Below are 230,686 nucleotides of genomic sequence, written 5' to 3'. Positions count from 1 at the left end.
AACGGTCAAAAGCTACTTGCTCCTTGGATGAATCACCGTTGCCAGCCTTAATTTGAACTGCTTCACCGAACAGGAAGTCAGCAGATTTTTTACAGATAATCCCTGCCATATTGACTGAGATATAAAGAAGGTCGGTCTTCTGTTTGCTGCCATTGAAGTCCTTGAAGACCTCAAAGTTCTCGCCCTTGAACAACTTTTTATTTCTGCGATACTTGTCAATCCTTGCTCTGTGTTCAGCAGGAGGATACATTTTACCCTCACTGAGAAACCTAACAGGAGTCATGGAGATTTCCACGATCTCATCTTCAGAGAGGAACGCTTTATCATCTTCACCAAAGTTATTACCAGATCGTGCTGTGGACATCTTATTCCTGAAAAACTCGCCTATATTAAAGCTTGGCATTGATTTTCCTCCTTAAATAAAATTAGAAACCCGAAGGTTTCTTGTAATAACTCTTTTTGCGTTGTTTACCAGCGATCTCTACGCAGGAAGCTAATGCGTCAGGTAGGTCATCATGGTCATGTCTGGGGAACTGTTCTAACATCTCAAGCAGCAGTCTCTGATTCTGTTTGAACCTGATAACACCCTGTTCAACCAAAGGCTCTAACTGCTCGATCCTATCTTCCTTCTTGCCCTTCGGGTTAACTGGGAGAACTCGCGTTTTATAGAAGTTCATTTTTACTAATCTCTCTCGAAGCTGGCGGTACATATCGTACTGTGCTTGAACAGTCTCAATGCCGAAAACATTGTGTCCGTACTCTTGAATTTTCTCTATTGCAATTTCTAACGCTTTGTGCATAGGAACTTTCCCTGCCCATGTGTCTAACACGTAGAGAATACCTGTTCTCTTATCTCGTCCGATGGTAATGATGGCATTGTAGTCAGAACGATCATTTTTACCGATGGCGATATCCCAGAACCCAAAGATATCCATGTTCATAGGTCTACCATCCGAGTTGAATAGGTCTTTGTTGTCATAAAACTGAAAAAGACCACGCTTAAAGATCGCAGTCTCATCATCAGTAGGTTTATTAAGATACTCTGAACCAAAGGCTCTACTACCAACATTGACTTTGATCTTCATCAACTCAAAGTAAGTGAACCGATCATTCCAGAGAGTTACTGCTCCAGCGTCCATTGCTTCTTTATTGCTGTAGTAGAATACTTCTGCGTCATGCTCCCGATCAGGATTCTCTTGGTCACGAAGCATTGTTTCGAGCCTTTCCCATAACTCGATATTCTCAGGCTCTTGGACAATAGCAGAATAGATTTTACCTTTGAAGTCAGAACGTCCAAGCACCGCAGGAAGTAAACCCTGACCGTGGACTAACGTACCCATGTAGATAAAAGCTGTTCGGGTGATATCCCCGATTGGCATGATTACAGAGTTAAACCAGTGAAGATTCTTCTCACGGAGTTCTTTTGTGTTAGTGTTTTTGGACGATTCGAGATCGTCTAGGATAACCAAGTCAGGACGGAAAGCACCATGTCTTGCTCCACGAAGCTGCTTACCGATAGACGCAGATTGAACACGAATATTGTTCGTAGTGACGAAACCCTCTTGGTTATCAGATTCATTTGCCATTTTGTTCTCGTGGAGGATAACTCCGAAGTCACCTATTAGCTTCTTGTTGAACTTTAGCTGATCAGCAACCCACTCTACGAACTTCCGAGACATTCCTTCGGTCTCAGAAACAATCAGGATATACTTCCTCTTGCCGTAGACGATCTGGTGGACTGGCAGAATGTTTGAAAGGTACGCGGATTTAGCGTGACCCCTCGGCACAGACCAGCATATTTTCTGCTTCATATCCTCATTCAAGCTATCAAGGATACCGCACAATTCCCTGTGAAAATCAGGTGCTGTGTCGATACCGTAATTGGCAGGAATTAGGTTATTTTCGTTTTCAGGGTTATATTTATCTGAGAAGTACTCATAGGCAAAATAGAGCAAGTCATACTCACCACGGAGTACCCTGTATTCCTTCTTAATCGCTTTGACGTAGGTTAGATAGTCCTGCAACTGCTCAGTGCTTAGATTGCCAGATTTAGCTTGCGAGACTAGCTTTTCTACAGAAGCCTTTAGTTGTTGAAGTCTAATTTCGACCTCTGCTGGGATGACGTTGGACTCCACAGCATTTCCCCCTTTCGTTAGCTTTAACTGATTCGCTAACTGGTGTTACACACAAGGGGATTTACAACATACCATTTCCAGTAATTACAACATAATTCGTTTAACTATTTTCTGTTTAACTACTTGACGTTATCGGGATAGCGTGTTATCATATGTACATGGTCAGCGATTAATGAGAACAGCAAAACGAAGCAAATACATAGGGAGGAATGAATGTTGATTGTAGATGGTAAATGTGCTTGTCCGATGTGTGAACGTGAGGAATGTTACAAGCTGCACTGCCTAGAAATTACTGGTGATTGTAATAGCTGTACTTGCAAAGATATGCCGTGTGGAGCGTTCAGTCCCAAGAAGGAGAACGAGTAAATGTTGAACTCTAAAGAAATCGCTATCATCTGTATCTATACCGCGATGGGGCTAACCCTCAACACATGGTTTAGTGAAAAATAAGAAGATCAAACACCGCCAGTCAAACAAGAAGAGCCAGCTAAACAGGAAGCAACTACAGCACCAGCTACCCAAACACCAGCTACAACACCGCCAGCAACGACTCCTGCACCAGTACCAACAACATCACAGAAGCTAGTAAATCCCCTTTCTGCAAGAATGATGACTCTGTAAAGGCTACCGTCAAGAAAAATGCTGAAGCTGATTGGGGTACTGACTTCCAAACGGTCAAATTTACCCTCGATCAACAGATGGAAGCTTATAATGCTCTGTAAACTATAGAATCAACAGTAAGAGAGGATTTGTGTTTAATGGAAGATTTAAGAAGTAGATATAATGGTCTGTTAGCTGTAATGAGAGAAGGATATACTGCCGAGGATGGCTCAGAACTCACCTTTACCACAGAGGAATTCACTGGTCGGATAATTGGTCTGATGTGCTTGTTCTATGAAGATGGTGTAGTGGGACTGGAGAATTTCAGTGATATAGCATGGGACTGGAAATGGGATCACTACAGTAAGGTATTGGCAGAACTTGTGCAATTGGGCGTACTAGATGAGGACGGAAACCTTGACCCAGCAGAGTGCCACCAAGTCAAGATCGAAATGGAGAGCATACAAGAAGGTGAGTACTTTGTCTAAGCCTAACGGAGTCAAAAGAGGTTATGCTCGTGTCTCAACAGTCGATCAGAACCTTGACCGTCAATTGCTGTCATTAGAGGAAGCTGGCTGTGAAGTGATTTACGCAGAGAAAATTTCAGGCACAAAAAAAGATCGCCCAGAATTACAGCGTTTATTGGCAGAACTTCAAGTTGGGGATATGGTAGTGGTAAAAGAACTCACAAGGGTTTCGCGGAGTACCAAAGATATGCTCCAATTAGTACAGGACATCACCGACAAAGGCTGTTATATCAAGAGTCTTAATGAAAGCTGGCTTGATACCTCTTCCCCTGCTGGTGAGCTAATGTTGACGATCTTCTCAGGACTCGCCCAGTTTGAACGGAGACTGCTACTACAGCGATGTGCTGAAGGTCGAGCAGTGGCAATAGCAAAAGGGACTAAGATGGGGAGACCGAAGAAAGGCGGTAAGCAGTTAGATTTCGCAATGTCACTGTATAAGTCACAAGCAATGTCTATCAGGAAAATCTGCGAAGCTACAGGAGTGGCTAAAGCTACTCTGTGTCGCAGGATCAGTGAGACTAAACCAAAAAAGGTGGCAGTAAACGCATGAGTAGTGGTAAGGTTGCAATTTACATCAGGGTTGCTAGGGAAGAACAAACCGAGGATTACACAATCAGGCAGTATGATAAATGCCTAGACTTCATAGGTAGGTCATACGGTAATCCTGAGATTGAATGTTATCAGGATATCGGCAGTAGGTTACAGTTAGAGTCTCTTCTCACAAATGCCGAACAGTATGACACAGTTGTTGTGAGTAGTTTTGATCGTTTAGCAAGGGGTTTAGATGAACTCCTCACTGTAAACAAGACCCTGCATGATAAGGGAGTTAAAGTTCTCGATGTTACAGGTACTGAGTTCATGATAAACTTTATGGAGCAGATCAGAAACATCGAAGAAGAACAAACAACACATCGAAAGCGATCTATGAGAGGACAGCAGTTGAAGCAAGAGCGTGATGAAAAAGAAGCTAAAGAAGCTGGGATAACCGTAGAAGCTAAACGGAAAATAGACCGCTTACAGACAGCATATATCGAAAATGTTATCGACAAGGAGTATTATCTAAAGAGGTTGGAAGAACTAAAACAGCAATAAAAAAAGAGGAAGCTGGAAGCCAGGACTCGCGTAGTCAATGCCCAAGGCTTCCTCTTCTTTGTCTTTATTTACAGTTAAGCTTCATTATGGTTTTTATAATCTAAGTATTATATAAACAGTAATAAATAGCAGTTATATAATCTTTACTTACATTCTAATAATTATAATACAAAATGAGGAAACCCTTGGGAGAGTAAGGATACAAGTTCTTATAAAAATTGATATGGTACAAGGCAGTCACAAAACGATCTCTTTCCCTACATGATTATTGAAGGGACAGAGGAACAGGTATTGACTCCCCCAAGTGTCAGTAAGTCCGTACTGTGGCAGTTGATCGCAGTTAAGGCAGGGAACTTTAGCTAGGTTTCTTAGACACTGGCAAGAGCAGTAACCTGAACCCTCTGATCCCACAGATACTCGCCAGTTGAGACTGTAGAAGGAGAGTAGGATTTATGATAACACTGAAATGCCCAGATGATTTCTGCGTGTACAGCAAGAATGGATTCTGTTATGCCAAGGGTGGAGTTGTTGAACTGTTCTTTACAGCTTCAGGACTGATGGTATGTAATTCGTTTAGTTCCGAGATTGAGCCAGATAACATTGATGATTACTGTGAATAGGAGGATTGGCGAAATGTCTGACACTGTAGAGGTCTTAAAACTAACTGCGAAGATTATTGGGGTAGTTGAGTATCAGGGTATGATGATTCTATCGTTTGATGACGGAACTCATATGGCTTGGGATCTTGACACTGACCACCTTGAAATGACTCGTGTAGATGATGGTACTCCGCTTCTAAGATCATCTGTTCCTAAAAAGTAAAATTCTGTTGTGAAAATTTTATGGGCAGTATAACAGCTGTGGGAAAAAGTCAACCCCTGTATACCCCCCATTAAATAGGAAGTGATTAGTAAATTTTAGCTGTTGACATGTGGATTAACCTCTGCTTGTTGACAGTTTTTTATTGTTATGCCACTGGTTTTATTGGCAGGAGTTAACAATTTGACACCGCTGCCCAGTTATGCTTCTTGACGGATATTGACTGTTATGTAGTTGGTTTAATTCACAGGCTTTAGCTGTTGACATTCCGCAAACTCTCGCTTATTGATAGATTTCAACTGTTATGTTGCCGGATTAGTTTCCAGTGATTGATGTACTTATTGACAGCTTTTGATTGCTGTATATTTGCTGTATATTGCAGTTATTTGGTACGATTTTCCTTGACATACAGTTCCCCGAAAAGTAAAATTCAGTGTGTATCTGTTATGTAGGTCGGATGGGGCAGGATTTACAGTTACTTCCACCGTTTGCAGGGTCTGGAAGAATTACCATATTTATGCTGTTGTGTCGGTGTATGGAAAAAGAAGAATCTAATGGAAAACTAGTATGGAATGGTAGTTCTGGTATGTACTGCAATAAATGCAATACTATGGAATACTCGCCATTGATTTACTGTCATTTAAAGGATTTACAGTATTAGCAGTGATTAGATAATATAGCAGCTATTTACATTATTTACAGTGATTTACCTTATTGTAAGTGTATAGCAGTATTGTCAGTAGCTACCATATCCCCCCTCTATTTCTGTTTAACTGTTTTGATAACGATTAAAGAGAACAGTGTAAACCGCCTATAATCAGGGTGAAAAAGTGTCCTCAGTATTTAAAATTTATGAGTACAAACAGAGAAAACAGGAGATACCAGCAGCAGCTAGTACCCCCTGTTTAAAATTTACATATTATCCAGTTCCTTCAAAAGATCATCAACATTTATAGTTACTTCCTTTGTTTCCGTAACTTGGACATTATCCTTAAATAATCCTTGATTTCTATAATATAACTCAATTGCCTTTAATTTACTTTTTTCTGAGCCTTCCTGTAAAATCTGTAAAAGAATGTTATTTACGTCTACTAAATGGGATTTCTGGAACTCTCTGGCAATCCTGTTAATTTCTTCATTAAATGATGGGATTGCCTTCCATCTCCAAATTGTGGTACGGTTAATACCATTTTCCATGGCAATCTCTTCCTCTTTTTTTCCAGTCATCGCCTTGTAAGCGATTTCCTCCGCAACCTTTTTTTGGGTTTCACTCAGTTGGCTTTTTCTGGATAAAGTAGCTTCTCTTTCCTTAATGTTACGATCTGTATTTGACATGATTTTATAACCTCCATTTTCTTTTATTTCCTGCTATTTCCTGCTAGAAGCAGCCATATACAGCCATTATTGATACTTCCTTTTTTTACTGGCAACAACAGAAATAGTGGTACAAGCTGCTTGAAACATCATGCAACAATCCCCCCTTATAAGCTTTTAAACCTCTCAGAAAACAACCTGAACGCTCACAGACATAAAAAAAAGAAGACTGTTTATATCCTCTTTTAGCTGCTCAATTCAACTGTAAAATACTGTATATTCTGTCCTTCCTCTTCTCTCCAATAGCGTATACACTTAAATAACTTATTCCTGTATTTTACATAGATTATCCCAAGTTCTTCCAGCAGATTCGATTGAATTTTAAAGGTATAACGAGCGTCTTCTGCACGATTCCTTCTATAATCTTCCAGCCAGTACTGATCAACTTTATTTCCAGAATCTTGTAAACAGTGATATAAAGCATTTTCAACGTCTTTAAAAATAAGAGTTATGTCGTTCATTAAAATACCTCCTGAAAATTGTTATCTTTAGCATAATTAAACACAGGAATATTTAATTGTTTAGAAAATTTATTAGCCCATATTGTGACTTTTCTGCTTGTATTAACAACTTTTAACGTGCGTTATTTAATATTCATAGCTTTACATTTTATTGGGCATGTTTTACAGGAGCCAGTTTGACAACACATCTTACCAGCATATTCCATTTTTAGTTCTGTGAATACTTTTTTATGCAGTTTGAAGTTTACAGAATCTGGTATATTCTTCTTGATGTTCTCGTGGTTAAAAGTCATGATATCGGATAATTCTTCCATAGGCTGGATATCTTCCGTTTTCAGGATAACAGAGCGAATTAAGACTTTTGGTAAATTATCCCTATAAGCCTTTGCTGTCTCCCAGTCAACCCCACTACCAATATTATCCACTGACAGGTGAATCACAGAGAATACATCTTCAAACTCGTTGTAAAACTTTACCAAAAAATCAATCTGTTTAGTAATGACTTTAACCTTTAAACCAACTGTTCGGCAATCTGTCAAAAACAAGTAAATATCCTTATCCTGTCCTTCCATATAATCCCCAAAGGAAAAAAGTCTAATTCCGCCTATACTGTTTAGTTCGTCAATTGTCTCCTTTTTCATTTTTATAACTTCACCATTATATTCCAGCGAGTCAATAACTTTTTTGGCATTATATCCCATAGTTCTCTTAGCTTCTACATAGCAGTATTTACAGGGATTCCCAGCTTGTCTCTTCGGGCAGTTTGTTGTGAAGTCCACGCTTTTTACCGTTTTAGAGTTATTCATTATACAAGACATTATGTCATCCCCCTATGCTGTCATTTATTTTCCCTGACCACATACTTAGTATACCATTTATCCTGTTTAACGTCAATGCGTTATACGCTAATTAGTGATATTTTTTCCTTCTATGATAAGAGAAAAAACCAGCTACAACAGATGGAAGGCACTGGAAATACTGGAAGAATTGAAAAAGTGTTGTTTCCATAATATTCCCTGTCCATTCTGTGGTAAAATGTTACCAGTGGATAAAGTGCCACAGCAGATTTACCTTAAATTACCATTTAACAAAAAATATTCCTGTAAATGAGTGTTTACCTCTTAACATCACAGAATTACCAATTTTATCTATTTAGTTTCATAATTTCTACCATATTTACTGTTTTGATCCAGATTATCCAGTCTATACAATAATTTTATAGCTTTTTCCAGTGATTTCACTTTTTCCAATGATTTCTTGGTTTTCCAGTTTTCCAAGGTGATACAGAGGGGATACGGACGTGATGTGTCGAGGTACGCGAGTGAGCGTGTGCATGTATGTATATAGGGGTACGCTCTTGGTCACTCTCTCGGTCAGTCATCAATTAGCTAGACAGTCTTCAACTTTCAGAGAACTTTCAACCAAACAGTTTAAGGCTTTTTTTCAGTAAAACACCAGGACTTTCAATCAGAACTCTCCAAAACAGTTCAGAACTTTTACCCCAGAATCTCCTTATATACGAGCAGAAATGCCTGTACCTCATTGACCCCTCCCACTTAAAAATACATAACCTCATTGACCCCTCCTTACTCAGAAATACTATGATACTTCTGGGTTTTTTCTTTTCCCTCCTACTGAGTGCTCTGATGGACTGCCCCTGCCTATTTATCCTGCCCTTCCTGTGTGCGTAGGAGCGGAAACCCATGACCTCGCTTACCCCTCCCCCTTTAAAAAATACCCCTCCCCCTCTACCTTTAAAAAATAAGAGGTCATGCCGACAGCACAACCCCTCCCCTAAAAAAAAACAACACAAAAAAGCCCACACATTTTCTCTGTCCGATCAGAGTCAACTGTGGGTTTTCTATTTCTATATATCTTTCTACCCAATGTGCTAGTTAATTCTTATGTTTTCAAAAAGAAAGAACTTTGCTAAATTTATCTCCATAACCTTCGAACGAAATGACTGGCGTCCATTGAGATAAATAATACGAGCAAAAGTGTACCAACAGAAATAATAACTCTGTCTAATTTTTCATTATTAATATACTTATTGTGGTTGGTTCACTTTTCATCCATAAACTTTATAACTAGGATAGCCATAATGAACGTACTTAATATATATCCAAAAATCATTTCGCTTGCAACAAACATTTTTGCACTGTTTGATATTGGATATATATCCCCGTAACCTGTAGTTGTAAAGGTTGTTATACTAAAATATATACTATCAATCGCTGATAGAATCATATTGTCTTTAAATACGTGGGAATACTGTCTTGATAGTTTAAAATAAAAATCAGCATAACCCATAACTAAGATAATGCTTAATAAGGTAATTTTTGAGAAAAGCAAATTTATCTTTTTATGTATTATATCATTAGTTAAAAGACCTAAACTTAGCAAAAAATAAGCTATTAAAATAATTATAAAAGAGAGGGGTAAAAAATTCTTAAATAAATCTCCTAAGATAGTAACTAGTAGTATTAAATTGAAAAAAAGGATATTACTCAAATTTTTATTAGATTTCATTAAATACCTCCAAAAATAAATTTACAGCATTTACCAGGTAAATTGCTAACTAATAACGGCCCCACTTGTTAAGACACGAAGGGATTGCTTACATAGGAACTAAAATCTTTTTGATTTTTAAAATAATCTAATGAATTGCCCGTTTCTTTAATTTACCTTCAAATACTTCGTGAACATCATGGATGGTTACAAAAGCATTTTCGTCTATTTCATCAATGATTATCTTCAATTTTGCTATCTCTAGTCGGTTGATTACAGAATATAATACACTTTTTGATTCTCCAGAATATCCTCCCCTACCCTCTAGGAAAGTAACTCCTCGACCTAAGCGAGCCATAAGGACTTCCGCAAGTTCCTCTGCTTTATCAGTAACTATCATTATGGCTTTGGATTCATCCAAGCCTTGAATTGTCATGTCAATGACTTTAAAGGCAATAAAATAAGCTAAAAGCGAGTACATTGCTCTATCCCAACCGAAGATTAAACCAGCACCACTTAAAATAAAAATATTAAGAAACATAACAACTTCGCCGACGGAGAGACCTATTCGCTTGGTTACAACTATTGCTATCATTTCTGTTCCATCTAAAGAGCCTCCATAACGAACAACCAATCCTACTCCTATCCCAAGGATGATGCCGCCGAATACTGCGGCCAGTAAAATATCCTTTGTTAAGCCTGGAATAGGGTGTAGGATACTGACTCCTATTGAAAGTATTGTAATAGAAAATAAAGTTGAAAATACAAACGTTTTTCCAATTTGATAATAACCCAAAACAATAAACGGAATATTGAGGATGAAAATAAAAGCACCTAGAGGTAGCTTGGTCAGATAGCTAGCCATAATAGAAATTCCCGTTATGCCCCCATCTACGATAGAGTTAGGGACTAGAAATATTTCCAGACCAACTGCTGCAAGTACTGAACCAATAAAAAGCAAAGCATATTTCTTGAGAAACCTACCAATCCTGTTCCTTTTTTTTGGCATGATACTCCCCCTTTCTAAATACATACTATCATAGTTGCTCCCAAAACTACATTGGTCCAACCTTATTCAGGGTTTAAAAATTTCACCTTCTATTGTATATAATAACGTTTTTATAGTTCTTTTATAAATACATGAAGGTATATCCTTTCTGTGGGCAGAATATAAAAAGTATTTGGATATAGGTTAAATATTTAGTCTAGGAGGAATTTATCTTGCTTCGTTACGGAAAATTTATTATCGGCTTGTTCGTACTTATCGCTATATTGTCCGCTTCAAGTGGCTTTTACGAAGATTGGCTTTGGTTTAGAGATCTTGGTTATTCACAACTATTTTGGACACCTCTTTTGAGCAAATGGCTCATTCAAACTGTTAATGGAACAATTTTATTTGCTTTTATAGTATCGACACTCTTGTCTGTTCGCCATGCTATTGTTACTTTTATCAATCACCGTTTAAGTAGTAATCTTCGTCTTGTCCAAAATATGGATCGTCAGGTTTTAAGTCTAAACCAAAAGAGAGTGACGATATGGCTAGTAATTTTATCTGCAGTAATTAGTTTTTCAGTAAGCTTTGTTGCTGGATTTACTGGTTGGTTGGAAGTGCTAACTTTTGTGAACGCTACACCTTTTGGAAAAGTTGATCCAATCTTCGGTAAAGAGCTGTCCTTCTATTTCTTCAGATTACCCTTTTTACAAACATTATATAATGCCTTTTTCAGGCCACTATTTCTACTGACCTTATTCACTGGGCTTTTTTATCTTGTTACTGGTGTCTTACGCTTCCGTTCTCTTAAACTTTGGCAATCGAAGGCTGTGGAGATCGGCATGGCCGCACGTCGACATTTAGCCTTATTAATTGGCATACTTTTTGTTTTTAAAGCTTTCGGATATTTCTTAGACATTTTTCAAATGTTATATTCAGTCCATGGTCATGTCGTAGGTGCAGGGTATACGGATCTAAACGTTAATCTCCCTGTTTTAAAAATTCTTATCGTCCTTAGTATTCTAGGGTTTTTGCTTTCTTGGTCAGGCTTAATAATAAAGGAAGTACGTTTATTGACTTTACCCGTAACTGGAATCTTCGTTTTGGGGATCTTGCTTTACGGTATTTATCCTTCTCTAATCCAGTCTTTTATAGTAATACCTAACGAATTAGCTAAAGAAGCACCGTATATTCAAAACGAAATTGCCTTGACACGTTTTGGGTATGGCCTTGATAAGATTCAAGAGCAAGATTACCCGGGCGACAGTGTTCTAACTGTTGATAGTTTAAAATCTAATCAAGAAACACTTAATAATATTCGTTTGAATGACCCTCGACCGATGTTACAAACGTATAATCAGAAACAAGGAATTCGTTTATATTATAAATTCAATGATATTGATATTGACCGTTATACAATCAATAAGGACTATCGCCAAGTTATGCTTTCCGCACGCGAATTATCTTCAAATGATTTAGATCCTAAAGCCAAAACCTTTGTCAATACCCGCTTTAAATATACTCACGGATTTGGCGTATCTGCCTCTTTCGCCAATGCGGTTACCTCGGAAGGATTACCTTCGTTTGCGATTAAAGATGTACCACCGGTTACAGATTTTAATGAGCTAAGAATTAAGGAGCCTCGAATTTATTATGGAGAATTAACAAATGACTGGGTCGTCGTAAATACATCCGTGAAGGAATTTGATTATCCGCTCGGCAATACCAATTCTGAAAATAATTATCAGGGAAGTACAGGAATTATGCTCACTCCACTTAATAAACTAATGATTTCTTTACACCATGGAACTATCAGATTATACTTTGCAAGTGAAGTTAATTCACAGAGTCGTCTATTAATAAACCGTAATATCAAAGAAAGAGTTCAAAAGTTAGCACCTTTTCTGACATATGATTCTGACCCCTATTTAGTCATTGACAATGGACAGTTAAAATGGATTATGGATGCTTACACTACCTCAGCTCAATTACCTTATGCCAGTAAATATAGTGATCAAAACTTTAACTATATTCGTAATTCTGTGAAGGTTATCGTGGATGCTTACGATGGAACGGTAGATTTTTACGCTGTTGATACCAGTGATCCGATCATACAGACCTATCTCCAGATTTTCCCTGGTGTTTTTAAGGACTTGTCTATGATGCCCGGTTCTCTAAAATCACATTTGCGCTATCCGGAGACCCTATTTACCGTTCAGGCTAATATGTTGAAAACATTTCACATGACCGATTCTGCAGTTTTTTATAATAAAGAAGATGCTTGGGATATTGCGAAAGAACTCTTCAATAACACCCCTCAGAATGTCAGTCCCTATTACACTGTCTTGAAAATGCCTGGCAATAACAAGCCGGAATTTATTCTGATGTTACCCTTTACTCCAGCCTCCAGTTTGACTAATACCCGTAATAATATGGTTTCTTGGTTAGCTGCACGGATGGATGGAGATAAGTACGGACAATTGCTGCTCTATAAGTTACCGAAAAATACAGAAATTGATGGGCCATTGCAGATAGAGTCCCGGATTGATCAAGACCCGGAGATATCTAAACAACTTTCATTATGGAATCAAAAAGGCTCAAGCATCATAAGAGGAAATCTTTTGGCTTTTCCAATAGGCGGTAATTTCCTTTATGTCGAGCCTATCTACATGCAATCAGATAAAGGTGGCAGTATTCCAGAGATAAAAAGAGTAATATTGGCTTATCAAGAAAAATTGGTAATGGCCGAGAATTTAGGGCAAGCGCTGGTCGAGATTTTCGGCGAAAATGCTCCGCAACCTACTACTCTGGGCCAAGGTACTTTACCAATCGTTCAAACATTACCGGGCACTGTAATTCCGAGTACGACTAAGGATGAAACTATTAATTCTATGATTGAACAAATTAACCAATTTCGTTCTATTTTAGATAGTATTGAGAGTCAGATTAAAGGAGCTCCGAACGGATAAGACCCAGTACGTAAAAGAACTAGGGGGTTCCATTTTGGAGTAACCAACGTATTAAATATTTCTTCATCCAACTCTTCAAGCAGACACTTCCTGGGGGCAAAAGAACCGTATTTTTTATAACTTTCAAGTTCCAAGTATAGACATTCGTGCCTGTTCCATTAAACTCCCATTATTCTTATACCGTCAAGTTGCTAAATAAAAAATTTAAGGAAGAACCCCTTACCAACGAACATAGCCGTTTTTTAACAACCGATGTGCTATCTCTTCGACCCACTCATACTGTTGCAGATGATAACTAGAAGCACCTGTCCAGTCTTTAAATTCCCTGTAAAGATTGCAGGCTTTATTCGCTGCTGGATAGTCTCGCTGTAATTCAAACAGTTCCTTTCCCAAGTGGTCAATGTCACTGATGATGTTGCTGTCCATCCTGTAGTACAGAAGGCTATGCACAAGCATTTGTAATCTCCTCTGCCTAATCTTATGATAGACCTCGAAGTTCAATCTATCTGGAAACTTCTTGTACTGGTATCTTTCTTCCTGTATACACTTCCTTGCCATAACTGCTACCTTCCTGTAATAAAAGGGGATGACCGACCACAGCCACCCCCATTTTTTTAATAGTCACTGTCCTTCTTAGCTTTCTTAGCTAAACTGTCTTTCTTCTTGACATATCGCTGATTGAGATAGTCCATAACTTCACCATCAACAGAGTTCTCTCGTCTGTCCCTGCGTCTTAACTGTCTGGGACTGAGTACTGCGAAATCATTGTTGGATACCTTGTCCACATCACGATCATTTAGAACTTCTAACAGACACCAATCGGCAAACTTGCTCAGCATAAATGACGGTAGATTCTCTCCTGTTTGTTTAAGGAACTCTTCGTTAGTGATCTCGATAAGCTGGAATCTCTCGGACATCTCAGGTGCTGGTCTATCAGCCACCATGTCATCAATCATCTCTTCAAACTCAGCTAACAAATTATTCTTTAAGCCACTGTTTGTCATGCGACTTCACCCATCTCTTTCAGTACTTTTCTTATTTTCTTCTTAACTGCTCGGCAGTGTTTCTCGACCATTTGCTGAGTTATCCCCAGTGTCTTAGCGACCTCTTCCTGTGTATAACCAGCGATCCAATAGTACTCTAGGATATATCTTTGTTTAGCCGTGAGACTTGCTCTTTCCAGTACGATATCTAAATCCATCAGCATATCGCTGGCAGAGAGATCAGCCTTGTAGTACCTCTGCTCTCCGATTTTATGACTGTTCTGAACCAGTGACACTATGAACGGAACAGTGTAGTTACCCTTGACTGCCATAGCTGTATTCCTCCAATAGCTTTCTGTATTGTTGATCTGCGAGAAAGTAATTTTTGTAGTACATGAAAGCTAAAGCAACATCACGTTTAAGTTCATCAAGAGTGCCATTGTTGACCAGCAGTAGATCATACTCGATGCTGTCTACCTGTTGTTCGGTTTCATGATTGAATAACTCAGGACTGAAAGTCTCACCAGATTCAATGATTCTTTTCTTCCGTACCTCATCATCCGCATGAACTTTGAGGATCATATAACCGTTTTCTCTCAGATATTTGGCTTCGTTCATCTGTCTGCAATCGGAGACCAACACGTTTTCCCAACCCTTTGATTTGCGATCTACATAGTTAATCCAGACATCACCATTCAATTCCCTTAGCCATTGGCCGATCTTCTGATAATGTGATCTTGGCTTACCCTCTGCTAACGCTTCTGGGAAATACTCAGCTACTATCTCTCTAATACCGTCACCGAAGGCAATCTGAGTGAATCCCTTTTCTAATAACAGAGAAGCTACTGTGTCCTTGCCAGATCGCATTTTACCCACCAGTGCTATCCGCATTTCTGTACCTCCCTAAAACCTTTCTCACTGGTTATGTAGGGAGTAGAAACGTTTTGTGACTAAGGAATACTTGACAGTTATGACTAATTTGCGTTATACTACAAATAAGTTAAACACTTGGAGGAGATAAAGCATGAAAAAAGTACCTATGGATAAAATAATGAATGAAAACTCAAGCGATTTGCTTTTTAGTATTTTAGAGAGTGTTCCTGAATTGAGATTTGTAACTAAGCTGGATGACGCATTAAAAGCTAGAGGTCTTACCCAAGGAAAGTTAGCCACCTTGACAGGATTGCGTCCCACAACAATATCTGAGATAGTTAACTCTTCAAGGCTGGCAATCACGAAGACTCATATCGCCTGTATAATGGTTGCTCTGCGGATTACAGATATCCGAGAGATCATTGATATAGAGTTTGCTCCTGAAGTGAAAGAGCAGTTTGATATGGAACGTAAAAAGTGGATTGAGGAGGACATAATCCCAGAAGGTGTTGTTAAGATTTATGCCGATCACGCAGTAAGCCAATTCAGTCCAAACATTAGAGATTAAAGAGAAAGAGAGAGCGTTTTGCTCCCTCTTTTTTTGTGCCTATTTAGTTCAGTTCACCTTTTGGTTTGTATACATATTCAGCTACGAGCAGATCGCCTTTGTAATGTCTGAGAACCTCTGTCTCAGGATCAGCAATTACTCGGTACTTTACTGCCATCACATCATCACCAGTGTTCTCACCGAGCGATTCCAATAACTCCAGTTCATCGTTGCTGTAAGCACTTTCTGTACCCTCATACTGGTACTCCTGACCGACTGACTTAGCCAGTGTATAACCGTCATAGAAGCTTTCCTCTTCGTTATCTTCAGTCTGGATGATATTGCCATCTTCATCTAAGTGGACAGACACTGAGAACATTTCATTTACAGTCTCACCATTGACATCCCTTGGTACAGTAGCATAAGTGTCAACACCGTCAATGTGGAATATAACCTTGAACCCCAGTCCCTCGATAGTGATTTTAGTGTTCTCAGGGACACCAATTCTCTTCCCCATAGTGTTGACTATCTCACTAACTAATTCGTCCATGCGACCCTCACGAGTGATCTTACCGTTAATAAAAACCTTCACTTTAACGTCCTCCTGTTTCTTCTAGTATTTTATTTTTGAAGTGTAGTTGCCTTTGTTATCAATGTTGATCGTGATTCCCTTGATGTTACCTTGGTAGTACAGTGTTATCTGAATTAGTGTGTTGATCGCTTTTACCAGTTCATCATGCAAGTCCAGAGTGGCTTCTGCGGTCTCGACTGTTGTTAGGTCACTCTCATCATCAATCACGTCAGTAGTCCTAAAACCGATTCTTCTTCGTGCCATCTTTGTGACCTCCCATATGCTGCTCTACGTCTTTTCTCTGCCACAAGTCCTCTGTAAGCTGGCTGTTGTGCTAACCAGTTTATGGGGTGACGATCAGTATCTCGTCCAGACATCAACTGTAGATACTGTACTTTACGTTGGAGTAGACTTATTGTATTTTCAAGGTGACTATCTTCCATTTCAAAGAAGAAGTAGAACCGCCTGTCAGCAGTCACCCAGAAGTCATTACCTAGTCGATCTAACAGTGTCATTGTGATTTCCTCCTACGCTCTGACTCTTTAAAAAGAGAATGAAGATACCCTAGGACAAATCCTGTAACTTTATCTGGCGTAATTTCAGAACCTGTTTCTGTGAATACCTTAATTGCTTCCTCTGCGATACCAGTAACCAACTCATTCTGCAAATCATCCATCAGCTTCTTTATATCTGCCATTAGGCTTCTACCTCCGAAATTTCATTGTATTGTAGTAAGCAATCCTCATCACAGAAAACATCCCCACATGACGCTACTGACTCTGATTCAGCAGAAAGAATAGCACCACACTGTTCGCATACACTCTCGACTGCTACGATCTGCACAAATCCTATACTCTTGATCGCACAGTCCTGACAACAGTAGTATTCCTCTGTGATGGGATTGTTGTAGACCTCTTCGCCCTCTTTAATATCGCAACCACAGGTCTCACATTCAGCAGTGACTTTAGCTTCGTTGTAATACTTGAAAGTGCCAAAGAAATCAGCGAATCTATCCATTGCTTTTTCCTCCTTGTTGTTTATCTCCCTTACACTGATCATGTAGGTGAAAAACTGCTTTTGTGACATAGCAACCATCATCAGAAAAAAAGAAAGGATAGCTGTTAAGCCACCCTTTTCTCGTTGTACTCTTCTCTGTTTTCCATCCAATCGGATACTGGGATTTCTTTTCCCCACTGGTACATGACTACGGTATCGGTCTTGATCGGGAAGTTGAACCATTCTATCGAGGTCATGATTCTGTCTAGTTCAGCGATGATCTCAGGAGTGATCGTGTCGGGAACTTCCATTAGAATTTCGTCATGGATAGAACCGATCATCTTATAATCTTCTCCAAGTGTTTTTAAATAAGCATTAACTCGCAGCATAACCTGTTTGATATAGTCAGCACTTGAGCCTTGAATTACAGCATTAACAGCCTGTCGTGCTACGCGACTATACTGTTTTGCCACTGCCCAATACTCTTGCTTCACTTTGTAAGGCAGATCACTTGCCCAGATGTTAGATGGCACTTTACCGCAGATAACTTCGATCTTCTTGACCACTGCTTTGTACTTGATAGCTACTTGTTTGTGTCCTGGGAATCTTCTCTTGCGTCCGAGATAGGTTTCTACATATTCATGTTCATCGACAAAATCCCTGATAGCTTGCATATAAGCCTTGGCTTCTGGGTAATTGTTCAGGAAGTCCTCAATGAACTGATCTGCTTCCTCCTGAGTTATCTCCAACTGCTTTGATAGTGTAAACGTGGATGTTCCGTACATGACCGCGAGTAAGCCTGTCTTCATCCTTTTCCGCGGCTTAAAGGTGTGGGTCGGGTCATATGCTCCATCCAGACAATACTCCATAGCGATCTGAAACACTTTACTGGCCAGAGTCGAGTACAAGTCTGTTTTGTTTAGATAAGGTGCTTGGAACTCTTTGTCCTTTGACATATAAGCAAGGCAGCGTGGCTCGATCTGTGATAAGTCCTTTCCGATAATGACTTTCCCTTTGGGAGCAATGAACATCGGTCTCGCTTCTGGAGGGATATTCTGGAGGTTAGGATTATTAGAGGAATAACGTCCTGTACCTGTCCCTGTCTGATTAAAAGAACCATGCAGTCTACCATCCCTGTCCCATATCTTCTGTGGCAGTGCTTCAAAGTAAGTGGTCAGGAGCTTATTCATTTCCCTGTATTCCAGCAGCACTTTCAGCTTCTTGTTATCTTCTGCTAAGAACTTAATGGTGTCAGCGTCAACGGATCGCTTCTTGCTCTTGTCTTCTAATCCCCAGTCATCATAGAGAACTTTAGCCAACTGCTCATTACTATTCATGTTGATATCACCGAAGATAACTTTTAATTGATCAGCTAATCCCTCTACTTTGACTCGTAAAGTCTTGGTATACTCTTCAGCGAACTCTAAGTCTACAAGGAATCCATTTCTCTCCATATCGAAAGCTACCAATGTATTCGGCAACTCGATCTCATAGTAGATTTTGCCCAGCTTCGGCAGTCTCTTGAACTGGGTATCTATCCACTTGTAAAACTCATAACACAGGTGGGTATCCTTACAAGCGTAAACAGTACCAATATCAAGTGGGGTACGCTCAAATCCACCCTTACCAAACAATTCTTCATAGGTGCTGGACTTATCTTCAAACCCAAAGTACTTACCATATTTTGTAGAGAGATTTTTAAGAGCATAGGATGGCTCATTCTCGTTCAATATCTTCATAGCAATCATGGTATCCATCAGCAGACCTTCAACCATAATGCCTTCTCTCAAGAACATATGGAAGTCGAACTTGGAATTATGCAGTACCTTACCGATAATGCTGTCCTCTAAGTACTTCCGCAGTCCATGGAATACGATCTCTGGTGAAAGCTGTTGTACTAATGCCAACTCATGTCTCACAGGGATATAAACGTGATAATCTGCTCTTGGCAGTGTGATCGAGATACCTACAATGTGATTCTTATCGTAGTCTAATCCGTTGGTCTCCGTGTCAAGACCTGTCTCTTTCTCATGCTTCAAGTCAACTAACAGATTATCAAAAGCGTCCTGAGTGTTGATCAGGTGGTAGTTATCAGGCTTCTCAGCAATCATCTTAGCAATGATCTTGTCTCTTCTACTGTCCATCAGTGCCTTATATAGTGTAAATGCGTGTGACTTGCTGAATTTCTTTAGTGACTCTACACCAGTACCGATCTCACCGTTGTCGATTGCGGTCTTTACTTCCAGTAGTCTACCCTTGTCCAGATCGGAGAGTTTAGACTTGAGAATACCTTTCTTAGTAAATGTTCCATCTGCTTTTTTATTGCCGTATCCTGTGTACCATACTTCTTCCCAAGTTGGCTCGTAGGACGCAGTGACCTTCTTTTCCTTAGCCTTTTTCACCCTTTCCTTTTTCTGTGGCTCAGTGTCCACCAGCTTTAAATCCAGTTTTAACTCCATGTCAATTCCTCCTGATAAACTCTCTCTGAAAGTCATGTAGGAGAAAAAGAAAGAGTGTGACATGGTAATTACCTCCACATCACACCTTTGTACTGTTAAATCCTTGCTACATATTCAGTTGCTTCATGGATCACGTACATATCAGAATCGAACATAATATCATGATCTTTGTTTGTTTTGATTAGCACGATGACTGCTACAGCGTTCTCTGGAATCTGTTCAGCTATCAGCATACCTTCAATGCCCAGACTGTCCAGAGCGTCCTTTGCGTCCTCTACAGCTAACAATCCGAAAGTACCGATGTCTGCGTCCCTGCCAGTCATGATATTCTCAGCAGATTCTACTACGCACTTATTATCTACATACAGCGTGATATCTTTTAGTGCTGTAAATACAAGGGGAATCATTTCAGTGGTTTTATCTCTGCGTTCTAAGTTCATCCGAACCAAGGACATCGTGTAAAGTGTGTCAATCTCTGCATATTCATAGATGTCGTATTCCTCAGTTGACACAAACTCATCTAAGTCATCCTCTGCAATAACCTCAAGTTCCGCTGCTAGTGCTTCTTTTACCTCATCAGGCAAAGTAAAATCAGCCAGTAGTGGCATATTGAACTCATAATCAGCCATTTCCCCACTTAATACACCGAGATCAATAAACTCCTTGTAAATTTCCCTTGCAATTTCAACCTGTTCTACTTCTGAACCCTCAAAGAACATAACCCCATACCGTCTGATCAAAGTAGCTAATGATCTCATTTCGTTTTCCTCCAGCTTTCTTTTAATTTGTGACTCCCACTTGTCATGTAGGATTGCTTTACCTTTTGTGACATCTATTTAGTCCAGTTGCCAACTTTATCTGAAGTTCTTTTTGCCAATTGTCTTCTTTTCTCATGCTCTTTATAGCTCTCGTACACCATGATATCTATTGACAAATCGGCCAGCACGTTGCTTATACTATTGATTTTGATATTTAACAGCCAGATGGTTATTGCCATTAAAATCGAATTTATAAATAAAATACCAACTAAAATTCCCACACTATTGCCTCCTGCACCTTTTGTTACCTCTAACACCTTTCTTATTTACGTTAAAATACATTTGCTTTACTCGTTGTTCTGCAAAATCTTCGTGTTCTGCTTCTGTAATTATCCGTTCCATAGCAATACGGAAGTACTCTTCTGAGGGTATAAGTCGTTTGTAGAATAAGCTGATCAGGCTCATTGCCCCAGTATACTTCTGGAAGTGGCTGTGGAACTCATATGGGTGATCCTTTCTGACTACAACATAATCCCTTGACTTCAGTAGTCTGAATTCTTTATCTTCATAAAGCAATCTTGCCCTTGACATTCATCATTCCCCCCAGCACTGTTTATTTCGTGTACACTACTGCAAACCTATTATCTAAAATCCACTGGTTTACGTTCATGCCATCAAAATAAACAGTACCGAGCCACCGTCCAAAACTATCCTTTTCAGTTGTCTGAATTACCACTGATTTACCAGCTAACATATCTTCAACAATTGCTTTAACTGCTCGACCATCAGGAGTACTCATTTCTGGGCAGTTGATTCCGAGCAACCGCACCTTCTGCTTGGTAAACATATTAAATCCTGCGTCAATTGTCATTACAAAGGTATCTCCATCTATCACTCGGTCAATTACTGCATTAAACATATACATCAGTCGTTGATCCCCTTTCTATACTCAGCCAGTTCTTTTGCAAACGCTGGAGTTTTGTGATAACCACAGGACACGAACTCTGGGCAGAATCCCCTGTAGATACACTCTTTGACCATTACAGAAGCTAACTCAGGCTCTACTTTGGCTACCTCTGCTTTAACCTTCTGCCATGCCAGCCGAGTCTCTGGGCTTGCCCCACTACATAGCCGTTTGCGAGAGATCGTGATAAGTGCCTGTGCATTGGCTTCTGATTCGTGCATAACAACAGAGTCCTGGGATTTGATATCACGGTCTTGTCCTGCCCGATCTATCCTCTGCGTGGACACCCAGTGTTCTATACCGTACTTGTGACGGACGAAGTGTACAGATACCCAGTAGGGTAAACCTAGCCATTTCCAAGCGATGTGCAGTTTACGAATTGGACTGTGTTCTGACATAAGAAGTCTGCGTTTCCAGAGAGAGTCAGGCTCTTTCCCTGCTCCCTCCAAGCCAACAGTGTTCCTAGTAGCTCCCTTGACATCTAACCAATTACCGATAACCTTTAAAAAATCTATCTTCATGGTTTCCTCCTGTTTTTTACTTGTGTTGCTTGCTTGTACTTCCTACTCCACCGACTCGTTCGTTCTCTGTGTTGCAGTTGTCAGACTCTAAGAACTTGACGAAGATCCCCTGTGCTACTCGTTCCCCAGCTTTAATGACCACTGTGTTCTTCTCATTCATATCTGCGATAAAAGGAATACCGACTGGGACTCCCTCAGTATCAACAACCTCTACAAACAATCCTGTAGCTTCGAGTGCTGGTTTGAGGTTTCTCAAAGCGATCATCAGGTTTCCGTCATTGTCCACGTTCTCGTAGTAATCACTGTCAACAACTCCGAGAGTATTGGCGATCATCAGGTCTTTTTTAGTGCCGATAGAACTGCGGATATCAATGAGAAGCACTTCATCTGCTCCCATGTAAGCCTTAACATTTGTCTTGAACTTGACGGTTTGCTGTGGCTTAATAACCAATTCCTCTGTGGCAAAGAAGTCATATCCTGCTGAAGTCTTAGTACCCCTGACAGGTAGCTGTACATCAACGTGTGTCCTATGAGCCTGTGAAACCACTTCAAATCCTCTGAGTTTCATAACTGGTGCGAATTCGTTATCTGCTCGGTAATCATGCGTCATGTTGTTTCCTCCTTGCTTTCCTTTGTTCTGGTTTCATAAGTCATGTAGGTGTCGAGATCGCTTTGTGACTTGGTAAAAAGACAAAAAAAGAAGGAGCAGTTACGCTCCCTCTGTTGTTTTAATTATTTTATTGGGCAAGCACCAGAAACACACTCACTGTTATCCTCCTCATGCGCTTCACCTTTCTCAAAGCGTAGAAGCAATCTAGGGTCAAACTCTTTCATTTCAGCAACTCTAGCTTCATAGTCCTCTTTCGTAGTAGCTTCATAAGGCATTTGTGTAAAGTAGCTATCACTTAGAGAAATAAAGCTAATTCCAATGCAGGAATCCCAGTTCTCATAAACCCAATCTTCTACAGCGTCCCACTCATTATCCCTTACATGGACTGTGATAGAAGCATTGTGATCTACGTAATACTCCATGAACATCTTGTAAATCTCCAGTTGTTCAAGAGCAGAGACATCGAATTTAGTGCGTCCTGCTGGAGATTTGACAGGGAACTCAATGACTAACGTAGTAGCGTTTTCCCATGTACTTCCGTCAACAGGCTCAACACGATAGCCCAGTGCCATGCAGACTTTGACCAGTGCGTCCTCGGCATTGATACGAATTCTGCGGATATAATAATCGCTGTGAGAGAAGTGAAGTCCTGATGATACTGTAGGAAGTAGGGATAGTGTTCCCTCTGGCTTAACAGTAGTGACTAGCAGGGAACGGTTGAGACCCAACTCATCAGCTAACTGGTCAGCACCTTTTCTAGCAGAGTCTCGCAGTGCTTTGAGGATCGCTTTCTGTGATTCCAACGCCGCCATCTGAGTACCACTGCCCAGTCCTGTAGCATTAACCATGTCTTGCCATCCTGTCAAGCTAACACCAAGTAACCGATCTCTATGAAGCTTGAAGTTCCACTCAGGTAATTCAAGTTCTACGAGAGTCATTCTGTAGCTGGCTCTTGCATTTAGACGCTGTGCTTCTAGTAGTGCAACTAAATCCAGAACACCGTCTTTTACGAATCCCATGACATTATTTGTTACGAGATTACAGGTCTGCTCGTCATCAAGAAGTACCTCACCGCAAGGATTAGTTAGTTTAAAGAATGGGTTTCTCCTCTTAGCGTGTTCACCATTGTAGAAAGCTGGCTCTCCACTGTACCGCATTTGTTGGAACTGCCATTTCCAGAACTCGCGACTAGGCTTGTCCCAGTGAATGATAGTGTTGTTGCTGAGTGAGCGATAGATGATGTCCTGATTGATTATCCAGTTGCCATCCTTATCTTGCGTGTAGAGGTCATTCTTAGCTTGAATACATTTCGTGTCAGAAGCCGAAATCATGCCAATTTCTGCCGATCTTCTGACTCCCCCCACGATGACTCCTTCGGCGATTATATTAGCGAAGTCAAGCATATCTACTGATTCTACAGCTACATACTGCTCTGCACCTTTAAATTTGCTGTGAATAACATTTGTAATCTTGGAAAATAGATTCTGTAATGCGAAATGCCCTGACGCAGTTCCACCAAATCTTAAAAGACGCTCACCTTTTGGTCGGACAGAATCATACTCGATTGTAATCTTCTCAATGTGACGATACTCATTCTTGGTGATGATATCGAAGTAGAACCGCATTGCCTGCGTCCAGCCTTCTTTACTATCTCCTACGTGGATAACTGCTTGCTTATTGTTTCTACGGAATCTAAGACTCGTACTTTCAGACCGTTTACCTTTTTCTTTAGCTTTGTATTTTTTATGAGCCACAGCTACATTCCATAATTTAGGTAGCTGAGATATATCTTCATCAATCATTACTCTGAATCCAGCACCAGTGCCGACCATGAGAGCATAAAAGAGTTCAGTTAGCTTCTCGAACTTGTTTAACACAATTCCACTACAGTTAAAGTTTGCTAATGGGTGCTGTTCTACTGCTTCTGTACCGCCAATCCAGAATGTCCGTCCTGACAGGAAAGTTCTGAGATTGAATACATTATCGAAGAGTGCTTCTGCTTCTTCTCTGGTGCAGTTTGGGTCTAAGGAACAGTTATATTCGACTGCTCTGCGAACAGTTTCTAACCAAGTTTCTCGTCTGTTCAACTCAGGTATCCATCTGCTATATGTCCTGTAATAAACAAAAGAGCCTAACTGCTTCATGGGTGTTAAACCCTCGTACTTACTAATAAACGTATCGGTCAACAACATTTCATTTCCTCCTACAGCTTCTTAATCCCGATAGTCGGGTTATAATCTCATCTAACTTAAAAGGGGGATAACAACGCTCCCCCCAGTACTTTTGTTACTGTTTCTCAAACAACTTTTCGTACATTTCATCAATCAGGTTAGAAACAATGCTCTCTGGATATCTAGCCATTTCCAGTTCAAACTCACTGATGAACCTTGTTATACACCTAGTGGACTGGTCATCGAGGGTTATGCTAATCTCTATCTTCATATAAATCTTCCTCTTCCAAGCGATCCTGCCATTGCCTTAAATACTTCTTCAACAGGATGATTTCGTAGTTTAACTCTGTGATCCGTCCTGCTGTGAAACCCAACTCATTAGGACTGTGGGACAGTCGTTCCAGTTCAAGGATTAACTCGCTGATCTCTTCCGTGATTACATCTATTCGGAACTGAATGAACTCCATAGCAGTCATGTTCTGAACTTCAACTTCCATGTCTGTTCCTCCTAAATCACTTTCTTGTGCTGTAGATAACCCCTGATATTCCTGACTTTGTTAGCGTCAATGCCAGCGAAACTTGCGATTTCTCTGTACGGATGTTCCTGTTTAAGAAGGTACTTGACAACGGTGACTTCTTCTGAACCGATGTTCCGATTGAGAATACCTGTTACATGACTGTAGGCATTTCCGCGAAGTACGTTGACAACATCCATGTATTTGTAGTTGTACCGATCTGCTATTGACTTCTTATCCAGCCCCACACTGCTGACCAATTGAATCCACTTAGCTTCAACCTCGTTAACTTTTCTCATTGCTAAATCGCTCCTTAGAATTTTGTTGCTTACATGAGTCATGTAGGACTGCGACCAGTTTTGTGACATGAAGAGAATAGAAAAAAGACAGGAAGTAATTTCCTGCCTTCGGTGTAACCTTTGTGACTTTTTTAAATTAGTAGTCCGTGCTTAATCATCCAAGCGATACCCACTGCTACAGCGTCCGAACAGTCATCAGTGTAGAAATCTATATCCTTCTGTAGAGGAACTAAATGTTCTCTGACACCAGCTGCTACTTCATCTTTACTGGACTTACCACTACCAGCAATCAACAGTTTAACCGAAGTAGGAGCGATCTCATCTATCTTGGTGATCCCCGAAGCTTCAAACACTTTCAAGTCACTCACACCGACCACACGGAATAGGACTTGCGTAGTATTGGCATATCTATGAAAACCTTTCTCCCTGACCACTGCTTCAATATCAGGGTAATCAATAAATATCTGAATGATGTCCTTGGCGATCCTATCTAATCTCTCAGCATGTGACAGCTTGGGGAACTGACCCGACTTGTTATCCGTGTATCTAATTTCCTTGACTAATGCTTTGCCCATTACGATGTCTATTACTGCGAAGGCTGGGAAGGACATGGATAAGTCCATCGCCAGCAAACGCTTTACATTTTTATTTGCCAAGTTACTGTACCTTCTTGGTATTACTGTCTTTCCAACCTAACCATAGAAGTACAAGTAATAAACTGCCAGTTGACAACATCGTAATATTACCAGCAACGAAAGAGGTAAGGGCAAACTTCAGAATCCAAGCGATCCCTAAGAACTCAGCGATACCAATAGTGATAACCAGTAATGCTGTAATGAAATTTGCCATCTTAATCTACTCCTTCACATAAATGTTTGTATTGACAGAACACGCACTTGTCTTCTTGCTTTGGTGGAGTCTCTTTGGCTTCTACTGCATTGACAACATTGGCGAACTTGTCTAGCAGTGCTGTCTTAGCTTCCTCTGTGACTTTGTAATAGAACGTCCGAATATCAGACTTTGCTTCCGCACCCTTATTCCACTGGTCTTTAGCTACAGCTTCATACATCAGGATAAACTCGCTCATTCCGAACAAAATGCTATAAGCTGTACACTGCTCTTTGTGATATGGTGCTGGCTCTTTCATCTTGTAATTGCCAACCTGTCCGATACTGTTGCTCTTGGTCTTGAACTCGAACCCGATCTCTGCTCCATCCTTGGTGTAGTTCAGAACACCGTCCATCATGCCTAAGACCGCGAACTCGACACCGTTATGAACAACCTCTACGAATGTTTTCAAGTTCTCTTCCCAGCAAGGTAATCCGTTTTCTGCCATTTTTACTGTGAACGCTGGATTAGGCAGTACCTTTGACATATAAAGCAAATCCTTCTGGACAGCTTCATGGACTGCTGTAGAGTTCCGTGTCCATCGTCTGTGATAGGGATACTTATCATCCTCGATCTTAGTTCCGAGAGCCTTTAAATACAGTTCTCGCGAACACTTAGACGCACCTGATGGACTGAAGATATAAGTGGAAGGTCTGGGAGTCTTAACTCCTACTAGGTCAAATTCCAAAGTCTTCTGTAGAAAGGCAATTCTCTCTACCTCTTTGTCTGGTCTGTAGTCTCTGCTGTGGAATGTGTTGAACTGGTTGAACAATGCTCCAGCTAACTCATTACCGCGACTGTCTACTTCCACAGCAACACTCAGGTCTACTTTCTTGACTAACGACAATCTTGCCATCCCCTTTCTTGGTTTCATAAGTCATGTAGGGATAACTTCCAGTTTGTGACGCTTGACAAAAAGAAAAGAGAGAGCATTTTCTGCCCTCCCTGATCCTTATTTAATTTAGAAGTTAGGCTGATCGTCCTCGGTAGCTGGTGCGGCTTGTTCTCCCTCTGGGGTGTAGTTGGGGAAGTATTGAGCCATAGGGAATCCTGCGTCATTGAGGATATCCAACATCATCTTCTCAGAGCGTGGAACTAAGCAAGACTCGAAGAAAGTCAACTCAACCTCTACATCATCGAACTTATGGAACTTGTCCACATCGTCACCCTTCATCTTCAAGATCGGGTTAAGCTTGTAGGAGGTCTCTGTCTTTTGACCAGTACGTTTGAAATTAAATGCGACTTCCGCAATATCTTCTTCATACTCTTTGATCTGACCGAGTAAATCTTTTGCTTGAGATTTACTACAATCCCAAACGCGAAGTTCACCAGTGTCGATGTCTGCAAAAGCGAAGAGATAACGCTTCTTACCATATAACTTGTCAAAACCGTCAATACCTGATTTGCTGGCAACACACAGTGGGCAAGGCTGACCATTAGGCTCTGGGCAAGGCTGGGTGTAAACCTTCAAAGCGTACTCGCTGTGTGCTTTGTACTCAACATAATCGGTAAGACCAAGAACACGAACTCGGACTGACTCATTCTCTTTCAAACGGATATAAACTTTCTTGAGATCTACGTTGCTGTTGAAATTAATCTCTGAACCCTTACCTGTTACTAAAGCCATTTGAAGTACCTCCTGCGTTTCTGCTCGCCAGCTTTAATTTGGGTTTTTTACCCTTGTTGTTTGAATCTCTATATCAAAACACCATTTGATGTTAGGTGTGTTTGAAGACGTTCTCTAGCACGTTGTACCTTTTTTCTCTCAGTCGCACCGTACTGTCCGAAGAGTTTAACAAAACGAGAATTGCGGAGTTTGGTATCGTTAGTAGACAGTAGGATTTCAATTACCTCACCGTCTTTGTCATGCTTGATGAACTCGTTGATTAGTTGCTCAGTCTCATTGGATTCATCAGTAACCTCAATGTCAGGGTTACTTGCAGAGAGGTAATCTTCATTGTCAAATTTGAAGTTAATAGCAAACTCTTCCATTCCAAACAACTGGTCATAGCTGACAGCACTTTGAGCCTTGTTGAACCGTTTACCAGCCAAGTTGTAGTCAGTGACCTCTTTCATGCGTTTGAAGGCGAAGATTGCTACTCTTGGCATGAAGTTACCTTTAGCACTGTCATATCCAGCAACACATTCCCACATGGCTTGTCCAGTAGCTGAAATGTAATCAGCTTGGTCAAAGTTGAATCCAGTTAAGTTGTTCTTAATGAGGTAGCTGTCCACAATCTTTTGGAACTGTGGCTCTACTGCTAGAAAAAGTTCATTGAAAGCACCACCATCCTTAGAAGCGTTCATTGCCAATCCGTTAATCATCTCTGTGTTTGTCATTTTTTTCTCTCCTCTTCGTTGGTTTCATAAGTCATGTAGGGAAGTGACCTGACTTGTGACAAACTTTTTAAAATCATTTTTCCGTTATACCTTTTTCGGTTATAACTAATATCCGTTAGAAAGAAGGCAATAAAAAAGTAAGCCCCCGACTGGTAATTGAATCGGGACTCATTAGGGATTTTTTCCTTGGATTTGTAAGGAAGTTCTTTAATTTGTAAGGATCTGTTTATCTTGTATTAGTGTAACGTATATACGTTAGATTACATAGACGTAAATTATTGGTAGTTATATGCCCCATTAGTTATCACGCTTATTAGTATAACAGATGACTTAGGCAAAAAAATGTTGAGAGCAATAACAAAGAAAAACCCCAGCGTTTAGCCGAGGTTTAAGAATGAGAATGTAGGCGTGGCAAGGGTTTGAACTGCCTTATGAATTTGTTCTCCTGTCATATCATTGATATCTTTCACTCTGTCAGGGAAGGCAAAACTCAGGATCACAAGATTTCCAGCAAACTCTTCTGTGAGGTATTCTCTAAATCTGCCACCAACTTTATCATTGTCTGTAGCTATAACTAACTCTTCAATTCCAGATGACAATAATATCCTTTTCTGGTTTTCCGAAAGGGAACTTCCACCCACTGCGACTGCTGGGTATCCATATGTCCACAATGTCATAGCGTCAATCTCGGACTCACAGATAAAGACCCTTTTAGCCTTGTGTTGAATACACTGGTAAATGCCGAAGACATGGTGCTTGATCTGCTGCCCACCCTTCTGATAAAAGAAAGCTTTGACATCAGTTCTCCTGTATTTGATGTTGATTATCCTACCCTGCTTATCTGTCCACAGAAAAGCTATAGTTCTATTCTGAGGGTTATAGCCTGTCTGGAATAATGTCTGTACCTCAAGAGAAATACCTCGTCCTGTGAGGTAATCTGAGCGTTGCTGGTACAGGTGTGTGATGTCGGAACGGTCTATATAACGGAGTTCCTTTTTACCTTCATCAACAGTCAGCTTCATGCGTAGTTCAAGTAATTCTGTATCCGCGAGGTAGCTGGTGTACTTCCAGATCAGATAATCCTCGATATCTTCGTACTCTTCGTTGCGGAGCAGTGCCAGCAGTTTGATAAAGTTTCCCTTACGGAAGTATTCATCATCATTACCAGAATCCATGAAAGTGCCATTTTCTAGGTTAACTGCGAAGGACGGATTTCTCTCTGTACGGAAAGGGGAGCAAGCTATGAACTTAATCCCCTTAACCGATTCCCCAGTCCAGTCGAAGTACTGCAATTCCTCTAGGATATCAACATCTAAATCATGATCTTTAATTTGCATAATCTGTTACCTCCTGCTGCCCTAGAAGAAATCTACAGCTTCAACTTCCCTGATAAATCCTAAATTAAAATCACAGTGCAACTCTAACTCGCTGTTGACATATGGTGTTCTCGCTTTTGCCAACAGTAATTTGCCGACTCCTTGGAACTGATCGAAATTTATTATTGTGCAACTGTCTTGGATAAGAGCCACAGTCTCGCTGTACTGATGGAGGAGGGGTGGCTTGACCATACGTGTTCCAGCTTCGTCCTTCTCCATATTATCCTTCTCAGCACTGGTCGGAGTTTGATGTACTACCAGACCAACAACACCGTACTGTCCGAATAACTGGCGAAGTCTCCGTGAAGTGTTGCTCATTGCGTCCCTGTTGGAACTGCCTTTACCTGTCTTATGAGCGATCAAATTGAAACCATCAAGAATCACCATCTTGATATCTGGGTTAGCTTGGAGATCAGCTTCTATTACTTCGAGTGAGAGACCCTTGTTTAAATCTTCCATCGTCTTCACCATATAGGGAGTCTCGTTGGTGTCATTGAATCCCTTGAGATAACTGAGGAATGTCTCTTCATTGTCCAAGTTTCCAGCCTTTAGAGCAGTGTTGTTGAAGTGACCAAAACAAGTATCAAGCCTGTCCAACTGCTGGCTCTTAGATAACTCAGGAGAGTAGTGTATGACTCCGAATCCTTCATTCCATCCCACGACACCGATCTGACTGGCGATCCACGATTTACCTCTGTTGGTGTAAGCGTTCAACAGTATGAAATCACCAAGTTCAAATCCACCACCGAGCCACTGAGTCAAAGAGCGATATGGAGTAGGGATATATTTGCCTGATCGGTTTTCTTTGCGATCCATATAGCTGTTAGCTCTTTCTTTTCCATTGACAGCAAAGTTAGTACCTAAACCACTATCAGATTCGACCATTTCCTTAATGTTGTTAGCCGACTCAGCCAGCCAGTTTACAAAATCTACACCTTGTAGCGTAGAGAACTTTTCTCCAGCCTGTTTCTGCAATAACTCAAACGCTTTTCTTTTGGCAGTGGCATTCTTAACGGACTTAATCATGTAGTTAAAATTGTCTTTGACATCAGGTGCATACTCGAAATTCTTACACTCAGCCACCACAGTTTCCATTGGAGGAACTTCGCCATACTGCTTGCTGTAGTTAATAAGGAATTTGTAGGTAGCAGACTGGGTATAAAAGTCCTCCGCAGTGATGTTCCCTTTGTAGAGAATGGAGATATTCTGTTCGTCTATAACCTTACTCAGCAACTTATTTTCCATTAGAATAATCCTCCATCTCTGTGATCCGTACCTTTTAGGAACACTTCATTACCGCACATTCCTTTTATCCTGCTGGCAATACGCTCACCCACATATTCATGTAATTCCTTGTAAGGCACGTTCGATGTAAAGAGTGTTGTAGCGTCTTCTGTGGCTCGGTAATCAATAATCTCATACAGTTCATTCATGAAACCCTCTGGACACCCACGTAGAGCAATGTCATCGACAACTAACAGGTCAACCTCTTTCATCCTCTGCTTGAACTTGTAGTACTTTACAGCACTGTCATTCTGCATGTCTGACGAACCTCTGAATTGGCTGTTGTAGATGTTCTGTAACTCTGCCAGTCTAATAAACAACACTGGATTGACTTCTATCTTCTTGTCACCTTTAAGGTGCTGTACACATCTGGCGATCAGATATTCGTTTAGGATAGTGATAGCAACCGTTGTCTTCCCTGTGCCTGTAGTGCCACTGAAGTAAATACCTCTGTTTGTTCGCTGAACTCTGTCAAGAACTTCGTCAATATAACGATTTACAGCAATGTGTACTTTTGGGTTATCCTTTTCGATTGGCAGATTCTCTCGGAAAGAAGCCTTATACTTCCTTGGGACGTTTGTAGTCTCCCAGAATCCACCTTTACCGTTAGTCCCATGCAGGAACACGTAAGGATAACAGGTGACATTACATTGATCTGTGTTGAATCGCTTACATGTTTTGCTTAACTTACAGTCCACTGAAATCAACCTCCTACTCTCCATTTCTCAACAGTCATGTAGGTGAGACTTTCAGTTTGTGACATAAAAAAAGAGGAAGCATTTCTGCTCCCCTGTGTTACCTGTTTGGAGTAGTATCATTTTAGTTAAGTCAGAAAACTCGTAATTCTGGTAAGAATAGGAAAAACGAAAGAAGGTAAATCCAGATGCGAGAATACGACAAAGACTTCAAACAAGAGGCCATCAAGTTGTCTTACGAATTAGGGACGACGGCTGCCTCAGAGAAACTGGGGATTCCAGTAACAACGCTATACTCATGGAAAAATCAATCAAAACGGTATGGAGAAGTAAGTTTTGTTGGCAGCGGACATAAACGTATTGACCCAAAAACAGCTGAAACCAAAGCAATGGAAAAGAAGATTAAAGACCTTGAAGCCGCCAATGATATTCTAAAAAGGGCCTTAGGTTTTTTCGCAGAGAGCCAAAAGAAATAGCTGCACGAGAGCTTTTTCATTGGATGTGGTTTCACAAAACTAAAGAGAAAACCAAGCACAGCATAAAAACCATGTGCAGAGTATTACTGGTTAGTGAAGCCGGATATTATAAGTGGTTAAAAAGGCAGTCCAAGCCTTACAAATACGAAGAACTTTTGGCTAAGATCCTTCAAATTCGTGCGGACAACCCGGACTATGGAGCATACAGGATTTATCTCCATTTAAAACTTTATCAAGGCTATACCGGTAGCTATTATGTAATCCTTAAGCTCTGTAAAATCAACCATCTTATGCTCAAGAAGAAACATCACTGTAGAGGAATAACCAAAGCAGATCTAGCCGCTCAAGCCAGTGCCAATCTCATCAAACAAGACTTTTCTGCAGTATCACCCAATCAAAAATGGCTTGGAGATGTCACAGAAATCCCAACGGCTGACGGAAAGCTTTATTTAGCCGCCGTATTGGATTGTTTCGATGGAAGTATCGTGGGATTTAAAATGGCAAATCACATGAGAGCCGAGCTATGTGTCGAAGCCTTTACCTCGGGTGTTAAGAGGTATCAAGCCTATGGGATGGTCTTTCATTCGGACAGGGGTAGTCAATACACAAGCGGGATCTACCGTCAAGCACTCGCCCAGCATGGTGCGAAACAGAGTATGAGCAGTACTGGTAAATGTTATGACAATGCCAGAATGGAGTCCTTTTTTGCCACATTAAAGAAAGAAAGCATCTATAAATTCAGAACCGAAACAATGAGTATGGAAAAGATTAAAAGCATAGTGTTTAGATTTATAGAAACCTATTACAATCGGAAACGAATTTACACTCCAAACGGAGGTTATCCGCCCCTAGTAATGCGTTCACAGTATTATCGAGAGCGTTTACCCCAAGCGGTGTAACAGTTAAGAGGCTTCGCCTCTTGAGTTTATCGCTTTTTGGTTCTCCTAAGGATAGAAATAAAGATACCAGGGTGATTAAATATATCCCCTGGCTATCCTTAGCAGAACTCTACCGGCCGCTCGTGTTGCTCTCCAGCATTTCACTATCCTGCCTGTAGATAAGAGCCAGTTATATTATAACCATAAATTGGTACTAAAATTACGAGTTTAGGGACTAAACCAAATTTGACAACTCCAGTTGACTATTCTTCTATAACCTGAATGTCTTTCTTAGAAGCCATAACAGCACTACCATTTTTAAACACAATTTTATACAGATGTTCAAAACCAACAACACCGTCACCTTTTGCAATAGTCCCGATAAGACCACTGAAATATCCAGTCTTCTTGTAACCCTTCTTGCCTACAATATCCACAGGGTCTACCTCCTTACAGCATTAAATCTTCATCAGTGTTTTCAAGTTCATCCCACTTGGACACTGCGGTCTTTGCCTTAACCCTGTCAGCACTGAGTTTTAAAGCTTGCCCACCCAGCCAGCTACAGATCGCTCCTATTGTTGGAGCAGGATACTGTGGTTGCTTCCAACGTTTGTCGAACTCATCAAACACAGTCTCTATCATTACCACGATCTGCTCATCAGTGTAATTGGGCAGTAGCGACTTCTTAATCATTCCCATTTCTCTACGGTAATCAGGCTTATAAGGGACATTATACTTCTCTTGATACTTTTCTCTAAACAGCTTCATAACCTCTGGAGAAGTCATCGGCTTGTTTGCAGTTTCTGCTGCTAGGACATTCTCTTCGTTCAGTTTAGGTATACGGTACATGGAGTACTTAGTTGAACCCTTACCGACCAGTTCCCTGTGTAATATTGGTGAGTCTCCGATTCTCTTCTTCAACAATGCATTGATAGCAGTGTTCGTAGTAGCTATTGCCATACCTGTTAAGACACTGAGAGTCTCCTGAGAAGGACTACATTCCCCACGGTCATCCATGAAGCTTGCTATCGCTACAAACATCTTGAACTCATTGCCAGATAGATTGCCGAGCAAAGCAGCCTTCAGAATCTCCATTGGAATTGTCAAGAATAACTCACTATCACCGTTTTCTTTAAGCTTGCGATCCAGAATAAAAATCTCATTACACATTTCTCTTTCCCCCTACAGTTTCTTTTGGTTTACAGTAATCATGTAGGGGATGTTTTATCTTTGTGACTTTTTCTATTTCAATTTTTATAACCCAAGTAATATTAAAGTAAATACATATAGTACTGTTAAATACTTTACTTACATATCAGATTTTATAATACAAATCCCTGTAAGCCTTGCTTTCACTGGATTTTCTGCCATATCAATTTTTATAATGGACTATTGCTGTAGAAAAAAAAAGAAGCACCAGCAGTTAAGCCAGTGCTATTAGTAAGAGAGGAGGAGATGATTGAGTAATGGAATGAGAAGTAAGTTACTGAGAGGTTAATTATCCTCTACACTTATTATGTAGGTAAAATCATACAGTTGTGACTTACCTATTGCTTATTTGCTAGTCTATTGCTATACTGCGTATAACGGATATCCGTAATAACAAATATACGAAGAGGTGGACAATGCAAGCAAGAAGTAGCTACGCACCGCAACCTGTAATCGAGATAAAAGATGTTGCATTATATCTCCGTAAATCCAGAGGGGAAGAAGAAGATTTAGAAAAACACAGAACTGATCTTGAAGATCTCTGTAAGATAAAAGGTTGGAGGTACACAGAATACTCAGAGATTGGAACTTCCGACAGCATTGACCTCCGTCCTAAAATGATTCAGTTACTGAAAGATATTGAGAATGATCTGTTTGACGCAGTAGTTGTCATGGATATGGACAGATTAAGCAGGGGTGACGGTGAGGAACAAGCAAGGATAAAGAATGTACTCCGCAGATCAGGTACTTTTATTGTAACTCCTAATAAAGTGTATGACTTAAATGATGATGGCGATGATATGTACTCTGACTTCGAAGGACTAATGGCAAGGGTTGAGTACAAGCAGATCAAGAAGCGGTTAAAAAGAGGTAAGAAGCAAGGAGCAAGAAGAGGTGACTGGACAAACGGTACTCCACCGTATCCATACGAATATCAGGAATGGTTTGACGAAAAAAACAAAGAAATGTACAGAAATGAAAAAGGTCTGGTAGTTAACAAAGAAAAGTATGAAATATATCGTTATATATTAGAGAAAGTTATTGTAGAAAATGTGCCAGCGGATCATGTCGCTTGGGAGTTAAATCGGCAGGGAAAACCTTCACCAAGGAACGGCAGATGGCACGGTAACACTATCCAGAGGATTCTGTTAGACGAAACACACTTAGGTAAAGTTATCTCTAACAAAAGTGCTGGTGATGGTCACAAAGTAAAAAGAAGCAAGGACAGTAAGGACGTTGTTTATTTTCCAAGAAGCGAATGGGTAATAGTGGATAACTGTCATGAAGCAGTAAAGACTGTAAAAGAGCATGAAAGAGTGCAAATGTTTTTCTCCAGAGTAATCCCAACCACACCAAGGAAACAAGGTAGTAGAATCTATCCCCTTTCTGGATTGCTGAAATGTGCAAAGTGTGGACACACCATGGTAGTCAGATATAGAGCAGATAGAAAACAGATAGGACAGATACTCCCCTGCTGGTACAGAGATCAATACGGTAATAAATGTGGCAACAGTGGAGGAAAGACAGACATTGTTCGCACAGTTATATTAGAGCAGTTAGCAGTATATGAAGAGGAATTAAGACAGTCTACGTCTGGTGATATTACCGACAATAAAAGCCTGTTAAGAGAGATCGACATGACCCTTACCGAAATATCCAAGTTAGAGCGTAAGCTCGTAAAGATTGATGATCTTGTAGAGGAAGAATACTACACACCAGCGGAAGCTAGGCAGAGAAAAGCTGATCTCAAAGTTTCTCTCGATCAAGCAGAAACAAAACTCAATCTCCTTCAAATAAAGCTGAACAACAGCAAAGAAATGACCGATATGGAACGTTTGAATATCATCGACAAATTCAAGGAACAGATGGCAAAAGGAAATCTTACTGATACAGAATTAAATGAACTGTATAAGTCCATAATATCCCACATTGTTTGGGATAGGAAAGATGACACTTATGTAATAGAAGTAAATTTTCTATAGGGACTTAAAGTAATTAAAGTTGCTCTGGGATATACTATCGGCATACTAACTGTAAAGGAGGTGTTGCCGATGACTGCTACTATAGTAATACCCAATAGATTATCCAAGGAAAAATCACCATATCTACTCCAACACGCAAACAACCCTGTAAACTGGTTTCCTTGGGGAGATGAAGCTTTTCAGAAAGCGAAGGCTGAGAACAAGCCTATTTTCCTATCTATTGGGTATTCCTAGTGGGTCACGAAGTTTACATGTCACTGATGGCATGTACGTTTCTTGAACCAATAATTACTTTATGAACATCAACTCATTGTTTCCTCGAACCACCCTCGCTTTCGACAAGAGAACGCATTACTGATTTAAAACCTCAGTTATAGATTCTAAAGTTCGAGAATATAAAAAGTCAATATCATTTTGATTAACAACATAAGGTGGCATAAAATAAATCACATTATCTAAAGGTCTAATTACAATACCTTTGTTTAGGCCTTTCTTATACACTTCATAACCTATGCGTTTTTGCGGTTCAAAACTCTGTTTTGTGTTTTTATCCATAACCAGCTCAATAGCTCCAACCATTCCTATCTGTCTATACTCACCGATATTTTTACTCTCAGAGAAATAGGTATTTGCACACTCTAACATGTACTTTGCGGTAAATTTGTTCTTTGCAACTATATCCTCAGTTTCAAAAATGCTTAGTGACTCATTTGCAACTGCACAAGATATCGGATTGCCAGTATAACTATGGCTGTGCATGAATGCCTTGTGCTCTAAATAATCACCATAGAAGGTCTCATATATTTTATCTGAAGTTAAGGTTAGGGCAAGTGGAAGATACCCTGCTGTAATCCCCTTTGATAGGCACATGATGTCCGGTGAAATTCCTGCATGCTCACAGGCAAACATTTTACCTGTTCTCCCAAAACCAACAGCTATTTCATCTGCAATTAGATGTATATCATATTCATCACATAATTTTCTTAACCTTTTTAGATAAGCAGGTGGATACATTTTCATACCGGCAGCACACTGTATCAATGGTTCTATAATAACAGCACACAGTTCTTCATGATGCAATATAATATCCTTTTCCATGTTCGCAAAACACTCAAAATTGCAATTATCTCTACATTTACCATATACACATCGGTAACAATCAGGGCTTTCAAGACGTAATGTATTGAGCAAAAGTGGATTAAAAACGTTGCTATATAAATCAAGATCTCCTACTGACAAAGCACCTAAAGTCTCACCATGATATGCGTTTTGCAATGCCGCAAACCGTTGTTTTTTTATTTTTCCCGTTTGTTGATGATACTGAAAGCTCATTTTTAATGCAACTTCGATAGCAGACGAACCATTATCTGAAAAGAAAACTTTATCTAATCCATCAGGAGTAATATTCACTATTTTTTCTGCAAGCTGAATAGCAGGTTCATGGGTAAAATTTGCAAAAATAACGTGTTCCAGTTTTTCTATTTGTTCGTTAATTGCTCTATTTATCCTGTTGTTTGAGTGGCCAAAAAGATTTACCCACCAAGAGGATACAGCATCTAGATATCTCTTCCCGTTTATATCGAAGATATAAGCACCCTTTCCGTTTTTTATAACGATTGGTTTAAGTTCTTCATAGTCCTTCATTTGAGAGCATGGATGCCAAATATATTTAAGGTCTTTTTCCACAAGATTCATATACTCAAATCTCCTTTCAAATCTCCTTATATAAGCTGCACAGCATATCATTTTGCACATTCAGCCTTTTTGCACCTTTCTCTACCATTGCAATCACCTCGATGCCAGTCAACCTTTCTATAATCTGTTTGTTATCCCTGTGCATAAAGCTTTTGTCGTCATAATTATTAAGAATAATTCCTCTAATGCAAATACCCTGTTGTTTTACATATTCAACTGTCAAAACAGTATGATTTATTGTTCCGAGTTCTGCTGAAGCAACTATAAGCACTTCAAGCCCTAGTTTTTTAATAATATCAGTCAGCATTATCACTTCACCATCTAACCGTATTGGACATATAATGCCACCGCTTCCCTCAACCGTTATATACTCAAATTCTGATTTAATCCGATTAAAATGACTATAAATAGTATTAAGTTCAATAGTAACGTTTTCAAGTTCTGCCGCTAAATGTGGTGAGACAGGAGTTTTTAAAATGTAGGAAACATAATCATTCGGTTCTTTTTCAATTTTTGCACAATCAAACACAAGTTTGGCATCACCAGCAATAATCTTTTCGTTGATTATTTCTGCTCCGCTAAGTACCGCTTTATAGTACCCTGCATTTATTCCATGATCACATAAAGCTTTTGTAATTAATGCAGTAATGTAGGTTTTACCAACATCTGTACCTGTTGCAGTGATAAATATTCCTTTACTCATAGCATTTGCACCTTATACCCGCAGCCACTTATTATTTCTTTATCTTCTTTAATAGATATACCGCTTGTAGTAAGCATATCACCCGTGATAGCAGCATTAGCTCCAGATAAGAAGGCTCTCTTACCTTTGTCAGCAAGCAACCCCCTGCCTCCTGCAAGGCGAATTGCGCCATCAGGAATGATAAACCTGAAAATAGCAATTGTTCTTAGTACCTCTTCGTCGGAAAGCTTTGGGTTATGCTCCAAAGGAGTACCTTCAATAGGGTTTAGAATATTAACAGGTATGGACCTAATGCCAAGCTCTCTTAAATCCATCACCATATCCAATCTATCCTCAAATTCTTCTCCAAGCCCCAAAATACCACCGCTACAAATTTCAAATCCTACCTGTTGAGCATTTTTAATTGCCGTTATTTTGTCATCATACGTATGCGTAGTGCAGATATTTGGGAAAAATCTTCTTGATGTCTCAAGATTACAATGATATCTTGTAACCCCTGCTTTTTTAAGCAGTTTGAACTGCTCATAGGTTAATAAGCCATGAGAAGCACATAACGATATGTTACATTTTTCTTTAATTGACTTGTATGTATCGCAAATATCCAAAATCTCATTATTATCCAAACCACGTCCAGATGTAACAACTGAGAAGCGAAGCACGCCTTTTTGGTAATTGGTTAAAGCACTGTCTAAAATCTCCTCTCCACAAAGTAGTGAATACTCCTCGACACAAGCTTTAAAATGTACTGACTGGGCGCAATATTTACAGTTCTCTGAACAATTCCCACTTTTTCCATTAATTATTGTGCATATATCAAAAGCGTTTTTACATAAAACTTGTCTAATCTCATTAGCCAACGCTAACAGTTCATCAAGGGGCCAATCATAAAGTAATAGAGCCTCTTCCTTTGTTATTCTGTAACCATTAATAATATTATTTTTTAGTTTTTTAATATAAGACATCTACAAACACCACCAATATTCCTTAAAATTTATTTAGATATTCACTTATATATCTCTCTGCCCCCAGCCAAATAAACACTGATAGGTGGCAAACACCCCCTGCTCATTAATAAACATCGAATCATAGCTCTTCATGAGAGAAAAAATGCCAGAACCTATCCCCTGTACAACCAGTTCCCTAACAAGGTAATTATTAGCCCCAATCTTTTTTAAAGCTCTTAAAAATTCGCGGCACGAACTAAAATATTCTTGTTTTGTGACTTCTTCTACACTAACAAACTTAAATCCAGTTCTAATTAAGTAGTCATGAAGGCATTTGCCTTCAATAAATGGTTCCCTTTTTGTGTGCCCTTCACGGCAACTTAGCTCATGTTGGGTATTAACCTTTGAGCTATTATTCAAGCAAACATATAATTCCTTAAAGGTTCCGGCGCCAAGCGTGCTAAAAATCAGATAACCATCGGTATTTAACAATGCATAGTACTGAGCTAAGGGCTTGGCATAGTCGGTAAACCACTGAAAAACTACATTGGATACAATTAAGTCAAAGGATGGGGCGCCTAGTGATTCGTTACCTATTTGCAGCTTTTCCCCATCAGCTATTAAATAGCTAATATTGGCAAAACCCGATAACTTATCTTTAGCTAAATCGATCATTTCCGGAGCAATGTCAACCGCTGTAATTAGGGCTTTTGGGTATTCTCTGGCAAGGAGTTCTGTAAAAAAACCAGTACCACAGCCGATCTCTAATATGGTCTGAAAGCGACGCTCCGTGCTCTTGATCTTAGCAAGGAGTTCCCTAGCCATCTCCTTCTGAACTATAGCATAATCGTCATAAGTAGCTGCACTTTGACCAAAGTTTTTTTGCACCTGCAGTTTATTTACCATCATAGAACAGATAACCACTCCTCTAGAGTTTGATGAAAATTTCTAAATTCAGTTAAGAACGGGATGTGTCCTACTCCGGGGAAACTGACTAATTGAGCACAGGGTAACTGCCGTTCAATAAAATTAGCGCCCTCTAAGGGACAAAGGTTATCCTCTTCACCATGAAGCAACAAAGTAGGACAAGTAATATTGGGCAAATATGCCCTGACATCAGCTTCCATCAGAAAATCTAAACCAGACTGGGCTTCGAGAAGATCCCATATCCGTCCATGGCAGAGGTAATTGTCTATAATTTTGTCATCCAATTCCCGAGCCTGCTCCTTAGAACTAAACATCAGCTTGTAAAAGTCATTCAAAGTTCTCTCCGGATTTTTACTCAGTCGTTTTTTCATTTTTGTTACCAATACTGAAGGAATACCTCCCTGATAAAGCTCCATCAAACGTACCCTGTGGTACTTAGCATATTCTCCATACTTCATAGAGTTATTTATTGAATACGCATTCTTTATGGAATCCCCGTTATTTTTATTATCTGTATCCACTTCGAGAAAGGTTCCGCTACCCAAAACCTCCTGTGTCTGCGTTTCTGCTAGAAATTTACTCGTTCCACTGACTAATACCAATCCCTGTACTTTATGTAGAAGGTAACTTGCCACCTGGATGGCAACAAGGGACCCCATAGACCAACCTACCAAAACTACTCTAGTCAGACCCTTTTGCTCAATCAACTCAATCACAGCATCTCGATAACTATGCATATTTTTTATTGAAGGCAAGTTAATAGTATACAAGCGATATTTTTGTTCTAGGTAGTTTTTGGTCTCCTGCCAGATACTTTCATCACAGGCCCAGCCATGAATAAGTACGATATTATTTATCTCCGTTCACTTCCCTCTTAAATTATCCCCAGTTCCCGACCGATAAGCTTTATCTGTTCCACTGCCCAAGCCAAATCTTCTCTGCTGTGAGTGGCCATAATAGTCAAACGTAAGCGGGCTGCCTTGGGTGGTACCGTTGGCGGCCTGATAGCCACTGCTAAGATATTTACATCAAAAAGGCGGCTACTAAACTCCAGAGTTACTTCATTATCCCCTACTAAGATAGGAATAATCTGGCTTTCACTGTTTAACAAATTGAATCCTGCCTTGGCTAGTTCTCCCCTCACCCAGGAAGCTTTAGCCAAAACATCTTTTTGCCGCCAATTCTCCAGTTGTACTACCTGAATGGCCGCTTGGATACTGGCCACGACGGCTGGTGGGAGACCCGTGGTAAAAATAAAGCTGCGAGCTTTATTACACAGATAGTCTATTAATACTTTCCGCCCAGCTACATAGGCACCGGAACAGCCGAAAGCCTTACCCAATGTACCCATGTTAATTTCTACCCGATCAGAAACCCCGTAGAAATCCGCTAATCCCCGGCCGTTTTCTCCAAAGACTCCACTCCCATGGGCTTCATCTATCATCAAAACCGCTCTGTACTTTTCCTTTAATTCTACTATTGCAGGAAGGGGAGCAAGGTCTCCGTCCATACTAAAGACACTGTCAGTGACAATCAATTTACGACTGTAACCCTCCGCCTTTTGCATACACCGCTCCAAATCTGCCATATCTTTATGCTTATAGCGCAGAATTTCTGCCCCACTCAGGCGGGCACCGTCAATAATACTGGCATGGTTGAGTTTATCACTGATGATTATATCTCCTCTGCCTACCAGAGCCGTAATTATTCCCACATTAGCCGCATATCCGGAGTTAAATATCAGAGCTGCTTCAGTGTTTTTAAACCGGGCTAAGTCTCTTTCCACCTGATCATACAACTCGTAGTTTCCCACTATCAGGCGTGCCGCAGTAGCACTACAGCCCGATTGTTGAATCGCTTGAATGGCTGCTCTTTTCAACATAGGATGATCAGCAATGCCCAGATAATTATTGCTGCTAAGATTTAATAGCTTTTTTCCCTTGATCTCCACCCATTCGGTCGATGCCCCATGTACAATTTTCATCTCTCGGAAAAGATGCTGTTCATCTAATTTATGCAACGCATTTTCCAGATTCGTGTAAAAATTTTTCATCCACTCTGCCCCTTTTTATTGATACTTAGCTTCTAATTCCTTCATAAATATATATTTACGCATTACTATTGTAAACTAGTTATAATATTTTGGTTTACAATAAATATATATTCTATCCAAATAATTGTCAACTTAATGATATTATCTGAGGTATCTCCCTCTGCCAATCCCAGCGATCTCTCCCCACTAAACCTACGACCCTCTCTTCTCCAATCAACGACCTCTCCTCACAGGACGATCAGAGGTCAACGTCCGAAGCGTTTCAAACTTGGGGCAAAGAGGTTATCTCTAACGCTTATGAGATCTTAGCCCACAGCTTTGATGCATTCAGAGCCCTTCTACAAAACTCCTAAGAACATAAAATAAACCTGCCATTTGGCAGGCTTATTTTAATTCTTAGCCTTAATGATCTATTACTAAATCATTATTCATCTACTTGTGAACAATTTCACCATCAAGCCTCATTTATAAATACCTGTAAAAATACTTATCGATTATCCACCGCGACGATCATCAGAGACGGATATTCTGCCAAATTATAATCGATGGGTAACGGCAGCGTTTTCTCATTTTCGTAAAAAACTCTCACAAAGGGACGATTCGGAAAAGCACTATTTTGTTTTACAACATTCCCTCTTTGACCATTACTCAAGAGAATACCAGACCCAGAGGGATAAACGGATATATGCTTTTTAAAGATTTCAATGATTCGCGGTTCAAAATGTGTATTCCCTTGGGAAACAATATATTCATAGGCCTCATTCGGCTCAATAGCCTTCCGATAAACTCGTTTACTTGTCAGAGCTTCATATACATCTGCTACAGCCGCTAATCTGCCGTACTCATGAATTTTATTTCCTTTGAGCCCCCTAGGATAACCATTCCCATCCCATTTTTCTTGGTGCTGAAAAGCAACATGAGCAGATAGTAAACTGAAGTCGTGGTTCTTACGAAGAATCTCAAACCCATTTGTTGTGTGCTTTTTGATTTCCCCAAATTCTTCTTCTGTTAGCGGCGTCTTCTTATTTAGAATTTGCGCTGGGATCATGATCTTTCCTATATCATGCATGAGAACACCCATACCCAGTTCTATCAACTTCTGTTCAGAATATTCAGAAGCGATTCCCAAGACGAGTGAAATGATGGTAGTGTTAACTGAATGGTGAAACGTGTAATCGTCATATCCTTGTATCTCCGATAAGTTTCCCAGAATATCAGTGCTATACAATAGATCATTGATCATTTCTTGGACAGTCGAGCGGACGTTTGTCACAACCAAAGAACTTTGCAAACCACTTTCAATGTAATTGCTCACATTTTGAATTGTCTTATACGCTACCTCACGAGTTTGACCTGTAATTGCTAAATGAAATTCTACGTCATCCAGTCGATCGTCCTGAATAAATAAGACATCATAACCCATACTTATTAATCGGTCAATATATGAAGCAGTCACGCGTATTCCAGACTGTAATAAAACCCTACCAGAAGAGTTAATCACTGGACGTGCAAGAATAGATCCTTCCTGGACATAACGAGTATTTACCAAACGCATTGATCTCTCACCCTATCCAAAATTCGTCGCATTTACCTCTAAACGATTCAGTTCGCCAAAATTCCCTAAAAACCTTCAGTAATTAAGCAGTCTTAAAAACTTTTCCCTTTAGTCCTATAATACTACCTCGCAATCATTTGCATATCTTTAGAATGCAACTTTTCTTATTAAATGCCCTTAGTTTTTAGAAACAATTTAAAATTTAAGAACTTTTAAACCCGCTAAAAGAACTAAGGTTATCCCAACTGGAACAATAAATCTGACTAAGAACAGATATACCCCGGCTAAACCCATATTTTTAATTTGACCATTATTTGAGATTTCTTGATAAACCTCGTCCTGGCCCCACTGCCAGCCCACAAATAAAGCAATAAAGATGCCCCCTAGGGGAAGAAGTACATTAGACGTCGTGAAGTCATAGAAATCAAAGAAATTCATAGAAAAGACTGTGACATTAGCCAAGATGCTGTTAGAAAGAGTCGCCGTCGATCCTAGTAGACCTATACCAAAAATAGTTAACAAGGTGGCATTTCGCCTTGACCAATGGTACTGCTCTGTTAGATAGGCAACCGGAACTTCCAGTAAAGATAACATGGCTCCGGTAGCAGCTATTGCCGTTAAGACAAAAAACAAGACCATAAAGACACTGCCAAAGGGCATGGAACTAAAGACCGTGGGAATGGTGATAAACAGCAACGGTGGTCCCGCATTCGGTTCAAACCCAAACGCAAAGACAGCCGGGAAAATCGCAATACCCGCCATTAGAGAAACTAACGTATCCGCCAAAGCCACCTTTAGCGCCATTTTGGGAAGGTTTTCATTCTCACCCACATAACTACCGTAGGTGATCATGGCACCCATTCCAACACTCAGCTTGAAAAAAGCTAAGCCCAAGGCAGCTAAAACCACACTAACGGTTATCTTTGAAAAATCAGGTTTAAATAAGAAGGAGAGTCCCTCTGCCGCGCCCGGGAGTGTCAAAGATCGGATATCTATAACTATGAGCAGGATAAAGAGTAGTGGCATCAGTACTTTTGTTACCCGTTCAATTCCTTTGGTCACCCCAGCCATAATGATGGTTCCAGTCACAAGTAAGACAAACACTTGCCAAAACAAGGGTTCCCCTACTCCAGACACAAGTGTTTTAAAGACAAGGGATGTTTCTTCTGGTTCGGTTGAAAGGAGTGTCCCGCCAGCCGCTTTAAAGATATAAGCATAAACCCATCCAGCTACTGATGTGTAGAAGGCCATAATCAAGAAGGCGCTTAACACTCCTGCACTTCCCACTAAGTACCAAGGTTTTCTTGGTTGCAAAGCTTTGAAAGCCCCAACTGCATTTGCTTTCGTGTGACGACCAATCAAATGTTCAGATAACATTACTGGCAAACCCATCACTGCGAGACACAATAAATAGACCAATATGAAAGCGGCACCGCCATTTGCCCCTGTGACATAAGGGAATTTCCATATGTTACCCAATCCAACCGCAGAACCGAGCACTGCCGCGATGACACCAATACTACTTGAAAAACCTTCACGTTTTTTCGGAGTTTCTTGTTTCATACATGTTCACTTCATTTCTATCATTTTTTGGATTTCTCTAGTATTTTTTATTATTTCACTTATATTATTTTTATTTTTCTTACTTACCTCAGCCAGTCGCTTTGAATTTTAAGTTGACTTCTACAAGGATACTGATAATAATACTTATTTACAACCAACTACACCTCCTAGTAGCTTCCTTTGCTTTTTATGCCAAACCAAAAAAGCCCTTTCTCATTAATATTCTTTACTGAAGAAGGCATTTCTATCATTATTTACATCCTTAAAAAAGCTCTCCCGTCATCGGACTTACAAAACTGTCTCCGTCAGTCGAAATTGATCCACATCGACCAGACCTAAATCCGTTATCTTCAATTCTGGAATCACTGGCAGAGAGAGAAAGGCTAAAGTCATAAAAGGGTCCACGTTTTTACTAATCCCCAGAGTTAGTGCTTTCTCGTGTAACTCATCTAGGATTTGGGCGACTGCTTCAGCATCCAGGTCCGTCATGAGACCTGCAATCGGCAGGGAAATCTTCCCGATCACCTGATTTCCACAAACTAGACAAAGTCCTCCACCCATTTCTACGCAAGTTTGAATCGCTAAATTCATTTCTTCATCGCTCATACCTACGACCACAAGATTGTGAGAATCATGGGCAACTGTAGAAGCAATAGCTCCTTTTACTAAGCCTAGTCCTTCCACAAATCCAACACCCACATTCCCTGTTCCATGATGACGTTCGAGCACCGCGATTTTTGCTATTTTCTGAGTAGCATCTGTTTGAACAAATCCGTCGTTGACTGGAAGTTTGCGTATCAAAGCTGAAGTAACTAGGGAATGACCCTGGACCCCAATAACCTGGACCTGAGCGAGACCTGGATCTGTAACTTGATTTGTAACAGGATCGGAATTTGGATCTAATTCAAGATTTAGATTACGTTTCGCCGAAACTCTAAGTTTTGAAGGAGACCAATTCCCAAGATGTACACTTTCCGTGAGTTCTGAAACACTAAAGTGTGAAAACCTTGGACGCTCCCCTCTAGTACTTTGTTTTACTCCGCGCCAATAGACTTCTTCAATTTCAAAGCGATCTAGGTCTTTTAAAATGACAAAATCCGCTTGATACCCTGGAGCAACTGCACCCAAACCATGAAGCCCAGTCGCCCGAGCTGCATTGATGGTCGCCATTTGAATTACTTGGATTGGGTCCATCCCTGCTTTAATTGCTAAGCGTACCAGATAGTCAATACTTCCTTCGTGGATTAGATCAGTCGGATGACGATCATCCGTTACCAAAAGGCATTGTCCGGAGTTTTTGCTCGTCACTGCTGGTAAGAGGTCCAAAAGGTTTTTAGCGGCGCTTCCCTCACGGAGCATAACATGAAACCCGCGGCGTAAACGATCTCTCATCTCTTCAACCGTTGAACATTCATGTTCGGTATGTATCCCAGCTCGATAATAGGCGTTAAGATCCTGCGCTGAAATTCCGGGGGCATGACCATCCTTAAAAGAAAGCGGAAGTTCTAACTTTTCCACCATGTCAGGCAGTGCTGCGATTACCCCATGAAAATCCATAACTTCTCCAAGTCCTATTACTCTAGGATGTTCTAAAAACTCGGACAAATCCTTTGCACCAAGTCTAGACCCAGATGTTTCTAAGCTTGTCGCAGGAACGCAAGAAGGTAGAGCAACATAGGCATTAAAGGGTAAGGTGTCGAGGCTATCGAGTATGTAACTAATTCCTTTGGTTCCCATAACGTTGGCGATTTCGTGAGGATCAACGACGGCCGTGGTTACGCCGTGAGAAAGAAGGAGTGAACAGAATTCCTCCGGACTGAGCAGCGAGCTTTCGATATGAACATGTCCATCGATCAATCCAGGAACAACATAATTTCCGTTCAAATCCAATTCCATCTCCGCATCTTTAAACGTTCCAATGCCGACGAAATATCCTTGGTGAATACCGATTTCCGTTTCATGAATTTCGCCCGAAAAAACATTAACTAACCTTGCCCTTCTCAGAACCAAGTCAATCTTTACCAGTCCCCGGGCCTCATCCATTCGCTGCTTAAAACTCGACATACTTATCTACGCTCCTATCATACTGACTTCCAAATGCAAGTCAGGGACGGTTCTTAAACTTGCATTTAAGAACCATCCCTGCTTCCTTAGACGTTGCACATGGAATGGACTTTGTGTACCATACAAGTCCCTACGCAAGTCCTACCCGCTTCATGACTCGGTTTAGACTCCGTGTCGAGCTCTCTTTAAGCCGAGGAACGTCGATCGTCAGAAGCTGTCGGTCTTTCATCACAATTTGTCCATCCACCATAGTAAGGCGCACATCGGATGATGTTACCTGATAGACAAGTTGTGAATAAACATCGACATGTTCGTTAGGCCAAGTGTGTAACCCCTGTAAGCTCACCACTGCCAAATCCGCTTTTTTCCCAACTTCCAAACTTCCCAAATCATGTTCATGACCTATAGCCCGTGCCCCACCTAGTGTGGCTAATTCAAATACTTTATGGGCTGGCATGACGGTCGGTCCGTGCAGGGGTTTTTGGATCAAAGCTGCGTGACGCATCTCTCGGAATCCATCGAGATTATTATTGCAGGGTGCCCCATCTGCAGCTAAGGATACCTCTGCTCCACGTTTGATAAGTTCTGGAATCGGCGCAATTCCTGATGCCAATTTCAAATTTGAAGAAGGGCAGTGGGAAACTCTCGTTTTTGTCCGGGTCAAAATTTCTTTTTCTGCTTCATCCAGCCAGATACAGTGTGCTAAGATCAACTTTGGACCGGTTAGCCCAACTTTGTCCAAATAAATAATATTACGCATCCCCCGTGTACTCTCCACTATCTGAATTTCCGAACGGTTTTCAGAGGCGTGGGTGTGCACAAAGGCGTTTTTCTTACGAGCAAGTCGGGATACTTCATTTAATAATGTATCGGTACAGGAAATAACAAATCGAGGTGTAAACGCCACTTCGAGACGGCCATTCCCTTGCCCGTGATATTTATCATATAAATTAACGCTTTCTTGTAAGGAATCTTCTGTCGATTCTTGCAACGAACTTGGTATATCACCATTGCAATCATCCATCATAACCTTTCCACTTAAAGCTCTCAAGCCACTGGAGAGGATAGCCTCAAAGGCATGTTCCGTATGATGCACAGTTTCCATGTCTACAATTGTCGTCGTTCCTCCAAGGAACAGTTCACCAATTCCAAGTAATGCAGAATCATATAAAGATTCTGGGTCATGTCCACCTTCTAGCGGCCAAATTTTTAGTTTTAGCCAGTCTAATAATTCTAAATCATCGGCCTGTCCCCGAAATAATGTCTGACATAGATGAATGTGAGTTTGAATCAAACCGGGAATTAACAGGTCACCACGGATGTCAATCACCTGATCGGCTGGCTGTTCGATGACTCCTCCAATTGCCACGATCCTTGATCCGTCGACAAGCAGATCACCCTGAATAATTTCACGTTGTGCATTCATAGTCACAATATTTGCATTTTTAAAGAGAATACGCATCCTATTCCATCCTTCCCCTTTACACGAAAGCGACCGAAAGGCGCCAAGCGTTAGGTTTACCTAAGACTATATAGAAGTCCGAAGTCCGAGATTAATAATACGAGCTGGGTTAAGTTATTGTAGTATGCCGCACGTCGATATAGCTCCTAGATTAGATTAACTATACTTCATATAGACTAGAAATTACACCAAAATTTTCTATATGGAGAGATGTGTTCCAGCCACATCTCTCCAAACTACTTTGTAAGTTAGATTAATGACCACCGATAATAAAGTGGATGATAAAGAGCACCGTGAAGACATACATAACCATATTGTTTTCCTTATGCCTGCCGCTCACTAATTTGATGAGCGTGTAAGACATAAATCCAAACGCGATACCTTGGGCAATCGAGAAGGTTAGAGGCATCATGACGATCGTCATGAAGGCAGGCAAAGCCTCAGTAAAGTCGTCAAAATTAATGTGAACTACTTCACTCATCATCAAGACACCCACCAAAATTAGAACAGGTGCGGTTGCTTGCCCAGGAATCAATCCGACCAGAGGAGCAAAAACAAGTGAGACTAAGAAGAGACCTGCAACTGTTACTGCAGTCAGTCCGCTTTTACCGCCCTCGGCTACGCCGGAGGCACTTTCAATATAAGAGGTTACTGTAGGAGTTCCCACTGCAGCTCCGAACATCGTTCCCACTGAATCTGCCATCAAGGCTTTTCCAGCACGGGGTAAATTCCCGTTCTTATCTAAAAGTCCCGCTTTACGTGATACTCCGAGTAAGGTACCGATATTGTCAAACAAGTCTACAAGAGTGAAGGCAAAGAGAATTGAAATAAAACCATAACTTATAGCTCCCAAAATATCCAGTTCAAACGCCACCGGTGCAATTGCTGCCAAAGGATTGGTCATTGAGATAAAACTGGATATTCCAGTTGGATACGGAGAAACGCTCATAATCATACTCAACACTGTCGTAGCAATAATCCCGATCAACAAACCGCCTTTAACTTTCCTAGCGATCAACGCGCCCGTAAAGATCAGACCGAAGACAGTGACGAGAACGCCCGCTGACTTCATATCGCCCAGTTTTACAAACGTGGCCTGGTCAGCTACAATAAGCCCACCGTTTTTAAGTCCAATAAACGCAATAAACAAGCCTATTCCTACCCCGATAGAAATCCGTAAGACGGGAGGGACACCTTCAATAATCCACTCTCGAACTTTCGTGACCGTCATGAGAAAGAAGACGACACCAGAAATGAAAACTGCACCAAGTGCGGTTTGCCAACTAAGTCCCATACCAAGAACAACAGTGTACGTAAAGAAGGCGTTAAGCCCCATTCCCGGTGCTAAGGCGATCGGATAGTTGGCATACAAGCCCATAATCAGGGTACCAAATGCTGCGGCAATGGCCGTGGCGGCAAACGTAGCGCTAATAGGCATCCCGGCGTCCTTTAAAATTATCGGGTTAACAAACAAAATATATGCCATGGTAACGAACGTGGTTACCCCTGCCAAAATTTCTGTCCGTACATTGGAACCTAATTCGTTAAGGTGAAAGAACCTTTCTAAAAAGCCTTCTGGTTTGTCTGACGGTGGATTCTTCTTATTTGTAACGGTTGACATGAACAGCCCTCCCATTAAAATAGGATTTTTTATCATTTGCTTCATTTCTACTTGGGTAGTTTAAGCTAAACCTACTAATTTTATTAAACTTAATGTGGCATGCTTCTTCGGATGGATTTTACGGTAATAATAAGTGCATCATAAATAATTAACACTTAAACAATACTTAACCTTTTGATCCTGATTCCTGATTCTCCCTTCTCCCTTCTCCCTTCTCGCTTCTCGCTTCTAACCTTTAACTCTTTCTCTCTTACCTCTCTGCTCCCACTATTCTCTTTCTTTTTACGCTCCCAAACCCTCCTTCTTGTCTGCAAGTGCTAGCAGAATTTTTTCTGGCGTCGCTGGTAATGATGTGATCCTCACTCCCACAGCGTCATCAATTGCATTGATGACCGCCGCAACCGTCGGAAGCATTGCAGGTTCTCCAAGTCCCTTGGCGCCGAAGGGACCTGTGCATTCTGCTTCTTCTACAAAAAAGGCTTCTATATTAGGCACATCTAAGGCCGTGGGAATCAAATAACTCGATAAGGCCGGGTTCTTGATTTTTCCTTCGTGTAACTCTAGCTCCTCAAGCAATGCATAGCCAATTCCTTGAGCTACACCGCCCGCAATTTGTCCTTCGACTTGTGTAGGGTTGAGAGCTTTTCCTACATCATGAACTGCGACGACTTTAAGGACATGAACCATCCCTGTTTCAGTATCTACCTCCACTTCAGCTACCTGACACCCAAACGCATAAGGCCAGTACGGTGCTCCCTGCCCGGTTTCAGGATCTACCGGAGTTGAACGCGCTGTCGAACTTTCTGCACTAATAAAGCGCTCACCTTGCAAACGCGCATGAAAGACCATTTCCTCGAGAGGCATTCGACGGGATGGATCCCCTTTGACTCCTATAAAGCCCTCTTTCAGCTCGATCCCCTCAGCCGTTGGACAAGAAAATTTGTGAGCAGCATAATCTAACAAACGAACTTTTGCTTGACGAACCGCTCTTAAAACAGCATTCCCCGTATTGTAGGTTTGTCGAGTCGCGGCGGTTGTCCCCGAATCCGGCGTAGCATCCGTGTCAGCAGAATAGACACAGATATCCTGAGCTTCAAGTCCAAGTTCTTCGGCAACGATTTGAGCATAAATTGAATTACTTCCCTGACCCACATCGACCGCCCCTGTCAGGACCGTCGCTGAGCCATCATCATGAATTTCCACATAGGCACTCGAGACGTCTGGGAAGCCATTCCCATAACCTGTCCCATACCAGGCACAGCCTAGACCGATTCCGCGCTTTTTCATAACCTGTCCTCCCCCTTTTGGAGATACGGTGCGATTTTTGCCAGACACTGATCAAGTGGGATGCTACCCGTTAAAACTTGCCCGGTGGCTGTCGTACTTCCCACTTTAAAATGATTGAGTAAGCGAATTTCGAGCGGAGTAATTCCCAATGCCTTGGCCAAGAGATCCATTTGGCTCTCATAGGCTAGAACTGTTTGAGCCGCTCCAAAACCACGCATTGCTCCTGCATATGGGTTGTTGGTGAAGACAGCATAACTATCAATGGACACGTTCGGAATGACATAGGGTCCGGTAGCGTGTACGGCAGACTTACGCAAAACATTGATACTCCAGGATGCATAAGCACCAGCGTCTCCAATAATTTTTGCTTCCATGGCCACTAGTTTGCCGTCCTTAGTTGCTCCAGTCTTATAATGCATCCGCATCGGATGGCGTTTCGAATGAGAATAAAACGACTCTTCCCGGTTATTTTCCATTTTTACAGGTCGGAGCGTTGTCAAAGCTAATAAAGCGGCAATAATCTGGAGCGAAATGTCTTCACGTCCTCCAAAAGCCCCTCCAACTGCTAAGGTTTTGACTTGGACTTGGCTAAAGCGGAGTCCTAGAGCATGGGCTATTTCGCCTCTGTCATAGTGGGCGTATTGGGTTGCAGTCTGTACTACCATGTGTCCTCGTTCATCGACATAGGCGAGCACTGCCTCAGGCTGCAAAAAGGCATGGTCGACATGTTGGGTATTATAATCATTCTCTATCACCACATCTGCCAAAGCCCAACCTTCTTCCATCGTTCCGCGACGGATTGGCATATGGTAGAGGACATTAGTTGGCTTGATCTCGGGATGAAGAGGGAGTGCCTCTGGCAACATAGCCTGCTCTGGTTCGAAAACCGCAGGCAGCACTTCGTAATCAACTTCAACCAGTTTAGCAGCAGCTCTGGCAATTTCAAGAGTTTCAGCACCTACCACGGCGACTGGGTCTCCGACCATGCGTATATACTCTGCTAAGACAGGTTGATCACGGAAAAGCACACCATGGGAATTATGCGGAACATCCTTTGCCGTTAAGACAGTGACCACACCCTCTAACTCCATTGCCTTATCGGTCACGATTTTGCGAACCCGTGCATGGGGATAGGGGCTTCGTACGATGACTCCATAGAGTTGATCTGGCAAATTCACATCCGCTGGGAATCTGGTCTGTCCGAAAACTTTTCCCCACGCATCTTCTCGGATAACACGGGAACCCACTACGGTCGTGTTCATTGTTTTCCCTCCTGAGAAGCTATTTTAACGGCACGCAGGATCTTATCATACCCTGTACAACGACAAAGATTTCCCGACATGGCCACCGATATTTCATCATCACTAGGCTGCGAATTCTTATCGAGGAGGTTTTTAGCAGAAAGCACCATACCCGGCGTACAAAAACCACATTGTACTGCGCCAACTTCGACGAACGCTTTTTGAACCGTATGAGGCTTGTGCCGATTCCCTACTCCTTCAATTGTAGTAATTACACTTCCATTCGCTTGAGCTGCGAGAACTAAGCAGGAGTTGACGGTTTTCCCATCGATTATAACGGTACAGGCACCACATTCTCCTTCGCCACATCCCTCTTTAGTTCCCATCAGGCCTAAACGATTGCGCAACACATCAATTAAACGTTCCTTGGGATCGATGTTTAAGGTATAGGGCTTATTATTGACAACTAGTTTCATGTCCATCATGCCATTAAACCCCCTTCTGGAATGAATGAAGCAAGTGCCTCTCTAAAGACCCCGGATACCGCTACCTGTTTGTACGGAGCTGACGCTCGAGCGCCTAAAGCTTCCCGAACGATCCTTTGTACTTGTTCGACCCCTTTTTCGATCCAAGCCTCATTTATTTCCTGACCGCTCAATTCTTGAGCGAGAGATTCACTTAAAAACGCCCGTCTGCCCACTGCTCCCAAAGCGACTCGGACATCGGTAGCCAGATCGCCCTCTATTTCGATTGCCACTGCGACACTGAGGCGAGCAATGGCTAAAGCACGTCGTCGACCTAGTTTTGCAAACCCACTTTGTAAACCTTTTAAAGGAATCCTGAATCCCCGGATGAGAGTATCCTGTGTCAGAAGTGGCGTACGACTTAATAAACGTTCTAATGAAACTACCTCGTCACCATTCCCAGAAATTAGCTCAACCTCTGCACCCAATGCTAGCAGCGGTGGTAGTCCGTCAGCCGCCGGCGAACAGTTGCCCAAGTTTCCACCAAGAGTCGCTTGATTACGAATTTGAGGAGAGCCCATCGTTTGGCAAGCGAGCCACAGAGCATGGGCATGCTTATCAATAAGTTCGTTTTGTCCCAGTTCAGCAAAGGTCACCATACTGCCAATCTCTAAATACTCTGGCGTTTTCCGAATTAATTTGAGATCAGAAATTTTGCCGAGATCAATGAGGGCGATCGGCTGAATTTTACCTGTTTGCATAAACAGTACTAGATCGGTTCCCCCAGCCAAAAAGGCAGCCTCGGATGTCCGGGCAATTTCCACAGCTTCTCTCACGCTCTGCGGTTGAAAATACTTCATTTTTCCCCACCCCCTCTATATTTGAACACAACAAAAAGCGACCGTGTATAAAACTCTATAAACCATCTGTTGGCTCATAGAGAAGCAATTACGGTCGCCTCGTAGAAACCCCTGACCCTATTATCAAGGATATATGAGATATAAAACATTATTCAATTCACATTACAGTATACAAATTCGCGATGAAATTGAATTATCCTCCCGAGAATAAAAAAAAAATTTAGAATTTTTATTATTACAATTTATCAATATTTTGGAAGTTGCAAGCGTTAAGTTAGGCGTCTATAGGTTCTCTTTCAAGCTGAGAGGTTCGAGTAAGTGGCTCGACAGAATACTTAGCAATACGGCGCTCCCAATCGCCCGAGCTTTCTCCGAAATTGTCCAACAGTATTCCTCACGCCCCCGAGGATCTATATCTCCAACTTTAACGAACGCTTCAACCGGAGTATCTGTTCGCAATAATCCTCTTAAAACGCCGTTTATCGATGAAACGATTTTCTCCTTAGCTATTCCGTCTTCAATCTCGCCTAAGCAATCCCCAGCCATGATCTGTTCTCCAATGTTTCTTTGCGCTTTGAATACTCCGGCTTGTGAGGAATAGACGACTCGTTCCTTGGAAAAACCTTCGATAACCCCCGGAATTCCCGTATTTGCCTGAGCAGTTCCAGAATAGATCAATTGGCCTAAGAAATGACCACGATTCGTCTCAACGACCACATCGACATCGATTTGTGCCGTGAAACCCGGCCCCAATCCAATCGTCAGCAGAGCCATATCTCGCTTGGTCCCTATGTTACGTTTGGCCAGGATCGCATCGATCAATATAGAAGGTTTAAGTTCTGGCAACTTCTCTAAATCAGGGTCAACTAAAATAGGTATTTCCCCAGCTTGCCAGGCAACTTCACACTCTTTAGAATGCTCCACTCGGCAAGCGCTAATTCCTTCCACCTGGCATCTACCTTCAGCCACCGCTGTCCCAAAACAGACTGGCCAACGAACCATGAGTGGCTTTGCCACCTCAGTCATTACGACTCTAAACCCTGCTCTAGCCAAAGTCCAAGCCACTCCAGAGGCTTGTTCTCCAGCACCCCGCACTAATACGACCGGCCCATTCATAACGAGATTCTTTTTCATAGGCTCGTTTCTCCTTACTAGTATCCTTTAGCAAATCCTTTACCCAAATCCGCAAACAGTATCTTTCTAGTAAACACAACACAAAAACCTTCTGTTTCAATGCTTCCTACTTAGGTCTAACGCACCGTTTAACTTGCTCCTACCCCAAGGAGCTTGAGAATGGATGGAAATGTCTAGAGATTAAGTTTAAGTAAGGCTCGATATTCTTCGGGTGTGTCGACATCTTGAAATATGTGTTCCTCCACCGGAAACTTGCTCCATCGTTCTGGATAGCGATATAAGACTTCCCTGCCGCCTTGTTCCCCTTTAAGCTCCAAAAGTTCAGATAGATAACGCCGATGGAAAAATACTGGAGATCCAGCCTTCTCTCCCGCCATCGGTACAAGAAAGTCTGGTTGAGTATCGAAGACTGCCTGTAGGCAGGCGGACAGACATTGAACCGATATGCCCACTTGGTCACCAGGTAAAAATCCGATCCCTTGCACCTCTGCGTTTAAGTCTTGCAAGCCCATACGGATTGTCTCCGCTAGAGGTTGCGGTCCAGGTGCCTGGTACCATATTCCACCGCAGGACTTAAATCTAGCTATACCCTTTGTCGGAATATATCTCTCAATCGGCAGTCTAGCTACAACAAAAACCTCAGCATTCGTGTGCCGAAGTTCAATTCCCTCTAGGACAGTCTGTAGAACATAAGCGAGCACCGTGGCTTCTTTCCATGGTAGCGCCAGCTTATCTTGCCCCATCCGAGTAGCTAGACCCGCAGCCATTACCACAAATCGCACCACTGAATTACTCCCTCCTTGGCATCCCCTACGGCAAGTCGCAAATGAATTGGTTTCTGTTTAAGATTACTAGCTTCCTCTTGAAGCTCAGCCCATTTGTGAGAAAGATCTCGTAAAAGATCGATATCCCCTATTAATTCTTGTTTGTCAGTGGGATCTGACGTTTCTGCCACTCCTCTGGGACTGTTCAAGAAAATGACCCACGAAAGATTCTCATATTGGGGAGCAAAAACGGGAGATCTCAAGAAATAGCGCCAGGCGCTCTCAGCGTTCAAAACACGCCCAATCAGGTCCGAACACCTTTCAGATCGGTGAACTTGATCTGGCTGTAGGACGTTTCCCCATAAACCCCGATCCAATACTATCACCGCACAATCTGATCGCAAAGGAATCTGGGGCTCATGGGACTCCCAGCACTTCAACCGAAGCCTTCGAGCCCCATCTCCCTCAATCACCCAACACCGTTTATGCAAGTTAGGGACGGTTCTTTCACTTGCATGGCACCCCAACGAAAGACGATCCGCGTCGATAGCTGCATCGACCGCTTCAACTGATGGACCGATCCATTTTCCGCTTTTATCCTCTACCTTGACATACCAAAAACAAGCACCATCTTGTTCCTCTGGCGGATCAGCACTTTTCCAAATGTACATCTGTTGCTCAGGAAAAACTTTTGTCGTCGTCGTAGCAATGACCTGCTGTCCGGCCGACTTAAGTTCCTGAGTGATCGAGCGCAAACAGGTTGTTTTTCCTCCAGCTCCTATAAACGTTACAACCTGTACACGTCTAATCATATCCCACAAACTACCAGATATGCAACCATTTCTTGACCGAATGTCTGAACTAGTCACGTTCTTCTCCTAACCTAGGGGCAATTCACCCAATTCACCCTCTACCTATAAATTCTACTCTGTTGTAGAGGCAATTCATGAATTGCTCCTACTTCTTATAGGGGGTTCCCTGTAAGGGAAGGGAACATCTAAGCTTGCCATCAAACTTATAATATGCTGAAGCAACCGCTGGTGCCGTTGGAATAGAGGCAATCTCGCCTACTCCTTTGGCGCCATAAGCCAGTGGGGAGGAATTCTTTTCTATAATCACCGATTCAACTTCGGGCATTTCTGTCGAACGCAGGAGTCCTAACTTTGCATACTTGGTTGTTGGTACACCATTTAGAAGGGGGAAATCCTCACGCAAAGCATATCCTAACCCCATACATACCCCGCCTTCGATCTGCCCTTCTATTGCTTTGGGATTGATAGCCCGTCCGACATCGTGTGCAGCGACAACTTTTTCTACCATTCCCTGCTCATTTAATAATACCACATGGGTTGCGTAACTATAAGCCACGTGACTAATCGGGTTCGGCTTATCCGAATCCATAGGGTCAGTTTCCCCCAAGTATTCTCCATCAAATTCGTGTCCATCTAAATCCTCAAACGAGGAATTATGCATAGCTTGTTGTAATTTTAGAGCAGCCTGACGCACTGCCTCACCACTAAACATGGTCTGGCGCGAAGCGGTTGTCGTACCAGAATTAGGCGTCATACAGGTATCCGGGGCTCCCACTTCAATCAGTTCGATTGATAACCCTGTTGCTTCATGGACGATCTGAGTTGCAATCGTAGCAAAACCCTGTCCAATGCAAGCAGCACTTGTCAGCACCAATGCTTTGCCATTAGTGATTTTTATTTTTACCCGCCCAGTATCAGGTAGGCCCACTCCAATTCCGGTATTTTTCATCGCACAGGCAATACCAGCAGCATGAGGATGGGACTCATACACCTCACGAACTGCACGTAGAGTTTCCTTGATTGCTGTTCCTTCATCCGTGATCTGACCTGTGGAATTTACCATTCCTGGTTCTAAAGCATTGAGATATCGAATTTCCCAGGGGGAAATCCCAACCTTTTCAGCTAAGAGGTCCATATTTGTCTCAGCAGCAAAAGAGGACTGCGGGACACCGAAACCCCTAAATGCGCCTGCCGGGGGATTATTGGTATAAACACATTGCCCAACAATATCGACATTCGCTAACTGATAAGGACCGCTAGCATGGGTACAGGCCCTTTGCAGAACCGCTGTACCTAACGAAGCATAGGCCCCAGTATCCGCCACGATTTTGGCGACCATGGCCGTAAGTTTGCCTTCTGCATCACAACCTGTTGTAACTTCCATTTCCATGGCGTGCCGCTTGGGATGAACTAAGATGCTTTCTTGGCGAGTAAACGTGAGCTTGACAGGTTTCTTCGTTTTAATCGCTAGCAAAGCAGCGTGATGCTGGACGCTTAGATCCTCTTTGCCGCCAAACCCGCCGCCAACCAGCTTGCTTATCACACGCACTTTTTCTGCTGGAAGACCGAGCATTGCCATAATCCCATGTTGATCGTCATAAACGCTCTGATCCCCAACATAAACCGTTACTCCCCCGTCTTCCTGAGGGATTGCTAAAGCACTTTCCGGTTCCATAAAAGCGTGTTCAGTAGGTGGAGTTGTATAGCGATTCGTAACGACATGAGCGGATTTAGCTAACGCTTCCTCAGTATTCCCTCGTTTAACCTTGGTCGTGCTCAGCAGATTCCCTTTCTGGTGAAGACGTGGGGCTTGATCTGCCAGGGCTTCAGTCGGACTGAGAATCGGTTTGAGCTCTTCATAGTCCACTTTAATCAAGTCCAAGGCTTCTTTGGCTTGTTTTTTCGTTTGAGCTGCTACTATGGCAATAGCATCGCCGATATACCGTGTTTCTTCTCCAATCGATACCATGGTCGGCCAATCATGAAAAATATGACCGTGATAGCGGTCTGCCGGAATGTCTTCTGCGGTTAAGGCAGCTTCCACACCTGGATAAGCACGTGCTGCAGAGACATCAATGTTTTTGACAAGAGCTCGAGGGTATTTGGTCCTTAGAACCGCTGCGTAAAGCATATTATCGACATGCATATCATCGGCATATTCACCCGTTCCCATAGCCTTTTCACGAGCATCCACACGTTGAACACTTGTACCAATTCTAGCCCCAGGCTGTAAAGACTTAGGGTGAATTTCCCCTCGTAATACTTGAGCCGCTAAGAAGATACCTTGCTCAATCTTTATATACCCTGTGCAACGACAAATATTGCCACGAATACTCTGTTTAATTTCCTGGGATGTGGGGTTATCATTCTTATCAATTAAGGCTTTGGCGCTGATAATCATACCAGGTATACAAAACCCGCATTGAACTGCGCCGGCTTCGGCGAAGGCCCATGTATAAGCTTCCTTTTCTCGCTCGGATAGACCTTCTACCGTTAGGAGTTTTTTACCGGATGCTTTGGCGACCGTTAATATACAGGCTCGCATCGCTTTACCATCAACCAACAACATGCAAGCACCACAAGCGCCTTCTCCACACCCGTTCTTCAAGGAAGTAACCTGAATTTCGTCTCGTAAATAATCTAGTAGGTTCATATCCTCTTGCACAGAGTAAACTGTGTCATTAATATCAATGTTATACACTTTCCTCAACCTTTCTCTTAAGGAATGGCTTACGGGGTAAATAGTTTCCCGTGGGTTTTTCTTCAATAAGATGCCCATTTTGAACAACTTGCTTGCCGCGTAAAAACACCTGAGTCGCTTGACCGGTCTGTTTAAACCCTTCGAAAGGAGTATAATCGACGTCTTGATGCAGTGAATCAACCGAAATTACGGATGAGATACGCGGATCCCAGACCACAAGGTCTGCATCGCTTCCAGGAGCAATGGTTCCTTTACGAGGAAACAGTCCAAATAATTTTGCCGCATTCGTAGAAGTTAGGGCCACGAATTCATGAATTGATAGTTTTCCAGTCATAACCCCATAAGTGTAGAGCAAACCCATCCTAGTTTCCACTCCGGGCGCTCCGTTGGGGATTTTACTAAAATCGTTAAAACCTAACTCTTTTTGTCCTTGATAGTTAAACGCACAATGATCCGTCGCCACAACATCCAAAATCCCCGTTTGCAGACCTGACCATAACTCTTGCTGATGATCAATGGATCGTAAGGGTGGAGAAATCACATACTTAGCACTATTAAACCCTTCTAAGTTGTAATAGCTGTTGTCTAGCAAAAGGTATTGTGGGCAGGTTTCAGCATAAACCTCGATTCCTTTCAGCTTAGCCTTCGTCACTGCTTGGAGCGCACCCTTGCAGGTGAGATGGACAATGTAGAGAGGAGCTTTTGCAATTTGGGCAAGGGCTATAACCCGGGCAGTCGCTTCCTCTTCTGCTTCTGGAGGTCTAGTTAAGGGGTGATATTTCGGCGAAGTTTTTCCTTGAGCGACAGCCTCGTGGACTAAATCATAGATGACATCCCCATTTTCACAATGAACACAAACAAGTGCGCCACTCTCTCCGGCATGGCGTAAAGCTTGTAATAAAGCACCGTCATCCACTTGCAAAATATTTTTATAGGCCATATAGAGTTTAAATGATGGCACACCTTCCACTTGAACTAAATCCGTGATTTCTTGCGCTATTTGTTCATTCCAATCTGTGATGGCCATATGAAATCCATAGTCCACATAACACTTACCCTCGGCCTTGGCATGCCAATTTTCCAAAGCCTCTTTCAGGGTTTCTCCTTTAAACTGAGTGGCAAAATCAAGGATGGTCGTTGTCCCACCCAGTACTGCTGCTTTCGACCCCGTGAAAAAATCATCCGCTGTAGAAAACGTTCCCATCGGCAGGTCAAAGTGGGTATGCGGATCAATCCCCCCCGGAAATAAAAAGCAGCCATCCACATCTATCGCCTGATCTCCAGGTTGCTTGATCTCGTAGCCTATGGCCACAATTCTCTCGCCTTCAATGCGGACGTCTGCTTGATACATATCTGCAGCCGTAACTATCGTTCCACCGTTTAACACTATACCCATGTTCATTTCTCCTTTGCGAAGTGCGATGCACGATGCGCGATGCGCGAACATCGGACTTAGAATTCCAAACCCCGGCCAGCGGACCTTTAAACCTTCATCCCTCGGACTTCGCACCTCGAACCTCGAACCTCGATGCAGAGCACTTCTCGAAGTGCGATGTTCGATGCGCGATGCTCGAACATCAGACTTAGAATCCCTCTGCGCTCATCCTTATTCAAAAAAAAGCTGCTCAAACCAACATTCGCTCTACTTATATACTATGGAAACATTCAGATTTTGCTGTATGCAGAACTCTACATGCCTTTAATTCTTCTAACCCTGCTGCACATTCTAAATAACCTTGAGTGTTCTGTATGCACTCTCATATATAGGATACCTACTTGAGATGGAGTTTTACCCCCATCTCAAGTCTTGTTATACTAATTTAGGCGTAAGCGTAAATACGAGCCTTAACTTCCAACTACAAACCAATCTTAAACTATGAACCTCGAACTCAAAACTCGAACATCGCTCCTCGCGCATCGAACCTCGCTTAAGCGTATATATGGGTCCCCGTCTTTCCCGCAACAGCCTCTTCCAAGGACTCTGGATTAGTAATGATCGCTTCTTTTCCGCCATTTTCTAAGAAACTAATCACCGCCTGAATCTTAGGAAGCATACTCCCAGGGGCAAAATGGTTTTCTGACACATATTGCCTTAATTCTGCTAAAGTCACCTTATCTAAAGCTTTTTCATTAGGCTTACCATAGTTTAGATAAACTGTCGGTACACCCGTTGAGATGATTAACAAATCAGCCTTAATATCTGAGGCCAAAAGACTAGTAGCAAAATCCTTATCAATTACGGCGTCGATACCCTGCAACATGCCATCTGCGTTTTTGACTACAGGAATTCCGCCACCACCTACACTGATAACACAATAGCCATCGCGTACCAGCTTATTGATAACATCTTTTTCTACAATCTCTTGAGGTAGCGGAGAGGCAACCATCCGGCGATACCCTCTCCCAGCATCTTCAATCATAACCCACGATGGGTTAGCTTTTTGAATTTGCTCAGTTTGCTCCTTGGTGTAAAATGATCCAATAGGTTTGGATGGTTTCTGAAAGGCTGGGTCATTATCCGAAACCACAACTTGTGTCACAACTGTAACAGCGGTTTTATCCATACCTCTTTTTCTGAATTCATTATCCATGGCTTGCTGAATTTGGTAACCGATAGCCCCTTGCGTATCTGCCCCACAGCTGACCAACGGCACCTGATGCATCGCTGCAACATCCTTAGCAATCTCGGACCTTCTTAAGATAAACCCAACTTGTGGACCATTGCCATGAGTAACAATCACTTCATAGCCCTGCTCGATCATACCGACAATATGCTTAGCTGTTTCTACAACAGCCTGATATTGATCCTCAACGGACTCATGCGCGTTATCACGAATCAGAGAATTCCCACCGATGGCTACTACAGCTAGTGTACTCACAGTTATTTTCCACCTACCAACAGGGTCATAACAGCTTTAGCTGTATGCAAGCGGTTTTCAGCAGCATCATAGGCAATCGAGTGTGGTCCATCAATGACTGAATCCTCAACTTCATTGTTACGGTCTGCAGGTAATGCATGCATATACATAACATCTTTGCTAGCAGTAGCCATTTTGGCTTCCGTGCATTTCCAGCTCTTATTGGCAATAAGCGCATCGTCAATAACTGCAGTGGCGCCAGAAACAGAAGCCCCAGTTTGGTCAGTAACCCAGTTGCCCCAGCTCTTAGGAATAACGATATCTGCATCTTTATAGGCAGCAGCTTCATCATGCGTGATTGTCAAAGTTCCACCATGCTTCTCTGCATTCTCTCTGGCTTGAGTAATAACCCACTCAGGAAGCTCCCAGCCTTTTGGATATGCCAGCCAGACATCCATACCATAACGAGGGAAGAGAAGAACTTGGGTTACAGGCACAGAAATCGGTTTCTTGTGGCTCTCAGCGTACGCCCAGATGATCGAAATCTTTTTACGTCTTAAATCTTGATGTTTCTCTTTAATCGTCAGCAAATCTGCCAAACCTTGGAACGGATGATAAAGGTCATCCTGCAAGTTCATGATCGGAACTGCTGACCATTTAGCCATTTCGTTCAAGTACTCGTTACCGCGACCCCAGTTGCAATAACGGCAAGCAATCATGTGTCCAAAACGGGAAAGAATAATCGCGGTATCCTTCGCAGTCTCACCATGAGCAATCTGCATACTGCTAGAATCCAAGAATCCAGCATGACCGCCCAATTGAGCCATACCAGCTTCCATCGAGTTTCTGGTCCGGGTGGATTGCTCAAAGAACATTAAAAAGCCAGTTTTGTTATGAAGGTAATCAGTATCTTCGCCCATCGCAAACTTCCTCTTAAGATCCAAAGAAACCTCAAGCATTGTGTCTATTTCTTCTTTAGTAAAGTCCTCTAAGTTAATAAAATGTCTTCCTCTAAATACTGTATTCATTTATTATTCCTCCTAAAAATTATGGTTTATTTTATTTCAGTAGCCAATTAGGCTACAAACTCGTTAACTTATCTCGACGTCCGCTGTAACCGAAGGTTACCACCGGAGCGCAGTAGCGTTAACCGAAGGTCAACGCCGAATCGCGACAAAGCCCCAGTCGTCCCCAGCCAGGCGGGGCGTTATTACAGAGTGAGCACGTTAGTGAAGTTGCGTTAAACGGAGGTTAGTGCTGAGGCGTGAAGAAACGTCGAGGTTGACTTGCAGAAAGCTAGGAGGTTTCGACGTTTTAGCCTCAGTGCTGACCGGAGTAGCAACGGAACGTGTGCGACGGCGTAATCACGACTCGCCCCGTTTTAGCCTCAGCGCTGACCGGAGTAGCGACGCAACGTGTGCGAACGCAGTAATGACGCCTTGCTCCATACTACTTTTTAATCTCTACTAAATTCTCCGTATCCTTTGGCATCTTATCAGCATAGTCTTGAACATAAAGAGTAGGGATAGCTGCATACATAGCTGCACAATCCACCAGTTCTTTTTTCCAGGTCCGCTCATTGGGAGCATGTGCTTGGTCCTCGTGTCCTGGTCCGAAACCGATGCAAGGAATTCCATAGCGTCCCATGATCGAAACACCGTTCGTGGAGAATGTCCACTTGTCTACCACTGGATCTTTACCGAATAATCCTTTGTACGCATCTTCAAGAGTACTGGTTACTGGATGTCCTTCTTCGATAAGCCAGGTTGGGAAATAGCATTCTGTAGGATAAACTAGGTTAGTATAGGATGGTCGATCATACATGTACATTGTAACTTCTGCACCAGCAGCTTTGACTGAAGGAAGGTTTTTAATTTGTTGAACTGCATATTCCCATGATTCTCCCGCAGTTAAGCGACGATCGACAGAAATCCAGCAACTATCTGCAACTGCACAGCGTGAAGGGGAAGTATGGAAGATTTCCGAAACTGTCAAACTCCCTTTACCAAGAAACGGATGGTCCATAAGGTTTTCATGTAAGCTACGTAGTTCTTGTAGAATTGGAGCCATTTTGTAAATTGCATTGTCGCCACGCTCTGGAGCCGAACCATGACAACTAACACCTTTTGTCAATACCTTAATTTCCATCCGACCACGATGTCCACGATAAATCTTTCCATCGGTTGGTTCGGTAATGACCACAAATTCAGGTACAACTTTGTCTTCTTTAATAATGTACTGCCAGCATAATCCATCACAATCTTCTTCCTGTACGGAACCGACAACCACCAGGGTGTAATCATCTTCTAAGCCGAGATCTTTGATAATCTTTCCAGCATAAACCATCGATGCCATTCCACCGATTTGGTCAGAGGCACCTCGTCCGATAATAATCTCATCATCTTCAAACCCTTTATAAGGGTCATACTGCCAATTCTCCAGGCTTCCTACGCCCACTGTGTCAATATGCGCATCCATAGCAATTAGGTGTTTTCCATGACCGATATAGCCAAGAACGTTACCTTGAGGGTCAATTTCAACTTTATCAAAGCCGACTTTTTCCATCTCTTCCTTGATGCGAAGCACTGTCCCCTTTTCATCACAGCTTTCTCCCGGGATGGCGATAAGGTCTCTTAAAAAGCGACTCATTTCGGGTTCATATTTCTTGGCCAGTTCAAGAACTTTTGCAAAATCCATTTTCAAAATAAATTCCCCTTTCAGTACTGTTGGATTATTGGTAGTTCAGGTCACCCATTAGATAACCTGTATGGTCGACATGCTTTATTATATTGCAAAAACCATGCCAAGCTATCTTAAAAATTAAATTTATTCATTTTATCGTGATTAGTCGTATCGTTCCCTAGAATTATTTTTTTATCACGTTATCCCAGTTCTCAATTTGAGACACCTGATAAAGCGGATTGAAACCATAAAAAGTCTGGAATAGCTGCCAATTCGACAATCTTCCCCGTGAGTCTCATTTTGATACAAACGTCTATCTTTGAAACGCCGATTCTTGGAAGAATGGGGATTCGAAGTCAATATACCTACTAAGAAAAAGTTCTATTCTCACCAATTTGGTATTCCTTAATCTTACGATAGAGAGATGCCCTGCTAATTCCTAATAATTTTGCCGCATCTTCCTTATGCCCCTCAGTATCAACCAAAGTCAACGCTTTCATAATCGCTTCCCGTTCTAGCACTTTTAGGTTTATCGGTGAATGTTTGATTTCTGGTTTATCCTCTGTTTTGATCCTTTGTGGCAAGGTATCAGCAGTAATCATCCCCCCAGCTACCATTGTGACACAGTATTCAACGACATTACCTAGTTCTCGGACATTTCCAGGCCAAGTGAAGTGGGATAGGATTTCAATAGCTTCCGGAGTAATTCCACTAACCTTTCGATCGGTTACGGTAGCATAATAATCTAAATAGAAGTGAACTAGTGTTGGGACGTCCTCTAAACGTTCACGTAATGGAGGAATCGTTAAGGGAATTACATTTAAACGATAATAGAGATCTTCCCGAAACTCCCCCGTTTTTACCATGTTATCCAAATCTCTGTGAGTGGCGGCAATCACACGTACGTCCACTGGAATTGAACGTGTACTACCTATACGCTCGACTCTGCGTTCTTGTAATACTCTTAATATTTTTACCTGTAGGTGAAGGGGCATGTCCCCAATCTCGTCCAAAAAAAGCGTCCCATTGTGAGCCAGCTCAAATTTCCCGAGTTTTCCGCCTCGCTTCGCACCTGTGAACGATCCTTCTTCATATCCGAACAATTCACTCTCCAGGAGATTCTCAGGAATGGCCCCACAGTTTATGGCGATAAACGTATGCCCTTTTCGTTTACTGCTCTGATGGATAGCCCGGGCAAAAAGTTCTTTTCCTGTTCCACTTTCTCCTTGAATCAAGAGGGTTGCCTTACTGGGAGCTACATGTAAGGCCATGGCCTTTATATCTTTCATCTTTCTAGATTCTCCGATAATCTGCGAAAAATGGGTTTCAATATCACTGACGGTGGCCGCTTTGACCAACTTCTTAATTTGTTGAATATCCCTAAGAGTAATGACCGCCCCCTCAATCTTTCCTTCCTTTTTAATCGGCACAACATCACAGTAAAGTTGAGTAGCCACCCTCTTTCCTTGGATGTTTCCAGAAAACGTCTCGCCACGTTCAACGACCTGCCATAGTTTTTTGTCATCCAACAAGTGATATAAAGCCTGTTCTTCTTGCTCATCAATATCTAACAATTTACCAGCCAAAGTGTTGAAATGAGTCACTTGTTGCTGATCATTGACCAATAAAATCCCATCATGCAATAGATTTAATACTGTGATTAATTGGCTGGTTATAAGGTCTCGATCGTGATTCTGTTGAATTTCTGCTGCCTTCCCAACCAGGAGTTCCGCCATCTTTTCCAGAAAGAGCAGGAGGGATTGTTTATTGTCCATCAGCCGCTTTGTTTGCTCTTCATCAAAGCTCACTAAGCCAATAACCCCTATGATTTGATCATCAATGCGGATAGGTATAGCTACTTCCGCATATTCAACACAGTTTCCCCTGCAGGGACAGGGCTGGCAGAGTTCGTTGAAGCCAGGATTGTCAATGATTACTGGCTCCCCTGTTTTGATCACATGCCGATAAACAAAACCATCGTCCATTGGGCCACCACATTTGCTTTTATACTTCCCGGTTCCGGCAACCCGAATTAGATCGATATCGGCAATTTCAACTTCAATTTTCAGGGCTGCAGCAATAGCGTCTGCAGTTTGTTGGACCGTACTCTTAATACTGCGCAGGTGATACAACATGCTTCACACCTCATATTATTTGCTTTAGCTTACATTATATACAACTTTTCGCCGCTTCGCATTTTAATCCAACTCAAATGATTCCTCAAGAATTTAACTATTTAGAAAAGGAAAAGGAAGCACCTTATCTTAACGACTGTGTGCTTCCTTCAATTAGGTATTTTTCATAGAGAACTAGATTAACGTCCCGTTGACGGCAATTCTCCATCCCATACAATACTACGATATTTATAAGGATCTGTATTTCCTTCAGTGTTAAAGATCAGGATTTGGGATTTTTCATCCAGCTGGAGTGCTTCCCGAGCGCCTTTGAAGGCTTCGTCTAGTAAAATCGAACTAAGCAACCCAGCTGTCACTGCGCCGGATTCGCCCGAAATTACCTTTGGATCCCCAAGCAATGGATTAGCCAGCACTCTCATTCCTTTGGCTGCTACCCAGTCAGGGCAAGAAAAAAACAAGTCGCTGTAATCCCTCAAGATATTCCACCCAATTAAGTTAGGCTCTCCACAAGCGAGTCCTGCCATAACAGTGGCCATGTCTCCGCCGACCACCCGAGGTTTACCATCTCCTGCCAGGGCTGATTTATATAAACAATCCGCTTGATTAGCTTCCACGATCACGGTTTTTGGGCAATCCTCTTTAAACAAGGAAGCAAAATAACCTTGTACAGACCCTGCCAGAGCACCGACTCCGGCCTGAACAAAAACATGAGTTGGTTTCTCGATACCAATGTTATTGAGTTGTTCCAAGGCCTCAGCTGACATTGTACCATAGCCTTGCATAATCCAGGTCGGAATCTCCTCATACCCTTCCCAAGACGTATCTTGCACAACGACCCAACCGTGTTTTTCAGCCTCAACAGCTGTCATACGCACAGCATCATCGTAATTCATATCCGTGATCTCAGCCTCTGCACCTTCAGACCTAATTCTTTCAAGTCGATATTCAGAAGATCCCTTAGGCATATAGACTACGGACTTTTGACGCAATTGACGGGCTGTCCAGGCAACTCCTCGACCATGATTCCCGTCAGTGGTGGTGGCAAATGTGATATTGCCTAATTGCTCCTTAATCTCTGGGGAAGTAAGAACTTCGAATGGCAGTTCGCTTATATCTTTGTTGAGGCGCTGCGCTAGGTATCTCCCGATCGCATATGAACCACCTAGGGCCTTAAACGCATTTAAACCAAACCGATAAGACTCATCTTTAACATAGATCCCACCGACGCCTAAGTTATTAGCAAGTCTGTCGAGTTGACGAAGCGGGGTTGGTTGATAATCAGGGAAGGTTCTGTGAAAATTTATTGCCTTATCTATTTCTTTTTTACTAAAAAGTTCAGTTGAAACACCTGTCCCGTTCTTCTTTACCATATTGTTTTGAATCCATTTGATTTTATCATTCATTTTAAATAACGCTCCTCTTTTTAATATTGTGCAATTAAACTAGCTATTTATACGGTATTTAAAAAACAATTTCTTGTTTTTTCTATTGACCTTCTATCTCCCCCTAAATCGAATTCATTGACCATGGACGATTTGACTTTCGCTTATTTTATATGCAATTAATGTGCCAACTTTTCTAGTTGCATTTCATTATGTTTCTGATTGATTAGCCAAACAAAAAGAACCCCAAGTGCTTTCTGCAACTTGGGTTCCATTTGAACAATTTTGAAATTCTAGCATAACTGACTACCGCTACTTTCAAAGACTATCGACAAGGTTATTTATTCTAGCCAAGACTCTGTCAACTATTCTAAGGCACTCTTCAGTATCCTCTTGACTAACAATTAACGGATCAATTGCTGGGTATCGTGTCTCGATATAAAACGCATTAACGAAAGCCATGTCTTTCAAAAACTCAGTAAACTTATTGTCATACAACAGTGCTTTCTTGCAAAGTTTCAAGAGATTATGCCCTTCCTGTAGTTCTCCCGTGACAAATATTAGGTATCCTTTAAGATACTTTTCTAAAGTTTGCTGACAATGAAAACAGATAATTTCATTGTCAGCATCATGATCGAATAGAATCTTAGCACTTCTTAGATCTTTTTGAGCCATTACAAACCATTCATTGTATTTGTCAGAATCGACCAAGCAAGCTCACCCCAGTCTTCTTAATAATACCAGCAAAAGTAGCTTTATCATCCTTATTATTTTGCCATTCTTGCGGAGTGTAAATCACTACATCCAGATCAACGTTATATTCAACCTCAATCAAAATATCTCTAACGATTTTCCTTTTATCTTTTGTTTCTAGAATTATACAAATATCTACATCACTACTTCGAGAAACTCTTCTTTTGGCACAGGAACCAAAAAGAATAATGTCATGCGGACTATACTTTATGATAAGTTGATTCTTAATATTCTCAATCTCCATATTATAGGGATACATACTAACCACTTCCCTTAAATCAGTTAGTGAATACAGCCTTTTCTATATATTACCATAATAACAGCTATAGTTAAAGAAATGATCCTCAATAATTTCAATATACTGAGCATCTACAAGCTTTCCTTCTGCCTCATCAGGATCCATATACCATTGATAACTACTCCACATATAGTGCTCAGGACTTTCCACCATCTTTGCTTTGATCGGATTGTGGTGAACATATCGGATAACCGCCATCAGATACCGTTCATCTTCGACCGCCTCACTCTTGAATCGGTCCAGAAATACATGGCCAACACGTTTGATTTCTTATTAAAATACATGGCATTGCTAGTAGCTATGCCCTTCATGATAAGTGATATCTCATTTATGTAGTCTTTCAGAACCAGATGAACATGATTGTCCATTATACAATAAGCATAGAACGCTAGCTCAGCTTCAGATTGTTACTTATGTAAAATATTAATAAATCTTAGCCGATCTTCATCATCTAGAAATATAGTCTTCCGTTCGTTACCCCGAAGCATTATATGATAACACCCTGTATTACTATACTTCCGCTGTAATCTCGCCAACTAACTCCTCCCCCATTCCTGCCTTAAATCTATTATATCCACCTTTTTCCAACGCGACAACAGGGACAATTCAGATTATTCCACTTTATAAGTTAAGGAGACGGTCTTTTTGAATGTGTCGAAAGGACCGTCCCCCAGACATCGCCCCAGACATCGAAAGGACCGTCCCCCAGACATCAAAAAGCCCCTAGATTCTAGATATCATTTTCGATGTCTGGGGGCTTTCTCTTATCAAATTTTTAGTTGTCTGCGGGCCTCGCGATTAAGATTATGAGATCGTTCAAGAAACAGTTCATCCCAATCATCCTGAAAATACCTGTAGAGTAAAGGATATTTTTTTCGCATATAGAAGATTCCTTGCGCAAACATTTCATCAAGTTCTAAATTTTCACCCGCTGGGTCATTGAGAAAAGGCAAGCCTTCACGCATTAATTCAAGTTCTTCAGGCGACCAATAGTCATTATAAAACCACTCCAAGGCGCGAATCATAAGAGGGGGAAAGATATTTACATCGTTTTTCATTTTATCAATCTCTTTGTCTACCCGCATCAATTCCTGTGTTTTACTGCGTTGCTTTTGCACCTCGGGATTCGTTGAATCGATGTAATATAAAAAATCTACATAGATTTCTGCTTCTCGAAAACGCCCCACTTCAAAAAAACTATCGTGTTCATATTGCAGCGCATCCGTAATCATCAGCTTGTCCTCGTCACTTTTAACTGACTTTAATAACTTACGGAGGCGCTGCTGGATTTTGGCTTTAAAGCTCCATTGTTTAAGTTCGAACATAGTATTGAGCCAGTGAATAAAGATGAGTATATCCGCCGGAGTTTCAGTCCCAGGCGCAGGCACTAACGCCAAAGTGAGCTGCCATAAGTCATCTTCACGGTCTAAATCACAATATACGTCTGTATATAACTGCAGAAACATGTGGATAAATTCAGGGTACCTTGCGCGAGCCCCATCTAAAACATGAAGGGCTTCTTCAGCTTCTTCCGCTTCGAGCAACATTCTTGCCTTAACTACTAAAATCATGGGTTTATCCTGATCGGAAGCATTCTCTTCGACTATATCGAATTCCACTTTAAAGGTCACTAAATCCTCTTTCAGTAATGCAATCTGAGCCAATACCAGATGAAGATTATGCTCTTCAGGCGTCAGCTCAAGGATTTGTCTCACTAAGGATTCAGCTTTCTCGTAACGCCCAGCCTCTACAAATTTCCACGTTTCTTCCATCATTTTCTCAAGTTTACCACCGTACTTGCGCATCAGGTCATATTCTCGCCGTTTCAAGGGGTCTTTTAGCGTCTCATAAGCTCGACGAATTTGTTGAAATTCTTCTGGATGAGTTTCAGGCGGGAAGGCCTTGACCGCTGCAATATACTTTTGTTTGATCGAAGCTTGGGTTGCATTGGCCCTGACTCCTAAGATCTTATAGTAATTTTCTAGTTTTGGTTTCCTGGATCGGCTTCGAGGTTTCGTCGTTTCCATGCCCCTCCCCCTAAACTTCTAAATCGATTAATAGATCCGTAGCTTCATCAATAACGCTTTGTAAACGATCGATATCGTCTCCCGCCAGAGTGTCCTGTAAAGAAGTAATGATTTTCTCAATTCGAGTACGTTCTTGGCCCTCAGCTTCTCCCAGTAACTCTTGCACTCGTTCTAGCAAATCGGCTGCTTCAGCATGCAAGACAGTCGGGGAATCATCGATCTCAAGACTATTATCGCTTAGATGGTCTGCCGATTCATCCTCAAATTCCCATTCGTCAAAGTCATCTTCGCCTAGGTCATCATCTCTCTCCAAATCGAAATCGTCATGACTACCCTGATTAAAAAGCGCTTCTAACTTAGCGGCACTTTCAGCGAAAGCCTCTTGAGTGTCACGGTTCAAAGCATCCTGCACTGTCACGGCCATCGCTTTTCCGGTCGAAACACACTTAGCTGTCACTTCCAAAATACCATTTAGGTTGTAACGGTAAGTGACCTCGATCACCTCTGCCCCCGCATGGTTGGCTGGGATACCTTCTAGAAGAAACTCCCCCAATTGATGATTGTATTTTACCCATTCATGTTCTCCTTGAAATATTTCAATCTCAGCGGAAGTTTGACCATCGGCTGCTGTACTAAATGTATCCGAGCGAGTCACAGGGATCGTCGTGTTGCGCGGAATAATAGCATGGAATCCACCAGGCCGCACTTGATGTCCTTTCGTTTCCTTCAAGACGGAGATACCCATGGAAAAAGGAGCCACATCTGTTGCAATCAAACCACTTTCAGCCAAAGCCCCAGATTTCAGACCAGCTTGGACAGCAGCCCCCAGAGCTACCGCTTCATCAGGATGAACATCCGTGCGGGGGGCCTTACCAAAATAATCACGCATAAGTTCGTGAACACGCGGAATACGTGTAGAGCCGCCGACGAGCAAAATCTCATCAATATCACTAGGTTTTAAATCTACTTCCTTTAATACCCGTTTCACACAGGACAGCGTTTCCTGTAACAGGTTCTCTATGAGAGCAATAAACTGGGTGCGAGTAAATTCGACGAGCAATCCCAATGGTCGGTTATTTTGCACGGTTACTAAGGGCAATGACACCGTCACTGCTTCCTCTGAGGATAAGGTTATCTTGATTTTTTCAGCTTCAGCTTTAAGTAGCGCCTTAGCACGCAGGTCTAAACGCGGATCAACACCATGCTCCTCCATCATTCGCTCAGCCAACCAATCTACAATCTTCCAGTCGAAGTCCTCACCGCCAAGAATACTGTTTCCCGTTGAAGCTTTAACTTCCATCAGTCCGCTCATCATTTCTATGACTGAGACATCAAACGTTCCGCCCCCTAAGTCATAGACCAGAACGTGTTGGTCTTCGTCGATATGCCCGAGTCCAAAGGCTAAGGCTGCTGCTGTCGGTTCATTAATAATTCGTTCAACTACAAACCCAGCCAATTCACCAGCCTGCTTCGTAGCCCGCCGTTGCTCATCTGTAAAATAAGCTGGAACTGTAATAACAGCCTCTTTCTCCCCTTCTCCGAAATGAGCGTCAACATAACTTTTCAGTTCTTTAAGAATCAAGGCAGAAATCTCCTGAGGAAGTAAGGCTTGTCCAGCTAATAAAATTGGTTCTGAAGAACCCATCTTCCGTTTGACCGCAGCTATAGTACGATCAGGCATAGCAATAAGCGCTGCGCGTGCATCCTCACCGATGATAACCTTACCCTGAAGGTCAATCAAAACTACGGAAGGGATAATTCTCTTATTATGAGGAGATGGCACCATGTCTGGTTTGCCCATGTGTATGTAAGCCACCGCTGACGTAGTTGTTCCTAAATCGATGCCGACGATTGGGCGAAAACTTGGTTGTTGATTGGGATTGTTATTTTTCAGCATGATCATCCTCCTGATAAGTCATTACCTGAGCTTTACGAAGAAGTATGCCATCATTATTCACGAAGCCGCGCTTGACAACTTCTGCAACTTCATAAGGTAGAGAAACAGGCAAGCTGTCCTCTTCCGTTGCATTGGCTTTAACTGGTTGCCGGACCACAGTTCCGATGGATTCAGCAAGCTTTGGGTCAAAACTAGTACCCACCACGAGTATTTCATTTACGCCATGTATTTGTAGAGCTTGTAGCACTTGACTGGTCCAAGTTTCCAATAACTTTAGCCACCCATCTTGGCCTTGCTCCCGTAAACTATTAGATAAAAGGTCTAAATCATCTAACCAGACGAGCAGCATTTCGCTTACTTGTCCAATTTGCTGTTCGAGTGAATCCAGCCGAGATTTATCGATGGTATAAGCCTCCTGCCATTGTTGCACAGTCTCTAATCGACTACTTAACCCTTCCAATTTCCCCTGAACATCTTGACCTGATTTGTACTGAAGGCGGCCTAACTTACGTAGTTGGTCACCCATCTCCACCATTTGCTCTGAGCTGTCTGTTGCTTGTTGATTGATAAAAGTTAGGTGTTGATTAATCGGGGTCAGTAATTCCTGCATTTGTGCCAACATCTCATTCTTTTTGTTGGACCATAGTTTCCATATCACGATAGTCGTCTCCTTGCTAATAATTCTTACTAGTGAACTCATTTTTCTTTATTTTACAAAGACCTGATAGTTTTAGGCTTTGCTTACTCTTTCTCATAATTAACTTGTTATCCACAAGGGCTCTGCTTACCTCTGTACTATAGTAGATTTTTAGATCAACTTATAAATTTCTCACCACTTCCTCATCCAAGATCTTTTTTCGTTCTTTCCAATCGGGCATTAGAACGGTCATCAAATCATTGAAGTTCCTGTCGTGATAACGATATTTAAAATGAAGTAACTCATGCAGTACCACATACTCGATACAATACTTCGGTGCCTTAATAAGTTCGGAGTTGAGAATGATGAATCCTTTATCTTTGAGACAAGAGCCCCAACGGGCTTTCATAGAGCGAATCATTAATTGAGGCTTAATAATCTTGAATTTTTCGACGCTAGACGCCATTTTAGCAAGTGACTCTTGAAAGACGCAGGCTGCTCGGTCTCGAAACCAGGAATTGATCAACCGCTCTTTCCGTTTATAGTCATCCTTGTTTTTAACATAAAGGTATAGATAACCCCTGACATATTGAGCCTTTTCGTCTTTGTCTTCAGAAGGTTCAAGTTTTAAGCGCAATTGCTTGCCTAGGTATTTAAAAGATTCTCCGCTTACGTACTCCTTTGTGCCCTGATATTCGGTCTGAGTCTGCTTAAAATGACTTAACGTTTTGAAAATCCAAGGTGCTTTCTCCTTGACATAGTCTTTGATGAAATCAAGTGGGACGTTGTCACTGGCGGAAACAATGACCGTTAAATCAGGTCTTATATATAAGTTAATTTTTTTGACTTTTTTCCGCCGAAGCTCAAATTCAATCCTTTCTTGGTTATAAGCCACCGAGTGTTTCTCCAATGTATGTTCTTCCAATCTCATCTAATATCTTCTCAGCGCAACAGTTTTTATGTCAGCGATGATCTTGTCTAGTTCTTGAAACGAGAGTTTCAAACCATGCTTTTTCTCATAGATATACAGCATATCTTCAATTTCTTGTTCGATTCGGTTATGAACATCCGGGTTGCCATGCCAGTCCACTTTGCTGTGTTTATCAATGATGATGTCAATATCTATGGCAATATTGGCAAGAATCTCTGCATAATCTGCTGTCTCTGAAGCACTGTTGTATGAAGTCATGGTTTCTTTAACAACCCCATAAAACGCCTTTGCATGGCTATTATTGCGCAGACTGTCCGGATACTCCTCGGGCTCCGCACCCTTTCTAAAATCATTCATAATCTCGGACATATGCTTTAAATACTCTACTTCAGAAATCCGCTTGTCCATGTATTTTTCCAGAGTTTCCTCAATTCTCTCCGAAAACTTTTTATAATAAGCAGGGTTTTCATCCCATTGCTTTTCGATTCTCTTGGCAAGTCGGGTCCTGATAGCATCCGCTCTTGATCTTGGAGATTGCATCCTTTGCAATTCCGCATCAAAATTCTTCTCATCCATGATATCGATCGGTTGGGTGATTCTGATGACTCCCTCAGCCGCAATATATTGGTCCATGAGCTTTTGCATCTTGGCTTCATATTCCTGGTGATCGATCGAATCCGAATAGCGGATTTTAACCGACTTGCGCAGTTCTTGATAGAATTTAAAGTCTTTTTTATATATGTTCAACTCATCTTGCCCCAATGCATTGTAGGTTTTCTCCGACTCCAGAGCTATGGCTAGATTTCTGCCAAATTGACTTAAACTATTATAAAAATGCCCCCGCAATTCTTCGTCGGCCAAGAGAACCTCGTATTCTTCGGTGTCCTTCTTATTATTCACCGGCAGAAAAATGCCCATAAGGTCTGAGTAATGCTGCCTTAGTGTCCCTATAATACTTATGACATCATGGATCGCCCCTTTAATATCCTCTGGATCGAACTTCTCTAGCCCCGAACCTGAGTACATCTCCAGTGCTTCATCCAGTCTGTTTAACAGCCCCCGGTAATCGATAATAAAGCCATAATCCTTGCCTTCATAGAGTCTGTTCACTCTAGCAATCGCTTGCAGCAACGTATGTTCTTTCATAGGCTTATCAATATAAAGCACAGTCGCTCTTGGCGCATCAAACCCAGTCAGGAGTTTATCCACAATAATTAAGAGATCCAGGTCATCCCCATTGACAAACTCATCCTTTATCGAGTCTTCATAATTATCTTCATTGCCAAAGCGGTTCATCATCTTATCCCAGAAGGTTTTGATTCGGTTTTTAGATTCGACGTCCACTTCTTCCTGACCTTCCCTTTGATCCGGGGAGGAGATAACTACCGCAACACTCAAATCCTCTAACTCTTCAAACGCTTCAAGGTATCGTATGGCTTCAATTTTGCTGTTAGTAGCGAGCATGCCTTTAAAATGAGTGCTCTGGGTTTTATAGTTCATTTTATAATGTTCGTTAATATCGAAAGCAATAAGCTTGAGGCGTTGATCACTGGAGGCAATCCGTTCGAACCGACTCCACTTTTTCATGACATCCTCTTTTTGTTGATCAGTTAAGTGCCTTGTAATAATATCAAGCTGAATATCAATGGCTTTCCGGTTAACCGTCTGTTCCACCATTTTGCCTTCGTAAAGCAGAGGTAAAATAGCCTTATCAGCTACCCCATCAGCGATGGTGTATTTGTGAATCAGACGTCCAAATTTAATCATGGTATTCTTTTCATTTTTCATCAGAGGGGTTCCTGTAAACCCTAGATAGCAGGCATTAGGGAACACTTTCTTCATCTTAATATGCAGTTCCCCGTACTGAGTTCGGTGGGATTCATCCACCAGGACGAAGATATCTCTAGAGGCAACAGGCTCTTGATGACTAGCTGCAGTATCAAATTTATGAACGAGTGTGGTAATGACATCGGCGCTGTTATCCTTAATCAGTTTGATCAGGTGCTTACCAGAAGTAGCTCGATTGGCTTTCAGCCGTGTATGATTAAAGGTATTTCTAATCTGTTTATCCAGATCGATTCTGTCTGTCACCACAATCACTTTCGGATAGCAATCGCTCATTTGCGATAATATGTACTTGGCGAGCATGACCATGGTCAGCGATTTACCTGAACCTTGGGTATGCCAAATAACACCGGACTGCCTTTTGCCGTTTTTATCCGTTTCCCGGATCGTGGAAATGATCTCTCGAATGGCGAAGTATTGCTGATGACGGGTAATTTTCTTAACATCTTTATCAAAGAGGACAAAAAAACGCGTAAATTCCAGAAGCCTTTGTGGGTGAAAGAGGGAAATGATGTCTTGGTCTTGTTTAGTTGGAAGTCGATCTTTCACCGCTTCAGCAAGGATCTCCTGAAGCCATCTTTCATCCTCTTCCTTCCAAGTCGACCAGAATTTCTTGGGGGTTGCACAGGTCGCGTATTTAGTGTCATTTTTATTGGTCGACATCACAAGTTGAATAAACTTAAACAGTTGCGGAATATAGTCTTTACCCTGATTCCGAATCATTTGTTCAATCCCTTGATCAATCCCTATTGAAGCTCGTTTACACTCAATCACGCCTAGAGGGATGCCGTTGATAAACAGCACAATATCCGGTCTGGCAGTTCCTTGTCCATCGTCATTTTCCACAGAAAACTCTTCGACCACATGGAATGAATTGTTAAACGTTGTATCCCAGTCGATGTACTTTATGTTAAAGGATCGCTTCGTGCCATCCGGTAGGTTTTCCTGATAACTTCTACTCAGCATGAGGGAATCAAAGATCTTTTCATTGGTTTTGACCAGCCCATCGGTCAGAGCTTCATCGAGGTCCTGTATCGCTAGATTAATGTTTTTTTCGCTGAATTTATACTCTACGCCCTTGTATTCATAGCTGTTGAAATTTATGAGCTTGATGCGGAGAACATCCTTCAAAAGGACATTGTAAAGATTCCCCCTTAAAGCTTCGGCTTCATGAGGATACATATACTCATATCCCAGTTTTCGCAACACCTCGACGGCAGGAATTTGAGAGATGTATTGTTCGTTGTAATCTTTGGCGTGTGCCATTGCTTTTACCTCAGTTCTCGCAGGAGACACGCACTTTACCAGTGAGGAGGAGTTGCATGAGTCCTTTTTTTTGTTGTTTGAGGAGGGAGAGTTGTTGTTGGTAAAGGGTAATTTCTTGATCAAGCAATCCAAAAACTTTTGTTATTGTTTTTTGCTCATCAATTGGTGGTAGGAGTATTACGAGATTACTTAAAGTGTTTAGATCAATTCCCTTTACCGTTGAGCCTATACCAAGGCTCATAATAGACTCATCCATTGATTTGTACCAGTACATTAGATACTGAACACCTATCATACTTTTGTTAACATAAATTCCTTTTAAATCTTGGTTAATTGCCATATCGACGGTATTGATAATACCTCTACCTAAGCCCATTCTGGTAGATATGATAAAATTTCCTTTCGCAACAATTTTCGTACTGCTATTAGCTAATCCCAATTCAGTGATGTGATCAATAGTGTCATCTTTATAGTCGACATCTGATGATAAATCCTTAACACTAGCCCAAGGGATATCCCCATCATAATACTCTTGTCTCTCTTTTGCAGGTGTTCCTCCACCTACAATTTTATCGACTACTTGTCCCAGCTTTAATTTTTTCCACTCTCCATTAAACCCAGACAATCTGACCTTTCCAGTCAAAAGTTTTTGCATCAGCCCTCTTTTCTGACCCTTCTGCTGTTCGATAAGTTTTTCTTTGAGTTCAATGGCCTTGTCCCAAGTGGAGAGGATGGTGGCTATTTTTTTTTGTTCTAAAACACTTACTGGCAAAGGAATATCTAATTCCGAAAATTCTTGTTGTCCAAGTGTTTTATTACGCCCAGCCCCACCCGGTGATGCTAAACCAAGTAGCTCTTTACCAAGAGTTGATTTAAAGAAATAGGTTAGATAATCTAAATCTAAGTTTGTATTGACAACTTTATACATCGGAAATCGATGTGAAGCGATCATTCCAATCTCATTTTCCGTGGTTTTCGCAACAGCCATCTCCCAAGCAAAAACAATATTGACGATAAAACAATTTGGTTCAATCCAGAAAACTGATTTATTACCAAGTTCGAAACCCGTAACATGTTCTTTATAAAAAATCCCTTTTCCATGCGAACGAATTCCTATTTGTTGATAACACGTTTCGTTTTTTACCTTGACAGCGTTTCTTACTCTTTTCAAAACACTATTTACCTTTTTTATATCCCAATTTTCTGGAATTAAGCCCCTTTTCGTCCTCTTATAACCCTCCGGCACTTCCCCCCTATTTATCCTCTTAATCCGTTCTCTAATCTCACTATTCATCGACTTCACCCGCATTTAGCTTCTTCTGTGCCATCTCTAGTTGCTGAATGCTTTTTCTTGGTGTCGGAAGCTCCTCAGGCATGGTGCCACCTAGTTCTTTGATGGTTTGCCTAACTTTTGAACCAACTTCAAAATGAGTCTGGTTTGCTTTTACTTTTCCCTGAACTTTTTCACGCCTAAGCTTTTCTTCTGTTTGCGTTGCTCGGAACAGATTAGCTGCCAACTCTGTACTGCCCATATGGTCTAATATTTTCTGACTCTTTTTCAGTCCTTTATTAGCATGGATGTCTTTAGCCTTCATCCCACCATAGAGTCCCATATAGCCATGATCTTGGAAGATAGCGTATTCGAGGCTTGTTTCCACCCCCGCATTTTTTGCAGCTTCCACTAATCTTTTATTATGGGTTTTAAGTTCATCTCTGATGCCTAGCCGTTTCGCTGCTTCGTCTAATTGTTTATAGTTGTCCTCGAGTTCCTGTTTTCTTGTTTGTACAGCAAAATAAGATTGACCCAGTGCGACCACTTTTTTTCTTGGATCAGCATTTTGAACAACCAAATAACAAGCATATCTCGATAGTTCTATGTCTTCAATTTCTCTCTGTGCTGTTTTGCCTAATTCGATCATTTTTCCCACATGGGAAAAATGATCATCAATATCGATATTGCTGTTCTTGCAAGCTTCCTTAGCCTTTTCAATTACGTTTAAAAATTTGTCCCATCTTTTATACTTAAGTACTTCCTGCAAATCTCTTGCATGCCAAAACTCTGCAGTATATTCATTTATTTTTTTGATACTTTCAAAGATACTTTTTTCATAGGAACAAATATCATCCACTTCAAACACTCCCCCTTCCCCAATCTAAACATTATCAGTTGTTCGATAAATTCGGATAACTGCTTCTTTGTTCGGGCCTCAATTATTACGTAAAGCGCTATCGCGAATTGCTCATTACTTATAACCCCAACTCCTCCAGATACTTCGCCATCTGAGCTTCCACTTCCACAAGTTCCGCTTTAATTTTCTCTATATTCTCTTTCACGGCATCCATATCCACGAGTTCTTCCTCTTCGAAGGTATCCACATATCTAGGAATGTTAAGGTTATAGTCATTTTCTTTAATTTCATCAATGGTCGCTACATAGCTATATTTTTCGATGGTTTCATATTTCTCATAGGTCTCTACGATCTTTTTTAAATCCTGTTCGCGGAGATTGTTCTGATTTTTGCCTTTTTCGTAATTGCCTTCACCTGAAGCGTCAATAAATAGAATGTCTTTTCTAGTTCTGTTTTTCTTAAAGATAAGAACACTGGCAGGTATGCCCGTGCCAAAGAACAAGTTCTGGGGCAGTCCGATCACGCCGTCCAGTAAGTTAAAATCGATGATCTGCTTTCTGATCTTGCCTTCACTGGCACCTCTAAATAAGACACCATGAGGTAATACGACACCCATTCTACCATTTTCCGCTAAGGAGTAGAGCATATGCTGAACAAAGGCGTAATCCCCTTTGCTAGTCGGTGGTACTCCCCATTCAAACCGTCGGTACTTATCCAGTGAGGCTTCCATTTTAAATTCCCGATCATTGACGGCTTCCCCAGCAAAGCCCATCGCCCATTTATCTAGCGAAAATGGAGGATTGGCGACACAGACCTGAAATTTCATGAGGCAATCGTCTTCTAAGTGCAGCGGATTGGCTAGAGTATCCCCCCAAGCAATTTTGGCGTCATCGATTTCATGGAGAAACATATTCATTCGACAAAGGGAGTGAGTCTGTCCATTTCTTTCCTGTCCGTAGATTTGTGCTTTACGATTGGGTACTTTATTGAAGGCTCTGATCAGTAACGAGCCCGAACCACAGGTCGGATCATAGATTCGGTCGTTTTCTTCAGGTTTCACCAACCTAGCTATTAGTTCGGAGACCATACTCGGGGTAAAAAATTCCCCTCCCTTTTTCCCAGCATCAGAGGCAAACAGGGAAATCATGTATTCGTAGGAATCTCCAATTACATCATTACCTGAGAGATTAGAAGGTCTGAGGTCCAGAACTCCAAAATCTTCCAGGAGATGTTTGATGACAGCATTTTTTTCTTTTGTCTTACCTAGGACTATCTCGGAGTTAAAGTCAATATTTCGAAAGACGCCTCTCAGTTTGGCCTTGTTTTCTTCTTCAATATGTTCCAAGGCCTTATTAATGACGTCGCCTATTTCATTGTCATTTCGTTTGCTATAGATGTAATCAAACGTCGACTTCTCATCGAGCACAAATCGTTCTCTTGTCAAGGCTCTCATGATTCGTTCTTTATCACCCGCATACTTTGTTTGATAATCCTCATAACGTTCTTTATATGTATCACTTAAATATTTAACGAAGAGCATTACTAATATGTAATCCTTATAAAGAGAGGCATCGATCTTACCCCGGAAGGTATCACAGGCCTTCCACAAGGTAATGTTAATAGTTTCTTGGGTTATCATTTTAAATCCTCTCCTTGTTCAATTCTATTCATTTCATAAATAGAGTTCATCGCGCCTTCATACAAAAGTTCTTTTGCATCGATTAGTTTTGATAAAAGCATTTTTTCTTTCAGAAACAATTGGTTAAGTTCAGTAATTCTTTCTTGCTTATCCATAGGCAAAAGTTCAATTGAAATTCCCCTCAAAAAACTCGTCTGAATTACTTGAATGGCACTTCCAATCAGGCTCTTTCGAATATGCTTCTTGATATAAGAACTGTTCAAAAACCACATCAGATACCTAGGATTCAATTGGTCGCTTTTTATTCTAAGGATGGCAAATAAAGAAGGGATTATGTATCCTGCTAAGGTCGCATCGATATACACCGCAGTATTTGGTTCGCTTAGTCTGATCACGACATCCCCTTCTTGCGTGATAAATTCTGAAGGAATATCTTGATCTGCCAAGTAATCATCGAAGTCCGACTTAATGACATAGCCATCTGGATGAAAACTCTTGAGCGTTAGCACTTTGTATTTTCTGACGACTTTGCAACCGACCTCTGCTTTCTTTCTGGATAGTACAAGCCCTGTACGAATATCTGCTAAATTTCGTATTTCCATCCTAAACCACCGTTAGGCGCAGGATGCCCCTGTCTTTAGACATGGGAAGGAATGCGCCCGTTCCTTTCTTTCGTACTTATAACCATCAGCTAGTTGAACTAGTGAACAATATCTATGATTATTACCATCCCGATAAGTGCCGTTGAGTAATAGAGTGTAGTTGACCTTAATTTATAATTTCTAAATACAGGATAATATAATACCCCTATATTGTCAATAAATATTGTTATAGATAAAAAATAACTTTTTATTTGCTTTCCGATATTTCCCATTGGTCTTAAGTGACTCGTTCAACTAAATTAAACATCTATACTTCGGTGACGAAAGAAGTGGGAGTCTCACAATTGGATAAATGAAAATTTCATTATCTTCTACGAGAAATAAGTCGAAGGGTGAAGCAAACACTCCAATGTAACTCCAATGTAACTCCTATTGTAATCTCTTTGATTAAGTGGTTATTATAGTAATATAAGTGTTCATTATGGGAGCGATTCAAAATGGAATTAATGGAATGGGTAAAAATCCAGACCCTCTATGACTCCGAGAAACAAGCCTTAAAAACTGCCAATATTGTTGCCACGACCGAAGCTAGGTTAGCCAATCAACAACGTGGACCCCAGTATGAAATAGAGACCCGCGTTAATCAAATAGACAAAAAATGGCAAATATCATGGCGCAAAGTTTTTATCGGAAATAAAACTGGCTGTGGTGGAGGGTGCGAATCTTGCGGCGGCAACAGCAACCTAACACCAAAGAAGAATAATGCTAAGGTGATACCTTTTAGGAAACCTTCTGTGTAATTAATCTAAAACCCACTGGATACGACTTTAGTATCCAGTGGGTTTTGGTTTGCCGACAAAGCCTGATTAAATGGACAAGTTGTTTGTAAGTTGCAGAAATTACAATGGGCCTTCCCCTTAAAATCCGGAATATCACGGCCCACTCCCATCACCAAGGCGCTATCGATAGCTCGGCTTCTCAGCCGCCATTGCAAAATTGTGTTGTAAAGAGGTATGCATGTGTACTCTTGGAGACTTATAAATACTTAGTCTTTCATTAGTACGTCAGAACATAATATCCAAACTAGTTTACAACTTTTAATGGACCAATTTTATTTTTGCGGTAAGCATTCAAGTAATTTCTGCAAAAGCGGTCTTTCCCTAGTAATGCATTTGTAACATACAGTGTCGTTACCATATCCCGACTGCAAGGATCTAAAATGTCGAATATGGGGAGCTCCCCATATTCGACATATTAGAGCCATCATTACTGGCACTACCATCTACGGCAATTCCTAGTTTGGCACCTGCTTTAACCAAATCTGAAGTTGGGCAAATCCCACTTCCGAGTTTCATATTCGAGCTTGGACAGTGGGCAACCCCTGATCCACTCTTGGCCAGAAGAGTAATTTCTCGCTCATTAAGATGAATCCCATGGGCAAACCAAACATCCGGTCCTATCCAGCCTACGTCTTCCATCAATTCAACTGGACGCCGTCCATAGCGTTCTAAACAAAACTTCTCTTCATCAAGGGTTTCTGCTAAATGAGTATGTAACATTACCCCTTTTCCTCTCGCCAAAATTTGGGACTGCCTCATTAAATCTAGGCTTACTGAGAACGGAGAACAAGGTGCCAACGCCAAACGAGTCATCGCCAAAGGATTGGGATCATGATACGCCTCAATCAGACGATGTGAATCCTTGAGAATGGTCCCTGCGTCTTGAACCACCTCATCAGGAGGTAAACCCCCTTCGCTTTTACCCAAAGACATGGAACCGCGGGTGGCGTGAAAGCGAATTCCGATCTCGCGAGCCGCTGTGATTTGGGTATCAATGAAGGTGCTGCTAGCTTGTCCTCTTGGAAAAACATAATGATGGTCCGTCGTTAAAGTACATCCTGTACGCAGAAGCTCACTAAAACCTACCATTGCCCCATAATAAACAGCGTCAGGGATGATATGACGCCAAAACTCGTAAAGATTAATAAGCCAGTAGAAGAGAGGCATTCCTTGAACTTCTGGCAATCCGCGAAATAAGGTTTGATAGAGGTGGTGATGAGTATTTACTAACCCCGGAAGCACAACCATTCCCTGAGCATCAATAATTTCTGGTTTTTCAGAAGAGGTTAGTTTTAAATTCAAATCTTGCCCTACTGCAATAATTTCCTTCCCTTCTATGAGAAGATCAGCATTTTCAAGTATTTCATCACGATCATTAAAGGTTATTAGGTGGGAAGCATTTTTTATTAAAATTGACATAGAAGTAGCCCCTTTCATATTTTTGAAAAAGAGGCAGTAGTTCCTGTGCAAGAACCGCTGCCTCTATAGTATCTTACCTATTTTATTGGAAATCCCCTTAATGCATATACTATCTATAGGTAGTGATATATTTAAATGATTATTTTGCAATACCAGTTTTTTCATTGAACTGTTCAATCAGTTTATCGAGTTCTGGACCCATTTGATGCAACCTGCCCCAGTATTCGTCATAGTCATACCATTGGGCATTCAGATCGTCCACGTCATACTCTTGTTGTTCAATCCAAGTGTAGTACTTGAGGTTATGAATACGCTTTTTAGTTTGATAGGTTAACTCTTCCATGCTGTCAGTTCTTACGCCCATGACACTTTTGTGATGGTCAATGGCAGCATCTGTCGAACTATATACTTTGCCTCTTTCGGCTTCCATTTCTTGCAATCTCGACTGATACATTTCTGCAGAGTCTGTTAGCACCGTCATAACAATATCATTTTCAGTTAACTCGTAGTATTTTGCAAACTTAATACAAGATAGAATATTGGCTGCACCTGAAATTCCAACCCAAGAAAGCTTCGAGATGACCTCTTCAGAAATCCCTTGTTCTCTCAGATAGTCCTGTCCAGCTGGCTCATTAAAGAGACGGAACATACCCAAACTATCATTGTCATCAATGGCGATTACCATATCGGTATTTCTAACATTATGAACCCAAGGGATATGTTTATCCCCGATCCCTTCAATTCTATGTTCACCAAAACCATTGTTCAATAAGGTTGGGCACTGTAAGGCTTCACCAACGGCAAGTTTAGCATGAGGATACTGATCTTTTATGAAGTCTCCACTTCCAAGTGTGCCAGCAGAACCAGATGTTAAGCATACCCCTGCTACTTTACCCTTTGCCCCAATTTCCGCTTTAATAATATCATGCATAGCATTACCTGTGACTTCATAGTGCCAGAGATTATTACCTAGTTCTCCGAACTGATTGAAGATCACAACATTATCTCGGGTTCTCCGAAGTTCCCAGGTTTTGTCGTAAATTTCCTTCACATTACTTTCACTGCCGGGTGTGGCAATAACTTCTCCAGCAACTTGTTTTAGCCATTCAAAACGCTCTTTACTCATATTCTCTGGTAAGATAGCAATGGACTTACAACCTAATAAGGCAGAATTATAGGCTCCACCGCGGCAGTAGTTCCCTGTTGAAGGCCAAACTGCCTCATGAAATTTTGGATCAAATTGTCCTGTCACTAAGCGGGGAACCAAACAAGCAAAACTTGCTCCCACCTTATGAGCTCCGGTCGGAAAATACTTTCCTGACATAGCGATAATTCTAGCTTTAACCCCTGAAATTTCGAAAGGAATCTCCACATAGTTCGGTAACGGATTAAATAGGCCGCCATCTTTTATCGGTTGATTCTTCCAGGATATTCTGAACAAGTTAATGGGGTCAACGTCCCATAACCCAGTTTTCTTTAACTTCTCTTTTACTGATGCAGGTATCTTATTTGGATCTTTCATCTGTGCTAGGGTCGGGATAACAACATTTTTTTCCTTAACACTCTGCACTGTCTTTTTAAGCTGCTCTTCATTAATGGTTAAATCAATCAAGCTTCTCATATTTGACCTCCTTATTTTTCGAAGTTCGAGGCTCGAGGCTCGAAGTCCGATTGTGAAATATCTTTGTATTTTTTGTCTCGTGTCTGGTTTATCGCACCTCGTGCTCACACCGTATGCGTCGTGGTTGACTTATCGTGCATCGAACCTCGCGCATCGTGCCTCGATTAAACCTTGCCTTCCAACTTAACTAACAGTTCTTTCAGCGAAGGCTCGACTTTGATGGGCTCACCCACGGCTTTAATCGCATTCTGAACATCCTTTAATCCATTACCAGTCACAATAGAAACTACTTTTTCATCGGCTCCAATGATCCCTTTTTCCACCAGAACTTTAAGTCCGGCCGTTCCAGTCACACCCGCTGGTTCCCCGAAAATACCGCTGGTTCTACCCAGTTCGCGCATGGCATCCAAGATCGCTTCATCAGAGACAGCAACCATCGTGCCACCTGATTCGCGCACGGCCGTTAAGGCTTTATCTGGATTGCGCGGCACGCCGACTGCAATACTATCCGCGATTGTATTCTCTTCCTTAGGTTGCCAGGGGCGATCTTCCAAGAAGGCATCGACCAGGGGGCAACACCCTGTGGACTGAACTCCGGCAATTTTGGGCAAGCGGTCGATCCACCCAGCACTATATAGATCCTTAAAGCCTTTCCAGACCCCTGCTATGGTGCAGCCGTCCCCAACGGACAGGATCACCCAGTCAGGCACTTCCCAGTTTAATTGCTCAGCAATCTCTAAGGCGACCGTCTTTTTACCTTCGACAAGATACGGATTAATGGCCGCATTTCGATTATACCAACCAAAGCGATCAATCGCCTCTGCAGAAAGTCTAAAGGTATCTTCATAAGACCCCTGGACACTAATCACCGTGGCTCCAAAGATCAGCAATTGAGCGATCTTCCCTTGGGGTGCTCGGCTCGGGACAAAAATAACGGATTTAATCCCCATGGCCGCAGCACTACCAGCTAAGGATGAAGCGGCATTGCCAGTTGAAGAAGCAGCAACCGTCGGCGCTTTTTCCTCGACTGCTTTAATAACGGCAATAATCGAAGCCCGGTCCTTCAGTGAAGCGGTGGGATTCTGCCCGTCGTCTTTAACATAAAGGTTACTCATCCCTAGACTTTTGCCCAGTCCCTGCGGTTTATAAAGCGGGCTCCAGCCCACTCTCAGATGGGGGCGAGCTGAATCTGGATGAATGGGCAGAAAAGGAAGGTAGCGAAAAATTGAATAGTCTTTGGACTGGCTTAGTTGCTCACGTGACGTCAAACGATTAATCTCTTGGTAATCGTACAGGACATCCATGATGCCACCTTTTTTACCACAAGTAGGACAAGTATACGTCCCAGCTTCAGCAGGGACTTCCTTTCCACAATCAATACAGCGGAGCCCTAACACATTCTTCATCAAGATCACCTCAAATTCTATTCCAAACTTCCTGTGCCAATTCCCTGGACCGAGCACCGATAGCGTCTTCATCAATGTCGATCAGCTTTCGCTCAAGCATGCGCACGCGCCCATTGATGACCGTTGTTTCGACAGCCCGTCCTGAGACTCCAAACAGAAGATGTCCGGTCCAATTGTTAGATCCGATGGGAGTCGGAGGCGTGTAATCGACAACGATAACATCCGCCCATGCTCCTTCTGTCAATTCGCCGAATTTTCCGCCAAACAGTTCAGAGGCAATTTTAGGATTATTACCATAAAGCATTTGAGGAATCTCACCCCAAGCGACACTGGGATCCGCCGCGGCATGCTTATGAAGTACATTCCCTACTTTGGCGCTTTCAAACATATCACAAGTATAACCATCCGTTCCAAGTCCCACCTTAACCCCTTGGCTGAGCATTTTAAGAACGGGTGTTACTCCAACAGCATTCCCCATATTGGATTCTGGATTATGAACAACTTGGGTTTGAGAAGTATTAAGGATTTCAATCTCGTGATCATCAATATGTACACAGTGTACTGCAATGGTCTTGGGTCCCAAAATCTTGAACTTATCTAAGCGCTCGACCACCCTCATTCCGTATTTGGCAAGACTGTCTTCTAAGTCCTCAATTCCTTCGGCAACATGTACGTGAAATCCTGCTCCTAGACGTTTGGCTTCTTCACTGCACTGAGTCAGAGTTTGATCGGATAAGGTCAAAGAAGCGTGAAGTCCGAACATACCTGCTACCATTTCATCCGGTTGAGCCTGACAAGCTTTAATAAAGCCGACGTTCTCTTTGATTCCTTCTTGAGCAATTTTTTCCCCATCCCGATCTGAGACCTCATAACAGAAGGCTGCCCGAACCCCCATCTCTTTGGCTGCCTTAGCAAGCGTGGATAAGCTTCCTGTAATAGCCATGGGGCTGGCATGGTGATCAATAATTGTAGTCGTTCCTGTTTTGATACACTCAATCAAAGGAGTCAGACCACTGTAATAGACATCGTCAAGGGTCAGTAATTTGTCGAGTTTCCACCAAAGTCCTTCAAGGATATCTCCAAAGCTTTTTGGAGCTTTACTCTTGGAATCCATGCCCCGGGCAAACGTACTGTAGAGATGCATATGGGTATTGATCATCCCGGGCATGATCAGCTTTCCATGAGCATCAATAAAATCTACATCCGGGTACCGTGCCTTTAAATCCTGAGTTGACCCAATTTCCAGAATCTTCTTGTCTTGAATTAGCACCCCGCCCTTGGGAATGACTTGATTCCGCTCGCCCAAAGTTAAGACCGTACCATTACCGATTAACAGCAATACAATCACCCTCTCTTAATTATTTTTCCCAAGACCTTCACTCACCCAACGCGCTAAAGAATATGGGTCTGGCTAACGAAATAGCCTTTAAAGAACACATCGCTCGACATAGTCCACACCCTATACACTTACTTATTTCAACCTGTGGACGACCCTTGATCAGAACTATAGCATCATGTCCACCTGTTCGACAAGCTGTATAGCAAACTCCACAACCATCACAGATCTCGGACTGAATGCTGGAGACCACTTGAATGCCCCTCGGGAGTTGGGAATGTTCCACTAAATAAGGCAAAGATCTTCCAATAAGGTCCGTCAAGCTTTGAAAACCCTTTTCCTCCATAAAACCTTCTAAACCACGTAATAAGTCCCCGATGATCTCTACGCCAAAACGCAATACCGCGGTGCATATTTGCAAGGTGCTAGCCCCAAGAAGGAGGAATTCTACGCCATCTTGCCAAGTAGTTATTCCACCACTCGCTGTAATATCAATATCCACTTGTTGGGCAATTTCCGCCGTACAACGCAACGCAATGGGTTTCAAGGCCGATCCCGAAAGTCCTCCATAGGTCGATAAGCCGGCTACATTAGGATAAGGAATTAGGGTATCTAAGTTGACGCCAGTAATACATTTTATCGTATTTATTGCACTAACTCCATCTGCACCACCACGTCTAACCGCCTTAGCCGTAGCAATAATATCGGAATCTTGTGCAGATAATTTAATGACTACAGGAACATTTCCCACGACTTCTTTCACCCAGCGAGCGATCGGTTCCGTCTCCTCAGGCTCTTGAACTTTCGTACACAGCCCCCACTCTGTTCCATGCGGGTGCCAAATACTACACTCAATTATGTCGGCGCCAGCGTCTACAAACCGCCTAGCCAACGATTGCCAATCTTCTTTCGTAGAGGCCATAATACTGGGAATGACGATTTTAGTCGGGAAACGTGTTTTTAAGGTACGCACATTGTGTTCAATCAGTTCGACGGAATGTTCAGAGACGAGGTCGATGTTTTGCAGACCTATAAATTCGCCTGCTTGCTCAATGCGAGTGACCAACGGGAAAACTCGACTTACAATTTTAGAGTCGACTGCAACGGTCTTTAAGACTGCTCCAGCCCACCCAGCTTCAAAAGCCTGTATCAAGAGACCGAGATTATCTGTACTAGGCGAAGGAGCCAAGATAAAGGGGTTTTCAAATCTGATTCCGCAAAAATCAACGGATAAATCGACTGTCACTTCCTATAACCCCTTTAAAATACTGATTTATAACTAAATTACTTTGCTGGGTGATTGAGTGGGGGTCTTATCCTCCTCACTCCATTAAATTGGCCAAATTCACCCCCATGTAGAATGAAAGATGAATTTTGGCACTTCGTTAAACCATGGAGAGGGTGGGAAAGAAATCTCTCCCACCGCTGATTAATTACTCTCGAATTCCGGCATGAGCCTTAAGTTCATCTAAATCTCCTGCGCCTTTGCTTCCATTAAAGAAAGCGTTAAGGGCAATAGCGGTAATTGAACCTAAGGTAATTCCACTATGCATAATGGTCTGACTCCAAGAAGGGAAATGTTGAAAGAAGTTTGGAGTTACTACTGGAATAACACCAATTCCGATACTAATAGCAACAATGAAAATGTTATTAACGTTCTTCTCAAAGTCCACTTTAGCGAGAGTCTTAATCCCGCTGGCAGCGACGATTCCGAACATTGCTATTCCAGCTCCCCCAAGGACTGGGGTAGGTAGGGAGGCAATAATGGTAGCCATCTTAGGAAATAAGCCTAATACAACTAAAATGACACCGGATGTTGCGACGACGAAACGACTCTTAACTCCGGTTAAACCGACCAAGCCGACGTTCTGTGCAAAGGCCGTGTACGGGAAAGCATTGAAGATGCCACCAAGGGCAGTGGCTAAGCCATCTGCTCTTAAGCCAGCAGTAAGTTCTTCTTCACCAATCTTTTTCTCGACCATTTCACCAATAGCGAGAAAGTCTCCCGTTGACTCAACCATAACAACCAACATTACCAGAATCATGGCGATAATCGAACCGATCTCAAACTTTGGAACTCCGAAGAAAAAGGGCGTTGTAATGCCAATCCAAGGAGCTGCAGCCACTCCCGAGAAGCTCACAAGGCCTAAGGGGACGGCAACAACTAGGCCGACCAGTAAACCCAGCAAAACGGCAATATGGGAAACAAAGCCTTTGAAAAGTTTATTGATTAAGAGAATAGCCACCAGCACAACTGTTGCCACCAGAATAAAGGTTAAAGAGCCATAGCTCTTGTTTCCAACTCCGCCTGCAGCCCAGTTAATACCGACTGGTAGGAGAGAAACCCCGATAATTGTGATAATAGTACCCGTGACGATTGGGGGGAAGAAACGAATTAACTTACTAAAATATGGAGCAGCTAAAAAAGTAAATAGACCAGCCACTATGACAGAGCCAAAGATCAACGTCATACCGCCAGTTTTGGCCATGATGACCATAGGCGTAACAGCAGCAAAGGTAACCCCTTGAATGACAGGAATCTTGATTCCAATTTTCCAAATCCCTAAGGTTTGGAGTAGTGTAGCAATACCACAAGTAAATAAGTCAGCGTTAATCAAAAATGCCGTTTGGGCTTGAGTTAAGCCAGCTGCTCCCGCAATAATCAAAGGAACGGCAACCGCTCCAGCATACATCGCCAGTACGTGTTGTAACCCGTATAGAAAAAGTTTTCCAGCAGGTAGCATCTCGTCGACCGGTGCCACTCCATGTTTGGTATTAGCCATTATTTGCTTTCACTCCTTTATTTTTGATGCGGGTCAAAGATCTCATTAAACCTAGATCACCTCCTTCAGATCATCGTCCTTGAATTTAGTCCCGCAACTTTATCAAGGTGTCTATTTCAACCGACCTTTATACAAACCCGTAATGGTCGGGGAAAATAAGATTGGTAAAACATTCTTAAAGACACAATTTTCTTCTTATTCAAGAAGTATGTAGCAAGATTCGTGCCAGCTCGACATTTACTGCAAATCCTGCCTAAAATACACCTTTGTTGAATATTTACCGTAACGAAATTATCAAAATGGTAATCTCTTAGGATTCAAAAGGGTATCTTCACAAATTTCCGCCTGAAATATACATTGATGCTGGATGCGAGGGAGGACTTTATTAATTATCATTTCGATAAGCATGGTTATCGAAATGATTCAGAATCCTCAATCTTTCCGAGTGGCTTCTCCAGCCAACGATAAAATTCTTTCTACCGAAAAGGAAATAGCCATCAGACCTTTTCCCATCCATACGTCGGGCCGTCATAAACTTGAAAAGCTTGTCATCCCCAAGGCGTTTGATGATCGGAGTGGCTAAAAATTCTATTTCTCCCTTCGAAATTCGCCGGTAATCCGCATCAATATCATAGACGCACGTTCCTTCGATTTCTGGTTCAGTGGCTAGCACATAAACCCCATTGGCATCGGCGAGATAAATATCATCGACACCTAACTCCGGCGTAAGCTCTCCAAGCCGCATTCTCGATAGATCTTCACGCTTATCGACTTCGGCAAGCCGCCGAAGCATCCTCAATTTCCATCCTCCCTAAATTTCTAACTCGTTATTATTTGGTAATACGACCTATATTTGCACAATTCGACATTAATAACAAGTGAAATTTAGAGAGGCCCGCTATATACATCGACCTCTCTAAATATGCGCATTTTTTTAAACTTTATACAAATAACCGTATTCTTTATAAATTGTCCAAATAAAGGCTGCGACCTTGTCATCCATCAGCACACTTGGTTTACCGGATTCATCAAACTTCACCTTGTCGATTTTCTCCTCTAGGCGAAGCATGAATTCCCCATTGCAACCACCATCTAAGAAATAGAAGCCGATATTAGGACTATCCATGAAATCTTTCTCAGTCCAGAATAGAGTTAGTTTAACCTTGTACGGCTCACTGGAATACGGGCAGAAGGTCCCGCAGTTTCCGCAGACATTGCACATTCCATCCATGTGCAGAATCTGATTCATATTCGTTAAACCTTTGCCATTGACCGGAATCATAAGGTTGGCGCGGTTTGGGCAGACCTCAGCACAGATATTACAGACTTTATTACACTCTAAACATCTCTCAGATTCTAGCTTGTGATCGGCAACGGCTTTCATTACGCCTTTCTTTTCAGCAATCTCTAATAACTGCTTTTCGTTATTAAAGGAGATCTTAGACGTAAACTCTTGTTTGAATTCCAGCTGTTCCTTTTCTAGAATGGCTTTAGCCACAATTGTTCCGTGCTTAGCAGCACCGACCACCGTCCAAGGTCCAACCAGGGCATCTCCACCGATAAAGACATTTTCCACACTAGTTTCTAGCGTTTCTTGGTTGACGCGAATGATCCCTTTCTCCCCTACTTCAATACCGTTGCTCTTTAAGAGGTCATAATCGATCAGTTCCCCAATCGCTGACAAGACGGTATCGATCGACAATTCTTCAAAGGCACCCGCCTTGGCCACTGGTTTCCTTCGCCCAGAGGCGTCCGCTTGACCTAGCTCCATCGTCTGACATTTCAAGACACCCTTAGTCAACGAGACTGGCGCAAGAAGTTCCTTGAAGATAACCCCATCTTCCTGAGCATAGTGAAGCTCTTCTTTGTCAGCAGGCATGTAGTCTTTTGTTCTACGGTAGACAATATAGACATTCTCCACGCCTTTTACTCTCAGGGCAGCCCGAGCAGCATCCATCGCAGAATTACCGCCCCCGACTACTGCCACGTTCTTACCAAGCTTTAAGGCATCTTTGTTAGCGTTAAAGGCTTCCAGGAAGGGGATCGCTCCCATTACCCTTTCGCTATCCCCTTCGATTTCCAGATCATTGGTCTTTCCCGCACCGATTGCTAGATAGACATACTGGAACCCTTTCGCTTTGTAATCAGCCACGGATACGTTTGGATCAATCCCAAATTTGAACTTAACGCCCATTTTTTCGATCAGCTTAATATCTTTAGTGATCGCTTCTCTCGAGATTCTAAAATCCGGGATAACGTATTCGACCGTACCCCCGGCTTTCTGACGTTTATCAAAAACAGTAACCTCCAAGCCCCCTTTGGCAAGGAAATAAGCGGCTGCTAGGCCAGATGGACCTGCTCCAATGACGGCTACTTTGGCAGATGACTCAGGTTTCAGCGTAGGAAGTTTCTGCATATAGGCATCAAACCCTTTTTCTGCAGCCACCAATTTCTGCCCACGGATATGCACTGACTCATCATAATCTAAACGGGTACACTTGGTCATACAGTTGTGGGTACAAATCGTCCCCGTAATAAACGGGAATGGGTTTTTGGAGACTATGACATCAAACGCTTCCTCATAGCGTTCCTCACCTACCAGGCGAAGGTACTCTGGGACATCTTGTTCAATAGGACATCCAACAGTACATGGGGCCATGAAACAATCAAAGACGGGCAACTTAAGCTCTGTTTTACGATTGACCACATCTCTCTTTTCCTTGAGATGGTTAGCATCGTCCAACGAACTTTCAGCAAGGGCTTTTAGTTTTTTCATATCAAGCTTATCGGACTCTTGCTTATCCATGAGTGGATCTAAGAGATCCGCCATTTGTTTAAAGCGCGTATAGGCTCCGGGTTTTAACAGAGTTGTTGCCACGGTGATTGGCTGGATTCCCGTCTCAAAGATTCGATCAATATTAAAAGCATCCGCTCCACCTGAATAGGAGATTTTGAGATCCCCCCCGAACTCCGCAGCTAACTTATACGCCAGATTAATCGTCAAGGGATAAAGGGCTCGACCGGACATGTACATTTCCTCGCCCGGTAATTCCGATTTCATGATCCTTACAGGCAACGTATTAGACATCTTGATGCCAAAATCTTTTTGCTTCTCCAGTGCGAAAACTTTGAGACGTTTTAACATCTCAACGCCATCTTTAAATTGTAGGTCATGGGTAAAGGATTCTTCCTTCAGCTCAATATATTTGTAACCCATTTTATCGAAGGTGTTCCTCACATACTCATATCCTAACAGCGTCGGATTCATCTTCACAAAGGTATGCAATTTCTTTTCACTGATTAAGTATTTTATAATAGCTTCGATTTCTGCCGGTGGGCAGCCATGCATGGTCGATAAGGTAATCGACGTGCAAATATTAGGTGAAATCTGTTCAATAAAGGCTCGATCAATCGTTTTAAACTGATCAACATTTTCAAATAATGAAGCAAGACACTCCTTAAAAATCGCCGTTTCTGAAGCGTCTTTAAGCCCTTCGATGAATTGATCAACTTTAGGAGATTGAATCCCTTTCAAGTCATACCCTACGCTCATATTGAACATAAATCCTCGATCACTTTGATTAAAGAACTCCTTTTGTAAGACATGGAGGGCAAACCAGGCTTTTACATACTCGTCAAAGGCACCCATAATCGGAAGCTCCGTAGACCACTCCGTGTTATAGCATTCGTCCTCCGCCAGGATACAGGGCTTAGGAATCTCTAACTCATCCATGATTTGTACAGATTTCAACTCGAAGAAACGGCTCCCGCTCAGATAAGAAGCGATAATGTTTTGCGCGAGTTGAGTATGCGGACCAGCCGCCGGACCAACTGGAGTATCCATCGTTTCGCCAAAAAGTCCAATCTGGTGGTCATTCTTCTTTTGGAAAAATTTAACCGCAGATACGCCGAAAATAGTTTGAGTGCGCTTATATTCTTCGAACATCCAGTTAACCAAGTTCTTGAAGGGAATTTGAATCATTTTATCACTCATCATTCGTATCATTCCTCAATTCCTTATTGTTTGATCTGCTGCTCAGCGCCACTCATTGCCACATTTTCAAAATGGTAATAAGTTGCGCCGAGCCCTAGCTAAGCTTAAGTAAATTTCGTTTATTTTCCTTTATAATGAGGGCTGTCAACACACGTGCAAATATGCCCTTCCAAGGACTTCTCAGCAGCTTTTAAGATACTCTGGTAACCTGTACACCGACATAAATGACCTGAGAGTTCTCGTTTAATCTCATCACGAGTGTAATCTTTGCCACTCTCCACCATAGCCGTAGTGGTCAGAACGAGGCCAGGGGTACAGAAGCCACACTGCACAGCCCCTTCTTCGACGTAGGCTTTCTGAACATCAGAAAGTTCCCCATTTTTTGCAGCCAAACCCTCAATCGTCGTAATCTCTTTACCGTCCGCCCAAACGGCTAAGTATATGCAAGTATCATAAGGAGTACCATCAATCAGTACGCTGCAGGCGCCGCATTCTCCAACCCCACAGCCTTGTTTAGCACCCGTAAAACCCAATTGACTTCGCAAAACATCCAGCAACGATTCCCGTACATCCACCTCGAAATTATAGGCTCTCCCATTCACCGTAAAGGCGATTCGTTTAAACAACTTCCGCACCTCCTGCGTTGACAACAGCAATTTTCAGGGCTCTTTGCGTGAGTTCTTCGACAAGATGTTCCCTATACTCTTTAGAAGCCCGCCAAGAGGTTCGTGCCTTGGCTGATTTAACCGCCAGCTTGCCAATCTCCGCCAAAATATCGGAGGAAATTTTCTTCCCCTTGGCGTACTCTTCTGCTTCAAGGCACCTTAAGGGAGTTGGACCTGCAACTCCAAGTCCAATTCTTACGTCTGCAAAGTATCCGCTCTGCTGTTTGCAGACAACTGCCACTCCAAGTGTGGCAATATCCATCGCTTCACGCATGGCAAACTTAATATATTGCCCGCCAAAGCCTTGGTAATCTTCCGGCGCAATCAGAATCTCGGTGAGAATTTCCCCTGGCTTCAAAGCAACTTTACCAGGTCCAAGATAAAATTCACGGATCGGAACGACACGTTCCCCATGCGCATCCTGTAATTTCAGCTGGGCATTCAGCGCAAACAAGGAAGAGGCACTGTCTGCAGACGTGGCTCCATTACAAATGTTTCCGCCAATAGTGGCGATATTTCTGATTTGCGGCCCCCCCATGGAGATCGCCGCTTCCGTGAGAATTGGGATTGCCTCCCGAAGAATCGGATTGTGGAAAACCATCGAGAAGGTAGCCATTGCACCGATCACGATCGTCCCATTGTCAGATATTCGAATACTTTCCAAGGATTTAATCTTGCGAAGGCTCAAGAGCTCTGCATCTTCAAGTTGCCCTCCGTGCATTTTGATGAGCACATCTGTCCCACCCGCAATAATTCTTAGATTGGAGTTTTGTGAAAGGAGCGCGGTCGCTTCACTAACAGTCTCGGCATCGTAATATCCTTTAATATCGTACATCGTTTCACCGCCTTACTAGATTAATCCAACTTCTTTAAACTTTTCGAAAACGCGTTGCGGATTCATCGGTATCCGATTAAAAGCCACATCCGTCGCATCCAATACTGCATTGCGAATTGCCGGAGCCGGAGAAACAATCGGAGGTTCTCCCAACGATTTGACGCCAAACGGCCCTGTTGGATCATCTTGTTCCACAAAGGCTGCGCCAATATCAGGGGTATCCATCATCGTCGGAAGTTTATAATCCAGCAAATTATTGTTAAGGGGCTTACCCGTCGCCTCATCAAAGAGCAACTGTTCGGAGAGGGCATAGCCAATTGCCATACTCACCCCACCATGCACTTGCCCCTCTGCCAAAAGTGGATTGATGATCTTACCAGAATCATGGACATTGAAGATTTCCAAAATCTTAATTTTCCCAGTCTTGATGTCCACTTCCACTTCTGCAAAGGTTACCCCAAAAGGTATTGCATTAATGCGAGCATTATTTGAGACATCACTTGTAATAGGTTCAGCATGAGCTCTATCATAATAGGACTGCATCGCAACCACTTCCAGCGCTAGGACTTGTTCGCCAGATTCTTTAAAGACAATGAATTGATTTTGAAGATCTAAGAGATGAGCGGGGATATCCGTCATCCTATGGGCAAAACCAAGCACTTTTGCCTTAACTTCCAGGGCAGCCTTTTCTACAGCCATCCCTGTTACATAGGTTTGCCTCGAGGCATAAGACCCCGTATCAAAGGGGGTAATATCTGTATCTTGAGTGGAGACGACATGGACCATATACATCGGAAGACCGAGAACCTCAGCCACCATTTGCGCGAAGACTGTGTCACTCCCTTGGCCGATTTCTGTTGCACCGAGTTGAACTTGAACTGAGCCATCTTGGTTCATGACAATACGCACTCCAGCAAGTTCTAACGCTACCGGATACGTTCCCGAAGCATAGCTAAAGCAGGCCATGCCTAATCCTCGACGCATATCTCCGCTCTGCTCCTTATACAAGGCTTTCTTGACGTCCCACTTGATTAACTCTCGACCCTTATCAATGCATTCCCGGATAGCACAGCTCATGATCTTATTTTTACTCAACGGTTCTACAAACCCAACTTCAACTAGGTTTTTCTTCCGAATCTCGATGGGATCTAAGTTGAGTTTCTTGGCAATATCTTCGATATGAGATTCAAAGGCAAAAAATATCTGGGGAGTACCATACCCCCGCATCGCTCCGGCAACCGGCAAATTGGTATAAACCGTTATAGGATCATATTTCAAGGCCTTGGTTGGATATAGATAGCGGAATTTACCGCCCCCGCTCGAAGCAATGGAATGACCATGTGACGCGTAGGCGCCAGTGTTCGAAACGGCAGAAATATGTATTCCGTTAATTTTTCCATCCTTATTGATTCCAGTCTTGATTTTAAACTTGAAAGCATGACGAGTTCGGGTGTCAATCATGGCTTCCTCTCGCGAAAGCTCCAGTTTGACAGGTCTTCCACCCACAGCCAAACTCATAGCAGCATTCAAAGGTTCAATAGTCACATCCTGCTTATTACCGAACCCACCTCCAACGTAAGGCTTAATCACTCGCACCCGCCCCCAAGAAACCCCTAAGGATTGAGCAACGATCCTGCGCACAATGTGCGGGATCTGAGTCGAGGTCATGATCACGATTCGTCGATCTGCATCGACATAGGCATGGGATACTTGATTTTCCATATGACAATGCTGAACAATACTTGTGTGGTACTCACCTTCAATGACATGATCGGATTCAGCAAAGGCTGCTTCAATATCCCCTATTGCATAACCACCCGAAGCCAGAATGTTTCGTTCACAGTCATCATGAATCAAAGGGGCACCCTCTTTAAGGGCAGCATCTGTGCTGGTTAAGGCTTCCAACACTTCATATTCAACCTCAATCAGCTTCAAAGCCTTGGAGGCGATAAGGGCATCCGTCGCAACCACAGCTGCAATATTATCTCCCACGAATCGAGCCTTCTGCGTTAAAATATGGCGATCCTCTTTATCGCGATGGCTCTCATCGAGCGAAAAAGGATGCCCCGCAGTTCCATATTTAAGCTGCGCAACATCCACTTCATCCGTTGCAATAGCCTCTATGACCCCTGGCATAGCTGTAGCGAATCGAATATCCGGCAAATCTTGGTACGTTAAAACAGCCTCGACTCCAGGTAAAGCTTTCGCTTTACTGACATCGATCGATTTAACAAGCGCATGAGCATAAGGACTATGCAGAATTTTCCCAATCAACATATCCCGCTCAGAAAAATCATCCGTATATTTGGCCTTTCCCGTTACTTTGGCGACAGCATCAACTCTTCTAACGCTTTTCCCTACAACCGTATAAGCCATTTTATTTCCTCCCGTCCTTAAAATTTATTAAGACCTCTCTGTCGAATAGAATTCCATCTTCAGAGAATGAAATACCTGCAATCCTAAATTTAAACCGTGCAATATTCATGCCAACGAGCTCAAATGTCGAAAAGAGGCTGAATCAGTGACTTGTTGTTATACTCGGAGGACAGGCCTTATCATAATGATAACGTCTGTCCTCAATTTCACTTATAATACATTTATATCATTTGAGTCTATGACTAAAAGCCACTAAGTTTCTTACTTCTAAAAGTGCGAGATAAGTGACTCCTAGACCTTAGATAAGTTTAACAACACCTCAAGAGCTACAAACTCTCCTCGATTAAGCGCCCTGTATCATTTTGATAAAATTCTTATCACATTGAACTATCTTTTATCAATTTGATAAGAAAAGAGTAAAGAAAAGCCCCCTCAAGATCCCTAAGCAACCCGTATTTCAATTACTCAATGTTATAACGTGCTAATTTGCGATATAAGGTTGCTACTCCAATTCCTAAGGCCTTGGCCACTTTCTCTTTTCCTCGTACACCAGCTTCCGCAGCTTGGTAACAGCGGAGAATTGTTTCCCGTTCAACATTTTCAAGATTAAACCCATTGAGTTCAGCATGATTCTGATGAGCCGTTTTCAATCTCGGCGATAAATGTTCCTCAGTCAAAGTAGAGCCTTCGGCTAAATTCATAGCATATTCAATCACGTTCTGAAGTTCTCGGACATTGCCTGGCCACGAATAGTCTTGTAACCTCTGCCGAAATCCATCCGTTAAAAACTGAACGTTTTTATTCAGCTGTGGATTGTAACCCTTAATAAAATGCTGACTCAAAATATCCAAGTCTTCTTTTCTATCTCGCAGTGAGATAATCTCAATGGGAATCACATTAATCCTGTAATATAAATCTTCACGAAACTCACCTTTTGCCATCATTTGCTCAAGGTTACGATGCGTTGCGGCGATGACTCGGACGTCTACAGGGATAGGGGTTATCCCCCCAATTCGTTCAATTTGACGTTCTTGAAGCACCCTAAGAATTTTGGCCTGTAAAAATAAGGGCATATCTCCAATTTCATCGAGGAATAGGGTTCCTTTGTTTGCCAATTCAAACTTGCCGATTTTGCCCCCTTTGCGAGCACCCGTAAAGGCCCCATCTTCGTATCCGAAGAGCTCACTTTCCAGCAACATTTCCGGAATCGCTGTACAGTTAATCGCCATAAACATCCCTTGTTGTCTGGGACTGAGATTATGAATGGATCGAGCTAACATTTCTTTACCAGTTCCACTCTCACCCCGAATCAAGACCGTTGATTTCGTGTTAGCTACGACCTTTGCCCGCTCTCGGATTTGGCTTATACTCTGACTATTTCCCAAGATATCTTCGATGGTATAGCCTGCATCTTGTAGTGAGAGTCGGTTAACGATTCGACCGATTTCATCAAGCGGTCGCAAGGTGATGGCAATACTCTTCACCCCGTCTTCACTAGCGATGGGCAGAGCACGCAAAACCATTTGCACCCGATTCTTCTTGGTTTCGACATGAACTTCGCGTTCCACGACTTCGTCCATGTTTTTCCCGGCTTTTAGAATGTCCGAAACAATTTGTGGTGTGAATAAGGATTTTAACTGACTCCGCGGAGTAAGCAGATTAGCACTAAACAAGCGTTTAGCTGCTTGATTATAATGAAGGACATTTCCATCAAGATCCACCGTAAGCAGTCCTTCTTCCAAGCAGTCAATAATGGAGTTGAGATAATGATTCGACGATACTAGACCAGCTAAGAACTCTTGTTCCTTTAACTTTAGAGCAATAGTTTCAGCCATTTTCGTTAAAAAGATGAGGTAGGATTGCTGATTTTCTTGGATGATTTTTGCTTGGGCATCATTAAAGCAGATCAGTCCGATCACGCCCACAGCTTTACCATCCACATTGATCGGGGATACCACTTCATATTTTTCAGAGCAATTTCCTCGAGCCTTACATGGGGCGCAAAGCGGATGGGTTCCCGGCGTTTCTATCACAAACTGATGTCCTGTCCGCAGTACTTCCTGATACACGTATCCCTGCCGGTCCATGGATAGACCTACCCCTTTGTGATACCTTCCTGTTCCAGCAATACGTACCAAATTATGATCCGCTATCTCAATATCGATTTTCACAACAGTGGCAATCGCTTCCGCGATTTGTTGTGCATAATCTCTAACGGCCATAAGTTCAACCATTAAGTTACCCCCATAACTATTATTCTCGTTAAAGTCTTATAATATGACAATATTCCTTTTGATTAGCCTACATTTTCTTAATTCGTTAAGAATTCACTTTATCCTTTAACCGAGTTTCATTTTACTAATGTTTGCAGATAGACGTAGCCTAACATTAAAAAGTTCACAAAGATCATAATAGGAGCACCTATAACGAACTTCTTGTGCTGGGTCTTATGACGAAAGAACTTCATCCCAGCAAAAAGTCCGATGCCTCCCAGGACAAATCCCATAAGCAGTAGATTGAACTCCTGTATCCTCCACTGCCCTAACTTAGCCAGACGTTTATCTCTGCCCATTGCAATAAAAACGTAAATATTCCAAATCAAGTAGGCCCCCAGAAAAAATTCAATACTCATCGCTCTAGTCCTCCTTATTATTTTATACTCCATTCCAGCGCTTAAAGAGTGTGTTTTCTATGCCAAACTGATCTAAGGTTTTCCCAACGACATGATTCACTAAATCTTGTATCTCTTTCGGTTGGTGGTAAAACCCTGGCGAAGCCGGCATTATCGTCGCACCCGCCCGCGCCAGCCGTAACATATTCTCTAAGTGAATAATATTATAAGGCATTTCGCGCGGAACCACGACAAGAGGGCATCGCTCCTTTAATGTCACTTGAGCCGCTCGTGCCAAAAGATGGTCCCCCGTCCCCGTGGCCATTAAGCCCAAAGTGTTCATTGAACAGGGAATCACGACCATCCCAGCCGTACGATAAGAGCCGCTGGCCAGCGATGAAAAGAGGTTATCGTTCTCATGGATACGAACATTCTCTGGGAAGGCAGACCGTTCAATTCCGGTTTCATAGGCAAGTACCTTTTCTCCCGTTAACGTCATGATCAATTCAACCTGCCAATCCATCGACGCCAGAACATTCATGAGTGTGGTCGCATATATTGAACCGCTTGCCCCTGTAATCCCAATAATTAATCGTCTTTGCACTGGGCACCTCCAACATTTATTTCATACGCTTTTCGCTGCCATCTACAGCGTCCCTTATCATTTATTCGCTATCGCAGAAAAATCCTTGTTTTCGAGAACAGAGAGCTTATCCTTTCGAATCATACTGATGCCTAAAAAGATGACTACAGCGCCTAAGACTTGCATAAGGTGAATCTGTTCCTTTATAAGAATAGCCGCCGCAACCACAGCAACCGCTGGCACAGCATACATATAAGCCATTACACGATTAGCTCCTATTCGGTTAATTGCGTGATACCAAACAACAAGCCCGAACGCAGTCACTAGAACAATGGAGTAAAGCATAGAGCCCCAGGCTGCAGAGGGTATCTCTGACCAAGTTATCGCTAGCACCCCTTTTGCTCCGATGACCAGGAAAAATATCATTCCAAATAATGAAGCATACGTCATCGTCTTAAGCGCTGAATACCTGCGCAACATGCGTTTAGCGAGCACTGGATATAATCCCCAGACACTTGATGCCAAAATGGCGATCAGATCTCCACGAATCACATCCCAGCCTATTGCCAATTTATTAGTCCCAAAGAGCAAGACAAAGACAACTCCTAAGAGAGCTAAAGCGCTTCCCCACCTCCCCCTTGAGCCTAATCGTTCTTGTCCTGCGAGCCAGGCGAAAATTGCCGTAAACACTGGCGAGATTGCAAGCATTAAAGAGGCATTGGTAGCCGTAGCGTATTTTACAGACGCCATAAACAAGGTTTGGTAAATCGTAATGCCTATCAGTCCGAGCATCGCCAATTCCCAGAAATCCTTTAACTGGATACGCAAGTCTTTTTCCAAAACATATAACAAAAGAAACAGCAGAGGTGTTGCCCCCACAAAACGAACAACATTAAAGGTCAAAGGATCAAAACCAACCATTCCCCATTTTCCAACAGTGTAATTTGCCCCCCAGACCAAGACAACGCCCCAAAGTACCCACTCTGGAAAATCCTTTTTCGTAGTCATTAGTTTCCCTCTTTCTCCCTCACCCATACAAAAGACCCCTAGCATCGTTTTAAAGGTAGGAGCCTTTCATTATTTCGTATAATTAAATATTGTATCATAGAAAAATCCCTCAGAGAATATAAAATGCTCAGCGAGGTTTCAAAGCCTCTCGACCGCATCATAAATGAAAAGGAAGAAAACTTTGATATTCTAGGGTTTCTTCCTTTTCATGTTAGTCTATTTTACAAGCCTGTTCATTACAGAGCATATTAAAATAGGCAATGGACTCCAGGTCATCGTTCAAAGCATTTGAACCGAATGCACCTAAAGCCTCGTATTCAGGACCGCTTCCTTTTCCTCAGAGTGTCACAACACGTGAATAGATGTATACAATATGACAATTTCTCAGTATACAAAAGTACGCTGCCCAACAATTGTCGATTCTTAAACGGTAGCAACACAAAAAGGAATTAATTAATGATTGACAAACTATCTATCTTCTCATATAATAACGTTTGTTACGCGGTCGTGGCGGAACTGGCAGACGCGCTAGATTCAGGTTCTAGTGCTCGCAAGGGCATGGAGGTTCAAGTCCTCTCGACCGCACCACTTAGAAACATAAGGCCTTCGGGCCTTTTTTCTTTTGCCTTTGTTGACTTTTCTAAACCGTGAATAGTCAACAAAAAGTCAACAAAATAATATGAGTGCTTTTTTAGGGCATATTGATCCAGACTACTAGATGCATAATGTGGTACTTTAAGTGAACTAAAAGCAAATCTTTTTATCACACAGTGCTCATCAGTATACCGTATTGCTCTATAACTTTGTAATTTCAGTTATAAGAATCGGGCATGGAAAAAAGCACCTTCTCAGATGCTTTACTAAAATATTCTTCAATTTACTTATTTTCAATGACTTGCAAAATACACTTCTTCAACGGTTGTAAATCTTTGTTAACAGCAATTATTGTAGCTTCTAATAAAGTTTCTTTCTCAATTAAAGACCAGTTGATTATATAATTACAGTTCATAGCCAATTCTCGAATAAACTCTCGAATGCTTCGACCATTACCTTCTCTAAATGGATGTATCATATTTAGTTCAGACATGTAATAAGCTACCTTCTGAGAAAATTCCTCCGGATTCAAACTTACTAAATATCTGTCCTTTGCTAGGTTACTAAATGTAGAATTTAAGTTTTCCTCAATAAACTGGCTTTTACAGAAAAATGTAGAACCCTTCTCAATATTCTCAGTCCTTAATTTGCCAGCAAAAGGATAGATGTCTTGAAAGATATACCCATGTATTCTTTTTAAGTGGGTGCTTCCAAATCTACCTTTCACTATCTGTTCTTTTTCAAGCTGGTATTGCCGAAGCATTGTCATATCAGCTTCATATTCAGCTAAGGCATTTGCATCCTTAATGTTTTCTTTATTAATCAATACATCAAAATCTTTATAGTAATAGACAGACCGGCTAATTTCTTTAGAATCGTACTTTGAAAAGCCACTGCCACTTTTCATTTTAGCGTCCAAATTTAGAAGCGTGCCTAGCCTTTATGCCTGCGACAGCTTCCCCACTGCTGATCTTATCTTCGAGGTACCGTTTTCCGATTGCCTGCGCATGTGTACTTGCCTTTAATCCTTCAAAAGCCATCGATGCCCTTACACCAGAAATCACCCGATTATTCGTTGCCGCTCTTGGAGTTTTCCTTGCCAATACAATCACCTCTTGATACTATTATATGCAATTTTAAGCTCAAAGACAATTTAGTCGGAATACTTTCTATAAGATATTCAGACCAATCTTTATCGACTGCCCCATAGTCTATAGCTACTTAATTCTCTTACCGATTTTTGTTACGACGTGCAAAATCTTCATCCATCTCCGCTTTCCAACTATCAGCAATGGGTCTGTTAGCCCGAATTTCGCTGACGACATGGCTAACTGCTACGTAATTCAGCCTCGTACCCTCACCATCAGTGCTGATAGTTCGCAGCTCTATCAGCACTGATCCCAACCTTTGCAGCTGCAGAAACGGCATCAATATTGGCTCCCAAGAAAATGACTTCCCATCCGTATTTTTCTTTCTGCCGTTCAACCATTTTCTTGATTGCTGCAGGGGTGTACTCACGACTGGCATTTTCCATACCATCGGTTGTGATCACCATCACCACCTTGTCCGCTCGTTGGTCCTTGCTAGTATGCCGCTGTACGTTGCTAATCTTATGAATGGTCTTTCCGATAGCATCCAGGAGTGCAGTGCTACCGCCAACATAGTATTCTTTCTCTGTCATCGGGTGGATGCCCTTGCTGTTGATTCGATCATGGAGAAGTTCGTCGCTATCATCGAACAGCACCGTCGTGACAATCGCTTCACCAGGCTCCTTCTGCTGTTTACTAAGCAGGGCATTGTAGCCACCGATGGTGTCGCTCTCTAGCCCTGACATGGAACCGCTCTTATCCAGGATAAAGACCAATTCAGTTATGTTTGTTGTCATTTTGTTATCCCCTTTTCTTCCTTGATGATTAAAGGATAACAAAGTTAGAAGGCTAATAGGTCGCTTTCAAAACGACAATTAGCCTCCGATCAAAACTTGGTCAAAAGCAAACAAGGCTTCGTTGACCTCAAAGATGTTGTAATTGCCTTCGTCGATGAAGTACTCGATGATGAGATCAAACTTGTTGCTACGCGACAAAGTGTAGCCGGCTTTACCCAGTAGATCATGGGTTTCGTCCAAATTGAGCTCGAGAGCGATGGCAAAAGCTATCGCTGTAACCCTGCTAGGGTTATAACCTTTTCCGCTGCGGATTTTGGAAAAGAGCTTGCGGTCGATATTGGCTCGTTTATAGGTTTCTACATCGGTCAAGCCCTTCTCATCAATGAGCCGTAGCAACCTTTGAGGAAACGACTCCTCCAATTGTTCTAGCACATCCTCTAAACGCCTTTTCCCTTGTGGCAGGGCTGGGGCGGAGGGGCAAGAAACACTTTCCTGGCAAATCGTTTGTAATTCTTCTAGCTGTTGGTATTCATAAGCCTCGATCACTCGGTCTCTGACACGATGCCGGTGTTCTTCCACGTAGTGATCGTCAATGTATCGTTCTATGTCCGAAAAAAGTTTGGCGCTCAGCATAAAGGCTTTCTTATCATAGACCACCAAATGAACATTCATATCATGGTTTAAGAGGAATTCGCTGATGGCTGAAATGGCAATCTGAAGCGCCTGGTCTTTCGGGTACCCATAGATCCCGGAGGAGATCAGGGGAAAGGCGATGGATTCGAACCCATGCTGCAAGGCCAGGGTCAGCGAGTTGGTATAGCAGTTATGTAACAGCTGTGCCTCGCCCGCACTACCACCACGCCAAATCGGTCCGACCGTGTGGATGATGTGTTGGGCAGTAAGGCTGTAGCCACTTGTAATAACCGCTTCGCCAACTTGGCACGTTCCGATGCTGTCGCATTCTGCTTGCAGCTTTTCAGCCCCGGCAGCAGCGAAAATTGCTCCACATACCCCACCGCCTATTTTCAGGGCAGAATTTGCGGCGTTGACTATGGCATCAACGGATAGTTTGGTGATATCGTTTCGGATTATTTCCAGTGGCATAAGTAGGGATTCTCCTTTCACGGATTACTAGGTATCGGACCGGTTACTTCTTTTATGACAGCTAGTATTCCTGCTCATCTAAGCATTTAATTCACAATGCCGCCTAACAATCAGGCGGCATTACTTATTCATAAATCCAACAAACATGAAATAGCATCACCATATGCGATCAAAACACGCCCCCCATGAGCAAGCAACAACCTTACGCAATCTATTTCTAAAAACTTCCCACGCACAAAACCTAGCATAACTGGCAGCGACAACTTGATAACCAGGGGTTCTACTATTGCTCTCCATCTTCAGAGGTCGTTTGCTTATATTTAATTTTTCGTGTGTAGTCTTTATTTGATTTATGGGGGCGTGTGCCAGTATTGAAGAGAGATCTTGTTCTAGGCTTACTGACTAGCTTTGATTTCTTTTTCATAATAGCCCACTTTTCTTTACTATTTTTTCTGGTGGATAATATATTTTTCTCTAAGCCCATTAACACGTTCAAATCCAATGTGTTCTTCTATTTGTAACCGACCAACTACAATACCAGGATGTATATCAATTTTATTTGCAAATCGCCTTATAGCCCCTTCTGAATAATCTTTACCGCTCAAGAATTCACTATAATGGTCCATTGGTAATAAATAATTTCTGGCAAAATCATCCGCTTCTCTTTCTAAGATTTTATTTGTTTCATCCATTTCTTCAACATCTATGCCAACTATTAGCATTGTGATTTTTCTCTGTAAGACATGACCAATTTCATGGAACAAAGAGAACCAAAATATATCTGCATACTTCCTTCTATTGTTGATCGCCAATATTACCTTTTCTTTATTAATCCATTTTACTGCCCCATTAACACCGGAATTTTTCAAGTGTGGTAGAACAACAAATGCAACACCACAAGATGCAAAGATTTCTGTCAATCTTGGCGAAAAATCCACAGGATTCTGTAACGTCATTTTTCTAATTTCTTGCAAATGACTATTAAGCTTTTTTAAATCGAATGACTCTGTGTGTATCTGTTGACCAATGTTTAGAGCGGTTTGAACCCAAGCATTTGAATTAATTACGTTTTTCTCATTGATGATTGAAACGGCCGTTCTATAATTAACTAGAAAGTCGGTGGTCTTCAAGACCTTAAATGATGCTATCTTAAAATATTTCAATAACTCTTTAGCTTTTTCTGCTGATTTTCTTACTATTGGTACTACTCCTAAATCAATGAAATAAGAGTAGTCTATAAATTGAGCACAACCTGCTTCATAATCCTCAATTTTTCTGCGTTCAATTTCTATAACTTTCTCATTATAAGTTTTTTGCAAGTTAAGCCACACATCTGCAGATGTGCCAAACATAATAGAAAGCTTTAAAGCAATTTCATTCGATAATTTGCTTTTCCCATTTAACAAATCGCTTAAATTTTTCCCACTTGTTTCCAATCTTTTAGCAAACTCGTCTTGGGTAATCCCCATATCTTCAATAATCTCTTTTAGATAGTACCCTGGATGAAAAGCTATTAGCTCTTTATATTCAGCTTTACTCATAATGTTTTGTCACCTCCCAGACTAAAATTGCTGTGGTTGATTTGTATATAATGTTGACATCTTCGGTAGTGCTCCATCTATTACCTTCATGATCCAATGGAATGACAATTAAACGCCATCCTAATCTTCGCCCTAAATCCAAAGCAAATTGACCCTTTTTCTTTCCCTCTAACGGATGCAAATGATATATGCGCATGACAGCAATATCCATTAGATTCTTAGCATTATCCAGGAAATTGATTAAACTCAATAGCTTATCTGCAACCTCAACCCCAAAATCTTTTTTAACTAAACTGTAATCTGAACATTGCTTTTGAAGTTTACTACTTCTATATTCTATGTTTATTATATTCCACCCCTTTATGTAATGCAATTAATTTTACCTTTTTGGTAATATTTTTTTCATATATATCTATACAATTTGCCTTATAATGCTATTCAATTGTTCCATAATTCACATCCCTACAATGATTCTTCATGAGTTGCCAAATTCCTCCACCAAATATGATATGAATAAAAAAAGACGCTTAATTCAAGCGTCAGGAAATCGTTCAGACCGACAAAGGGTTATTGTTTCAACAGGCTGTTTGATATTGAAACCGCGCTTTGAATGTCACTGGCGTTGTGATTGGAATCCTCGGGGGACAATTTGATATATTTTCCTTCAAACCTTTTATTATTTCGGGTAAATTAAATCCTTCCAACCCTCATAAATCATAACCATTGCCAATGTATCCAATTCGCAATATTTCAACAATGCTTTCTCAATTTCCGTACGCTCATATTTAGACATCTCTTCAAATTGCATTCGAGCATAAGCTGTTAACGCAGCCCCCCCCATCACGCAACTCATCACTATCGCTCAACACTGCGAAATTTTTTTCTGAAATATCCTGAAACATATTTGGCAATAGTTTATATGGATCAAGCACCCTGTCTTCGACGTACTCAATCCATTTCCAGTTTCTATAATTCAAACTAGGGATACCGCCATCTGCACCATAAATAGGGTCGGCGTATTTTTTTGTAAGAATCGTGAACTATTCAGAATCGCTGGCAAAACCTGCTTAATGGAATTCGAGCCCTTCGTGGCTGGATCATAATAATAACGCTTGACCAGTTCGCACATATCGATCATATTACGGGGCCCTGCCTCCCACTCTTTACTCTTATTCACTGGAGTTGTAATGGTACGAATAAAGCTACATAATTCCTCCCTGTCGGGAATATCCTCTTGGTCTTCCCTCAATTGCCGATAAATCATGTTTAAGTAAGTGTTTTCGTGCGCAGCGTAACGGAAAATGCTTCCTTGATCCTGTGCTAATTCGTTTTTCAGTTTTCTGAGAAAATCATAGTTGGGGAATACCCCTGGTGCAGTGTTAAGATATTGTCCGCGATGTTCAATCTGCCCGTCTTTGTGAGCTACATGATGGGAAAACTGAAAGGCAATTCCTTCATAAGGACGTCTGCCTTTATTGAAGGGAATCGCAACCATGGAAGTTTCGAAATCAATGAAATGCAGTGGATAAACCCACGCACTCATTTCACGGTATAGATTTTCTGAATCGATCCAATGGGTCGCGTCATGGCTTTGAGCTTTTATTACTTGCAGCCATTGCCTATCACTGGACGAAATACCCAGCTTTTCATCATCCTTTGGTGAAATATCCTCTTTGTAAATGTATAGTTTCTGCATATCTGATGATGGCCAATAAAAATGCATTATGTCCTGCGGACCTCGTACCACTCGGAACAAAGAAAATATTCTTCACCAAATACTTTTAGTGGAGATGAATAATATCTTGCAGGGCTTTTCCCTTGACTTAACGTAGCCTTCTGTAGCAGTGGGAATTGGATGTCAAAGGTTTCTTTGGAATATTCCTTGGTTTGCATTTTCTCAATTTCTTCTGGTGGAACTCTACCATCTTCGAGAATCTTCCTAAGAACAGTTCTAACAATAACCCCGATTTTCATTTCCTCAAGTCCATCCATACCTTCTGATTCTATCGCTTCAAGCTCCGGGGTAATTTTTCTTGCATTAGGTACTCTTTGAGTTCTAACCTGTTTAGGCCTTTTCGCGGCAAACAAATTATACATCTGTAAGCTACGCATAAATAGTTCTGATGTATCCGCCACATCTCCTAATACATTTAGTACGGGTTCAAGTATTTTCTCGCTGAAATCATCGTTTCCAATAATTCGTATTTTGTAGTTTAGTCCTATATCTTGCAAAACAAGACTGATGTCATCAACACAATTCATCAAAGCCTGCTCTACCGAAGGATTAATTTTCGGAGACGTAAAAATTATTGTTCCTGTGCTGAAGCTAAAGTATCCATATATGCACATTGCCGTTCTCAAGCATTTTTTTATCACCCTTGTTACCGTCTCATCCTTTGAGCCATAATTCAGACCAGCTTCATGAAACGCTACATCAATTGCATAGATCTGGCTTTGATTTTCCTCATAGTTAATGCCTATCACATCAATTTCAGCCTGACCGAGAAGCTGATCAATTGACTTATTCCCCTTATAAATGTCATATCCATATTTTTGAGAAAATAATTGGGTGGAGGTTCTCATTATCTGCTCAAGCGTCTCTTTATTTTTTAGTTCCCATTTATATGATGCTTTCCAGTTCGTTTGAACAAGCTGGCATTCTTTAATATGCTTTAGCCAAGATAAAAGTAAAGATTCACCTATTTCAATTTTCATCTTATGTATCCTTCTACTTTCGTAATTTCCTATCTACAATCATAAATAGTACTTTACTGTCAGTCTTGTCGATTTCCCTTTAGGTGGCGCAAAGATAATATCATATTCATAGTTGATTTTCTTAGTCATTGCATCACAAACCGTCGGCGTTGCATTTACAAGCCCCAATTCCTTTTGTAAATCGCCTGCTCGTAAGATACAAGTGCTTTCTCCAGCTGCCTTCTTCTGCTGCAAAAGATTGGATATGTAGTTCCTTACTTCCGACACTGACATATTCGAAGTTAACGGCTTCTCCATTTTAGCCAAAACTGGAGAAGCTTTTTTCTTATTCGTCGTTATATGCATCGGATGCGACATCTGTCTAAATCTAACACTATCCTTTATAAATCCTAACTCCTCTGCTTTTAACGGTTCCGCATCTAGCCCCTGTGTTAACCACAAACCACTCCGACAAATTCTATCCACAGGACTAAATCTTCCGAGCCAGTTAATATCGGGATAAAAATCGTCTGAACTGTTCAGGAGAGAAATCAGTGCTTCTTCAAGTCGCAGCCTTGTTTCTTTATTGTAAATGGGGAAGCATACAAAGGAAATATTATTTTGCAAGTAATCACTAACGGCGTTTTCAATCTCCGCCTCTTTTACTTTGTCGATATTAGCTGTGTTCTTCTTGTTAGACATATCCAGTGTCCAAATATCTAAATATCCTGCATTTCGCAAATAAAACTCAGTAAAAAGTAATAATTTAACATAATTGTCATTCTGTCGCTGGCCAACCTGCAAACAAAATTATATGATAGATCTCAGAATACTGTGCAAAAACGAGGAGGCAGGACTATGAGGTCAAATAATAACCGTCATTTTATAGTTTGTTCAGTGGGGTGTATCGCATGAAAGATATAGGTACTATTATGTTGTCAATCATGAAGCAACTACCCCAAAAAGCACAGAACCAGTTAATCCCCCAATTAACGATTTCAAACGAAATCGACGCATCCCCTGCAGGAGCGATTTTAATGGGAATGCACATACTTGAGTATGTGGGCTTTGCAAGATATGTCGATCAGTTACTGGGTGAAGAACATACATCCATCGAGAAATTAAAGGAGCATTACCAAGATCCGGAAAAGTCTTCATTAACACCAAGTATCGGTATAGTTCTAAGCCTTCTTGTCGCCGACATGATCGCCTGCCCACGACATATTACACGGGCTTATCAATTTGAAAAAATGGGAGAAAAGTGGCAAACCGGACCCTTGCTTGGGATAGAGCCTAAACTATTAAATGATGATCGTTTCGGAAGGGCAATGACTGAATTGGGTGGGGACAAAAAGGCTATGGAGGAAGTTCTGTATAACTTAGTGATGGATTCCAGTAAAAAAACAGGCATACCCCTTAATAAATTCATTTTAGACACGACACTTTTGCAATTATCCGGAAACTTTAAGGATGCCCCAAAGGTCGTCCCCGGACGTGGAAGGGATTCGTTTTCCCAACTGATCGTAAGCCTCGTCATAGCCTCGGGTTCAAGAATGCCGGTCGGTTTTGGAGTACTCCCTGGAAGTACCAGTGATCCGACTACCTTGCCGGATGTGTATAACAGCGTCCACAAAATTGCCGATGAAGGTGCAGTCGAGTTTTTGATGGACAGAATCTATCCTACCGCAAGCAACATACGATTTTTAATGGAACATCAAAATGAACGGATGGTTTACTGGGTCTCTCCACTTAAAATGGGTCTTTCATCAAGAGAAATAACGAGCGCATTCAAAGTGCATGGGACCAGGGGCTATGGAAGCCGATCACCTATTGTTCTACAAGAGAAGCGAGTGGAAAAATCACACCGCCCTTGACAGCGTTTGAGACCACGTGGATCTTGAAGGACATTATAAAGCCTGATCTTGAACCGGGTCAGAAGCGTCGTCCCAAGGGTTCTATTCAGACGGTGGAAATAGAGGTACGATGTGTGTTTTATCGTCATGAATTAAACGCAAGCCATGAGAAGTTTAGAAGAGACACCGAAAAAGTGAAGTTGGAAGAAGCACTGAACGAGTTTACCTAAAACTAAATCTTCGGAAATTTCGAGCGCTTAAGCATTGTCAGATTAAACTAGACGAACGGCTTAAAGCTTATCCCAATATCAAAAAGTTCGTAAAGTGCACTCTTTCTGAAGGTGAAAGCGGCATCATATCCCTAACTTGGTTATGGGATGAGATGGCTCTATGTGCCGAAGAAAAATATGACGGGATATTCGCGCTACTGACCAATTACAAAAAAGGGCAAGTGAATGACAATCAACTGGTTAAAAAATACCGCAGCAGAGATCAGGTAGAGGTAGATTTTAAGGATATGAAAGGGATCTTAGATTTAGAGAGGATCATATACCAACGACCGGAACGGATTGACGCCTATATCTTTTTGAAGATTATTGCCTACTTTATGCTCACTTTTTTGCGATCCTACGCAGAAAAAGCGGGAATAAAGACGACAGAGAAAAAAATACAGGAAAGTATGGGGGATATGCTCCTAGTTGAAGGGGAAATTTTACCTTTGGGTGTTAAAACATATGCCGTAGCTAGAGACACTGAACTCAACAAACTTTTACGTAAAACGTTTGATTTACCCGAACCCCTTGATCTGATTAAAATATTAAGTGAAGCTGCCATTCAACAAATTGATACCTGTGTTATTCAGTGGTATGAAACCTGCTGTGTAGACTATCCAGGAACTTAAAACAACATTTATACCTTGACAATCGCATTGAAAGGGGTGATTGCGTACATTAAGACGATTTCCTAAAAAAATAGAGATTGAGCTGATATTTGGCGAGGTGTATTTTTTGACCAGCCTAATTTGTGTTACAAAAAATTAGTTTTGGTTTGTCTTTAAGTCAATTCATTATAAGTTTTTTCTTGTCATATCAACATAATTGCAGTGGAAGAAATTGTCTGCGAATTGCAGGAATAATACACCCCACTTCTCTTGAGAAGCTTATAGGCATCGTACTCAGCTAAACCGTATTTTTAAGAATGGCTTCAATGCCCTTTCTCTTTGGATCTGGCAATCTACTCGCGAAAACAGGAGATAGCTTGTCGCTTTTATATAACTTATCAATTTCCGGAAAAGCAATGAGCATTTCAAATCCATCTTCTATGGCCTCGTGAACCTCATTATTTTATGTAAATTCAAATTGATCCTTTTTAGATAACTCACCAACAAGATATCTTCTTCTTGATTTTGGTTCTTTCCAAATAAGTAAAAGATAATCTCTACCATCTTTAACAGACATTTTACGCCTCCTCTCTTCCAATTATCTCAGCCATTAAATTAACCTTTTCAAGCAAAAATAGTTTTATTAACCTCTTTCTATCTTCACTTAATAGGGTTTCTGCGTAATCTTCTAGCAATTTATCTATATTCGCAGGCGTAACTTTTAACGCGATTATTTCATAGATGTTAAGGCTTTCAAGCCTCATAATACAAGCTTCTGCATTTCTTAGGCTCACATTTCTTGCAAACACCTTCTAGAACCAACTCAAAACGGTCATATGAAAACCATATTCGGGGGGGATGCGACATTCTCCCCGCTCGACTGTAGGATAAGAGCGAGCGATTGCCCTCAAACGATAGACGGCAACTGCCGTTTCATTAAGAACGTCTGGTGCGGCTTCATTGCGACTGTTGCCTCATGTACCATAAGCTCACAATGTACCTCAATAACATTCTATCATTCCACATGTGTCTTTATATTCCTCTAGAAGTAGTAGGAGTTTCGAAAGTTATTCGCTCGATTACGATTCAATAACTCAATTATAACCTGTGAGAAAGATAACAAAACGTTCATAGCCATCACACTCCAACCTTATCTCACGAATCATAGCATAGTCTGCTGTTTTACAGATTGCTTCCGTTTAAAACATCTCATGTCCAAAGAATTCCCCTACACTTCACAGTATAGGGGAACGTGGTTACAAATATAATTGGCATGTTACTAGGCATCAGGGTCAGTGCTCAGTGCCTCTGCTTTACTGTCATTTTTGTCGATTTCCCTTTTTGTGGCGCAAATGAAATTCCAATTTGCTTTGTAAATTCGAAGTGCCCGCAAGCTCAGAACAGCTTTCCAGAAGGTCTATTCACCTTTTATCTCTATAACAACTCAATTAGTTCATCTACGTCGAGACCAGCTTGCTTTAAAACACTTTTGATGACCATTGGGCTAAGTATCTCTCCCGAGTGAACGGGCACAGTTACTAAATTACTACCGAGTTTATGTAGATGATGGTGGCTACCATTTACCCTAATAACTTTAAATCCCAGTCTTTCTAGAGTAGCAACTAATACTTTGCCCGTGATCCTCGGGAGCCTACTCACGATACATGCACCCGCACTTCATCGAACTCTACATTCCCTTTCGGGACCGGCATGCCGATTAGATTTAAAGCCTCAATATGACCTTCTATCGCTTCCTGTATCCGTTCAAGGGCTTCTTTCCGATTATTGCCTTGGGTAACGCACCCCGGAAGTCCTGGTACCGTCACAACATAAACTTTTGTTTCATCGTCCCACTCAAGAATCACCTTAAAACTTTTTTCCATCATCATGACCTCCGTTAGCTTATTATTGTATCTCAAATTCTTTCCAGCAGATTATCCGCAGCAATTTCAGCAAAAAGCTTTCCTGAGATATAGCTGTAAATTTGTTCTAAGTCCTCATTCGCTTTTGGTGTAAACTTTAAACTGAAATTATTTTCCGACATATTTATCCCTCAGCTTTTTAAAAACCTCTTCTCCATCTAATAGAGGCATACCTTGTGCAATCTGTGATTCAGCCTCAGCAAGCTTCTTGTATACATCGACAATCGCAAGCTGTCGCTCATAGGTTTCTATACTCATTACAACCAGATCACCGTACCCGTTTTTGGTAATAAATATAGGCTGGTCCAGTTTATGGCATATTTCAGAAATTTCATTAGTATTTCTCAAATCTGTTATCGGCCTAATTTGTGGCATATCTTTATCACCTCGCGCTTATTATGCTGTTATTATAGCATAATTATATACAAACCAAAACGTTAAGATTCCTCTAATGAAAATACTTCATATCTAACAATATAGCTCACAGCTTTGAATTCCAATACTCTACAAAGGCTTTATACCCTCTAACGTCGCCAAAGAATACTACTAGCTGCTCTCCTTGAAGTTTATATGAATTGATAAACTCAACATCATCCGATAAGAGATGTGCAGATTGATTCCACATTTATACTCTAGATAACTCATCCCTAAATGCCGGTCTATTGGCATATTTGTTAAAAAGCTTCTGTATGATTTCCGATGCCCATTCTTTCCCACCAGCTTTTTTAAGATTACGAATAATGGCACAAACCCTCTGATAATCTTTCCTGTTACCTGCTCTTGCAGCACTCTGCTCAATATGTTGCAGAAAGAGCAGGTAAACCTCTTCCTTGAATTCAGGAATAAGATGCCTGTAATAAATCTCGACCGATGATGGACTTCCTTGAACGTACTCAAGTAATTTTTGTTTTTCCCCTTCTTCTATCAGTATACGGGTGTAGACATCCTGATGAGTTTTCTTCTGGTTTTCCAATAAAAAAATGATCTTGGGGTAAACAGATGGCCACTCATTGGTAGCATAGGTGTTTTTCAATTCCTCGTAATAATCGAAGCTTCCGTCCAGAATAAAATCCGTTGCCATTCCACGCTGTTCATCCAGCTTCCCGGAAAGTTTAAAGGCTTCGTGCCTATATTTCTTCCACTGGCTTACCAGTCCTCGCAGGCTTTTATCCTTGTCCTCCCCATCAAGGGTAAGCTTGATGACATAGTCATAATCCTTTTTGTTCATAGCGCTTTTGATTGCCATTTCCCTAAAGTTGGAGTATTGAAGGTTATTTCCAATAAACTCCTGTGCTTTTTTCTGCCCGTCATGTTTTTCAACCAAATGATATCGGATGAGATTAACTCGCTCAGCTAAGTAATTGACACCCCATGAATCTCCTTTTTCATTTTCCAGCATTAAGCTTAAATATTTTTCCAATTTGCCTCTTAAATCCGAAGTGTCAGCAAGCTCTGAACAGCTTTCCAGAAGGTCTATCCTCCAATCCGTCCAACCATTGTATTGTCGATGGGATGCTTCTTCGATCAGTTTATTAAACAAAGTTTCTTTATGAATTGGTTTTAGTTCTTTATCCCCACTCATTTCATCAATAAAGGCTAAGCTTTCCTCAATTACTCCACCGATTACACCGTCCGAGTCATCTGCGCCTTGAAGTAAATCCATCATCTCCTGGATTACACATAGGCTAAGCTGTAAAGCCTGCACTGGCTTATTCTTTTCTAAAGCAAAATGGGCCTTTTCCAGCACCAGATCCGCCCCCCTGACAGCTTCACCGGTATCTCCGTACGCTACAAATCCATGTCTGTCTGAATTGTTATTGATATAGGTACGAATCAGCGCAATGGCCTTGGATAGTTCAGCCTCATCATTTCCATCATCAAAATTCAGTTCAATTCGCCGTTTAATTTCTTCATATTCTGTAACGATATCTAGCAAAAATTCAACCAGTTCCTCTTTGGTTCTGTCAGAAAGTATTTTTTCGATATTAGGCGCTTTTATTTTTTTCGGAACTTTGAGTATGGATTCTGAATCCCCACTATCTTGGGATATCTGGTTATATTCTTTGGATAGATTGTTTTTTATATCCCGTACAGCAAGAAATGTTGCTACCTGATGTTTGCAATAATCGCCCATATCATAGGGACAATCGCATTGGGTATCGATGATGTTCGCCTGATCATCAAGTTCGACCTCCACCGTGTAGAGCTCAGTGCCTTCAACCTCTACCTCAAAGACATTCTCCTCAGTTTCTTCAACTGACGTTACATAATTATTCTCGTAGTAGTCATAGCCCCTTGCCAGTATCTTTTTCTCGATATAGTTTTCAAAGTTGTGAAGATTCATTGTTACCACCCACCCTCGTTCTATCTTCTCAGGCCTGAATTTTTATCTTTTAAGTAGGATTAGATTGTGTTAAAATATTTTTCCCTCTTTCAGTAAATAATCAATGACCCTCTGAATTTCAGTCATAGATATTAAGATAGTCAGAATGGTAAGTCATCAATATCTGTCTGTAGCTCCATGTCTTCTTCGCATTCTTCCTCTTTAGAATAAGCTGGAGCAAAAAATTCCTGAAAACCCCAATAAAGCTCTTCTACCTTTTCTGGCAGATAAACATGCGTTCCACTTGTTTTCTGTATTATGCCATTAGAATAATAAACCTCGACATTCCATGTGATTGTCTCTGGTTCTACATTATCAATTTCTTTTTCAATATCTATCATGCATTCTTCAAAGCAATCAAATTCGTCAGAATATATTTGATCATCACCAAGCACATTAAAGCTGTTATTATTCTGGCCGTAATCTTGCTCCCATTCGAATATTTCGAGAGAATGTACTATCCATTTCAGGAATTTAGCCATATCGATATCTAACATAAATTTTTCCTGTCTGCTTGCAGGAGAGCCGTCACTCGCAAACTCCGTTTGAACAATGTTATTACTCACTTTATCTGCTTCGAACAGTTTGGCATTTTGTACATCGCGCAGCTCTTCATAAACCTTGGAATGTATCCTGAAACTCAACTTGTTGATATGAAGCTGCTTTTTCCTATTATTTCGCTCCGCGTGTGGATACAAAAGCCTATATATCTCCTGAGCAGCCGATTTAACTTCTTCACGCTGATCATGAAGTCTGTTTTCAAGCCAGCTCTTTTCTGCCGGGCTAAGCTTTCTGAAGGGCATGTTAAAAAGTCTATTCAAGGTTATATCTGCAGCTTGCTCAGTTGGAGACTTTTTACTGCATCTTCTACATATATGATTTGCATGACCCTTACCCGAAAAGCTCTCATTCGATTTATATTCAGAACAAATTTTGCAGTAATGGCCACTTCTGCGTTTTTTCTTTGACATTTCTCTCTCCAATATTTCTAGTTTCTACCCACCAAATGTTACACATCCCATTATATCTTGCCCTGACTCAACCGCCCGCTCTTGCTGACATTTGTATCAATCAGTACGTTCATATTTCTTTAGCCTTTCCTCTCTTGACTGTTCTAAAGAGATATCATTAGAGAGGGAACTAAAAAACGACTTCATAATTTCCACCTTGTCTTCTTTTAAAGAAGTGAGTTTTGCTATACCCTTTCCATTCTTAACTTAGATTTCCATTCATTTAAACAGCCTATGCTTTCTGTATACTGGCAGACAAATGTCACGATCGTTCTTGTATTGCCCTCACGAAAAATATGTACTTTCCATAATTCTGCCATGTATTTTGACAGAGCTTCTGCTTTTTCATTAAGTGAAAATCTTCTCCAATTCACCTCTTTCATCTTTGACAGAACGGAAGAGGCCATAATTTCAATATCCTTAAATTCCGAATACTCAATAGAGATTCCACCTAGTACAGGCTCCGATTTTTCGATATTTATGATTCTTTCATTTTGTATCTCTCATTCAAGGTTTTGATTATGTCGTTTGTTGTGATTTCACCCCGCTTTTCTTTTTCTACAAGTTCCAAAAACTCCGGCGACGGCTCTAAGCCATCAACTTTAATGATCCCTAAGGCGTAATCCCACGCCTTTTCTTTTTGTGTGCTCATATGTTTACCCACCATCTATAATTCCTTAAATTTATCAGGATGTGAATTCTATCAGCCTTTAAATCCGGCACTCCTCGAAAGATGATAAAGAATTAATTGATTTAGGCTTATATTTTCTTTTTTGGCGAGCTCAGATAAATATTTGTGAAGACTCTTTGGGACCCGCACATTAAATTTCCCTGAGTAGTCTTCTTTGACTGGTTCAGGAATTTCGATGCCTTGTTCCAAAGCTATCTCTATCCATCCCCTTTTGGCATCCTCGATCATAGCCAATGCTTCATCAGCGGTCTCAGCTTGGGTAATGCAACCAGGCAGATCAGGTATTTCAATAACATACCCACCCTCTTCAGCCGGGTATAAAGCGTATTTATACGGGAGAGCTAAGTAATAGTCAAACCCTTTATTCGTCATCATTAATCTCTCCTTCCAACAGTTCGATGGCCCGCTCAACGTATGTAGCTTTAATATGTGGTTTGTGAAATGGTACCGAGAGAAGCTTCTCTCCCTTTGTGTAGTAATAGTGACTGGTGCCTTTGGATGATTGACGTCGAGTAAATCCGAAATGGATTAATATTTTGTCCAATTCTTCGAATCTTACATGTTTAGGATTATTACGAATACGTTCGAGTAGCTTTTTAAGCTTGCTCAACAGCTTCACCTCCTATAAAAATAGTACCATATATAGTGGCAAATATCAAATGTATTTAGTTACTTTTCGATTATCAAAAAGTAACTGGCGCTTAGGTTTAATATAAAACCCGAGCGTCACTTGTATGAAATCTCATTACTATAACGGAGCACTTAAAGCACAGGCGATAAACTACTAAGTGATAATGTAATTGAATAAAGAGGTTAATCATGGTTAGATAGTGGTAGTGATTACATGCGTGATTTCTGTTTTTGCACTTCAATATGGAACTGCTTGGGATAACATTCCTCAGCTCATTTTTGTCCGTGTGTGTACACACATTTTACACACACACATAGGTAAAACAAGTGAATTAGTGTCATGCAGTTATACAAACTTAGCATAAATAAATTTTAACCTTCTATTTTCGTCGATTTACTCAGCCTAGCGATGATGCGGTGTCAGTCATGACACAATTCTAGATTCAGGTTCTAGTGTTCGCAAGGACGTGGAGGTTCAAGTCCTCTTGACCGCACCACTTGATATCAAAGGCCTTCGGGCCTTTTTTCTTTTGCCTTTGTTGACTTTTTCCGGTGGTATGAACATGGGTATGAGTATGGGTATGTCCACCTATTCCACGACTTGTTGAAAAACAAAAAGCTTTACTGTGTCAGGACCCCTCGGGACTTTAGCCACTGCAGAGGTCCGCTACCCAGCAACCGCACAGATTCTCAATCCCCAAGATGTCCACTTCCAATCCGCAGTCTTCCGCTCTCTGCTCTTCGCAGGAGGATTGGCGCTTCTATTTGGGATTATTCTCAGTTACTTTACAAGCCGCCAACTCGTCGCTCCGCTGAGACGATTAATGCAAGCAGCCAATCGTATTGGACATGGGCACCTCGACGAACGCGTTGACCTTCGCTCTAAAGACGAAGTAGGGCAACTGGCGAACGCTTTTAATGCGATGGCAGATAATTTGGACCGCCAAGAAACCCTCCGCAAACAGTTTACCGCCGATATCGCCCACGAACTGCGCACCCCCTTAACCTCGATCAAAAGCTATATTGAAGGCTTCCAAGACAACGTTCTTCCAGCTAATCAAGAAAATCTTTCCTCCATTCATGAGGAGATTGACCGATTAGTTGACTTGTCCAGCGATCTTAAAGACTTAAATGTTGCTGAAATCGGTGCTTTACAGTTAATCCTCGAACCTGTGGACTTAAAGCATCTTCTTGAAAAAATTATTCGCAGTCTCAACCCCCTCATCCATGAAAAAGAATTAACTCTAAATTGGAACACCGCTAAGGAACCTGTGACTATGTACGGGGACGAGCGCCTTCTGACCCGACTATTTTTACAATCTAGTGCATAATGCCTATCGGTACTCCAACTCAGGCGGTCAGATTACCGTTGCCCTTACACAAACGCCGGATTATGCAGAAATTAAGATTAGAAACACGTATGGGCATCCCTAAAGACGATCTCCCTTTAATATTTGAACGATTTTACCGGGCCGATAAATCTCGGACCCGCGAGACAGGGGGAACTGGAATTGGTCTGGCGCTGATCCGCCAGATTACGGACCTCCATCAAGGCACGATCGCCGTACAGAGTGAAGTCGGGCGTGAGACTGAATTCATTGTCAAACTTCCTAAAAAGATAGAAGTGGCTGAGGAATAGTTCCTCAGCCACTTCTATTAGAACATTTGCGATATCAGATTCACCAACTCATGGACAAGAATCTGTTGCCACAGTTAAATCTGCCTTAGAATATATATGGATCTCAGCTTATTGTCATTAACTATTTACGACTTTATAACCAACATCTTCTACGGCCTTAATAATTAATGGACTGAATTTTTTCTTATTGAATCCGTCGAGCGCCTAGATAACGTTTTGCCCAATAGCTATCCGACAAACTCTGAATATCTACTCCTTTACTAGCAGCTCCGATTGTACGCCCTCCACCAATATATATCCTCACATCCGTAGCACCAGGGGCATAGGTTTGGAAGAAAACGAGATCTCCGGGTCTTAACTCATTACGGCCGACAGGTGTGCCAAGTTTGTACTGATCTGCAGCAACTCGAGGTAGTGTAATCCCGGAAGCTTTGAACACATATTGCACAAATCCTGAACAATCAAATCCTTTCAGACTCGTTCCGCCCCAAACATAAGGAATTCCTTGTAAACTTAAGGCACGGCTAATGAGCTTGTCCACATCTAAACTTCCCCTAGACACTTGGGATACTGGAACCTGTTTAGTCCCAGAGGCCACCTTCTGAGAAGGAGCGCTGGGCTTTTTAACGGTCTCCGGTTTTTGGGTCGTCTTTCCCACCGAAGCCGGAGTTTTCTTTTCAGCAGGAGTTGACGTTTTCTTTTCGTCAGGAACATTATTACTTTCAGGTATTTGTGCCACGTTCGCTTTGACCTCGATAGCAGGTGTCCAATTAAATGCCTCACTCACTCTTTGAGAATATACTTTCGATGGGGAAGCTGACGAAGGAGGATTTTTGAGTAAGGTAGTTTGCACGGATCTAACCATTGGAACATCCTGAGAATCGAGAATTGCAGCCTGAGAAGGGGCTACCCAAGTCAAACTACTTGATAAAAGAACACCTGCAAGAGCGACCCCACTAAGCCATTTTTTCTTGGGAATTAACACTCAGTTTATCCACCTTTCTTTGCTTACGAGGTTAGTTGACGGATTCGGGCTAAAGGTGTAAGCCCTACATGTCCTGAACATGATTCACCCCACATGAAATCCCCCGTTCTGAGCTTATGAAACTCAGATTAAGCATCTTACCTTTATTAAGTTTGTTTCAAAGAGTGTAATTTTAGAGTGATCTACTTTGCATTTGGCATAACGTATGAAACCCTCCTTCCCCTGCCACTTACAAAGAACAATCTTAACCTCCTAGTAAACACCCTTAATGATACTACACAACTATGAATTTCCTATGAACGCGGAACCCAACTTGAAAAGGGCAGTTACGCTCTTTAACCCATTATTTTTTTCTTCACCGCCGGGATAACGATCGGCATTAAGACAATCATACTCAAGGTGAAAACCCAAATCATGCCCCGCATCCTAGCCACAGCAGTATAGGTATTTCCGTTCAACCAAGTGATGACCAGAAAAATAAGAGTTATAGCCAGCGAAAGTGCTGTATAGACCACTGAAGACTGCCTAGCGGCTTTTGCTTCTAACTCGCTCATAGTAATACCTCCTCCTTAGTGTGCTGTTTTCATCTGTTCTCTCCGGAACGATGGTTGGTAGCGTTTTAAAAGAAGCGTGTTCATCGTCACGGATACCGAACTCATGGCCATAAAAAGGAAGCTAGTTCTGGGCTAACCAGAAGTCCTGTGAAAGGATACAGAATACCGGCGGCCAAGGGAATCCCTGTGTTATTGTAAACGAATGCCCATCCCAAGTTCTGTTTAATCCATTCCCACGCCAAGCATGCCCACTAGCCCTGGGGGACATGATATGACGGCTATGCCCATGCCAGCCACTGAACCCGGTTCTGAGGATAGCATGGTTCGCTGGACCATTAACGGCAAGTCCTATCCCGATACTGACCCTATAGAAGTAAAGTTAGGTCAGGTTGTTAAAATTCGTTTGTGGAACAAGGATGTAACTACAGCAGAAAAAATGGATCATCCTATTCACATTCACGGAACCGGGTTCCAGATTGTTTCTTTGAACGGTAGAAAACCCGAGCGAGAGACTAGGAAGGATACTCTTAATGTGCCTGCCGGCGAGTATGTGGATATTGCCTTCACCATGACTAATCCAGGAACGTGGATGCTGCACTGCCATATACTTGACCATGAGGATGGCGGTATGATGACAAGTATAGTGGCAAAATAAGTTAAAGTCGCCCGATAAGTTTGCTACGCTTGTGTTTAATTCGTGCTGATGTTTACCCATATAGTGGCAGGCCATGCGTTACCACTATTACTACAGTTATGCTTTAACCATCCACTTTTTGTGCGTCTCCAAACGGTTATTCTCTAAAGGAAGCAGTTGGAGGAAAAAAGGTTGATTCTACTGTTAAAAATTGCAATGATCTGGGCCAGATGAAGTAACTTTAAGGGGATGCCTTTGTGAGACACCCCCCTTAAAGTTACGGATTTTTTAGATTCTTGATTAAAATTTGTTAATGAACTTTTAATCTCTGACCTACATATATCAGATCAGGATTCTTTATCGAAGGATTAATGTGAAGCAAATGATGAACGGTAGTGTGGTGGTGATGAGCAATTTTCCAAAGGGTATCCCCTTGCTTTACAGTATGAAACATCATCTTCATGGTCAGCACTCCTTTTACCAATTTGATCCATAATATTCTAGGCAAAATTAAGAAGTGCACGGCCATATATAACATTATATTTATTCTACATTAACAAAGGAAGTTTCCGAGATTTTAGATTGCTCCGTGGAGTTAGTAAAATGGCGATTACACAAAGCCCGGCTATCTCTGCGTAAAACGTTAAACAATAATACGAACTATAAAAACTTAGGTACCATAACCTTGAACAGGTTTGGACTAGAATAAGACAATGACAGTACACTCTTTATACATTTATTTCTTATGTCTAATCCCATAACGATGCCAAAAGGACAATTTCTCCCTGAAGGAGTCACTGCCCTTTTGTTGCTTTCGATGGCTAATTCCCTTTTTACTTTGCAGCGATAGTATTAATAATAGGTCCCTGCCAGTTTTCGAACCAAGCCTGACCCGTATATCCATTAACATCAAGTTCCGCGTAATCCTTACCGTCTTTCTGAATCATGAACTCATAGTAACCAGGCGCTAGTTCTGGTTTCCCGATTGAATATCCTTGGCCCAATTTGGCTACGAACTCTTGAGCGTTATTCGTAGCTTGTTCTTCACTGACCGTAACCGCCCCGTTATTCCCCCAATTCATATGTCCATATTTTGTATTCCACATAATATTCGGACCTATTTCAGTAATGATCTGTCCGCCATTCTTGTAAACCATCACTTCATAGGCTTTAGCCCCTGTCGCTCCCTCCTTGAGCTCTACTTCATATCCATTTGAAAATTCATGAAGTTCGGCTACAACAACGTCATGGTTGGATTTTTGTGTATAAGCCTTAGCAATGGCTACTGCTTGATCAGATGTGGTGACTTCACCGTTTGTTAGGTCAACACCTAAGCTTTTGGCATCATAGCCACCGCCCATCATACCGTAACCACCACCATATCCATTACCACCTTGACCACCCATCATGCCATACCCGCCACCGTATCCATTGACACCCTGGCCACCCATCATGCCATAACCTCCACCGTATCCATTGACACCCTGGCCACCCATCATGCCATAGCCTCCACCGTATCCATTGACACCTTGACCTCCCATCATGCCATAACCACCACTGTATCCGTTGGGTCCTGGAGTGGTAACCACATTCGAGGTATCAACAGTCTGCATGAATCCAAGGGTTTGGCCTACAGATTTCGCGGCAACTGACCCAGAGGTTAGGGCGAAAGCCGTACCCGCAAGCGCCATCACGCCTGCAATTGAAAGTCCTACAATCCATTTTGTCTTATTCATCCTTTTTTCCTCCTTTAATTTCGTCTATGCATATCTTCACAGCAACTCTGTCTTCATGTCTCAAAGTATATCTAATCAATTCGAATATGCTGTGAATGAGTTATGAATTTGTCATGAATTTTACTCTCGGATTCGATAAAACATAAAAAGGCTTTGAATTAAGCCAAGAAGAAAGGGATTAAGAACTGCCACATAAACGTTCGACCTCCTTTAATTTTGCACAATCTTGGCATTTATTTTTCCGTCATACTCCTTGGCAAAGTCAGAACAGCGGCAGAAAAAAGGGCTATGACAATCATCCCCACACTACTCCACTGTGCTGAAGTCCAATTGAAAAGATAGCGTGCGCCATCTCCACGTAAAAATTCTAGTCCGAACCGTCCCAGTGAATAGAGCACAATATAGGTTAAAAAGAGGATACCCCTCGGCCAATTACGCCAACGCGAAAAGATTATAATCTGAGCAAAAACAACTATGTCCCATTGCCCTTCCCATACCTCTGCTGGCCATAGGGGTTGGCTACCATAGGCTGCATAAGCCGGAGTTCCCGAGGGATAAACCAGGCCAAAACCTTGGTTAGTCGGGCTACCAAAGGCATCCCCATTGAGAAAGCAAGCAATTCTTCCAATTCCCTGCCCTAAGATAATCCCAGGGGCGGCAATATCAGCCATCCTCCAAAAATCAAGCTGATGCTTACGAGTATAGATCCATCCCACAATAAAAGCCCCCACTAGAGCTCCTTGAATAGCCATGCCGCCATGCCATATCATAAAAATATCGACGAGATGGAGGGAATAATAGTCCCACTCGTAGAAAAAGACTTGCCAAACACGTGCTCCAATAATGGCACCAATCACAGCAAAGACCAACAAGTCCAAAAGATGCTGGCGGTATTCCTTTTCAGAAGAGGCCAAGTGATAAGCTACCCCTAAACCAATTAATATCGCAATGGCAACCACTACACCGTAAGATCTAAGAGAAAATCCCCCGATGCTGAATAAAGTTTGTAACAAATTCTGTGTTCCCCCTCTCAGAATAATTTTTAACTTCCAAATTAGCATGACTAAATCCTACTATATTTATTGGACTATTTGATGAATAAGTTGTGAATATCTTATGAATATTAAAGGTTTACTTTTAACATCTCTTATTGATTCTAATGGGAAAAGCCCTATAATATTTTCACTTATCAAAGAGCTTTCCCTGAACCATTATGAACTAATAGTTCATTCGCCAAGCACTTTGCAAAAATGTGCGCAAATTGCAAAGGGCTGTAACACAACTATTAAACCAAGTTGTGTTACAGCCCCTTCCTAAAATGACCGTAGGGATTTAAACAATATAACCTATTTTTTGGCCTCTGCCGGAACAACAATGGGGGCCAGTACACTATCCTTGAGCATTTCAACACATTGAGCCATATAGACTCCGACTTTTTCTGTAGGATCCATTGTCGGGATACCGAGTGCTCGGGCGACGAGTTCGGTTAAATCCATTTGCTGGACCTCTGTTCCCATGGCGTGACAGGTTGCGTTAAATTGTGATCCACACCCCGCACAGTTAGTCACGAGGTATTCCGAACCAGTTGCAACCGCTTCCTCAACGCGTTTCATTCCGCTTTGAGCAACCGTGGGCAAGGAGTCAAACGCAGAAACGAGTCCACAACATAACCCTTCTTCTTTGATGTGTTCCATTTCGCGAAATTCAATGCCCGGAATAGCGCGAATAACACTTCGAGGTTCATCATAGTGCCCAAACCAACGCCCAACATGACAGGAATCATGATAGGTAATCGTGTTGCTAAGAGGGTCCGTAAACTTCAGTCGCCCATCCGCGATAAGCTCGCTTAAAAATACAGTGATATGCTTAAAGCGAATGTTACATTCAAGCCCCATTTCCAACGCCATTTGCTGATAGTTTTCGTTAAACGTCGCATAGCAGCCTGGGCAGGAAAAAATAATTGTCTCGATACCGGCTTCTTTAAACATCTCCAAGTTCTCTCGAACAAGGTTCTGGAAGTCTTTCTTATATCCTCCTAAGGTTAAATAAAGTCCACAGCAGCGTTCCCGCTCCCGGAAATGAACAAAAGGAACTCCGAGATGATCCATAATCCGGGTCGCGTTTTGCGCCATATTGTCCATGATCGTGCCTGCCCAGCAACCGGACCAATACGCGATTTTACCATGGGTTTCTGTTGGAACATCCAGCCACTTTAAGCGCTCTTCCGCTGGGACGCCCCAGAAGTTACCCGTATTAAGCACGTTGTCACGGATGATTCCAAGGCCAGTATTCTGTAGTTTATTCTTGTTGAATTCGTAACGTAACGCCATCCAGTGGTGGGCATTATGCGCACGAATTTGGCAAACCGAATCACATTTTTTACACGTCGTACACGGATAAAGTGCCTTTCCAACTTCGTCGTCCATCGGAAGTTTACCCTTGATATGTTGGTTAAGAATAAAGTATTTGCCACGTGGAGAGTTACTTTCCCAGGGAATAGCATCAAATACCGTACAAACATTGCGACAATAGCCGCATTGCGCGCAAGCGAACGTGTCATCCGTCAGCTCGTCATCGAGCGGTGAGGTAAAATCATTCCCTTGCCACTTCATGAGTAAACGCCCGGCAAGCCCAATCAGGCCACTCCCAGCATTCGCAACTTTCATGGCCGCGGAAAGCATCTTTGTTGGGGATTGTTTATCCATTGAGATAGGAATTATCTTGCCAGGATTCATGTTCCCCTCGGGGTCGACAAATTGTTTAAAGTTCCAAATATTTTTTAGGAGCTCTTCACCATAGAATGTTTTGGCGCGATCGGTAAAGTACATCCCGACGCTAAAGACTTTACCCCCATGTTTTTCACCACTATCCATAACATCCAAGGCACAAGCGTAAGCCAGCGGAAAACCAAGCTTTCGTTCGTCTGAAAGCATAAAACCCAATATCGATATTTGGTCATGCCCAACCATTGTTCCCTCAAGGGCAAATTCCCCTTTGAATTTACGTTCGACTTCTTCGACAAAGGCAGCAACTTCTGTAATTGGAATGACTACCTCACTGGCGACTAAGGTCGGGCCAAGCTTTTTAAAACGCATGGGATAAAACTTATCATCCCATTCCTCAACGGCTAATTTCTCGCGCATGACTTTTCCACTATACTTTGTTGTGAGCTCCCGAATCGGGTTCTCTACAGTAGACCGACGGGGTTTTGGGAAAACCATAGTGACCAAATACTGGTCTTCTGGTAAGACATAATGTTCAAGGGCCTTTTGTTTGAGGGAAACATAAGCTGGTGTGGATAGGCCGACGTTCCAGAGCTGCACATTTTTCTCCGAGAGGGCTTTCAAGAATCCAGAAGCGCTTTGCATGTTCGGAAATGCCGAGAGGATCACACTCTCTTCATCTTTTTCCCGTGCCCGAACTGTAACGCTCACAATCAATCCCGTGATACCGCATAAACTGTAAACCTGGAACAAATCCTCGCCAACAAACGTGTTTAATTGGCCATTGGGTAACACCATCTCCAACGAAACGATATTCTGAAGACAGTCACCAAATTCATAACTGCCATACCCGCTCCCTCCCTGAGCAACCCAACCAGCAACTGTCGAACTGTTTGAACTCGAGGGAAACGACCGCAATGTTAATCCGCGATTGCTTAACTCCTTCTCCAAATTGCTCCAGATTACGCCAGGTTCAACCGTAGCCGTCATGTTTTCCGTATTAATATCTAGGATCTTGTTCATTCTGACGAAGTCCACAACAATTCCGGCCTTTACCGGAACACTGCCTCCAAACCCTGCAGTTCCTGCACCTCTGGGTACAACGGGAATTTTTTCTTCCTTAGCGAGTTTGGCAAACGCTATAACTTCACCCACACTTGTGGGTTGAACAACGCCATCCGGAGTACATCCAATCATTGCCCGAATTTGTTCAGGCATGATCCCCATATCATGCGAGTAAACCACTCTTTCAACTCTATTAAAGCGCACTCGATCACTAAATATCTCCTGAATTTTGGACATTTGAACCATTGTTAGGTTTTGTTTCATTTTATTGTGCTCCTTTCAATTTACCGCTTCACCAGATTAAATATTTTACACAAATACTTAATAAATGTTTAAAAAAATAATAAGCAATCCTCAATGTGTGCTTATTTCCACCAATCTACCCCTTCCTTTAACACCCTATTTTTGAACCATTAGTTCAAATTAAATGAACTTATTTTTAACATCGCTAACTACTTCGACATCATTTCTTTGATTCCTTCCCGCTAATTAAATAAATTTATGTTTTCTCTGCCCTCATACAAAAAAATAGACCTCCCGAGTTAGGAACTCAAGAGGAAATAAATTCTCATGTTGCTTGAGCGGATTAGAGAAAGTGCTTAATCCAAAAGTGATCGATTCCGTTTATAGAACTGAATAAAATTAAGAATAAATTTTAAATCTCCTGCTCCCAAATCCCTAACTGCCCGAAGGACTGATTGTACCCTTGGATCTCCCAAGAGAGACAAAACATCGGTATTTAACGAGGCGACTAGGTTATCCACATCTTCTTGTTCTAAGAGAAAATAACAAACCGATACTCCTAAAGCCTTAGCTACATTTTCCAATGTATCTAAGGATGGCTCGGCCTGATTATTCTCAATCTGACTAACCATTGCAGGAGTTATTTCAGCTCGATCTGCCAAAGCAACTCCAGTAAGCCCTTGTTTTTCCCGTTCACGACGCACACGTTCCCCCATCGAAAGCGCATCTGCCGATTTCTCCAAAAAATATCGCACTGTGACACTCAAGGCCTCACCCAAACGATCTAACGTCTCTAAGTCAGGTTCCTCGATCCCCTCTTCATAGGCCTGAATGCGCTCTGGCGAAATTCCCGAAAGTTCACTGAGTTCTTCAATCGTTAAGCTTCGTCCCCTGCGAATAAAGCTTATTTTTTCACCGCAGACCTTTTCCGTACTAATCCCAAAAAGATAGGTGGGAGAAATATTTAGGACGTCGGAAAGTTTCTTAACCATTGCTACCGATGGTTTCTTTACCCCTCGCTCAACTGCACTCAAAAACGAACAAGAGACTCCCAACTGATCTGAAAGCACTTGAAGTGTGAACCCTCTTTGTTTGCGAAAATCCCGGATCGTTGTTCCCAAAGCCATATTTCATCCGCCTTATTTTAATCAGAATAAACCTTTTTCGTGATAATTAATTGGCCCCTTAAAAAGAATATCTCATTTAATATAGCATAAATCAAATAAACGTGTATAGCCCTATCACGATCAGTGATAGGGCCGTACCACTATTTGCTCTTATCCCTCTTCGGTGGAAGGCCTATCAGTCTTAACTTACTGCTTGATTTTATGACAGCTGGTACAGTTTGGCCGGTCTAGATGCTTTGATATCTTTGCACCATTGGCCCCGCTTTCATGACAGGACTTGCAGTCCAAGCCTTGGGTAACCTCATGAGGAATGGCAGGGATTACACCAAGGAGTATCATTATCCATAGCCTAAAAATCCTCCGACGTTTGAACCTTAGGCGTTAGGAATCCATTTCGAGTTATTTGTATCCACCCAATCCAGTAATTCTTTAACATTATTCACAGTCAAACCAGCTTTCGTCTTGCTTCTTTTCACAAGGACTGTCTCGATCCCCAACTCTAAGGCTGCCGAGATTTTCGTATCTGTCCCACCGGCAGACCCACTATCTCTGGTTAATAGAATATCTGCTCCATAGAATTTAAATAGCGCCTTGTTGATGTCTTTCGAAAATTGCCCTTGCATTGCTACTATATCCCTTGGCGAAATGCCCATATCTTGACATTTTTGGACTAAGCGTCCTTCTGGAAGAACCCTAACAACTAAACGAGCATAGCGAGCAAAGGTAGCTTGTACGATGCTCTCCATTTGGTGGCTTCCCGTCGTCACGAAAATCGTCACTATTCGTCCTTTCGCTTTATGCATTGCACCGACTCGCTGTTCTAACTGGAGCAAAGCTTCCTCCCAAGTACAAACAGGATATATTAATAAGCTGTCTGGAATGACAGTCTCTGGTCTTTCAAGCCTAAGATAAGGAATGCCCTGTTGCTCACACCATTGGCGTAAAGGGGCCAACTTTGCACTGCTGGAAGGAGGGCTGGCATCAAGGATTAATGAAGGCACCTTCAAACAGGTCTTTTCTGTCCAGGTTTGCAAACGCATAAACTCCAGCCCTCTACTATCGAGGCATTTACTAATCTCACGCGCCGCCGCCGTTTCTCCTAAAAGTATGATCATTTTTGTTAGCCTCCATAGCCTTTATTACAACAAGTGTAACTCTAATAGACAATCCTCATGTGTATGGGATATAAGACAACTTTGTATATTTCAATGTACATGTCTATGGTAAATGTCGGGAGTACGTTGGTGTACATGAATTATAAATTCGTGTTCATGAGTATGGGAGTGATCGCCATTTTTTGGTATTTCATTATCAGAATGGCCATGTGTATAGTTCTGTTCTTCATTTTTATTTCCTCTTGTCAAGTTTAATCCAATGTATCGTTCTTTGCCGGAATGCTCCTCAACAAATCTTCCCTTGTTTTCGGCAAAGGAGTAGAGGGCGGTAACCAACCTTTTTCCACCAACCCACAATGCATTTCTATCAGCCAAGGAAGGGCCAAATCAGCACGTTCAATAAGTTCAGGACGCAGGAATAGTTCACCAGGTGCTCCTTGAGCAATGATTTCTCCACTAGACATAATAACTAACCTGTTGGACCAGGAATAGGCTAAATCGACATCATGAGTCGATAGGATAATCATTTTACCCTCAATACTCAACCTTTCCAGAAGCTGCATGAACTCCTGGGAGTGACGAGGATCCAGCCCGGCGGTTGGTTCATCAAAAATAATTACCTCTGGTTCCATCGCCAGAACGCCCGCGATAGAAACACGCTTTTTCTGACCGTAACTTAATAAATGAGTTGGCTTGTCTTCAAGGTCTGTGGTTTCCGTATCTGTCAGGGCTTGTTTAACTCTCTCTTTCACTTCTTCTTCCGCAAGTCCCAGATTGAGAGGACCAAACGAGATATCCTGATACACACTAGCAGAAAACAACTGACTATCCGGATCTTGAAAGACAATTCCCACCTTCTTGCGTAATTCGATCAGGGCCTTGTTTTTATAGGAAATATCTTGTCCTTGGTACTTTATAGAACCTGAATTAGGACGATAAATCCCGTTAAATTGCATAAATAAAGTGGATTTTCCAGCTCCGTTCGATCCCAGAATGGCTAGTTTTTCTCCCTTTTGAACATGCAAATTCATATTTCGCAATGCCTTTGTGCCATCTGGATAAGAATAATCCAAATCAACGGCTTCAAGTATGAGTTCTGACAAACGTATTACCTCCAAAATAAATTCAATAAGATTAAAGGAATCTCCAATCCAGTGATAATAAGATAATTTTTGGGGCTAACAGGACGTTTCTCGGTAAGTACCTTAATCTCTCCAGAGTAACACCGCGCAGCCAGGGCATTGTAAAGTTCTTGGGATTTCACAAAAACTTTCCCTAACAGAGCTGAAAAGAGCCGACTCAACGAACGATAAGAACTTTTCATAGAGACATAGCCTGAACGAGAAAGCTGGGCCCGACGAATCGTGGTGGCTGTTTCCATAAAGACAAAGATAAAACGATAAATGAGCACCATCAATTCGGTGATAATCACAGGAACCCTCATTTTATTGAGTACGGTAATGAGCTCCGTCATTGGAGTGGTTAGGGCCAGAAAGTAAAGACAAGAAACTGCTCCGAGCGATCTAAGAAAGAGATGAACTGCTGTGATCAGATCTGGGTAGTGTATACCTACTGTTAGACCATACATGGTTTGAGCTAGCCAAAATCCCGAAGGATTGGACGAGACTGAAAAAGCAATCGTTAAAACGCTGATCAGGAGAAACGAAAGCGGAACAAGCATCAGCTTGACAAAAACTTGGGCGGGGATGCCTGCTTTGATGACTATCCCCGCGGCCATTAAAGCTAAGACAATCAGAGGGGTAATGACCGTGGGAGCCGTTAGACACATTACCATGGTCATCATGGCAAAAAGAGACTTTTCCGAAGGGTGAACGGCTTTTAGATTATTGCTATAGGCGTAACTATCTATGTCAATCACGTCTGATCTCTCTTTCTATTTCCTTTCGAATACCCGATATAATAAAAGACGAAACCGCTTCCCAGCGCGGCCTGCAAGGCAAACAAGAACGATGCAACTTCTCCGCTCGGTGGTTCCCACAAGGGTTTAAACCAAGGTTGATAATTGGGGTTGAACGTACTGATCGCTGTTGATGCTTTATCATCAGCTCCGGCAAATTTCGCATCGCGCGCTATAAAAAGCGGAGCAAAAGACAGTACAACAACCAGAACTAGTAAAAGCCCATTCTTAGTCATCAGTTTCATGCCTTCACCCCCTGTTTTCTGGTGGGTAATTCTTTCCCAGTAAATACGCCTAAAAATCCCAACTCTTTTTGATTGTAAGCACTAAGGATATTAATGACCATAACGGTGAGGATACCTTCGCTTATGGCTAAGGGGACTTGAGTGAACGCAAAAATGCTCATGAATTTTAGTACGGAAGCCATTACTCCGCCCGAAGCTGCGGGAAATGCTAGCCCCAGTTGGAAGGATGTTGTAATGTAAGTCATCAGATCACCTATTGTAGCTGACATGAACACAGATAGCCATAGGGGAGTTTCAGTTTCTTGGAGCCTTTATAAATACCGTAAGAGACAAAAGGGCCAACAATTCCCATAGAAAACGTGTTTGCCCCTAGGGTCGTTATTCCGCCATGAGCGAGTAGAAGTGCCTGAAAGATTAAGACAATCATTCCCAAGACGGTCATCGCAGTAGGTCCGAATAGTATGGTACCTAGACCTACTCCTGTCGGGTGCGAACAACTACCCGTTACGGACAGAATTTTCAAAGCTGACAAAACAAACGCAAAAGCTCCGGCCATACCGAGCAACATTTTTAAACTGGGGTGGAGTGTTACTGTTTTCTTAATGGAACGTACTCCAGCGATAACAAACGGAATCATGGCCAGCCACCAGAAGGCGGCCCAATTGAAAGGTAAGAATCCTTCCATGATATGCATGCCATAAGCATTATCAGGAAAGACGATATAGATAGCCAAAACGTAGGCTATTAATAAACTGATCTGTTTTATCATTATGAAGATACGTATCATCATCGACCTCTTTCATTAAATATAAAGAGACAACCTAATACTCTATTCCCTCTCGCGCCATTATACCTTTTTCCAGGGGATGCTTGCGGGCAGTTATTTCCGAGACGTAATCAGCTAACTCGATCAGCTTTGATGGGGCATCTCGCCCTGTCAGAACGAGTTCCAATTTTTGCGGCTTGATCTTAACTATCTCGACTACTTCCTCCAGAGGCAGAAACCCGCTATTCACAGCGGCCATAATCTCGTCCATGATAATCAAATCCCATTCACCGCTCAGGACAGCCTCAATAGTAGGTTTAGTCCAATCCGCATTTCTCCTTTTATTCCTTCCATTTCTTCATCTGCCATTCCCCAAGTGAATTTGTCATTCTCTTTGTATTGAAAGAGCTGAAAGCACGGTCCTAAACTAGCGATGACTTTCATTTCTCCCGTGGCCCATCCCTTTAAAAATTGAACCATGAGGACCTTAAGTCCCTGCCCATACGCCCTGATTCCCAACCCGACTGCCGCTGTCGTCTTCCCTTTCCCTGCACCAGTATAAATATGGATGAGCCCTTGTTGCATGCTTATTTCTCCCTCCACTCTCACTAAAAAAATAAAGAGACAACCTCACATCACTAATCATAAAGACAGCAATGAATCGGTTGTCTCGGACGGCGCGTTCTCTTCCGCTTTCAAGTCGCATTCGCATTTTTGAAAGCAGATCCCGCTTGAACAAGACTTTTACCCTTAGGTCAGTTTCCCTCGGGAAACCAAATTTGTACCCATAAAAATATATAAAGCCCTCCAAAACATGAAGGGCTGAATTAAATAATTCCTGCCACCCATCCATCGTGAGTAAAGCATATGAGCAATCAGGTCTCCTGGCTCAGGTTCCTCGTTTAGTGCCTCCTTCCCAAGTTTCCTCAGTGGATGTGGCACAAACTCCCCTTTACAGTGGCGGGACCGCGCCGGATTTAAACCGGCTTCCCTGTTATGATTTTTCGGTTAAGAAAAATCCCTTGCTCATCTATTAAATTTGCAAATTAAATGTATCACAAAAGCGATACATCGTCAAGTGTCGTGAATTTACATCCATCACCACGGCAGCCCCAGATTTTGCATTGGGATTAGTGTTCTTTTGAACATCTGCAATAACTTGATCGAGGCTTTCTTCCACAACCCTTTCTTTTTGTTTATAACATCGTTGAGTTAAACTTAAATTATGCTTGTTCAGCAGCTGGCAAGTAAATGGTGAAAACTGCTCCATGATCGGGTTCACTTTCAACTGATACTTTTCCGTCATGCATTTCAATTATTTTTTTAACAATAGAAAGTCCTAAGCCCGTGCCGGTTCCACGCCTCGATCTAGATTTATCGACCTTGTAAAACCTTTCCCAAATATTTGACAGTTCTTCCCGGGGAATGCCAAGTCCGGCATTTTTTACGGCTATAAAAGCATGCCTATTCTTCATACCCAACGTTACACTTACTTCACCACCCACTTCTGAATGGTTAATAGCATTGTCCAATAAATTCGTAAGAACCTGTTTAAGGCGATCAATGTTTCCCCGTACGATAATAGTTTGCTCTGGCGCAATTAGCGTTAAATTAATTTCTTTAGAATTGGCCATATGTTTTAAGCGCTCAACGGTAATTTGAACAAGTTTATTCATGATTACATATTCCATTTCATCAAAGGTTTTAGTGGCTTCCATTCCTTTTAAGTCGAGTAACTCATCGACTAGGCGTCTGAGACGCTGGGATTCGTCAATAATGTTATTCAGATAGAGTTGCTCCTGTTCCTTTGACTTAACTAGCCCATCCAACACTGCCTCCGAAAAGCCCTGGATAACCGTTAAGGGCGTGCGCAACTCATGTGAAACATCAGATAGTAGTTCCTGCCTTAAACGATCAATTCTCTCGATAGCCTCAATTTTTTCGCTAAGCTGACTTGACATGCGATTAAACGAGCGCGCAAGCCGCCCTACTTCATCATCGGAGGTAACCTCAATTTGCCTGCCAAACTCACCTTCTGCAATACGGCGTGCAGTTTCTTCCATTTTTTCAAGGGGCCTTATCATCTTTCGGGATACAAGCATACTTAACACGGTCGCTAAAAAGATCCCGATCAACGTTCCTATCAGAGCAATTCCCCAAATGTTGTTAACATGATGCTTCATGCTTTCTAGAGGACTGAAAATAACCACCAACCCAATAATCTGCTTATCCTTTTTTAAAGGAACAGCCACAAGAAACATCTCTTCACTGATTCCCCTGATCTTACCGGAGAATACAACATTTTCACCACCGAGGACTCTCTCTTTAAAACCAGGCTCTAAAAGCAAATTGCTCGGCGACTGATCATTGGCCGGTTGACCATACAAGATGTTTCCATCTGTATCCAGGATTGCAGTTTTAGCACTTAATACCTTAGCTAAGATCTCCAACCTTTTGTCGATAGCGATGCTCTCTGTATCTTCATACTTATTAAAAATTAAGACGACCTCTTCCGCCTCATTGATGAAAAGCTGGGCGTGTTGATCATAGATGACAGATTTAATCTGTTGTGCTTGTATCACTACTAAAAATAGAAAAACCCCTAGTACTATAAGCACAATTGCCAACCAAAGCTTGTTTACTAAGCTATTTCTTATTGACCACTTAATTCGAATTTGTAACCCACCCCTCTAACCGTTTGGATAAAGTCCTCATAACCAAGCTGATTTTCAAGCTTAGATCTTAAGCGATTGATGTGGGTGCAACCTAAGAACAATCAGATATATTTCAAAATTTATACTGAAAGGAACTAGCTCAATGTCTTCACAATTTTTTCTTAAGGTTGTATCGCATTGGCTACCAATTCCTTCCCCGTACCCGATTCCCCTTGAATAAGTACCGTAGCTGGCGTGAGAGCGACTCGCTCCACTAAGTGCCTAACCTTTTGCATTGCTTCACTGTCCACAACCATTTGCCAGCCATTACTTTGGACCTCCCCTTTAAGATAGTCTACCTGCTCACGTAGTCTTTCTACTTCAAAGGCCTTAAAGACCGTGATAAGCAGTTCTTCAATATCAAAAGGTTTCATCAAATAATCATTTAATCTGGATACTGCTCTTTAAGCCTCACAAAAGCTTGAAACGACTCCTAGCGACCCGCAACTTATTTTGACGGTTTACGGTATCGGCTACAAGTTTAATCCAAGTGCGGGGGGATATAATCTGGTGCATAATGCCTATCGGTACTCTAACCCAGGCGGTCAAATTAACGTCGCCCTTGCACAAACACCCGATTATTGTCAAATTAGAATTAGAAATACCGGGATGGGCATCTCTGAAGACGATCTTCCTTTAATATTTGAGCGTTTTTACCGTGCAGACAAATCCCGCACTCGTGAGACAGGGGGAACTGGAATTGGTCTAGCGCTGGTTCGCGAGATTACGGACCTCCATCAAGGCACGATCACCGTACAGAGTAAAGTCGGGCATGAAACTGAGTTCATCGTCAAGCTTCCGAAAGAAATAAAAGTGGCTGTGGAGTAAATCCACGGCCACTTTTTCTACTCATTTTTCTAAATCCTGTTTCCTGCTCTGATACTCAGCAGAATCTATCTCGCCACGCGCATATCGTTCTCGCAGAATATCCATTCCACTATACTCACCTAGTCCTCCTGCATGAACGTGCGAGGTCTTACGACGAAATAAATAGAGAGCCAATATAATAACCCCCATCCCGAAGATGAGGTGCATTCCTATCCCCGCCATCCCCATCATTCCATAGACGCCGCTTCCATAACCACCATAACCCCAACTACCCATCATATTACCCCAGCCACCCATCATATAAATTCCTCCTTAAAACTATTTGATAAAATACAACCTTAGATAATCTCTTTTCATTCATAAAGTTCACGCTATTTATCCTTTCTTAATGGATATTTGCTGCTTTTTCCCCGACAGTTCTTGTTTCCTCTCGAGGTATTCCTCTCTCTGAATTTCACCGCGTGCATATCGTTCACTCAATATATCCAGTGAGGTGTACGACTGAGATTGATGGCCCTCGCAGCATGACCCTCCAGCATTAGATGAACTAAACATGTAATACGCAATAAATATTAATAGGACTAAACCAATCATCATTATAACTATCCCCCTTTTAATTATTTGATGACCAATGCTGTTCTTCCATATCCTTAGTGTAACTCTTAGATACGATTTAATTATGAAAAAGTTATGAATTTCTCATGAAGATGCACATTATTTACCACTTAATTTGCCCTATATGATCGCACTGCATAAACCCGAAACTGCCCATTTCTAATCTGTCAGGCATTCTAAAGAATCATCCACAAAAAGTGCTGAGGACTATCCTCAGCACTTTAAATTGACTAATGAAATCAATTCCCCTTAGACTCTTGGCCGAAATTTCATTAACTTAATAACTCACTTCCAGTTATACGATGTCTGAATCCCCTCAAAAGAGTAGTGCTCTCCTCTAAGCATAACAAACTTATTAATTGTTAATAACCCTGTAACCAGCCTCATCAATAGCCTTTGCAAGCGATGTCCGGTCTGCGGTTCCGATAACCACTGCCTGTTTCTGAGCTAAATCGACTTCTGCTCGAGTAACTCCAGGAACTTTCAATAACGCCTTCTCCACTGAACCTTTGCAATGTCCACATGTCATTCCCTCAATTTTTATTACAATGCCATCTTGGGGACTCAAGGTATTTCCCCCAGAATTGTCTTTCTTCGAATGTCCACAGCAACCCATTTTACATCGCTCCTTTTTAATACTTAGTGATACTCTTTAGACTTCTTGTTCAATTGAGGCAACGTTTGAGCAGCACACATCCAATCACGAGTCTTAAAAATTCATCATATTACTACCTGCTTTTGCTGTCCCAGTTCCGTTCATCATCAAACTTCCTGAACTGTTAGCACCCATTCCATTGGTCATCATGTTTCCTCCAGATTGACTCATAAATTGGTTCATCTGATCAAGATTATCTTGTCCCATTAGGGCCTTAACATTCGGGTCTGAATTCATGAGATCTTGCATTGCCTTAACATCCCCTGTTTGCATAGCATCCTGCATACCCTGTGAATTGTGTAGGTTTTGCATTTCGTTCGAATTCATAAGCTCTTGGTGCTGCTCGGGTGAAAACGTTTGCGTCATAAAGCCTTGCATCTGACCAACCCAACCGTTCCCTTGTTGCTCGGTTGTTCCAGCTATAGCAGGTAATGCTACAAGCCCCATCGCCAGTGTTGCGGTTCCTAGAATTGCTGTAATTTTTTTGTTAAATTTCCACATTGTATATTCCTCCAAATTTTTATTCCTATGTTCTACCGCTTTGCGGATCTTCCATGTCCTAAGTGTAACCCAAGGTTTCGATTATCTCATGAAAAAGTTGTGAATTTCTCATGAAGGAAGGACCCTGATTTTATACTTCAGGGTCCTTCCTTCATGAGAAGACTTTATGAAATTTATTTTGCAGCTAAGGCTTCCTTAACCAAGGGTTGTAAAGCTGGATCTTTAAGCATAGCTGAGAATGTCGCTTTCATTTTAGGATCGGACATGATTTGTACCATAGGCTTATACATGGATGGATCCGACATAATACCTACCATATTAGCTTGATTTTGGTCACTCCCCATTATACCCATCATATTCTTTTGTACATTGCTATCTTTCATCATATCAACCATCACAGGCATCATTTGTGACGACCCCATTATTTTTACCATGGACTGGCGAGAATCCGGTGAACTTAAAACATTCATCATTTCAGTGGGATTACTCGTCATATATTGGGTCATATTGCTGGTGTTCATCATATCTTTGGATTGACCACCGCAACCTGCTAGACTTAAGGTGGCAATAGAAATCAGAGCTACAAACACAATCGATTTGATTTTCTTATTCATTATTTCATCTCCTACTCTTTTACTCACAGTTAATAATAACTTTCTGTTCTTCAATGAATCAAACAAGCTCAAACCGTAGGATAAGGACTCTCATATTACAAACCACGATATGAGCAGCTACCCGAGGACAAGAAGTGCAAAGAATTGTCCTCGGGCTTAATAGTACAAAATTAACTCATGTTTTCTATAAGCAGGCACCTCCTTTTTACATATCTGAAAACTCATTATTCAGCTTAGGCTAAACAATGAGCTAAACCCTTTCCTCTAAAGACTACATATTAGCAGGATATGGTACAATTCTTTCCGCTTTGTTTAGCCTTTAAAAGCGCTTTATCTGAAGCAAGAATAAGGTCATTAATCAATAGACCATCGTCAGGATAACTCGAAACGCCCAAAGAAACAGTTATCTGGGGATATGCCTGATGATCAAGTTGACTTATTTCCGACCTAATTTTTTCGGCCATTCTTAAGGCGTTCTTTTTATCACAATCCATTAGGATTAGAGTTATTTCCTCTCCACCATATCTATAAACACGGTCGCTTGCGCGGACACAGGCTTTAATGGTCTCTCCTACCTTTCTGAGTACATTATCGCCTATATCATGGCCAAAGCGATTGTTAAAATCCCTAAAGTTGTCAATATCGAGAAATATAAGGGAATAGAAACTACGATCGTCAACATCTTTAATTGCCTGATCAAAAGCCCTTCGGTTTAGGAGTCCCGTTAGACTATCCGTCATTAGGCTAGACTTCAACTGCTGGTTTAAGCTTGTTAGTTTATCATGCCTTCTATAATAAAGAACAGCCACAATAAAATTCACTACTCCAAACAAAACTCCCAATAGGATGCAATGCAAAAGAAGGTTATTGGACTGTGACATTGGCATGACATACAAGAGTACAACTGCATAAATTATCCCCGTAAATACCATAGCTATTAGCAACCATAATTTACTCATTAGGAAAAAACTCCCCCTTCTTAAGTGATCGCTAAAAGTTTCTTTTCACAATCTAAGAAAGCATCTACCACATTCGGATCAAAATGCTGGTTTTTATCCGCTACAATTCTCTTCATCGCTTCTAAATGGGAGAGTCCTTCTTTATAAGATCTCTTAGATCGAATTGCGTCATACGCATCGCAGAGGGCGAAAATCCTTGCCTCCAAAGGAATCTCCTCCCCCGCTAGTCCCTCGGGGTATCCTTTACCGTTAAATTTTTCGTGATGATATGCGCATATATTCATCCCCATTTCGAGAAAAGACTCCGTTAAATGGTATTTTTCAATCGTCTCTCTGAGTACATTTTGACCAGTAAGTACGTGTTGCTTCATTTCATCGAACTCTACATCCGTCAATTTGCCATTTTTCAATAAGATAGCGTCGGGTATAGCTACCTTACCAATATCGTGCAACGTTGCCGAGTAATAAAGATTGTCTAAAAAGTCACGAGTAATAACCTTTTTAAACTTTTTATGTGTGCTTAATTGTCGGGCTAAGATCACGGCATAATCTCTTGATCTTTCTAAATGCTTCCCTGTCTCTGGATCACGCCCCTCTGCCAAAGTGGCCAGTGAAAAGACAATAGCTTTTTGTGTGTTAATCGTCTTTTTTAAGACTGAAAAATTCGTTAGGACGCTGAACACAACTAAGCTGAAAAATAACAGAAACAAGGCTCCGAACAGGTAAATTAGTTTACCTAAGGTCACTTTCAATAAAGGATATTGATGATATGCGGCAATGATAAACGGTTGTTCAGCAAAGATCTTAACCCTGACATAATGGATCATTTCCAGATCAGTAATGGGGTACCATCCAGAGTTACCCGTAAAGGCATAACCAAGGTTTTTGATATCAAGCGTTCCCACCTTCTGATCGAAGAAAATATCTGTACCATCATCCGTATGAATAAACAATTGGATGTTGGCGAGTATCTCAAAAATATTGATTAAATCAAGATCGATGAACGAGACTCCTTTTTTCACCGCGCTGTCATCGAATAAAGGCAAAGCTAGTGTCATTAATACTCGCTTCGTAGTGTCAGTCCCTTCTATTTCTGCCGCGAAATAAATTGGAGAAAACGCTATCTGCCCTTTCTCCAAGGCAACAGCTTTTTCAAAAAGTTCGTTATGTATCTCACGATTACTTAAGCCATTAGGCCAAGATAGTGCTCTTAACGTTTCGCTTTCTACCTTTAACATCTCTGCTCCAGACAGATTTGTGATCGTCATCTGGTACGATTGTTTACCCTCTAGAAAATCCGCCAGCACTTTCTCTACTTCACTTTTTTTTAGCGTATCAAACTCTTGGGCAAAGTATGATTCTAGATCAGGTAACGTTAAGACAAAGTCTAAGTCCCTCTGAAGATCAGAAAAATAATTGCTTATGATCGTTTTTCCCGAAGTAACTTCTGCCATGGTTTTTTGACTTCTCCATTGCGCTTCCTCTTCATAGACCTGCCTCGTCCCTATGTATAATGATATTCCGAAACCTACTAACAAAAGGAAAATGACTATCAGATAAACCAAGTTCTGGCGTATTAACTTTCTTATTAAGAAAAAATCCCCTCTTGGCCGAGTAGGGAAAAGCTTCATCATTATGTTATCCTTTCCCCTTGATGGATTTATAATACCAATGGTTCCCAATGACATAGCCTTAGTATAACAGCTAATCCGGTTCGAAGTTGTGAAAATAATATTAATTTGTCTAAAAAAGATATAAGGAGAGTCGCTATGCTAGCTAAACTCCCTAATAATACTACACAATTGTGAATTTCCTATGAACGTGGCTCTAACAGAAAAGAGTAGTTTCTCTTATGTGAGGTATACACCCAGTGTCACGAATATCTCTTTCAAGCAAGTTCCCCACCCCCTACCAGCTAGTTGACGTTCCTTCTTATAAACCGCCTTCTGTATATTCTCATTTTGTGGACTCCTTTGGCCAAATATGGCAACTCCAACAGTTCGAATTTACGGCTGTATGAGTATGGCATGAAACACAGAATTGATCAGACTCTTTTGAAGCCGGATCATAATGACAATTCACACACGTTTTAAGATTATTTTCGAATGACTTTCCTTGACTATTAATATATTCCGTTTTGCCATTGCGCACGGCTTCCTCTCTCCATTGGTTCAGAAGTTTCATATGATTGGCCCTCATCCATTCCACAGGCTCGACACATTCCTTAACCGCTAGTTTCTGTATAGCGGGAGTATTAAGATTTATCACAGGTCCCGTGTTCGATTTCCCAAAATTATAGAAGAACGGTAAGCTCATTAAAGCAACAAAGACAACCAGTGACGCAATTATTTTTCCTCCCTTGTACATTATCCATCACCCTTCTTTTGCGTTGTTTAGGATCACCCGTATAGTCTTTAGTCAATGTCCCTCTCTTTATACGCCTTTCAGGAACCTGCAGCTACAACTCTAACATGCCATTGTTTCCTACATATTATCAAATCCATTTACAAATTCATGAAGCTCGCCCACCACAACGTCCTGGTTAGTTTTTTGAGTATAAGCCTTCGTAATGGCTACTACTTGATCTGATGTGGTAACCTCACCGTTTGTTAGATCAACACCTAAGCTTTTTGCATCATAGCCACCACCCATCATGCCCTGGCCTAATCCGAACCGTCCCAGTGAATAAAGCACAATATAGGTTATAAAGAGGATGCCCCTGGGCAGTTTGAGCCAACGCGGAAGGATTATGATCAGTGCAAAAACAATCATGTCCCATTGCCCTTCCCATACCTCAGCTGGCCATAAGGGTTGGTTTCCATAGGCCTCATCAGCCGGGGTGCCTGGAGGATAAACTAGGCCAAACCCTTGGTTAAGATGCCCCAATCCCTGTTGCGTAGAGTAAGTTCATATCGGTTGCGCCACACCCTGAACCGGCAAACTTAACTGTGCCAAATGTTCGCTTCTTGTTGTTTCACTCATAACGTTTCCCTCCAACTAGCAATCTGTCATAGACCCTTTTGCTGTCTATTCTTTACAGATGATTATCTCATCATGCGAAACACCGTTTTTAGTACTTCGTCCACTACCTCTGTGTCACCAGTTTCTAATCGTTCCCACACACACGATTTCATGTGTTTTTCCAAAAGCAACTTGGATACCCCGTCGAGGGCAGCCTGGGCGGAGGAGATCTGATTTAAGACATCATCACAATAATCTCGACGCTCAATCATTCCTTTAATGCCCCGAATTTGACCCTCGATCCGGTTCATCCGGGCGATGAGCTGGTGAATCGTCTTTTCGTCATGATGACTCCGGATATGACGGTCTTTTTCCGTCATATCTTGGCAACATGAAATTTCTTTAACCAATCCGTTCATTTACTTACCACCATTCTAAATATAGTATAGGGGGCTACCCTATATATTCAAGTTTAAAAAAAGCAACCACAATGGGTATACTCATAAAATTGGTTTCCTGTACTTAGTATGACTTTACGATACGATAAACTTATAAATAACTTGTGAATTTCTAATCAGAAGTAAAATCTATGTGCAAGGGGCAGTAACTCCCTGTGGAGACACTACCCTTTTTCCGATTACCTAATATTTTTGATAAAGTATCAAATCCTTATATCAACTTTACTGCCTTATATCAACTTTACTGCCTTGTATCCCTTTAGTTATTTCAGTGGTTTGATTGGTTTGTTGTTGTTTTGCTGCAAGATCATCCGCTTTAAGAGCTTGTTTAGTTTGCGAATTTCCATGCATCCCTTGCATCCCACAATTTCTCGGCATACTGCCAGCACCTGACACTCCACTCATTCCCATCATGAAAGCTACACCTCCTTTCTTCGGTATGTACAATCGTTTTCTGAACATTTCACCTTAATCCATCTTTTTTGTGGTAGCCCATATGACGATGTCTTGCCTATTCGAATTGTATCGAACCAATGTGAACAAGCTGTGAGGATCCTGTGAATTTGTGAATATTCTGTCCCAACCGCCTAAAATCCTCAGCGTCTTTTATGTTTTCTGTTCATTTACCCTCTAGAACCTTTTTTCGGCTCTGATACTCTGCGGAATCTATTTCACCACGCGCATATCGTTCACGCAAGATGTCCATTCCACTATGCTTACTTAGCCCTCCGGTATGATTGTGAGGAACAATATGTCGAAATATATAGATTCCCAGTAAAATAATCCCAATCCAGAAGATGAAGTGCATTCCAATCCCCGGCATCCCATAGCCGCTACTTCCATAACCACCATACCCCCAACCACCCATCATATAGAAATTCCTCCTTCAAATTAACTTTATAAACTCCAACATATTATCTCTAGATACCTAGTCTATTATGTGGGATGAGTTCTCTAGTAACGAGCATTGCATCACTAACCCATAACTGAAATTACGATTGCACTACAGACTAGTATAATCATCTTTTCTGTAAAACACGTACTTCTGCCTTCCCCTTCTGAGAATACAAAAAACCATGGCCACCTCGTTATATTCATAAGTTATTCACAACTTATTCATTAGTTTTTCATTTAAATCCGTTATAGTTCATCTATAACTTGTCCCAAGAAAAAGATGGAGGTAATAATAATGAAAAAGATTTTCACAATAATTACAACTGGATTTATGATTATGGCTTTCTCCAACGCCGCTTTTGCATCTACAGCAGTATCCCAAATGGCTACAAATAAGGGTGGTCAAGCTGTAGCACAATGTGCTCAAACAATGGATAAAGGCGTATCTCAGTGTGCTCAGATACCGATTTGCAATGAATTAAACATGAATAATGATTTGATTACCCAATAACCCAATACCAACTTAAGGTCCATTGGCTGAAAAATCCTATCTTTTGTCTTTATTCAGTTCGTTAGAACGTGATTAAAGCATTGAGGCAGCCCTTGGGTCTTTTCTTTTAAGTTAATTTCATAATGTTTAATTTTTGATTCAAGTTCAATTGTTAAACGATTCAAATGAGAACAAAAAGACAGAGCGTAGATATACATTCTGTCAAACAATTTGGGCTTCATTACAATTTGTGTGCTGGATATAATTTAAGCGATTTACTTATTTGCTTGATAAAATTTAACAAAAACAAAGCTGTAAATAATTGATGCCAACACTATACTTGCATAGTTCACAATCGAAAGTATGACACTTGGATAATAATTTCCGAATACGTAAACCCCCAAAACTTGGGAGCCAACTAACGCTCAAACCATAGCCCACTGAGTCGGGAAATAGTCACTTTTATAAAAATAATTTTTAAAGTAATCACTGATTAAATATACTGTAAATATAGCCCAACCAATGGCTATGACGTAAGAAAATGTGATAAAAAAGAACGATGCAACTTTAATATCAAACGAAAACCACGTTTGTAAGTATAGCATGATTTTGTAATAACTTATTCCATACAGACAAGTAATTGGAACTACTAAAAAAAACGCAGGTTGTATCTGATTATCCGGTAATTTGCTGGATTTTATCTGTTGGTAAATCAAATAAGTGAGTTTAATTACAAGTAAGAAAGAACCTATACTTAAGGCTAACAAGGATGCAACCGCTGCTATCGATGCAATCTCTCTGTTGCTTGCCATGGAGGCTATTCCTGCTCCGGTTAAATTCACTAAACCAAATGCAAAAACATCAAGTAGCCAGACGAAATTTAATTTAGTGACATCCAACGGCTGGCTTAACCAGCTTTTAAGAACCGTAAATTCAAGCTTGAAAAGCATCAACAAAAGAAATCCAAACATGATTAAGCCAGGCAACATCACTACTTGGATATTAGCTGATAATTGCGGAACAAAAAAAGCCAACGGAGCTAAAATCACATTCATAGTCATAGACAGGGAGGCAATGGGTACAAAAATGCCTGTAATTCTTGATGGTGGGCCACTCATAAACTCTTGGTAATCTTGCTTAGTGGCAAGCCATTGAATGAGGTCTTTTGAAAAAACTACAATAGAAAGTAAGTTTAATATAGTGAATACCAACATAATCCCGATTAAAGGAACATACATGCTAGTTTGCATTGCTGTCAAACTTGCCCAAGGGATATCTGAGAGCTTAATTAATCCGTTTCCATGAGGCACTGCAAACTGCAGATAGCTGAAGGCCATCAGTGTGATGCCCCCAGCAGCTAAGGGCGCTTGGAAATTAAATGGTGAGAACTTCAAAATACTTCCTCCCTAACAACAATTCAGTTGAGAAACCTTGTACAATTATTGCATTCTCCTAAAAAGTCACTACCTTATCCGCCCACTCAACCATGTCAAGACAGTCAACCATCGTTGAAATAGGGCAAACATCCGTGCCGCCAAGGTTACGTGCCCTTAGACAAGTTCCGCACGCCAATATTTCTCCGCCGGCTTCTGAATAAGTCTTTATCTCTCCAGCCACATCAAACTTCTCGTGAATAAGGTTCTCACATTCTACTGCTTCCCCCATTAGGAATACTTGAACTTCATGGCCATTCTTTAAGGCAGTGTTAGCAAATCTGAAGGCGTTCCAGGCTTTTTCTAATTCTTTTGTTTCCAGAATAAGTCCTAGTTTCATAATTTATATCTCTCCTCCATTATTAAAAATAGAATCCTCTACAAAACCCTTTGCTTTCAGACACGTCTTACACAATTCCATCGTTTGGTTTGTCAAGCTGGCATTTTTGCTTGGTTAAAATTTATTGTCCTTCTTGCTTAATGATATGTTACCATACTACACGCCATAATGGTTATGCATTGTTATCATAGATGTTATGCAAGTCAGGTATAATCTGTGGATATTCGGCAGTGAAGAGTATTCGAGAAGTGGCCCGGTTACATAGCGCATTACACAATAGATATACCCTAGCCACATTGAAAACGCCCATTTCTTATAACTCAAACGCATAAAATCTATGCAAACTATGCATTAGAATTATCAATTCATTCATGCTGATCTTTAAGCTCTAATCCATCAACGTGAAGTTGATTATTATAACAAGGAGGTAGTTTAAATGGATTCAGTTAGTACTTTTGTAGGAACCCATAAGAACTACAAAATTGGATTGGTTTACTTTTTATTGTCTTGTTGTTCGGCGGTTGGTTTTATCCGCCTTTAGGGTACTTTATGGTATTTTGTATGCTTGGGGCTATGGGTATGGGAATAGTTAAAGGTAGGTACTGGTGCGATTGGATGTGCCCACGAGGAAGTTTTTGGGATAGTATTTTAAAAAGATCCAGCATTCGCAAAGAAGTCCCCCCATTTTTTCGTCATCCAGCCTTTCGCTTAGGTTGGCTAGTATTACTAATGACTATGCTTGCTATTCAGCAGCCACCTGTCTGGGGTGATTTTTATCTAATAGGTAAGCCTTTTGTTAGGCTGCTTACTGTAACTACTATTGTGGGATAAATGGGTGGTCAATTTTCTGTTTCGGTAAAGGTAGAGTTCCTTTGGGATTAGGTGACCCACGATACAAAAAAGGCTTACTGAGATTTTAAAATTATCAGCAAGCTTTTTTTATGGATAGGATGCCTATTAAAGGTCCGCCCATAATTCCTATTTTATTAATTTATGAATGACTCCAATAAACAAAAGGGCCGGATGGGGTAACCGAAAATCTTTAGGGTATGTTAAAATTACTGGGTAAGTGCAATTCAAGGGAACTCCTTGCAGGACTCCCTGCTCTAATTCTAGCTTTATTAAACTTTCCGGTAAAATACTACAACCAGAACCATTAAGCAGAAGAGTTTTAATTCCTTCTAGGGAGTCAACGGTTAATGGAGCATCAGCAGGTGTTAGCTCCTCGGGAAGAAACTCTTTATACTTTGAAAACAAGTAAGTTAAGGGAGGAAAAAGAAAGGGAGAATACTCAGCAATTACTTCGGCGATTCTAGTGATATTAGGGAAACCAGTCATTTCTGTGTTTTTCTGTTTATCCATGAACGTCACGACGTCAGCTATATCCATGGTTTTCAAGGTAGATCTTAAGGTGGATTTCGCCGAAGTGACTAAGAATAGTCTTTCTTGGTATAGTGGTTCAAGGGTCAGAGGTAAATTCTCTGCTGGTTCCACCTCGCAAAAGAAGGCGAGGTCGATCTCACCGCCTGCTAGAAGATTATATAAATCACCATGAGGATGAGAACGAATCTGAAGTTGTAAACTTGGATAACGACGGTGGAATTCCCCCGCGAAGCGAGGTAAGAAGTAATTGCTCAAATAACTATCCGCCGCTACCGTAACCGTTCCCTGGCGCAAATCTCGCAGATCTTGAATGGTTCGGTTTGCTTGCTCTAGAGTTCGAATAATCTCTTCAGCATAGGCCAAGAGTTTCCGCCCTGCTTCGGTCAGGGAGATATGATTCGCCATACGTACAAATAGCGTTAATCCAATTTCTGCTTCCAAAGAAGATATCTGTCGGGAGACCGCAGGTTGGCTTAGATAAAGTTCTTTAGCGGCCTTAGAAAAACTCCGCCAGCGCGCGACTTCATAAAAGGCTCTTAAATGCTGAATGTCCACGCTATACTCCTTTCGCATAGGGATTATAACTAAGTTGCATTTCAATTATATATGAAATATGATACGCTAAAATAGATAAGGAGGCAAGGCAATTGGCTGATTTCAACCGTTTAATTCGTTTAACCAATTATTCTCCTGGATCTGGCTGAGCTTGTAAAATAGGTCCGGAGGACCTAAGCATTCTTTTATCCTATATACCCAAGCAGAACGTTCCAGGTTTGCTGTCTGGACTGGATGATGACGCGGCTACTTATAGTATTAATGAAAATCTCGCCATTGTACAAACTCTGGATTTCATTACTCCTGTCGTTGATGACCCTTATTCATTTGGCGCCATTGCAGCAGCCAATGCGATCAGCGATATTTATGCTATGGGAGCCAAACCGATATTCGCTTTGAATATCGTCAGCTTTCCGATCAAAACGATGCCCATGGAAACCTTAGGAGCCATTTTAGCCGGAGGTGCTGCGAAAGCTGCGGAAGCTGGGTTTTCCATTGTCGGTGGGCATTCTGTGGATGATGCTTCACCAAAGTATGGCCTTTCGGTAACAGGTCTCGTTCATCCACAAAAATTGATCCGCAAAAGCGGTGCTCTTGGCGGGGATGCTTTAATTTTGACAAAACCTCTAGGCACTGGGATTTTGTCCGCAGGGATTGATTCTGGGATTGTGGGAGATGAGGTAGAAGCCGCTTTAACCGCAGTCATGTTGGAACTTAACCTCAAGGCTGCTCAAGTTATGCAGTCGTTTCCTGTCCATGCCTGTACGGACGTTTCGGGGTTCGGCCTGTTAGGCCATCTCAGAGAGATGTTAAATCCGGATTTATCCGTGATGCTTGATTATGACAAGCTACCGATTTTACCCCAAGTTTGGGATATTCTTAAATATGGGGGAATTTCCAGCGGAACCCATTCGAATGCTCGCTATTTAGGTGATCAAGTCCAATGGGAAGAAAAAATAACATTACTTGAACAAATGGTTCTATTTGATGCCCAAACCTCTGGTGGTTTACTGATGGCCGTTCCTGCAGAGGTGGCTAATGCACTGATTTCTGAGCTAACCCAAGCGAAAACTCTTGCCGCAAATATTATAGGCTATGTTAGTAAACGTAATGATTTCCCGATTAAAGTTCGACGGGGGTAGGGCAGAGGAAAATTAGGAAGAACAAAGAAAGAACTTATTGATATGGGCGACCGTCCTAGAAAAACAAGCTTAGATTGAAGCAGACGTGGATCAACGATCCACGTCTGCTTCAGTTATATTACACTTTCTCTAAATTGACCCAAGTATCATAGAACGACGCACTACCACCAATTTTTCCAGTGGCAATAGTCGCTCTCCAAATTGCTCATGCCCTATAACATACGACGATGAACAAACAAAGGCAATATCCACTTTTCCTTCTTGGATCAAATCATCAACTTCTTTATAGCTTTTCCTCTGTACCAACTCGACTGGTCGATTTAACGTTTCTGATAAATAATGAGTTAAAGCCTGATATCGAGCAATACTCTGGCTTGGAGACAACCCCACAGCCAACGCCACGCGTAAACCATCCTGAGTTGACTTTGACGGATTGTCTAGGGGTTGTAAGTTGGAAAGGGTTACATGTTGCGGAGTTTCTGCCTTGCCACATCCGTTCAATATCACGACTGCAAGTATCGCTGTGCATAATAAAACTATACGAGGTAGCATCTTCATAAAATTAACTCACTTTCCTATTAATTTCAACGTAAAGCTTGTACAAGAATAGCGCCCAACCTATGATTTATCCAGGATGAACTTGGACATGCTAAACCTGCTACCACTCAACGATATGTGAACTAAATGGAAACGTATAAAGTATTCTGCGATTTTATAGAGAAGGCTCTGATTTATGCATACATAGACTTCTTGAGATTCGTAACCACTTTAAATATTTAAAATTAAGAGGGGTTTCTCTTTTTGTGTCGAATTTTGTGAGTTGGGGTTAGACAAAGCCAAAACTCGTATTCATTAAGGGGGTAATACTATGAGTTATCAAATCGAAGGTGCCATCGTTAAGGAACAGGATATTACTTTTGCTATTGTTGTGGTTAAACCTCATATAATCCAGAGCAACAGCGAAATCCAAGAAGCCAGAAATGCTTATAGTCATGTTTTTCCAGGTATGCCAATCATCCTAATGGGCAAAGACTCGCAAGGAAACGCAACTTACAATGGTAAAAAAGAAATAGTGAATTTTCTTGCACAAATAGATCCGGGCCGAATTCCATGGAGGCGTTATATAATTACTTAATTAGTTTCGGACACTAGTAACTGTTTTACAATATCCAAAGTCCCTAGTCTTAATGGCTAGGGACTTTGGCTTATCATTTTGGAGGCATTACGGATAGCCTGTATAGGATCTGGCTAAAATAGTCTACTTACTGGAATCACACATTCTGGTATATCATTATGTGGAGAATTCACCTGCGGTGATACCTCGTAAGCAACCATCCCTTCCGCCGAAAAAGGCCTCAACAACCCTTTCACTTCGCGGCTAGAGGTAACATCCGCATCCAGCCAAAGCGACTCCATGTCCTGTGGTAATATTACAGGCATTCTGTTGTGTATTGGTTCCATCAACTTATTAGGCGTAGTCGTAATGATCACACAGGAGTTTATAGTTTGGCCTGTCGGTGACAACCAAGAATCCCACAGACCAGCGAAAGCAAATGGTCTGCCATCATGCAGCGTGATTCTAAAGGGTTTCTTGACACGACCTTCTTTTTTCCACTCGTAGAAGCCGTCTGCCAAGACCAGACAACGCTTTTGCTCAAGCGTCTTGCGAAAACTCGGCTTTTCCTCCAATGTTTCCGCTCGGGCATTAATCAACTTGCTCCCGATACTCATATCTTTTGCCCAATAGGGTATCAAACCCCATCTTAACATCAGTAATCGATTGCACCTATTTTGTTGGATCACTACAGGAACTGTTTGAGAGGGAGCAATGTTATAGCGTGGCCCAAACTCAAATTCAAGTTGAACTAGGTCAAAACGGTCCCTAATATCTTCTGGTTTGGAAAAGGAATATCGGCCACACATAAGCTTTCGCCCTTTCTCGGTGATGAATACCCTATGAATGTCCCTCGAAATTTGGTCAGTTATTCTCTTCCCCATCTCTCAAGATAGTTTCCTTGTATTTCATTTTTCGGGTATAGTCCTTATTAGATTTATGGGGGCGAGTACCCGTATTGAAGAGAGACCTTGTTCTTGCCTTACGAACTAGCTTAGATTTCTTATTCATTTTTTCCTCCAGAAACATTAATACGGGTTCCAATAGGACCTTCTATGTAATAACATAACTATAATACAGTTGGGATAAAGTTTGTAGGAGTGATAATGTGCAACCAATCAAGGATAAAGAGCTTGTCTATGCAATTTTATTAGAGGATGGTTCATATTGGTTAGGTGGAGGGATCAGTAACAAAGTTAAATTGCGAACGACACTTAATTTAAGTATGGCAGCTTATCTCTCCTTCGATAACGCTAGCGGTTATGCAGAACAAATTAGGGGTAAGCGTATAAGTTGCGAAGTAGTCAAAGTCCAAATATCAGTCGTTGAATAATTATATAAATAATTCCGGTTCTCTTCGCGAAGCAAACTCGATTTCTAGTTCCTGTTTATGTCTTAAGTAATCTTTATCTTTCCTGTTATGACTGGTTCGGCCTTACTTGATCTCGGTGTTCTTGAATTCCTTCAGACACTCGAGACATTAACCTATACTGAGTATGTAAGTGAGGGAACCTTTGCCGGTCGGGTTTATAAGCTACGTCATGATCCAAACGGAGCCCTCGTAGCCTATGTCAAGGTGCTGCAAGGCACACTCCGTGTTCGCGATGAAGTCCGTTATAGGAACGGAGAACATCTGAAGTCGGAAAAGATCAACCAAATCCGATGTTATAGTGGGAACAAATATAATGCGGTGTATTATACAATTATAAAATGCAACTATTGGACTGCACAGCCACCTTTAGAGCTATAACGCATATTGTCTATACTAACAGAAATTAATGTCCAGAGCTATTATCCCCTATGTGCTGCTTGCGACTAGGACGAAACTCCTACTCGTTTAGGGACCTTATTCCCCACATGCCTAGAAAGGTGGATTATGCAGATCAGTTGTTTTATAATTGCCAAGTATTAATATTGGGTTTTAGGTTATTTGAAGGAGTGTCTTACTGATGCGACAAGTAAGTGTGAACAGTCTTAAAGTAGGAGATATGATGGGTCGGACGATTTATTCTGGGCAGGGTCGAGTATTGCTGGGACGAGGAGTCCTTCTCACTTTACCTTACATTGCTCGATTAAGAGAGCTAGGAATAAGTATAGTCTACATTGATGATGAAGAAACACAAGATATTATTATCGAGGATGTTGTATCAGAGGACCATCGTCGAGAGGCAATCATATCCTTCGAACAGTCGAGTCAAGCAGTCAGGCTAGGTAAAGATTTTAATGGCTTTGAAGTAAAAAAGGCCATTAACAATATTGTAGAAGATATTCTTTACCAGAAAGAAATTTTTTTAAGCCTCGTGGATATGCGCAGTTTCGACAACCAAATGTTCTCACACGCGGTCAGTGTGTGTGTGCTTGCTACAGTTATAGGTAAGGCTCTAGGGTTAGATAGGACGAACTTGGAGGCGCTGGCCATCGGTGCTTTAATGCATGATATCGGCACAGTAAAACTGCCGAAACAGCTTATTCACAAAAGAGATCCCTTATCATCTCAGGAAACTTCTCTTTATCAAACTCACACTACGAATGGCTTTGAGATTATAAAAGCTAAACGCGAGCTCAGTCTTTTAAGTGCCCATGTCGCTTTACAACATCACGAACGGATAAACGGCAGCGGATATCCCCGTCAATTGAGCGGGAAGCGTATTCATCACCTAGCTCAAATTGTCGGTCTTGCTGATTTTTATGATAACTTGGTGAATGGAGCGCCTGGACATCAAAAAGTATTACCGCATGTGGCTTGCGAAATTGTAATGGGGAGTTCGGGAATACTTTTTCACCCAGATCTTGTTGTAATGTTCTTAAAACATGTGGCTGCCTATCCAACTGGATGTACGGTTAAACTCAATACTGGAGAAGTTGGTATTGTAGTGGATCAAAATAAAAGTCTACCAATGAGACCGATTATTAGGGTTTTAGCAGGTGATGATACTTTAAGTGCCTCTGTTAAAGCCAGAGAGTATAACCTTGTGGAGATGAATACTACTTTTATTGAGAGTATATTAGAATAAGGCACAACCCATGCCGAGCATATGAATACAACAAAAAAAGAGAGGCCTTCTTTAAGCGCCTCTCCTGTAATAAATACACCTGGGTAGGGCCTCATAGATCGGGCCTACCCACGGGGTCGTTTTCCACACACAATAGCTAGCAAGTTCATTACCCTTAGAAAACCAATGTACAAACGCTAAGTTCCATATCCTTTTCCTGAAGTTCAGCTAGTTTCGGCATCGCATCTTGAAAGTGTTTTGAACTCATATGGCTTTGCAGTGCCTCCATACTCTCCCATTCCTCTACAAATGTAAGTACTCTTTTATTTTTAACGTCCTGAAACAACTGATATGTAATACATCCATCTTCTTTTCTAGTTTCCGCTACCAATTCAGGAATACTGCTCTTGAATTCTTCGACCATGCCCTTTTTAATGGTTAGCTTAGCAATAACCTTAATCATAGTATCGCCCCCACTTTCTTCAAATTAGTATAGTTTAAAACCTAACTTTCGATCTTTGGAAAGTTGAGTAAGTTATTACTATAATCTTCTATAAAAACCTTTCGATTCCTGTTTTTGGAAAGATACTTTAATCGTATTTTTATTTATGCCCTGCTTCAAAGGAGCAGCCACCATTATCGTTACCCGACTTTCCCATATTAAGAATTAACCTAACTAAGGAAGCAGCGTCCCAATACAAGCATCGATATTTATATTGATAAATGAATATCTTTCAAATAAATAAAAAAACGCCCCTTCAGGCGTTTCCTTTATAAATTTCGAGCAACTACAATCGATGGGTCTTTATCCTAATAAATACTCTTGAATCTCACTAAAAGAATTGCCAAAAGTAAATGCAGAAATTCTTTTCCCTTCAGCATACTTATGGTTTAGATTTTCGTTGTAAGTCTTCTCGTAGTAAGCAAGAATACTATCGAAATTCTCAACCTGATTTATAATTACTTCCGGCTTGTCAAAGCCATCCATCTCTATTAGGATTCCTACGAATCGGTAATCAAGTTCTTTAGCCCGTTCGAATGTATTGCTTAAATACTCAATTGTTAAGGATTCCATCTCTTTTTCTCCTTTTTTCTCTTTATTGGTCTCTTAAGAAGAATATCTCATATTGCCCAGTTCTGTAATGTCCAACTGTCCTATTTTAGATAGGACCAAAGCCAGATACTTCTTCAATAGTTAGGTTTATATATCTTAACCCAGAAGCGAAAAATCAGCACTTAATTTGCAATAGTTATCCAAAAGGAAAGCGCCTTATTCCAGGCGCCCGTTAGTCAATTTTTTCATCTCCAAGATGTGCTCCGTAATTGAAGGCAAGATATAATGCTAGACAGATCAGATACGGAATTATAAACTTAATAATAAGTACCCACCTTCTTCGCTACTAATAAGTTAAGTATAATACTTTCTAACTTTTTCCATAATGTCCAAATAGCACATCTTAATAGGGCTTTGGTCCTGTTTTTTGTTTTTAAGTTGTTTATTTAAAACACGATAATGGCAGTTTACATGGCAGCTAGTCCCCCTGAAAGCATGAGCACTATCGCAGACAATGCTAAAATGATCCCCTACGTATACTTAACCATGTTTGCAGGCTCTAAGCTACCATTTGTAGTCATCCTTCCTAATACAAACGTTGCTGAGTCAGCTGATGTCACAAAGAATGTTGTAATTAAGAATAACGTGATGAAATTAAAACAGACAAAAGCCTACCATACGGATAGTCTTTTGTCTGTTTAGCAAAGGTCTTTTTGAAAAATCACAGCTGAGAATCGTCTACCCCATCGAGCCAGTCTTCAATGACTTTAACTACGGATGTGATGCAGCCATCTTGAAATGGAGATACCAAATTGGCTAACTCAGTCAGTTTTAAAAACGATTGACTGCCCCCGGCCTGACAAAGCCTCAGGTAATCTGCCCAGGCCGATTCGCGATTTTCACGGGACCTTTTCCAGAACTGGAAGGCGCAAATTTGGGCTAGGGTGTAATCTATGTAATAAAACGGATCCCCAAAAATATGCCCTTGTTGATGCCAGTAACTACCTCGTTCCAGATAGTCGTTGTCTTCATAGTCGCGATGAGGTAGGTATTTCCTTTCGATCTCTCTCCAGGCTGCTTTCCTATCCTGTGGTGAAGCCTCTGGGTGAGCATAGACAAAATGCTGGAATTCATCAACACTAACCCCATAAGGAATGAAGAGTAACGCATCACTCAAGTGGGTGAATTTATATTTGTCAGCGTCTTCTTTGAAGAAAAGTTCCATCCATGGCCATGTAAAAAACTCCATGCTCATCGAGTGGATCTCACAGGCCTCATACGTAGGCCAATGATATTCCGGTATTTGAAAGTTTTTACTACAATATACTTGGAAAGCATGCCCGGCTTCATGCGTCAAGACATCTATATCGCCAGATGTACCGTTAAAATTAGAGAAGATATAAGGCACCTGGTATTGACTGATAAACGTACAATAACCGCCTCCTGCTTTACCCTTTTTACTAACCAAATCCATCAAGTCATTGTCCACCATAAACTGAAAGAATTCGCCTGTCTCTGTTGACAACTCGTTGTACATACGTCGTCCATTGTTCACAATCCATTCTGGATTCCCTTGAGGCAAAGCATTGCCTGTTTGAAAATTAAACTTCTCATCATAATAAGGCAAAGTCGCCGACCCCAGCCGTCTCCTTTGTCGTTCCCGTAGTTTACTGGCCACCGGAACAATAGAGTCTTCAACTTGCTTACGGAAGTTTGCCACCATATCTGGAGTGTAGTCCGAGCGAAGCATTCGCGCATACCCAAGCTCAATGAAGTCTTTGAACCCTAACCTCTCGGCCATTCGTGTTCGAACTTTAACCAAACCGTCATAAATTTCGTCCAGCTTCACTTCATTAGCAGTAAAGAAAGCGTATTTGGCGGCATTGGCTCGTTTCCGCATCTCTCGATCGGTCGATAACTGAAATGGTACCAAGCCAGGTAGATTTCTTTCTTCCCCTTCAAACATTATCTTAGCCGAAGCAATAAGCTTGGTATAATCACTGGAAAGTTTGTTTTCCTGTTGTAAGTCTTCAATGATTTCTGGGGCAAAGGTTTTAAGGGTTAGATCAGCTTTGACAAAAAGCTGTTTTCCCCACTTTTCTTCTAAGCCCTGTCTGAATTTCGAATCGACCAAAGACCGATAATATCGGGAAATCAAGCCCTGATAAATCGGAGTTTTTTCGTCAAAGAAAGTCTGTTCCTCCTCGTAGAACGGGTCAGTCGTATCAACAGTATGGCGTATATGCACAAGCTGCTCCATCGACTCAAATTGACTTCTTAACTCATTAATTGTTACCATCAGCAGATCCTGTTGCTCTACATCTTCAGCCCGATCAAATTTAGCTAATAGATCCGTAAACTTGGTTTCCACTTCCAATAAATTCGGACGTTGATAAGTGAACTCCTTAAACTTCATGGTAGCACCTTCCTTAGACTTATTTATAGTCAATATTTCACGGATTCTAATTTTCATTCGACAAAATCAAAGCGGGTTTTAAACCCTCGCTTGTAACTGCATGTTTTGAAGGACGTGTGGTTAAAGTAAGAAAAGGTTCTTAAGCAAGGAGGGTAATTGATGGATAAGGTAGAGAAAATACATGATACACAGGAGAAAGCCGAAGAAAATAAGAAGCATCAAGGTAAAGGGAATCCCGGCAAAAAGTTACCCAATAAGCAGCACAGCACCAATAAATAACCTCTCACGGAACCATGATCTTTGTCGATCATGGTCCTTTTCACTAAAAGACGTAGTTGAAGGGATGGCAAGGCATTCCTCAGTGCTACCGCGTAGCGGCATGTGGGCCTGACTAGTATAGAAAAAGAGGTGTGAATTGCCACACCTCCCCTATTAAAAATACTTTTCACGATCCATTCCTGAAACAAGTTAAGCCGCAGTAAAACCCCTACTGACTCGAATACCATAAAAATAGTGCCAAATGAGCTTAAGGACCAGCGGAACGGATATCGGCTGAAACGTCCTTAAATTTAGCAAAATTCTGGCGGAAGCTCTCCGCGAGAGAGTGTGCAGTTTTGTCATAAGCCTCAGTATCTTCCCAAGTATTACGTGGAGTTAAGATTTCAACTGGCACCCCAGTTACCTCTTCTGGAATCAGTATGCCAAAGACAGGATCAGGACTATATTGAACCTTCTCTAACTCTCCATTAAAAGCAGCTGTTATTATAGCTCTGGTATAAGCCAGGTTCATGCGTTTACCAACTCCATACGGTCCACCGGACCAGCCAGTATTCACTAAATATACCTTAGAATTATGTTCATGGATGCGACTTCCCAACATTTCCGCATAAACGGCTGGGTTTAATGGTAAGAATGGTTCCCCGAAACAAGTAGAAAATGTCACTTGGGGTTCAGTGACTCCCCGCTCAGTACCAGCGAGCTTTGATGTGTAACCAGATAGAAAATGATACATGGCTTGCTCTTTGTTAAGCTTCGCGATCGGCGGTAATACTCCAAAGGCATCCGCAGTTAAAAACACAACCACACCTGGATGGCCGGCCAGACCCGGTATTAAGGCCTTATCAATATAAGTGACAGGATAACCGGCTCGTGTGTTTTCAGTAAGAGAGTTGTCACTGTAATCTGGCTCCCTAGAATCAGTATTTACTATAACATTCTCAATAACTGTCCCGAACCGAATGGCGTTCCAAATTTGAGGTTCCTGCTCTTGAGATAGGTTAATGCATTTAGCATAGCAACCTCCTTCAAAATTAAAGACTCCGTTTCTGGACCAACCGTGCTCATCATCACCAATCAGATTGCGCTGCGGATCAGCTGACAGAGTGGTTTTGCCCGTGCCTGAAAGACCAAAGAAGAGTGCAACATCCCTGTTGGCTCCAACATTTGCCGAGCAATGCATAGGTAAAACTTCACGTAACGGCATTAAGTAATTAAGTACACTAAAAATTGATTTTTTCATTTCACCGGCGTACTCTGTACCCCCCAAGATAATAACTTTTTTCTCAAGGGAAAGAATAATATAAGCTTCCGAGTTAGTACCGTCTGTTGCAGGATCGGCTGTTAGCCCTGGCGTACAAATCATCGTGAATTCAGGTTGATGCTCCTTCAATTGGTCAACGGTTGGTCTAATAAATAACTGCTGTACAAAGATGTTATGCCAGGCATACTCATTAATCACTCTTATCGGTATACTGTATTTGGCATCTGCTCCAGCAAACCCGTCAAATACAAAATACTCCTTTGTTTCTAAATAGGCCAGAGCTCGTTGGTATAGGTTATCAAAATACTCTGGGCTGATTGACTTATTAACACTCCCCCAAGCTATTTGACCTTGAACAGAAGCCTCGTCTACAATAAAGCGGTCTTTTGGTGAGCGGCCTGTGTAGTTTCCAGTAGTACAACAAAGTGCTCCGGTATCAGAGAGTATTCCTTCCTTTCGCGCTAAGGCAATTTCGATTAGTTTACTTACGGGCAAGTTTCTGCCAAAAGGAGACTTTTTAGCGAACAGGTGATTTACACGGGAACTGGTGTCCATCTGTATTAACCCCCCAGATCTCAAAAATGTATCAACAAACCAATTAAATATCTGTGTTTCTAAACCATTTGCTGACATTCAAGAATTAATCACTCTATTGGCTATATTATCAGATAAACCCTATCTTTTCCAAGTGTTTTTGCTTGGGAAAAATAAATTATTTAGGGTGAGTCCCGACTAGGAGACAGCTAGGCGAACATATAGCAAGACTTGAAAGCTAATCAAATAACGTAACAACCGCAGAAACTGTAGGGTCTTTTGATAGGAGTTAAGCTAATTTTAATATTTCAGTTTACCTAAACGTTAGGTTATAATAATCACTCTAAATCGTTAAAGGTTATTTCCATGAATTTACGTGTAGTGCTAGAAAAATGCCTAAAGTATTAAATCCTCGCTGTACCAAAACTAAGATTAAGGTTAGTTTGCGCGTTAATACACGCTGAACTAACTTTTTTTATATGCTCATTTAGTGAAACGCTATATAAGAGAATCTAAATGAAACTTTTCTAAATATTATAACTTTCTATTTAAATTATTCATTAGTGAAAATAAACTCAATTATTGAAAATATTTTTGATTTAGTATACTATATGTCTACACAGATCTATGATTTTTTTTTGACCTTACTGGTATGATAGGTCAACCATTCAACGGTTCTTAAGAATCATTGAATGCTTCCTATTTTTAAAAGGGGGTGATCCGTCCAAATTCGCGTAGTAAGCACTTATTTTATCTAAAAAAAATTAGGAGGTTTCTTAATGAACAATGGATTATTAGCCCTTCTTTCCTTACTCCCTATTGCTGTTGTTGGATTATTTCTTGTAGGGTTGAAATGGCCCGCAAGCAAAGCTATGCCGATCTCGTATATCACAGCAGTGGTACTCGCACTTTTTGTTTGGAAAATCCCTGGTGCCCAAGTAGCTGCAGCATCTGTTAATGGAGTTATTGTTGCAGGTACACTCTTATATATCATTTTTGGGGCCATTCTTCTCTTAAATACATTACAGGAAAGTGGAGCGATTCAGGCCATTCGCAGAGGCTTCACCGGAATCACCGCCGATCGAAGAATTCAAGTTATCATTGTGGCTTGGCTCTTTGGTTCCTTTATTGAAGGTGCATCAGGGTTCGGTACCCCTGCTGCTGTTGCTGTTCCTTTGATGGTTGGACTCGGTTTCCCAGCTATGGCTGCCGTCGTCGCTGGAATGATGATTCAGAGTACCCCGGTTTCTTTCGGAGCGGTTGGAACACCGATGCTCGTTGGAGTCAGTACAGGACTTAAAACTCCCGAATTACAGGCTTATGCCGCCTCTTTAGGATTTACCGAGTGGAATACATTCATTGGAGTAGCCATCGCTACCAAAGTTGCTTTCCTTCACTTTGCTGCAGGTGCCCTTATTCCTCTCTTCGTCGTGGCTTTCATGACCCGCTACTTTGGTAAAAACAGATCCTTCAGTGAAGGCCTTAAAATTTGGAAATTTGCAATTTTCTCAGCCTTCGCCATGACTATTCCTTACCTTATCACAGCTAACTTACTCGGACCCGAATTTCCCTCCATTTTTGGTGGACTAACAGGTCTCGCGATTGTTGTTACTGCTGCTAAGAATGGCTTCCTCATGCCAAAAGGTGAAGCTTGGGATTTCGAAGCAAAAGACAGATGGGAACCCGAATGGTCTGGTTCAATTGAGATTAAGGATATTTCCGCTAAGACTAAGATGAGCGGAGTTATGGCTTGGATGCCATATGTTCTCGTTGGATCGTTCCTTGTTCTCTCTCGACTCTCATTCTTACCCTTCGCAGGTTGGCTCAAGAGTTGGACCGTTTCTTGGCCTAAAATTTTCGGAACAGGCATCACAGCCTCCTTTCAACCTTTATACTTACCTGGTACTATCTTTATCGCAGTCTCCCTTATTACGTACTTCTTGCATAAGATGAATGGAACTGGTTATGCCAGAGCATGGAAAGCCTCAGCCATAACGATGCTCGGTGCAGGTTCAGCGCTTATTTTCACCGTCCCAATGGTTCAAGTGTTCATGAATTCGAAAGGTGGAGCAGCTGGACTTAATAGTATGCCGATTGTGCTCGCAGAAGCCGTTGCTGGTTTAGCTGGATCAGCATGGCCAATCTTTGCTCCTTTGATTGGTGGACTTGGTGCATTCGTTGCCGGAAGTAACACGGTTTCCAACATGATGTTCTCCTTGTTCCAGTTCGGTGTAGGGGAACGAATTTTAGTAGACCCAACTTGGATCGTAGCACTGCAAGCAGTGGGTGGAGCCGCAGGAAATGTTATCTGCGTACACAACGTTGTCGCCGCTTCAGCTGTTGTGGGTCTGCTTGGCAAAGAAGGCTATGTTATTCGTAAAACAATGGTCGTATTCGCATATTACGCTTTACTCCCAGGAGCGCTTGGTTATTCGATTCTCTATTCCGCGCAAAGAGGGTTCTTTAATGCCGGAACGATTATTGTTGCAGCGATATGGAGTGTTGTTATCTATATTCTTGCAACTAATAATAGCAGACTTTCCAAACTTCCAAAATAATTCTCTTAGAATAATGACAGATCATTTAAAAGGCTCCTCAGTTCACAGTGAACTGAGGAGCCTTTGACTATGTTTTAGAACGGCCCTAGCTTGCCTCGAACCACCGCTCTGGAGACCATAAACCCTGGACCATATTTTCGCTTAACCTGGTCCAGACTTAGCTACTACGAGCCACTTCTTTTGTGGAAGAAGGCAGTGCTGCTAGGATACATCGCACAGTAACCGCTAAAAGCACAATGAAACCACCTAGCATGGCCAAAAGTCCTGGAGCTTCGCCTAACAGCAAAAATACCCAGACCGGATTCAAGAGTGGTTCGATAACGGGTATAAGAATTGCTTCCAAGGCTGTTACATGCTTTATGGCCTTAGAAAATAGAATATAGGGTATCCCTAGCTGGACAATACCTAAAATCATTAAGTACAACCATCCAGATGTATCCGGTACAGCTTGGGTTAAGAATGGGAGCCCGATTGCTGCGGTGATTATATTTCCTAGCAAAACAGATTCTAACGGAGACCCATCCTTTTGCATCCGCATGAAAATAATAAATAATGCGAAGGTGACACCGCTCACTGCCCCAATTCCATTCCCTAACATACTCTTAGTACTTAGATTATCTAAAAAAAACAAGACCATACCGCCCATAACGAGAAAAATCGTTATCCAGTCCAATAACTTTGTTTTTTCTTTTAATAGCCATGCACTAAATAAGGCAACATAGATTGGTGCGGTAAATTGAAGCAGAACAGCGTTTGCTGCAGTCGTTGTTTTAGTTGCTGTAACAAACAAAATCGAGGTCGCGGCATAGGCTAAAGCTGCCCCAATTTGAGCAAAAGACCAGGTAAGCTTAGGTTTTTTTAGTACTAGTAGGAATAAAACCACCGCGATGGCGCTTCTTGAACCTGCAATAGCCAGCGGATTAGTATCGACAGACTTTATAAGTAATCCCCCGAGGCTCCATAATGTTGCGGTTACAGCTAGAAGCAGTAAAGCCCTTGGCCTTTCTTGAGAATAATTTGAACTATCAATGTCGATCATCATAACCCCCCGCTAAAGTATAGTAAATACCAAAAGTGCTTTTAGCTTCTGGAAAGAATTATACTATAAAACACATAAATAAGATTCATATCGTCGAAGAACTTTTTAAACCTAGAATTAACCAATTCTCGATTACTAAGCAATACACTAAGGACGATTAAAAGGGATAAGAAAAACCGAAGGGGTTTATCTTATCCCTTTTAGCACTTGTTGCCGTAAAGACCTTTTATCTACGCAGAGTTGTCAAACGAAAGACCGTATCAAATCAAATAGCGTTGGAGACTTCTTATCGCACATGGTTAAAACTAAAGTTTGCTAAGTTTAATTTAAGCAAACTCTAGTTTTAAGTTTATGTACTAAATTATACTTAATTTCTAGTGTACAAAAAACGGTTTGACATCCTCAAGGGCCTTTTTTAACCCTTCAATGGCCTGCTCACTCATTCTCCCAGAGTTTATCATCCTTTGGATGAGCTCTTCAGGGGTAATATTCTGCGTTTTCATTGTTGTAATGATCTCTTTCTCATCTTTGGTTAAATCCTTCCATTCTCGCACAGTAACACCTCCGCTTAAAGTTAAACAGTTCCCTGTTTAGTGTCTAGCATTTGAATTGTGGTATTTTTCTATGCACTACTATTTGTTTCACGACTTATCACCATAATCCTCTTCAAATATCGGACGTACTATACGAAGGTACATAATCTCTCGGTAAGTGCGAGCTAATGCCAGCTTTAAAATGGTTAAGGAATACGTTAAAATATTCCCCAATGATCTGCTCTTGTTCTATCTCATCAGTCAACTTAAGAATTTCCATAGCAGCCTCTATAGTACAAAGAGTACCTTTAACGCTACCTCGTCGCAAGCTAAATTTAGATTCACAAGCTGGCTTAATGGAAACAAGCGGTAAATCCTTTAAATAGTCGCTCTTCCGAAATATCCTTCTCGCTTCCTTCCAGGTACCATCAATAAGAATAAATGCGACGACTCCTTCCTCAACCTTATTAACTGTTTTGGCCGCTAATTCCTCACTCTCTGCTGGAAATACTAAATAAGTGTTCCCTCGATGATTAGCGATATTTTCTAACAGTTTTGGTGAAGGATGGGTCCGTTCCCATAAAAAAATCTCAGTTGAGTTAGGATTTATTAACTTCAGTAACCTTCCCGTGCTTGAAGGCCTATATAATTCTCGTTTACTCGCAATGATCCAAAACTTTGCTTTCGTGTTGATGGGAGAAACAATCTTGCATATGCAAGTTAATACTGGCAAACCGCATCGGTTACAGCTTTCATATAAGCGTGTTAACCTTTTTACCTTAAAAGACTCATCCATTTCTTGCCTTCTCCTTAACAATCGTCCTCACTGTTTAGCAGTAATCATTCTGCTTTTTTTGAGACTATAATCCAGCTCTTAATTCTCGCTATGTTAACCCTAGCACAGACTGTAACCGTTATCAACATAATCAAAAACAATAGGAATGTCAGCTAGTAAAAACTGCTTTTTTGCATATAAACATAAAAAATCCCCTTGAAGGGGATTTGATGAGACGGTTTTAAGTGCTTTTATCATAACTATAATTATTCTGTGTACTCATCAACGCTTGGTAAGGCCCGTAACAAGGATGGAATCATACCTATTAAAACTAAGATAATAATTAATTTCATTCTATATACATCTCTTTCTCATTAATATAGTCCTGAGGTCCCTTGATTGTATTTATCATAATCAATATTTGTTACCTTTCGGTGACCTTCATGTGAAGAATATGTGAAGTTTTCAGGTGCTTCAATATTTTTCACCTTTTTTCATTTTGATGATCAAGTCATGATACTTATTTAAAACAATATCCAACCTCTGACTAGCAGCTAAGACTTCCGGATCAGTTAAAGATTTACCCTCTTTTATCTTAAGCATCTTCAAGCGTAATTCTTCGATTTGTTTTAATTTCCTGTCGAGTTCAGACACACATATCCCTCCCCCTTACTTGGGGATTAGTATGCCCGCTTTACCTCATTTTTCCCACAACTTAATGTTCTTTGATCTTTAGCACCGTATTATCATTGAATCCTAATATTCATTAATAATCCTATCATTCTTTCTTAGAATTCCAGGGCCATAGACATAAACCAATCCCAGAAAGTACTAAAGTAACCCCAACCCAGTGATATAAGGCTAAACGTTCCCCGAGCAAAATGCAAGCAAATAATATCCCAAAAATGGGTGCCAGATTCCCAAAGATAGCGGCTTTTCCGCTGCCAATTCGGCTGATTCCCTCAAAATTCAACAAGACGGCTATTCCAGTAACGACACACCCCATATACAGTAAGACTAACATACTTGCGCCAGTAAAATGCCAGTTTGTGTGGAACATTTCCCATATTCCATAGGGTAACAAGAAAATTGTTCCGAAGAAGAGAGAATAGACACTTGTTACAAGCGGTGAGAATTTTAACATTACTCCTTCACCGAGAATTGAAAATAATGAGACTCCCAGAATATTTAGCAGCATAACCAGATCACTCGAACTTAAGTTTAAAGTAAGCAGCCGAGTTATAGACCCTTGAGCAATAACGACTAAGAGACCTGAAAAGGAAAGCGCAATTCCAAGCACTCGTAATTTCGAGGGAACGATTCCCCAGCCAAGGGCTAAGAGTGCAATCGTCATTGCCGGAGTTGTAGCGAAAAAAACAGACACATTTGTAGCTGAGTTATATTGTATTGACCATAAAAATGCCCCATAAGCGACTGTTATCCCGAGAAATCCCATCAGCGCAAAACGATATAAATCTTGCCTACTCGGGGTAGGACTTTGACGTAGGGAACGCCGGGCTAGCGGAAATAATACTAACAGTCCGAACAGCCCCCTCATAACAGCCAAAGCGACTGGTGGGATATCTCCTGCAATCAATCGAGCTGCTACAACATTCCCTCCGAAGAGAAGTGAGGAAAACAGGAGTATTATGTATCCACCAAGCTTAAGACCTTTTGTCTGAATATTAAATTGTTCAATCATTAACTAGCCCCATTTTTCGTATTATTACAATAGATTTACAAGTGTTAAAACTTAATGGTTTGAATTACAGCAAAAAGACCCCGCGTTTCGGGGTTCTTTTTACTACAGTGGCCATACTATTTTTCGGCTTTTTCATGTAGTCTTTCATTTCCTATAAGTAGGATATTCTATCTATTAATAGAATACACCATAGTTGTAAATATTCAAGGGTAATCATGTTAAGAATTTATTAAGTTTACCAATTTTCAACCGTCATGAACACGGGGGAAAGGGAGACTTCCTGACGTGTCTGGAAATTGGTCTCTATTTTAGAGGTGTTTCCATTAAAAATATTCATGCCCTGTTGAAGGTTTTTCGTTAGTTTTAGCGAATTATCTATCTGAGGTGATTTAATTTTGAAGAGTCAATATCTTGTGATTCCAGTCACGGATGAAGAACGCAAACGGTTTAATCATGTATGTTTAAAGTTGGGTATTACCCTTGAGCAATTCTTTAACACTGCGCTTCGTGAAGGGGAAATGGAAATACTTAGCACTGAGGCTTTTAGTCCTGGTGGTACGTTTTGGAATGAAGAACAATCGTTCAAGAAGGACTCTGAATAAGCACTACGATAGCTTACCTTGATCGAGGCTATTTGTATTATCTATATCAAGAAGCGGCGGCACTTAGCCACCGCTTGATTGTTTTCGACTTTGTTATTTTTTTCTTTACTATAACTGACTTTGTAATATAATAGTTTTGGTGCTCAAGCAAACCTATTATGACCCTTATAATTGACAACTGCAAATTTGCGCTGTGCCAGAACGTCACGAAAGGTGGTGAATATATGTCTGACCTGACGAAATCCGACTTAGAAAGTTTAGCCGAAAATCTTGAAAAACGCGCCAATGAGAATGAAAAGCCTGTTACTATGGTAAGCTTTAAAGATCTGTTTACACCGTCTTTTATGGCAAAGCACACACAATTTGCTAATTTTAGCGAACTGCTCGTCTTCGGAGAATTCAATGTGAACAGCTTAGAGGAATTTATGGCTCTTCTCGATGAAAAGTTTGATGCATTTGTAAAGCAAACTACTCAATTTCAAACTTGGGAAGAGATGCAATCAACTGCTGTTGCTGAGTATGTTAAGTCCTTAAACTAATCCTGTAACTGCTAGTTAAACTATTAAGAAGCCATTACTCAAGGTAATGGCTTCTTATAATTTAACTATAAATCAATGAACTTAAATCTGAGACAAAACTTTAGTTTACTAGTTCAAATAATCCTTTTATAGCATTGTAGATAAAGACTTCTCCTGTTTCAATCGTATAGTACATACCTACAATATCAAGCTCTTTCTTGTTAAATCTTTCGACTATAAAGGGGTAGGTTAACAAATGCTTGATCTGTTCTACAATGTTCATCTGCTCTGTGAGCCATTCCCTCTTCATTTGATCATCTTTACTATCCAACTCGTCTAATACCCTTGTCTTAACATTTTCAGCTAGCTCTAACCACTTCTTAACATTAGGAATATTATCAAGCACTGTATCTGGCAGATAAATAGATGCGCATCCACCACAATTCGAGTGACCACAGACTATGATACTTTTTACTTTTAGTACCTGGACGGCATATTCTATGGCGGCAGTTGTTGCTGAAACCATTAAATCCTCGGGTACTTGATGATATTTAGGAATAATATTCGCGATATTTCTGACTACGAATAATTCTCCTGGTAGGGATTTTGTAATTAATTCCGGTACTACCCTTGAATCTGAACATGCAATAAATAAGGTATGGGGTTCCTGCCGATTCTTCAGTCTACAAAACAAATTTTTATGTTCTTCGTAGTCTTGAGTTCTAAATTTAATGACTCCTGCTAAGATACTCTCCATTTAATAACCTCCAAATTTATTGTCAATTAATCAAATCACATAGGTGGCGCTCCAATATTATAAGTTTAATTTTCTACGGCCCTACATATCAACTACAGAAAATGAGAGATTTCTTATTATCCCATAATTGAAGGTTATCATTATGAGCATAGAACGTCAATATGGCATCTATTTAAATTATGTATGGTAAAATATCTCTAAATTGTATTTAATTGTAATTTAAGAAATATTTAATTATCAAAAAGGTGCAATATACGCCGTGTTTATGATCTTAATCCAGTATTTGTCTGAAAATTCAAATATATATACAATTAATAATTCTGTTTTTAATCATTAGATATTGTAATACATTAATTAAATTTTACCACATTAGATATTTTTTAGCCAAAATCCTATAATCAGTTCTACATACTTTCATATATCCTCTACTGTACCGGGTTCTTAAGATTGTGATATACTTAATAGGTATAATAACACTGAGACATAATCACTTAACCTCAATGAAAAAAGGTGTTATCTAAATGAATATTATTACCTATCTTAACGACCTGATTAGGCTCCGTTTCCCCGCCTTAACTCATGACAACTTTCGAATATATTGGCTTGGTCAATGCGTCTCCTTGATTGGTACATGGATGCAAAACATTGGGCAGACCTGGCTGGTCTACTCTCTTACCGGCTCGCCCTTACTTTTGGGGCTATTGGGAGCGACTCAATTTTTACCGATCACGTTCTTTTCTTTATTTGCTGGTGTAGTTATTGACAAATATCCGAAGCGGACTATACTCCTATTGACGCAGCTTATCTCGATGATTTTAGCCTTTACTCTCTCGTTACTGGTTTTCACACACACTGTGAAGTATGAATATATTCTACTGCTAGCCTTCATTTTAGGTTGTTGTAATACGATTGATCTACCTACTCGACAAGCGTTTACATATGAAATGGCTGGCAAAAACGATTTACTCAGTGCGATCGCCTTGAATTCTGCGACGTTTAATCTGGCAAGAATCATTGGTCCGGCAATCGGCGCTCTAATTATGGCGTCTTTTGGAGCGGGTTGGTGCTTTTTCCTAAACGGAGTAAGCTATATAGCAGTCCTAATTAGCTTACTTAAGATCAAGGTGAGTCCCTATGTTAGAAAAAAAGCCTCCAACACCATGTTAAAGGAAATCAAGGACGGATTAAGCTATATCTCACGAGAACCCTCTTTGCTACGGACAATCCTCATGGTTCTAGTCATCGGTTTATTCGTCTTTAACTTTAATATCCTTCTTCCGGTATTCACAAAAGATGTCCTTCATCAAGGGGAACAGGTCTATGGTTTATTGATGTCAACTCTTGGGGTCGGATCATTATTAGGGGCTATAATGGTGTCCATAAAGAGTAAAATTGGTCCCCATTCTAAGATTCTTATTTTTAGTACTCTGATGGTCTCGATCATGTTTATTTTAATTAGCTTCACCAAAACATATTATTACACTGCAATTCTTCTGCTTCTAGGAGGGGTAGCTACTATATGGTTTACTACAAATGCCAACTCAACTCTGCAAATCACCTCAAAAGATGAGTACCGTGGTCGAGTAATGAGCGTCTATTCTTTAGTATTTGCTGGTTCAACCCCCATAGGAAATATGTTTGCTGGCTTTGTAGCTGGTAAGCTTGGCGCGGAAAATGCCTTTTTAATCAGTGGAATCTTAACAATTTCTTCGATTGGAATATTGACGTTCATATTTAAGGTTAAGCAGCAGGAAGTGCCAGTATCTAAAGCCGGGCTCTAACTTAAGTTCTTCTCTTCATAAATTAAAAGTACTTACTATATAGCAAATAAGCTCCTGCAATCACGCCAGGGATAGCACACGCAAGCAGGTAGGCATAGATGGTTGGTTTGATTAGGTCCTTCCATACGCTATATTTAGTCATTCACGATCACCTCAGATTATCTATGTCCTGATTAAGACATCCTAAGGAAAACCCGGCTCGTGCCCTGTAGTTGGTCACGAGCTGGGTTTTCCTTTAATTATTTAGTGTGGAATTGATCTTGGCTTCCTTCCATAATCTGCTTATTATGAACTATTTCATCGACTTCTAATGTAAGCATTCCCCCCTTAGCGTTTTTGCGCCCGTCTTTGCCATACTTAGGTGTACTTTCATCATTCACAACGCTCACTACCCCTGCAGGCTCCCAAGGCTGGCGGTTTAGTTGGGAAGCATGCTCCTTGTTATTTTCATTACTCATTACTTATTGCCTCCTCTATGTTAGTTTTAAGTCTCATTTGAGATTCCTTCCAACATTATAGATTTCCCTATAGAACTATTATTACTCGCATATATTGTGGATCAGGTTGGAAAACTTCTCTAAACATAGGTATCCAATCATGTTCTTTTAGACATAATAATAAAGCTAAACTAATTTTTGATAGAGGACAGAGGCGATGTTATGAGTATACAACAACTTTATACCAACCCGGACCCAACAATCCCCATGCCTCCGTATACGGAATTGCTCTTCGTGGAGGATCAGTTACAGATCGTGCTCGAAAAAGCTGATGGCCTAATTAAAGAAACCTGCGTTAGCTTATTGCAATCGGGAGGCAAACGGATCCGACCGCTCCTCACCCTTTATAGTGGTCTGTGTATTGCTCCCCTTAATCCAGCGATGATCCAAGCAGCTGTTGCGGCAGAACTTATTCACATGGCTTCTTTGATTCATGACGATGTGATTGATGAATCTGCTACTCGACGTGGGAAGCCAACCGTAAATTCATTATATGGTAACCATGCAGCAATACTTACCGGTGATTACCTCTTTGCTGAAGCCTTTAATATTCTAACGACTCACCGGCTGCTAAACAGTATGACTTACCTCGTCGAAGCAATTCAAGCCATGTGTCACGGAGAAGTTAATCAAGCAAATGATCAATTCTCAAGTCTAGCAGGAATACAACACTATTTTAATCGCATCGCCAATAAAACGGGTATTCTTTTGGCAGCTTGTTGTCAGTCCGGTGCCTACCTTGCTGGTGCTGATTCAGAAGAAATTGTTTTAATGAGGGACTACGGACTAAACGTTGGCTATGCCTATCAGATAACTGATGACATTCTTGATATTAGTGGAGATTCAAGTTCCCTAGGCAAACCTGTTGGAGCGGATATCATGAATGGAAACGTAACGCTTCCCTTGCTTTACCTTTTAGATAATCCTATCTATGGGAATTGGCTCAAAGAAATTCTGAGTACTCGTATGGTATCTGCACAAGGCACTCAAAGTATTAAGGAAGCTCTTATTCGTACTGGATGTCTAGAGCAGGCTCAGGCGACTGCTACCCAATGTATCGATATTGCTAAAGCTTGTCTTACTACAATCCCCTTAAGTCCCTATAAATCAACCTTAACTGAATTGGCCGATTCCATCTTATACCGTCAAACATAACTTTTGCTCACATATTTGCTTACAGAAATACCCTCCAATGGTTTAGATGTTTATTCTAACCATTGGAGGGCTCTCTAGTTGTACCCAAGCTACAGGTCTCCGTTTACTGCTTCAAGCCAAGGTGTTCCTTGCCTTATCCTTATAATGCCTTCCCTTTTCTTAAAAGACGACATAACCTGAAGAGCAGATTTACTTCCCATCCACTATCCTTTAGTAGTTGTTTACTTATGGACCGTATTTCTCTGTCGCTGCCTTTTTCATCAGACAAATACATGGCTAAAAGTCCTTGAACAACGATGCGATGAAACTTTGGATACTCAAGCTTTTCCGCTTGAGTAAAAGAATTTTCAACAAAGAGTTGAAGCCGCTCGTGGAGCATTTCGTTATGTTCATAATAAGCTACAAAATTTAATTGATTCGTCTCTTTATCTTCGCGCAAATCAATAAAATAGTCCATTAATATGTGAAGCCCGCAAATCCATGGAAAGTAAGCTTGCTTGATTTCCTTGCCTTGGGTTACTGATAATTGCGGATCGAAAGCGGCAGCGTATAGACAAAAAATCCCTAGGGTTGACCCTGATGCCGCAGCAAATTCCCAGGCTGTTATCTTCGAATCGCTCAATAAGTTTGGCCTGATCCAGTCTAACATTTTCGATTCTCGTTCTTCAATCGCTAAGTGTTTATAGGTCTGTAAGCACGAGTAAAGCTTAGCGAGCCCTATCCCTTCCTCTTGAACTATGTCGTAGGAGGGAAGGCCTTTTAGGCTATTCTGACAGGTTGTAACCAACCGTACTAGATACCCTCCATCTTCTCGATAAGGATAATACTCGTAGTAATCTGATGGAACCGCTTGTGGGTTTAAGGCTTCATGCATGGCTAAGTGCAATTGAGCAAATGCTTTTTCATCTCGAATCTCAAGGCTGTCGACTAAATTATCAAGATAATCACTCATAGTTTGATAAGCAACAATGAATTGAATAGTGGCTTCCAAATCCACGCCAGGGTAAAGTGCATAAATACTTCCTCCTTGGCAATGAAATGCTTTGGTGCGGATACTCTCCGTTGCTTGCCTACTCAAGCGGGCATCAGTTAACTGGGCGGCTAAACATTGCCAACCTTCAAGTTCTCGTTTAACCAAGGGAAAAACCTTTGAGACATATTGATAAATCAGCTTTACTGGACTAATGGTTCTATGGTTTAAATTAAGCATCCTTCAATCCCTTTCAAAAAACATACATACATACATACATACATACATACATACATACATACTATATCCTCATTCGGGCAATTCTATATCTGTTACATAGATCGAAAGGAGAATTATCATGAATAATTCAAAACCTGAGTTAACTGCTAAAAATTTAGCCATCTTAAACGACCAAATCGGGGCGGAAGCACTACTTGTTCATAAGTTCGCCCAAGCTGCACAATCCGTTCAAGACCAAGCAATAAGTTCACAACTAGCAAACATGTCTGGGCAACATCGAAAGCATTATGATACCTTGCTTAATTATCTAAATTCACACCAATAATTATGAAAGGAAGGGTTATATATGACAATGCAATCTATCCTAACAGAACAAGAAATTGTAACTGACCTGCTTACGTCCGAGAAACACCATACTTCCACGATAAATACCTTTATCACTGAATCAACCTGCTCTAATTTAAGGCAAAACTTAAAAGATATTCTCAATGAAGAACATAGTATTCATGAAAATATATACAATTTAATGAATCAAAAAGGTTGGTATCCTACCAGCGATGCTCAAGCTCAAGAAGTTCAAAAAGTTAAGGATAAGTTTAATTCGTTACAGGTTTGATAATTAAGAGTATTATCCTATAACTCTAATCTTAATACAAAGACGGAGCTAAAATAGCTCCGTCTTTGTATATCTCTCACTTTTCTGATTTAACTTCTTTTATGTCTTCGGTTTTATCTCCCTCACTGGAAGATTTGAATTCTTTAATCCCTTTACCCAGTGCTTTTCCTAATTCCGGCAACTTTCCTGGTCCGAAAATCACTAAAGCAATGACAAGAACAATACCTGCTGTCATAGGTGTGATTAATCCAAACGTTGTTAGCAAAATTGTCCACCTCCATCATTAACAACCAATCCCATAAAATAATGTATACTTTATAGAATTAGCAAATCTGTCTATGTTTATCCTATCGTATTGAAGGACAACACGCAAGATCTTTTTAATGGAAACTTTCTAGATCTGACAAATGATCCACAAGTTTCTTAATAGGCTTATTGATAATTTATGAACATTTGTTTAGTAAGGGTGCTTACTTTCTTTTTCCTGGAAAAGGCTTTCATATCCAAGATACAATTTCCAGATTATTTCCCAAAGTTCGCCTTGTGCTTCAGTTACTTTTAAGCCTAGGTTCTTGGCCTCCCGACGACCGATTGGATATCCATGCGAAAAGTATCCTTCAGTTAATGCTTGAGTTACATTCTGAACTTGTTCTGGAAGATCTTTCAACATATAGCGTGATAATAAAGTTTCCGCATATTGCCGGGATGCCTTGACGGTTTTTTCATAGTCTCCAATGAGCCAAGGATCAAGCATGTTTAACAGTGGCGTCACAAGTAAAGCTGCCACTTCCAAATCAGCACAGTTGCTGATGGAACGTTTTAAATAATCCAGACAATGCCAAACTGCCTGAACCGGTATCAACACATCCTTATAAACTGGATGTTTGACAAGAGGGTCAATCGGTCCAAGTTCGGAGAAAGGTCCCATAACGACTTCATCTGCTCCAAGGACAAGCATTGAAGCCGCTGATTTAGCAACAAACGGCACAATCACAGCGAACTCTTCGCAAAACTCTCGGATTAGCATGACAACCTTATAAGGAGTATCCACACACCCCCCATAACTATGCAGAATTAGGTCAATTCTTTGAGTATGACCGATTTCCGCTAGTTGTTTATAGAGAGGGACTAAAATTGTGTCATCAAGTGGTGTATAAGAAAAATAGACTAAGACTTTGGAATCCCGCAATTCTTCTAAACGCTTAATATAAGCATGCCGTTCCTCAGCTTCCAAACCAATTACCTCCCAGCCCCATCCTCACATACCATATTATTCCATTATTCCCTGCATGGTGAGTACTGAGAGAACATATATAATGTTTTATTAGGTGAAAGTTTCTGCATAGATCTTTGCAATTACCCCTGGGAAAATAACCTATAGAATCGATCTTACATAGAACTAACCTCCTTGTTAACTTAGTATTAACAAGGAGGTACTACTTGAGATTAATAATTTGGCCCGGTATTATTCAGGCTTTTTAGGTATAACGTCTTTCGTTAAGCCTGCTTGATCATGACAGCTCTGGCAATATGACTCGCCACCAAGCCCTTTCTTTTCATGACAGGTATAACATTGTTTCCAAGGCTGTTGATTGTTTAAGACAGCGTAACCATGCCCTTTGGGTCCATTGATCCAGATATCTTTTGGAATTGAGGCATGCGGATTTGAAGAATCCCTAGTCTGCGAAATATAAAGTATCGCTACCAAAGCCGCCAATAAGCTGAACGTGATAAGAGTTCTTATGATGCGTTTGCGTTCCATTCAGGAAGGCACCCCTTTTAATCCACAGAGTTTTTCACTTCTTTGAGCAATCCTACACAATTCTAAAACATTACTAACTTGTTTTCATTTAAAAAACATACTAATTCGAACATCGTGCATCGTGTTTCGGGCCTCGATTTTGCTAGAGTGTTTTAAGCACTGTTCGGGCTTGTTCTAATGTTTGGTCAATGTCTGATTCTGTATGTGCCGTGGATAAAAAGACGGCTTCAAATTGACTGGGGGCTAAGTAAATACCATGTTCCAACATTCCGCGGAAGTACTTGGCAAAACGCTCGACATCTGATGTGCAGGCGCTAGCAAAATCCTTGACTGGAACGTCTGTAAAGAAAGGGGAAAACATGGCCCCGATGGTATTCACCCAAAGGGGGAGTCCAGCCTCTTGGGCGAGTTGTTTTAAACCTTCAGCCAGTCGGGTTGTTTTACTTGTTAAGGCTTCATAGGTTCCCGGTTGTTGTAACAGCCTTAAGGTCGCTAATCCGGCGTTCATCGCTAACGGATTACCCGAAAGGGTTCCCGCTTGATAGATTGGGCCACTAGGAGAAATTTGTTCCATAAAACGGCGTTTCCCGCCGTAGGCTCCAACTGGAAGTCCGCCGCCAATCACTTTACCTAGGCAAGTTAAATCCGGATCAATCCCAAAATAGGCCTGTGCTCCACCATAACTAACCCTAAAACCAGTCATCACTTCGTCAAAAATCAGTAACGCTCCATGCTCTTTTGTTAATTGGCGAACTCCCTGTAAGAACCCTTCTTCGGGTAAGACCACACCCATATTTCCTGTGACGGGTTCGAGAATCACAGCTGCGATCTCTTCCCCTTCACTCTGAAAAATATCTTTTAACCCTTGAAGGTCATTAAAACGAGCGGAAATTGTGGTGGCCGCGGTTTGAGCTGGAACTCCTGGTGAGGTTGGAACCCCAAAGGTCAGAGCTCCACTTCCCGCCTTAATCAAGAGCTGGTCGGAGTGCCCATGATAACATCCTTCAAATTTGACGATTTTAGTTCTGCCTGTAACGCCACGTGCTAAGCGCAAAGCACTCATCGTGGCTTCCGTTCCAGAGTTAACCATGCGTACCATCTCCATAGATGGAAAGGCCCTCAGAACTTCTTCAGATAATTCGCTTTCAACTTCGGTAGGAGCACCATAGCTCGTTCCTCGCTCTGCCACTCGCTTGATGGCCTCGACCACGTTCGGGTGGGCATGTCCGACGATCAGTGGACCCCAAGAACCGACGAAGTCAAGATAACGATTGCCATCGATATCCCAAATATGAGCACCTTCACCCCGGTCTATGAATACCGGATCACGCCCTACGGATTTAAAGGCCCTTACTGGTGAATTTACGCCCCCTGGAATAACCTTCTGGGCCCGGAGAAATGCTTGGTGGCTTTTTTCATTCACAAAATTCATGTGAATGCCCCCTTTCTAGTTTATCTCTTCTTCTAGAAAATATTGCATACTGCTCTTTTTTAATTCCGCTGTACTAAAAAGCATAGAATATGTCTTTACCCCGGTTGCCAGAGAAATCTTCCTCATGACTTCTCCGCAATCCTCAACAGTTCGTCCATGGATCATAGTAAAGAGGTTGTACGGCCAATCGGGCAAGGTTGGTCTTTGGTAGCAATGGCTAACTTCCTTAAAGCGTGCCATTATTTCCCCAACCTCAGCTGCCTCTTCAGGATTAACCTGCCAAACCCCCATGGCATTGGCGACGAAGCCTGCTTTCTGATGTCGCAGCACGGCGCCAAACCGGCGAGTAACTTCGGCATTTAATAGACGATTTGCACAAGCAATAACCTTTTCTACAGGCCACTGGAGCTTTTCAGCCAGGACAGTGAAGGGAGTCGGGGAATCTGGCAGATTCCCCTGGAGCACTCGAATCAGGGCGATGTCTTCGTTGGTTAAGTTATAAGGAAATACGTTTTCTTTTTGTGCACTGCGTAAATCGGCATCTCCGAAAGTATCTAGACCTTCTTCAGGCGACGATTCCTCGTCGGATAAGTCAAAATCAAAATTAACATTTATTTTGAACAATCGAATGGCTGGAAGGCTAAACACGTTCGGTACTCCAGAGACTTCGCGAATAGTATGAAGGATACTTTCAGCGATAGCCTGAGAACGGGCAATAAGCGTAAACCAGACATTATACTCGTGGTTACGAATATAGTTGTGAGTCACTCCAGGAATGCCCTCTAAAAGATTGGCTAAGATGGGAATCTTCTCTACTGGAACCTTCGCCGCGCATAAGGTACTATAGTACCCTAAACTGCGAGAATCGAAGATTCCGCCTAAACGGCGAATAATTCCTTCTTGCCGAAGCCTTTGAATTCGTTTAAAAGCATCGTCCTCTGTCGTCCCTACAGCTTCTCCGAGGATCTGGTAGGGATGAACGGCAATCGGAAAACGGTCTTGGATGGCATTCAGTAGGGCTCGATCTATTGAATCCATACTAAATCCCTTCCTCCCGTGGTATAAGCACCAAGGTTCCTCCGCCATGTAATCCCCTTCATTATAGAACGCGGCTCGTGCACGGCAACCACCACAGGCGCGCTTAAACCCGCAGGAACCGCAACCGCCTTTATAATCGAGTGTACGCAGAGTATTAAAAACTTCATGGTTACGCCAAATTTCATCAAACGGCGTCTCCCGAACATCCCCTAACGGGATATTTAAATAAGCACAAGGTTGGACTTGACCTTTGGGTCCGATGATGCAATAGTGTGTTCCTGCCAAACAACCCCGACTAAAGCGCATATCGATACCCATTTGTTTAGCGATACGCATAAACTGAGGGGCACAGGTTGGCTTTAGTTCAATATCGACGGTTTGCTGTTTTTTCATAATTCGAGTTAGCATTTCCTCATAGGCCTCCGCCTTGAGGGTCTCTTCTTCAATCGAGACCGCTCGGCCTGTTGGAACAAGAAAAAAGAAATGGTGGGCAACGGCACCCAATTCGACCGCAAAATCTGTAATTGCTTCCACTTCATGCGCATTCCAATCCATAATCGTCGTGTGAATTTGGAACGGGAGGCCAACTTCTTTACAGATTTTCATTCCCCGAACCGCGCCCTCCCACGCCCCAGGAAATTTGCGGAATTCATCATGTTTTTGCTTGTCCAGAGAGTCTAAGGAAATACCCATACCCATAGCACCAGCCTCTTTTAGTTGCTGGGCCAGTTCTAGGGTTATTAGAGTGCCGTTCGTGCCAAAGACAGGGCGTAACCCCAGTGACGTCGCGTAAGCCACTAATTCTACGATATCCGTCCTCATCAGAGGCTCTCCGCCGCTAAAAATCATAATCTTAAAACCAGCTTTAGCAATTTGCTCAAGCAAGGTCTTGGCTTCGGCGGTATTGAGTTCGTCTTCTGCTTGGCATCCGGCATCACGGTAACAATGGTCACAATACATATTACAGGCATTCGTGGTATTCCAAGAAACGATCATACATGTCCCCCCTCCCTAAGCCAATTTGCAACGTCTAAGGCATGATAGGTAATCAACAAATCTGCTCCTGCCCGCTTCATGCTTATCAACGCCTCCATGACAATACGTTTCTCGTCAATCCAGCCGTTCGCTGAGGCCGCTTTTACCATCGCGTATTCACCGCTGACATTATACGCAGCAACAGGCACTCCGCATTTCTCTTTGGTACGATAGATAATATCTCCATAAGCCATGGCGGGCTTTACAATAATCAGGTCGGCACCCTCTTCAATATCTAACTCCGTCTCCCGCATGGCCTCATTGCCATTGGCAGGATCCATCTGATAGGTTCGACGATCTCCAAACTGAGGGGTTGATCCTGCCGCTTCCCGAAAAGGTCCGTAAAAACCGGAGGCAAACTTCGCTGAATAAGCCATAATGGGAATATGAGAAAATCCTTCTTTGTCTAACCCTTCCCTGATTGCAGCAACTCGCCCATCCATCATATCCGACGGGGCAACCATGTCTGCACCAGCCTGGGCATGGGAAAGAGCGGCCTGAGCAAGCAGTTTTAGGGTTGGATCGTTCAGGACTTGCCCATTCTCAATTAAGCCGCAATGCCCGTGATCCGTATATTCGCACAGGCAGACATCTGTAATTACGTAGAGTTCGGGGTAATGCTTTTTGGCTAAACGTACAGCCTCTTGAACAATCCCGTGTTCATGGTAAGCACCTGACCCCACATCATCCTTGCTCTCCGGAATTCCGAAGAGCAAGACGGCTGGGATCCCTAGTTTCACAACCTCTTGAAGTGCTATCACGAATTCATCGAGTGAAAAGTTATAAACGCCTGGCATGGAGGAAATCTCCACCTTTTTTTTCTCACCCGGCATAACAAACATAGGGTATATTAAGTCCTCAACTCTGACATGGTTTTCCCGTACCATGTTTCGAATGGTTTCATTGGCCCGTAAACGGCGGGGGCGCCTTTTAAGTTCCATGGTTAGAACCTCCTAAATGATCACTTAATTCCGATTTCTTCGTCCGTCAAGTAGCATGCTGGATCGGATTCCCAGAAGTCTCCGGTGACGGCTTCGGCACGGGTCCGGAAATTACCGTTACACATGTCTAGGTATTGACAGGCTGCACAGCGTCCTTTGAGTAGGGCTTTACGGTCCTTTAGTCCTGATAAGATGGGATGGGTCACATCTGTCCAGATCTCTGCAATTTTGCGTTCGCGGACATTTCCAAACGAGATATGTTGAGTGAATTGGTCTGGGTGGACGTTCCCTAATGGGTCAACTTCACCGAAGGCAATACCCGAACGGTTTCCGCCATTGAAACCAATTAGATGCTTGATTCTTTCGGCCCTGGTCGGATCTTCTTTTAACGCTTGGATGTACATATATACTCCATCGCAATGGTTATCGACGGTAAGAATTTCTTTTTTCAGGCCGCGTGCTTCGAAGTCTCGAGTCCGACGAATAATCGTATCCATCGCCTGACGAGATTCTTCCCGCGTTACATCTTCTGCGATCATTTGGTTACCACGGCCCGAATAGACCAGATGGTAAAAGCAAACCCGGTCAATATTTTCTTCTTCTATGAAATCAAAGATCTTGTCTAGTTCTTTAATATTGTGGTGATTAATTGTAAAACGAAGACCTACCCTTTGGTCCACAGCGACACAGTTTTGAATTCCTTGCATTGCCGCCTTAAAGGCACCTTCTTTTCCTCTGAACTTGTCATTAACATCTGCAAGCCCGTCCAGTGAGATCCCAACATAGGAGATCCCAATGTCTTTAATGCGCCTCGCCACTTCAGGCGTAATCAATGTGCCATTGGTAGAGAGTGTTGCCCGAAGCCCTTTAGAAATTGTATACTCGGCAAGTTCGAAAAAATCTGGCCGAATAAGCGGCTCGCCTCCGGAGAAAAGTAGAACGGGAGATTTGAATTCAGCAAGGTCATCAATAAAGCGCTTAGCTTCTTCAGTGCCCATTTCTCCTTCATATTTTTGAGCATCAGATTCCATATAACAATGTGCACATTTTAAGTTACAGGTCTTGGTCGAGTTCCAAACAACAACTGGCCCAGAAAGTGTGGTCGTTCCGTTTCGAGCACCGTGAGAGTCTTTATTGTAACGCAGAGAGTCTCCGAAATAGTCGGTATCAAATAAAAGCTTGGTTACGCTGATCATGGTTTATTTCCCTCCACTAATATTTCTACCAATCCACTAATAGTATATTGAGCTGCTTCTTTGAAAATTGTAAGACCAAGTTCTTGAGCAGTTGCACTCGTGATCGGTCCGATAGAATAGAGCGAAACATTGTCCAATAAAGAGACGTCACCATCGATTAGAGTTATAAAGTTACGTACTGTCGAAGAACTTGTAAAAGTAACTGAATGAATCGCTTTATCTCCTAGCAAGCTCTTCAATTCATCACGGTTTGCTCCGCCAATGACCGTCTTATAAACCGGTACATCCCAGACATCCACACCCATGGACTTAAGGGATTCTGGCAAAACTGCTCTTGCTTCTTCTGCTCTGGCCAGTAATACTCTTTGACCGGAGGATATACGGCTGGCTAAACCCTCAACGATTTTCTCGGCCCGGAACTCTTCCGGTACATAAGCAGCACGTAATCCTCTTTGTTCAATGGCCACTTTCGTAGCAGGTCCAATGGCGACAATTTCCAGGCCCACCAGATCTCGAACGTCTCGCTCTTGCCGCTTAAGCTCGGCAAAAAAGGCTTCAACTCCGTTAACACTGGTAAAGATGAGCCATTGGAACTCTTTAAGATTGTCTATGGCTTTTAGCAAAAACGAGTTGTCCGAGGGAGGAACAATTTCAATCATTGGAAATTCCCAAGCTTCTCCTCCCAAATCTTCAATCGCTTGAGATAACTCGCTCGCCTGATGGCGTGCCCGAGTTACAATGATCCGTTGTCCAAACAGTGGTTTCTTTTCAAACCACTGGAGTTTTTCTCGTAATGTTACGACATCTCCGACGATGATGATAGAAGGGTTCGTAAAACCCTGTTCTTTAACCTCAGTTGCAATAGTATCCAGTTGCCCCACGAGGGTACGTTGCTCCGGCCGAGTACCCCATTGGATAATTCCCACTGGAGTTGTTGGCTTTTTGCCATTTTCCATCAGTTTCTGAGAAATCATAGGCAGATTCTGCATACCCATCAGGAAAACAAGGGTTCCGTGTGATTGGGCAAGGTGGTCCCAATGAATGGTTGTTTCATTTTTGGTGGGATCTTCATGTCCCGTGATGACTGCAAACGAGGTTGTTAAATCTCGATGTGTGACTGGGATACCAGCGTAGGCTGGGACAGCAATCGCGGAAGTGATGCCTGGTACCACTTCAAACTGAATGCCTGCCTTGAGTAAAGCTTCTGCTTCCTCACCTCCCCTACCAAAAACAAAAGGATCTCCCCCTTTCAGGCGAGTCACAATTTTTCCTTCTAGGCCTTTATCGACAAGGACTTGGTTAATTTCTTCTTGTCTAAGGGTGTGGCGATCTGGAGATTTTCCGACATAAATAAGTTCACAATCCGGGCGGGCTAACGTTAAAAGGCGTCGCGAAGCTAAGCGATCATAGACTAAGACATCTGCTTTAGCAATACATTCTGACCCTTTAAGGGTTATCAACTTCGGATCTCCTGGACCTGCACCGACTAAAAATACATATCCCTTACTCAAACCTAACACTCCTATTCAATCATGTTACAAAGCTTTATTATATTATATGCTAGATTGAAGTATCTTTAAATAGCGAAGCACCGCGAGACACGTCCTTTTCCTGCCGTGCATGCGACAGCGGGGCGGAACACAGGACGTGATCCGCCGGCCATGGGGCATGGACGACGGCACAGGACGTGCCTAGTGCAGAGTGCGCCAAGGATGGCATAGCACACTGCCGCCGCTTTGGCCGAAACACATGTGTTTCGCCCCGCCCTCTTTCATAAAACCGCTTGAGCCCTAGTTTGGCCCACGACATTACGAGGTGAGCGTTGTAACGCAAGTTCCCTATCGTATTTCCGCAAGTATGGTTAAGGCCCCTTGGTCAACCAATCGATTGGCGACCTCGATACCCACCGCTTCAGGGTCAACGCCCTGGGCTTCCGCTTTAATCAAGTGGACTCCATCTAGGCTCGCTACCATCCCTCGAAGTATAATCTGTCCATTTACAACTTGAGCTAAAGCTCCAATGGGGACTTGACAACCGCCTTCAAGTTTGCGCATTAAAGCACGTTCAGCACGAACTGCCTGTTCCGTAGCAATATCATTAAGCGGAGACAGTAATTCATGAATATCAGAGCGTTTCTCCACAATTTCAATAGCGACTGACCCTTGTCCAACCGCAGAAAGCATAATCTCTTCTGGCAGAATCTGAGTGATTCGCTCTTCCCAGCCAAGCCGTTTCACACCTGCCGCCGCAAGTACAATCCCATCCATCTCAGACTCTTGTAACTTCTTCCAGCGTGTTTGAAGATTTCCACGTAGATCCATAAAATTTAGGTCGGGCCGATAGTTTTTGAGTTGGGCTTTTCGCCGCAGACTGCTTGTACCGATCATCGCCCCAGAGGGTAATTCCTCGAGAGTCATCCCGTTCTTGCTTAAAAAAACGTCCCTCGGTTCCTCTCGTTCGCAAAAAGTGCTAATCGTTAACCCCTCTGGCAACTTGGTTGGCATATCTTTGAGACTATGAACTGCCATGTCAAGTTCATCATTCAATAGCCCCAGTTCCAATTCCTTGGTAAACAATCCTTTGTCCCCGATTTTGGAAAGGGGGACATCTAAGATCTTATCTCCTTTGGTTTTCATAGGAACGAGCTCAAATTGAAGGTTAGGGTAAAACTTACTTAGTTGGGTTTTCACCCAATTGGCTTGCCATACTGCCAATTGGCTATCACGAGTTCCAATTTTGATGGTCTTCATTCGGCTTCTGCCCTCCCACGGTGCACGTGTCCGGGATGTTGACTCATGGTTTTAGAAGATCGCTTTTCTTCTTCCTCAACATCCAAATCAAAAAGGTTTTGTAGAATTTCTGTATAAAGATGGCCTTGGCTCGTCGAAGCATACTCTTTGAGATTTGTGATGGGCACGTGCAAGAGATGGTTGACGATAGAATTAGCCATCGAACGGACGATTTTTTCTTGTTTAGACGTTAAACCGCTTAAGCGTTCAAAGGCGCGCTCAAGCTGTAATTCTTTAATTTTTTGCCCTTTTTGCTGCAACGCGACGATCGTCGGAACAACAAACAACGAATTATGCCATTTGAGAAAGTGTCCCATTTCCTCATCAATAATTTTCTCTGCATTTAGAGCCGCTAGTTCACGTTCCTGATGATGGCGATCAATAACCCCTCGTAGATCGTCGATATCAAATAATGTAACAAAGGGAATGTCTCCTACTTCTGGATGAATGTCACGCGGTACCGCAATGTCAATCAGCAGCATAGGACGTTCTTTTCGTTTCGCCATAACTTCTTGAATACGTTGGGGTAACAAGACAAAATGTTTGGAAGCCGTGGCAGAAATCACGATATCTACTTCTTCTAAGTATTGATCCATATCATCATACCGAATAGCACGACCAGAAATTTCTTGGGCCAGGTTAAGGGCTTTTTCATAGGACCTATTAGAGACCAAGACCGTTGAAGCTCCGGCTGCAACCAGGTTTTTAGCAGTCAGAGTACTCATTTCCCCAGCTCCCATGATCAAAATTCCTTTGCCTGCCAGTTCTCCAAATTGTTGTTTGGCAAGCTCTACCGCAGTATAGCTGATCGATACCGGGTGCTGGTCTATTAAGGTTTCCGTGCGTATCCGTTTACCCACGGCTAGGGCAGTCTGGAAAAAAACGTTAATTGCTTTATTGGTGACAGCTGCCTCATTCGCCTGTTCATAGGCACTAGCAACCTGTCCTATGATTTGAGTCTCTCCCCGAACCATGGAATCTAAACCGGAAGTCACCCGAAATAAGTGGCGCACAGCATCATATAAGGTGTGAACATATAAGTATTGATTAAACACCTTCTCCTCGATCCCATGTTGGCTAGCCAAGAACTTTTTAATGGAAACAATCCCCACCTCAACCTCGGTTGTGGCGGCGTAAATTTCAGTACGATTACAGGTGCTGAGGATTAGAACTCCTTCTAGCCCTGGGTAACTTTTTAGCCTTTTTAGAGCCTCCTTCATTTGGGAAGGATGAAAACTCATTTTTTCTCTAATTTCTACAGGCGCGCTTCGGTGATTTAATCCAATAGCGACAGGAAACACGTTTCAACCACTCCTTCCGCCTCGGCTAACCGCTGAGCTTTAATGAGTTTCCTCACTTCTCCGTCCGTAGCGCGATCCCAAAAAACACTTCTCTTTTCAGGTGACAAGTCTTTCTTAGCTTTAGTTCGCCAATTTTTAAGCAGGGTGAGATAGTCTGCCATCTCATTGCCATACACGGTTTCTAACTCAGCGCGAACTTGTCGTGCCACGATGGGACTACTTCCCCCTGTAGAGACCGCAATTTTCAGATCTCCACGTTCCATAATTGATGGAACAATGAAACTACATTTTACAGGGTCGTCCACAACATTTACCGGCCGATAGTGAGCTTTAGCATCACGAGACACTTGAGCATTAACTTCATCTACTTCTGTACATGAAAAAACAAGCATAGCATCTTGAATATCTTCAGTGGAATAGTTTTTTTCTGCCCAAAAACATGTTTTTTCATCGATCAGTTCCTTAAGCTCTCGAACAAGACTTGGCGAGACAATACGTACCAAAGCTCCATGATGCAAAAGAGTTTGAACCTTGCGTAAAGCTATGCTTCCGCCTCCAACGACCAAAACTGGTAGAGTATTTAGGTCCATAAATATTGGATAATACTGCGACATAAACTATAGTCACCTTCTCCACTTTTCTCCCTATTCCAATTCGTTCTTTTATGACAATTTCCCTGCTCAATAACAAAACATTTATAAAAGAAAAGTTAACGTTTCGTTGTGCATTTGAACATCTTAGGAAGCATAGGAATGAAGCCCCGCTAAAAAGTAGTTGACCCCGAAGAATGTAAATAACACAGCAGCAAAACCAAAGATTGCAAACCAGGCCGCCCGTTTCCCTTTCCATCCGTACATCAACCGAGCATGTAAGTATCCTGCATAAATGATCCAGGTAATCAAAGACCACGTCTCTTTAGGGTCCCATGACCAGTACGTTCCCCAAGCATAATTTGCCCATATTGCGCCTGTAATAATACAGAGCGTCAACAACGGAAAACCAAATCCGATAACTTTATAGGCAAGCTCATCCAGTTTATCTAAGCCTGGAAAACGCGAAACAATACCCTGAGAATTAGATTTTGTATGGGTACCTTCATTATTCAGTTTCAAGAGATACATAACGCCTAGCCCGAAGGATACGGCAAAAGCACCGTAGGCAAAAATTGCAGTTACTACGTGAAAGGTAAGCCACTGACTCTTAAGTGCCGGAGGAATCGTTTGAGCAATTCGTTCCTCTGGCCCCATCGTCATAATAACAAACATCAATAATAAGAAAGCAATGGGCATGACAAATGCACCAAGGGCTCTTATTTTATAGCGATATTCAGCATACAGATACACAACCAATATCCCCCAAACGAACGTTAAAAGGAATTCATAGCCATTGGTAAGTGGCGGATTCCCTGAAATGACCATTCTAAGAATTATTGCGATGCTGGCGGCGATTATGGCAACAATCACCAGATATGTAGCAAGCTGTCCTATAAATTCTTTTTTCGCGCTGCCTAAGCAAATGAAGTATAGCAGCATACATAAGGTGATCGACATTAGCAAGCTGTAAAACATGGCGATTTCAAGGTTTTCTAACATTTTCTGTCCTCCTATGACATCTTTTCCGCTTCAATAGAACTCATAAATTTTTGCAAAATTTCGTGGTTACTAGCTATCATTTTTCCTGATAAAATCCCCGCGGTTAGGGTTCCGCGTTTATTGGTTTCTGATTGAAGCATTCCAGAAATCACAACAGGTTGCCAGTAAAAGGCAAGTAATAACCCAGCAAGTAATAACGCGCATCCTAACCAAATAATAGCGACCCCTGGATCCTTCTTGACTTGTAAACCGGTAAATCCTGCTAAGCCTTCAAACGTTAATTGATAGGATCCTTGAACATCAACCGTTTGCCCTGGCGTAAGTTGTCCGGTTTGAACCGGTTTCTCCTCGTTGCCTTTGTATATTTGGTAAAGAACGTCCACTTTCTTTGAAGAAACTGACCTAATCGCTGTTACGAGATAAAGCTCAGTCCCTGGAGCCTGAAAGTAGGTTTTTCCTTGATCACGTAAAAGAACCGGAATTTTTTTTCCCTTCATATCTGCGGTAAAACTAGCACCGTTTGCAAAATTTGCTTGATAAAAGGTAATTCCCTTATACTCAAACGGATCATTCACTGATAATGTCTTTCTCGCTACTTCATTTCCGTCTTCTAAAATACTCATGTCTGTATACCAGTTATCTCGTTCACCACTGGGCAAGAAACGATCCTCCGCAGAATTAATGCGAACACTAAAGGTTTCAGAAACCTTACCTTTGGAGATATCTATTTGTTGAATCGGAATGGTATTTCCGGAACCTTCCATGAAATATCCTTTGAATCCTAAGATAGATCCTGCTAAAGCACCAATCACTAAAACTACAAAGGAAAGATGTGTGATTAAGGATCCCCAGTTACCTAAGCGGCGTTTACTGGCAATAAAACTCCAATGATTGGACTGGTCGCTAACTGTAAAATGATATCCCTTTTGTTTCAAAACTTCTTGGACAGACTCCCGTAGTTGGACCGACTCACCTTTAAGCTCAAGTCTAACCTTTTGTGGAACCTGCGTAAGAGTGGTTGGCGGTTTTAGTTTGAACGTACGTTGATAAAGACCACTCAGTCGCTGCAGGCTGCAGACAATGAGATTAATACACAATAGACCAAGCAATAAGCGAAACCATACGGTACTATAAAGATGAGTGAACCCCATCAATTGCCAGAGCCCGCTTACTTTTTCAGCTTTTTCGGGAGCCTGATCAATCTGCGGCACTACCGTTCCAATTGCGGATACAAGTGCAATTATTCCTAGTAGGGCTAGTCCAAGCTTCATTGAACTAAAAACTTTCCATATGCGTTCGCTCAAATCTGTTGAATTTTCCTCCATAATTAAACCTCCCAGTCTCTGTCATTCAAGTAAATTTAACCTTAACAAGTTGCCATATCCCTTATATTAACGGGCTTATCATAGTACGACAGTTTGCTTTCGATCTATATTACACTAAATGTCATAAAAAAGCTTGTGTCATTAGTACTAGTTTGTGTTCAAATAGGGTAAAGCAATAATCAAGTTTCACTAAACTATATCATATTTACTATGCAGTTCCAAAATTATCGCTATAATTTAGTCAGATTTAATCTCGTAAAGATGGGCGCAAATTACCTAGATCTAAGTTTACACTTATAATCTTATTTACCTAATCTTGTGTTATTAAGTTAATGCTTTTATAAACAAAAAAGGACCCCCTTAAGTTAACATCAAAAGGGTCCCCTTAATACAGTTTTATTCAATAGGATATTACTTGATCGAGAACTAAAACTTCCGAACCCTAATAAACTCAGCTAACTCTTCTAAAGCTTTACGAGTCGGGATAACAGGGAGATCCTGAAGATGCCTTTTAGCTTTTTGAACATATAAATCCACAAGCCGCATTGACTCATCAATCGCCTTGGTAGCTTTTATCAGTCCAATAGTTTCAGCAACTTCCTCTTCAGTTTTATCGATTTGACCTAGCAAAACCTTTAGTCTAGCTGGCTCGGATGTTAGTTTAAGAGCAAGGATCATGGGTAAGGTCATAATTCCCTGACGCAAGTCTCCCCCAATGGGCTTGCCAAATTCTGAGGGCTTGGCAGTGATGTCTAATACGTCATCAACGATCTGAAAAGCCATGCCTAAGGAATGACCATAAGCGCCCAATGCCCAAACTTGGCGTCTGGGAGCACCTGATACTAAGGCCCCTAGTTTACAACAGGCGGAAATCAATAAAGCCGTCTTGCGTTTAATACGATAATAGTATTGCTTAAGATTTTGTTCAACGTCAAAAGAGGACTTAATCTGTTGAATCTCTCCCTGACACATTTCAACGCTGATTTCTGCAAGAATGCGGGCAACCTCAGGGTGATCAATCCTAGAAATGAGCACCAATGACTTTGCAAACAAATAATCCCCAGTTTCGATGGAAACGATATTCCCCCATTTAGCCTTTACCGTCGGACGCCCTCGTCTGGTCATTGAGGCATCTACAACATCATCATGAACGAGCGATGACATATGAATGAGTTCTAAAGCCATCGCCACAGGCATCAACTTTTCCAGCGAATAACCGTAGAACTTACCGGCTAAAAGCGTGAAAGCTGGACGCAACCGTTTGCCGCCCGCTGATAATAAATGAACAGCCGAATCCTGGAGAATCGGGAAATCCGTCTCCACGAATTTTGTCAGTTCTTTTTCAACCCGTTGCAGATCTGAATTTATCTGATTAAAGAGCCAGAGTTGTTTCAAAACTGATTCACCTGCTCGCACCCTTTTCTTCATAAGATACCATATCTGATGGCAGTTCCGCCAAGGGATCCTTGGGACTTTCATCCTCGTAGGTTAATAATTCTTCTTCTGATTTAGAAGTCTCCGCACTTTCTGGCTCGTGCGCATCCTGACTAGAAGCGCGCGTTGAAGTTGTCTGTTCAAATGCTTTGTTCATTATTTTGCTCGGGGTATCGATAGTATTTTGAAATTCCTTCGTCAATTCAAGGGTTGCTTTGCGAATTTCGAAAACAACTTTACCGATAGATCGAGCGATAACTGGAAGATCCTCAGGTCCAAATAAAATAAGTACGACCACTAAAATCAAGAGGATTTCACTTAAACCCATGTTTTCCCCTCCTTATTATGAAGCTAGGTCTCTATCTCTTCTACGAGCAACCAGATACCCTAACCAGATGCTGATTTCATAGAGGAGATACATTGGTCCAGCCATGAGAAGTTGGGTGACTAAATCTGGCGTTGGGGAAACTACAACGGCTAAAACGACCATTCCCAATACAGCCCAACGGCGTTTTTTGGCTAAGGTCTGAGGAGATAACAACCCTATGCGGATTAAGATTAATAAGACGATGGGAAGTTGGAAGACTAGTCCAAACGTCATAAGAAACGCTAAAAGAAAGCTGAGATATGAGGTTTTAGTTAAAAAGGGGGTAGATTCCACTGCTCCACCACCGACAAACATCAAAAACCCAATTCCTAAGGGCAGTACAATAAAGAAACACAGGGCGGCACCGCCGAGAAAGAGAAGCACCGAGCTGGGCACAATAATATATAAGTACTTTCGTTCAGTTTGCTTCAAGGCAGGGAGTATAAAACTCCAGATTTGCCACATAACAACAGGGAGTGCTAGGGTCATTCCAGTGACGACGGAGACTTTTAATTTGACTAACATAGGTTCCAATGGTGTCGTGGTAATGAACTTAATTCCTTCCAATTGGAGTACCGGACGGGCAAAAAAAGCAAAAACTTGATCACTGACAAACCAGCCGACAATGCTGCCTAAGGCAATGGCGTACGCAGATATGACGAGCACTTTGCGTAGCGCTTTTAAATGTTCCATCAATGGCAAATTGGCCTCATTGAGCTGTCGCTTGCGCCTGCGCATCCGCCTACACTTCCTTCCTAATTAAAGGCCTTTAGCCACTCATAGTGTGTATTGCGTTGAACAGCCTGATAACCAGCATCTTCAATACAACGAATAATCTCCTGGAGCGGGACTCGTGTTTGTACACCAGCGGCTCGAACGACATTTTCCTCTAGCATGGTACTTCCAAAATCATTCGCTCCAAAACGCAACGCCAACTGCGCCATTTTAGCGCCTTGGGTGACCCACGAGGCTTGGATGTTGGGGACATTATCGAGCATCAGACGTGCTACAGCGAGTGTCCTCAAGTATTCAACCCCGGTACTGCCCTCTCCGCCAAGCTCAGTGTTCGATGGAGCAAAACTCCAGGGGATAAAGGCCGTAAAACCACCGGCTTGATCCTGAGCTTCCCGAACACGAACCATATGTAAAACTCGCTCTTCGAAGGTTTCGACATGCCCAAACATCATAGTCGCAGTCGTTTTCATTCCCTGCTGATGTGCCGCAGTCATTACATCCATCCATTGTTGCCAACCTATTTTATTGGGGCTGATGAGCTGTCGAGCGCGATCATCGAGGATCTCCGCCCCACCCCCAGGAATTGAGTCTAAGCCTGCATTTCGGAGGCGTCGGATGACTTCCTCGATACTCAACTGGGATTTGTTCGCTAAATCCCATATTTCAGGAGGGCTAAATGAGTGAATGTGAATAGAGAAATGAGCCTTAATATCACGCAGAAGATTTTCAAAATACTCTAGATCCAGATCAGGATGTAATCCCCCTTGGATCAAAAGCTGAGTCCCCCCTACTGCTATTGTTTCTTCAATTTTAGCATGTAATACGTCTCGTGACAAAATATATCCTTCTGGATCACCTGGTTTACAATAAAAAGCGCAAAACTTACATTGACAGGAGCAGATATTAGTATAATTAATATTTCGGTCTATGACAAACGATACAATATTTTCTGGATGCATCTGCCTGCGCACAAGATCCGCACCTTGTCCCAGTGAAAGAAGATCGGCCTCTTGTAAAAGCCTGATACCATCCGCAATGGATAACCGTTCGCCAGCAAGACGTTTCTCGATTATTCCTTGCATGCACTTGTCTCCTTTCCTGACTGTTCCACTGCCTCACGTCTAGCCTTTTCAATCAAGTGGATCAAGGCTCTCTTAGACATGAGGTGACTGTCTAAAGCATCCACTCCAAACGTCAAAGATACTTGGGCCAGTTTAGGACCTAGCACGACCCAATCCGCCTTGATGTGCTCAAAGTTATCCAGTAGAATTCGTGAGGTTGAGAGGATCTTTAAATCCTCAAAACCCGTAGAGTTCGAAACCCCCATCATTTCTTCTTTTATCCCATTAGGATAATAAGCAAGAGGCATGAAGGTCAGAAAGCCGCTTGTTCGGTCCTGAAGCTCTCGTAGTTTGAGTAAGTGCTCGATACGTTCTTCTGTTGATCCAACCTGCCCATAAAACATCGCAGCATTGGTACGCATCCCTAAGCGATGTGCCGATTCCTGGATTTCCAGATAGCGTTCTGCGGAGACGTTCATATCGCCAAGTTTAGCTCCCATCTGTGGAGTAAATACTTCCGCCTTGCTCCCGGACAATGAATCAAGCCCCACATCCATTAAACGCTGCAGGATCTCCGTCACAGGCAGATCGGCCATTCGAGCAAAATAATCCACTTCAAGCGCAGAAAAGGCCTGAACACAAACCTTTGGCAAGAGGCGCTTGACCTGCTGGAGCATTTCCACATAATATTCAAAGGAGAGTTCAGGGTTGAAGTCACCCATAAGATGAATTTCAGAAAGATCGGTTAGATCACCGAGATCTGTGCCTAGATCGGAATAATTAATCTGCCGTGTGACCCGGAAAAAAGTTTGATTTCCGTTTTTTCGTTCGCACACAAGATTAGCCATATATCCCAGAGCCAAGATATCTTGACTATTCAGCATGCGAACGCCAGCATTAAAGTCTAATCGTTCGCCTTTTTCCACTTTTTCGATCAGGTCTTTAAGTTCACTTTGAGCAAACAGTGAGGACATAGTTTCTGACTCCTTTATTTTAGCGCAACAGCATCAAATCCAAAATTGAAAAAACGAAAAGCAAAATACTCAAGTAACCATTTAGGTCGAAAAAGGCAACTCCAATCCGTGAGAAATCGTCTGCTGAAACCAAGCGGTGCTGGCGGAAAAGCAAAACGATAGCTATCCCAACTCCTATATAATATAACCAACTCATGGACATTACCACTCCGACTAAGATAAAGAAGATGGGTGCGATGATATGTAAAAAGGCTGAAATCTCTAATCCTCTCTGCAAGCCAAAGATCGCTGGAATAGAATTCAAGCCTTCTTTGCGGTCAAACTCAACGTCTTGGCAGGCATAAACGACATCAAACCCAGCCACCCAAGTCATGACCCCTAACCCTAGTAAAACGGGTGCCAAAGCCCAGTGACCAGTTACTCCAATCCAAGCTCCCGCTGGAGCTAAACCTAAGGAAATTCCCAAGGTGAAGTGGCAGGCCCAGGTAAACCGTTTGGTATAGGAATATAAGACAAGAAAAAAAACAGCAATAGGCATCAGCAACAATGCTAAGAGATTGAGTTTATAAGCCGAGAAGCCAAGTAGGAGGAAGGAAAGTATTGTATAAACGTATACTTCAGCAACCTTAAGTTGGCCTGCTGGAAGTGCCCTCAGTGCCGTCCGTGGATTGCGGGCATCTATGTGCCTGTCTATCAGGCGGTTTAAGGACATGGCAGCAGTTCTGGCCCCGATCATAGCCAGTGTAATCCAGAAGAGTTTCATCAGCGACGGAACACCATTAGCTGCCAAGAAGGCGCCCAAATAAGCAAACGGCAGGGCAAAAATAGTATGTTCAAATTTAATCATTTCAAAGAAAACTTTTAGTTTATGCATACTCTACTCCGTTCGTTACGACCCTGCAACTTGGGGTTTGTAATCAGTGTTTAACTGTTTCGATAAGTATTGATACACTTCAACAAGGGGGTATATCTGCAGTTGCGAACCCGCCGAAATCTCCTGTAAAATTGTATTGGCACGGTGCAGAATGGATTGTACCACAGACATCTCCACTCGCTCCCTCCACGCCCCCCAAGCTAGTCCCATTTCCCAGCCGAAGGCTTCCATCTGGTGTTGTAAAGGAATAGAGACCCCTGCCAGTTCTGCACTCAACCGAGCGGCTAATGCTGTTAAAGATGCATCTTCTGATTCAATAATTCGAAGCAACTCATCTCCACTCAGTCTCTTTTCACGAGCAAGCCAGCGTGAAATTCCCCCTTGACTCTTAATTCCTATGACCTGAGCCAGCGGGTCTAGAAATTGCAACAGTTTCACACGGCAAAGTTCTAGGAAGAACTTCCCATATAGCAGATCTCCTACGAGCACTGGGAATTGCCGAAGCTCTTCGGCAAGATCATGATCATCTTTCATGAGTCGATGAACCTTATTGGCCATAAAAATAAATTGAACAATGCTTGCCAATGCTTCTGATTTTTGCCCTTGATCGCCGCAGGCTCTACTTACGGCTAAGACAAGCGCAGGATGTACAGTTCGATCAAGTTCATCCATATCCAGCTGAACCAATTCCTCAAATCCAGCTGGCTTAAAGTTAATTTCTCGGCTCATATGTATTTGTACTGCTTTCAGTTTCTCAAGGAAGCTGAATTCTACCGGAACCATCTTATCGCTCCTTGCCTTCCATTCGGACATTAACCTATTATACATTCGAGATTATTATTCAATCTCCTGCCTATTTATGCAATATACTCTGATAATATGACATTATTATTGCAAGAATATGTAACCTTACTCAAAAATACTATAGACCCTGCAACTTCTCAAGTTACAAGGTCTATCTAGTACCCTTTTAGAAAGTACAAGGTTTCTTCTTTTTCCGTACTTGACTTAGTCCGGAGTAAAATAAATATCCCTCCTAAATATTTACCGCTTCCTTTGGATCCTCAACAATTCCCCGCTTGATTTCCGTTGCTGTCATATGACCCGCTTCGAAATGATCCGTTAAATAGTTACAGGCATCCCAGGGATTGACACGGTCCCCGCACGTAAAGACGTCAACGGCTGCATACCCGAGTTCTGGCCACGTGTGGATGGCTAAGTGAGATTCAGAAATGACAACTACTCCACTCACTCCTTGAGGACTAAACTTATGAAATACTACCTCACGTACCTCTGCACCAGCCTCCAAAGCTGCGTCGACCATTAGCGCTTCGACTTTTTCGCGATCATTTAAAATGTCGAAACTACACCCGTAAATTTCAGCCAACACATGACGTCCAAGAGAATTTGCCAATTGTGATCGTTGCCCCCTTTTTTCTAAAAATAGGAAAGAATCTGGGCTAATCGCCAATTTCACTGGCTCCCCCCCAAATTTCCATCACGTTAAATTTTAGCACAAAGTACGGTGTTGTCAACAAAAAAATCTAATATTTATTCATTCTACTCAATCTAAGTTAATTTTGTGTTATATACTCAAGTTATCGCACCTATGCTCCAGTAAGCTACTTAAGATTCTTGATAATACTCATGGTTATGAGGTCACTGTAGTCGATGATCGTAAGTTATAAGTTATAACTTATATGTTAGTCCTAATGTCATATGCCTAACAATAGCTAACCTGATTATATTAAACCTAATTGTACCAAACAACTATATTGACTTTCTAATCTAACTAAATTAAACTTTGAATAGGAAGAATGGGGGTGATTATTTTGAGTAATACCTTAACTGCAGCGGAAGCAGCTAAAATCCTCAAAGTTTCTAAATATACTCTTTATGAACTTGTTAAACGCGGCGAGATCCCAGCACACCACATTGGCCGTCAACTTCGAATTAATCCGTCTGTTCTTGAGCAATATCTCCATGGAACTAGTAGTAACAATGCGACTCAACCCGTTATGTCCCCCACCCCCCCCGAATCGCCGATGATTCGTTTTATAGGAAGCCATGATCCGATTGTTGAACTACTCTTCGAGTTTCTTAGCCACGCTCCTATTCCTGTCCAGTCATCGGTTTCTTTCAAGGGAAGTATGGAAGGACTTATTTCCCTTTATCGTCGGGAGTCGGATGTTTCTGGTATACATCTATGGGACGATGTCTCACAAGACTATAATACTTCCTTCGTTAAACATGTTATCCCTGGAGAATCCGTTTGTATGGTCAACCTAGTTCAACGAGAACAGGGCTTTATCGTAGCACCCGGTAATCCTCTTCAATTACATTCGTGGGAAGATATTACTTTAGAAGGTTTGCATTTTATAAACCGCCAAAAAGGCTCAGGGACCCGTCTGCGCCTCGATGCTTACCTTCGCGCGGCTCAGATTTCTCCAGGTCGGATTCTGGGCTATGAACATGAAGAAAGCACCCACTCTGGAGTCGCGTGTCGCGTAGCCAATGGACAGGCTGATGTCGGCGTCGGAGTCAAGGCCGAGGCTCAACGACTCGGTCTTGATTTTATCCCCCTCTTCCAAGAGCGCTATGATCTTGTTTGTTTAGCTAAAACTACTAAAACCCCGATTTGGCAAGAGCTCCTTGAGGTTCTTAAATCTCCGGGATTCATTCAAGCCATCCAGCAACATAAAGGGTATGATACGTCACTGACCGGAAAAATCCTCTTAAGTACATAACTTCATCATCCAACCCGAAACTCCCCCTTCGTCGCGAAGTATTCTTTTTGGGATAAGCGGCTCGGCGAAACCAATTCTTAGTGCGATTTTAATCGTTATGGGCCGCGCTTTCGGCGATAGTCTATCCTACGGCGATGAGTTTTCTTTTGGGATCACGGCTTCGGGGATAGTCTCCACTGGAGACCGTCACTGAAGACTATCGTACTGGAAGCTTTCTTTAACGAGTTCACAGCTCTCTAGATTCGTGCTAGTTTGTGCAAATGAGCATAAGCAATGTATAAAATGGAGGTAGCGATTATCATGTATACGAACTTAAAATTTCGCATTTCTTCTGGTATCTTTCTAATCTTGATGGCTGTCATGCTGCTCGTCGTAGGGTGTGGAACAGTTGCAACCCCAACACCCCCGACAACCCTACCCCCAGCTACTCCAGCGCCACAAACGACTGAATCTCCAAAACCCGCAAATCCTGACCTGATTTTAGCGACCACGACTAGTACTCAAGATAGCGGTTTGCTCGATGTGCTTATCCCTGCTTTCGAGAAAAAAACAGGCTACAAAGTAAAAACAATAGCAATTGGAACCGGAGCCGCTTTAGCCATGGGTGAAAAAGGGGATGCTGACGTTTTGCTGGTGCATGCGCCTTCCTCGGAAAAAAAGTTAATCGATAATAAAACTGCCATCAACTATCAACTTGTGATGCACAATGATTTCGTTGTCGTAGGACCTGCCGCCGATCCCGCTAAAGTCAAAGCAACAAAAACGACCGTAGACGCCTTGAAAGCTATTTCAGCCAGTCCCTCAATCTTTGTCTCCCGTGGTGATGATTCTGGAACCGACAAAATGGAAAAAGCCCTCTGGACGAAGGCAGGTGTTAAACCATCTGGGGATAAATACCAGTCAACTGGTCAGGGAATGGGGCAAACACTTACCGTAACCTCTGAGAAAGAGGGCTATACTTTAACAGACCGAGCAACCTACCTCGCAACTCAGAAAAATTTAAAACTTGAGATCGTTCTTCAAGGAGATGTTTCCCTCTTAAATATTTATCATGTCATGCAAGTTAACCCTGAAAAGTTCCCTAAAGTGAATGCTGAGGGAGCTAAAGCCTTTATTGACTTTATGATAAGCCAAGCTGCCCAAACCCAAATCGGAACCTTTGGCAAAGATAAATTCGGTCAGGCCCTCTTCTTCCCGGATGCTGGCAAAAAGATGGAGGAACTCGGCAAATAAACCACTAAACTTCACGTAGAGCGTAGAGGAGGGCATGTTACTCCATGGAAATGATCTGGGAAGGAATTCTAGCAGCCATTCACCTCCTGCTAACAGGGGATCCCGAAGTCATCGAAATCACGCTCCTTACTCTCAAAATATCCGGTACTGGTACGTTGATTAGCCTTCTTATCGGAATCCCTTTTGGTACACTCTTAGCTCTTAAACCCTTTCCAGGGCGACGTTTTGTTTTAAGTGTTGTTAATACCGGGATGGGCTTACCTCCTGTGGTCGTTGGCTTATGGGTTTCAATTTTTCTATGGAGATCTGGTCCTTTTGGATTTTTAAATATCATGTATACCCCAACAGCCATTATCATCGCTCAGGCGATCATTGCCTCTCCCATTATTGCCGCCTTAACCTGTGCCGCCCTTCAACAAACTGACCCCAAACTTAGACTCCAAATCCGGGCACTCGGGGCAACTCGCCTCCAGTATACTTGGCTACTTCTTAAGGAAGTCCGTTTTTCTCTCTTTGCCGCAGTTATTGCCGGTTTTGGGGCAGTCGTTTCTGAAATTGGGGCATCCATGGCAGTCGGGGGAAACATTCATGGCCAGACTCGGGTTCTAACAACTGCCACGGTCCTAGAAGTTTCTAAAGGCAACTTCGACATTGCCATTGCCTTAAGTATTATCTTATGTTTACTAGCCTATGGAGCTACTTTAGGCTTAACCCTACTTCAACAGAAACAGCAAGGAGGCCCCTAAGGTGCTCGAAGCTCAGGAGATTACGTGGAAGCAGGAACATAAAACAATTCTACAAACGATTAATTTTCATTTATTACGAGGGGAATGCGTTGGCCTGATCGGTCCGAATGGATCTGGGAAAAGCAGTTTGCTGAAAATCCTTGCATTTTTAGAGACTCCAACTTCTGGAAAGCTCTTTTTTCAAGGACAATCCATACCTCAAAACGTCCCGCTTGCTATTCGCCGGAAAATCGCCATTGTTTTTCAGGAATCCCTCTTGTTAAACACTCGTGTTTTTGACAATGTTGCCCTTGGCTTAAAAATTAGGGGCTTCTCTAAAGGAATCATTCGGGAACGTGTGGACTATTGGTTGGAGCAATTTGGTGTAATCCATCTCTCAAAACAGTCGGCACGGTCACTTTCTGGAGGAGAAGCCCAACGTGTTAGCTTAGCTCGGGCCTTTGCCATTGAGCCGGACGTTCTGTTTTTAGATGAGCCATTTTCAGCCCTTGATGCACCGACTAAAGAGGGACTCCGTATCGACCTAGCTAAAGTTTTTAAAACCACCCAAACAACCACCGTCTTAGTGAGCCATGATTTTAAGGATATTGCCCATTTAGCCAACCGAGCCTTGATACTACTCAATGGGGAAGTCGCAGCGGAAGGATCCCCCAGCGAATTACTCAGGAATCCCCAACCAGGAGATGTCGCACGTTTTCTCTCGTACTTTGCCGCATAAGTACATGCTGAAGTTAACCCCTCCATAACCTAAGCTTGCATTATTAAACACCCTACCCGGTTGATATTGTGCATCCTAATGATTCATCATCATTAATCAATCGATTTGGCCCTCTCTTAGCCTTAACCACTTAAATAGTTTTAAAATGTATTAATTAACTCTATTTCGCATTTGGGTTTTATACTGGCCAATAGAAGTAATTACAATACCTAGGATAATAAACATACCTCCGATAATGTGATATGAAAGTAATTTTTCATTGAGTATGTAATAAGCTAACATAACATTAAATACTGGAATCAAATTATAGTAGGCACTGGCTTGTATTGGACCTACCTTGGAAACGCCGGTATTCCAAAATAAGAAAGCAACCACTGACGGAAAAATACCTAGATATAACAACGAGAGGGCTGCCACTAAAGTTATATTAGGTATTGGTAGCCATATATTTTCCACCAAACTACCTGGTATCATAAAGATTAGACCTGCCATTACTGCCAATGACGTGCTTTGCATAGGATTTAGGACATTTGAAACCTTTCTGATTAAAACAGTATAAAACCCCCATATAAAAGTACTCGAAAACACTAACAAGTCTCCAATATTAAATTGGAGTTTTAAAAGATCCAACAAGCTTCCCCGACCAACTATAAAAGCTATACCTAGGAATGAAATCAGCAAACCCAACACACTTGAGCGAGTTAACTTTTCCTTTAGCAAAAAATAACCTAGAAAAGCTATAGTCATTGGGTTAAACGAGTTAATTAAAGTCGCATTAATACTAGTAGTATAGTGAAGTCCCCAGTAAACTAAGGGGTTAAATATTGCAACGCCAGTTAAACCCATAACCATAATTGTTATCCAAATACGGCCTTTTGGAAGTCTAGTCTTACTAAAAAATAGTATCGGAATGAAAAAAAGACCCGCGACGGAAAAGCGGATTGTGCCTATGAAGAGTGGTGGAAATTCAACAAGAGTTTTGCCAACTATAAAGTTAGTGCTAAAAATAAAAGCAACGATAATGAGCATTAAGTGTGGTAAAGGATCGAAAGTTTTGGCCATTTCAAACATACCCCCTCTCTTAAAGCTATGGAGTGTTTTTGTTACAACAAGGTTCCTAAATACACTTCCTTATGAAGAAGCCCTTTCGCAACTATGTAGGCAAAAGGGCCTTCGCTTTTGATACAGCTTTACATATACTTTATCAATAACCTTTTTCATTCATTGCCCTTAAAATCTTTTCTGGTGTGATCGGCAATTCCTTGATCCTAACTCCCACTGCATTGAATATTGCATTGGCTATTGACGGTGCCGTAGGAGTCAATGCGGGTTCTGCCAAACCCTTCCCACCATAAGGACCGTTAGGGTCATTAGATTCGACAAAGATTGTTGTGATTGGTGAAACGTCTGTGATTCGAGGCATATTATATTTTTCGAAATTTCGGTTAAAGACAATACCCTTTTTCATCCCCATATCTTCCATGAGCGTATACCCAATTCCTTGAGCGATAGCGCCTTGCACTTGGCCTTCTGCCAAAAGTGGATTTAGAGTTTTACCCAAATCATGGGCAGCTACCATATTAAGAACTTTAACCTTTCCAGTTAACCTATCCACTTCTACTTCCGTTACCTGAGCCGCAAAGGGATAGGCACAGGAAATATTACCATACTTAGTCTGTGGATCAACCATACTGACATCGGGCGGTATATAAACCCCCTGTCCAGTTATAAGCCCCCCACCTAACTGGGCCCAACCTAATTTTGCGGCCTCAGCAACTGTCATTTTTTTCTCTAAGTTAGTAACGCTGCTTATTATTCCTTTACTAATATCTAGTTCATCTTTTTCGGTCTTAAGTACTGCGGCTGCGACAGTCAATAGCTTTATTCGAGCATCTATAGCCGCCAGCCTCACTGCATTTCCGCCGAGGGTGGTTGCTCTGTCACCAAAAGTGCCCAAACCATGGGGGCTGGTATCAGTGTCAACGTTAGACACTGTAACGTCAGATATGTCTAACCCTAACTCATGAGCAGCAATTTGGGCGAAAGTAGTCTGAGCTCCCTGACCCAGATCAGTTTCACCCACAAAGACTATAACCTTACCCTGTTCATTAATACGGATATTGCTACAAGCACCATCAAAGTAGGGTAGAAAGGTTCGATTTCCCGACACATGTAGACAACAGGCTAGCCCAATCCCTCGGGCATATCTTCCATTTTCCTGTTTCTGTCGGCGTTTAGTATTCCAATCAGCGGCTTTAGTGCTTTGACGTATGCAGTCGCTCAAACCGCTGCTTAAAATCTTCCAGCCATGAGGAGTTATATCTCCAGTTTGTATAGCATTTTTTAGCCGAAGTTCAACCGGATCCATACCCAGTTTTTCGGCAGCCATGTCCAGTATGCTTTCGTAGGCGAAATGAACCTGAGGATTGCCAAAACCCCTAAAACAACCAGTTGCAACTTTGTTCGTGTAAACTAAGAATCCTTTAGTGTGAATATTATTGATTCGGTATAGGTTATCATGTCTGTGGCAGGCGCTTAACAATATCCCGTGAGCATAATTAACATAAGCTCCACTGTCAGCAATAATCTCCGTTTCCTTGGCAGCCAAAGTTCCATCCCCTCGCACGCCAAGCTTCATTCGAATCTGCATGGGGACACGGGGCAAGCCCGACAAGAAATCTTCTTCTCTAGTATTGATCATCTTTACCGGACGATTAGCTTCTCTTGCCAGTAAAGCGCACAGAATGTGCAGCTTATATTCCAATTTACCTCCAAATGCCCCACCAATAGGCATCTGTATAATTCGCACTTGGTCTTCCGTAATTCCTAAAGCCTTGGAATAAGTGATCCTCCCTAAAGTTGGGGATTGCATGGGAATCCATAGAGTAACACGCCCCCTAGCATCCCACTGGGCCACTGCTGCATGGGGTTCAAGATAACCATGATACTGTAGTGGTGTGCTAAATGAATCTTCCACAATTATTGCTGACTCATTAAAACCTTGTAGTAAGTTGCCGCGAGAAAACTCTATTTTATATGGAACATTATTTTGTTGGTCAGGGTGAATCAGAGGAGATCCCTCTCTCATAGCTTCTAGGGGTTCAAACAATGCTGGCAATTCCTTATAGGTAACTTTTATTAACCGCAGAGCCTCAGCCGCAATATCAGGATCTATTGCAGCAACAACTGCCACTTCGTCACCTACGTAACGCACCTTTTCCCCTGCCAAAAGCTGCTCATCCAGAACAGACTGACCTGCAACCGAATAACGAGGATACAATCGATCTCGCCCCGTTAGGACCACCCTAACGCCCTTTAATTTCTTAGCTTGGCTAGTATCAATGTCCAAAATCTTGGCATGTGCCAAAGGACTACGCATGACTTTACCATACAACAACCCTGGTAGTTCTAAATCCGAGGTAAAAGCAAGTTTGCCACTAACTTTATCCAAACCATCAATCATAGGAATACTTTTTCCGATTAAGTCTCCGGACAAACTTATCCCTCCTCTTCTAGTTGAGTATTTTGTTTTAGACGACGGGCTTTTAGTCGAACGGCAGCATCTTGAACTGCATTTACAGTACGTGAATAGCCGGTGCAGCGACAGAGGTGCCCTACCATAGCTTGGTTAATATCTTCTTCTGTAGGTGCTGAATTTACATCCAAAAGACCTTTAGTAGCCACGATCATTCCTGGACTACAAAAGCCACATTGAACTGCTCCAACAGCTATATAAGCCTCTTGAATCAAACGAGAATCCTCATCGTCCAACCCTTCTATCGTTGTTACTATATCCCCGTCTAACTCAACTGCTAATACAAGGCAAGAGTTTACAGGTCTGCCGTTAATCAGTACTACACAAGCCCCGCATTCTCCTCCATCACATCCCTTTTTAACTCCAGTCAAGCCCATTTGATTCCTTAAGAGGTCCATTAACGTCTCATTAGCTTTAACATCAATTTCGTAGTCAAAACCATTCACAACCAATTGAATCCTATATTTCATAGCTTACACCCGCCTACATCACTGATGGCCTCTCTTAACACAATTTGAGCTATCTGTAGCCAGTATTCATCCTTATCTATCGGGTTGGTCTGTCTCACAATGCGTTCCACCATCGAAGTGGATTCTTCTTGATTTAAAATAATCTCAGCCTTTATAACCTCTTCTGCTCTTCTAGGCCACCGACCAGTTCCTCCCAGTACGGTGATCAACCGACAGAAATCCCCCTCATTGATTTGCTCTAATCCTACCATAGCACTGACAACTGATCGTCCCATGCTTTCCTTAATCCAACGATTGTAACCCCATACAACCGGTTTAGCCAAGGGAACTTTAACAACGGCAAGAACTATCTCGCTGCCAATAGATTTTATTACTTCTAGTGAAAGTGTCTCCAATGAGAACTCTTGTTTGCCCGCCAGATTATATAGTTCTACCACTGCTCCATAAGCTATTAGAGGTACTAGTAAATCAGCCTTAGCATTCTTAGTCCCAATATTGCCACCAACCGTACCCCTGTTCCTGATTTCTGATGAACCTATCGTTGAACCAGCTTGGGCTAGCATTGGAATATAAGTTTGTACCAGTTTATCTTCTATTAACTCATTTAAAGTTGTGTTCGAGCCAATTACAAGCCAATTATTATCCAAGTATATTCCCCTGAGTTCGGGAATCCGCTTAATATCCACAAAAACTAGTGGAACTGATGTATTATAATAATTACGCCTATTTTTAGGTAAAAGATCTGTGCCACCGGCGAGAATTCTCCCCCATGGTCTGTATTTCTCTAAAGCTTGAACTGCCTCGCTTATGCTAAAGACCCTCTCATATGCTGTGATCAACGTTTCACCCCATTATTACGCTTAATAATGCTTAAGGGAGACCAGATCCAGCCACCCTTAAGCATCGACAATACTTCAACCTTTATTAGACCCTCTTACCTAAAGAGTCTAAAACTCTTTGTGGCTTGGCTGGCAAATCATGAATCCAAATGCCGCACGCATCATGTATAGCAGCAATAATCGCAGGTGCCTGTGGAAAATGAGCCGCCTCACCCATACCGATTGCCCCAAAGGGTCCTGGACCCTGAGGAATTTCAACAACATATGTGCTTATATCCAAAGGAACATCTGTAGATCTAGGCAACCGGTAATCCTTGTAATTCTTGGTCTTAGCAGTGATATATTCCTCCATTAGTGCATAACCCACACCCATGGCGACCCCGCCTTCCATTTGACCTTCCATAGCCAGTCTATTAATAGCTCGGCCACACTGGAAAGCCACTGCAGAGTTAAGCACCTTAACTTCGCCAGTTTCGGTGTTAACTTCTACTTCCACGACAGCGGCTCCGTAAGTGAACACTACATATAGTGTACCCTGACCGGTATCCTGGTCTAACAGGTCAAGTGGAATTATGAATTCCCCGAATCCGGTCAATTCGTAACCGCGATGACGCAGTTCGCTGAAGCTTAAGGCTCTCTCTGGTTGTGTTTTTACAAACACCATCCCGTTTTTAGTCTGAAGGTCTTCAGCTTCCGCCTTTAACTCTACTGCAGCCGCTGCAAAGAGGTTATTCTTAAGTTCTTTACAAGCTAATAAAGTTGCGTTTCCTGTATAAAACGTATGCTTACTGGCACAAGTAAGGTCGGAGTCAGGCGTAAGCAGTGAATCAGCAGCAACTACTTGTATTTTATCTAGAGTGAGGTCCAATTCCTCTCCAGCAATCAGGGCCATTACAGTAGTTGATCCTTGGCCAATCTCCGCAGCTCCTTCTTTAAGTATTAATGTCCCCTGATCAGTGATCTCTACATTACATCGAGATAAATTAAGTAATCCCGTCTTGCCAATCCCATACCAAGTTGTGGCAAATCCCTTACCCCGTTTAATATGAGGAGGGAGGTTAGCAGTTTTATCCGGATCGGTTGCTTTGTCGGCTTTTTTAGCCCAATGGTTTTCGATGGCTTCTATAACTTCAAGATAACCCGGCGGATCTTTAATGAGTTGTCCTGTCGCGGTTATCGTGCCTTGTCTAAAACCATTAAGCTTGGCAAAATCCAGAACGTTCATGTCCAACTTCTGGCAAATCCGATTAATTTGGGTTTCGATTGCAAAACACATTTGAGAGACTCCAAAACCTCGCATCGAAGAAGAAGGAGTATTATTAGTTAATACCATCTTGCCAAGCACCTTGATATTTGGAATTTCATACGGTCCATAAGAGTGGACAATTGCCCGCATTAAGACTCCCGGGCTTGCTAAAGCATAGGCTCCTGCATCGCCCACGATTTCACCGTAATGGGCAACAATCTTTCCATCTTTGCGTACACCGGTTTTAAGTTTGATCGTAAAAGGATGTCGTTTTGGAATACCAATAAAATTCTCCTCAGCCGTAAACTGAAGCTTTACCGGTACCTTAGCCTTGTACACGGCTAAACCCAATAGCACTTGCACAAATGGATCTATTCTGCCTCCAAAGCCACCTCCGGTACCATCTTCAACCACACGGACTTCATCGGTACCCAAACCCAAGATCCGTGCAACTTCATCCCTGTGGTAGTGGGGAGCTTGACCGCAGGCATAAATTACGATTCGTCCTTCTTCATCGAAGTAGGCCAAACCAGAATCTGGTTCAAGGTATCCATGAATATTTGCAGGAGTAGTATAGGTGTTTTCTTCGATTAGATCAGCTTCCTTAAATCCTTCCTCTACATCACCTTGAACCAAGTTTTGGTACATGAGCATGTTGCCAGGATAATCTTGTTCCTGTACCTCAGGCGCTCCCACTTCAAGAGCTGCAAAGGGGTCGGTTACTGCTGGCAGGACCTCGTAATCTACTTTAATTTTTGCAAGGGCCTTTTCTGCAATTGCCACAGTACGGGCAACTACAATTGCCACAGGTTCACCGTAATACCTGACCTTTTCATCGGCAAGCACCCTTAAGTCATTGTAAATATATTTGACCCGATTAGGACCCTTTAAGTCATTAGATGTAGCAATGGCAACTACCCCGTGCATAATTTCCGCTTCACTAGTGTCAATTTTCTTTACTAAGGCATGAAAGTGTGGGCTGCGTAGGACCTTAGCATGACACATGTCTTCTAAATAGATGTCTTGGGAAAATCTCAAATTGCCTGTAACTTTTTCCCAGGAGTTTAACTGAGGAATGCGTCCTCCTAAGCGGTATTCACTGACATCTCGATCTCTAATGATGGTCGGCTCTCTCCGCAAATCAGCGGCGAGCATAACTCCATCAATTATCTTCTTATACCCAGTACAACGGCAGAGGGTACGTTTTATGGCTTGACGTACTTCTTCCCGAGATGGATTAGGGTTCTTGTCTAAGATCGATTTAGCTGTAAGAATCATTCCAGGCGTACAAAAACCACATTGAGCCGCTCCTACCTCGACAAAAGCACGCTGAATGGCATCAGGATTGTCTCTGGTACCAACTCCTTCAATAGTTATAACTGTTTTCCCTGCCACTCGCTCAATAGGTAACTTGCACGAATTTACAGCATTGCCATCAATTAAAACGGTGCAACTTCCACATACCCCTTCTTTACACCCTTCTTTGGTTCCTGTTAACCTTAGGTCATCTCTCAGCACTTGAAGTAAGGTTTTACTCTGATCAACCAAGAGTTTAATGGGGCGGTCATTAAGCTTGAATTTAATCTCATGAATACCCAATTTTATCACCCCTTTTCTTAAATAATAAGCCAATTGCCTTAGCCAATCTCTTCATACCCTAGGTCCAATGCCTTTAAATTGATGGATAAAATCTTAGAGGGTAATGAATGTTCTAATACCTCGGCAAGACTTTCCTTGGAAACGACTGGGCAAAGTTTTAATACACACCCTAAAAATAAGGAATTAATGGCTTTTTCATTACCAAGATCGAGAGCTTTGGCGCCAAAGGGATAGCCTACATCATGAACGCGATGACTGCTTTTTACAACATCTTGGTCATAAAGAAGGATACATTCATCCGCTACAATTCTACTATAGCGATCATATCCACCCTGACTTAGCGCTAATACTAAGTCCGGTTGGTCACATTTCGGAAAATAGACCTCTTCATCGCTGATCACTACCTCAGATTGTGAGTAACCTCCCCGTGACTGAATTCCGTAAGTTTGAGTCTGAACAGCATTTTTTCCTTCTAACACAGCGGCTTTGGCTAAGGTTACACCACCTAAAATCAATCCTTGACCGCCTGTACCTGCTAAGACGATCTGCCATGTTTTCCCTGCCATCTATTCTCTCCCCCCCGCTGTTAGGCCCATACTATTAATCCTGCGATAGTTGGTGTAAAAGTCGGGTCTTTCCTTCTTAACCAAGGTTCCTATGGCAAAACGCTCCGCTTGCTCTTCGGCAGACATTTCCCGATATTTAGAGGCAGGAACTGCCTTCTCTTTTAACCAATTTAGCATGTTCACTGCACCGGGTTGACCATTGAATCGCCCAAAATACGTCGGGCAGGGGCTGATCACTTCTATTAAACTGAAGCCTTTATGAGTAATGGCCTCTTTAATTAGGTTTTTGAGTGCCCCTACGTGATAGGCTGTAGTCCGAGCTACGAAATTAGCCCCTGCGGCTTCTGCGAGTAAACAAACATCAAACCCTGGTTCTGGCGTCCCCTTCGGAGAGGTCGTGGTTTTACTCTCCAAGGGTGTAGTAGCCGAATACTGTCCACCGGTCATGCCATAGTTATAGTTGTTAGCCACGATGGCCGTTAGGTCGATATTTCGACGAGCCGCATGAATAAAATGGTTTCCTCCGATCGTGACGGCATCTCCATCTCCCATTAAGGTCACCACAGTTAAGTCCGGGTTTCCTAATTTAATTCCGGTCGCAAAGGCTAAGGCCCGGCCGTGGGTTCCATGAAAGGCCTGTGTGGCCATATAATCATCGGCTTTTCCCCAACAACCGATCCCAGTCACGGTCACGACATCTTTTGGGGCGAGGTCAAGCTCTACGAGCGCTTCCGTGTAGGCGCGTAAAATGATACCATCTCCACAACCCGGACACCACATATGGGGCAACCTGCTTTTGTCTATATAATCCTGATAACGTCGTGCTGCCATTATTTTAGCACCTCCTTAAGTTTAGCCACGATCTGTGAGGGTAAAATGATTTCACCGTCAATGCGAGAAAGTGGATAAACAGGAGTCTTATACGAATTGAGGCGCTCTACTTCCAGTACCACTTGCCCTAAGTTGAGTTCCGGGACAATCACTGCTTTAGCTTTCCTTAGAACTTCCATGACTTGTTCATCGGCAAAGGGCCATTGAGTGATAAGCCTTAGAAGGTTGACAGAAAGTCCCTCTTTTTGGGCATTGATCACAGCTTGTTTTGCTGATCGAGATACGACTCCATAAGCTATTATAGTCACCTCTGCGTTGTCAGGTCCAAACCTTTCAACTTGAACGATATCAGCCTTATTATTGTCGATCTTACGATGCAAGCGACGAACTAGGTTATCCGCCGTTTGGGGAGCATTATGGGAATATCCCGATTCATCATGACATGAACTACTAACATGCACAATATAGTCTGTCCCATAAGGGGCAATAGCAGGGATATCATCGTTACCCGTTGCGTAGGCTTTATATCCTTCAACAGGTGCTGTTGGCATTTTTCGATTAATAATTTCCAACTTATTCAGTTCAGGAATGGTCAGGCTCTCTCGCATATGGCCGATCACTTCATCACCCAAGACGATGACTGGGATCCGATACTTTTCTGATAAATTAAATGCGCGAATGGTTAAATCATAGCATTCTTGGACGGAAGCAGGGCACAACGCAATGATCGGGTGGTCTCCATGTGTACCCCAACGAGCTTGCATTACATCTCCTTGAGCGGGACGCGTTGCTAGGGCTGTGCTTGGACCGTTCCTCTGAATGTTAATCACCACTATTGGAACTTCAGAATAGATGGCCATCCCCAAATTCTCCTGCATCAGTGAAAATCCTGGACCACTGGTCGCCGTAAAAGATTTCTTACCAGCAGCTGAAGCACCAATGATCGTGGCAATGCTCCCAATTTCGTCTTCCATTTGAAGGTAAACACCCTCAACTTGTGGTAATAATTCAGCTGAAAGCTCTGCAATTTCCGAGGAAGGTGTAATCGGATAACCCCCATAAAATTTGGCCCCAGCATCAAGCGCCCCGTATACGCAAGCTTCATTTCCTTGCATGAATTGTACTCCAAGAGGTCTGATCACGTTAACACCTCCAAGGTTATCGCGAAATCAGGACAGCGCAGATCACACAAGCGGCAGTTGGTGCACTTTTCTGGGCTAGTAACTAGCGGTGTCCCGTCTTTTGCTAAAGTGTAGACTTTTTGCGGACAAAACGCCTGACAAATTTCACATTTCTTGCATCGAATCGGCTCTATGAGAATTAAGACATTTTTAACTTGTGACATTTTTCCCTACCCTTCCCTAATTTGTAGAAAATTAATAATCGTTGCTAATGACTATACTCAAGCTTACAAATATCGCTCAATCACGATTAAAATGTTCTCATTTATAAACATCATTAGCCTTCTAATTCACCTTTAAACCACTTTAGAGGCGAAACTTTATAAGAATAAGTCAGCTTCTTATTCCTTTTGCGATCAAGTAATTCCATGTGAAAATATTCGTTAAACTTCAGTTCCTCAAGTGTTGCTAGTGTTCCGGAAAATAGGACAGTACCTTGAAGTTCTCCTGCAATTAAAGACTCCGCCCGCTCCCTCAAATCCTCTGGTCTCATCAATTGAGCTAAGGTACCCTCCTGATATAGAATTTCTTTATCTGAACCAAGCCAGCTTCTCATCTCTAGCTCATCCCAATGATCAATGACATCGTCATAACTCCAAACATCTGGGCACATAATATTTGGATAAACCTGTTTAGATTTTAGAATACTCGCCTTCTCCAAATCACGATCAGTATGATCACTACCTACTCCAACAAATAGGCCCCCTGCTGTATAGAGCAGTACAAATTCTACTTCTCCAGAATTACCTGTTCCAACTACCTCTAACTCTTGGCTTGTTGTTAACTTATTTGGAAGAAGAGGGTAAAAAACCGGCGTTTCCTTAGGTGCGGGAACGCCTAATTCGGCAAGCTCTTGAATGTGTTTTCTAACCTGTTCTTGATTCCGTCCAATGAAACCACCATTCAGGATTCGTTCAGTCTTAAACTCTAATTTTTGCTCAGGGTTCCCATTAATAAAGAAAGTAAAATTTTTCATAAACGTTCCTCCATTTTTTTTGCATTGAATTAGTTAAGTTGCCTTGACTGTTTTAATCAAAAATTACCCGATCCTTTACCGGAGGGAAAATCTCTCGAACCCGTTTAACCTCGGAAGCTTCAACCTCTGCAGTGAGGATAACCTCTTCATCTCCTGCGCCTGCAATGATAACACCCCAAGGATCAACGATAGCACTGTGACCCAAATATTGTTTGCCTTTATTTATACCTGCACAGTTAGCGGAGATTAAATAACATTCATTTTCTAATGCTCTAACCTGATTGAGTGTCCGCCAATGATCCAGACGAGGATATGGCCACGCTGAAGCAATTAGAATAAAATCCACACCTTGATCCAGCATTTTTCGGAACAATTCTGGAAACCTAAGATCGTAACAGGTAGCCAAACCAAACGTTCCATATTCGGTCCCTACCGTTACGACTTGGGATCCCGGTGTAAGAATACGGGCCTCTTCAGAGCCATACCCGAAAAGATGGATCTTCCGATAAGCAGCAATTATTTCCCCTAGGGGATTTAATAGAACACTAGTATTGAACAATTTACCTTGATCTTTTTCTACAAAACTCCCAGTCATAATATAGGCTTGCAGTTCTCTTGCTTTTGCTGCAATTTGTGTTACGGTTTCCCCATTTAAACTTTCACTTTCTGCCTCATAGCTATCGAAATTGAAATACCCTGTCTTCCAGATTTCCGGCATAATAATTAACTGGGAACCTCGACAGGCATCTATTTTTTCCAACATACGCTTTAATCGCTGTTCTTTATTTTCATCATCCTTAATTAGAAATTGTATAGAAGATACTTTCAAGGTTATACCCCCTAAATGAATTTACCGTACGAGATTAACTTGGAACGATCCTCAATCAGTTAGTTTAACAATTAACGAAAATCACCTAAATAACTATGTCCAAGTCCATCTAAAGTAATAGCATCTCTTGGACAAAGGGAAGGGCATAAGCCACACCCATCGCATTTTGTGCGATCAATCTGCGCCTTTTTATCTTCCATAGTGATTGCGCCATAGAAACACCAGTTTACACAGAGTTTACAACCATTACACTTATCCGGATTTACTTCTGAAAGGTAGCGACTCTCTCGATCCACTAAATCCCATGTTTTTAGCTGATTTAAGGTTATTCCCCGCATTTCCGCAATGCTGTTGTATCCCTTGGCCTCCATGAAATTTTCTAACCCTTTAATAAAGTCCTCGATAACACCAAACTGTTTGCTGCCATACATAATCGCTGTACAAGTCTGAACGGTCGAGGCACCCACCATAATTGATTTAACAACATCTTCCCATGTCCAAATCCCATTAGTCGCGGAGATTGGAATGTCTAGAGACTTTGCCACCTTCGCAACCCACTTCAACATAATTGGACGCATCCAGGGACCTCCTACTCCTGCGAATGTAGAATGTAAGAGAGGCCGACCCGTTTCAATATCAATGTCCAAAGCTGGGAATCTATTATGGACGGTAACACCGCTAGCCCCTTCTGCGGCAACTCTTTTCGCGACAAGGACTGGATCCACAGCCTCTGCTGTCAGTTTAATAATCACTGGAATCTTGACTGCATCAACAACGATCTTAGTTACTTGAGCTGCCGCCTCTGGATCGCTCCCTAATTCTTGTCCACTCTTATAACCTAAATCTCGCGGATGGGGACAGCCAAAATTACACTCAATCATATCCGCTCCACAATCTTCCACCATCTTGGCGAGTTTACCCCAATTCTCTAAAGTATCGCCAGATATGCTGCCTATAAAAACGCAATTATGTTCTGCACAGTATTTTTTTGTCTCGATCATCTCTGGCATCCATTCTTCAGGAGTATATGTCGCTAAGAATTCGGCGGAATAATTCGAAAATGCGTGTGGCCAACCTTTCTTATGCAAGACCGTAAACCTTGGTGAAACATATCGATGCAAGGCTTTTTCATAAGTCACTGTTTTAGAAATAAGCCCTCCTGCTCCAGCATCAACACATTTCTTCATGTATTTAGCATCTTTTGTGGGAGTTGCTGAAGCAACAATAATTGGATTCTTAAACTTTTTACCCCATACTTCTACGCTCAAATCAGGTTTCATGTTGACCAACCCTCTCTTTTTTTCTTTTGTGTAGCGACACAATACAATGATATTGCAAATATCGTACCAACTACCTAAGAGCTTATTATCGGGATAATTAGCATGTTTTACTTTCTTCTCGCAATTATCTATTATCATTTTTGATAAAAAGAAATTATTTCTCTTATTATTGAGAATAGTCAGATATTGCTGTTGTAAAAAAAGTAACTGTTTGCAATTAATGCTAACAGTTACTTTTTAATAACGCTTCATTCTTAGTTATTAACACGTAAGTGCGAATCTGGTAATGCAGCCATTAGGTATATTATATGGACCCATATTAATTACTTGCACTTACCCTAAAACGCTCGATTACTTCTCTCGGCATAGGTTTATCTAATAAACTAACTACTACTAAAGTGGCTATATTTGCCATAGAGCCCCAGAATCCACCATGAACAGTCAGCGGATTAGGCCAAATATAGAGAGTTAGATATGTCACTATTAACCCGACTATCAGACCGGCAATGGCTCCTTTGGTACTAGCTTTCTCCCAAAACAATGCTGCAACTAAAGGCGGAGTAAGCTGCATTCCCAGTGACATGGCAATAAATGCCAGCGGTACAATCATTCCTGACCATTTCATACTAATCCACAGAGATATCAAACCTATTAGTAAAATCGTAATTCTGCCAATCAATACAATTTGCTTATCAGTGGCTTTAGGATTGATAAAAGTTTTATAGATATCAATACTGATTACTGAACTAATGGCATGCAAATTGGAATCTGCAGTTGACATACCAGCTGCAATAATCGCGGAAAAGACTAAGCCAATCATAACAGGGGCAGCATATGTGGTCGTTAATTGTAAAAAGAGATTATCTGGGTTGGCAATATTAGGCCACATTATCCTTCCACCTATACCTACCAGTGTTGTAGCAAATAAGTAAGCGAATGATAATAAAATCGGCTGTAAACCACAACTTATTTTGAGGGATTTTAGACCATTCGCTGCATAACAACGCATCCAAAAAGGTGCTCCACCCGGTACCATTCCAAGAGCGATCATCAGGGATGTGGAAAATATGCCAATCCAGGTCAGGTTCCCTAATGCTCCCGGCATGGTCAAATGCTTCGGTATTTCCAGGGCGGCCCTAGCCCACAAATCTGTTGGGCTATTAAACATATAATACGCAGCATAAACGCCACCCGCATACATTCCGGCTATTAAGAGGATTCCTTGGATAACATCTGTCCAGGCCACCGCTTTCATACCACCGGTCATAACGTAGGCTAATATTACAAAAAGAATTATCCAGGCACCAGTAGTAAAAGGAATACTACCATTACTAGCTATTTCAAGGATTTTACTACCACCGATAATTTGAATAGTTACATAAGGAATACAGAAAGCAATATTAACCAAGGCAGTTAAAGCTCTTAAAATCTTAGATTTATAATAGTCATCTAATAAATCTGATGGAGTAATATAACCATTTTTACTTCCCACATACCAAATCCGCTTACCCACATGCCACATCACCAGACTTACTATCAGCGGAGTAGATACAGATACAGTTATCCATGGTATACCTTGTTTAAATAAAGCACCAGCAACTCCCATCATTGCATAGGTACTAAAATATGTCCCGGCAACTGTAAAGGTTAGTGGTAACCAATTCAAACCTCGACCAGCCAGAAAAAAATCTTCTTGAGTGGTTGCTCCTGCATCATTATCAAATTTCATTACAACAATTCCAATAACTAAAGACAATACCATATATGCAATGACAATACCAAATTCAAAAGACATTATTCTCACCTCCATTATTCATTTTCATTCCAAACCTTTAGACTTAGGATTACGATTAAGATGGAACCGACAACTGTCCAAAGCGCTGTCCAAAAGTAGAAAAATGGGACTCCTAGGATCATTGGTTCAATTGAATTGCCGATTAATAAACCTGGTCCGATTAAACAAATATAGCTAATAAATAAGAGAGCGTAAATGACTTTTGACAGACTCATTTCTTTCACCTCCTTGTCCCTGTAATTCAGGCTGATTTGAGAAAACTGGTGTTACTTTGCACGGTTTTAATCAAAGATTACCCGACTTCACCGGAGGGGAAATCTAACAATTATCGAAAATTACCTAAATAACTATGTCCAAGTCCATCCAAAGTAATTGCATCTCTTGGACAAAGGGAAGGACATAAGCCGCACCCATCACATTTACTTCGATCAATCTGCGCCTTTTTGTCTTCTATAGTGATTGCTCCATAGAAACACCAGTTTACACAGAGTTTACAACCGTTACACTTATCCGGATTTACTTCTGAAAGGTAGCGACTCTCTCGATCCACTATATCCCATGTTTTTAGCTGATTTAAGGTTATTCCCCGCATTTCCGCAATGCTGTTGTACCCCTTGGTTTCCATGAAATCTTCTAAGCCTTTAATAAAGTCCTGAATAGCACCAAACTGTTTGCTTCCATACATAATCGCCGTGCAAGTCTGAACGGTCGAGGCCCCCACCATAATTGATTTAACAACATCTTCCCACGTCCAAATTCCATTAGTCGCGGAGATTGGAATGTCTAGAGACTTTGCCACCTTCGCAACCCACTTCAACATAATTGGACGCATCCAGGGACCACCTACTCCTGCGAACGTAGAATGTAAGAGAGGCCGACCTGTTTCAATATCAAGGTCCAAAGCTGGGAACCTATTATGGACGGTAACACCGCTGGCCCCTTCTGCGGCAACTCTTTTCGCGACAAGAACTGGATCCACAGCCTCTGCTGTCAGTTTAATAATCACTGGAATCTTGACTGCATCAACAACGATCTTAGTTACTCGAGCTGCCGCCTCTGGATCGCTCCCTAATTCTTGTCCACTTTTATAACCTAAATCTCGCGGATGGGGACAGCCAAAATTACACTCGATCATATCCGCTCCGCAATCTTCTACCATCTTGGCGAGTTTACCCCAATTCTCTAAAGTATCGCCGGATATGCTGCCTATAAAAACGCAATTATGCTCTGCACAATACTTTTTTGTCTCTACCATTTCAGGCATCCATTCTTCAGGAGTATACGTCGCTAAGAACTCAGCGGAATAATTCGAAAATGCGTGTGGCCAACCTTTCTTATGTAAGACAGTGAACCTTGGTGAAACATATCGGTGCAACGCTTTTTCATAAGTGACTGTTTTAGAAATAAGCCCCCCCGCTCCTGCATCAACACATTTCTTCATGTACTTGGCATCCTTGGTGGGAGTTGCCGAAGCAACAATAATTGGATTCTTAAACTTCTTACCCCATACTTCTACGCTCAAATCAGGTTTCATCTTGATCAATCCTCTCTTTTTACCTATGTGTAATGGCAGATAATATTATGAATTGCAAATATCGTACCAACTACCTAAGAGCTTATTATCGAGATAATTGGCCTATATTGCTTTCTTCTCACAATTATTTTTTATCACTTTTGATAAAAAATCTGACTATTTCTCTTGCTATTGAGAATAGTCAGATTTTTTGTTATTAAAAAAGTAACTGTTGCAATAAATGCTAACAGTTACTTTTTTAATAACGTGCATTCTTAGTTATTTCACGTAAGTGCGAATCTCTAAGGTCATGCAGCCATTGGGTATATTATATGGACCATGAGTCATCTGAGGAGGACGGCACGCATACATACCTTCAATGTATGTCTCTTTCTTTTTAAGATCTGTTAAACTACCTTTTAAAATGTAAACTTCTTCCCAAAAATCATGAATCAGAGTTTCATTTGTTGTCATCCCTGGCGGAAACTTTAAAAGCCTTGTATAGGAGCCAGTCTCGGGATCAAGGCTTAATATCTTCTCAATAATCCCTTCCAACGCTCCCTCGACCTGACTCCAACCAATATTAAGATCATGATCAAAAAATTCCAACTCGGGTTTACCCATTTTTTATCAACCTCCCAATTTATTCAGCTTCGGTGCTGTTTAAATTAGTAGAATGCAAATATGATGCCAAAAGTTAAAACAGCTAAATCGATAAAAAAATAATTAAAAATTATTAACTGATTTCCTTTAATTTCCTGTATAAAGTCGAAATACTTATTCCTAGATACTCTGCTGCCTTTTCTTTTCCGATGGTCGTATTATCAAAACGCTTTAGAGCCTCTTTAATTATTTCCGTTTCTAGGTTTTTCAATTTTGCTTTAGATTGTTTATTAGGTTCTTCAAAAATAACTTTTTTCTTTATTACATCTTCCACTTCGGTCTTCACATTTGCAATGGCGAGAATTCTCTGCGGAAGATGTTCTAACATGATTTTCTGGCCAAATTCACTCATGTTAATAGCATATTCAATAGCATTTTGAAGTTCCCGTACATTACCTGGCCAGCTATACTCTAATAAAGTCGCCATTGTGGTAGCATCCAGTTCCTGTATTGGACGGTCCATTATTGAACCATATTTTTCTAAAAAATAACTTATAAATAGCGGAATGTCTTGTTTTCGTTCTTTCAAAGAGGGAATGAAAATCGGGATGACACTGAGTCGATAATACAGATCACCACGAAACTCGCTTCGTTCTACCATCTCTTCTAGATTCCGATGAGTTGCCGCAATAATCCGTACATTTGTCGTTATGGATTCAACCCCTCCGATACGTTCGATCGAATGATTTTCTAAAACCCGTAAGAGCTTGCTTTGTACGTGTAAGGGCATATCCCCAAGTTCATCTAAAAATAAGGTTCCATCTTCCGCCAACTCAAATTTTCCTGGCTTTCCTCCCCGCTTTGCCCCGGTAAACGCCCCTTCTTCATACCCGAATAGTTCACTTTCTATAAGCGTTTCTGGGATGGCACTACAGTTTATGGCAATAAACGGTCCCTTACGGCGATAACTTGCTCCGTGAACAGCATGGGCAAATAGTTCTTTACCGGTTCCACTCTCGCCACTTATTAATATTGTTGAATCAGTTAAGGCCGCCTTTTGCAGTTTATTCTTAACATGAACAAATTCCTCACTTTGTCCAACTATGTCTTTAAACTCGTATTTACTATAAGTACCTACGAGTTTGGCTGCATACGATTGCACTTCTTTAAGGTTTCGCATCGAAATTGTTGCGCCTTTTATCTCTAATCCTTCTTCAGCATGTATAGGCATAACTGTAGCCAAAAGACGCTTTTTCTTGTATTTAGGATTTTTCTGATAAGTAATTTCGATTTCTGTTTTATTTCGTTTTGCGAGCTCATCTAACGTTAACGAAAAGTTATGGAATATTTTAGTGATGTGTTGATTTAGAGTTTCTTCAGGCGTAATGCCTAAAAGTTCAAGGGCAGATCGATTCAAGTGGATTATTATACCCTTTTCGTTAATCACAATAATTCCTTCATGAATGGAATTCACCACGTTATCGTAGCGTTTAAGTATTATGTTTAATTGATCTTGAACTCGTCGTTCGTTAATCACGCTACCAATCATTTGACACGCTTTGTCTAAAAACTTCCTCATACCCTCTTCGTCGGTTAATAAACGTTTTTTCTGTTTTTCATCGGTTGCAACTAGACAAAAACTACCCAAAACGTCGCTCTCGATCTTTATTGGATATGCTACCACTGCTAAATGAAGACAAGTGCCATAGCGATGACAATCTCTACATTCTTCCGAGCGACCAGGGGCTCGGGTAATAAGTGGATTTCCAGTCACCAAAATTGACCCCGTCAAACTCCTCTCATGATAACGAGTTCCAATTTCATCTTTCGTAACACCTGACCCAGCTAAGATTGTTCTTTCTAGATCGAATACCATAACATCGATTCCTAGGGCGACAGCAATCGCCTCTACGACTTGTTGAACAAATTCTTTTACAGAGGATAATTCTGTCGTCAATGATATCTCCTCCTCGTATAATTAATTTAGTTCCTGCCCCACGAGTCCAAGAAACTAATGGAACGTGGGGTATTTAAATGACCATAGAAAAACTGGAAATTCAGTTAGTATGGTCAACATCAACAAGATGCGCGCAGGATAACGCATACCCCATGCAGCCGTCGTGCCTGTGGGCAGTGTGGACAAGTCAACCCCAAAGCATACTTCAAATTCAACTTGTCCAAAGCCTGTTGGGAAAGCTCTTTTAAGACAGACCCTAAAGTGCTTTTCCACAGGCTGGCACTGTCCACAGGCTCAGGATGAGGAATACTTGATTTTAGGAAGGAGGTGCGGGGGGAAACCCTTTTTAATGACTAACAAATGGCTTTCCCCATTAAAGGCACAAACGCACACTTCCACCAAAAAGATTCCTCAGATTGTTCTATGAGAACAAAAAAGTATTTAATTTTGTTGGGATTCCAGGCAAAATGGTACCGTGAGGTTCGTTCTGGTAAGGCCTTCTCCTCCTTGAGGCTTTGACCTCTTTTTAAGTCTGACTGCCAGCCCACAATTTGAACTTTTAACTCGAAGGTTGCACAGCTTAAAGGGAACTCCTCCGATGGTAGCAGATCGGTTGGATCCAAGGTCTTTTTAAGACAAGTGCTGATTCGGCGAGGTTGTTGACCTGTTGTGGTGCCTGGTCCCAACGTTAATCTTACAAATTCTTCGACTCAGAAAGTGAGGTGATTTTAATTGAGTTTATTTGTCGGTATTGATGTGAGTTCCAGTGATTTTAAAGTGCGAATCTTAGATGAGCGGGGTAATGAACCGGTTAAAAAACTACGGGTTTTGAATGATAAACCTGGTTGTGAGCAAGTTGCCCGATATCTCACTGAAGCCTGCGCTAAAGAGAAAGAAGACCGGCTGGTTATTGGTTTAGAGGCCACTTCCGTGTACAGTTGGCCGTTACAAATGTTCTTAGCGGAAGACCATTGTTTAGCACCTTTACAGCCCCAAATTTATTCCTTTAACCCCAAGGTAGTTGCTAATTTCAAGAAGGCTTATGTGGACCTTCCGAAGAACGATTGGATTGATGCCTGGGTCATTGCCGAACGTTTACGCTTCGGCCGGCTCCCGGAGGGCTCTCAGGTCGATTTCCGCTACTTACCGTTACAACGCCTCACTCGCTTTCGTTGTCATCTGATTGAGATGATCTCCAGAGAGAAAAACTATTTCCTCACTAACTTGTTCTTGAAGTTTAGCACTCTCGCCCAAGGTGCGGTTTTTAGTAATACTTTCGGCGCTACTTCTGAATCCTTGACACTTGAGTTTTTTTCTCCAGAAGAGGTTGCGGCTCGACCGCTTGATGAATTGATTGATTTCCTCATGGAGAAAGGAAGAAGTCATTTCGAGGATCCGGAAGCCAAAGCCAGAGAGTTGAAGGAAGCCGCCCGCAAGGCCCATCGACTACATGGAAGCCTATTGCAACCCATTAACCTTATCCTAGCCACGAGCATCGAAACCATCCACGCTTTAGAGAAGCAGGTAAAGAAAATCGATAAGGCGATCGAAGCAGAAATCAGGCATTTTCCTAATACGCTCATTACCATTCCCGGTATTGGCCCTGTGCTTTCAGCGGGTATTATTGCTGAGATTGGAGACATCCGTCGTTTTCCGAATGAAGGAGCCTTAGCAAAGTTTATTGGGTTAACCTGGCGTTCTCACCAGTCAGGTAATTTTACAGCCGATGACACACCCTTAACCCGAACCGGCAACACCTACTTGCGCAGTTATATCGTCCAGGCTGCTAACTTAGTACGCCAAAAGGAACCAGAGTATAAAGCCTTCTACCAACGTAAATTCTCGGAAAGTAAGACTCACCATCATCGCCGTGCTCTCGTGCTTACTGCACGTAAACTCGTCCGTATGGTTGATGCTCTGCTACGCAGCAACCAAATCTATATGCCACATGGCAATAGGGGGAATGCAAACTAAGCATGAACAAGATAATTAAGATCCCATTTTTGTAACTTTTTCCCATATCATTTTGGGAATGAGATGGTTTCTTATTGCCTTTTTTAACCACTAATTATTAATTTGTTGAAAAATTGACTCGCTTAGGGTCTTGACATATTACCGAAGGACTTAAATGTTAAAAAAACTATTTATTCAAATATTCAGAGTTTGGCGACCAAAACTTCCTTAGAATATATATGCCGTGTGCCATGGTCTTGACCTAAGACTTTAGGAATACCCTAATTATATATTAACTAGCTACTAAATCAACACTCTAGTGCTGATGCCTAATAATTTTAAACTATGTTTAAACTGCGAACTTCCTTCAAAAATTCGGAGGAGAAACAAGCCCTTCTCCATTCCTTTCAATTACTATATGAATATAAAAAAAAGAAGATAACTCAATATTATATTGAATTACCCCTTAGAACAGAATATGGTCATCATAACTTAGTTGAGATTAAACTTCACTACATTCTATTAAAGCTTCGGGAGAAGTATTAGAAAGAGCTTTTTTAATTTTATCCGCAGTCACTGGTAAATCGAAAAATCTATACCCGATTGCGTTAGATATTGCATTCGTAATTGCTGGTGCAGTCGGGATTAAGGAACATTCACCTGCACCGGCAGCTCCGAAAGGTCCATGTTCATGTTTGACTTCTAAATGAATCGATTTTATCTCTGGAACATCACTTAAACGCGGAATATGATAATTTCCGAAGTTTTTAGTCTTATCTGTAATATATTTCTCCTTTAAAGCCATTCCTAAGCCCATCATCACACCGCCTTCCAATTGTCCCTCAACACTTTGGGGATTAATTACGGTTCCCACGTCATGAGCTACAACAATCCGATTCACTTTTACTTCCCCGGTTACCACATTAACCTCAACTACAGCCATTTGAGTTCCAAAAGTATAGGTTTCATAACCGACACCTTGCCCATTTTTATCCAAGGGTGTCACACTTGCAGAGTAATTTCCGTATGCGCGAGGTATCCCTCGTGTATAAAGTTCTGCCAAACCAACAGAAGTTTTCTGATCAAGTGCCGAACTGACTAAACCATTTTCCATAACTAACTCTTCAGTTGGCAGATTTAATAGTTCCGATGCGCATTGCAGCAAACTAGATTTCATTCTTTCTACTGCCATTAATACTGCATTTCCAGTATTGTAGGTTTGTCTACTGGCACAGGTAAAGCCACCATCTGGAGAATCGAAAGTGTCTTTAGAGCTTACTTCAACCATCTGGAAGGGTAGATTCAAAGCTTTTGCAACAAGTTGTGCCATTACAGTATCTAAACCCTGTCCTATATCCGCGGCGGTAGTTACTAATCGAACTTTTCCCATCGGAAGCAATTCTAGGTAAACTTCAGATTGTTCCTTTAGTCCTGTCTTCCCTGGTCCAAACCACATCGAAGCCACCCCAACACCCTTTTTGACAATGTCATTCTTCCCGTGTTTTGCTATTTCTTCGTTCGCGCGCTCGTATTCTGCTTTTAGCAAAGATAGAGTATCAAGATATGCTAATTGATTCTCCAATTCTTGACCTGTAGCAGTATAATCATTTGCACGATAACCATTGATACGACGTATTTCCAAAGGATCGATTCCCAGCATTTTCGCTGCGATATCCATTTGACTTTCCATTGCATAAGCAATTTGCGGAACACCAAATCCCCTCATTGCTCCACTCGGGGGATTATTTGTATAAACTGCTTGACCAAAAATTTTTACGTTAGGAATCCGGTATGGGCCTGTGGAATGTACAACCGCACGAATAACTACTCCTGGTCCGAAGGATAAGTATGCCCCGGTGTCAGCCAAAAACTGAACGTCAATAGCTGTTAGGAAACCCTTATTCGATACCCCAAGGCGATGTTTTATATGGAAAGGATGTCTTTTTGTAGTCGCCAAAAAGGATTCCTCTCGACTATAAACCAGCTTCACGGGCTTTTTAGTAAGAAAGGCTGCAGTTGCCAACAAACCTTGAATAGTAATATCTAATTTCCCGCCAAAACCTCCACCAGTTGTCGTTTGGACAACTCGAATCTTGTCTATTGGGATATTCAAGACCCCTGCCAATTCACTTCGATTGTGCTGTGCATTTTGAGTGCCTACATTAATAACCAATATCCCTGCAGAATCAATATAAGCAACACCTGCTTCTGGTTCAAGGTAAGCATGTTCGTGTGCAGGGGTCGTATATGTATTTTCTATAATTAAATCAGCATTAGCAAAACCTTCTTCGATATCACCTTTAATTAAGGATTGACCAAATGTAACATTCTCGCTATCCGCATGGATTAAATTAATCGTTTCTTTAGCCGCTTCGTTCGCGTCAAAAATTGGTTGTAATCCCTCATAATTAACGATGATCTTATCAGATGCAAGCTGAGCTGCTTTGAGATTCTCCGCAACAACTAAGGCCACTGGATCCCCTTTAAAACGAACTTTTGTTTCGGCCAAAATAGGTTGGTCAGGTCTAAAAATTTTAACGCGGTTTAATCCAGGAATATCCGAAGCAACGTATATTCCCACTACACCTTTAACCTGTTCTGCGATAGTCTTATCAATACTTTTGATAAGTGCATGGTGATAAGGACTTCTAACAACTGCAGCATATAACATATCTTCCATTTTTATGTCATCCGCAAATACTGCTTGCCCAGTTACCTTTTCAGCCCCATCCACTCTTGGTAGACTTTCGCCAAGCACCTCCGTTTTTTGAGATGTGAGATATTCGCTTCCATTTAAATATCCTGATGCCCTTTTTATAGCCTCAATAATTTTAATATAACCAGTACAACGACACAAATTTCCTTGAAATGCTCTAGTTATCTCCGTTTCAGTAGGATTAGGTTTTTGATCAAGTAAGCCTTTTGCGGTTAAAATCATCCCGGGAGTGCAAAAACCACACTGAACTGCACCTGCGTCAATAAAAGCTTGTTGAATAGGATGTAAATTTTCTTTTGTTCCTAATCCTTCAATTGTTGTAACGCTTTTCCCCTCAACGCTCCCAACTAAATAATGGCAAGATTTTACTACGTGTCCGTCTACCAGTACAGCACAAGAACCACATTGCCCTTGACTACAACCCTCTTTAGTTCCCGTTAATTTTAGATCCTCCCGTAAAATTTTAAGCAGTGTCCGCGTAGGATCAGTAATAATCTTTCTTTCCTTGCCATTAACAGAAAATTTTATTTCCTTGCATTCCGTCATTTACGCTTAACTCCTTTTAGAAGCTTTAATTTTATTCCTAGGCCCTTATGAAATCTTCTAACTCTTTTTTAACGAATACTGGCAAAGGCTTGGGCTAGTCAGCCTCATAGATGGATATTTTTATATCGTAAGTGCTTATTGAACCACCATACACATGTAGACATTCGTTCATGCTATTTGAGTACACTATCTCCATAGGCTTGAAATGGAATCCATAAGCTAATCATAGGAATAAAGGTAACTAAGATAACTGCAATCAACGCCAGAAATATAAATGGCACAACTGATCTCGCTAGAGGACTAAAATCTTGTTTAAACACATTCATACCTACAAACAAGTTGAGTCCAAAGGGCGGACTGAACATGCCCAGTGCCCCATTGATAGACATTATGATACCGAGATGAACGTTCGATACTCCGACTTTGTCTGCAATTGGCAAGAACAGAGGTGCCAGTAAAAGAATGAATGGTGCCGCATCCAAAAACATACCCGCGATCACTAGGATCAGGTTCAACATGAGTAATACCAAAATCCTCGAGGTCTCTATGTTACCGATTAATTGATTGAGTAATAACGGCAACTGGCCAACGGTAAACACCCAGGAAAGAACAGCGGCGGCACTGATCAAGATCATAATTTGGGCAGTAATTACTGCTGAATCGATACAAACTTGTAACAAGCTTTTCCAGGTTAATTCCCGATATACAAACAAACCGATGATCATGGCGTAGACGGCAGACACGGTGGCCGATTCTGTAGGGGTAAACACTCCCCCGTAAATCCCACCGATAATGATTATGGGTACCCCTAACGCCCAGGCGGATTCCCGTAAAACATGCCCGACTTCCCTTAAACTAAAGGCTTTTTTCATTCGGATATCGTGTTTACGGGCATACCAATAAGCATACGCCATAAAAAGTAAACCTACCAATATTCCAGGACCAATTCCACCAAGAAACAATGCTCCCACGGAAGCCCCAGTCACGGAACCATAGACAATCATAGTTATACTGGGGGGAATGAGAATGGCTAAGGAAGATGAAGCCGCTACTAGCCCCATGGAAAACCTTTGACTGTAGCCGGCCTCAAGCAGCGCAGGGTAAACCAGAGAGCCAATCGCCACTACTGTCGCCGGAGACGAACCGGACAAGGCGCCAAAAAACATACAAGCTAAAACAGCTGCGATGGCTGTACCCCCGTAGAACCTGCCCATGATCGCATTAGCCAAATCCACAATTCGTTTTGACATACCCCCTTTGCCCATGATATTGGCGGCAAAAATGAAAAAAGGAATCGCCATCAAAGCAAATTTGTTTATACCATTAAACATTTGTTGTACGAAGGCCACATATGGAATGTTTGTATACCACATAGCCAAAATGGCGGGTGCTGCCAAGGCTATGTAAATTGATACGCCGGACAACAGCAATAATCCTAAAGCAACGAACACTAGAGCCAGCATCGTTTCTGCTCCTTTCTTACACGTGACCACTTATCAAATGTTCTAGTTCGTCAACCGTTTGTTCTTTCTTGGACAAAACTTTTAGCAGTGCTTCAATATACTCAAGAATCATATACAAGGCCCCTGCCGGAATAATAGCGTAAATATATTTTATTGGTATCATGGCCGCAGCGCTAATCTGTCCGCTTGCTCCCACCTTTAACATCAGATTCCATCCGATGACCAACATGAAAACGGAAAAAGTCAAACCGACTAGATTGCCAAACACTTTGAAAATCATTTGTCCACGCTGGGGCAACAGCTGCACAAATGCATCCATGCTGACATGAAGTCCTTTCCGCACACATAAACCGCTGCCGAGAAAGGTGATCCAAATCATGGCGAAAGCCGTCACTTCTTCGCCCCAGGACAATGAAAAACCGAACACGTAACGTGTGATCACGTTACCGCACAGCAAGAGAGTTACGCACAGTAATATGAGCCCGATCACCAGACCCACCGCTTTTTCCAATAATCGATTCAGTTTGCTTAGCACAGCAATCCCCCCAAACAATGACAACAGTGGGCGGGCAAAAAACCCGCCCCACTGTTGTCAGGTTATTTTCCGTTCAATTCTTTAATCTGGGCATCGATTTTATTTAAAACTGTTTTGCCTTGATCATCTAAAAGGGTCAACATTTTAGCCCGGGCCGGGTCTTTCACCTTGTCCGCAAAAGCTTGTTTTTCCTGGGGAGTAAGCTTAACGACTTTGCAGGTTTTTTCAAATGCTGGTATATATTCTTCTTTCTCCAAACGGGCTAATTCCTGACGCAGCCAAATCTTGCTGTCATTAGAACCTTTTACAATGGCGGCTTGATATTCTTTGGGCAAACTGTCCCAAAAGTTCTTGTTTATGCCTATCAGCAGAGGCAACCACCCGTGATCGGAAATGGCAATTGTTTTTTGGACTTCATGGAATTTCATTTTAAAGATGGATGACATTGGATTTTCTTGGCCCTCCACCACACCTTGCTGCAAAGCGTTGTAGGTTTCAGCAAAGTTAATTGGAACGGCACTGGCACCTAAAGCCTGATATTGAGCTATTAGCACCGGGTTCTCCATCACTCGAATCTTTTTGCCTTTGTAGTCATCTGGTGTATTGATGGGGAAGTTCCCGCTAAACTGTTTAAAGCCGCTTTCCCATAGATCCACGCCTTTGAGACCTACTTTTTCAAAACCTTTCAGGTACTCCTGGCCTACATCACCGTCCATCACTTTATAAGTTATTTCCCTGTTCGGGAATAAGAAGGGAAGGTCAGTGATTGAAGCTGTTGAATAAAATCCGGTAAGATTTGATGTTGGTAGAAGAAACCCCTGTTGGGTATTCAGCTGAGTTGCCTCAATTTGTGTTCTGGCATCTCCCAATTGGGAGTTAGGGTATAATTCAACTTTTAGATTTCCGTTGGTAGCTTTTTCTACAGCTTCCTTAAATTTTTCCACGGCATGATGCTGTGGAGATACGGCCGGTTCCACGTCACTGAGTTTCATTACGTACTGCTTGTTAGGGGCTGGCGCACCTGATGACGTGGCATCCGTAGAAGGTGAAGTTGCAGCCGGTTGAGTTGTCCCGCAACCTACCGATAATAAGATAATAGTTAGCAACAAAATTAAAATGTTAAAAAACTTACGAGATCTTAGCATTTCTTTCTCCTTTCTTAGTCGTGCTGATTAATTCAGTTTAGTAGATTTCCAGTCCTTTAAGCTCCTCTCCTCCCTAATTAACATTCAATACAGAATATTTGCAATAAATGTGCCAAGTCCTAATATATCTTTTAGGGCTTGGCAAAGGGGAAATAGTATTCTTTTTTCTCAATATATTTGTCAATTATGAAAAGTTTTACTATTTTTAGGAAACTTGCGAAAAACAGGAAGGTCTCTTCAAGGGAGGAGAAGTTGCCATATTTGTGATGTGGGTGATAATCCAGTCAACGCTTTCAGGGATAAGCAATACTTTTTAGCTTTCTATATAAGGTCGAGATACTTATTCCTAGATACTCTGCTGCCTTTTCCTTTCCGATGGTCGTATTATCAAACCGCTCTAGCGCCTCTTTAATTATTTCTGTTTCTAGGTTCTTCAATTTTACTTCTTTAGTTTGTTTACTAGACTCCTTTAAAATAACTGGTTTTATCATTACATCTTCCACTTCGATCTTCAGATTTGCCGTGGCAAGAATTCTCTGCGGAAGATGTTCTAACATAATTTTCTGACCAAATTCGCTCATGTTAATAGCGTATTCAATAGCATTTTGAAGTTCTCGCACATTACCTGGCCAGCTATACTCTAATAAAGTCGCCATA

General features: G+C 41.8%; 235 protein-coding genes, 2 tRNA genes, 8 pseudogenes and 3 riboswitches (1 of these 248 cut by a window edge). Of the genes and pseudogenes, 42 read left to right on the top strand and 203 right to left on the bottom strand.

The genetic code is table 11. The features are described 5' to 3' along the window. Together ACYQ3Q_RS12630 and terL are read right to left on the bottom strand one after the other, a co-directional pair. Positions 1-403: the 5' end (the start) of a phage portal protein gene (locus tag ACYQ3Q_RS12630; RefSeq protein ID WP_459928892.1), read on the bottom strand. Its footprint begins 1,295 nt before the window's first position; the window shows 403 of its 1,698 coding nt (coding positions 1-403); its start codon is at positions 401-403; the stop codon falls past the left edge of the window. A gap of 22 nt (positions 404-425) precedes the next feature. Continuing rightward, positions 426-2,135 carry a phage terminase large subunit gene (gene terL, locus ACYQ3Q_RS12625; RefSeq protein WP_459928891.1) on the bottom strand — a complete coding sequence of 570 codons (1,710 nt, stop codon included), beginning with the start codon at positions 2,133-2,135 and terminating at the stop codon, positions 426-428. Between the two features lie 213 nt (positions 2,136-2,348). Between terL and ACYQ3Q_RS12620 the strand changes: the two genes are divergently transcribed. Next, positions 2,349-2,501: a hypothetical protein gene (locus tag ACYQ3Q_RS12620; protein ID WP_459928890.1), complete on the top strand. Its 153-nt coding sequence runs from the start codon at positions 2,349-2,351 to the stop codon at positions 2,499-2,501. Positions 2,502-2,590: 89 nt separating this feature from the next. Here the strand turns inward: ACYQ3Q_RS12620 and ACYQ3Q_RS12615 are convergent, their stop codons facing one another. Next, complete coding sequence (locus tag ACYQ3Q_RS12615; RefSeq protein ID WP_459928889.1) at positions 2,591-2,830, bottom strand: hypothetical protein; 240 nt, start codon at positions 2,828-2,830, stop codon at positions 2,591-2,593. Positions 2,831-2,893: 63 nt separating this feature from the next. Between ACYQ3Q_RS12615 and ACYQ3Q_RS12610 the strand changes: the two genes are divergently transcribed. From ACYQ3Q_RS12610 to ACYQ3Q_RS12590, 5 genes are all read left to right on the top strand, one after another. Then, positions 2,894-3,223 carry a hypothetical protein gene (locus tag ACYQ3Q_RS12610; protein ID WP_459928888.1) on the top strand — a complete coding sequence of 110 codons (330 nt, stop codon included), beginning with the start codon at positions 2,894-2,896 and terminating at the stop codon, positions 3,221-3,223. Further along, positions 3,216-3,812 carry a recombinase family protein gene (locus ACYQ3Q_RS12605; protein ID WP_459928887.1) on the top strand — a complete coding sequence of 199 codons (597 nt, stop codon included), beginning with the start codon at positions 3,216-3,218 and terminating at the stop codon, positions 3,810-3,812. The genes ACYQ3Q_RS12610 and ACYQ3Q_RS12605 overlap by 8 nt, the downstream gene beginning before the upstream one ends. Next, complete coding sequence (locus ACYQ3Q_RS12600) at positions 3,809-4,354, top strand: recombinase family protein (RefSeq protein ID WP_459928886.1); 546 nt, start codon at positions 3,809-3,811, stop codon at positions 4,352-4,354. Before ACYQ3Q_RS12605 ends, ACYQ3Q_RS12600 begins: the two co-directional genes overlap by 4 nt. Positions 4,355-4,806: 452 nt before the next feature. Continuing rightward, a complete protein-coding gene (locus tag ACYQ3Q_RS12595) occupies positions 4,807-4,974 on the top strand; it encodes a hypothetical protein (protein ID WP_459928885.1) in 168 nt (55 codons plus the stop codon). Between the two features lie 13 nt (positions 4,975-4,987). Continuing rightward, entirely contained in the window at positions 4,988-5,176 is a 189-nt protein-coding gene (locus ACYQ3Q_RS12590; RefSeq protein WP_459928884.1) for a hypothetical protein, read from the top strand. 909 nt (positions 5,177-6,085) lie between these two features. Here ACYQ3Q_RS12590 and ACYQ3Q_RS12585 read toward each other — a convergent pair. From ACYQ3Q_RS12585 to ACYQ3Q_RS12565, 5 genes are all read right to left on the bottom strand, one after another. Beyond that, positions 6,086-6,508: a phBC6A51 family helix-turn-helix protein gene (locus ACYQ3Q_RS12585; protein ID WP_459928883.1), complete on the bottom strand. Its 423-nt coding sequence runs from the start codon at positions 6,506-6,508 to the stop codon at positions 6,086-6,088. A 224-nt stretch (positions 6,509-6,732) separates the two neighbouring features. Further along, on the bottom strand, positions 6,733-7,008 hold the full coding sequence (locus tag ACYQ3Q_RS12580; RefSeq protein WP_459928882.1) for a hypothetical protein: 276 nt from the start codon (positions 7,006-7,008) through the stop codon (positions 6,733-6,735). A 122-nt stretch (positions 7,009-7,130) separates the two neighbouring features. Next, the gene (locus ACYQ3Q_RS12575) at positions 7,131-7,826 is read right to left on the bottom strand and encodes a hypothetical protein (RefSeq protein WP_459928881.1); all 696 of its coding nucleotides are present in this window, start codon (positions 7,824-7,826) and stop codon (positions 7,131-7,133) included. Between the two features lie 1,243 nt (positions 7,827-9,069). Then, positions 9,070-9,537, bottom strand: coding sequence for an ion channel (locus ACYQ3Q_RS12570; protein WP_459928880.1), 468 nt, complete (start codon positions 9,535-9,537; stop codon positions 9,070-9,072). A gap of 127 nt (positions 9,538-9,664) precedes the next feature. Then, entirely contained in the window at positions 9,665-10,525 is an 861-nt protein-coding gene (locus ACYQ3Q_RS12565) for a YitT family protein (protein WP_459928879.1), read from the bottom strand. Positions 10,526-10,737: 212 nt separating this feature from the next. Between ACYQ3Q_RS12565 and ACYQ3Q_RS12560 the strand changes: the two genes are divergently transcribed. Beyond that, a complete protein-coding gene (locus tag ACYQ3Q_RS12560) occupies positions 10,738-13,476 on the top strand; it encodes a UPF0182 family membrane protein (protein ID WP_459928878.1) in 2,739 nt (912 codons plus the stop codon). Positions 13,477-13,695: 219 nt separating this feature from the next. Here the strand turns inward: ACYQ3Q_RS12560 and ACYQ3Q_RS12555 are convergent, their stop codons facing one another. From ACYQ3Q_RS12555 to ACYQ3Q_RS12540, 4 genes are read right to left on the bottom strand one after another with little or no spacing between them, the layout of a single operon-like run. Further along, on the bottom strand, positions 13,696-14,034 hold the full coding sequence (locus ACYQ3Q_RS12555) for a DNA ligase LigA-related protein (RefSeq protein ID WP_459928877.1): 339 nt from the start codon (positions 14,032-14,034) through the stop codon (positions 13,696-13,698). A 56-nt stretch (positions 14,035-14,090) separates the two neighbouring features. Beyond that, positions 14,091-14,480: a hypothetical protein gene (locus tag ACYQ3Q_RS12550; protein WP_459928876.1), complete on the bottom strand. Its 390-nt coding sequence runs from the start codon at positions 14,478-14,480 to the stop codon at positions 14,091-14,093. Continuing rightward, positions 14,477-14,791, bottom strand: a complete 315-nt coding sequence (locus tag ACYQ3Q_RS12545; RefSeq protein ID WP_459928875.1) for an RNA polymerase sigma factor — start codon at positions 14,789-14,791, stop codon at positions 14,477-14,479. Before ACYQ3Q_RS12545 ends, ACYQ3Q_RS12550 begins: the two co-directional genes overlap by 4 nt. Continuing rightward, entirely contained in the window at positions 14,775-15,350 is a 576-nt protein-coding gene (locus ACYQ3Q_RS12540; protein WP_459928874.1) for a deoxynucleotide monophosphate kinase family protein, read from the bottom strand. Before ACYQ3Q_RS12540 ends, ACYQ3Q_RS12545 begins: the two co-directional genes overlap by 17 nt. 133 nt (positions 15,351-15,483) lie before the next feature. On the opposite strand from ACYQ3Q_RS12540, the gene ACYQ3Q_RS12535 reads away from it, so the two are divergent. Beyond that, on the top strand, positions 15,484-15,900 hold the full coding sequence (locus ACYQ3Q_RS12535) for a helix-turn-helix domain-containing protein (protein WP_459928873.1): 417 nt from the start codon (positions 15,484-15,486) through the stop codon (positions 15,898-15,900). 43 nt (positions 15,901-15,943) lie between these two features. Here ACYQ3Q_RS12535 and ACYQ3Q_RS12530 read toward each other — a convergent pair whose 3' ends face one another. From ACYQ3Q_RS12530 to ACYQ3Q_RS12420, 23 genes are all read right to left on the bottom strand, one after another. After that, on the bottom strand, positions 15,944-16,471 hold the full coding sequence (locus ACYQ3Q_RS12530; RefSeq protein ID WP_459928872.1) for a hypothetical protein: 528 nt from the start codon (positions 16,469-16,471) through the stop codon (positions 15,944-15,946). Positions 16,472-16,492: 21 nt separating this feature from the next. Next, positions 16,493-16,714, bottom strand: coding sequence for a hypothetical protein (locus tag ACYQ3Q_RS12525; RefSeq protein ID WP_459928871.1), 222 nt, complete (start codon positions 16,712-16,714; stop codon positions 16,493-16,495). Positions 16,715-16,961: 247 nt separating this feature from the next. Next, positions 16,962-17,147, bottom strand: a complete 186-nt coding sequence (locus tag ACYQ3Q_RS12520; RefSeq protein ID WP_459928870.1) for a hypothetical protein — start codon at positions 17,145-17,147, stop codon at positions 16,962-16,964. Continuing rightward, positions 17,147-17,467, bottom strand: a complete 321-nt coding sequence (locus tag ACYQ3Q_RS12515; protein ID WP_459928869.1) for a hypothetical protein — start codon at positions 17,465-17,467, stop codon at positions 17,147-17,149. Before ACYQ3Q_RS12515 ends, ACYQ3Q_RS12520 begins: the two co-directional genes overlap by 1 nt. Positions 17,468-17,571: 104 nt before the next feature. Then, complete coding sequence (locus ACYQ3Q_RS12510; protein WP_459928868.1) at positions 17,572-19,905, bottom strand: DNA polymerase; 2,334 nt, start codon at positions 19,903-19,905, stop codon at positions 17,572-17,574. A 95-nt stretch (positions 19,906-20,000) separates the two neighbouring features. Beyond that, entirely contained in the window at positions 20,001-20,663 is a 663-nt protein-coding gene (locus tag ACYQ3Q_RS12505) for a hypothetical protein (protein WP_459928867.1), read from the bottom strand. 74 nt (positions 20,664-20,737) lie between these two features. After that, positions 20,738-20,944 carry a hypothetical protein gene (locus ACYQ3Q_RS12500; protein WP_459928866.1) on the bottom strand — a complete coding sequence of 69 codons (207 nt, stop codon included), beginning with the start codon at positions 20,942-20,944 and terminating at the stop codon, positions 20,738-20,740. 1 nt (position 20,945) lies between these two features. Further along, complete coding sequence (locus ACYQ3Q_RS12495; protein ID WP_459928865.1) at positions 20,946-21,254, bottom strand: hypothetical protein; 309 nt, start codon at positions 21,252-21,254, stop codon at positions 20,946-20,948. 22 nt (positions 21,255-21,276) lie between these two features. After that, positions 21,277-21,588 (bottom strand): thermonuclease family protein, encoded by a 312-nt coding sequence (locus ACYQ3Q_RS12490; protein ID WP_459928864.1) that lies wholly within the window; start codon positions 21,586-21,588, stop codon positions 21,277-21,279. Further along, positions 21,588-22,148 (bottom strand): hypothetical protein, encoded by a 561-nt coding sequence (locus tag ACYQ3Q_RS12485; RefSeq protein ID WP_459928863.1) that lies wholly within the window; start codon positions 22,146-22,148, stop codon positions 21,588-21,590. The genes ACYQ3Q_RS12490 and ACYQ3Q_RS12485 overlap by 1 nt, the downstream gene beginning before the upstream one ends. A gap of 16 nt (positions 22,149-22,164) precedes the next feature. Continuing rightward, positions 22,165-22,758 carry a dCTP deaminase/dUTPase family protein gene (locus ACYQ3Q_RS12480; protein WP_459928862.1) on the bottom strand — a complete coding sequence of 198 codons (594 nt, stop codon included), beginning with the start codon at positions 22,756-22,758 and terminating at the stop codon, positions 22,165-22,167. Positions 22,759-22,880: 122 nt separating this feature from the next. Further along, positions 22,881-24,950 (bottom strand): ribonucleoside-triphosphate reductase, adenosylcobalamin-dependent, encoded by a 2,070-nt coding sequence (gene nrdJ, locus ACYQ3Q_RS12475; protein ID WP_459928861.1) that lies wholly within the window; start codon positions 24,948-24,950, stop codon positions 22,881-22,883. Between the two features lie 94 nt (positions 24,951-25,044). After that, positions 25,045-25,200, bottom strand: a complete 156-nt coding sequence (locus tag ACYQ3Q_RS12470) for a hypothetical protein (RefSeq protein ID WP_459928860.1) — start codon at positions 25,198-25,200, stop codon at positions 25,045-25,047. Next, on the bottom strand, positions 25,184-25,426 hold the full coding sequence (locus ACYQ3Q_RS12465; RefSeq protein ID WP_459928859.1) for a hypothetical protein: 243 nt from the start codon (positions 25,424-25,426) through the stop codon (positions 25,184-25,186). The genes ACYQ3Q_RS12470 and ACYQ3Q_RS12465 overlap by 17 nt, the downstream gene beginning before the upstream one ends. Before the next feature lie 11 nt (positions 25,427-25,437). Continuing rightward, positions 25,438-25,743, bottom strand: a complete 306-nt coding sequence (locus tag ACYQ3Q_RS12460; protein ID WP_459928858.1) for a hypothetical protein — start codon at positions 25,741-25,743, stop codon at positions 25,438-25,440. A 131-nt stretch (positions 25,744-25,874) separates the two neighbouring features. Next, a complete protein-coding gene (locus ACYQ3Q_RS12455) occupies positions 25,875-26,399 on the bottom strand; it encodes a crossover junction endodeoxyribonuclease RuvC (protein WP_459928857.1) in 525 nt (174 codons plus the stop codon). A 1-nt stretch (position 26,400) separates the two neighbouring features. Further along, a complete protein-coding gene (locus ACYQ3Q_RS12450; protein WP_459928856.1) occupies positions 26,401-26,592 on the bottom strand; it encodes a hypothetical protein in 192 nt (63 codons plus the stop codon). A 1-nt stretch (position 26,593) separates the two neighbouring features. Next, positions 26,594-27,487, bottom strand: coding sequence for a PD-(D/E)XK nuclease family protein (locus ACYQ3Q_RS12445; protein ID WP_459928855.1), 894 nt, complete (start codon positions 27,485-27,487; stop codon positions 26,594-26,596). Between the two features lie 105 nt (positions 27,488-27,592). Further along, positions 27,593-28,258, bottom strand: coding sequence for a hypothetical protein (locus tag ACYQ3Q_RS12440; protein WP_459928854.1), 666 nt, complete (start codon positions 28,256-28,258; stop codon positions 27,593-27,595). Positions 28,259-28,326: 68 nt separating this feature from the next. Beyond that, complete coding sequence (locus tag ACYQ3Q_RS12435) at positions 28,327-28,971, bottom strand: hypothetical protein (RefSeq protein WP_459928853.1); 645 nt, start codon at positions 28,969-28,971, stop codon at positions 28,327-28,329. A gap of 377 nt (positions 28,972-29,348) precedes the next feature. Then, the gene (locus ACYQ3Q_RS12430; protein ID WP_459928852.1) at positions 29,349-30,308 is read right to left on the bottom strand and encodes a toprim domain-containing protein; all 960 of its coding nucleotides are present in this window, start codon (positions 30,306-30,308) and stop codon (positions 29,349-29,351) included. Between the two features lie 21 nt (positions 30,309-30,329). Continuing rightward, on the bottom strand, positions 30,330-31,592 hold the full coding sequence (locus ACYQ3Q_RS12425) for a DnaB-like helicase C-terminal domain-containing protein (protein ID WP_459928851.1): 1,263 nt from the start codon (positions 31,590-31,592) through the stop codon (positions 30,330-30,332). After that, positions 31,592-32,329, bottom strand: coding sequence for a P-loop NTPase family protein (locus ACYQ3Q_RS12420; RefSeq protein ID WP_459928850.1), 738 nt, complete (start codon positions 32,327-32,329; stop codon positions 31,592-31,594). The genes ACYQ3Q_RS12425 and ACYQ3Q_RS12420 overlap by 1 nt, the downstream gene beginning before the upstream one ends. A gap of 185 nt (positions 32,330-32,514) precedes the next feature. On the opposite strand from ACYQ3Q_RS12420, the gene ACYQ3Q_RS12415 reads away from it, so the two are divergent. Continuing rightward, a complete protein-coding gene (locus ACYQ3Q_RS12415) occupies positions 32,515-32,802 on the top strand; it encodes a transposase (protein ID WP_459927235.1) in 288 nt (95 codons plus the stop codon). 23 nt (positions 32,803-32,825) lie between these two features. Further along, complete coding sequence (locus ACYQ3Q_RS12410; protein ID WP_459927236.1) at positions 32,826-33,701, top strand: IS3 family transposase; 876 nt, start codon at positions 32,826-32,828, stop codon at positions 33,699-33,701. Positions 33,702-33,943: 242 nt separating this feature from the next. Here ACYQ3Q_RS12410 and ACYQ3Q_RS12405 read toward each other — a convergent pair whose 3' ends face one another. After that, a complete protein-coding gene (locus tag ACYQ3Q_RS12405; RefSeq protein WP_459928849.1) occupies positions 33,944-34,117 on the bottom strand; it encodes a hypothetical protein in 174 nt (57 codons plus the stop codon). 13 nt (positions 34,118-34,130) lie between these two features. Next, the gene (locus tag ACYQ3Q_RS12400) at positions 34,131-34,850 is read right to left on the bottom strand and encodes a helix-turn-helix domain-containing protein (RefSeq protein ID WP_459928848.1); all 720 of its coding nucleotides are present in this window, start codon (positions 34,848-34,850) and stop codon (positions 34,131-34,133) included. Between the two features lie 455 nt (positions 34,851-35,305). Between ACYQ3Q_RS12400 and ACYQ3Q_RS12395 the strand changes: the two genes are divergently transcribed. Together ACYQ3Q_RS12395 and ACYQ3Q_RS12390 are read left to right on the top strand one after the other, a co-directional pair. After that, positions 35,306-36,871, top strand: coding sequence for a recombinase family protein (locus ACYQ3Q_RS12395; RefSeq protein WP_459928847.1), 1,566 nt, complete (start codon positions 35,306-35,308; stop codon positions 36,869-36,871). Positions 36,872-36,940: 69 nt separating this feature from the next. Further along, positions 36,941-37,105 (top strand): DUF255 domain-containing protein, encoded by a 165-nt coding sequence (locus ACYQ3Q_RS12390; RefSeq protein WP_459928846.1) that lies wholly within the window; start codon positions 36,941-36,943, stop codon positions 37,103-37,105. 117 nt (positions 37,106-37,222) lie between these two features. On the opposite strand, the gene bioA is transcribed toward ACYQ3Q_RS12390, so the two are convergent. The 38 genes and pseudogenes from bioA to ACYQ3Q_RS12200 all read right to left on the bottom strand — a co-directional run bounded on the left by bioA (position 37,223) and on the right by ACYQ3Q_RS12200 (position 83,802). Beyond that, positions 37,223-38,566: an adenosylmethionine--8-amino-7-oxononanoate transaminase gene (gene bioA / locus ACYQ3Q_RS12385; protein ID WP_459928845.1), complete on the bottom strand. Its 1,344-nt coding sequence runs from the start codon at positions 38,564-38,566 to the stop codon at positions 37,223-37,225. 16 nt (positions 38,567-38,582) lie between these two features. Next, on the bottom strand, positions 38,583-39,269 hold the full coding sequence (gene bioD / locus ACYQ3Q_RS12380; protein ID WP_459928844.1) for a dethiobiotin synthase: 687 nt from the start codon (positions 39,267-39,269) through the stop codon (positions 38,583-38,585). After that, positions 39,266-40,231, bottom strand: a complete 966-nt coding sequence (gene bioB, locus ACYQ3Q_RS12375; protein WP_045573204.1) for a biotin synthase BioB — start codon at positions 40,229-40,231, stop codon at positions 39,266-39,268. Before bioB ends, bioD begins: the two co-directional genes overlap by 4 nt. A 45-nt stretch (positions 40,232-40,276) precedes the next feature. Then, the gene (gene bioC / locus ACYQ3Q_RS12370; RefSeq protein WP_459928843.1) at positions 40,277-41,122 is read right to left on the bottom strand and encodes a malonyl-ACP O-methyltransferase BioC; all 846 of its coding nucleotides are present in this window, start codon (positions 41,120-41,122) and stop codon (positions 40,277-40,279) included. After that, a complete protein-coding gene (locus ACYQ3Q_RS12365) occupies positions 41,119-41,979 on the bottom strand; it encodes an alpha/beta fold hydrolase (RefSeq protein ID WP_459929035.1) in 861 nt (286 codons plus the stop codon). Before ACYQ3Q_RS12365 ends, bioC begins: the two co-directional genes overlap by 4 nt. A gap of 35 nt (positions 41,980-42,014) precedes the next feature. After that, positions 42,015-43,193 (bottom strand): 8-amino-7-oxononanoate synthase, encoded by a 1,179-nt coding sequence (gene bioF / locus ACYQ3Q_RS12360; protein WP_459928842.1) that lies wholly within the window; start codon positions 43,191-43,193, stop codon positions 42,015-42,017. Between the two features lie 487 nt (positions 43,194-43,680). Continuing rightward, positions 43,681-44,748, bottom strand: a complete 1,068-nt coding sequence (locus ACYQ3Q_RS12355) for an HD-GYP domain-containing protein (RefSeq protein WP_459928841.1) — start codon at positions 44,746-44,748, stop codon at positions 43,681-43,683. Between the two features lie 195 nt (positions 44,749-44,943). Further along, positions 44,944-46,311 (bottom strand): sodium-dependent transporter, encoded by a 1,368-nt coding sequence (locus tag ACYQ3Q_RS12350; protein ID WP_459928840.1) that lies wholly within the window; start codon positions 46,309-46,311, stop codon positions 44,944-44,946. 288 nt (positions 46,312-46,599) lie between these two features. Beyond that, on the bottom strand, positions 46,600-48,375 hold the full coding sequence (ade, locus tag ACYQ3Q_RS12345) for an adenine deaminase (protein WP_459928839.1): 1,776 nt from the start codon (positions 48,373-48,375) through the stop codon (positions 46,600-46,602). A 130-nt stretch (positions 48,376-48,505) separates the two neighbouring features. Further along, the gene (locus tag ACYQ3Q_RS12340) at positions 48,506-49,837 is read right to left on the bottom strand and encodes a 5'-deoxyadenosine deaminase (RefSeq protein ID WP_459928838.1); all 1,332 of its coding nucleotides are present in this window, start codon (positions 49,835-49,837) and stop codon (positions 48,506-48,508) included. Between the two features lie 253 nt (positions 49,838-50,090). Next, positions 50,091-51,458: an NCS2 family permease gene (locus tag ACYQ3Q_RS12335; protein ID WP_459928837.1), complete on the bottom strand. Its 1,368-nt coding sequence runs from the start codon at positions 51,456-51,458 to the stop codon at positions 50,091-50,093. A 282-nt stretch (positions 51,459-51,740) separates the two neighbouring features. Next, on the bottom strand, positions 51,741-52,745 hold the full coding sequence (locus ACYQ3Q_RS12330; protein ID WP_459928836.1) for a xanthine dehydrogenase family protein molybdopterin-binding subunit: 1,005 nt from the start codon (positions 52,743-52,745) through the stop codon (positions 51,741-51,743). Next, positions 52,742-54,007 carry a xanthine dehydrogenase family protein molybdopterin-binding subunit gene (locus tag ACYQ3Q_RS12325; protein WP_459928835.1) on the bottom strand — a complete coding sequence of 422 codons (1,266 nt, stop codon included), beginning with the start codon at positions 54,005-54,007 and terminating at the stop codon, positions 52,742-52,744. The genes ACYQ3Q_RS12330 and ACYQ3Q_RS12325 overlap by 4 nt, the downstream gene beginning before the upstream one ends. After that, the gene (locus ACYQ3Q_RS12320; RefSeq protein ID WP_459928834.1) at positions 54,004-54,471 is read right to left on the bottom strand and encodes a (2Fe-2S)-binding protein; all 468 of its coding nucleotides are present in this window, start codon (positions 54,469-54,471) and stop codon (positions 54,004-54,006) included. Before ACYQ3Q_RS12320 ends, ACYQ3Q_RS12325 begins: the two co-directional genes overlap by 4 nt. Further along, a complete protein-coding gene (locus ACYQ3Q_RS12315; RefSeq protein ID WP_459928833.1) occupies positions 54,468-55,310 on the bottom strand; it encodes an FAD binding domain-containing protein in 843 nt (280 codons plus the stop codon). Before ACYQ3Q_RS12315 ends, ACYQ3Q_RS12320 begins: the two co-directional genes overlap by 4 nt. A gap of 57 nt (positions 55,311-55,367) precedes the next feature. Further along, positions 55,368-55,467, bottom strand: a riboswitch (purine riboswitch). A 125-nt stretch (positions 55,468-55,592) separates the two neighbouring features. Beyond that, entirely contained in the window at positions 55,593-56,444 is an 852-nt protein-coding gene (gene yqeB, locus ACYQ3Q_RS12310) for a selenium-dependent molybdenum cofactor biosynthesis protein YqeB (RefSeq protein ID WP_459928832.1), read from the bottom strand. Positions 56,445-56,617: 173 nt separating this feature from the next. Further along, a complete protein-coding gene (locus ACYQ3Q_RS12305) occupies positions 56,618-57,229 on the bottom strand; it encodes a nucleotidyltransferase family protein (RefSeq protein ID WP_459928831.1) in 612 nt (203 codons plus the stop codon). Further along, positions 57,211-58,077, bottom strand: coding sequence for a selenium cofactor biosynthesis protein YqeC (yqeC, locus tag ACYQ3Q_RS12300; protein ID WP_459928830.1), 867 nt, complete (start codon positions 58,075-58,077; stop codon positions 57,211-57,213). The genes ACYQ3Q_RS12305 and yqeC overlap by 19 nt, the downstream gene beginning before the upstream one ends. An 88-nt stretch (positions 58,078-58,165) precedes the next feature. Then, positions 58,166-60,721, bottom strand: coding sequence for a selenium-dependent xanthine dehydrogenase (gene xdh, locus ACYQ3Q_RS12295; protein WP_459928829.1), 2,556 nt, complete (start codon positions 60,719-60,721; stop codon positions 58,166-58,168). Next, positions 60,714-62,117 carry a dihydropyrimidinase gene (gene hydA, locus ACYQ3Q_RS12290; protein ID WP_459928828.1) on the bottom strand — a complete coding sequence of 468 codons (1,404 nt, stop codon included), beginning with the start codon at positions 62,115-62,117 and terminating at the stop codon, positions 60,714-60,716. Before hydA ends, xdh begins: the two co-directional genes overlap by 8 nt. Before the next feature lie 532 nt (positions 62,118-62,649). Then, the gene (arcC, locus tag ACYQ3Q_RS12285) at positions 62,650-63,600 is read right to left on the bottom strand and encodes a carbamate kinase (protein ID WP_459928827.1); all 951 of its coding nucleotides are present in this window, start codon (positions 63,598-63,600) and stop codon (positions 62,650-62,652) included. A 2-nt stretch (positions 63,601-63,602) separates the two neighbouring features. Continuing rightward, positions 63,603-64,607: an ornithine carbamoyltransferase gene (locus ACYQ3Q_RS12280; protein WP_459928826.1), complete on the bottom strand. Its 1,005-nt coding sequence runs from the start codon at positions 64,605-64,607 to the stop codon at positions 63,603-63,605. Positions 64,608-65,028: 421 nt separating this feature from the next. Next, positions 65,029-66,276 (bottom strand): YgeY family selenium metabolism-linked hydrolase, encoded by a 1,248-nt coding sequence (locus ACYQ3Q_RS12275; RefSeq protein ID WP_459929034.1) that lies wholly within the window; start codon positions 66,274-66,276, stop codon positions 65,029-65,031. 353 nt (positions 66,277-66,629) lie between these two features. Beyond that, the gene (locus tag ACYQ3Q_RS12270) at positions 66,630-68,396 is read right to left on the bottom strand and encodes a sigma-54-dependent Fis family transcriptional regulator (RefSeq protein ID WP_459928825.1); all 1,767 of its coding nucleotides are present in this window, start codon (positions 68,394-68,396) and stop codon (positions 66,630-66,632) included. A 179-nt stretch (positions 68,397-68,575) separates the two neighbouring features. Then, complete coding sequence (dpaL, locus tag ACYQ3Q_RS12265) at positions 68,576-69,799, bottom strand: diaminopropionate ammonia-lyase (protein WP_459928824.1); 1,224 nt, start codon at positions 69,797-69,799, stop codon at positions 68,576-68,578. A gap of 297 nt (positions 69,800-70,096) precedes the next feature. After that, complete coding sequence (locus tag ACYQ3Q_RS12260; RefSeq protein ID WP_459928823.1) at positions 70,097-70,489, bottom strand: HEPN domain-containing protein; 393 nt, start codon at positions 70,487-70,489, stop codon at positions 70,097-70,099. Then, on the bottom strand, positions 70,476-70,775 hold the full coding sequence (locus ACYQ3Q_RS12255) for a nucleotidyltransferase domain-containing protein (protein WP_459928822.1): 300 nt from the start codon (positions 70,773-70,775) through the stop codon (positions 70,476-70,478). The genes ACYQ3Q_RS12260 and ACYQ3Q_RS12255 overlap by 14 nt, the downstream gene beginning before the upstream one ends. Before the next feature lie 57 nt (positions 70,776-70,832). Then, positions 70,833-71,027, bottom strand: a complete 195-nt coding sequence (locus ACYQ3Q_RS12250) for a hypothetical protein (RefSeq protein ID WP_459928821.1) — start codon at positions 71,025-71,027, stop codon at positions 70,833-70,835. Continuing rightward, positions 71,027-71,218 (bottom strand): annotated as a pseudogene (locus tag ACYQ3Q_RS12245) (transposase); the annotation flags it as partial. The pseudogene ACYQ3Q_RS12245 and the gene ACYQ3Q_RS12250, both read right to left, overlap by 1 nt. 378 nt (positions 71,219-71,596) lie before the next feature. Next, entirely contained in the window at positions 71,597-72,856 is a 1,260-nt protein-coding gene (locus ACYQ3Q_RS12240) for a J domain-containing protein (RefSeq protein ID WP_459928820.1), read from the bottom strand. Positions 72,857-72,866: 10 nt separating this feature from the next. Then, positions 72,867-74,753 (bottom strand): Hsp70 family protein, encoded by a 1,887-nt coding sequence (locus ACYQ3Q_RS12235; protein ID WP_459928819.1) that lies wholly within the window; start codon positions 74,751-74,753, stop codon positions 72,867-72,869. Next, entirely contained in the window at positions 74,740-75,411 is a 672-nt protein-coding gene (gene grpE, locus ACYQ3Q_RS12230) for a nucleotide exchange factor GrpE (protein WP_459928818.1), read from the bottom strand. The genes ACYQ3Q_RS12235 and grpE overlap by 14 nt, the downstream gene beginning before the upstream one ends. 160 nt (positions 75,412-75,571) lie before the next feature. Further along, positions 75,572-76,285: a M48 family metallopeptidase gene (locus ACYQ3Q_RS12225; RefSeq protein ID WP_459928817.1), complete on the bottom strand. Its 714-nt coding sequence runs from the start codon at positions 76,283-76,285 to the stop codon at positions 75,572-75,574. A gap of 36 nt (positions 76,286-76,321) precedes the next feature. Next, entirely contained in the window at positions 76,322-79,432 is a 3,111-nt protein-coding gene (locus tag ACYQ3Q_RS12220) for a type I restriction endonuclease subunit R (protein ID WP_459928816.1), read from the bottom strand. Between the two features lie 10 nt (positions 79,433-79,442). Beyond that, positions 79,443-80,726, bottom strand: a complete 1,284-nt coding sequence (locus tag ACYQ3Q_RS12215) for a restriction endonuclease subunit S (RefSeq protein ID WP_459928815.1) — start codon at positions 80,724-80,726, stop codon at positions 79,443-79,445. Next, on the bottom strand, positions 80,719-81,561 hold the full coding sequence (dinD, locus tag ACYQ3Q_RS12210; RefSeq protein WP_459928814.1) for a DNA damage-inducible protein D: 843 nt from the start codon (positions 81,559-81,561) through the stop codon (positions 80,719-80,721). Before dinD ends, ACYQ3Q_RS12215 begins: the two co-directional genes overlap by 8 nt. A 118-nt stretch (positions 81,562-81,679) precedes the next feature. Continuing rightward, on the bottom strand, positions 81,680-83,200 hold the full coding sequence (locus ACYQ3Q_RS12205; protein ID WP_459928813.1) for a type I restriction-modification system subunit M: 1,521 nt from the start codon (positions 83,198-83,200) through the stop codon (positions 81,680-81,682). Then, the gene (locus ACYQ3Q_RS12200) at positions 83,197-83,802 is read right to left on the bottom strand and encodes a restriction endonuclease subunit S domain-containing protein (RefSeq protein ID WP_459928812.1); all 606 of its coding nucleotides are present in this window, start codon (positions 83,800-83,802) and stop codon (positions 83,197-83,199) included. The genes ACYQ3Q_RS12205 and ACYQ3Q_RS12200 overlap by 4 nt, the downstream gene beginning before the upstream one ends. A gap of 497 nt (positions 83,803-84,299) precedes the next feature. Here ACYQ3Q_RS12200 and ACYQ3Q_RS12195 point away from each other — a divergent pair, with 497 nt between their 5' ends. Then, positions 84,300-84,602 carry a hypothetical protein gene (locus ACYQ3Q_RS12195; RefSeq protein ID WP_459928811.1) on the top strand — a complete coding sequence of 101 codons (303 nt, stop codon included), beginning with the start codon at positions 84,300-84,302 and terminating at the stop codon, positions 84,600-84,602. Between the two features lie 283 nt (positions 84,603-84,885). On the opposite strand, the pseudogene ACYQ3Q_RS12190 reads toward ACYQ3Q_RS12195, so the two are convergent. From ACYQ3Q_RS12190 to ACYQ3Q_RS12110, 17 genes and pseudogenes are all read right to left on the bottom strand, one after another. Beyond that, positions 84,886-85,023 (bottom strand): annotated as a pseudogene (locus ACYQ3Q_RS12190) (methyltetrahydrofolate cobalamin methyltransferase); the annotation flags it as partial. Further along, complete coding sequence (locus ACYQ3Q_RS12185) at positions 85,017-85,889, bottom strand: amidohydrolase family protein (protein ID WP_487247259.1); 873 nt, start codon at positions 85,887-85,889, stop codon at positions 85,017-85,019. The pseudogene ACYQ3Q_RS12190 and the gene ACYQ3Q_RS12185, both read right to left, overlap by 7 nt. A 310-nt stretch (positions 85,890-86,199) precedes the next feature. Next, positions 86,200-87,681: a pyridoxal-phosphate dependent enzyme gene (locus tag ACYQ3Q_RS12180; RefSeq protein ID WP_459928810.1), complete on the bottom strand. Its 1,482-nt coding sequence runs from the start codon at positions 87,679-87,681 to the stop codon at positions 86,200-86,202. A 164-nt stretch (positions 87,682-87,845) separates the two neighbouring features. Continuing rightward, positions 87,846-89,087, bottom strand: coding sequence for a threonine synthase (gene thrC, locus ACYQ3Q_RS12175; protein WP_459928809.1), 1,242 nt, complete (start codon positions 89,085-89,087; stop codon positions 87,846-87,848). Between the two features lie 10 nt (positions 89,088-89,097). Further along, entirely contained in the window at positions 89,098-90,426 is a 1,329-nt protein-coding gene (gene ssnA / locus ACYQ3Q_RS12170) for a putative aminohydrolase SsnA (protein ID WP_459928808.1), read from the bottom strand. A gap of 37 nt (positions 90,427-90,463) precedes the next feature. After that, entirely contained in the window at positions 90,464-91,669 is a 1,206-nt protein-coding gene (preA, locus tag ACYQ3Q_RS12165; protein ID WP_459928807.1) for an NAD-dependent dihydropyrimidine dehydrogenase subunit PreA, read from the bottom strand. A 187-nt stretch (positions 91,670-91,856) separates the two neighbouring features. Beyond that, positions 91,857-93,206 carry a nucleobase:cation symporter-2 family protein gene (locus ACYQ3Q_RS12160; RefSeq protein WP_459928806.1) on the bottom strand — a complete coding sequence of 450 codons (1,350 nt, stop codon included), beginning with the start codon at positions 93,204-93,206 and terminating at the stop codon, positions 91,857-91,859. 385 nt (positions 93,207-93,591) lie between these two features. Next, the gene (locus tag ACYQ3Q_RS12155) at positions 93,592-94,005 is read right to left on the bottom strand and encodes a hypothetical protein (protein ID WP_459928805.1); all 414 of its coding nucleotides are present in this window, start codon (positions 94,003-94,005) and stop codon (positions 93,592-93,594) included. Between the two features lie 135 nt (positions 94,006-94,140). Beyond that, positions 94,141-97,203: a putative selenate reductase subunit YgfK gene (gene ygfK / locus ACYQ3Q_RS12150; RefSeq protein ID WP_459928804.1), complete on the bottom strand. Its 3,063-nt coding sequence runs from the start codon at positions 97,201-97,203 to the stop codon at positions 94,141-94,143. A 116-nt stretch (positions 97,204-97,319) separates the two neighbouring features. After that, entirely contained in the window at positions 97,320-97,826 is a 507-nt protein-coding gene (gene xdhC / locus ACYQ3Q_RS12145; protein ID WP_459928803.1) for a xanthine dehydrogenase subunit XdhC, read from the bottom strand. Continuing rightward, a complete protein-coding gene (gene xdhB, locus ACYQ3Q_RS12140) occupies positions 97,819-98,700 on the bottom strand; it encodes a xanthine dehydrogenase FAD-binding subunit XdhB (protein WP_459928802.1) in 882 nt (293 codons plus the stop codon). Before xdhB ends, xdhC begins: the two co-directional genes overlap by 8 nt. A gap of 15 nt (positions 98,701-98,715) precedes the next feature. Beyond that, entirely contained in the window at positions 98,716-101,076 is a 2,361-nt protein-coding gene (xdhA, locus tag ACYQ3Q_RS12135) for a xanthine dehydrogenase molybdenum-binding subunit XdhA (RefSeq protein ID WP_459928801.1), read from the bottom strand. Between the two features lie 461 nt (positions 101,077-101,537). Beyond that, a complete protein-coding gene (locus tag ACYQ3Q_RS12130; protein ID WP_459928800.1) occupies positions 101,538-103,310 on the bottom strand; it encodes a sigma-54 interaction domain-containing protein in 1,773 nt (590 codons plus the stop codon). A gap of 116 nt (positions 103,311-103,426) precedes the next feature. Beyond that, a complete protein-coding gene (locus ACYQ3Q_RS12125) occupies positions 103,427-103,708 on the bottom strand; it encodes a DUF1294 domain-containing protein (RefSeq protein WP_459928799.1) in 282 nt (93 codons plus the stop codon). A gap of 22 nt (positions 103,709-103,730) precedes the next feature. Continuing rightward, entirely contained in the window at positions 103,731-104,291 is a 561-nt protein-coding gene (locus ACYQ3Q_RS12120) for a UbiX family flavin prenyltransferase (protein ID WP_459928798.1), read from the bottom strand. 57 nt (positions 104,292-104,348) lie between these two features. After that, positions 104,349-105,278 (bottom strand): DMT family transporter, encoded by a 930-nt coding sequence (locus tag ACYQ3Q_RS12115; protein ID WP_459928797.1) that lies wholly within the window; start codon positions 105,276-105,278, stop codon positions 104,349-104,351. A 211-nt stretch (positions 105,279-105,489) separates the two neighbouring features. Then, positions 105,490-105,597 (bottom strand): annotated as a pseudogene (locus tag ACYQ3Q_RS12110) (aldehyde ferredoxin oxidoreductase C-terminal domain-containing protein); the annotation flags it as partial. A gap of 182 nt (positions 105,598-105,779) precedes the next feature. On the opposite strand from ACYQ3Q_RS12110, the gene ACYQ3Q_RS12105 reads away from it, so the two are divergent. Then, positions 105,780-105,866, top strand: a tRNA-Leu gene (locus ACYQ3Q_RS12105). Between the two features lie 289 nt (positions 105,867-106,155). Here the strand turns inward: ACYQ3Q_RS12105 and ACYQ3Q_RS12100 are convergent. From ACYQ3Q_RS12100 to ACYQ3Q_RS12055, 10 genes are all read right to left on the bottom strand, one after another. After that, complete coding sequence (locus ACYQ3Q_RS12100) at positions 106,156-106,779, bottom strand: Fic/DOC family protein (RefSeq protein WP_459928796.1); 624 nt, start codon at positions 106,777-106,779, stop codon at positions 106,156-106,158. A 1-nt stretch (position 106,780) separates the two neighbouring features. Then, positions 106,781-106,975, bottom strand: coding sequence for an antitoxin VbhA family protein (locus tag ACYQ3Q_RS12095; protein ID WP_459928795.1), 195 nt, complete (start codon positions 106,973-106,975; stop codon positions 106,781-106,783). 260 nt (positions 106,976-107,235) lie between these two features. Further along, entirely contained in the window at positions 107,236-107,757 is a 522-nt protein-coding gene (locus ACYQ3Q_RS12090) for a vWA domain-containing protein (RefSeq protein ID WP_459928794.1), read from the bottom strand. A 78-nt stretch (positions 107,758-107,835) separates the two neighbouring features. Then, the gene (locus ACYQ3Q_RS12085) at positions 107,836-108,861 is read right to left on the bottom strand and encodes a macro domain-containing protein (protein WP_459928793.1); all 1,026 of its coding nucleotides are present in this window, start codon (positions 108,859-108,861) and stop codon (positions 107,836-107,838) included. 443 nt (positions 108,862-109,304) lie between these two features. Further along, positions 109,305-110,402, bottom strand: a complete 1,098-nt coding sequence (locus ACYQ3Q_RS12080; protein WP_459928792.1) for a HigA family addiction module antitoxin — start codon at positions 110,400-110,402, stop codon at positions 109,305-109,307. After that, the gene (locus ACYQ3Q_RS12075) at positions 110,395-110,652 is read right to left on the bottom strand and encodes a hypothetical protein (RefSeq protein ID WP_459928791.1); all 258 of its coding nucleotides are present in this window, start codon (positions 110,650-110,652) and stop codon (positions 110,395-110,397) included. Before ACYQ3Q_RS12075 ends, ACYQ3Q_RS12080 begins: the two co-directional genes overlap by 8 nt. A 426-nt stretch (positions 110,653-111,078) precedes the next feature. Then, a complete protein-coding gene (locus tag ACYQ3Q_RS12070; protein ID WP_459928790.1) occupies positions 111,079-111,210 on the bottom strand; it encodes a hypothetical protein in 132 nt (43 codons plus the stop codon). A 165-nt stretch (positions 111,211-111,375) separates the two neighbouring features. Beyond that, complete coding sequence (locus ACYQ3Q_RS12065) at positions 111,376-112,098, bottom strand: DUF2779 domain-containing protein (protein ID WP_459928789.1); 723 nt, start codon at positions 112,096-112,098, stop codon at positions 111,376-111,378. Between the two features lie 26 nt (positions 112,099-112,124). Continuing rightward, entirely contained in the window at positions 112,125-113,117 is a 993-nt protein-coding gene (locus ACYQ3Q_RS12060; protein WP_459928788.1) for a hypothetical protein, read from the bottom strand. 39 nt (positions 113,118-113,156) lie between these two features. Next, on the bottom strand, positions 113,157-113,837 hold the full coding sequence (locus tag ACYQ3Q_RS12055) for a GIY-YIG domain-containing protein (RefSeq protein ID WP_459928787.1): 681 nt from the start codon (positions 113,835-113,837) through the stop codon (positions 113,157-113,159). Positions 113,838-114,007: 170 nt separating this feature from the next. Here ACYQ3Q_RS12055 and ACYQ3Q_RS12050 point away from each other — a divergent pair, with 170 nt between their 5' ends. From ACYQ3Q_RS12050 to ACYQ3Q_RS12040, 3 genes are all read left to right on the top strand, one after another. Beyond that, on the top strand, positions 114,008-114,970 hold the full coding sequence (locus ACYQ3Q_RS12050) for a hypothetical protein (protein ID WP_459928786.1): 963 nt from the start codon (positions 114,008-114,010) through the stop codon (positions 114,968-114,970). Positions 114,971-114,993: 23 nt separating this feature from the next. Beyond that, positions 114,994-115,179, top strand: coding sequence for a hypothetical protein (locus ACYQ3Q_RS12045; protein ID WP_459928785.1), 186 nt, complete (start codon positions 114,994-114,996; stop codon positions 115,177-115,179). Positions 115,180-115,331: 152 nt separating this feature from the next. Beyond that, positions 115,332-115,850 (top strand): transposase, encoded by a 519-nt coding sequence (locus ACYQ3Q_RS12040; protein WP_459928784.1) that lies wholly within the window; start codon positions 115,332-115,334, stop codon positions 115,848-115,850. Between the two features lie 557 nt (positions 115,851-116,407). Here the strand turns inward: ACYQ3Q_RS12040 and ACYQ3Q_RS12035 are convergent. The 11 genes from ACYQ3Q_RS12035 to ACYQ3Q_RS11985 form a co-directional block, all read right to left on the bottom strand. Then, on the bottom strand, positions 116,408-116,638 hold the full coding sequence (locus tag ACYQ3Q_RS12035) for a hypothetical protein (protein WP_459928783.1): 231 nt from the start codon (positions 116,636-116,638) through the stop codon (positions 116,408-116,410). 625 nt (positions 116,639-117,263) lie between these two features. Next, positions 117,264-117,488 carry a type II toxin-antitoxin system HicA family toxin gene (locus tag ACYQ3Q_RS12030; protein WP_459928782.1) on the bottom strand — a complete coding sequence of 75 codons (225 nt, stop codon included), beginning with the start codon at positions 117,486-117,488 and terminating at the stop codon, positions 117,264-117,266. Then, positions 117,485-117,712: a type II toxin-antitoxin system HicB family antitoxin gene (locus ACYQ3Q_RS12025; RefSeq protein WP_459928781.1), complete on the bottom strand. Its 228-nt coding sequence runs from the start codon at positions 117,710-117,712 to the stop codon at positions 117,485-117,487. The genes ACYQ3Q_RS12030 and ACYQ3Q_RS12025 overlap by 4 nt, the downstream gene beginning before the upstream one ends. A 32-nt stretch (positions 117,713-117,744) precedes the next feature. Beyond that, a complete protein-coding gene (locus ACYQ3Q_RS12020; RefSeq protein ID WP_459928780.1) occupies positions 117,745-117,873 on the bottom strand; it encodes a hypothetical protein in 129 nt (42 codons plus the stop codon). Then, positions 117,860-118,126, bottom strand: a complete 267-nt coding sequence (locus tag ACYQ3Q_RS12015) for a type II toxin-antitoxin system Phd/YefM family antitoxin (protein ID WP_459928779.1) — start codon at positions 118,124-118,126, stop codon at positions 117,860-117,862. Before ACYQ3Q_RS12015 ends, ACYQ3Q_RS12020 begins: the two co-directional genes overlap by 14 nt. A gap of 250 nt (positions 118,127-118,376) precedes the next feature. Beyond that, positions 118,377-120,095 (bottom strand): SWIM zinc finger family protein, encoded by a 1,719-nt coding sequence (locus tag ACYQ3Q_RS12010; RefSeq protein ID WP_459928778.1) that lies wholly within the window; start codon positions 120,093-120,095, stop codon positions 118,377-118,379. Between the two features lie 140 nt (positions 120,096-120,235). Beyond that, complete coding sequence (locus tag ACYQ3Q_RS12005) at positions 120,236-121,105, bottom strand: hypothetical protein (RefSeq protein ID WP_459928777.1); 870 nt, start codon at positions 121,103-121,105, stop codon at positions 120,236-120,238. Positions 121,106-121,329: 224 nt separating this feature from the next. After that, positions 121,330-121,527, bottom strand: a complete 198-nt coding sequence (locus tag ACYQ3Q_RS12000) for a Fic family protein (RefSeq protein WP_459928776.1) — start codon at positions 121,525-121,527, stop codon at positions 121,330-121,332. A gap of 95 nt (positions 121,528-121,622) precedes the next feature. Continuing rightward, positions 121,623-121,796, bottom strand: a complete 174-nt coding sequence (locus tag ACYQ3Q_RS11995; RefSeq protein ID WP_459928775.1) for an antitoxin VbhA family protein — start codon at positions 121,794-121,796, stop codon at positions 121,623-121,625. A 51-nt stretch (positions 121,797-121,847) separates the two neighbouring features. Next, positions 121,848-122,207, bottom strand: a complete 360-nt coding sequence (locus ACYQ3Q_RS11990) for a type II toxin-antitoxin system HicB family antitoxin (protein ID WP_459929033.1) — start codon at positions 122,205-122,207, stop codon at positions 121,848-121,850. Further along, on the bottom strand, positions 122,197-122,454 hold the full coding sequence (locus tag ACYQ3Q_RS11985; RefSeq protein ID WP_459928774.1) for a toxin HicA: 258 nt from the start codon (positions 122,452-122,454) through the stop codon (positions 122,197-122,199). Before ACYQ3Q_RS11985 ends, ACYQ3Q_RS11990 begins: the two co-directional genes overlap by 11 nt. A 417-nt stretch (positions 122,455-122,871) precedes the next feature. Between ACYQ3Q_RS11985 and ACYQ3Q_RS11980 the strand changes: the two genes are divergently transcribed. Continuing rightward, positions 122,872-122,962: transfer RNA gene (locus tag ACYQ3Q_RS11980), tRNA-Leu, on the top strand. Between the two features lie 63 nt (positions 122,963-123,025). Next, positions 123,026-124,104: pseudogene (locus ACYQ3Q_RS11975) on the top strand (sensor histidine kinase); the annotation flags it as partial. A gap of 184 nt (positions 124,105-124,288) precedes the next feature. Here the strand turns inward: ACYQ3Q_RS11975 and ACYQ3Q_RS11970 are convergent. Continuing rightward, complete coding sequence (locus ACYQ3Q_RS11970) at positions 124,289-125,089, bottom strand: C40 family peptidase (protein WP_459928773.1); 801 nt, start codon at positions 125,087-125,089, stop codon at positions 124,289-124,291. Positions 125,090-125,094: 5 nt separating this feature from the next. Next, positions 125,095-125,234: riboswitch (cyclic di-AMP (ydaO/yuaA leader) on the bottom strand. Between the two features lie 190 nt (positions 125,235-125,424). Continuing rightward, positions 125,425-125,643, bottom strand: coding sequence for a hypothetical protein (locus tag ACYQ3Q_RS11965; protein WP_459928772.1), 219 nt, complete (start codon positions 125,641-125,643; stop codon positions 125,425-125,427). A gap of 271 nt (positions 125,644-125,914) precedes the next feature. Between ACYQ3Q_RS11965 and ACYQ3Q_RS11960 the strand changes: the two genes are divergently transcribed. Beyond that, complete coding sequence (locus ACYQ3Q_RS11960; protein WP_459928771.1) at positions 125,915-126,298, top strand: multicopper oxidase domain-containing protein; 384 nt, start codon at positions 125,915-125,917, stop codon at positions 126,296-126,298. Positions 126,299-126,587: 289 nt separating this feature from the next. On the opposite strand, the gene ACYQ3Q_RS11955 is transcribed toward ACYQ3Q_RS11960, so the two are convergent. The 15 genes and pseudogenes from ACYQ3Q_RS11955 to ACYQ3Q_RS11885 all read right to left on the bottom strand — a co-directional run bounded on the left by ACYQ3Q_RS11955 (position 126,588) and on the right by ACYQ3Q_RS11885 (position 140,303). After that, positions 126,588-126,740, bottom strand: a complete 153-nt coding sequence (locus ACYQ3Q_RS11955; protein ID WP_459928770.1) for a LysM peptidoglycan-binding domain-containing protein — start codon at positions 126,738-126,740, stop codon at positions 126,588-126,590. 370 nt (positions 126,741-127,110) lie between these two features. Continuing rightward, positions 127,111-128,013, bottom strand: coding sequence for a peptidase (locus tag ACYQ3Q_RS11950; protein WP_459928769.1), 903 nt, complete (start codon positions 128,011-128,013; stop codon positions 127,111-127,113). Positions 128,014-128,246: 233 nt separating this feature from the next. Beyond that, the gene (lgt, locus tag ACYQ3Q_RS11945; RefSeq protein ID WP_459928768.1) at positions 128,247-129,026 is read right to left on the bottom strand and encodes a prolipoprotein diacylglyceryl transferase; all 780 of its coding nucleotides are present in this window, start codon (positions 129,024-129,026) and stop codon (positions 128,247-128,249) included. A 333-nt stretch (positions 129,027-129,359) separates the two neighbouring features. Beyond that, a complete protein-coding gene (locus tag ACYQ3Q_RS11940; RefSeq protein ID WP_459928767.1) occupies positions 129,360-132,065 on the bottom strand; it encodes an FAD-binding and (Fe-S)-binding domain-containing protein in 2,706 nt (901 codons plus the stop codon). A 335-nt stretch (positions 132,066-132,400) separates the two neighbouring features. Next, positions 132,401-133,171, bottom strand: a complete 771-nt coding sequence (locus tag ACYQ3Q_RS11935; protein WP_459928766.1) for a helix-turn-helix domain-containing protein — start codon at positions 133,169-133,171, stop codon at positions 132,401-132,403. A gap of 374 nt (positions 133,172-133,545) precedes the next feature. After that, positions 133,546-134,286: a precorrin-6A/cobalt-precorrin-6A reductase gene (locus ACYQ3Q_RS11930; protein WP_459928765.1), complete on the bottom strand. Its 741-nt coding sequence runs from the start codon at positions 134,284-134,286 to the stop codon at positions 133,546-133,548. A gap of 251 nt (positions 134,287-134,537) precedes the next feature. Next, a complete protein-coding gene (locus ACYQ3Q_RS11925) occupies positions 134,538-135,389 on the bottom strand; it encodes an energy-coupling factor ABC transporter ATP-binding protein (protein ID WP_459928764.1) in 852 nt (283 codons plus the stop codon). Between the two features lie 5 nt (positions 135,390-135,394). After that, positions 135,395-136,165: a cobalt ECF transporter T component CbiQ gene (cbiQ, locus tag ACYQ3Q_RS11920; RefSeq protein WP_459928763.1), complete on the bottom strand. Its 771-nt coding sequence runs from the start codon at positions 136,163-136,165 to the stop codon at positions 135,395-135,397. Beyond that, the gene (locus ACYQ3Q_RS11915; RefSeq protein WP_459928762.1) at positions 136,162-136,449 is read right to left on the bottom strand and encodes an energy-coupling factor ABC transporter substrate-binding protein; all 288 of its coding nucleotides are present in this window, start codon (positions 136,447-136,449) and stop codon (positions 136,162-136,164) included. The genes cbiQ and ACYQ3Q_RS11915 overlap by 4 nt, the downstream gene beginning before the upstream one ends. Next, a pseudogene (locus ACYQ3Q_RS11910) lies at positions 136,446-137,218 on the bottom strand (energy-coupling factor ABC transporter permease). Before ACYQ3Q_RS11910 ends, ACYQ3Q_RS11915 begins: the two are co-directional and overlap by 4 nt. A gap of 52 nt (positions 137,219-137,270) precedes the next feature. After that, positions 137,271-137,486, bottom strand: a complete 216-nt coding sequence (locus tag ACYQ3Q_RS11905) for a cob(I)yrinic acid a,c-diamide adenosyltransferase (RefSeq protein WP_459928761.1) — start codon at positions 137,484-137,486, stop codon at positions 137,271-137,273. 23 nt (positions 137,487-137,509) lie between these two features. Next, entirely contained in the window at positions 137,510-137,800 is a 291-nt protein-coding gene (locus tag ACYQ3Q_RS11900) for a cob(I)yrinic acid a,c-diamide adenosyltransferase (RefSeq protein ID WP_459928760.1), read from the bottom strand. A gap of 272 nt (positions 137,801-138,072) precedes the next feature. Then, a riboswitch (cobalamin riboswitch) is annotated at positions 138,073-138,256 on the bottom strand. A gap of 182 nt (positions 138,257-138,438) precedes the next feature. Continuing rightward, positions 138,439-139,833, bottom strand: coding sequence for a sensor histidine kinase (locus ACYQ3Q_RS11895; protein ID WP_459929032.1), 1,395 nt, complete (start codon positions 139,831-139,833; stop codon positions 138,439-138,441). A 35-nt stretch (positions 139,834-139,868) separates the two neighbouring features. Continuing rightward, positions 139,869-139,976: pseudogene (locus ACYQ3Q_RS11890) on the bottom strand (winged helix-turn-helix domain-containing protein); the annotation flags it as partial. A gap of 75 nt (positions 139,977-140,051) precedes the next feature. Beyond that, positions 140,052-140,303: a sigma 54-interacting transcriptional regulator gene (locus tag ACYQ3Q_RS11885; protein WP_459928759.1), complete on the bottom strand. Its 252-nt coding sequence runs from the start codon at positions 140,301-140,303 to the stop codon at positions 140,052-140,054. Positions 140,304-140,430: 127 nt separating this feature from the next. Here ACYQ3Q_RS11885 and ACYQ3Q_RS11880 point away from each other — a divergent pair. Beyond that, a pseudogene (locus ACYQ3Q_RS11880) lies at positions 140,431-140,757 on the top strand (sensor histidine kinase); the annotation flags it as partial. Positions 140,758-140,778: 21 nt separating this feature from the next. On the opposite strand, the gene ACYQ3Q_RS11875 reads toward ACYQ3Q_RS11880, so the two are convergent. From ACYQ3Q_RS11875 to ACYQ3Q_RS11820, 12 genes are all read right to left on the bottom strand, one after another. Then, positions 140,779-141,057: an SHOCT domain-containing protein gene (locus ACYQ3Q_RS11875; protein WP_459928758.1), complete on the bottom strand. Its 279-nt coding sequence runs from the start codon at positions 141,055-141,057 to the stop codon at positions 140,779-140,781. A gap of 75 nt (positions 141,058-141,132) precedes the next feature. Beyond that, positions 141,133-141,354: an SHOCT domain-containing protein gene (locus ACYQ3Q_RS11870; protein WP_459928757.1), complete on the bottom strand. Its 222-nt coding sequence runs from the start codon at positions 141,352-141,354 to the stop codon at positions 141,133-141,135. A gap of 373 nt (positions 141,355-141,727) precedes the next feature. After that, on the bottom strand, positions 141,728-141,988 hold the full coding sequence (locus ACYQ3Q_RS11865; RefSeq protein WP_459928756.1) for a CopZ family metallochaperone: 261 nt from the start codon (positions 141,986-141,988) through the stop codon (positions 141,728-141,730). A 93-nt stretch (positions 141,989-142,081) separates the two neighbouring features. Beyond that, a complete protein-coding gene (locus ACYQ3Q_RS11860; RefSeq protein WP_459928755.1) occupies positions 142,082-142,528 on the bottom strand; it encodes a hypothetical protein in 447 nt (148 codons plus the stop codon). 173 nt (positions 142,529-142,701) lie between these two features. Continuing rightward, on the bottom strand, positions 142,702-143,142 hold the full coding sequence (locus ACYQ3Q_RS11855) for a hypothetical protein (protein WP_459928754.1): 441 nt from the start codon (positions 143,140-143,142) through the stop codon (positions 142,702-142,704). A gap of 278 nt (positions 143,143-143,420) precedes the next feature. Then, entirely contained in the window at positions 143,421-144,101 is a 681-nt protein-coding gene (locus ACYQ3Q_RS11850) for a GGDEF domain-containing protein (protein WP_459928753.1), read from the bottom strand. A gap of 20 nt (positions 144,102-144,121) precedes the next feature. After that, complete coding sequence (locus ACYQ3Q_RS11845) at positions 144,122-145,735, bottom strand: HD domain-containing phosphohydrolase (protein WP_459928752.1); 1,614 nt, start codon at positions 145,733-145,735, stop codon at positions 144,122-144,124. A 322-nt stretch (positions 145,736-146,057) separates the two neighbouring features. After that, on the bottom strand, positions 146,058-146,468 hold the full coding sequence (dsrJ, locus tag ACYQ3Q_RS11840; RefSeq protein ID WP_459928751.1) for a sulfate reduction electron transfer complex DsrMKJOP subunit DsrJ: 411 nt from the start codon (positions 146,466-146,468) through the stop codon (positions 146,058-146,060). 117 nt (positions 146,469-146,585) lie between these two features. Next, positions 146,586-146,987, bottom strand: coding sequence for a prolipoprotein diacylglyceryl transferase family protein (locus ACYQ3Q_RS11835; protein WP_459928750.1), 402 nt, complete (start codon positions 146,985-146,987; stop codon positions 146,586-146,588). 158 nt (positions 146,988-147,145) lie between these two features. Continuing rightward, positions 147,146-147,442: a metal-sensitive transcriptional regulator gene (locus ACYQ3Q_RS11830; protein ID WP_459929031.1), complete on the bottom strand. Its 297-nt coding sequence runs from the start codon at positions 147,440-147,442 to the stop codon at positions 147,146-147,148. Positions 147,443-147,742: 300 nt separating this feature from the next. Continuing rightward, positions 147,743-147,934, bottom strand: coding sequence for a hypothetical protein (locus ACYQ3Q_RS11825; RefSeq protein WP_459928749.1), 192 nt, complete (start codon positions 147,932-147,934; stop codon positions 147,743-147,745). A gap of 205 nt (positions 147,935-148,139) precedes the next feature. Beyond that, positions 148,140-148,391, bottom strand: coding sequence for an SHOCT domain-containing protein (locus tag ACYQ3Q_RS11820; RefSeq protein WP_459928748.1), 252 nt, complete (start codon positions 148,389-148,391; stop codon positions 148,140-148,142). A gap of 318 nt (positions 148,392-148,709) precedes the next feature. Between ACYQ3Q_RS11820 and ACYQ3Q_RS11815 the strand changes: the two genes are divergently transcribed. Further along, the gene (locus ACYQ3Q_RS11815; protein WP_459928747.1) at positions 148,710-148,925 is read left to right on the top strand and encodes a hypothetical protein; all 216 of its coding nucleotides are present in this window, start codon (positions 148,710-148,712) and stop codon (positions 148,923-148,925) included. Between the two features lie 254 nt (positions 148,926-149,179). Here ACYQ3Q_RS11815 and tsoY read toward each other — a convergent pair whose 3' ends face one another. After that, a complete protein-coding gene (gene tsoY, locus ACYQ3Q_RS11810; RefSeq protein ID WP_459928746.1) occupies positions 149,180-150,298 on the bottom strand; it encodes a selenoprotein TsoY in 1,119 nt (372 codons plus the stop codon). A 58-nt stretch (positions 150,299-150,356) separates the two neighbouring features. Further along, positions 150,357-150,677 carry a DsrE/DsrF/TusD sulfur relay family protein gene (locus tag ACYQ3Q_RS11805; RefSeq protein ID WP_459928745.1) on the bottom strand — a complete coding sequence of 107 codons (321 nt, stop codon included), beginning with the start codon at positions 150,675-150,677 and terminating at the stop codon, positions 150,357-150,359. A gap of 549 nt (positions 150,678-151,226) precedes the next feature. Here ACYQ3Q_RS11805 and ACYQ3Q_RS11800 point away from each other — a divergent pair. After that, entirely contained in the window at positions 151,227-151,508 is a 282-nt protein-coding gene (locus tag ACYQ3Q_RS11800) for a 4Fe-4S binding protein (RefSeq protein ID WP_459928744.1), read from the top strand. A gap of 147 nt (positions 151,509-151,655) precedes the next feature. Here the strand turns inward: ACYQ3Q_RS11800 and ACYQ3Q_RS11795 are convergent, their stop codons facing one another. Further along, positions 151,656-152,615, bottom strand: a complete 960-nt coding sequence (locus ACYQ3Q_RS11795; RefSeq protein ID WP_459928743.1) for a LysR family transcriptional regulator — start codon at positions 152,613-152,615, stop codon at positions 151,656-151,658. A gap of 113 nt (positions 152,616-152,728) precedes the next feature. On the opposite strand from ACYQ3Q_RS11795, the gene selD reads away from it, so the two are divergent. Then, positions 152,729-153,757, top strand: coding sequence for a selenide, water dikinase SelD (gene selD, locus ACYQ3Q_RS11790; protein WP_459929030.1), 1,029 nt, complete (start codon positions 152,729-152,731; stop codon positions 153,755-153,757). 129 nt (positions 153,758-153,886) lie between these two features. On the opposite strand, the gene ACYQ3Q_RS11785 is transcribed toward selD, so the two are convergent. Further along, on the bottom strand, positions 153,887-154,315 hold the full coding sequence (locus tag ACYQ3Q_RS11785) for a PhnD/SsuA/transferrin family substrate-binding protein (protein WP_459928742.1): 429 nt from the start codon (positions 154,313-154,315) through the stop codon (positions 153,887-153,889). Positions 154,316-154,625: 310 nt separating this feature from the next. Between ACYQ3Q_RS11785 and ACYQ3Q_RS11780 the strand changes: the two genes are divergently transcribed. Then, a complete protein-coding gene (locus ACYQ3Q_RS11780) occupies positions 154,626-154,892 on the top strand; it encodes a hypothetical protein (RefSeq protein ID WP_459928741.1) in 267 nt (88 codons plus the stop codon). Positions 154,893-155,005: 113 nt separating this feature from the next. On the opposite strand, the gene ACYQ3Q_RS11775 is transcribed toward ACYQ3Q_RS11780, so the two are convergent. Further along, positions 155,006-155,680: an SOS response-associated peptidase gene (locus ACYQ3Q_RS11775; RefSeq protein ID WP_459928740.1), complete on the bottom strand. Its 675-nt coding sequence runs from the start codon at positions 155,678-155,680 to the stop codon at positions 155,006-155,008. A gap of 299 nt (positions 155,681-155,979) precedes the next feature. Between ACYQ3Q_RS11775 and ACYQ3Q_RS11770 the strand changes: the two genes are divergently transcribed. The 3 genes from ACYQ3Q_RS11770 (at position 155,980) to ACYQ3Q_RS11760 (ending at position 157,885) form a co-directional block, all read left to right on the top strand. Continuing rightward, positions 155,980-156,204, top strand: a complete 225-nt coding sequence (locus ACYQ3Q_RS11770; RefSeq protein WP_459928739.1) for a hypothetical protein — start codon at positions 155,980-155,982, stop codon at positions 156,202-156,204. A gap of 87 nt (positions 156,205-156,291) precedes the next feature. After that, positions 156,292-156,621: a hypothetical protein gene (locus ACYQ3Q_RS11765; protein WP_459928738.1), complete on the top strand. Its 330-nt coding sequence runs from the start codon at positions 156,292-156,294 to the stop codon at positions 156,619-156,621. 199 nt (positions 156,622-156,820) lie between these two features. Then, on the top strand, positions 156,821-157,885 hold the full coding sequence (locus ACYQ3Q_RS11760; RefSeq protein ID WP_459928737.1) for an HD-GYP domain-containing protein: 1,065 nt from the start codon (positions 156,821-156,823) through the stop codon (positions 157,883-157,885). 154 nt (positions 157,886-158,039) lie between these two features. Here the strand turns inward: ACYQ3Q_RS11760 and ACYQ3Q_RS11755 are convergent, their stop codons facing one another. Then, positions 158,040-158,327: a putative quinol monooxygenase gene (locus ACYQ3Q_RS11755; protein ID WP_459928736.1), complete on the bottom strand. Its 288-nt coding sequence runs from the start codon at positions 158,325-158,327 to the stop codon at positions 158,040-158,042. 342 nt (positions 158,328-158,669) lie between these two features. Next, positions 158,670-158,939 (bottom strand): hypothetical protein, encoded by a 270-nt coding sequence (locus ACYQ3Q_RS11750; RefSeq protein ID WP_459928735.1) that lies wholly within the window; start codon positions 158,937-158,939, stop codon positions 158,670-158,672. A 474-nt stretch (positions 158,940-159,413) separates the two neighbouring features. On the opposite strand from ACYQ3Q_RS11750, the gene ACYQ3Q_RS11745 reads away from it, so the two are divergent. Continuing rightward, complete coding sequence (locus ACYQ3Q_RS11745; protein ID WP_459928734.1) at positions 159,414-159,620, top strand: hypothetical protein; 207 nt, start codon at positions 159,414-159,416, stop codon at positions 159,618-159,620. Positions 159,621-159,639: 19 nt separating this feature from the next. Here ACYQ3Q_RS11745 and ACYQ3Q_RS11740 read toward each other — a convergent pair whose 3' ends face one another. Next, positions 159,640-161,334 carry a M3 family oligoendopeptidase gene (locus ACYQ3Q_RS11740; protein WP_459928733.1) on the bottom strand — a complete coding sequence of 565 codons (1,695 nt, stop codon included), beginning with the start codon at positions 161,332-161,334 and terminating at the stop codon, positions 159,640-159,642. A 159-nt stretch (positions 161,335-161,493) separates the two neighbouring features. On the opposite strand from ACYQ3Q_RS11740, the gene ACYQ3Q_RS11735 reads away from it, so the two are divergent. Then, positions 161,494-161,613 carry a DUF4023 domain-containing protein gene (locus ACYQ3Q_RS11735; RefSeq protein ID WP_459928732.1) on the top strand — a complete coding sequence of 40 codons (120 nt, stop codon included), beginning with the start codon at positions 161,494-161,496 and terminating at the stop codon, positions 161,611-161,613. Between the two features lie 247 nt (positions 161,614-161,860). On the opposite strand, the gene pckA is transcribed toward ACYQ3Q_RS11735, so the two are convergent. After that, entirely contained in the window at positions 161,861-163,429 is a 1,569-nt protein-coding gene (gene pckA, locus ACYQ3Q_RS11730) for a phosphoenolpyruvate carboxykinase (ATP) (RefSeq protein WP_459928731.1), read from the bottom strand. 758 nt (positions 163,430-164,187) lie between these two features. Here pckA and ACYQ3Q_RS11725 point away from each other — a divergent pair. Then, positions 164,188-165,966, top strand: a complete 1,779-nt coding sequence (locus ACYQ3Q_RS11725; protein ID WP_459928730.1) for an L-lactate permease — start codon at positions 164,188-164,190, stop codon at positions 165,964-165,966. Positions 165,967-166,123: 157 nt separating this feature from the next. Here ACYQ3Q_RS11725 and ACYQ3Q_RS11720 read toward each other — a convergent pair whose 3' ends face one another. The 5 genes from ACYQ3Q_RS11720 to ACYQ3Q_RS11700 all read right to left on the bottom strand — a co-directional run bounded on the left by ACYQ3Q_RS11720 (position 166,124) and on the right by ACYQ3Q_RS11700 (position 170,015). Beyond that, positions 166,124-167,005: a DMT family transporter gene (locus tag ACYQ3Q_RS11720; protein ID WP_459928729.1), complete on the bottom strand. Its 882-nt coding sequence runs from the start codon at positions 167,003-167,005 to the stop codon at positions 166,124-166,126. Positions 167,006-167,379: 374 nt separating this feature from the next. Then, positions 167,380-167,559 carry a hypothetical protein gene (locus tag ACYQ3Q_RS11715; RefSeq protein ID WP_459928728.1) on the bottom strand — a complete coding sequence of 60 codons (180 nt, stop codon included), beginning with the start codon at positions 167,557-167,559 and terminating at the stop codon, positions 167,380-167,382. A gap of 112 nt (positions 167,560-167,671) precedes the next feature. Continuing rightward, on the bottom strand, positions 167,672-168,334 hold the full coding sequence (locus ACYQ3Q_RS11710; RefSeq protein WP_459928727.1) for a tRNA-uridine aminocarboxypropyltransferase: 663 nt from the start codon (positions 168,332-168,334) through the stop codon (positions 167,672-167,674). Positions 168,335-168,787: 453 nt separating this feature from the next. Beyond that, the gene (locus ACYQ3Q_RS11705; RefSeq protein ID WP_459928726.1) at positions 168,788-168,967 is read right to left on the bottom strand and encodes an aspartyl-phosphate phosphatase Spo0E family protein; all 180 of its coding nucleotides are present in this window, start codon (positions 168,965-168,967) and stop codon (positions 168,788-168,790) included. A gap of 124 nt (positions 168,968-169,091) precedes the next feature. After that, complete coding sequence (locus ACYQ3Q_RS11700; RefSeq protein ID WP_459928725.1) at positions 169,092-170,015, bottom strand: DMT family transporter; 924 nt, start codon at positions 170,013-170,015, stop codon at positions 169,092-169,094. A gap of 395 nt (positions 170,016-170,410) precedes the next feature. Here ACYQ3Q_RS11700 and ACYQ3Q_RS11695 point away from each other — a divergent pair, with 395 nt between their 5' ends. Together ACYQ3Q_RS11695 and ACYQ3Q_RS11690 are read left to right on the top strand one after the other, a co-directional pair. After that, complete coding sequence (locus ACYQ3Q_RS11695) at positions 170,411-170,617, top strand: hypothetical protein (RefSeq protein WP_459928724.1); 207 nt, start codon at positions 170,411-170,413, stop codon at positions 170,615-170,617. 224 nt (positions 170,618-170,841) lie between these two features. Next, positions 170,842-171,156 (top strand): hypothetical protein, encoded by a 315-nt coding sequence (locus ACYQ3Q_RS11690; protein WP_459928723.1) that lies wholly within the window; start codon positions 170,842-170,844, stop codon positions 171,154-171,156. A gap of 100 nt (positions 171,157-171,256) precedes the next feature. Here ACYQ3Q_RS11690 and ACYQ3Q_RS11685 read toward each other — a convergent pair whose 3' ends face one another. Further along, positions 171,257-171,892 (bottom strand): carbonic anhydrase, encoded by a 636-nt coding sequence (locus ACYQ3Q_RS11685; protein WP_459928722.1) that lies wholly within the window; start codon positions 171,890-171,892, stop codon positions 171,257-171,259. A gap of 521 nt (positions 171,893-172,413) precedes the next feature. Here ACYQ3Q_RS11685 and ACYQ3Q_RS11680 point away from each other — a divergent pair. Further along, positions 172,414-173,673 carry an MFS transporter gene (locus ACYQ3Q_RS11680; protein WP_459928721.1) on the top strand — a complete coding sequence of 420 codons (1,260 nt, stop codon included), beginning with the start codon at positions 172,414-172,416 and terminating at the stop codon, positions 173,671-173,673. A gap of 239 nt (positions 173,674-173,912) precedes the next feature. Here the strand turns inward: ACYQ3Q_RS11680 and ACYQ3Q_RS11675 are convergent, their stop codons facing one another. After that, complete coding sequence (locus ACYQ3Q_RS11675; RefSeq protein WP_459928720.1) at positions 173,913-174,131, bottom strand: hypothetical protein; 219 nt, start codon at positions 174,129-174,131, stop codon at positions 173,913-173,915. Positions 174,132-174,332: 201 nt separating this feature from the next. Between ACYQ3Q_RS11675 and ACYQ3Q_RS11670 the strand changes: the two genes are divergently transcribed. Continuing rightward, positions 174,333-175,325 (top strand): polyprenyl synthetase family protein, encoded by a 993-nt coding sequence (locus ACYQ3Q_RS11670; protein WP_459928719.1) that lies wholly within the window; start codon positions 174,333-174,335, stop codon positions 175,323-175,325. Between the two features lie 139 nt (positions 175,326-175,464). Here ACYQ3Q_RS11670 and ACYQ3Q_RS11665 read toward each other — a convergent pair whose 3' ends face one another. After that, positions 175,465-176,535, bottom strand: a complete 1,071-nt coding sequence (locus ACYQ3Q_RS11665; RefSeq protein WP_459928718.1) for a tetraprenyl-beta-curcumene synthase family protein — start codon at positions 176,533-176,535, stop codon at positions 175,465-175,467. 118 nt (positions 176,536-176,653) lie between these two features. Here ACYQ3Q_RS11665 and ACYQ3Q_RS11660 point away from each other — a divergent pair, with 118 nt between their 5' ends. Together ACYQ3Q_RS11660 and ACYQ3Q_RS11655 are read left to right on the top strand one after the other, a co-directional pair. Next, complete coding sequence (locus tag ACYQ3Q_RS11660; protein WP_459928717.1) at positions 176,654-176,860, top strand: hypothetical protein; 207 nt, start codon at positions 176,654-176,656, stop codon at positions 176,858-176,860. 21 nt (positions 176,861-176,881) lie between these two features. Continuing rightward, positions 176,882-177,151, top strand: a complete 270-nt coding sequence (locus ACYQ3Q_RS11655; RefSeq protein WP_459928716.1) for a spore coat protein — start codon at positions 176,882-176,884, stop codon at positions 177,149-177,151. A gap of 76 nt (positions 177,152-177,227) precedes the next feature. On the opposite strand, the gene ACYQ3Q_RS11650 is transcribed toward ACYQ3Q_RS11655, so the two are convergent. The 22 genes and pseudogenes from ACYQ3Q_RS11650 to speD form a co-directional block, all read right to left on the bottom strand. Then, positions 177,228-177,416 (bottom strand): twin-arginine translocase TatA/TatE family subunit, encoded by a 189-nt coding sequence (locus ACYQ3Q_RS11650; RefSeq protein WP_459928715.1) that lies wholly within the window; start codon positions 177,414-177,416, stop codon positions 177,228-177,230. 192 nt (positions 177,417-177,608) lie between these two features. Beyond that, positions 177,609-178,385, bottom strand: coding sequence for an SDH family Clp fold serine proteinase (locus ACYQ3Q_RS11645; RefSeq protein WP_459928714.1), 777 nt, complete (start codon positions 178,383-178,385; stop codon positions 177,609-177,611). Positions 178,386-178,616: 231 nt separating this feature from the next. Beyond that, entirely contained in the window at positions 178,617-178,913 is a 297-nt protein-coding gene (locus tag ACYQ3Q_RS11640) for a hypothetical protein (RefSeq protein ID WP_459928713.1), read from the bottom strand. Between the two features lie 142 nt (positions 178,914-179,055). Then, entirely contained in the window at positions 179,056-180,345 is a 1,290-nt protein-coding gene (gene hemL, locus ACYQ3Q_RS11635; protein ID WP_459928712.1) for a glutamate-1-semialdehyde 2,1-aminomutase, read from the bottom strand. A 15-nt stretch (positions 180,346-180,360) separates the two neighbouring features. Beyond that, positions 180,361-181,383 (bottom strand): siroheme decarboxylase subunit beta, encoded by a 1,023-nt coding sequence (gene ahbB, locus ACYQ3Q_RS11630; protein ID WP_459929029.1) that lies wholly within the window; start codon positions 181,381-181,383, stop codon positions 180,361-180,363. 6 nt (positions 181,384-181,389) lie between these two features. Next, positions 181,390-182,379: pseudogene (gene nirJ2 / locus ACYQ3Q_RS11625) on the bottom strand (putative heme d1 biosynthesis radical SAM protein NirJ2); the annotation flags it as partial. Next, entirely contained in the window at positions 182,376-183,359 is a 984-nt protein-coding gene (gene hemB, locus ACYQ3Q_RS11620) for a porphobilinogen synthase (RefSeq protein WP_459928711.1), read from the bottom strand. The pseudogene nirJ2 and the gene hemB, both read right to left, overlap by 4 nt. A gap of 20 nt (positions 183,360-183,379) precedes the next feature. Further along, positions 183,380-184,555, bottom strand: coding sequence for a putative heme d1 biosynthesis radical SAM protein NirJ1 (gene nirJ1, locus ACYQ3Q_RS11615; protein WP_459928710.1), 1,176 nt, complete (start codon positions 184,553-184,555; stop codon positions 183,380-183,382). Further along, positions 184,552-186,066: a uroporphyrinogen-III C-methyltransferase gene (gene cobA / locus ACYQ3Q_RS11610; protein WP_459928709.1), complete on the bottom strand. Its 1,515-nt coding sequence runs from the start codon at positions 186,064-186,066 to the stop codon at positions 184,552-184,554. Before cobA ends, nirJ1 begins: the two co-directional genes overlap by 4 nt. Before the next feature lie 327 nt (positions 186,067-186,393). Next, positions 186,394-187,305: a hydroxymethylbilane synthase gene (gene hemC / locus ACYQ3Q_RS11605; protein ID WP_459928708.1), complete on the bottom strand. Its 912-nt coding sequence runs from the start codon at positions 187,303-187,305 to the stop codon at positions 186,394-186,396. Next, positions 187,302-188,645, bottom strand: coding sequence for a glutamyl-tRNA reductase (gene hemA, locus ACYQ3Q_RS11600; RefSeq protein ID WP_459928707.1), 1,344 nt, complete (start codon positions 188,643-188,645; stop codon positions 187,302-187,304). Before hemA ends, hemC begins: the two co-directional genes overlap by 4 nt. Further along, positions 188,621-189,259 carry a precorrin-2 dehydrogenase/sirohydrochlorin ferrochelatase family protein gene (locus ACYQ3Q_RS11595; RefSeq protein WP_459928706.1) on the bottom strand — a complete coding sequence of 213 codons (639 nt, stop codon included), beginning with the start codon at positions 189,257-189,259 and terminating at the stop codon, positions 188,621-188,623. Before ACYQ3Q_RS11595 ends, hemA begins: the two co-directional genes overlap by 25 nt. 123 nt (positions 189,260-189,382) lie before the next feature. Continuing rightward, entirely contained in the window at positions 189,383-190,237 is an 855-nt protein-coding gene (gene ccsB, locus ACYQ3Q_RS11590) for a c-type cytochrome biogenesis protein CcsB (protein ID WP_459928705.1), read from the bottom strand. A gap of 11 nt (positions 190,238-190,248) precedes the next feature. Next, entirely contained in the window at positions 190,249-191,562 is a 1,314-nt protein-coding gene (locus ACYQ3Q_RS11585; RefSeq protein ID WP_459928704.1) for a cytochrome c biogenesis ResB family protein, read from the bottom strand. 426 nt (positions 191,563-191,988) lie between these two features. After that, positions 191,989-192,957, bottom strand: a complete 969-nt coding sequence (locus tag ACYQ3Q_RS11580; protein ID WP_459928703.1) for a polyprenyl synthetase family protein — start codon at positions 192,955-192,957, stop codon at positions 191,989-191,991. A 7-nt stretch (positions 192,958-192,964) separates the two neighbouring features. Beyond that, positions 192,965-193,324, bottom strand: coding sequence for a Sec-independent protein translocase subunit TatA/TatB (locus tag ACYQ3Q_RS11575; RefSeq protein ID WP_459928702.1), 360 nt, complete (start codon positions 193,322-193,324; stop codon positions 192,965-192,967). 15 nt (positions 193,325-193,339) lie between these two features. Continuing rightward, the gene (tatC, locus tag ACYQ3Q_RS11570) at positions 193,340-194,101 is read right to left on the bottom strand and encodes a twin-arginine translocase subunit TatC (protein WP_459928701.1); all 762 of its coding nucleotides are present in this window, start codon (positions 194,099-194,101) and stop codon (positions 193,340-193,342) included. Between the two features lie 17 nt (positions 194,102-194,118). Beyond that, the gene (mqnC, locus tag ACYQ3Q_RS11565; protein WP_459928700.1) at positions 194,119-195,180 is read right to left on the bottom strand and encodes a cyclic dehypoxanthinyl futalosine synthase; all 1,062 of its coding nucleotides are present in this window, start codon (positions 195,178-195,180) and stop codon (positions 194,119-194,121) included. Then, positions 195,168-196,133: a radical SAM protein gene (locus ACYQ3Q_RS11560; protein WP_459928699.1), complete on the bottom strand. Its 966-nt coding sequence runs from the start codon at positions 196,131-196,133 to the stop codon at positions 195,168-195,170. Before ACYQ3Q_RS11560 ends, mqnC begins: the two co-directional genes overlap by 13 nt. A 19-nt stretch (positions 196,134-196,152) precedes the next feature. Next, a complete protein-coding gene (locus tag ACYQ3Q_RS11555) occupies positions 196,153-197,007 on the bottom strand; it encodes a UbiA-like polyprenyltransferase (protein ID WP_459928698.1) in 855 nt (284 codons plus the stop codon). A 15-nt stretch (positions 197,008-197,022) separates the two neighbouring features. Continuing rightward, positions 197,023-197,790, bottom strand: a complete 768-nt coding sequence (locus ACYQ3Q_RS11550; RefSeq protein WP_459928697.1) for a polyprenyl synthetase family protein — start codon at positions 197,788-197,790, stop codon at positions 197,023-197,025. Between the two features lie 253 nt (positions 197,791-198,043). After that, a complete protein-coding gene (speD, locus tag ACYQ3Q_RS11545; RefSeq protein ID WP_034145190.1) occupies positions 198,044-198,421 on the bottom strand; it encodes an adenosylmethionine decarboxylase in 378 nt (125 codons plus the stop codon). Positions 198,422-198,839: 418 nt separating this feature from the next. Between speD and ACYQ3Q_RS11540 the strand changes: the two genes are divergently transcribed. The 4 genes from ACYQ3Q_RS11540 (at position 198,840) to ACYQ3Q_RS11525 (ending at position 202,451) form a co-directional block, all read left to right on the top strand. Beyond that, positions 198,840-199,754 carry a substrate-binding domain-containing protein gene (locus ACYQ3Q_RS11540; protein WP_459928696.1) on the top strand — a complete coding sequence of 305 codons (915 nt, stop codon included), beginning with the start codon at positions 198,840-198,842 and terminating at the stop codon, positions 199,752-199,754. Between the two features lie 300 nt (positions 199,755-200,054). Beyond that, positions 200,055-200,987, top strand: a complete 933-nt coding sequence (locus ACYQ3Q_RS11535) for an ABC transporter substrate-binding protein (RefSeq protein WP_459928695.1) — start codon at positions 200,055-200,057, stop codon at positions 200,985-200,987. A 44-nt stretch (positions 200,988-201,031) separates the two neighbouring features. Continuing rightward, positions 201,032-201,733, top strand: a complete 702-nt coding sequence (locus ACYQ3Q_RS11530) for an ABC transporter permease (protein ID WP_459928694.1) — start codon at positions 201,032-201,034, stop codon at positions 201,731-201,733. 1 nt (position 201,734) lies between these two features. Next, complete coding sequence (locus ACYQ3Q_RS11525; protein ID WP_459928693.1) at positions 201,735-202,451, top strand: energy-coupling factor ABC transporter ATP-binding protein; 717 nt, start codon at positions 201,735-201,737, stop codon at positions 202,449-202,451. A gap of 150 nt (positions 202,452-202,601) precedes the next feature. On the opposite strand, the gene ACYQ3Q_RS11520 is transcribed toward ACYQ3Q_RS11525, so the two are convergent. The 17 genes from ACYQ3Q_RS11520 to ACYQ3Q_RS11440 all read right to left on the bottom strand — a co-directional run bounded on the left by ACYQ3Q_RS11520 (position 202,602) and on the right by ACYQ3Q_RS11440 (position 221,671). Beyond that, positions 202,602-203,513 carry a DMT family transporter gene (locus ACYQ3Q_RS11520; RefSeq protein WP_459928692.1) on the bottom strand — a complete coding sequence of 304 codons (912 nt, stop codon included), beginning with the start codon at positions 203,511-203,513 and terminating at the stop codon, positions 202,602-202,604. Between the two features lie 142 nt (positions 203,514-203,655). Next, positions 203,656-205,947 (bottom strand): xanthine dehydrogenase family protein molybdopterin-binding subunit, encoded by a 2,292-nt coding sequence (locus tag ACYQ3Q_RS11515; RefSeq protein WP_459928691.1) that lies wholly within the window; start codon positions 205,945-205,947, stop codon positions 203,656-203,658. Positions 205,948-205,949: 2 nt separating this feature from the next. Further along, positions 205,950-206,456, bottom strand: a complete 507-nt coding sequence (locus tag ACYQ3Q_RS11510; protein WP_459928690.1) for a (2Fe-2S)-binding protein — start codon at positions 206,454-206,456, stop codon at positions 205,950-205,952. Next, positions 206,453-207,295, bottom strand: coding sequence for an FAD binding domain-containing protein (locus tag ACYQ3Q_RS11505; RefSeq protein ID WP_459928689.1), 843 nt, complete (start codon positions 207,293-207,295; stop codon positions 206,453-206,455). The genes ACYQ3Q_RS11510 and ACYQ3Q_RS11505 overlap by 4 nt, the downstream gene beginning before the upstream one ends. Before the next feature lie 85 nt (positions 207,296-207,380). After that, the gene (locus tag ACYQ3Q_RS11500; protein WP_459928688.1) at positions 207,381-210,140 is read right to left on the bottom strand and encodes a molybdopterin-dependent oxidoreductase; all 2,760 of its coding nucleotides are present in this window, start codon (positions 210,138-210,140) and stop codon (positions 207,381-207,383) included. A gap of 38 nt (positions 210,141-210,178) precedes the next feature. Beyond that, complete coding sequence (locus ACYQ3Q_RS11495; protein ID WP_459928687.1) at positions 210,179-210,706, bottom strand: 2-oxoacid:acceptor oxidoreductase family protein; 528 nt, start codon at positions 210,704-210,706, stop codon at positions 210,179-210,181. Continuing rightward, positions 210,707-211,537: a thiamine pyrophosphate-dependent enzyme gene (locus ACYQ3Q_RS11490; RefSeq protein WP_459928686.1), complete on the bottom strand. Its 831-nt coding sequence runs from the start codon at positions 211,535-211,537 to the stop codon at positions 210,707-210,709. Beyond that, the gene (locus tag ACYQ3Q_RS11485; protein WP_459928685.1) at positions 211,537-212,679 is read right to left on the bottom strand and encodes a 2-oxoacid:acceptor oxidoreductase subunit alpha; all 1,143 of its coding nucleotides are present in this window, start codon (positions 212,677-212,679) and stop codon (positions 211,537-211,539) included. The genes ACYQ3Q_RS11490 and ACYQ3Q_RS11485 overlap by 1 nt, the downstream gene beginning before the upstream one ends. Then, positions 212,676-212,882, bottom strand: a complete 207-nt coding sequence (locus ACYQ3Q_RS11480) for a 4Fe-4S dicluster domain-containing protein (RefSeq protein WP_459928684.1) — start codon at positions 212,880-212,882, stop codon at positions 212,676-212,678. The genes ACYQ3Q_RS11485 and ACYQ3Q_RS11480 overlap by 4 nt, the downstream gene beginning before the upstream one ends. Positions 212,883-212,995: 113 nt before the next feature. After that, positions 212,996-213,694 (bottom strand): DUF2848 family protein, encoded by a 699-nt coding sequence (locus ACYQ3Q_RS11475; RefSeq protein WP_459928683.1) that lies wholly within the window; start codon positions 213,692-213,694, stop codon positions 212,996-212,998. Between the two features lie 52 nt (positions 213,695-213,746). Next, a complete protein-coding gene (locus ACYQ3Q_RS11470) occupies positions 213,747-214,523 on the bottom strand; it encodes a carbon-nitrogen family hydrolase (protein WP_459928682.1) in 777 nt (258 codons plus the stop codon). 71 nt (positions 214,524-214,594) lie between these two features. Then, positions 214,595-215,803 carry a tRNA-dihydrouridine synthase gene (locus ACYQ3Q_RS11465; protein WP_459928681.1) on the bottom strand — a complete coding sequence of 403 codons (1,209 nt, stop codon included), beginning with the start codon at positions 215,801-215,803 and terminating at the stop codon, positions 214,595-214,597. Between the two features lie 319 nt (positions 215,804-216,122). Continuing rightward, positions 216,123-217,598: a sodium:solute symporter family protein gene (locus ACYQ3Q_RS11460; protein WP_459928680.1), complete on the bottom strand. Its 1,476-nt coding sequence runs from the start codon at positions 217,596-217,598 to the stop codon at positions 216,123-216,125. 14 nt (positions 217,599-217,612) lie between these two features. Continuing rightward, positions 217,613-217,813, bottom strand: coding sequence for a DUF3311 domain-containing protein (locus tag ACYQ3Q_RS11455; RefSeq protein ID WP_459928679.1), 201 nt, complete (start codon positions 217,811-217,813; stop codon positions 217,613-217,615). Positions 217,814-217,923: 110 nt separating this feature from the next. Continuing rightward, positions 217,924-219,132, bottom strand: coding sequence for a tRNA-dihydrouridine synthase (locus tag ACYQ3Q_RS11450; protein WP_459928678.1), 1,209 nt, complete (start codon positions 219,130-219,132; stop codon positions 217,924-217,926). 258 nt (positions 219,133-219,390) lie between these two features. Beyond that, positions 219,391-219,735, bottom strand: a complete 345-nt coding sequence (locus ACYQ3Q_RS11445; protein ID WP_459928677.1) for a cupin domain-containing protein — start codon at positions 219,733-219,735, stop codon at positions 219,391-219,393. 112 nt (positions 219,736-219,847) lie between these two features. Then, positions 219,848-221,671, bottom strand: coding sequence for a sigma 54-interacting transcriptional regulator (locus tag ACYQ3Q_RS11440; protein WP_459928676.1), 1,824 nt, complete (start codon positions 221,669-221,671; stop codon positions 219,848-219,850). Positions 221,672-222,403: 732 nt separating this feature from the next. On the opposite strand from ACYQ3Q_RS11440, the gene ACYQ3Q_RS11435 reads away from it, so the two are divergent. Next, positions 222,404-223,645 carry an IS110 family RNA-guided transposase gene (locus tag ACYQ3Q_RS11435; RefSeq protein ID WP_459928675.1) on the top strand — a complete coding sequence of 414 codons (1,242 nt, stop codon included), beginning with the start codon at positions 222,404-222,406 and terminating at the stop codon, positions 223,643-223,645. A 481-nt stretch (positions 223,646-224,126) separates the two neighbouring features. Here the strand turns inward: ACYQ3Q_RS11435 and ACYQ3Q_RS11430 are convergent, their stop codons facing one another. The 5 genes from ACYQ3Q_RS11430 to ACYQ3Q_RS11410 all read right to left on the bottom strand — a co-directional run. Next, positions 224,127-226,886 (bottom strand): molybdopterin-dependent oxidoreductase, encoded by a 2,760-nt coding sequence (locus ACYQ3Q_RS11430; RefSeq protein WP_459928674.1) that lies wholly within the window; start codon positions 226,884-226,886, stop codon positions 224,127-224,129. 173 nt (positions 226,887-227,059) lie between these two features. Next, entirely contained in the window at positions 227,060-228,349 is a 1,290-nt protein-coding gene (locus tag ACYQ3Q_RS11425; RefSeq protein WP_459928673.1) for a TRAP transporter large permease, read from the bottom strand. Between the two features lie 16 nt (positions 228,350-228,365). After that, positions 228,366-228,884, bottom strand: a complete 519-nt coding sequence (locus ACYQ3Q_RS11420) for a TRAP transporter small permease (protein WP_459928672.1) — start codon at positions 228,882-228,884, stop codon at positions 228,366-228,368. 62 nt (positions 228,885-228,946) lie between these two features. Then, complete coding sequence (locus tag ACYQ3Q_RS11415; protein ID WP_459929028.1) at positions 228,947-229,876, bottom strand: TRAP transporter substrate-binding protein; 930 nt, start codon at positions 229,874-229,876, stop codon at positions 228,947-228,949. Positions 229,877-230,322: 446 nt separating this feature from the next. Then, positions 230,323-230,686: AAA-type ATPase lid domain-containing protein (locus ACYQ3Q_RS11410; protein WP_459928671.1), on the bottom strand; the 364-nt coding region annotated here is incomplete at its 5' end.

Source organism: Desulfosporosinus burensis (genome assembly GCF_054657535.1).
Note: the sequence above shows the minus strand (reverse complement) of the source record. Positions and strands in the feature narration are given on the sequence as shown.

What these genes read in the sequence shown, in the direction of transcription:
- ACYQ3Q_RS12000 (WP_459928776.1), bottom strand. Translation starts at nt 121,527, where the DNA reads ATGAAAGAGGTGAATTGGAGAAGATTTTCACTTAATGAAAAAGCAGAA.
- ACYQ3Q_RS11690 (WP_459928723.1), top strand. Translation starts at nt 170,842, where the DNA reads ATGTCTGACCTGACGAAATCCGACTTAGAAAGTTTAGCCGAAAATCTT.
- ACYQ3Q_RS11665 (WP_459928718.1), bottom strand. Translation starts at nt 176,535, where the DNA reads ATGCTTAATTTAAACCATAGAACCATTAGTCCAGTAAAGCTGATTTAT.
- ACYQ3Q_RS11670 (WP_459928719.1), top strand. Translation starts at nt 174,333, where the DNA reads ATGAGTATACAACAACTTTATACCAACCCGGACCCAACAATCCCCATG.
- ACYQ3Q_RS12340 (WP_459928838.1), bottom strand. Translation starts at nt 49,837, where the DNA reads ATGCGTATTCTCTTTAAAAATGCAAATATTGTGACTATGAATGCACAA.
- hydA (WP_459928828.1), bottom strand. Translation starts at nt 62,117, where the DNA reads ATGGGTATAGTGTTAAACGGTGGAACGATAGTTACGGCTGCAGATATG.
- ACYQ3Q_RS11885 (WP_459928759.1), bottom strand. Translation starts at nt 140,303, where the DNA reads ATGAAACCTTTTGATATTGAAGAACTGCTTATCACGGTCTTTAAGGCC.
- ACYQ3Q_RS11445 (WP_459928677.1), bottom strand. Translation starts at nt 219,735, where the DNA reads ATGGGTAAACCCGAGTTGGAATTTTTTGATCATGATCTTAATATTGGT.
- ACYQ3Q_RS12180 (WP_459928810.1), bottom strand. Translation starts at nt 87,681, where the DNA reads ATGAGAAGCTTGATTGATTTAACCATTAATGAAGAGCAGCTTAAAAAG.
- ade (WP_459928839.1), bottom strand. Translation starts at nt 48,375, where the DNA reads ATGTCGAGTTTTAAGCAGCGAATGGATGAGGCCCGGGGACTGGTAAAG.
- ACYQ3Q_RS11595 (WP_459928706.1), bottom strand. Translation starts at nt 189,259, where the DNA reads ATGTCGCAGTATTATCCAATATTTATGGACCTAAATACTCTACCAGTT.
- ACYQ3Q_RS12460 (WP_459928858.1), bottom strand. Translation starts at nt 25,743, where the DNA reads ATGAGAAAAGTTAACGAGGTTGAAGCTAAGTGGATTCAATTGGTCAGC.
- ygfK (WP_459928804.1), bottom strand. Translation starts at nt 97,203, where the DNA reads ATGATGAGTGATAAAATGATTCAAATTCCCTTCAAGAACTTGGTTAAC.
- ACYQ3Q_RS11860 (WP_459928755.1), bottom strand. Translation starts at nt 142,528, where the DNA reads ATGTGGAAATTTAACAAAAAAATTACAGCAATTCTAGGAACCGCAACA.
- ACYQ3Q_RS11800 (WP_459928744.1), top strand. Translation starts at nt 151,227, where the DNA reads ATGGTATTTTGTATGCTTGGGGCTATGGGTATGGGAATAGTTAAAGGT.
- ACYQ3Q_RS11915 (WP_459928762.1), bottom strand. Translation starts at nt 136,449, where the DNA reads ATGAAACTGATGACTAAGAATGGGCTTTTACTAGTTCTGGTTGTTGTA.
- ACYQ3Q_RS11510 (WP_459928690.1), bottom strand. Translation starts at nt 206,456, where the DNA reads ATGAAATATAGGATTCAATTGGTTGTGAATGGTTTTGACTACGAAATT.
- ACYQ3Q_RS12005 (WP_459928777.1), bottom strand. Translation starts at nt 121,105, where the DNA reads ATGTCAAAGAAAAAACGCAGAAGTGGCCATTACTGCAAAATTTGTTCT.
- ACYQ3Q_RS11680 (WP_459928721.1), top strand. Translation starts at nt 172,414, where the DNA reads ATGAATATTATTACCTATCTTAACGACCTGATTAGGCTCCGTTTCCCC.
- ACYQ3Q_RS11415 (WP_459929028.1), bottom strand. Translation starts at nt 229,876, where the DNA reads ATGAAACTCAGTGACGTGGAACCGGCCGTATCTCCACAGCATCATGCC.
- ACYQ3Q_RS11700 (WP_459928725.1), bottom strand. Translation starts at nt 170,015, where the DNA reads ATGATTGAACAATTTAATATTCAGACAAAAGGTCTTAAGCTTGGTGGA.
- ACYQ3Q_RS12255 (WP_459928822.1), bottom strand. Translation starts at nt 70,775, where the DNA reads ATGGAGATTGAGAATATTAAGAATCAACTTATCATAAAGTATAGTCCG.
- ACYQ3Q_RS12080 (WP_459928792.1), bottom strand. Translation starts at nt 110,402, where the DNA reads ATGAGTAAAGCTGAATATAAAGAGCTAATAGCTTTTCATCCAGGGTAC.
- ACYQ3Q_RS12010 (WP_459928778.1), bottom strand. Translation starts at nt 120,095, where the DNA reads ATGAATCTTCACAACTTTGAAAACTATATCGAGAAAAAGATACTGGCA.
- ACYQ3Q_RS12235 (WP_459928819.1), bottom strand. Translation starts at nt 74,753, where the DNA reads ATGCTGAAAAATAACAATCCCAATCAACAACCAAGTTTTCGCCCAATC.
- ACYQ3Q_RS12060 (WP_459928788.1), bottom strand. Translation starts at nt 113,117, where the DNA reads ATGAAAATTGAAATAGGTGAATCTTTACTTTTATCTTGGCTAAAGCAT.
- ACYQ3Q_RS12020 (WP_459928780.1), bottom strand. Translation starts at nt 117,873, where the DNA reads ATGTCGGAAAATAATTTCAGTTTAAAGTTTACACCAAAAGCGAATGAG.
- ACYQ3Q_RS12470 (WP_459928860.1), bottom strand. Translation starts at nt 25,200, where the DNA reads ATGAAGATAGAGATTAGCATAACCCTCGATGACCAGTCCACTAGGTGT.
- ACYQ3Q_RS11830 (WP_459929031.1), bottom strand. Translation starts at nt 147,442, where the DNA reads ATGACGGAAAAAGACCGTCATATCCGGAGTCATCATGACGAAAAGACG.
- ACYQ3Q_RS11455 (WP_459928679.1), bottom strand. Translation starts at nt 217,813, where the DNA reads ATGAGTCTGTCAAAAGTCATTTACGCTCTCTTATTTATTAGCTATATT.
- hemC (WP_459928708.1), bottom strand. Translation starts at nt 187,305, where the DNA reads ATGAAGACCATCAAAATTGGAACTCGTGATAGCCAATTGGCAGTATGG.
- ACYQ3Q_RS12325 (WP_459928835.1), bottom strand. Translation starts at nt 54,007, where the DNA reads ATGAACACGACCGTAGTGGGTTCCCGTGTTATCCGAGAAGATGCGTGG.
- ACYQ3Q_RS11495 (WP_459928687.1), bottom strand. Translation starts at nt 210,706, where the DNA reads ATGGCAGGGAAAACATGGCAGATCGTCTTAGCAGGTACAGGCGGTCAA.
- ACYQ3Q_RS11585 (WP_459928704.1), bottom strand. Translation starts at nt 191,562, where the DNA reads ATGGAGGAAAATTCAACAGATTTGAGCGAACGCATATGGAAAGTTTTT.
- ACYQ3Q_RS12450 (WP_459928856.1), bottom strand. Translation starts at nt 26,592, where the DNA reads ATGGCAAATTTCATTACAGCATTACTGGTTATCACTATTGGTATCGCT.
- ACYQ3Q_RS12565 (WP_459928879.1), bottom strand. Translation starts at nt 10,525, where the DNA reads ATGCCAAAAAAAAGGAACAGGATTGGTAGGTTTCTCAAGAAATATGCT.
- ACYQ3Q_RS12540 (WP_459928874.1), bottom strand. Translation starts at nt 15,350, where the DNA reads ATGCGGATAGCACTGGTGGGTAAAATGCGATCTGGCAAGGACACAGTA.
- ACYQ3Q_RS11535 (WP_459928695.1), top strand. Translation starts at nt 200,055, where the DNA reads ATGTATACGAACTTAAAATTTCGCATTTCTTCTGGTATCTTTCTAATC.
- ACYQ3Q_RS12275 (WP_459929034.1), bottom strand. Translation starts at nt 66,276, where the DNA reads ATGGATTTTGCAAAAGTTCTTGAACTGGCCAAGAAATATGAACCCGAA.
- ACYQ3Q_RS11475 (WP_459928683.1), bottom strand. Translation starts at nt 213,694, where the DNA reads ATGAAAAATTTTACTTTCTTTATTAATGGGAACCCTGAGCAAAAATTA.
- ACYQ3Q_RS12355 (WP_459928841.1), bottom strand. Translation starts at nt 44,748, where the DNA reads ATGCGTTTGGTAAATACTCGTTATGTCCAGGAAGGATCTATTCTTGCA.
- hemL (WP_459928712.1), bottom strand. Translation starts at nt 180,345, where the DNA reads ATGAATTTTGTGAATGAAAAAAGCCACCAAGCATTTCTCCGGGCCCAG.
- ACYQ3Q_RS12130 (WP_459928800.1), bottom strand. Translation starts at nt 103,310, where the DNA reads ATGGTTGAACTTATGGCCGTTAGAGATTATGCACAACAAATCGCGGAA.
- ACYQ3Q_RS11935 (WP_459928766.1), bottom strand. Translation starts at nt 133,171, where the DNA reads ATGGCTTTGGGAACAACGATCCGGGATTTTCGCAAACAAAGAGGGTTC.
- ACYQ3Q_RS12040 (WP_459928784.1), top strand. Translation starts at nt 115,332, where the DNA reads ATGGCTCTATGTGCCGAAGAAAAATATGACGGGATATTCGCGCTACTG.
- bioD (WP_459928844.1), bottom strand. Translation starts at nt 39,269, where the DNA reads ATGAGTAAAGGAATATTTATCACTGCAACAGGTACAGATGTTGGTAAA.
- ACYQ3Q_RS11460 (WP_459928680.1), bottom strand. Translation starts at nt 217,598, where the DNA reads ATGTCTTTTGAATTTGGTATTGTCATTGCATATATGGTATTGTCTTTA.
- ACYQ3Q_RS12485 (WP_459928863.1), bottom strand. Translation starts at nt 22,148, where the DNA reads ATGAAGATAGATTTTTTAAAGGTTATCGGTAATTGGTTAGATGTCAAG.
- ACYQ3Q_RS12160 (WP_459928806.1), bottom strand. Translation starts at nt 93,206, where the DNA reads ATGGCTAATACCAAACATGGAGTGGCACCGGTCGACGAGATGCTACCT.
- ACYQ3Q_RS12545 (WP_459928875.1), bottom strand. Translation starts at nt 14,791, where the DNA reads ATGGCAGTCAAGGGTAACTACACTGTTCCGTTCATAGTGTCACTGGTT.
- ACYQ3Q_RS11875 (WP_459928758.1), bottom strand. Translation starts at nt 141,057, where the DNA reads ATGATGGGTGGCTGGGGTAATATGATGGGTAGTTGGGGTTATGGTGGT.
- xdhA (WP_459928801.1), bottom strand. Translation starts at nt 101,076, where the DNA reads ATGGCTTATACGGTTGTAGGGAAAAGCGTTAGAAGAGTTGATGCTGTC.
- ACYQ3Q_RS11660 (WP_459928717.1), top strand. Translation starts at nt 176,654, where the DNA reads ATGAATAATTCAAAACCTGAGTTAACTGCTAAAAATTTAGCCATCTTA.
- ACYQ3Q_RS11755 (WP_459928736.1), bottom strand. Translation starts at nt 158,327, where the DNA reads ATGATTAAGGTTATTGCTAAGCTAACCATTAAAAAGGGCATGGTCGAA.
- ACYQ3Q_RS11905 (WP_459928761.1), bottom strand. Translation starts at nt 137,486, where the DNA reads ATGGACGAGATTATGGCCGCTGTGAATAGCGGGTTTCTGCCTCTGGAG.
- ACYQ3Q_RS12445 (WP_459928855.1), bottom strand. Translation starts at nt 27,487, where the DNA reads ATGGCAAGATTGTCGTTAGTCAAGAAAGTAGACCTGAGTGTTGCTGTG.
- ACYQ3Q_RS12320 (WP_459928834.1), bottom strand. Translation starts at nt 54,471, where the DNA reads ATGATGGACATGAAACTAGTTGTCAATAATAAGCCCTATACCTTAAAC.
- ACYQ3Q_RS12610 (WP_459928888.1), top strand. Translation starts at nt 2,894, where the DNA reads ATGGAAGATTTAAGAAGTAGATATAATGGTCTGTTAGCTGTAATGAGA.
- ACYQ3Q_RS12220 (WP_459928816.1), bottom strand. Translation starts at nt 79,432, where the DNA reads ATGGCACACGCCAAAGATTACAACGAACAATACATCTCTCAAATTCCT.
- ahbB (WP_459929029.1), bottom strand. Translation starts at nt 181,383, where the DNA reads ATGGATTCAATAGATCGAGCCCTACTGAATGCCATCCAAGACCGTTTT.
- hemB (WP_459928711.1), bottom strand. Translation starts at nt 183,359, where the DNA reads ATGGAACTTAAAAGGCGCCCCCGCCGTTTACGGGCCAATGAAACCATT.
- ACYQ3Q_RS11965 (WP_459928772.1), bottom strand. Translation starts at nt 125,643, where the DNA reads ATGAGCGAGTTAGAAGCAAAAGCCGCTAGGCAGTCTTCAGTGGTCTAT.
- ACYQ3Q_RS11940 (WP_459928767.1), bottom strand. Translation starts at nt 132,065, where the DNA reads ATGAAACAAAACCTAACAATGGTTCAAATGTCCAAAATTCAGGAGATA.
- ACYQ3Q_RS12585 (WP_459928883.1), bottom strand. Translation starts at nt 6,508, where the DNA reads ATGTCAAATACAGATCGTAACATTAAGGAAAGAGAAGCTACTTTATCC.
- ACYQ3Q_RS11960 (WP_459928771.1), top strand. Translation starts at nt 125,915, where the DNA reads ATGACGGCTATGCCCATGCCAGCCACTGAACCCGGTTCTGAGGATAGC.
- ACYQ3Q_RS11530 (WP_459928694.1), top strand. Translation starts at nt 201,032, where the DNA reads ATGGAAATGATCTGGGAAGGAATTCTAGCAGCCATTCACCTCCTGCTA.
- ACYQ3Q_RS11480 (WP_459928684.1), bottom strand. Translation starts at nt 212,882, where the DNA reads ATGTCACAAGTTAAAAATGTCTTAATTCTCATAGAGCCGATTCGATGC.
- ACYQ3Q_RS11865 (WP_459928756.1), bottom strand. Translation starts at nt 141,988, where the DNA reads ATGGGTTGCTGTGGACATTCGAAGAAAGACAATTCTGGGGGAAATACC.
- ACYQ3Q_RS12335 (WP_459928837.1), bottom strand. Translation starts at nt 51,458, where the DNA reads ATGTCAACCGTTACAAATAAGAAGAATCCACCGTCAGACAAACCAGAA.
- bioB (WP_045573204.1), bottom strand. Translation starts at nt 40,231, where the DNA reads ATGTCTTATATTAAAAAACTAAAAAATAATATTATTAATGGTTACAGA.
- ACYQ3Q_RS11845 (WP_459928752.1), bottom strand. Translation starts at nt 145,735, where the DNA reads ATGATGAAGCTTTTCCCTACTCGGCCAAGAGGGGATTTTTTCTTAATA.
- ACYQ3Q_RS12535 (WP_459928873.1), top strand. Translation starts at nt 15,484, where the DNA reads ATGAAAAAAGTACCTATGGATAAAATAATGAATGAAAACTCAAGCGAT.
- nrdJ (WP_459928861.1), bottom strand. Translation starts at nt 24,950, where the DNA reads ATGTTGTTGACCGATACGTTTATTAGTAAGTACGAGGGTTTAACACCC.
- ACYQ3Q_RS12115 (WP_459928797.1), bottom strand. Translation starts at nt 105,278, where the DNA reads ATGACTACGAAAAAGGATTTTCCAGAGTGGGTACTTTGGGGCGTTGTC.
- ACYQ3Q_RS12400 (WP_459928848.1), bottom strand. Translation starts at nt 34,850, where the DNA reads ATGTGTAATGAGATTTTTATTCTGGATCGCAAGCTTAAAGAAAACGGT.
- ACYQ3Q_RS11820 (WP_459928748.1), bottom strand. Translation starts at nt 148,391, where the DNA reads ATGATGGGTGGTTGGGGGTATGGTGGTTATGGAAGTAGCGGCTATGGG.
- ACYQ3Q_RS11900 (WP_459928760.1), bottom strand. Translation starts at nt 137,800, where the DNA reads ATGCAACAAGGGCTCATCCATATTTATACTGGTGCAGGGAAAGGGAAG.
- ACYQ3Q_RS12575 (WP_459928881.1), bottom strand. Translation starts at nt 7,826, where the DNA reads ATGTCTTGTATAATGAATAACTCTAAAACGGTAAAAAGCGTGGACTTC.
- ACYQ3Q_RS11430 (WP_459928674.1), bottom strand. Translation starts at nt 226,886, where the DNA reads ATGACGGAATGCAAGGAAATAAAATTTTCTGTTAATGGCAAGGAAAGA.
- ACYQ3Q_RS11930 (WP_459928765.1), bottom strand. Translation starts at nt 134,286, where the DNA reads ATGATCATACTTTTAGGAGAAACGGCGGCGGCGCGTGAGATTAGTAAA.
- bioA (WP_459928845.1), bottom strand. Translation starts at nt 38,566, where the DNA reads ATGAATCTTGTGGAAAAAGACCTTAAATATATTTGGCATCCATGCTCT.
- ACYQ3Q_RS11785 (WP_459928742.1), bottom strand. Translation starts at nt 154,315, where the DNA reads ATGAAGATGCTACCTCGTATAGTTTTATTATGCACAGCGATACTTGCA.
- pckA (WP_459928731.1), bottom strand. Translation starts at nt 163,429, where the DNA reads ATGGACACCAGTTCCCGTGTAAATCACCTGTTCGCTAAAAAGTCTCCT.
- ACYQ3Q_RS12520 (WP_459928870.1), bottom strand. Translation starts at nt 17,147, where the DNA reads ATGGCAGATATAAAGAAGCTGATGGATGATTTGCAGAATGAGTTGGTT.
- ACYQ3Q_RS12410 (WP_459927236.1), top strand. Translation starts at nt 32,826, where the DNA reads ATGTGGTTTCACAAAACTAAAGAGAAAACCAAGCACAGCATAAAAACC.
- thrC (WP_459928809.1), bottom strand. Translation starts at nt 89,087, where the DNA reads ATGAAGAATGTGTTAGGGCTCCGCTGTATTGATTGTGGAAAGGAAGTC.
- ACYQ3Q_RS11855 (WP_459928754.1), bottom strand. Translation starts at nt 143,142, where the DNA reads ATGAATAAGAAAATCAAATCGATTGTGTTTGTAGCTCTGATTTCTATT.
- ACYQ3Q_RS11825 (WP_459928749.1), bottom strand. Translation starts at nt 147,934, where the DNA reads ATGATGGGAATGAGTGGAGTGTCAGGTGCTGGCAGTATGCCGAGAAAT.
- ACYQ3Q_RS11655 (WP_459928716.1), top strand. Translation starts at nt 176,882, where the DNA reads ATGACAATGCAATCTATCCTAACAGAACAAGAAATTGTAACTGACCTG.
- ACYQ3Q_RS12200 (WP_459928812.1), bottom strand. Translation starts at nt 83,802, where the DNA reads ATGGAAATACGAAATTTAGCAGATATTCGTACAGGGCTTGTACTATCC.
- mqnC (WP_459928700.1), bottom strand. Translation starts at nt 195,180, where the DNA reads ATGCAAGGAATAATCGAGAAACGTCTTGCTGGCGAACGGTTATCCATT.
- ACYQ3Q_RS11780 (WP_459928741.1), top strand. Translation starts at nt 154,626, where the DNA reads ATGAGTTATCAAATCGAAGGTGCCATCGTTAAGGAACAGGATATTACT.
- ACYQ3Q_RS12505 (WP_459928867.1), bottom strand. Translation starts at nt 20,663, where the DNA reads ATGAGATCATTAGCTACTTTGATCAGACGGTATGGGGTTATGTTCTTT.
- ACYQ3Q_RS12090 (WP_459928794.1), bottom strand. Translation starts at nt 107,757, where the DNA reads ATGACAACAAACATAACTGAATTGGTCTTTATCCTGGATAAGAGCGGT.
- ACYQ3Q_RS12050 (WP_459928786.1), top strand. Translation starts at nt 114,008, where the DNA reads ATGAAAGATATAGGTACTATTATGTTGTCAATCATGAAGCAACTACCC.
- ACYQ3Q_RS11520 (WP_459928692.1), bottom strand. Translation starts at nt 203,513, where the DNA reads ATGGCCAAAACTTTCGATCCTTTACCACACTTAATGCTCATTATCGTT.
- ACYQ3Q_RS11870 (WP_459928757.1), bottom strand. Translation starts at nt 141,354, where the DNA reads ATGATGATTGGTTTAGTCCTATTAATATTTATTGCGTATTACATGTTT.
- ACYQ3Q_RS11720 (WP_459928729.1), bottom strand. Translation starts at nt 167,005, where the DNA reads ATGATCGACATTGATAGTTCAAATTATTCTCAAGAAAGGCCAAGGGCT.
- ACYQ3Q_RS11950 (WP_459928769.1), bottom strand. Translation starts at nt 128,013, where the DNA reads ATGAATAAGACAAAATGGATTGTAGGACTTTCAATTGCAGGCGTGATG.
- ACYQ3Q_RS11725 (WP_459928730.1), top strand. Translation starts at nt 164,188, where the DNA reads ATGAACAATGGATTATTAGCCCTTCTTTCCTTACTCCCTATTGCTGTT.
- ACYQ3Q_RS11685 (WP_459928722.1), bottom strand. Translation starts at nt 171,892, where the DNA reads ATGGAGAGTATCTTAGCAGGAGTCATTAAATTTAGAACTCAAGACTAC.
- ACYQ3Q_RS12490 (WP_459928864.1), bottom strand. Translation starts at nt 21,588, where the DNA reads ATGTATATGTTTAATGCAGTAATTGACCGAGTGATAGATGGAGATACC.
- ACYQ3Q_RS12280 (WP_459928826.1), bottom strand. Translation starts at nt 64,607, where the DNA reads ATGAATACAGTATTTAGAGGAAGACATTTTATTAACTTAGAGGACTTT.
- ACYQ3Q_RS11710 (WP_459928727.1), bottom strand. Translation starts at nt 168,334, where the DNA reads ATGGATGAGTCTTTTAAGGTAAAAAGGTTAACACGCTTATATGAAAGC.
- ACYQ3Q_RS11850 (WP_459928753.1), bottom strand. Translation starts at nt 144,101, where the DNA reads ATGAGTAAATTATGGTTGCTAATAGCTATGGTATTTACGGGGATAATT.
- ACYQ3Q_RS12100 (WP_459928796.1), bottom strand. Translation starts at nt 106,779, where the DNA reads ATGAAAAGTGGCAGTGGCTTTTCAAAGTACGATTCTAAAGAAATTAGC.
- ACYQ3Q_RS12215 (WP_459928815.1), bottom strand. Translation starts at nt 80,726, where the DNA reads ATGAATAGTGAGATTAGAGAACGGATTAAGAGGATAAATAGGGGGGAA.
- ACYQ3Q_RS11995 (WP_459928775.1), bottom strand. Translation starts at nt 121,796, where the DNA reads ATGAGCACACAAAAAGAAAAGGCGTGGGATTACGCCTTAGGGATCATT.
- ACYQ3Q_RS11550 (WP_459928697.1), bottom strand. Translation starts at nt 197,790, where the DNA reads ATGGTTCCGGTAGAATTCAGCTTCCTTGAGAAACTGAAAGCAGTACAA.
- dpaL (WP_459928824.1), bottom strand. Translation starts at nt 69,799, where the DNA reads ATGAATGATAAAATCAAATGGATTCAAAACAATATGGTAAAGAAGAAC.
- ACYQ3Q_RS11745 (WP_459928734.1), top strand. Translation starts at nt 159,414, where the DNA reads ATGAGCACTATCGCAGACAATGCTAAAATGATCCCCTACGTATACTTA.
- ACYQ3Q_RS11750 (WP_459928735.1), bottom strand. Translation starts at nt 158,939, where the DNA reads ATGGAATCCTTAACAATTGAGTATTTAAGCAATACATTCGAACGGGCT.
- dsrJ (WP_459928751.1), bottom strand. Translation starts at nt 146,468, where the DNA reads ATGTACAAGGGAGGAAAAATAATTGCGTCACTGGTTGTCTTTGTTGCT.
- ACYQ3Q_RS12480 (WP_459928862.1), bottom strand. Translation starts at nt 22,758, where the DNA reads ATGACGCATGATTACCGAGCAGATAACGAATTCGCACCAGTTATGAAA.
- bioF (WP_459928842.1), bottom strand. Translation starts at nt 43,193, where the DNA reads ATGAAAAATTTTTACACGAATCTGGAAAATGCGTTGCATAAATTAGAT.
- ACYQ3Q_RS12435 (WP_459928853.1), bottom strand. Translation starts at nt 28,971, where the DNA reads ATGACAAACACAGAGATGATTAACGGATTGGCAATGAACGCTTCTAAG.
- ACYQ3Q_RS12580 (WP_459928882.1), bottom strand. Translation starts at nt 7,008, where the DNA reads ATGAACGACATAACTCTTATTTTTAAAGACGTTGAAAATGCTTTATAT.
- ACYQ3Q_RS12440 (WP_459928854.1), bottom strand. Translation starts at nt 28,258, where the DNA reads ATGGCTTTAGTAACAGGTAAGGGTTCAGAGATTAATTTCAACAGCAAC.
- ACYQ3Q_RS12125 (WP_459928799.1), bottom strand. Translation starts at nt 103,708, where the DNA reads ATGAGTATTGAATTTTTTCTGGGGGCCTACTTGATTTGGAATATTTAC.
- ACYQ3Q_RS12395 (WP_459928847.1), top strand. Translation starts at nt 35,306, where the DNA reads ATGCAAGCAAGAAGTAGCTACGCACCGCAACCTGTAATCGAGATAAAA.
- ACYQ3Q_RS12025 (WP_459928781.1), bottom strand. Translation starts at nt 117,712, where the DNA reads ATGGAAAAAAGTTTTAAGGTGATTCTTGAGTGGGACGATGAAACAAAA.
- ACYQ3Q_RS12620 (WP_459928890.1), top strand. Translation starts at nt 2,349, where the DNA reads ATGTTGATTGTAGATGGTAAATGTGCTTGTCCGATGTGTGAACGTGAG.
- ACYQ3Q_RS11640 (WP_459928713.1), bottom strand. Translation starts at nt 178,913, where the DNA reads ATGGAACGCAAACGCATCATAAGAACTCTTATCACGTTCAGCTTATTG.
- ACYQ3Q_RS11815 (WP_459928747.1), top strand. Translation starts at nt 148,710, where the DNA reads ATGAAAAAGATTTTCACAATAATTACAACTGGATTTATGATTATGGCT.
- ACYQ3Q_RS12425 (WP_459928851.1), bottom strand. Translation starts at nt 31,592, where the DNA reads ATGGAAAATAAGTTGCTGAGTAAGGTTATAGACGAACAGAATATCTCC.
- ACYQ3Q_RS11765 (WP_459928738.1), top strand. Translation starts at nt 156,292, where the DNA reads ATGACTGGTTCGGCCTTACTTGATCTCGGTGTTCTTGAATTCCTTCAG.
- tatC (WP_459928701.1), bottom strand. Translation starts at nt 194,101, where the DNA reads ATGCGCAGGCGCAAGCGACAGCTCAATGAGGCCAATTTGCCATTGATG.
- ccsB (WP_459928705.1), bottom strand. Translation starts at nt 190,237, where the DNA reads ATGTTAGAAAACCTTGAAATCGCCATGTTTTACAGCTTGCTAATGTCG.
- ACYQ3Q_RS11955 (WP_459928770.1), bottom strand. Translation starts at nt 126,740, where the DNA reads ATGAAGATGATGTTTCATACTGTAAAGCAAGGGGATACCCTTTGGAAA.
- ACYQ3Q_RS11560 (WP_459928699.1), bottom strand. Translation starts at nt 196,133, where the DNA reads ATGTCCTCACTGTTTGCTCAAAGTGAACTTAAAGACCTGATCGAAAAA.
- ACYQ3Q_RS12550 (WP_459928876.1), bottom strand. Translation starts at nt 14,480, where the DNA reads ATGACAAACAGTGGCTTAAAGAATAATTTGTTAGCTGAGTTTGAAGAG.
- ACYQ3Q_RS12525 (WP_459928871.1), bottom strand. Translation starts at nt 16,714, where the DNA reads ATGGCACGAAGAAGAATCGGTTTTAGGACTACTGACGTGATTGATGAT.
- ACYQ3Q_RS12185 (WP_487247259.1), bottom strand. Translation starts at nt 85,889, where the DNA reads ATGGTTGTGCTTCCGGGGTTAGTAAATACTCATCACCACCTCTATCAA.
- ACYQ3Q_RS12570 (WP_459928880.1), bottom strand. Translation starts at nt 9,537, where the DNA reads ATGAAATCTAATAAAAATTTGAGTAATATCCTTTTTTTCAATTTAATA.
- ACYQ3Q_RS12590 (WP_459928884.1), top strand. Translation starts at nt 4,988, where the DNA reads ATGTCTGACACTGTAGAGGTCTTAAAACTAACTGCGAAGATTATTGGG.
- ACYQ3Q_RS12195 (WP_459928811.1), top strand. Translation starts at nt 84,300, where the DNA reads ATGGAATTAATGGAATGGGTAAAAATCCAGACCCTCTATGACTCCGAG.
- ACYQ3Q_RS12315 (WP_459928833.1), bottom strand. Translation starts at nt 55,310, where the DNA reads ATGAAGTATTTTCAACCGCAGAGCGTGAGAGAAGCTGTGGAAATTGCC.
- ACYQ3Q_RS11450 (WP_459928678.1), bottom strand. Translation starts at nt 219,132, where the DNA reads ATGAAACCTGATTTGAGCGTAGAAGTATGGGGTAAGAAGTTTAAGAAT.
- bioC (WP_459928843.1), bottom strand. Translation starts at nt 41,122, where the DNA reads ATGATGGTAAATAAACTGCAGGTGCAAAAAAACTTTGGTCAAAGTGCA.
- ACYQ3Q_RS12070 (WP_459928790.1), bottom strand. Translation starts at nt 111,210, where the DNA reads ATGCAATTTGAAGAGATGTCTAAATATGAGCGTACGGAAATTGAGAAA.
- ACYQ3Q_RS11805 (WP_459928745.1), bottom strand. Translation starts at nt 150,677, where the DNA reads ATGAAACTAGGACTTATTCTGGAAACAAAAGAATTAGAAAAAGCCTGG.
- ACYQ3Q_RS11575 (WP_459928702.1), bottom strand. Translation starts at nt 193,324, where the DNA reads ATGGGTTTAAGTGAAATCCTCTTGATTTTAGTGGTCGTACTTATTTTA.
- ACYQ3Q_RS12085 (WP_459928793.1), bottom strand. Translation starts at nt 108,861, where the DNA reads ATGCCACTGGAAATAATCCGAAACGATATCACCAAACTATCCGTTGAT.
- ACYQ3Q_RS12415 (WP_459927235.1), top strand. Translation starts at nt 32,515, where the DNA reads ATGCGAGAATACGACAAAGACTTCAAACAAGAGGCCATCAAGTTGTCT.
- ACYQ3Q_RS12015 (WP_459928779.1), bottom strand. Translation starts at nt 118,126, where the DNA reads ATGCCACAAATTAGGCCGATAACAGATTTGAGAAATACTAATGAAATT.
- ACYQ3Q_RS12515 (WP_459928869.1), bottom strand. Translation starts at nt 17,467, where the DNA reads ATGGATAGATTCGCTGATTTCTTTGGCACTTTCAAGTATTACAACGAA.
- ACYQ3Q_RS12430 (WP_459928852.1), bottom strand. Translation starts at nt 30,308, where the DNA reads ATGCAAATTAAAGATCATGATTTAGATGTTGATATCCTAGAGGAATTG.
- ACYQ3Q_RS11990 (WP_459929033.1), bottom strand. Translation starts at nt 122,207, where the DNA reads ATGACGAATAAAGGGTTTGACTATTACTTAGCTCTCCCGTATAAATAC.
- ACYQ3Q_RS12330 (WP_459928836.1), bottom strand. Translation starts at nt 52,745, where the DNA reads ATGAAAAAGCGCGGAATCGGTCTAGGCTGTGCCTGGTATGGGACAGGT.
- ACYQ3Q_RS12510 (WP_459928868.1), bottom strand. Translation starts at nt 19,905, where the DNA reads ATGGAGTTAAAACTGGATTTAAAGCTGGTGGACACTGAGCCACAGAAA.
- nirJ1 (WP_459928710.1), bottom strand. Translation starts at nt 184,555, where the DNA reads ATGATCAGCGTAACCAAGCTTTTATTTGATACCGACTATTTCGGAGAC.
- ACYQ3Q_RS12600 (WP_459928886.1), top strand. Translation starts at nt 3,809, where the DNA reads ATGAGTAGTGGTAAGGTTGCAATTTACATCAGGGTTGCTAGGGAAGAA.
- ACYQ3Q_RS11775 (WP_459928740.1), bottom strand. Translation starts at nt 155,680, where the DNA reads ATGTGTGGCCGATATTCCTTTTCCAAACCAGAAGATATTAGGGACCGT.
- ACYQ3Q_RS11675 (WP_459928720.1), bottom strand. Translation starts at nt 174,131, where the DNA reads ATGAGTAATGAAAATAACAAGGAGCATGCTTCCCAACTAAACCGCCAG.
- ACYQ3Q_RS12205 (WP_459928813.1), bottom strand. Translation starts at nt 83,200, where the DNA reads ATGATAACCCAAGAAACTATTAACATTACCTTGTGGAAGGCCTGTGAT.
- ACYQ3Q_RS11740 (WP_459928733.1), bottom strand. Translation starts at nt 161,334, where the DNA reads ATGAAGTTTAAGGAGTTCACTTATCAACGTCCGAATTTATTGGAAGTG.
- xdhB (WP_459928802.1), bottom strand. Translation starts at nt 98,700, where the DNA reads ATGTACGATATTAAAGGATATTACGATGCCGAGACTGTTAGTGAAGCG.
- ACYQ3Q_RS12350 (WP_459928840.1), bottom strand. Translation starts at nt 46,311, where the DNA reads ATGAAACAAGAAACTCCGAAAAAACGTGAAGGTTTTTCAAGTAGTATT.
- ACYQ3Q_RS11490 (WP_459928686.1), bottom strand. Translation starts at nt 211,537, where the DNA reads ATGGCAGCACGACGTTATCAGGATTATATAGACAAAAGCAGGTTGCCC.
- ACYQ3Q_RS12495 (WP_459928865.1), bottom strand. Translation starts at nt 21,254, where the DNA reads ATGTCAAGGGCAAGATTGCTTTATGAAGATAAAGAATTCAGACTACTG.
- ACYQ3Q_RS11465 (WP_459928681.1), bottom strand. Translation starts at nt 215,803, where the DNA reads ATGAAACCTGATTTGAGCGTAGAAGTATGGGGTAAAAAGTTTAAGAAT.
- ACYQ3Q_RS11425 (WP_459928673.1), bottom strand. Translation starts at nt 228,349, where the DNA reads ATGCTGGCTCTAGTGTTCGTTGCTTTAGGATTATTGCTGTTGTCCGGC.
- ACYQ3Q_RS12250 (WP_459928821.1), bottom strand. Translation starts at nt 71,027, where the DNA reads ATGGCGGTTATCCGATATGTTCACCACAATCCGATCAAAGCAAAGATG.
- ACYQ3Q_RS11555 (WP_459928698.1), bottom strand. Translation starts at nt 197,007, where the DNA reads ATGCATAAACTAAAAGTTTTCTTTGAAATGATTAAATTTGAACATACT.
- ACYQ3Q_RS12465 (WP_459928859.1), bottom strand. Translation starts at nt 25,426, where the DNA reads ATGGAAGTTGAAGTTCAGAACATGACTGCTATGGAGTTCATTCAGTTC.
- ACYQ3Q_RS12065 (WP_459928789.1), bottom strand. Translation starts at nt 112,098, where the DNA reads ATGCAGAAACTATACATTTACAAAGAGGATATTTCACCAAAGGATGAT.
- yqeB (WP_459928832.1), bottom strand. Translation starts at nt 56,444, where the DNA reads ATGAAAAAGAATCTCGTTATGAATGGGCCGGTCGTATTAGTGCGGGGT.
- ACYQ3Q_RS12390 (WP_459928846.1), top strand. Translation starts at nt 36,941, where the DNA reads ATGACTGCTACTATAGTAATACCCAATAGATTATCCAAGGAAAAATCA.
- ACYQ3Q_RS12595 (WP_459928885.1), top strand. Translation starts at nt 4,807, where the DNA reads ATGATAACACTGAAATGCCCAGATGATTTCTGCGTGTACAGCAAGAAT.
- ACYQ3Q_RS11735 (WP_459928732.1), top strand. Translation starts at nt 161,494, where the DNA reads ATGGATAAGGTAGAGAAAATACATGATACACAGGAGAAAGCCGAAGAA.
- ACYQ3Q_RS12240 (WP_459928820.1), bottom strand. Translation starts at nt 72,856, where the DNA reads ATGGAAACGACGAAACCTCGAAGCCGATCCAGGAAACCAAAACTAGAA.
- ACYQ3Q_RS12555 (WP_459928877.1), bottom strand. Translation starts at nt 14,034, where the DNA reads ATGGCAAGGAAGTGTATACAGGAAGAAAGATACCAGTACAAGAAGTTT.
- ACYQ3Q_RS11760 (WP_459928737.1), top strand. Translation starts at nt 156,821, where the DNA reads ATGCGACAAGTAAGTGTGAACAGTCTTAAAGTAGGAGATATGATGGGT.
- ACYQ3Q_RS12270 (WP_459928825.1), bottom strand. Translation starts at nt 68,396, where the DNA reads ATGTTGTATCACCTGCGCAGTATTAAGAGTACGGTCCAACAAACTGCA.